The 230686-nt window shown below is 72.6% G+C and carries 186 protein-coding genes, 1 tRNA gene, 6 pseudogenes and 1 riboswitch (2 of these 194 running past the window's edge); of the genes and pseudogenes, 108 read left to right on the forward strand and 85 right to left on the reverse strand.

Going from position 1 to position 230686, the window contains the following annotated elements:
* On the reverse strand, positions 1-958 hold the 5' portion of the coding sequence (locus OG435_RS41530; RefSeq protein WP_266885395.1) for a serine hydrolase domain-containing protein. Its footprint begins 275 nt before the window's first position; 958 of the gene's 1233 nt are visible here — the first part of the coding sequence; the start codon lies at positions 956-958; its stop codon lies beyond the left edge, outside the window.
* A 141-nt stretch (positions 959-1099) separates the two neighbouring features.
* On the opposite strand from OG435_RS41530, the gene OG435_RS41535 reads away from it, so the two are divergent.
* The 5 genes from OG435_RS41535 (at position 1100) to OG435_RS41555 (ending at position 5492) form a co-directional block, all read left to right on the forward strand.
* Positions 1100-2344, forward strand: coding sequence for a sensor histidine kinase (locus tag OG435_RS41535; RefSeq protein ID WP_266885397.1), 1245 nt, complete (start codon positions 1100-1102; stop codon positions 2342-2344).
* Positions 2345-2373: 29 nt separating this feature from the next.
* The gene (locus OG435_RS41540; RefSeq protein ID WP_266886541.1) at positions 2374-3114 is read left to right on the forward strand and encodes a response regulator transcription factor; all 741 of its coding nucleotides are present in this window, start codon (positions 2374-2376) and stop codon (positions 3112-3114) included.
* 187 nt (positions 3115-3301) lie between these two features.
* Positions 3302-3700: an SAV_915 family protein gene (locus OG435_RS41545; RefSeq protein ID WP_266885399.1), complete on the forward strand. Its 399-nt coding sequence runs from the start codon at positions 3302-3304 to the stop codon at positions 3698-3700.
* Positions 3701-3713: 13 nt separating this feature from the next.
* Positions 3714-5048 carry a diaminopimelate decarboxylase gene (lysA, locus tag OG435_RS41550; protein ID WP_266885401.1) on the forward strand — a complete coding sequence of 445 codons (1335 nt, stop codon included), beginning with the start codon at positions 3714-3716 and terminating at the stop codon, positions 5046-5048.
* A gap of 108 nt (positions 5049-5156) precedes the next feature.
* The gene (locus tag OG435_RS41555) at positions 5157-5492 is read left to right on the forward strand and encodes a VOC family protein (RefSeq protein WP_266885403.1); all 336 of its coding nucleotides are present in this window, start codon (positions 5157-5159) and stop codon (positions 5490-5492) included.
* Positions 5493-5520: 28 nt separating this feature from the next.
* On the opposite strand, the gene OG435_RS41560 is transcribed toward OG435_RS41555, so the two are convergent.
* Complete coding sequence (locus OG435_RS41560; RefSeq protein WP_266885405.1) at positions 5521-7458, reverse strand: APC family permease; 1938 nt, start codon at positions 7456-7458, stop codon at positions 5521-5523.
* Positions 7459-7535: 77 nt separating this feature from the next.
* A complete protein-coding gene (locus OG435_RS41565; protein WP_266885407.1) occupies positions 7536-8162 on the reverse strand; it encodes a sulfite exporter TauE/SafE family protein in 627 nt (208 codons plus the stop codon).
* A 166-nt stretch (positions 8163-8328) separates the two neighbouring features.
* Here OG435_RS41565 and OG435_RS41570 point away from each other — a divergent pair, with 166 nt between their 5' ends.
* Complete coding sequence (locus tag OG435_RS41570) at positions 8329-8745, forward strand: VOC family protein (protein ID WP_266885409.1); 417 nt, start codon at positions 8329-8331, stop codon at positions 8743-8745.
* Positions 8746-8905: 160 nt separating this feature from the next.
* On the forward strand, positions 8906-9247 hold the full coding sequence (locus tag OG435_RS41575) for a HopJ type III effector protein (protein ID WP_266885411.1): 342 nt from the start codon (positions 8906-8908) through the stop codon (positions 9245-9247).
* Positions 9248-9275: 28 nt separating this feature from the next.
* Here the strand turns inward: OG435_RS41575 and OG435_RS41580 are convergent, their stop codons facing one another.
* Positions 9276-9662 carry a CPCC family cysteine-rich protein gene (locus OG435_RS41580; RefSeq protein WP_266885413.1) on the reverse strand — a complete coding sequence of 129 codons (387 nt, stop codon included), beginning with the start codon at positions 9660-9662 and terminating at the stop codon, positions 9276-9278.
* 256 nt (positions 9663-9918) lie between these two features.
* Positions 9919-10425 (reverse strand): hypothetical protein, encoded by a 507-nt coding sequence (locus OG435_RS41585; protein ID WP_266885415.1) that lies wholly within the window; start codon positions 10423-10425, stop codon positions 9919-9921.
* Between the two features lie 563 nt (positions 10426-10988).
* Here OG435_RS41585 and OG435_RS41590 point away from each other — a divergent pair.
* From OG435_RS41590 to OG435_RS41620, 7 genes are all read left to right on the forward strand, one after another.
* Complete coding sequence (locus tag OG435_RS41590) at positions 10989-12188, forward strand: ATP-binding protein (protein WP_266885417.1); 1200 nt, start codon at positions 10989-10991, stop codon at positions 12186-12188.
* Positions 12185-13030: a roadblock/LC7 domain-containing protein gene (locus OG435_RS41595; protein WP_266885419.1), complete on the forward strand. Its 846-nt coding sequence runs from the start codon at positions 12185-12187 to the stop codon at positions 13028-13030. Before OG435_RS41590 ends, OG435_RS41595 begins: the two co-directional genes overlap by 4 nt.
* On the forward strand, positions 13023-13415 hold the full coding sequence (locus tag OG435_RS41600; RefSeq protein ID WP_266885421.1) for a DUF742 domain-containing protein: 393 nt from the start codon (positions 13023-13025) through the stop codon (positions 13413-13415). The genes OG435_RS41595 and OG435_RS41600 overlap by 8 nt, the downstream gene beginning before the upstream one ends.
* 3 nt (positions 13416-13418) lie before the next feature.
* Complete coding sequence (locus tag OG435_RS41605) at positions 13419-13979, forward strand: GTP-binding protein (RefSeq protein WP_266885423.1); 561 nt, start codon at positions 13419-13421, stop codon at positions 13977-13979.
* Positions 13980-13989: 10 nt separating this feature from the next.
* Complete coding sequence (locus OG435_RS41610) at positions 13990-15399, forward strand: cytochrome P450 (protein WP_266885425.1); 1410 nt, start codon at positions 13990-13992, stop codon at positions 15397-15399.
* A gap of 104 nt (positions 15400-15503) precedes the next feature.
* Positions 15504-16751 (forward strand): cytochrome P450, encoded by a 1248-nt coding sequence (locus OG435_RS41615; RefSeq protein ID WP_266885427.1) that lies wholly within the window; start codon positions 15504-15506, stop codon positions 16749-16751.
* Complete coding sequence (locus OG435_RS41620; RefSeq protein WP_266885429.1) at positions 16748-17575, forward strand: enoyl-CoA hydratase/isomerase family protein; 828 nt, start codon at positions 16748-16750, stop codon at positions 17573-17575. The genes OG435_RS41615 and OG435_RS41620 overlap by 4 nt, the downstream gene beginning before the upstream one ends.
* On the opposite strand, the gene OG435_RS41625 is transcribed toward OG435_RS41620, so the two are convergent.
* From OG435_RS41625 to OG435_RS41635, 3 genes are all read right to left on the reverse strand, one after another.
* Positions 17488-18708, reverse strand: coding sequence for a hypothetical protein (locus tag OG435_RS41625; RefSeq protein ID WP_266885431.1), 1221 nt, complete (start codon positions 18706-18708; stop codon positions 17488-17490). The genes OG435_RS41620 and OG435_RS41625 overlap by 88 nt on opposite strands.
* An 80-nt stretch (positions 18709-18788) precedes the next feature.
* Entirely contained in the window at positions 18789-20030 is a 1242-nt protein-coding gene (locus OG435_RS41630) for a DUF2306 domain-containing protein (protein WP_266885433.1), read from the reverse strand.
* Positions 20031-20159: 129 nt separating this feature from the next.
* Positions 20160-21191 carry a helix-turn-helix domain-containing protein gene (locus tag OG435_RS41635; protein ID WP_266885435.1) on the reverse strand — a complete coding sequence of 344 codons (1032 nt, stop codon included), beginning with the start codon at positions 21189-21191 and terminating at the stop codon, positions 20160-20162.
* Between the two features lie 130 nt (positions 21192-21321).
* On the opposite strand from OG435_RS41635, the gene OG435_RS41640 reads away from it, so the two are divergent.
* Both OG435_RS41640 and OG435_RS41645 read left to right on the forward strand, forming a co-directional pair.
* Positions 21322-25611, forward strand: coding sequence for a S8 family serine peptidase (locus OG435_RS41640; RefSeq protein WP_266885437.1), 4290 nt, complete (start codon positions 21322-21324; stop codon positions 25609-25611).
* A 153-nt stretch (positions 25612-25764) separates the two neighbouring features.
* Positions 25765-27021 (forward strand): NAD(P)/FAD-dependent oxidoreductase, encoded by a 1257-nt coding sequence (locus OG435_RS41645; RefSeq protein ID WP_266885439.1) that lies wholly within the window; start codon positions 25765-25767, stop codon positions 27019-27021.
* A 2-nt stretch (positions 27022-27023) separates the two neighbouring features.
* Here OG435_RS41645 and OG435_RS41650 read toward each other — a convergent pair whose 3' ends face one another.
* Both OG435_RS41650 and OG435_RS41655 read right to left on the reverse strand, forming a co-directional pair.
* The gene (locus OG435_RS41650) at positions 27024-28289 is read right to left on the reverse strand and encodes a sensor histidine kinase (protein ID WP_266885441.1); all 1266 of its coding nucleotides are present in this window, start codon (positions 28287-28289) and stop codon (positions 27024-27026) included.
* A pseudogene (locus OG435_RS41655) lies at positions 28286-28941 on the reverse strand (response regulator transcription factor). Before OG435_RS41655 ends, OG435_RS41650 begins: the two are co-directional and overlap by 4 nt.
* Positions 28942-29115: 174 nt before the next feature.
* Between OG435_RS41655 and OG435_RS41660 the strand changes: the two are divergent.
* The 5 genes from OG435_RS41660 to OG435_RS41680 all read left to right on the forward strand — a co-directional run bounded on the left by OG435_RS41660 (position 29116) and on the right by OG435_RS41680 (position 35424).
* Positions 29116-29667 carry a hypothetical protein gene (locus OG435_RS41660; RefSeq protein ID WP_266885443.1) on the forward strand — a complete coding sequence of 184 codons (552 nt, stop codon included), beginning with the start codon at positions 29116-29118 and terminating at the stop codon, positions 29665-29667.
* 71 nt (positions 29668-29738) lie between these two features.
* Entirely contained in the window at positions 29739-30845 is a 1107-nt protein-coding gene (locus OG435_RS41665; protein WP_266885445.1) for a peptidoglycan-binding protein, read from the forward strand.
* Entirely contained in the window at positions 30842-31606 is a 765-nt protein-coding gene (locus OG435_RS41670) for an ABC transporter ATP-binding protein (protein ID WP_430625827.1), read from the forward strand. Before OG435_RS41665 ends, OG435_RS41670 begins: the two co-directional genes overlap by 4 nt.
* Positions 31603-32811, forward strand: a complete 1209-nt coding sequence (locus OG435_RS41675; protein WP_266885447.1) for an ABC transporter permease — start codon at positions 31603-31605, stop codon at positions 32809-32811. Before OG435_RS41670 ends, OG435_RS41675 begins: the two co-directional genes overlap by 4 nt.
* Before the next feature lie 102 nt (positions 32812-32913).
* Entirely contained in the window at positions 32914-35424 is a 2511-nt protein-coding gene (locus OG435_RS41680) for a protein kinase domain-containing protein (protein ID WP_266885451.1), read from the forward strand.
* Positions 35425-35498: 74 nt separating this feature from the next.
* Here OG435_RS41680 and OG435_RS41685 read toward each other — a convergent pair whose 3' ends face one another.
* The gene (locus tag OG435_RS41685) at positions 35499-35909 is read right to left on the reverse strand and encodes a DUF2690 domain-containing protein (RefSeq protein WP_266885453.1); all 411 of its coding nucleotides are present in this window, start codon (positions 35907-35909) and stop codon (positions 35499-35501) included.
* 208 nt (positions 35910-36117) lie between these two features.
* Between OG435_RS41685 and OG435_RS41690 the strand changes: the two genes are divergently transcribed.
* The 5 genes from OG435_RS41690 (at position 36118) to OG435_RS41710 (ending at position 41140) form a co-directional block, all read left to right on the forward strand.
* A complete protein-coding gene (locus OG435_RS41690) occupies positions 36118-37425 on the forward strand; it encodes a sensor histidine kinase (protein WP_266885455.1) in 1308 nt (435 codons plus the stop codon).
* Positions 37422-38099, forward strand: a complete 678-nt coding sequence (locus OG435_RS41695; RefSeq protein WP_266885457.1) for a response regulator — start codon at positions 37422-37424, stop codon at positions 38097-38099. Before OG435_RS41690 ends, OG435_RS41695 begins: the two co-directional genes overlap by 4 nt.
* A gap of 58 nt (positions 38100-38157) precedes the next feature.
* Positions 38158-39423: a VWA domain-containing protein gene (locus OG435_RS41700; RefSeq protein ID WP_266885459.1), complete on the forward strand. Its 1266-nt coding sequence runs from the start codon at positions 38158-38160 to the stop codon at positions 39421-39423.
* The gene (locus OG435_RS41705; protein WP_266885461.1) at positions 39423-40229 is read left to right on the forward strand and encodes a hypothetical protein; all 807 of its coding nucleotides are present in this window, start codon (positions 39423-39425) and stop codon (positions 40227-40229) included. The genes OG435_RS41700 and OG435_RS41705 overlap by 1 nt, the downstream gene beginning before the upstream one ends.
* A gap of 146 nt (positions 40230-40375) precedes the next feature.
* Positions 40376-41140, forward strand: a complete 765-nt coding sequence (locus tag OG435_RS41710) for a class I SAM-dependent methyltransferase (RefSeq protein ID WP_266885463.1) — start codon at positions 40376-40378, stop codon at positions 41138-41140.
* Position 41141: 1 nt separating this feature from the next.
* Here OG435_RS41710 and OG435_RS41715 read toward each other — a convergent pair whose 3' ends face one another.
* The 4 genes from OG435_RS41715 to OG435_RS41730 all read right to left on the reverse strand — a co-directional run bounded on the left by OG435_RS41715 (position 41142) and on the right by OG435_RS41730 (position 49753).
* On the reverse strand, positions 41142-44813 hold the full coding sequence (locus OG435_RS41715) for a pentapeptide repeat-containing protein (protein WP_266885465.1): 3672 nt from the start codon (positions 44811-44813) through the stop codon (positions 41142-41144).
* Positions 44810-45898: an AAA family ATPase gene (locus OG435_RS41720; RefSeq protein ID WP_430625854.1), complete on the reverse strand. Its 1089-nt coding sequence runs from the start codon at positions 45896-45898 to the stop codon at positions 44810-44812. Before OG435_RS41720 ends, OG435_RS41715 begins: the two co-directional genes overlap by 4 nt.
* A gap of 172 nt (positions 45899-46070) precedes the next feature.
* Positions 46071-48485 carry a caspase family protein gene (locus tag OG435_RS41725; RefSeq protein WP_266885469.1) on the reverse strand — a complete coding sequence of 805 codons (2415 nt, stop codon included), beginning with the start codon at positions 48483-48485 and terminating at the stop codon, positions 46071-46073.
* Positions 48482-49753 carry an alpha/beta fold hydrolase gene (locus OG435_RS41730; RefSeq protein ID WP_266885471.1) on the reverse strand — a complete coding sequence of 424 codons (1272 nt, stop codon included), beginning with the start codon at positions 49751-49753 and terminating at the stop codon, positions 48482-48484. The genes OG435_RS41725 and OG435_RS41730 overlap by 4 nt, the downstream gene beginning before the upstream one ends.
* Positions 49754-50032: 279 nt before the next feature.
* Here OG435_RS41730 and OG435_RS41735 point away from each other — a divergent pair, with 279 nt between their 5' ends.
* Positions 50033-52357 (forward strand): immune inhibitor A domain-containing protein, encoded by a 2325-nt coding sequence (locus OG435_RS41735; RefSeq protein ID WP_266885473.1) that lies wholly within the window; start codon positions 50033-50035, stop codon positions 52355-52357.
* A 41-nt stretch (positions 52358-52398) separates the two neighbouring features.
* Here the strand turns inward: OG435_RS41735 and OG435_RS41740 are convergent, their stop codons facing one another.
* Positions 52399-52776, reverse strand: coding sequence for a VOC family protein (locus OG435_RS41740; RefSeq protein ID WP_266885476.1), 378 nt, complete (start codon positions 52774-52776; stop codon positions 52399-52401).
* Positions 52777-52901: 125 nt separating this feature from the next.
* Between OG435_RS41740 and OG435_RS41745 the strand changes: the two genes are divergently transcribed.
* From OG435_RS41745 to OG435_RS41760, 4 genes are read left to right on the forward strand one after another with little or no spacing between them, the layout of a single operon-like run.
* Entirely contained in the window at positions 52902-53774 is an 873-nt protein-coding gene (locus OG435_RS41745) for a heavy metal-binding domain-containing protein (RefSeq protein ID WP_266885477.1), read from the forward strand.
* A 55-nt stretch (positions 53775-53829) separates the two neighbouring features.
* Positions 53830-54291, forward strand: coding sequence for a YbjQ family protein (locus OG435_RS41750; RefSeq protein WP_266885479.1), 462 nt, complete (start codon positions 53830-53832; stop codon positions 54289-54291).
* Positions 54292-54309: 18 nt separating this feature from the next.
* A complete protein-coding gene (locus OG435_RS41755; RefSeq protein WP_266885481.1) occupies positions 54310-54618 on the forward strand; it encodes a heavy metal-binding domain-containing protein in 309 nt (102 codons plus the stop codon).
* Complete coding sequence (locus OG435_RS41760) at positions 54611-55096, forward strand: hypothetical protein (RefSeq protein ID WP_266885484.1); 486 nt, start codon at positions 54611-54613, stop codon at positions 55094-55096. Before OG435_RS41755 ends, OG435_RS41760 begins: the two co-directional genes overlap by 8 nt.
* Here the strand turns inward: OG435_RS41760 and OG435_RS41765 are convergent.
* From OG435_RS41765 to OG435_RS41775, 3 genes are all read right to left on the reverse strand, one after another.
* Entirely contained in the window at positions 55054-56544 is a 1491-nt protein-coding gene (locus OG435_RS41765; RefSeq protein WP_266885486.1) for an FAD-dependent oxidoreductase, read from the reverse strand. The genes OG435_RS41760 and OG435_RS41765 overlap by 43 nt on opposite strands.
* A gap of 129 nt (positions 56545-56673) precedes the next feature.
* Positions 56674-58263, reverse strand: a complete 1590-nt coding sequence (locus OG435_RS41770; protein ID WP_266885488.1) for an esterase/lipase family protein — start codon at positions 58261-58263, stop codon at positions 56674-56676.
* Between the two features lie 78 nt (positions 58264-58341).
* Positions 58342-59301, reverse strand: a complete 960-nt coding sequence (locus OG435_RS41775; protein WP_266885490.1) for an oxidoreductase — start codon at positions 59299-59301, stop codon at positions 58342-58344.
* A 788-nt stretch (positions 59302-60089) separates the two neighbouring features.
* Between OG435_RS41775 and cbiE the strand changes: the two genes are divergently transcribed.
* Genes cbiE through OG435_RS41790 form a run of 3 tightly spaced genes read left to right on the forward strand, consistent with a single transcriptional unit; the run spans position 60090 to position 62969 of the window.
* On the forward strand, positions 60090-61460 hold the full coding sequence (gene cbiE, locus OG435_RS41780) for a precorrin-6y C5,15-methyltransferase (decarboxylating) subunit CbiE (protein ID WP_266885492.1): 1371 nt from the start codon (positions 60090-60092) through the stop codon (positions 61458-61460).
* The gene (cobM, locus tag OG435_RS41785; RefSeq protein ID WP_266885494.1) at positions 61457-62206 is read left to right on the forward strand and encodes a precorrin-4 C(11)-methyltransferase; all 750 of its coding nucleotides are present in this window, start codon (positions 61457-61459) and stop codon (positions 62204-62206) included. The genes cbiE and cobM overlap by 4 nt, the downstream gene beginning before the upstream one ends.
* A complete protein-coding gene (locus tag OG435_RS41790; RefSeq protein ID WP_266885496.1) occupies positions 62196-62969 on the forward strand; it encodes a cobalt-precorrin-6A reductase in 774 nt (257 codons plus the stop codon). The genes cobM and OG435_RS41790 overlap by 11 nt, the downstream gene beginning before the upstream one ends.
* Here the strand turns inward: OG435_RS41790 and OG435_RS41795 are convergent.
* From OG435_RS41795 to cobG, 4 genes are all read right to left on the reverse strand, one after another.
* Positions 62951-63418, reverse strand: coding sequence for a hypothetical protein (locus OG435_RS41795; protein WP_266885498.1), 468 nt, complete (start codon positions 63416-63418; stop codon positions 62951-62953). The two genes, OG435_RS41790 and OG435_RS41795, sit on opposite strands and share 19 nt — an antisense overlap.
* A 125-nt stretch (positions 63419-63543) precedes the next feature.
* Positions 63544-65031 carry a precorrin-2 C(20)-methyltransferase gene (locus tag OG435_RS41800; protein WP_266885500.1) on the reverse strand — a complete coding sequence of 496 codons (1488 nt, stop codon included), beginning with the start codon at positions 65029-65031 and terminating at the stop codon, positions 63544-63546.
* Positions 65028-65675, reverse strand: a complete 648-nt coding sequence (locus tag OG435_RS41805; RefSeq protein WP_266885502.1) for a precorrin-8X methylmutase — start codon at positions 65673-65675, stop codon at positions 65028-65030. Before OG435_RS41805 ends, OG435_RS41800 begins: the two co-directional genes overlap by 4 nt.
* A complete protein-coding gene (cobG, locus tag OG435_RS41810) occupies positions 65672-67003 on the reverse strand; it encodes a precorrin-3B synthase (protein ID WP_266885504.1) in 1332 nt (443 codons plus the stop codon). Before cobG ends, OG435_RS41805 begins: the two co-directional genes overlap by 4 nt.
* A gap of 650 nt (positions 67004-67653) precedes the next feature.
* A riboswitch (cobalamin riboswitch) is annotated at positions 67654-67757 on the forward strand.
* A gap of 53 nt (positions 67758-67810) precedes the next feature.
* Between cobG and cobN the strand changes: the two genes are divergently transcribed.
* Positions 67811-71428 carry a cobaltochelatase subunit CobN gene (gene cobN / locus OG435_RS41815; RefSeq protein WP_266885505.1) on the forward strand — a complete coding sequence of 1206 codons (3618 nt, stop codon included), beginning with the start codon at positions 67811-67813 and terminating at the stop codon, positions 71426-71428.
* A gap of 29 nt (positions 71429-71457) precedes the next feature.
* The gene (locus tag OG435_RS41820) at positions 71458-71931 is read left to right on the forward strand and encodes a hemerythrin domain-containing protein (protein WP_266885507.1); all 474 of its coding nucleotides are present in this window, start codon (positions 71458-71460) and stop codon (positions 71929-71931) included.
* A gap of 21 nt (positions 71932-71952) precedes the next feature.
* Here the strand turns inward: OG435_RS41820 and OG435_RS41825 are convergent, their stop codons facing one another.
* Positions 71953-72171, reverse strand: a complete 219-nt coding sequence (locus tag OG435_RS41825; protein WP_243338778.1) for a hypothetical protein — start codon at positions 72169-72171, stop codon at positions 71953-71955.
* A 222-nt stretch (positions 72172-72393) separates the two neighbouring features.
* Here OG435_RS41825 and aroD point away from each other — a divergent pair, with 222 nt between their 5' ends.
* Positions 72394-73131 carry a type I 3-dehydroquinate dehydratase gene (gene aroD, locus OG435_RS41830; protein ID WP_266885510.1) on the forward strand — a complete coding sequence of 246 codons (738 nt, stop codon included), beginning with the start codon at positions 72394-72396 and terminating at the stop codon, positions 73129-73131.
* A 199-nt stretch (positions 73132-73330) separates the two neighbouring features.
* Positions 73331-75550 (forward strand): terpene synthase family protein, encoded by a 2220-nt coding sequence (locus tag OG435_RS41835; RefSeq protein WP_266885512.1) that lies wholly within the window; start codon positions 73331-73333, stop codon positions 75548-75550.
* A 42-nt stretch (positions 75551-75592) separates the two neighbouring features.
* Here OG435_RS41835 and OG435_RS41840 read toward each other — a convergent pair whose 3' ends face one another.
* From OG435_RS41840 to OG435_RS41865, 6 genes are all read right to left on the reverse strand, one after another.
* Positions 75593-76840, reverse strand: a complete 1248-nt coding sequence (locus tag OG435_RS41840) for a GNAT family N-acetyltransferase (RefSeq protein ID WP_266885514.1) — start codon at positions 76838-76840, stop codon at positions 75593-75595.
* 115 nt (positions 76841-76955) lie between these two features.
* On the reverse strand, positions 76956-78119 hold the full coding sequence (locus OG435_RS41845) for an XdhC family protein (protein ID WP_266885516.1): 1164 nt from the start codon (positions 78117-78119) through the stop codon (positions 76956-76958).
* 97 nt (positions 78120-78216) lie between these two features.
* On the reverse strand, positions 78217-79680 hold the full coding sequence (locus OG435_RS41850; protein WP_266885518.1) for an NCS2 family permease: 1464 nt from the start codon (positions 79678-79680) through the stop codon (positions 78217-78219).
* A 369-nt stretch (positions 79681-80049) separates the two neighbouring features.
* On the reverse strand, positions 80050-82455 hold the full coding sequence (locus tag OG435_RS41855; RefSeq protein ID WP_266885520.1) for a xanthine dehydrogenase family protein molybdopterin-binding subunit: 2406 nt from the start codon (positions 82453-82455) through the stop codon (positions 80050-80052).
* A 2-nt stretch (positions 82456-82457) separates the two neighbouring features.
* Complete coding sequence (locus OG435_RS41860; RefSeq protein WP_250744167.1) at positions 82458-83066, reverse strand: (2Fe-2S)-binding protein; 609 nt, start codon at positions 83064-83066, stop codon at positions 82458-82460.
* Positions 83067-83068: 2 nt separating this feature from the next.
* Positions 83069-83965: an FAD binding domain-containing protein gene (locus OG435_RS41865; protein ID WP_250744166.1), complete on the reverse strand. Its 897-nt coding sequence runs from the start codon at positions 83963-83965 to the stop codon at positions 83069-83071.
* A gap of 254 nt (positions 83966-84219) precedes the next feature.
* Between OG435_RS41865 and OG435_RS41870 the strand changes: the two genes are divergently transcribed.
* Positions 84220-85899: a PucR family transcriptional regulator gene (locus tag OG435_RS41870; RefSeq protein WP_266885523.1), complete on the forward strand. Its 1680-nt coding sequence runs from the start codon at positions 84220-84222 to the stop codon at positions 85897-85899.
* A 182-nt stretch (positions 85900-86081) separates the two neighbouring features.
* Complete coding sequence (locus OG435_RS41875; protein ID WP_266885525.1) at positions 86082-86852, forward strand: hypothetical protein; 771 nt, start codon at positions 86082-86084, stop codon at positions 86850-86852.
* 323 nt (positions 86853-87175) lie between these two features.
* Here the strand turns inward: OG435_RS41875 and OG435_RS41880 are convergent, their stop codons facing one another.
* Positions 87176-87850 (reverse strand): GntR family transcriptional regulator, encoded by a 675-nt coding sequence (locus OG435_RS41880; protein ID WP_430625828.1) that lies wholly within the window; start codon positions 87848-87850, stop codon positions 87176-87178.
* A 113-nt stretch (positions 87851-87963) separates the two neighbouring features.
* On the opposite strand from OG435_RS41880, the gene OG435_RS41885 reads away from it, so the two are divergent.
* On the forward strand, positions 87964-88842 hold the full coding sequence (locus tag OG435_RS41885) for a (2Fe-2S)-binding protein (RefSeq protein WP_266886545.1): 879 nt from the start codon (positions 87964-87966) through the stop codon (positions 88840-88842).
* Positions 88843-88857: 15 nt separating this feature from the next.
* Here OG435_RS41885 and OG435_RS41890 read toward each other — a convergent pair.
* Positions 88858-89067: pseudogene (locus tag OG435_RS41890) on the reverse strand (VOC family protein); the annotation flags it as partial.
* Between the two features lie 257 nt (positions 89068-89324).
* Between OG435_RS41890 and OG435_RS41895 the strand changes: the two are divergent.
* A complete protein-coding gene (locus OG435_RS41895) occupies positions 89325-90419 on the forward strand; it encodes a DUF2637 domain-containing protein (RefSeq protein ID WP_266885529.1) in 1095 nt (364 codons plus the stop codon).
* A 57-nt stretch (positions 90420-90476) separates the two neighbouring features.
* On the opposite strand, the gene OG435_RS41900 is transcribed toward OG435_RS41895, so the two are convergent.
* The 4 genes and pseudogenes from OG435_RS41900 to OG435_RS41915 all read right to left on the reverse strand — a co-directional run bounded on the left by OG435_RS41900 (position 90477) and on the right by OG435_RS41915 (position 99625).
* Positions 90477-90878 (reverse strand): ATP-binding protein, encoded by a 402-nt coding sequence (locus OG435_RS41900; protein WP_430625829.1) that lies wholly within the window; start codon positions 90876-90878, stop codon positions 90477-90479.
* 209 nt (positions 90879-91087) lie between these two features.
* Positions 91088-92830: a pyruvate dehydrogenase gene (locus OG435_RS41905; protein ID WP_266885533.1), complete on the reverse strand. Its 1743-nt coding sequence runs from the start codon at positions 92828-92830 to the stop codon at positions 91088-91090.
* Positions 92831-92902: 72 nt separating this feature from the next.
* Positions 92903-93769: pseudogene (locus tag OG435_RS41910) on the reverse strand (protein phosphatase 2C domain-containing protein); the annotation flags it as partial.
* Between the two features lie 2055 nt (positions 93770-95824).
* A complete protein-coding gene (locus tag OG435_RS41915) occupies positions 95825-99625 on the reverse strand; it encodes a S8 family peptidase (RefSeq protein WP_266885534.1) in 3801 nt (1266 codons plus the stop codon).
* Positions 99626-99825: 200 nt separating this feature from the next.
* Between OG435_RS41915 and OG435_RS41920 the strand changes: the two genes are divergently transcribed.
* From OG435_RS41920 to OG435_RS41950, 7 genes are all read left to right on the forward strand, one after another.
* Positions 99826-100803 carry a helix-turn-helix domain-containing protein gene (locus tag OG435_RS41920; protein ID WP_266886547.1) on the forward strand — a complete coding sequence of 326 codons (978 nt, stop codon included), beginning with the start codon at positions 99826-99828 and terminating at the stop codon, positions 100801-100803.
* 24 nt (positions 100804-100827) lie between these two features.
* The gene (locus OG435_RS41925; protein WP_266885535.1) at positions 100828-101319 is read left to right on the forward strand and encodes a DUF456 domain-containing protein; all 492 of its coding nucleotides are present in this window, start codon (positions 100828-100830) and stop codon (positions 101317-101319) included.
* A 92-nt stretch (positions 101320-101411) separates the two neighbouring features.
* A complete protein-coding gene (locus tag OG435_RS41930; RefSeq protein WP_266886549.1) occupies positions 101412-101789 on the forward strand; it encodes a PPOX class F420-dependent oxidoreductase in 378 nt (125 codons plus the stop codon).
* 129 nt (positions 101790-101918) lie between these two features.
* On the forward strand, positions 101919-102587 hold the full coding sequence (locus OG435_RS41935) for a DUF6232 family protein (protein ID WP_266885537.1): 669 nt from the start codon (positions 101919-101921) through the stop codon (positions 102585-102587).
* Positions 102584-102928, forward strand: coding sequence for a hypothetical protein (locus tag OG435_RS41940; RefSeq protein WP_266885539.1), 345 nt, complete (start codon positions 102584-102586; stop codon positions 102926-102928). The genes OG435_RS41935 and OG435_RS41940 overlap by 4 nt, the downstream gene beginning before the upstream one ends.
* Positions 102929-103093: 165 nt before the next feature.
* Entirely contained in the window at positions 103094-103636 is a 543-nt protein-coding gene (locus OG435_RS41945) for an ArsR/SmtB family transcription factor (protein ID WP_266885541.1), read from the forward strand.
* Entirely contained in the window at positions 103633-104856 is a 1224-nt protein-coding gene (locus OG435_RS41950) for an MFS transporter (RefSeq protein ID WP_266885543.1), read from the forward strand. The genes OG435_RS41945 and OG435_RS41950 overlap by 4 nt, the downstream gene beginning before the upstream one ends.
* Before the next feature lie 103 nt (positions 104857-104959).
* On the opposite strand, the gene rsgA is transcribed toward OG435_RS41950, so the two are convergent.
* Positions 104960-106078, reverse strand: a complete 1119-nt coding sequence (rsgA, locus tag OG435_RS41955; protein WP_266885544.1) for a ribosome small subunit-dependent GTPase A — start codon at positions 106076-106078, stop codon at positions 104960-104962.
* Positions 106079-106542: 464 nt separating this feature from the next.
* Here rsgA and OG435_RS41960 point away from each other — a divergent pair, with 464 nt between their 5' ends.
* Both OG435_RS41960 and OG435_RS41965 read left to right on the forward strand, forming a co-directional pair.
* The gene (locus OG435_RS41960) at positions 106543-107295 is read left to right on the forward strand and encodes a TetR family transcriptional regulator (RefSeq protein WP_266885546.1); all 753 of its coding nucleotides are present in this window, start codon (positions 106543-106545) and stop codon (positions 107293-107295) included.
* A gap of 88 nt (positions 107296-107383) precedes the next feature.
* Positions 107384-107803 (forward strand): VOC family protein, encoded by a 420-nt coding sequence (locus OG435_RS41965; protein ID WP_266885548.1) that lies wholly within the window; start codon positions 107384-107386, stop codon positions 107801-107803.
* On the opposite strand, the gene OG435_RS41970 is transcribed toward OG435_RS41965, so the two are convergent.
* Together OG435_RS41970 and OG435_RS41975 are read right to left on the reverse strand one after the other, a co-directional pair.
* The gene (locus OG435_RS41970) at positions 107728-108567 is read right to left on the reverse strand and encodes a helix-turn-helix domain-containing protein (protein WP_266885550.1); all 840 of its coding nucleotides are present in this window, start codon (positions 108565-108567) and stop codon (positions 107728-107730) included. The genes OG435_RS41965 and OG435_RS41970 overlap by 76 nt on opposite strands.
* Before the next feature lie 77 nt (positions 108568-108644).
* Positions 108645-109769 (reverse strand): YihY/virulence factor BrkB family protein, encoded by a 1125-nt coding sequence (locus tag OG435_RS41975; protein WP_266885552.1) that lies wholly within the window; start codon positions 109767-109769, stop codon positions 108645-108647.
* Between the two features lie 17 nt (positions 109770-109786).
* On the opposite strand from OG435_RS41975, the gene OG435_RS41980 reads away from it, so the two are divergent.
* The 14 genes from OG435_RS41980 to OG435_RS42040 all read left to right on the forward strand — a co-directional run bounded on the left by OG435_RS41980 (position 109787) and on the right by OG435_RS42040 (position 123460).
* Positions 109787-111442, forward strand: coding sequence for an acyl-CoA dehydrogenase family protein (locus OG435_RS41980; RefSeq protein ID WP_266885553.1), 1656 nt, complete (start codon positions 109787-109789; stop codon positions 111440-111442).
* A gap of 418 nt (positions 111443-111860) precedes the next feature.
* Entirely contained in the window at positions 111861-113126 is a 1266-nt protein-coding gene (locus OG435_RS41985; RefSeq protein ID WP_266886551.1) for a helix-turn-helix domain-containing protein, read from the forward strand.
* Between the two features lie 5 nt (positions 113127-113131).
* Positions 113132-113701, forward strand: a complete 570-nt coding sequence (locus tag OG435_RS41990) for a GNAT family N-acetyltransferase (RefSeq protein ID WP_266885554.1) — start codon at positions 113132-113134, stop codon at positions 113699-113701.
* Positions 113702-113855: 154 nt separating this feature from the next.
* Complete coding sequence (locus OG435_RS50235; RefSeq protein ID WP_312847410.1) at positions 113856-113939, forward strand: putative leader peptide; 84 nt, start codon at positions 113856-113858, stop codon at positions 113937-113939.
* A gap of 202 nt (positions 113940-114141) precedes the next feature.
* A complete protein-coding gene (locus tag OG435_RS41995) occupies positions 114142-115851 on the forward strand; it encodes a nitrite/sulfite reductase (RefSeq protein ID WP_266885555.1) in 1710 nt (569 codons plus the stop codon).
* The gene (locus OG435_RS42000) at positions 115848-116027 is read left to right on the forward strand and encodes a DpnI domain-containing protein (RefSeq protein ID WP_214956597.1); all 180 of its coding nucleotides are present in this window, start codon (positions 115848-115850) and stop codon (positions 116025-116027) included. Before OG435_RS41995 ends, OG435_RS42000 begins: the two co-directional genes overlap by 4 nt.
* Positions 116024-116722, forward strand: a complete 699-nt coding sequence (locus OG435_RS42005; RefSeq protein ID WP_266885558.1) for a phosphoadenylyl-sulfate reductase — start codon at positions 116024-116026, stop codon at positions 116720-116722. The genes OG435_RS42000 and OG435_RS42005 overlap by 4 nt, the downstream gene beginning before the upstream one ends.
* Positions 116723-116775: 53 nt before the next feature.
* Positions 116776-117321 carry an adenylyl-sulfate kinase gene (cysC, locus tag OG435_RS42010; RefSeq protein WP_323188009.1) on the forward strand — a complete coding sequence of 182 codons (546 nt, stop codon included), beginning with the start codon at positions 116776-116778 and terminating at the stop codon, positions 117319-117321.
* Entirely contained in the window at positions 117318-118256 is a 939-nt protein-coding gene (gene cysD, locus OG435_RS42015) for a sulfate adenylyltransferase subunit CysD (RefSeq protein WP_266885562.1), read from the forward strand. The genes cysC and cysD overlap by 4 nt, the downstream gene beginning before the upstream one ends.
* Positions 118257-118258: 2 nt before the next feature.
* Complete coding sequence (locus tag OG435_RS42020) at positions 118259-119599, forward strand: sulfate adenylyltransferase subunit 1 (protein ID WP_266885564.1); 1341 nt, start codon at positions 118259-118261, stop codon at positions 119597-119599.
* A 211-nt stretch (positions 119600-119810) separates the two neighbouring features.
* Complete coding sequence (locus tag OG435_RS42025; protein WP_266885566.1) at positions 119811-120938, forward strand: aliphatic sulfonate ABC transporter substrate-binding protein; 1128 nt, start codon at positions 119811-119813, stop codon at positions 120936-120938.
* 56 nt (positions 120939-120994) lie between these two features.
* Positions 120995-121789, forward strand: a complete 795-nt coding sequence (locus OG435_RS42030; RefSeq protein WP_243338711.1) for an ABC transporter ATP-binding protein — start codon at positions 120995-120997, stop codon at positions 121787-121789.
* Positions 121776-122678: an ABC transporter permease gene (locus OG435_RS42035; protein ID WP_266885569.1), complete on the forward strand. Its 903-nt coding sequence runs from the start codon at positions 121776-121778 to the stop codon at positions 122676-122678. The genes OG435_RS42030 and OG435_RS42035 overlap by 14 nt, the downstream gene beginning before the upstream one ends.
* Positions 122679-122683: 5 nt before the next feature.
* Entirely contained in the window at positions 122684-123460 is a 777-nt protein-coding gene (locus OG435_RS42040; protein ID WP_266885571.1) for a sirohydrochlorin chelatase, read from the forward strand.
* A gap of 190 nt (positions 123461-123650) precedes the next feature.
* Here OG435_RS42040 and OG435_RS42045 read toward each other — a convergent pair whose 3' ends face one another.
* Positions 123651-124655, reverse strand: a complete 1005-nt coding sequence (locus OG435_RS42045; protein WP_266885573.1) for a ketopantoate reductase family protein — start codon at positions 124653-124655, stop codon at positions 123651-123653.
* Positions 124656-124700: 45 nt separating this feature from the next.
* Here OG435_RS42045 and OG435_RS42050 point away from each other — a divergent pair, with 45 nt between their 5' ends.
* Positions 124701-125564, forward strand: a complete 864-nt coding sequence (locus OG435_RS42050) for an aldo/keto reductase (RefSeq protein WP_266885575.1) — start codon at positions 124701-124703, stop codon at positions 125562-125564.
* Positions 125565-125602: 38 nt separating this feature from the next.
* On the opposite strand, the gene OG435_RS42055 is transcribed toward OG435_RS42050, so the two are convergent.
* The 3 genes and pseudogenes from OG435_RS42055 to mgt form a co-directional block, all read right to left on the reverse strand.
* Entirely contained in the window at positions 125603-126163 is a 561-nt protein-coding gene (locus tag OG435_RS42055) for a DUF1697 domain-containing protein (protein WP_266885577.1), read from the reverse strand.
* Positions 126160-126774 (reverse strand): GNAT family N-acetyltransferase, encoded by a 615-nt coding sequence (locus OG435_RS42060; RefSeq protein ID WP_266885579.1) that lies wholly within the window; start codon positions 126772-126774, stop codon positions 126160-126162. The genes OG435_RS42055 and OG435_RS42060 overlap by 4 nt, the downstream gene beginning before the upstream one ends.
* A pseudogene (gene mgt / locus OG435_RS42065) lies at positions 126771-128062 on the reverse strand (macrolide-inactivating glycosyltransferase). The gene OG435_RS42060 and the pseudogene mgt overlap by 4 nt, the downstream one beginning before the upstream one ends.
* A 145-nt stretch (positions 128063-128207) precedes the next feature.
* Between mgt and OG435_RS42070 the strand changes: the two are divergent.
* Entirely contained in the window at positions 128208-129077 is an 870-nt protein-coding gene (locus tag OG435_RS42070; RefSeq protein WP_266885583.1) for a phosphotransferase enzyme family protein, read from the forward strand.
* 31 nt (positions 129078-129108) lie between these two features.
* Here OG435_RS42070 and OG435_RS42075 read toward each other — a convergent pair whose 3' ends face one another.
* From OG435_RS42075 to OG435_RS42115, 9 genes are all read right to left on the reverse strand, one after another.
* Positions 129109-130371, reverse strand: coding sequence for an ABC transporter permease (locus OG435_RS42075; RefSeq protein ID WP_266885585.1), 1263 nt, complete (start codon positions 130369-130371; stop codon positions 129109-129111).
* Complete coding sequence (locus tag OG435_RS42080; RefSeq protein ID WP_266885587.1) at positions 130365-131078, reverse strand: ABC transporter ATP-binding protein; 714 nt, start codon at positions 131076-131078, stop codon at positions 130365-130367. The genes OG435_RS42075 and OG435_RS42080 overlap by 7 nt, the downstream gene beginning before the upstream one ends.
* Entirely contained in the window at positions 131075-132655 is a 1581-nt protein-coding gene (locus OG435_RS42085) for a peptidoglycan-binding protein (RefSeq protein ID WP_266885589.1), read from the reverse strand. Before OG435_RS42085 ends, OG435_RS42080 begins: the two co-directional genes overlap by 4 nt.
* Positions 132656-133561, reverse strand: a complete 906-nt coding sequence (locus OG435_RS42090) for a hypothetical protein (protein ID WP_266885591.1) — start codon at positions 133559-133561, stop codon at positions 132656-132658.
* Positions 133562-133638: 77 nt separating this feature from the next.
* Complete coding sequence (locus OG435_RS42095) at positions 133639-134085, reverse strand: hypothetical protein (protein WP_266885593.1); 447 nt, start codon at positions 134083-134085, stop codon at positions 133639-133641.
* 63 nt (positions 134086-134148) lie between these two features.
* A complete protein-coding gene (locus OG435_RS42100; protein ID WP_266885595.1) occupies positions 134149-134592 on the reverse strand; it encodes a peptidase inhibitor family I36 protein in 444 nt (147 codons plus the stop codon).
* Between the two features lie 75 nt (positions 134593-134667).
* A complete protein-coding gene (locus OG435_RS42105; protein WP_266885597.1) occupies positions 134668-135120 on the reverse strand; it encodes a peptidase inhibitor family I36 protein in 453 nt (150 codons plus the stop codon).
* Between the two features lie 224 nt (positions 135121-135344).
* Complete coding sequence (locus OG435_RS42110) at positions 135345-136226, reverse strand: helix-turn-helix domain-containing protein (RefSeq protein ID WP_430625830.1); 882 nt, start codon at positions 136224-136226, stop codon at positions 135345-135347.
* A 340-nt stretch (positions 136227-136566) separates the two neighbouring features.
* Complete coding sequence (locus tag OG435_RS42115) at positions 136567-137310, reverse strand: exonuclease domain-containing protein (RefSeq protein WP_266885602.1); 744 nt, start codon at positions 137308-137310, stop codon at positions 136567-136569.
* A 562-nt stretch (positions 137311-137872) separates the two neighbouring features.
* On the opposite strand from OG435_RS42115, the gene OG435_RS42120 reads away from it, so the two are divergent.
* From OG435_RS42120 to ligA, 4 genes and pseudogenes are all read left to right on the forward strand, one after another.
* Complete coding sequence (locus tag OG435_RS42120) at positions 137873-138334, forward strand: hypothetical protein (protein WP_266885604.1); 462 nt, start codon at positions 137873-137875, stop codon at positions 138332-138334.
* Positions 138335-138386: 52 nt separating this feature from the next.
* Positions 138387-138804, forward strand: a pseudogene (locus OG435_RS42125) (IS110 family transposase); the annotation flags it as partial.
* 146 nt (positions 138805-138950) lie between these two features.
* Positions 138951-140039 (forward strand): hypothetical protein, encoded by a 1089-nt coding sequence (locus OG435_RS42130; protein ID WP_266885606.1) that lies wholly within the window; start codon positions 138951-138953, stop codon positions 140037-140039.
* Entirely contained in the window at positions 139921-141969 is a 2049-nt protein-coding gene (gene ligA, locus OG435_RS42135; protein ID WP_266885608.1) for an NAD-dependent DNA ligase LigA, read from the forward strand. Before OG435_RS42130 ends, ligA begins: the two co-directional genes overlap by 119 nt.
* Positions 141970-141987: 18 nt before the next feature.
* Here ligA and OG435_RS42140 read toward each other — a convergent pair whose 3' ends face one another.
* The gene (locus tag OG435_RS42140; protein WP_266885610.1) at positions 141988-143268 is read right to left on the reverse strand and encodes an SAV2148 family HEPN domain-containing protein; all 1281 of its coding nucleotides are present in this window, start codon (positions 143266-143268) and stop codon (positions 141988-141990) included.
* Positions 143269-143589: 321 nt separating this feature from the next.
* Between OG435_RS42140 and glgX the strand changes: the two genes are divergently transcribed.
* A complete protein-coding gene (gene glgX, locus OG435_RS42145; RefSeq protein ID WP_266885612.1) occupies positions 143590-145704 on the forward strand; it encodes a glycogen debranching protein GlgX in 2115 nt (704 codons plus the stop codon).
* Between the two features lie 32 nt (positions 145705-145736).
* Here the strand turns inward: glgX and OG435_RS42150 are convergent, their stop codons facing one another.
* The gene (locus OG435_RS42150) at positions 145737-147020 is read right to left on the reverse strand and encodes an MFS transporter (RefSeq protein ID WP_266885616.1); all 1284 of its coding nucleotides are present in this window, start codon (positions 147018-147020) and stop codon (positions 145737-145739) included.
* A gap of 82 nt (positions 147021-147102) precedes the next feature.
* Between OG435_RS42150 and treY the strand changes: the two genes are divergently transcribed.
* A complete protein-coding gene (gene treY / locus OG435_RS42155; protein ID WP_266885619.1) occupies positions 147103-149442 on the forward strand; it encodes a malto-oligosyltrehalose synthase in 2340 nt (779 codons plus the stop codon).
* A gap of 283 nt (positions 149443-149725) precedes the next feature.
* Complete coding sequence (locus OG435_RS42160; RefSeq protein WP_266885621.1) at positions 149726-151069, forward strand: M14 family zinc carboxypeptidase; 1344 nt, start codon at positions 149726-149728, stop codon at positions 151067-151069.
* A 46-nt stretch (positions 151070-151115) separates the two neighbouring features.
* On the opposite strand, the gene OG435_RS42165 is transcribed toward OG435_RS42160, so the two are convergent.
* Together OG435_RS42165 and OG435_RS42170 are read right to left on the reverse strand one after the other, a co-directional pair.
* Entirely contained in the window at positions 151116-151586 is a 471-nt protein-coding gene (locus OG435_RS42165) for a GNAT family N-acetyltransferase (protein ID WP_266885623.1), read from the reverse strand.
* A gap of 137 nt (positions 151587-151723) precedes the next feature.
* Positions 151724-152287: a DUF1707 and FHA domain-containing protein gene (locus OG435_RS42170; RefSeq protein ID WP_266885625.1), complete on the reverse strand. Its 564-nt coding sequence runs from the start codon at positions 152285-152287 to the stop codon at positions 151724-151726.
* Between the two features lie 112 nt (positions 152288-152399).
* On the opposite strand from OG435_RS42170, the gene treZ reads away from it, so the two are divergent.
* Complete coding sequence (gene treZ / locus OG435_RS42175) at positions 152400-154250, forward strand: malto-oligosyltrehalose trehalohydrolase (protein ID WP_266885627.1); 1851 nt, start codon at positions 152400-152402, stop codon at positions 154248-154250.
* 71 nt (positions 154251-154321) lie between these two features.
* Positions 154322-155101, forward strand: a complete 780-nt coding sequence (locus OG435_RS42180) for a class I SAM-dependent methyltransferase (RefSeq protein WP_266885629.1) — start codon at positions 154322-154324, stop codon at positions 155099-155101.
* Between the two features lie 31 nt (positions 155102-155132).
* Here OG435_RS42180 and OG435_RS42185 read toward each other — a convergent pair whose 3' ends face one another.
* On the reverse strand, positions 155133-156254 hold the full coding sequence (locus OG435_RS42185) for an aminopeptidase P family protein (RefSeq protein ID WP_266885631.1): 1122 nt from the start codon (positions 156252-156254) through the stop codon (positions 155133-155135).
* Between the two features lie 218 nt (positions 156255-156472).
* Between OG435_RS42185 and OG435_RS42190 the strand changes: the two genes are divergently transcribed.
* Together OG435_RS42190 and OG435_RS42195 are read left to right on the forward strand one after the other, a co-directional pair.
* Positions 156473-156545, forward strand: a tRNA-His gene (locus OG435_RS42190).
* A 123-nt stretch (positions 156546-156668) separates the two neighbouring features.
* Positions 156669-157799 carry an alpha/beta hydrolase gene (locus OG435_RS42195; protein ID WP_266885633.1) on the forward strand — a complete coding sequence of 377 codons (1131 nt, stop codon included), beginning with the start codon at positions 156669-156671 and terminating at the stop codon, positions 157797-157799.
* Positions 157800-157817: 18 nt separating this feature from the next.
* On the opposite strand, the gene OG435_RS42200 is transcribed toward OG435_RS42195, so the two are convergent.
* The gene (locus OG435_RS42200) at positions 157818-158573 is read right to left on the reverse strand and encodes an alpha/beta fold hydrolase (protein WP_266885635.1); all 756 of its coding nucleotides are present in this window, start codon (positions 158571-158573) and stop codon (positions 157818-157820) included.
* A 72-nt stretch (positions 158574-158645) separates the two neighbouring features.
* Here OG435_RS42200 and OG435_RS42205 point away from each other — a divergent pair, with 72 nt between their 5' ends.
* A complete protein-coding gene (locus OG435_RS42205; protein WP_266885637.1) occupies positions 158646-159422 on the forward strand; it encodes a hypothetical protein in 777 nt (258 codons plus the stop codon).
* Here the strand turns inward: OG435_RS42205 and OG435_RS42210 are convergent.
* The gene (locus OG435_RS42210) at positions 159409-161472 is read right to left on the reverse strand and encodes a phosphocholine-specific phospholipase C (protein ID WP_266885640.1); all 2064 of its coding nucleotides are present in this window, start codon (positions 161470-161472) and stop codon (positions 159409-159411) included. The two genes, OG435_RS42205 and OG435_RS42210, sit on opposite strands and share 14 nt — an antisense overlap.
* 299 nt (positions 161473-161771) lie before the next feature.
* Here OG435_RS42210 and OG435_RS42215 point away from each other — a divergent pair, with 299 nt between their 5' ends.
* Genes OG435_RS42215 through OG435_RS42240 form a run of 6 tightly spaced genes read left to right on the forward strand, consistent with a single transcriptional unit; the run spans position 161772 to position 168999 of the window.
* Positions 161772-162806, forward strand: coding sequence for a 3-oxoacyl-ACP synthase III family protein (locus OG435_RS42215; protein WP_266885642.1), 1035 nt, complete (start codon positions 161772-161774; stop codon positions 162804-162806).
* Positions 162803-163555, forward strand: coding sequence for a glycosyltransferase family 2 protein (locus OG435_RS42220; RefSeq protein WP_266885645.1), 753 nt, complete (start codon positions 162803-162805; stop codon positions 163553-163555). Before OG435_RS42215 ends, OG435_RS42220 begins: the two co-directional genes overlap by 4 nt.
* On the forward strand, positions 163555-166086 hold the full coding sequence (locus OG435_RS42225; protein WP_266885647.1) for a YhjD/YihY/BrkB family envelope integrity protein: 2532 nt from the start codon (positions 163555-163557) through the stop codon (positions 166084-166086). The genes OG435_RS42220 and OG435_RS42225 overlap by 1 nt, the downstream gene beginning before the upstream one ends.
* On the forward strand, positions 166086-166841 hold the full coding sequence (locus OG435_RS42230; protein WP_266885649.1) for a glycosyltransferase family 2 protein: 756 nt from the start codon (positions 166086-166088) through the stop codon (positions 166839-166841). The genes OG435_RS42225 and OG435_RS42230 overlap by 1 nt, the downstream gene beginning before the upstream one ends.
* Positions 166838-168013 (forward strand): cytochrome P450, encoded by a 1176-nt coding sequence (locus OG435_RS42235; protein WP_266885651.1) that lies wholly within the window; start codon positions 166838-166840, stop codon positions 168011-168013. Before OG435_RS42230 ends, OG435_RS42235 begins: the two co-directional genes overlap by 4 nt.
* On the forward strand, positions 168010-168999 hold the full coding sequence (locus OG435_RS42240; RefSeq protein WP_266885653.1) for an NAD-dependent epimerase/dehydratase family protein: 990 nt from the start codon (positions 168010-168012) through the stop codon (positions 168997-168999). The genes OG435_RS42235 and OG435_RS42240 overlap by 4 nt, the downstream gene beginning before the upstream one ends.
* On the opposite strand, the gene OG435_RS42245 is transcribed toward OG435_RS42240, so the two are convergent.
* The 4 genes from OG435_RS42245 to OG435_RS42260 are packed head-to-tail and all read right to left on the reverse strand — an operon-like array spanning position 168947 to position 172692.
* On the reverse strand, positions 168947-169573 hold the full coding sequence (locus tag OG435_RS42245; RefSeq protein WP_266885655.1) for a GTP-binding protein: 627 nt from the start codon (positions 169571-169573) through the stop codon (positions 168947-168949). The two genes, OG435_RS42240 and OG435_RS42245, sit on opposite strands and share 53 nt — an antisense overlap.
* Positions 169560-169928 carry a DUF742 domain-containing protein gene (locus OG435_RS42250; protein ID WP_266885657.1) on the reverse strand — a complete coding sequence of 123 codons (369 nt, stop codon included), beginning with the start codon at positions 169926-169928 and terminating at the stop codon, positions 169560-169562. Before OG435_RS42250 ends, OG435_RS42245 begins: the two co-directional genes overlap by 14 nt.
* Positions 169928-170329 carry a roadblock/LC7 domain-containing protein gene (locus OG435_RS42255; protein ID WP_266885659.1) on the reverse strand — a complete coding sequence of 134 codons (402 nt, stop codon included), beginning with the start codon at positions 170327-170329 and terminating at the stop codon, positions 169928-169930. The genes OG435_RS42250 and OG435_RS42255 overlap by 1 nt, the downstream gene beginning before the upstream one ends.
* Positions 170326-172692 (reverse strand): sensor histidine kinase, encoded by a 2367-nt coding sequence (locus OG435_RS42260; RefSeq protein WP_266885661.1) that lies wholly within the window; start codon positions 172690-172692, stop codon positions 170326-170328. The genes OG435_RS42255 and OG435_RS42260 overlap by 4 nt, the downstream gene beginning before the upstream one ends.
* A gap of 302 nt (positions 172693-172994) precedes the next feature.
* On the opposite strand from OG435_RS42260, the pseudogene OG435_RS42265 reads away from it, so the two are divergent.
* A pseudogene (locus tag OG435_RS42265) lies at positions 172995-174303 on the forward strand (hypothetical protein).
* Positions 174304-174376: 73 nt separating this feature from the next.
* On the opposite strand, the gene msrB reads toward OG435_RS42265, so the two are convergent.
* The 4 genes from msrB to OG435_RS42285 form a co-directional block, all read right to left on the reverse strand.
* Entirely contained in the window at positions 174377-174784 is a 408-nt protein-coding gene (msrB, locus tag OG435_RS42270; protein ID WP_215022632.1) for a peptide-methionine (R)-S-oxide reductase MsrB, read from the reverse strand.
* Between the two features lie 35 nt (positions 174785-174819).
* The gene (gene murC, locus OG435_RS42275) at positions 174820-176214 is read right to left on the reverse strand and encodes a UDP-N-acetylmuramate--L-alanine ligase (protein ID WP_266885697.1); all 1395 of its coding nucleotides are present in this window, start codon (positions 176212-176214) and stop codon (positions 174820-174822) included.
* Positions 176215-176296: 82 nt separating this feature from the next.
* Positions 176297-176764, reverse strand: coding sequence for an indole-3-glycerol phosphate synthase (locus tag OG435_RS42280; protein ID WP_266885699.1), 468 nt, complete (start codon positions 176762-176764; stop codon positions 176297-176299).
* Positions 176765-176911: 147 nt separating this feature from the next.
* Positions 176912-177691, reverse strand: a complete 780-nt coding sequence (locus tag OG435_RS42285; RefSeq protein WP_266885701.1) for a pyrimidine reductase family protein — start codon at positions 177689-177691, stop codon at positions 176912-176914.
* Positions 177692-177727: 36 nt separating this feature from the next.
* On the opposite strand from OG435_RS42285, the gene zapE reads away from it, so the two are divergent.
* The 5 genes from zapE to OG435_RS42310 all read left to right on the forward strand — a co-directional run bounded on the left by zapE (position 177728) and on the right by OG435_RS42310 (position 183230).
* Positions 177728-178837 carry a cell division protein ZapE gene (zapE, locus tag OG435_RS42290; RefSeq protein ID WP_266885703.1) on the forward strand — a complete coding sequence of 370 codons (1110 nt, stop codon included), beginning with the start codon at positions 177728-177730 and terminating at the stop codon, positions 178835-178837.
* Between the two features lie 63 nt (positions 178838-178900).
* Positions 178901-179326 carry an OsmC family peroxiredoxin gene (locus OG435_RS42295; RefSeq protein ID WP_266885705.1) on the forward strand — a complete coding sequence of 142 codons (426 nt, stop codon included), beginning with the start codon at positions 178901-178903 and terminating at the stop codon, positions 179324-179326.
* Between the two features lie 132 nt (positions 179327-179458).
* Positions 179459-180856 carry an alkaline phosphatase PhoX gene (locus tag OG435_RS42300; protein ID WP_266885707.1) on the forward strand — a complete coding sequence of 466 codons (1398 nt, stop codon included), beginning with the start codon at positions 179459-179461 and terminating at the stop codon, positions 180854-180856.
* Positions 180857-181443: 587 nt separating this feature from the next.
* Complete coding sequence (locus tag OG435_RS42305) at positions 181444-182274, forward strand: PPK2 family polyphosphate kinase (protein ID WP_266886553.1); 831 nt, start codon at positions 181444-181446, stop codon at positions 182272-182274.
* Positions 182275-182291: 17 nt separating this feature from the next.
* Positions 182292-183230, forward strand: a complete 939-nt coding sequence (locus tag OG435_RS42310; RefSeq protein ID WP_266885709.1) for a polysaccharide deacetylase family protein — start codon at positions 182292-182294, stop codon at positions 183228-183230.
* 22 nt (positions 183231-183252) lie between these two features.
* On the opposite strand, the gene OG435_RS42315 is transcribed toward OG435_RS42310, so the two are convergent.
* Both OG435_RS42315 and OG435_RS42320 read right to left on the reverse strand, forming a co-directional pair.
* The gene (locus tag OG435_RS42315) at positions 183253-183462 is read right to left on the reverse strand and encodes a hypothetical protein (RefSeq protein ID WP_266885711.1); all 210 of its coding nucleotides are present in this window, start codon (positions 183460-183462) and stop codon (positions 183253-183255) included.
* Between the two features lie 34 nt (positions 183463-183496).
* Positions 183497-184171: an AIM24 family protein gene (locus tag OG435_RS42320; protein ID WP_266885713.1), complete on the reverse strand. Its 675-nt coding sequence runs from the start codon at positions 184169-184171 to the stop codon at positions 183497-183499.
* Between the two features lie 71 nt (positions 184172-184242).
* Here OG435_RS42320 and OG435_RS42325 point away from each other — a divergent pair, with 71 nt between their 5' ends.
* The 5 genes from OG435_RS42325 to OG435_RS42345 all read left to right on the forward strand — a co-directional run bounded on the left by OG435_RS42325 (position 184243) and on the right by OG435_RS42345 (position 190391).
* Positions 184243-185001, forward strand: coding sequence for an aminoacyl-tRNA hydrolase (locus OG435_RS42325; RefSeq protein WP_266885715.1), 759 nt, complete (start codon positions 184243-184245; stop codon positions 184999-185001).
* Between the two features lie 211 nt (positions 185002-185212).
* Positions 185213-186586 carry a DUF692 domain-containing protein gene (locus OG435_RS42330; protein ID WP_266885717.1) on the forward strand — a complete coding sequence of 458 codons (1374 nt, stop codon included), beginning with the start codon at positions 185213-185215 and terminating at the stop codon, positions 186584-186586.
* Positions 186583-187662, forward strand: a complete 1080-nt coding sequence (locus OG435_RS42335; RefSeq protein WP_266885719.1) for a TIGR04222 domain-containing membrane protein — start codon at positions 186583-186585, stop codon at positions 187660-187662. The genes OG435_RS42330 and OG435_RS42335 overlap by 4 nt, the downstream gene beginning before the upstream one ends.
* Before the next feature lie 83 nt (positions 187663-187745).
* Entirely contained in the window at positions 187746-188531 is a 786-nt protein-coding gene (locus tag OG435_RS42340) for a TIGR04222 domain-containing membrane protein (RefSeq protein WP_266885721.1), read from the forward strand.
* 81 nt (positions 188532-188612) lie between these two features.
* Complete coding sequence (locus tag OG435_RS42345) at positions 188613-190391, forward strand: alpha/beta hydrolase (protein WP_266885723.1); 1779 nt, start codon at positions 188613-188615, stop codon at positions 190389-190391.
* Between the two features lie 103 nt (positions 190392-190494).
* Here the strand turns inward: OG435_RS42345 and hemQ are convergent, their stop codons facing one another.
* Both hemQ and hemG read right to left on the reverse strand, forming a co-directional pair.
* On the reverse strand, positions 190495-191208 hold the full coding sequence (gene hemQ / locus OG435_RS42350) for a hydrogen peroxide-dependent heme synthase (RefSeq protein WP_243331434.1): 714 nt from the start codon (positions 191206-191208) through the stop codon (positions 190495-190497).
* A 4-nt stretch (positions 191209-191212) separates the two neighbouring features.
* Positions 191213-192706, reverse strand: a complete 1494-nt coding sequence (hemG, locus tag OG435_RS42355; RefSeq protein ID WP_266885726.1) for a protoporphyrinogen oxidase — start codon at positions 192704-192706, stop codon at positions 191213-191215.
* A 174-nt stretch (positions 192707-192880) separates the two neighbouring features.
* On the opposite strand from hemG, the gene OG435_RS42360 reads away from it, so the two are divergent.
* Positions 192881-193945, forward strand: coding sequence for a DUF4349 domain-containing protein (locus OG435_RS42360; protein WP_266885728.1), 1065 nt, complete (start codon positions 192881-192883; stop codon positions 193943-193945).
* A gap of 64 nt (positions 193946-194009) precedes the next feature.
* On the forward strand, positions 194010-195392 hold the full coding sequence (locus OG435_RS42365; protein WP_266885730.1) for an FAD-dependent oxidoreductase: 1383 nt from the start codon (positions 194010-194012) through the stop codon (positions 195390-195392).
* Here OG435_RS42365 and OG435_RS42370 read toward each other — a convergent pair.
* A complete protein-coding gene (locus tag OG435_RS42370) occupies positions 195389-196525 on the reverse strand; it encodes an NADAR family protein (RefSeq protein ID WP_266885732.1) in 1137 nt (378 codons plus the stop codon). The two genes, OG435_RS42365 and OG435_RS42370, sit on opposite strands and share 4 nt — an antisense overlap.
* A gap of 35 nt (positions 196526-196560) precedes the next feature.
* Positions 196561-197625, reverse strand: coding sequence for a uroporphyrinogen decarboxylase (gene hemE / locus OG435_RS42375; RefSeq protein WP_266885734.1), 1065 nt, complete (start codon positions 197623-197625; stop codon positions 196561-196563).
* 91 nt (positions 197626-197716) lie between these two features.
* Here hemE and OG435_RS42380 point away from each other — a divergent pair, with 91 nt between their 5' ends.
* The 7 genes from OG435_RS42380 (at position 197717) to OG435_RS42410 (ending at position 206963) form a co-directional block, all read left to right on the forward strand.
* Complete coding sequence (locus OG435_RS42380; protein WP_243331447.1) at positions 197717-198379, forward strand: DUF3000 domain-containing protein; 663 nt, start codon at positions 197717-197719, stop codon at positions 198377-198379.
* 325 nt (positions 198380-198704) lie between these two features.
* Positions 198705-199367 carry a response regulator transcription factor gene (locus OG435_RS42385; RefSeq protein ID WP_214956508.1) on the forward strand — a complete coding sequence of 221 codons (663 nt, stop codon included), beginning with the start codon at positions 198705-198707 and terminating at the stop codon, positions 199365-199367.
* A gap of 133 nt (positions 199368-199500) precedes the next feature.
* Positions 199501-200814: a ribonuclease D gene (locus OG435_RS42390; RefSeq protein ID WP_266885741.1), complete on the forward strand. Its 1314-nt coding sequence runs from the start codon at positions 199501-199503 to the stop codon at positions 200812-200814.
* Between the two features lie 123 nt (positions 200815-200937).
* The gene (locus OG435_RS42395) at positions 200938-201693 is read left to right on the forward strand and encodes a ferritin-like domain-containing protein (protein WP_266885743.1); all 756 of its coding nucleotides are present in this window, start codon (positions 200938-200940) and stop codon (positions 201691-201693) included.
* Positions 201690-203477, forward strand: a complete 1788-nt coding sequence (locus OG435_RS42400; protein WP_266885745.1) for an SMI1/KNR4 family protein — start codon at positions 201690-201692, stop codon at positions 203475-203477. The genes OG435_RS42395 and OG435_RS42400 overlap by 4 nt, the downstream gene beginning before the upstream one ends.
* Before the next feature lie 130 nt (positions 203478-203607).
* Positions 203608-204834 carry a thiolase family protein gene (locus OG435_RS42405; protein ID WP_266885747.1) on the forward strand — a complete coding sequence of 409 codons (1227 nt, stop codon included), beginning with the start codon at positions 203608-203610 and terminating at the stop codon, positions 204832-204834.
* Entirely contained in the window at positions 204831-206963 is a 2133-nt protein-coding gene (locus tag OG435_RS42410) for a 3-hydroxyacyl-CoA dehydrogenase NAD-binding domain-containing protein (RefSeq protein ID WP_266885749.1), read from the forward strand. Before OG435_RS42405 ends, OG435_RS42410 begins: the two co-directional genes overlap by 4 nt.
* Before the next feature lie 88 nt (positions 206964-207051).
* On the opposite strand, the gene OG435_RS42415 is transcribed toward OG435_RS42410, so the two are convergent.
* The 6 genes from OG435_RS42415 to OG435_RS42440 form a co-directional block, all read right to left on the reverse strand.
* Entirely contained in the window at positions 207052-208311 is a 1260-nt protein-coding gene (locus OG435_RS42415) for a phosphodiester glycosidase family protein (RefSeq protein WP_266885751.1), read from the reverse strand.
* The gene (locus OG435_RS42420; RefSeq protein ID WP_266885753.1) at positions 208304-209032 is read right to left on the reverse strand and encodes a hypothetical protein; all 729 of its coding nucleotides are present in this window, start codon (positions 209030-209032) and stop codon (positions 208304-208306) included. Before OG435_RS42420 ends, OG435_RS42415 begins: the two co-directional genes overlap by 8 nt.
* Positions 209029-209808, reverse strand: a complete 780-nt coding sequence (locus tag OG435_RS42425; RefSeq protein WP_266885755.1) for a rhamnogalacturonan acetylesterase — start codon at positions 209806-209808, stop codon at positions 209029-209031. The genes OG435_RS42420 and OG435_RS42425 overlap by 4 nt, the downstream gene beginning before the upstream one ends.
* Positions 209809-209827: 19 nt before the next feature.
* Positions 209828-214267: a bifunctional glycosyltransferase/CDP-glycerol:glycerophosphate glycerophosphotransferase gene (locus OG435_RS42430; RefSeq protein WP_266885757.1), complete on the reverse strand. Its 4440-nt coding sequence runs from the start codon at positions 214265-214267 to the stop codon at positions 209828-209830.
* A complete protein-coding gene (locus tag OG435_RS42435; protein WP_266885759.1) occupies positions 214264-215445 on the reverse strand; it encodes a CDP-alcohol phosphatidyltransferase family protein in 1182 nt (393 codons plus the stop codon). Before OG435_RS42435 ends, OG435_RS42430 begins: the two co-directional genes overlap by 4 nt.
* A 216-nt stretch (positions 215446-215661) precedes the next feature.
* A complete protein-coding gene (locus OG435_RS42440) occupies positions 215662-217260 on the reverse strand; it encodes a hypothetical protein (protein ID WP_266885761.1) in 1599 nt (532 codons plus the stop codon).
* Positions 217261-217423: 163 nt separating this feature from the next.
* Between OG435_RS42440 and OG435_RS42445 the strand changes: the two genes are divergently transcribed.
* On the forward strand, positions 217424-218500 hold the full coding sequence (locus tag OG435_RS42445; RefSeq protein ID WP_266885763.1) for an LCP family protein: 1077 nt from the start codon (positions 217424-217426) through the stop codon (positions 218498-218500).
* Positions 218501-218575: 75 nt separating this feature from the next.
* Here OG435_RS42445 and OG435_RS42450 read toward each other — a convergent pair whose 3' ends face one another.
* From OG435_RS42450 to OG435_RS42475, 6 genes are all read right to left on the reverse strand, one after another.
* On the reverse strand, positions 218576-220090 hold the full coding sequence (locus tag OG435_RS42450) for an amino acid permease (RefSeq protein ID WP_266885765.1): 1515 nt from the start codon (positions 220088-220090) through the stop codon (positions 218576-218578).
* Between the two features lie 101 nt (positions 220091-220191).
* Entirely contained in the window at positions 220192-222108 is a 1917-nt protein-coding gene (dxs, locus tag OG435_RS42455; RefSeq protein ID WP_266885767.1) for a 1-deoxy-D-xylulose-5-phosphate synthase, read from the reverse strand.
* Between the two features lie 252 nt (positions 222109-222360).
* Positions 222361-223632: a sugar ABC transporter permease gene (locus OG435_RS42460; protein ID WP_266885769.1), complete on the reverse strand. Its 1272-nt coding sequence runs from the start codon at positions 223630-223632 to the stop codon at positions 222361-222363.
* Entirely contained in the window at positions 223629-224417 is a 789-nt protein-coding gene (locus tag OG435_RS42465) for an ATP-binding cassette domain-containing protein (protein ID WP_266885771.1), read from the reverse strand. Before OG435_RS42465 ends, OG435_RS42460 begins: the two co-directional genes overlap by 4 nt.
* 158 nt (positions 224418-224575) lie before the next feature.
* On the reverse strand, positions 224576-225679 hold the full coding sequence (locus OG435_RS42470; protein WP_266885773.1) for a sugar ABC transporter substrate-binding protein: 1104 nt from the start codon (positions 225677-225679) through the stop codon (positions 224576-224578).
* 130 nt (positions 225680-225809) lie between these two features.
* On the reverse strand, positions 225810-227024 hold the full coding sequence (locus OG435_RS42475) for an ROK family transcriptional regulator (protein ID WP_266885775.1): 1215 nt from the start codon (positions 227022-227024) through the stop codon (positions 225810-225812).
* Between the two features lie 589 nt (positions 227025-227613).
* Between OG435_RS42475 and mgtA the strand changes: the two genes are divergently transcribed.
* A complete protein-coding gene (mgtA, locus tag OG435_RS42480; protein ID WP_266885777.1) occupies positions 227614-230334 on the forward strand; it encodes a magnesium-translocating P-type ATPase in 2721 nt (906 codons plus the stop codon).
* A gap of 53 nt (positions 230335-230387) precedes the next feature.
* Positions 230388-230686 carry the beginning of an MgtC/SapB family protein gene (locus OG435_RS42485; protein WP_266885779.1) on the forward strand. Its footprint extends 427 nt past the window's final position, so the window shows 299 of its 726 coding nt (coding positions 1-299); it begins with the start codon at positions 230388-230390; its stop codon lies beyond the right edge, outside the window.

Raw genomic sequence — 230686 nt, forward strand, 5'->3', positions numbered from 1 at the left:
GGCGGCCCGCCAGGAGTGCGCCGAAGAAGCGGTCGAGGTCGGAGGTGGTGGAGATCATCTGGCCTGCCGCCCAGCCCCAGGAGGGGTCGATCTCCGTGATGTCGCGCAGCGGTCCGTCCGCCGTTTCCCGGTAGTAGCCGTGGGGGTGGGGCTCCCGGATGCCCGCGTCACCGGGGGCGGGGAAGTAGGTGTGGCGCAGCCCGATGCGCTTGAGGACGCGCCGGTCGATCTCCTCGGCGAGGGGGCGCTCGGTGACCTTCTGGACGATCAGCCCGGCCAGGATGTAGTTGGTGTTGCTGTACTTCCACCCCTTCCCGGGGGCGAAGTCGGCCGGGTGCCGCAGGGCCGTGTCGAGCAGTTCGCGGGGGGAGTAGTACCGCACGTCGTCCCCCAGGTAGTTGCTGTAGTCGGGGAGTCCGCTGGTGTGCTGGAGGAGCCGGCGGACGCTGATGTGGCCTCCGTCGATCCCCTCCCCGCGGACCAGGCCGGGCAGGTAGTCGTCCACCATGGTGTCGAGGCCGATCTTCCCTTCGCCGACCAGCTGCAGGACGACGACCGCGACGAAGGTCTTGGTGTTGCTGCCGATCCGTACCTGGCCGTCCCTGGGAACCTTCGAGCCCGTGGCCAGGTCGCCGAGCCCTGCGGTGTAGGTGCGGGTGCGGCCGCCGGCGTCCTGGACGCTCGCCAGCGCGGCGGGCGTGCCGTCGTCGCGCACCAGCGAGTTCAGGGCCCGCTGGACGGTGTCCGGCCTGGCGGCCGCGGAGGTCGCTGATTCGGATACGGAGGAATCGGAGGCGGAGCCCGTGGAGGCGGAGGCGGAGGCCGTGGGCGGGGCGAGGGCGCCCAGCGTCATGACGCCGACGGCCACCGCCGCCGCGGCCGACACCGCTCGTCGCCGACTGCCGCCGTACTGCCGCCGGTTCGAGGAAGGAAGGCCCTGCCGGGTCTCGGCTCGCATGAGTCAACTCCTGGGGAATCGTTCGGTGGGAGCACGAATCCTGGCTGTCCGGGCCCTGCGGCCGCATCGCGGGAAGGCGGGAGGAATCACTCCCCCGATCGGGGGAGGCCGCCAGTGGAGTGCCCGGTGATACTGGCGACCATGATCAGGATGATCCGGCCGCTGCTGCGCGGCTCCACGTATTCGGGTGTGCTGTTCGCCTACTGCGGCGCTCTGGCGAGCCTTCCGCTGCTGCCCTTCGCCCTGTTGCCGGCGCTGTCGTGGAGGTTCGCTCCCGAGAGCGCGCAGATCGTCCTGGCCCTGCTGGTCTGGGCGGTACTCGTCGGCGTGGCCGGACTGGCTCGCCCCGTACGGCGGGCGCTGGTGGTGTCCGCCCGCCGAATGCTGAGGGTGCCGCTGCCGAATCCGGTGGCCGGTCACCGGACTTCCGCCTCCCCGGGCCTCGACCGCTGGCGGACCCCGCTCTGGCTGCTGCTGCACGTGGCTCTGGGGTGGACGGGCGCGCTGGTGAGCGGCGTACTGGTCATCGCGGGCCTGACCCTGCCGGGGGACCGGCTCCGCTCCGAGCTGGAGCTGAGCCTGTTCGACTGGTCGGTGCGGGCGGAGGACGGCTGGAGCAGCTGGGCGGTGGCGCTCGGCTGCCTGCTGCTGGCGGCGGCCGTCTGCGTGGTGGTGACGAATACTCTGCGGTGGCTGGCGCCCAGGCTGTTGGGGCCGTCGGCGGCCGAACGGCTCGCGCTGGCCGCCGAACGGGAACAGCTCCTGGCCGAACGCCACCGGATAGCACACGAGTTGCACGATTCGATCGGGCACACGCTGACGGCGGCCACCATCCAGGCGGCGGTGGCCGGCGAGGTGCTCTCCGCCGACCCGGCGGCAGCGCGGGCCGCCATGCGCAGCATCGAGGAGTCGACGCGGGCCGCGCTGGAGGACCTGGACTACGTACTCGGAGTGCTGCGCGACGAATCCTCGGGGACGGCGCCGACCCGGACCCTGGCCGACCTCCCCGAGCTGCTGGACCGACTGCGGCACGCGGGGGCGGTGGTGGAACCGGAGCTGTCGGGCGAGCTGGCGCAGGTCCGGGGAACGCTCTCCCGGGCGGCGTACCGGATCCTCCAGGAGGGGCTGACGAACGCGCTGCGCCACGGGGCGGGCGGCCCGATCGAGGTCCGGGTGGCGACAGGGCCGGACGGACTGGATCTCACGGTGGTCAACCGGACCGGGGCACGGACGGGCCCGGGTCCGGGTGCCTTCCCGACCTCCAGCTACGGTCTGTCCGGACTGGCCGAGCGCGTCCGGCTGCTGCACGGTGAATTCCGGGCCGGCCCGGACGGGACGCAGCACTGGCGGCTGGCCTGCCGGCTGCCGGTACGGGCGTCGGTGTGAGCGGATCCGACGCGGGCCAGAGCACGGCCCTGCCCTCCGTCACCAGCCCCTCAGCCAACGGCCCTTCCGCCACCGGCCCCTCCGTCACCCTCCTGATCGCGGACGACGACGAGGTCACCCGCAGCGGCCTGCGCCTGCTGCTCGCCGCACAGCCGGGGATCACGGTGGTCGGCGAGGCCGCCGACGGCGTCGAAGCGGTCGAACGAGCGAGGCTCCTGCGACCGGACGTGGTCCTCATGGACGTCCGGATGCCGCGTCTCAACGGGATCGAGGCCACCCGCCAACTCGTCGCCGGAGCGGCCGAAGCGGCTGAAGCGGGCGGAGCGGCCGGAGCGGGCGAACCGCCGAAGGTCGTGGTGATCACCACCTTCGAGAACGACGGCTACGTCACGGCCGCCCTCAGCGCCGGCGCCAGCGGCTTCGTCCTCAAGCGCCTCCCCGTCCGCCGGATCGCCGAGGCGGTCCGGGTGGTGGCGGCGGGCGAAGCCGTCCTCTTCCCGGCCGCCCTGGGCCGCATGGTCGCGCCCCGCCCGCTGGGCTCCGCGGAGGCCCTGCCGCGGGCCGCCCTCACCGGCCGGGAGGAGGAGGTGCTGCGCCTGATGGCCACCGGGCTCTCCAATCCGGAGATCGCGGAATCCCTCACCGTGAGCCTGGAGACGGTCAAGACGCACGTCGGAAACGTGCTGACCAAGCTCGGCGCGCAGAACCGGACCCATGCGGTGGTGATCGCGTACGAGTCCGGTCTGGTGGTCCCGGGCTTCGCCGGCTGACCGGCTTCCCGTCCTCTTCGCAGCAGCCCGTCAGTGATCCGTATGGACTTGGCCCCTCGCCGTCAAGGGCCCGTCATGGGGTGGGCCCGGGGGCGGGGGCGCGGGGATAGCTTCGGTGTCGTGCCCCGGACCGCCTCCCCGCATCCGGGGCCTCATCCGCCGCTCGTGGTTCCTCTGGGAGGGCCCCATGTGTTTGTTCCTGTACGACGACGACCCGGAGCCTGAAGAACAGGTCCGGCCCGTACGCGTCCCCACCGGACCCGTCCCGGCCGGACCCCTGTACGTACCGGTCCTGCCGGGAAGGGCGGAGGTGGTGGTGCGCCTGTTCCGCACCCCGCTGGGGGCCCGTACCGCCGTGGGCTTCACGACCGCGGAGCGGCTGACCGCCACGCTCGGCGCCGGCCGGCCCTGGATCCGGCTCTCCGAGTCCGCGCTCCGTGCGATCGCCGGGCCGGTCGGGGCGGCCCTGCTGACCGTCGATCCGACGCTGACCGCTCCGGCGGTCACCGCACCGGCGATGGCGGTGACCGGTCCCGTCAGCACACCGGTGCCGCAGGATCCCGATGTCGCCGCCCGGACCGTCTGAGGGGAACCGCACCATGACCGTCACCGACCTCCCCGACGCTCCGACCGCCGCCGGCGAACTGTCCGTGTGGCCCGCGTCCACCACCCTTCTGCCGCACGGCGACCTCGCCGTCGGTGGCGTGTCCCTCACCGAGATCGCCGACCGCTTCGGCACACCGGCCTACGTGCTGGACGAGGGCGAGGTGCGCGACCGGTGCCGCGCCTACCGCGCCGCCCTCCCCGAGGCCGGTGTCCTCTACGCCGCCAAGGCCTTCCTCTCCCGCGCGATGGTGCGCTGGGTGGAGGAGGAGGGACTGGGCCTGGACGTCTGCTCCGCCGGGGAGTTGGAGCTCGCCGTGACCGCCGGTTTCCCCGCCGGGCGCATCGTGCTCCACGGCAACGCGAAGTCGCCCCGTGACCTGGAGGCGGCGCTGCGGCTGGGCGTGGGGCGGATCGTCATCGACAGTCCGTCCGAGGTGGCCAGGATCGCGGCCGCCGTCGGGCCCGGCGGGCGCCAGAAGGTGCTGGTGCGGGTCGTGCCGGGCGTCTCGGCCGGGGGTCACGCCAAGATCCGCACGGGTACGGAGGGCCAGAAGTTCGGGCTCTCGATCGCCGACGGGTCGGCGCAGCACGCCATCGCGCGCGTACTCGGCCAGCCGCGGCTCGAACTGACCGGTCTGCACTGCCACATCGGCTCGCAGATCACCGAGGTGAAGCCGTACCTGGTGGCGCTGCGGCGCATGGTGGGGCTGATGGCCCGCGTCCGTGACGCGCACGGGGTCGTCCTGCCCGAACTGGACATGGGCGGCGGCCACGGCATCGCCTACCGGCCCGGCGAACCCGCCCTCGACCTCACCGCGCTCGCCCGCCGGATGCGCACCGGGCTCGACGAGGCCTGCGCCGCCGCGGGCCTGCCCGTACCCCGGCTCGTCATCGAACCGGGGCGCGCCGTCGTCGGACCGGCCGGGGTCGCCCTGTACCGCGTACTGGCCGTCAAGCGCACGGGCGAGACCGTGTTCGCCGCCGTCGACGGCGGCATGAGCGACAACCCGAGGCCCGCCCTGTACGGGGTGCGCTACGCGCCCCGACTCATCGGCCGCCACTCGACGGCCGATCCGCGCAGGACGACGGTCGTGGGCCGGCACTGCGAGGCCGGGGACATCCTCGCCGGCGATGTGGAACTGCCGGGCGACGTCCACCCCGGCGACCTGCTCGCCGTTCCCGTGGCGGGCGCGTACCAGCTGTCGATGGCCTCCGGCTACAACATGGTCGGCCGGCCCCCGGTGATCGCGGTCCACGCGGGCACGGCCCGGACGCTCGTCCGGCGCGAGACGCTGGACGACGTCCGCAGACGCGACATCGGAGGCTAGGGCGAAAGAGACGGCCCAGGTGGTCCCCGCCCGTGCCGGGAAGGTTCACCGAGTTGCCGGACCGTGGCTGCACGCGTCAGCCGTCCCCTCTGCCCTACGGTGCATCCCATGGCGCTGGCGGCGAAGATGATCACGATTGACTGCGCGGAACCCCGGGAGCTCGCCGACTGGTGGGCGCAGGCTCTGGGAGTCGAAGTCGCCGAGGACTTCGGCGACTTCGTCGTCCTCGCGGCCCGACCGCTCGTCCTGGGCTTCCAGCGCGCGCCCGAGAGGAAGCCGGTCAAGAACCGGGTCCACGTCGACTTCGACGCGGCGGACCGCAAGGCCGAGGTCGACCGGCTCGTGCGGCTGGGGGCCACGGTCGTCGGCGAGCACACCGCGCCGGGCTTCGCGTGGACGACCTTGCAGGATCCCGTCGGCAACGAGTTCTGCGTCGCCGGCTGACCCGTCCGGGACGGGTCGGCACCCGGCGTCAGCCGGCGTGGACGTGGGGGCGGCGGGCCCGGTCGGGTTCGGCCTCGCGGATGACCTCGCGGGTGACGGGCGCGACTTCGCCCTGGCCGAAGAGGAAGAAGCGCAGGAAGTTGGCCATCGGGTTGCCCTCGGTCCACTCGAAGTAGATGTGGGGGCGCTGGCCGGTCTCGTCGCGTACGTGGAGCAGGAAGGCCGCCAGGGCGTTGGGGATGCTGGAGCTCTCCAGGGTCAGGACGCGGTAGCGGCCGTGGAGCACTTCGCCGCGGACCCGCATGCCGGATTCGAACTCGGACGCGTCCAGGACCGTGACCTCGACGAACATGACGTCGTCACCGGGCGGGATGTCGTTGTCCGCGCGGATCTGTTCCTTCTTCTGCCGGTACTCGTCCAGGTCCCGGTTGTCGGGCTCGTTCGCGATGAAGCGGATCGTGCGGTTGGACGTGTCGCGGATGAAGCGCTGCGCCATGTCGTCCAGTTCCACGTCCGTGACGCGCAGCTCGAAGACGCGGGCCAGGCGGGACAGCAGCGAGAGCGCCATGATCCCGCCGATGAAGCAGGCGCCGATCTTGACGCCGTCGGGCCGCTCGACGACGTTCACAGCGGTGGTGTAGATGAAGACGGCGGAGATGACGCCGAAGCCGATGGTCCAGCCGCGCTCGCCCGCGCGGCGGGCGGCGATGGTCACGGCGACGGCCGCCGAGGTGATCAGGACGAGGACGCCGGTGGCGTACGCGCCGCCCTGCGCGTCGACGTCGGCGTCGAAGATCCAGGTCACCAGGAAGGCGACGAGGGTGAAGACGATGACCATGGGGCGCAGGGCGCGGGCCCAGTGCGGGGCCATGCCGTAGCGGGGCAGGTAGCGGGGCATCAGGTTGAGCAGGCCGGCCATCGCCGAGGAGCCGGCGAACCACAGGATGAGGATCGTGGAGATGTCGTAGACCGTGCCGAAGGCGGAGCCCAGGTACTCGTGGGCGAGGTAGGCGAGGGCGCGGCCGTTGGCCTCGCCTCCTGGCTTGAACTGGTCGGCGGGGATCAGGAGCGTGGTGATGAAGCTGGAGCAGATCAGGAAGACGCTCATGATGATGGCCGCGGTCGTCAGCAGCTTCTTGGCCCCGCGGATCCGGCCGGCCGGCTTCGCCTCGGTGTCCTCGGGGTCGCCCTTGACGTGCGGCATGACCGCGACGCCGGTCTCGAAGCCGGAGAGGCCGAGCGCGAGCTTCGGGAAGACGATGAGGGCGATGGCGATCATCATGAACGGGTTGCCGTGCTCGGTGGTCAGCGCGGTCGTCCAGTCGGTGATGACGTGCGGTTCGGTCATCACGTTCCACAGCCCGACGGCCACGACCACGACGTTCAGGCCGAGATAGGTGGCCACCAGGACCACGGCCACCCCGATGGCCTCGCTGAACCCCTTGAGGAAGACGGCCCCGAGCAGCGCGATCATGATCAGGGTGATCAGTACCTCGTGACCGTGAAGCGTGCTGGTGAGGTGCGGGTTCTCCACCAGGTGCGCGGTGGCGTCGGCGGCGGAGAGGGTGATGGTGATGAGGAAGTCGGTCGCCGCGAATCCGAGCAGGGTCAGGACGAACAGCTTGCCCTTCCAGAACGTCAGGAGCCGTTCCAGCATGGCGATCGAGCCCTCGCCGTGCGGGCTCTCCTCCGCGACCCGCCGGTAGACGGGCAGGGCGCCGAAGAGAGTGAGGAGCACCAGCACGATGGTCGCCAGCGGTGACAGCAGTCCGGCGGCCAGCGCCGCGATGCCGGGCTGGTAGCCGAGGGTGGAGAAGTAGTCGAGACCCGTCAGGCACATGACCCGCCACCACGGCCGGCCGTGCGGCTGGGCCGCTGCCTCCTTGGCGGCGGGCGAACTGTTCTCGGCGGTCAAGCCTTCCAGCATCCACGCTCGCAGGCGCGAGGTGCGGGCAGCGGTGGCCATCGTGGTGGGCTCCTGTCGTACGGCAAAGAATCAGCCATCGACGGCGACGGCTGGGCAAGCGTACGCAGCCTGATCACTTATGCCCGGAGTTGAGCCAATCCTGACGCGTCCTTAACGGGCGTCCTCCCGGTGGCGCAATACGCGTCCTCCCCGAACAGCAGCACGATCGTCGGGATCAGCAGCTCACCCCCTGCCACGCCCATGATCGCCGCGACCACCCCGATCCCGAACCCGGCCACGACACCGGCGGGCACCCGCGCCCACAGCGGCAGCGCGAGGGCGTCCACGGGCGTGGTGTGGGTGACCACCAGGGCAGCGGCCACGAGCGCCATCAATGCCGCGAGGACCTTGTACAAAGTGGCGGAGCGCATGCGTACCGCCCAGGCGGCTCCGGCCCAGGCGCCGAGCAGGCTGCCGGCCAGCAGGTTGACCGCGACCGGCCAGCGGGCGGCCACCTCGGCGGCCGGGACCGCGGCCAGCCGGGCGGGCAACGCGACCAGGACCACGACCAGGCTCATCGCCTTGTTCAGGATGACCGCCGCCAGCGCCGCGAACCCGAAGAGGCCGATCAGCAGCGGCAGCCGGAACTCCGCGCCGCCCAGCCCGATCATCCCGCCCAGGACGCCGATGGCCGCCCCCGCGCCGAAGACGACGGGTGCCGGTCGCGTCGAGCGGTGGGGGGCGAGGTCCTGGTCAGTGCGCATGGCGGGCATCCTCCCAGGACCTCCGAGCACCGCGACGGGGTGACGACGCCCCGGGGCCTCCAGGAGCGGTCGACACGAGGAGGACGGGCGGCCCTGGGGAGCCCTCCGTACGCACGCCGTCCCCTTAGGCTGCCCGCACCGACCATTCGTCACAAAGGGAGTGAACGTGCCCTCTCGCCTGAACCCGTACATCAGCTTCGCCGGCGACGCGAAGCAGGCCATGGAGTTCTACAAGGAGGTGTTCGGCGGCGAGCTGGCCGTCCACACCTACGGCGACTTCGGTTCCGAGGCGCCCCCCGGATACGCCAACAAGGTCATGCACGGCATGCTCGAGACGACCGGCGGGTTCACGCTGATGGGCGCCGACAACCCGCCCGGGGCGGAGCACAAGCCCGGGAACAACATCTCGGTGAGCCTGAGCGGCGACGACCAGGACGAGCTGCGGGGCTACTGGAACAAGCTGTCCGACGGCGGCACGGTGTCCGTCCCCCTGGAGAAGCAGATGTGGGGCGACGTCTTCGGCATGTGCACGGACACGTTCGGCATCACGTGGATGGTCAACGTCAGAGAACAGCAGGGCTGATCCGCGATCTCCGCCCGCCGGCCGGAGGGTACTGGGGTGACCTGCGAAGATGCCGTTCGCTCGGTCGTGCCGCGGGATTCCGGCCGACCGGCCGCTTGGGGGTAATGTCGTCCGGTCACGGACGGCAGACGGCTCGTCCGTTCGAGCCAGGGGAACCAACATGACTGATCTGAACTCGCTGCGAGCGAGCCTTGCGTCGGGTGAGCACGAGTTCGCCGACACCCTGGCCTTCGTCGCCGCGCACTACGCGTACCAGCCGCAGGCGTTCCGCAATGGCGGAGTGGAGAATGCCGCGGGTGAGAACGAGGGGTCCTGCAAGACGCTGGGACTGGCCCTGCTGGAAGGACTGAGCGACCAGGAAGCGCTGCAGGCCTTCGGTGAGCACTACCGCAGTGTGCTGGAGACGCCGACCGGCACCGACCACAGCAACATTCGCAACCTCATCGCCCATGGTCTGGCCGGGGTGAGCTTCGTCGGGCAGCCGTTGGCCCGCAAGAGCTGAGCGGCGCGGGACGGCCAGGGCCTGGTCTTCAGGTGCGCGGGAGGCGCCAGAAGGTGGGGAGCCACCAGCAGAGCGTCGAGCTGTCGTCCGGCCACGGGGCGCTCTCGTCCGCGTCCCGGTCCTCGAAGGAGTCGCGGGTCAGGTCGATGGGGCGCCAGGCGGGGTCGAGCGCCTCGCTCTCGGTCGCGGGGCGGACACGCTCTTGGCCGCGCAGGTCACGGGCGCCGAAGTCCTGGTAGTTCCGCTGGGCCTCGATCAGTGAGATCCGGTTCGCTCCGCCGTCCATGGTCGGCCAGCGGAACTGGACCCCGTCGTCCTCCCAGGAGCAGACGGGGCAGATCTCGTAGGAGCCCGGCATCTCGTCCAGCACGCGGTGGCCGCAGCAGGGGCAGGGGTAGGGCTTGAGGTCGCTCACCTGCGTAGTCTCGTGGAGGCCTCGCCGGTGCGCCATGGATATCCTGCCTCGGCACACCGGGCCCGTCCGCCCGGAGAGTCCATAGGGGGCCGGGAATGCTCCGCGGAGGGTTCCGCTTCGCCGTACGACCGCCCCGGCTCGGCCGTACGGATATCGCCCTCGGGTAATTGAATTACGAAAGAAACCCGGAACTCCGGTGGGGCCGGCTATCCCTTCGCGATTCTGCGGCCGACCCGTCCCTTACGGGGCCTGCGGGTCAGGCCCGGGCTGTGTGCTCCAGCAGCCAAGAAGCTTGCACGGTGGGGATCAGCAGGCCTTCCGGGTCCGCGGGGGCGGTGGCGCTGTGGTCGAAGTCCGCGTCGCTCAGCCCGTCCACGACGTCGCCGATGACCAGCCTGACCTTCCTCGGCTGCCGCGGCCAACCGCCCCGTGCGTCCAACTCGGCGCGCTCCTCCACCGAGGGCGCTGCTCCGTTGAAGGAGAAGTAGGTCCCGGCCCGGTGTTCCTGCCGCTGGTGCTCCATCCCGGCGAGGGCGTAGCGCACGGCAAGGGCTCCCCTGCCGATGCCACCCACGGCCAGCGTGGCGTTGCCGGTCCGCTCGGCCGCCGTCCACCGGAGGGCGTCCACGTCCGTGTCCGCCAGGTCGGTCTCCCCCGGTCCTGCCTTGCCGGCCAGGACGAGCGGCTTGACGATGCCCTCGTCGCCCGCGGGAAGGATCCACGCGGTTCCGGCGTCGAGCTTCCACTGCTGGTCCGCTGCCATGAGCTCTCCAGGGGAGGGGGTTTGACGACGTGTCGCCACACCGGCGCACGCGCCAAGGGAATCGGCACCCCCACGGCGCGCGAAAGAGCGAAATCGCGCCGCCAGGCCGAGAGTCGATCATGAGCCGGCGCACCCTCCCGCCGCGGACGACAGCGGCCCCGCGGCCGAACGCAGATCTGTCGGGGCGTCACCGGCCTTGATTTCGGTCGGCGGAGCGGCAGATGTGAGAGATCCCCGTCCCTCCGGTGAAGAACTGCTTAACGGGACGGTGTCCGGAGACGGTGGCCGACTGCGGAGGCGGGGCACCGAAAGGGCATGTCAACCCACAACCGCGGCAGTCCGGTTGGTGGATCGGGCGCCATAGCGGGCGTCCGGAGAGCCGATGATCCGGTGATAGCATCCCCGGCATCTGTGATCTTGCTCCATTTAGACGCAGATGCTGATTTGGATCGGCGGCATGCTCCCCGCGTAACAGCAGGTGAACCGTGCCGATCAGCTGTGTTGCGGGGCCTCGCGAGGTGTATCTGCAGCCGTCCGCATGGCACGCGCCGGGAAAGGTTTCCATGAATCGAGACGCACTTGTGTGGTGCCTGGTTGCGGTGGCGGCGATAGCCGTCATCGCGGTCGTGGCACTCGTCGCCCGCAACAGAGCGCTGGGGGCGAAGAAGGAACACACCGAGGCCGAACTGAGGCACCAACTGCTCGCGACGGACAGCCACCTGCACGCGTCGCGCGCCGAGTTGCAGCGGTTCCAGGCCGAGCAGGACGCCACGCTCCGCGCGGCCAAGGAAGCCGCGGAGGAGAACACCAAGGCCGTCCTCAAGGGTGCCGCCAGCCTCCTGCAGAGCCTCGCCGCAGAACAGACGACGCTTCTCGACGGCATCCAGCGCAAGTACGGCGGACACACCGTCCTGAGCGACCTGTTGGACGTCAACCACGCCAACGCCCAGATGGCGCGCAAGGCTCAGGGCATCGCCGTCATGTGCGGTGCGCCGCTCGGCCGTCGCAACCGGCCCGCCAGCGTCTACGACGTGGTGCGCAGCGCCCAGGGGCAGATCCGCAACTTCCACCGGGTCGCCATCATGCAGCAGACCAGTCTCGCCCTGAAGGCGTCTGCGGTCGCGCCCGTCGCCCTCGCCGTGGCGGAGCTGCTCGACAACGCCGCCAGCTTCTCGCAGCACGACGCACCGATCGAGGTGACGTTCCAGCGCGTCCAGAACAACCTGTGCATCGTCATCGACGACGCCGGCGTCAGCATGAACGACGAGGAGCGGCAGCGGGCGACCGCCCTGCTCTCCGGAGAGATCGCCCCCCGCCTGTCGCAGCTCGGGACCCAGCCCAAGTTCGGCTTCCCGGTCATCGGCCTGATCGCGCGTCAGCACGGTTTCAAGGTCGACGTCACCGGAGTCTCCCGGTACGGCGGCGTCAGGGCCGTCGTCCTCCTGCCCGAGGAGCTGTGGACCATGGAGGAGATCAGGCCCGTGCAGGAGGCTCCGGTCAGCGAGGCTCCGGTCAGCGAGATCCGGCGCGCCGCCGAGAGCCGGCCCGCCCCGAGCGCGACGTCGCGCACCATGCACGGTCTGCCCAAGCGCGGCGCGCGCCAGGCGCCCATCGCGAGCGTCCCCGACGCCTCCGCGCCGGCGCCGCAGAGCCCGGGCGACACGGGCCGCGCGTCCGGGCGCAGCCTGGGGGCCTTCCAGCGCGGCACGCTCTCCGGCCGCGACCTTGAAGCCACCTCGTTCGAAGGGCCCGAAGAGGCATGACCGCAGACCTCTCGTGGATGCTCGAGGACATCGTGCGCAACGTGCCCCGTGCACGGCACGCCGTCCTGCTGTCCGCCGACGGCCTTCCCCGCGGCGCGACCGAAGGCCTGGCGGAGCAGGACGTGCGCACCATCTCGGCGGCCATGGCCGGGATGCAGTCGCTCAGCCGGGCCACGGCCCACTTCGCCGGGACGCAGGAGGACCGACGGTGGAACCAGACCATCATCGAGTTCTCGCACGGCTGGAGCTTCCTGATCGGGGCGGGGCAGGGTTCCTACCTCGCCGCCGCGGCCGCGCCCGATGTGGACATGCAGCAGATCTCCTTCCGCATGCACCGCCTCGTCGCCCGGCTGGGCAACAACCTCACCTCGCCCCCGCGGGTGACCACCGAGGACGCCGGAGGTCCGCGCGGGAGCGTCCCCCGGCAACAGGGCCCCGGTGACTCGGGGTTCGTCCTGGGCGAGCTCGACCGGGTGATGTCGGAGGTCAAGGGGGCCCGCCACGCCGTACTGCTGGGGTCGGACGGCCTTCCCCGCGGGGCGACCGCCGGGATGAGCCGCGACCTCGCGGACACGATCTCCGCGGCCATGACGGGCATTCACGCCTACAGCCGGGTCACGTCCCAGTTCGCGGGGGCCGCGGAGGATCCGCAGTGGCGGCAGACGGTCATCGAGTTCCAGCACGGCTGGATCTTCCTGATGGCGGCCGGCCCCGATGCCTTCCTGGCCGCCGCCGCAGAACACGACTGTGACATCGAGCAGTTCACCACGCGTCTGCACGAGGTGGTTCCCAGACTGACGCCGGCGGCTTCCGCACCGGGGAAGGTGGCGGGCCATGTCTGAGGGGACCGGCCATGATGAAGAGCTGGAACTGACCTCTCCCTTAGTCCCCCTCTTCGTGATCACGAACGGACGGGCACTGCCCCCGGACCACGAGTACGAGCACACGACGCTCGTGACCGCGGCGGCGGACCACGGACAGGTGGCGGCGCGCACGCTGTCCCCGGAAGCGGGGCGGGTCATGGACCTCGTCGCGAACGGCTTCCTGTCCGTGGCCGAGGTGGCAGGGCACACGCACCTGCCCCTGGGCGTCGTCCGCATCCTGCTGGCGCAGTTGGAGGAGGACGAGCTCATCCTCGCGAGGACGCCGATCCCGCGCGCCGAACGTGTGGACAAAGAGCTGGTCAGCGCCGTGCTCGAGGGCCTGAAGAATCGATTCGGAGCGTAACGCGTGTACCTGGATCCAGATGTCTCCCACGCGGTGAAGATCCTCATCGTGGGGCATTTCGGGGTCGGCAAGACCACCTGCATCGGCAGTCTCTCCGAGATCGAGCCCTTGCGGACCGAGGAGGAGATCACCGAAGCCAGCGTGGGCTTCGATGACCTGTCGGGCACGCCCGACAAGACGACCACCACCGTCGCCATGGACTTCGGCCGGCTCACCCTGAGCGACACCCTGGTGCTCTACCTCTTCGGAACGCCGGGCCAGGAGCGCTTCAAGGAGATGTGGGAGGAACTCTCCCGGGGCGCTCTGGGGGCGCTGGTGCTCGTCGACCCGGAGCGACTGCACGAGTCCTTCCCCATCCTGGACCTCGTCGAACGCTTCGGCCTGACGTACGCCATCGCCGTGAACCATTTCGAGGGCACCACGTACTACCCGCTCGACGAAGTGCACGAGGCCCTCAACCTCACCCCCGAGACCCCTGTCGTGGAGTGCGACGTACGGGACGAGAACTCCTCAGCGCGGGCCCTCATCACCCTCGTGAAACACCTCATGTCCCAACTCGGCTAGGAGCGCAGGAATGCAACAGCCACGTGACCCGCACGAGATACCCCCCGGCTGCCCCGCGCACGGGAACGTCCAGATGTACGGCCCCGCGTTCGGGGCCGACCCGGACGGCCACTACGCACAGCTGCGTTCCTACGGCCCCAGCGCGCCCGTGGACATCGCCCCCGACGTACAGGTCGAGCTCGTGACGAGCTACGACGCCGCGCTGTACGTCCTGCAGAACCCCGCCTCCTTCGTCCGCGACTCCCGGCGCTGGAACGCGCTGGGCGAAGGGCGGGTCCCGGCCGACAGCCCGGCCCTGCCGATGATGGGCTACCGCCCCAACGCGCTCTTCAGCGACGGCGCCGCACACGCCCGACTGCGCCGGGCCGTCACGGACAGCCTCGCCACCGTCAACGAGCACCAGCTCATCCGGCAGACGCAGCAGTCCGCCAACTACCTGATCAGCCAGTTCAGTACCGACATCCGCGGCCATGCCGAGCTGATGGCCGAGTACGCCCAGCCGCTGCCCCTGCTGGTCTTCAGCGAGCTCTTCGGCTGCCCGCCCGAGATCGGCGACCGCGTGATCGCCGGGATCAGCGGCATCTTCGAGGGAACCCCCGGGGCCGACGAGGTGCTCGGCGGCGCGCTCACCGAGCTGATCGCCCTCAAGCGGCAGCGCCCCACGGACGATCTGACGACACGTCTGATGGAGCACCCGGCCGAGCTGACCGACGAGGAGGTGCTGCACCAGCTGGTCACCCTGCTGTCCGGCGGCACCGCGCCGCTGACCGCGGCCATCGGCACCAGCAGCGCCCTGTACCTCGGTGAGGAGTGGCAGCTCGCCCTTCCGGTGGAGGACGCGGTCTCCCAGACCCTCTGGAACTACGCACCCATCTCCAACTACGCGGCGCACTACCCGACTCACGACGTCGAGATCGGCGGCAGGGTGGTCCGGGCGAACGACCCGATCCTCGTCTCGTTCGCCGCGGCCAACACCGACCCGAAGCTGACCGAACACCGCGAACAGCTGAGTGCGAAGGCCCACTTGGCCTTCGGAGCGGGCCCGCACGCCTGCCCCGCCAAGGACCCGGCGTTCATGATCGCCGTGACGGCCGTCGAGACGCTGCTCAACCAGCTGCACGACGTGGAGCTGCGCGTCCCCTTCAAGTCGCTGACGTGGGCGCCGAGTCCGTGGAGCCGCTCGCTGGTCACCCTCCCGATCCGCTTCACCCCGAAGGCCGCTGCCCAGGGACCGGGTTCGGTCGCGTCCGGCACGTCCGCCTGGCCGGCGGGGGCGAACGCGGGTCAGACACCCCAACAGCAGCCTTCCACGCCCTCGTTCACGCCAACCGGCACCTCGGGCGCGCGCACCGTCGCCGCACCCCAGCAGTCCAAGGGGGGCCTGTTCAGCCGCTTCCTGGCGTGGACCAGAGGCGAATGAGGAATCTGTGATTCTACTAACATCCTGACTACTCAGGGGTAGCGGGTGGCTAACGATCATGAGGGTATGCATGGCGGCTGGGTTCTCGGAAAGGAGCCGCCATCATGGGCGTTGCCACAACCCCGACGCATGACCGCCGGGCGTCCGCCTCCCTCTTCTCCCGTCTGCGGACGGCAAGAGGGCAGGCCGACCCCTTCCCCCTCTACACGGAGCTCCTCGCGCGCGGCGAAGTGGTGCCCGCCCCCTGGGGCGGGTTCGCCGTGACGGGCTTCGCCGCCTGCGACCAGGTCCTGCGCAGTCGACAATGGCTCGAGCCGGACAAGGCGTGGCGACAACGTCAGGGGCCCGGTACCCGCTGGAACGCCCCCTCCTCCCGCGAGATGGGCAACACCCTCGCCGCCCTCAACCCCCCGGACCACACCAAGGCCCGCCGGGCGGCGGGCACCTTCGACCGGGGCACCGTGGAACGCATCGGCCACACCGTGGAGCGGAGCACGGATCAGCTCCTCGACGCGTTCACGGAGCGAATACGCACCGGCGAGGCGGATTTCTCCGAACTCGTCTGCGAGGAGCTGCCGGTGGCCACCATAGGCGAATGGCTCGGTCTGCCACGGGCCGACTGGCCCAGGCTCCGTGAGTTGACCCACGATCAGGTGTTCACCCAGGAGCTGCTGCCGTCGGCCAGCCAACTGGCACTGTCCGACGCGGCCACGGCCGAACTGCGCACCTATTTCACGGACGTGGTGCGCGATCGGCGCTCCCACCCCGGAGACGACCCCGTCACCCGGTGGATCCGGACGTGGGACGCGATCGAGCCCGACCGGGACAAGGCCGACGAGGCGGTCTACCACCTGGTGCTGTTCGTCCTGCTGGCAGCGCTGGAAACCACCGCGACCCTCCTCTCGACGATGACGCTCCGGCTCGTGGAGAGCCCGGACCGCTGGGCCGCGGTCGCCGGCGACCCGGGCCTCGTGCCCGGGTTCGTGGAGGAGACGCTCCGCTACGACCCGCCCACCCACGTGATCAGCAGGGTCGCTTCGCAGGACTCCGTACTCGGCGGCTTCGAGATCCGCCGCGACGAGATGGTCCACCTCATGATCGGAGCGGCGCACCGCGACCCGGCCAAGCACAAGGACCCGGACCTCTTCGACCCCGAACGCGCCGCCGATCACCTCGCGTTCAGCGGTGGCATCCACTACTGCCTCGGCGCACCGCTGGCCCGCATCGAAGCCCAGACCCTTCTCCGCCGACTGGTCGAGCGCCTCCCCCGACTCACCCTCGTACGCCCCCCGTCGATGGCGCCCCGCGTGGCGTTCCGGCGACTCCTGAACCTGGACGTAGCAATCGCATGACCGAACCGACCCCTGCCTCCTCCCCCGTCTCCACCCCTGTCACCGCCGCGATCCCCGCACCCGAACCCGTCCGGACGGTGCCCAAGGCGATACTCATCGAACGGGACGGCCCCGTCCTGCACGTCCGCCTCAACCCCTGGGGGCAGGACGACACCTTGGACGCCGCGGTCCTCGACGACCTCATCACCCTGCTCGACGATCTCCACGAGAGACCCGGCGTCCGGGTCCTGACGCTGTCGTCGCTGGGAACGGACTTCTGCCTGGGCGCCGACCGGGGCGAGTACCAGGAGGCCCTGACCGCTGATCCCTCCGGAGTGGGCCTGCGGCGCATCGCCGACAAGGCGCACCGCCTGTGCCAGGCCCTGGAGAGCACCCACGCGGTCACCATCGCCCGGCTGCACGGGCGGGTGATCGGCGCGGGCCTCGCCCTCGCCGCGTTCTGCGATCTGCGCGCCGGCGCCGACACCAGCCGCTTCCGCATGCCGGAGGTCGGCATGGGGCTGCCGCCGGCGTGGGGCGGGGCGATGGGCCGGCTGGTCTCCGAGGCCGGCGCCTCCAGGATCCGCGAACTCATGCTGACCTGCGACGTCTTCGACGCCGGCACCGCGCACCGGATCGGTCTGCTGCACCGGACCGCGCCGCTGGAGCAGTTGGATTCGGTGATCGATTCCTGGACGAGGCCCCTCGTCCGGCGCTCCCCCGAGGCGCTCGTGCTGACCAAACGGATGCTGGCCGGCTACGCACGGGCGGACAGGACGGCGGACGTCTCCCTGCTCGACTCCCACCTCCTGGCCGCCTCGCTCCACCAGCAGGCGGCGGGCTGAGCCTCAGGGCCGGGATCGCCGGCGCGCCCATACCGATGAGCCCCTCGGCCGCGGCCCTGCGCACGAGGGGATGGGAGTGCTCCAGGAGTCCGGTCATCGCGGGAACGGCGGGGATCCTCGTGCCGGATGAGGATCCCGAAGGTGGCCGGCGGACAGTGCTGCGCGTCGAGACGGCCCGCGAGCCGGCCGACGTCGGCTCGGCCCACCGCATCGTGGAAGGACCGGTCCGTCGGCATGGTCGTCATCGGATGCCAACCGGGCCGTTCCCGGCGCCACCAACGCATGGTCCGCAGGGCGGCCGCTACCCCGCCCGGGGCCGCGCCAGGGGCTCCGCCGCCGCGTCGACGCCGGTGTCCGGGCGGCGCGATCCGTACCAGTGTGCAGAACAGTCCGGCGATCAGGGTGGTCAGTGCCAGTCCCGGGCCGGAGTTCCAGTCGACGGCCGGGGCGTGCACGGCCAGTACGAGGGCCAGGGCCAGCGAGACGCCGGGCATGGCGAGGAGGGCGGGGCGCAGGCGGCTCAGGTCGTCCTCGGCCAGGGCGCCGAGGACACCCATGCCGAGGGCGAGGGCCCAGACGCCGAGTCCCTGGGCATCCGCCCGGTTCACCTCCCACGGGATGAAGCCGGCCCAGAAGCCGGGGAGGACGAGCAGTCCGGCGCCGATGCCGAGCCAGGCGGAGCCCAGTACGGCCATCGGCGGCTTGGACCAGCCGGGCAGGGGGACCTCCCTGCTCCGGAGCGGGGAGCCGGGCCGGAAGCACTGGAGGACGACCGCGAGGACCGCGAACGCCGCGAGCAGTCCGAGGAGGGCGACCCAGCCGAGGCTGAACAGGGCGAGGACGATCGAGGCGCCCGCGGCCACCTGGAGCATGTCGGCGTTGAGGAGGCTGACGGTGAACAGGCCCAGCAGCACCACGACGAGGGGGATCACGAGGACCCGCGCCTCTTCCCAGACCCGGGCCCGGCCGATCGCGAACAGGCCGGGCGTGACGCCGGCCATGGCCGCTCCGATCAGTCCGGGGCTGAGCGGGTCCGGTGACTTCCAGGCTCCGCCGGCGTATCCGGCCAGGCTGGCGACGAGGAGGAACGCCCCCGTCGTGAGGCTGACGACGCCCACGACGACGGCGAGCATCGTCACTCCCGCCGTGAGCCGGCGCCCGTCACCAGATCCCGGTCCCGGCTCCGTTTCCAGCCCTGGTCCCGGTCCCGACGCTAGGGGGTGGACTGCCATACGCCCTCGACTCCCTCGACTTCGTTGCGTGCGGCGACAGTTGTGGGTCGGGTGCCGGCGAAGGCCGGCCCGGCCCGCCGGACCAGTTCACGGGCGTACATCACGCGCAGGCTCACCACGGCGGTGGCCGCGAAGGCCGTCACCCCGCAGCCGATGGCTACCCCCGCGATCAGTGCGGTGGGCCGGTCGAGGCCCGCGTACCGGTCGAAGGGCACGGCCGCGGCCAGTGAGAACAGCGGCGCCAGGCACAGGGCCGTCAGGTGCAGGCGCCATTCCTCGCGCGCCCACCCGTCACCGCGCCGGCCGGCGCGCCGGTGGCGCACGGTCATCACGGCGAACGTGGCCGCGTACGGCACCAGGTAGCCGAGGAGCAGCCGTCCGCCGACCGTGCCCCAGGACAGGAAGGACCAGCCGATCCAGGCCAGGGCGGCGCCGCCGGCGAGGTGCGCCAGGACGAGTGCCGGGAACGGCACCCACGTCCCGGCGCCGCCGAGCGGGTCGGCGGCCTCCCCGGACCCCGGCCTCCCCCGCCTGTCGAGGGTGCGCGAGGCGAGCAGCGCGCCGAAGACGACGACGGAGCCGAGGTGCATGGTCGCGACGCGGTTGATCTCCTCCATCGACAGGCCCGGCAGCAGCCGGGGCAGCGCACCCCATTCGAGGCGCAGCAGCGGCGCGGTCATCAGGTAGCCGTAACACAGCAGCATCCACCGCTGGTGCAGGTCGGGGAAGCGGCCCAGGGCCGCGAGGATCCCGAACGTCACGCTCAGCGTGGTGCCCACGAGGATGGTGGCGAGGGCGATCCAGAACGTCGGTCCGCTGAAGGCGTCCTCGGGCGCGGTGCGTACGAGGTACACGGCCGCGCCCGCCATGGAGGCGTACACCGTCACCGCGAACACGACTCCCGCCGCGCGGTGCAGGCGCGGGCGGCGCCGGACGGCCGACAGGAGCTGGACCGGCCCGAGCAGCATCAGCGCACCGCCGAGCACGGAGTGCACGATGAGCGGGACGAGGCTGCGTCCGTAGGGTGCGACGCGGGTCCGCAGCGCCTCGGCCACGTACGCCGGGGACACCGTCCTGCCCAGGATCCACTCCCCCGGTGCCGGGGCGCCGGGCCGGGCGTAGGACCACAGTTCGGTCATGGCGACGGGGGCGTAGACCACGCAGACCGCCACCACCGCGATGGTTGACGCACGCGCCCACGGAACGCGCTGGAGACGGTTCACCGGGACTTTCCCTCCGCCACCGAAGCTCGGCCGTCCGCTCTGGACTACCGAGAAGGTAGGGGCCTGTTCGACTCCTGGTCAATAAGGCTGCCTGGTCAATGAGGCTACTTGGTCAATAAGGCTGCCTGGTCAGATCCAGCCGCGCCGGGCCGCGATGGCTCCCGCCTGGAAGCGGTTCGCCGCGCCGAGCTGGTCGTGCAGGCGGCTCATCCGGCGTCGCATGGTCCGTACGGACCAGCCCAGTTGGCGCGCGATCGCCTCGTCCTTCAACCCGCTGACCAGCAGGGCGAGGAGCAGCCGGTCCTCCTCGCCGGGTCCCGCGGACTCCTCGGCGGGTCCCGTCGCCCCGGATCCCGTCGCCCCGGATCCCGTCGCCCCGGATCCCGTCGTCCCGGCTCCGGTCGCCCCGGGCGGCGCGAGCAGGGGGGTCGCCAGGGTCCAGCACAGCCGCCAGTAGTCGGTCAGCGCGTCGAGCAGCGACGAGGGGCGGATCACCGCCGCCCGTACGTCCGTCAGGTCCAGCGACAGGGGCATCAGCGCCAGGGCGTCGTCCGCGATCGCCAGCTTGATCCGCAGCCCGGGCAGCACCCGGGCCTGCTCCCCGTGGGCCACCAGCCGCCGGATGTCGTCCAGCACCCCCGGCCACTCCAGCGCCTCCGGGGCGTACACCGCGCGGTACGTCAGCCCTCCGCGCATCGCGGTCTCCTCCACCGGATTGGCGGTGGTCAGCGCGTAGGGCGGCCGGTCCAGGGTGCGGACCTGCCGCTTCGCCTCCTGCTGGAGCCGTACGAACCAACGGCCCAGTGCCTCCCGGCCGGAGACGATCTCGACCTCCTTGGCATCCCCGCGCCGGGCCGCCTCGAAGAGTCCGGCGAGCTCGCCGGCGGCTGACCGTACCCGGCCCAGTTCCACGGTGCGCTCCTGGATCAGCGCCTCCACCGCGTGCTGCGGGTCGATGGCCGCGTAGCGCCGCCGGGGGCCGGACAGCCGCCCGACCAGCCCGCGGTCGTGCATCCGGTCGAGTGCGCGCGCCACCCGCTCCGGGCCCGTGCCGAGTTCGCCCGCCAGCTCGGCGGGCGCGGCCGCCTGCCGGGCGAGCAGCGCGCGGTAGACCTGCTCGTCAAAAGCGTCGATACCGACGGCAGCCAGCTCCTGGGACATGCGGGCCATCCTGGCCCACCTGTGCCAGCGGCAGCAATGGGCCACAGGGAATCGTTGCCCTATCCGGACCGGGCCGCATTAGGTACCGCCTATGGGTCACTCACACCGAAGAACTGCGCATACGGGCCTGGTGGCCGCGGTGCTCGGCGGACTGCTCGTCTCGGTCCCGCCCGCCGTCGCCGCCGCCCCCGAGTCGGCGGGCCACGGCACGCAACGGGTCATCGTCGAGTTCGACGGCGCCCCGGCACTGGAGGCCGTACCGGACTCCGCGAAGAGCGCCGGGAACGCCGGGAACGCGAAGGACACGAAGGCCGCCAAAGCCGCGAAGGCCGCCGAGGTGACGGCCGCGCGCAAGAACCTGACCGGCAGGCACGACGCGTTCCTGGCCGAGGCGAAGGGCGCCGGCGTCACCGCCAAGGCCGTGCGCCGCCACACGCTGCTGCTCAACGCCGTGGCCATGACCGTCGGCTCCGACGACCTGGCCACGCTGCGGAAGCTGCCGGGCGTGAAGGCCGTCAGCCCCGCCGGCACCGCGCGCGCCCTGGACACCGATGCCAACGAGGTCGTGGGCAACCCGGCCCTGTGGGCCCGGGAGGACCCCGCCGGCGCCAAGGTCACCGGCAAGGGCGTCACCGTCGCCGTGATCGACACCGGGGTCGACTACACGCACCCCGACCTGGGCGGCGGCTTCGGTGAGGGCCACAAGGTCGTCGGCGGCTGGGACTTCGTTGACAACGATGCCAACCCGATGGACGACAACGGCCACGGCACCCACGTCGCGGGCATCGTCGCGGGCAGGGCCGCCATGGCCGGGGGCGTCACCGGCGCCGCTCCGGACGCCGAACTGCTGGCGTACAAGGTGCTCGGCGCGAACGGCAGCGGCGACGACTCCGGCATCATCGCGGCCATCGAGGCGGCGGTCGACCCGGGCAACCCGCACCGCGCCGACATCATCAACATGAGCCTGGGCAACAGCGCGGGCACCGCGAGCGACCCGCTGTCCCGGGCCGCGGCCGCGGCCGTGGACGCCGGGGTCCTGGTCTTCGCCTCGGCCGGCAACTCCGGTCCCGGCTACTGGACCGTCGGCTCCCCGGCCGCCGGCCCCGGCGTCATCGCCGTCGGCGCCTCCACCAGCGGGATCCGGCTGCCCGTACTCAAGGCGGCGGGTGACACCCTGCAGAGCTATCGCGGCGGACGGTCCGCCAACCCGCCGGCCGCGGAGGTGACCGCCGGGGTCGTCAGCATCGGCATGGGCACCGCGGAGGACTGGGCGAAGGCGGGTGACGTCAGCGGCAAGGTCCTGCTGTACGCGATCCCGCCGGCCGTGAACCCGTACGACGTGTGGCCCGAAGAGCTCGAAACCTGGCGCGAGGCCGAACGGCGCGGCGCCGCCGCCCTGGTGGGCGGTGTCGGCGGCGGAGGCGGCGGCCCGGTCGTGTTCGGCGGCAGGAGCCGTACGAACCCGCTCCGGCCCCAGCAGGAGCAGGCGCCCACCCGCGGCGGAGCCACGGCCCACAGCGAGGTACTGCTCGGTGCCACGCCCGCGGAGTCCGGCGACTCCCTGCGCCTGGACCGGCTGGTGGTGGCCGGTGTGGACCACGAGACGGGTCAGCGGCTCGCCTCGCTGGCCGAGTCCGGCGGCGAGCTGGTGCTCGGCGGCCGCGACTCCACCGACGAGATGGCCTCGTTCTCCTCCCGCGGCCCGGACTCCGAACGGCTCGGCCTCAAGCCCGAGATCGTCGCCCCCGGCGTCGAGATCCTCTCCACGGTGCCCAAGGCCCTCGAGCCCACGGGTTACCGGCGGATGTCCGGCACCTCGATGGCCTCGCCGCTCGCCGCGGGACCCGCGGCGCTGCTGCGCCAGCTCCACCCGGACCGCCCCGCGGACCGGCTGCGCGCCGAGGTGATCGGTTCCGCGAAGCCGCTGGACGGCCCCGACCTGCAGTCGCAGGGCAGCGGCCGGCTCGACACGGCCGCCGCGGCCCGGGCCGGTCTGTACGCCTCCCCCGCCACCGTCTCCTTCGGCCTGGCGCACATGGACCGGCCGAAGGTCACCGGCACCCGGGAGGTCGTACTCCACAACACCGGCGGCGCACCGGTCTCCGGCAAGGTGACCGTCACCGGCCCCGCCACCGTCACCCCGGACCGCGTCGTCATCCCGGCGGGCGGCACGGCGAAGGTCACGCTGACCGTCGAGCGCGACCGGCCCGACGTCACGGACTACGCCACCAACTACCTGAGCGGCCGCGTCACCGTCACCCCCGACCAGGGCCGGGCGCTCACCGTCCCGTACCTGATGGCGGCGATCCCGCTGTACGTGGACCCGGCCGAGGACCCGTCGAACGACGGCTCCACCACCGTGTACGTGTACAGCCCGACGCCGCTCACCGCTCCGCCGGTGCTGACGGTCACCCCGCCCAAGGGCAAGGCCTACACCAAGGCGACGACCGCCACCTCGGACCCGGCCTACTACCGGGCCGAATTCACCGGTCTCGGATCGGGCGTCCACACGATGGCCGCCCGCGCCACCACGTCCACCGCGGTGCGCCAGTACGGTACGGGCGCCTTCGAGGTGACCCTCACCGCGCCCAAGGCGAAGAACTGGAAGGCCGTCGGCCCGAACAGCGCCGTGGGCACCACCCAGCTGACCCCCGGCGCCCCGAAGCAGGCCGTGATGACCCAGGGCACCCGCCCGGGCGCCTGGCTCACCACCGACGGCGGCAGGAGCTGGGAGCAGCGGGGCCACACTCCGGTAAGCAACGCGCTGACCGAGCCGTCGCTGGTCATCGACTCCCGCCATCCGAACCGCTGGTGGGAGGCCGTGGTCAGCGCGCACCCGTCCGCGTTCCCGGAGGGCGGCGTGCTGATGCGCACCGAGGACAGCGGCCGCAGCTGGGAGCGGATGGCCGGTCCGCCGGCCCCGATCACCGAGCTGAGCGCCGATGCCCGCACCCGGGTCCTGCTCGCCACGTCCGACTACACCGGCGAGCGGTTCGTCAGCCGGGACCGCGGCGCCACCTGGACGCCGGTCGACCTCACGGGGATCACCGGGTACCTCACCAAGAGCGTGATCGGCAGCGACGACCTGTACCTCTGGGCCGGCCAGGCGATCTGGGTGATCCGCGACTTCGTCACCGGCTCCCCGAAGCCCGTGCAGAAGGTCTTCGAGGCCACGCCGCGCGTGCAGGTCATCGGCGGCTTCGACGCCGACGGCGCGCTGCTCGCCATCAAGGTGCAGGGCCAGGACTCGGGCCTGTACGTGAGCCGTGACGGCGGCCGCAAGGTCGAGAAGACCGGCCGCACCTACAGCGGCCTGGTCGACGTCTCGGGCGGCGACATCTACCAGGACGACCTGAGCGGCACCGGCGCGCTGAGCCGCGACGGCGGCCGTACGTGGACCACGTCCGCGCAGCCCGTACCGGGTTCGGTGGTCTACGACTACGACCGCTGGGCCGACGGCTCCCACACCATCGGCTCCGGCGCGGCCGGTCTGTTCCGCTCCACCCGGGAGGGCGGCTACCGGCGGATCGGCGTCCAGGGCGAGTCCGTCACGGCGCTGGCAGCCTTCGGGGACCAGCTCCTCGCCGGCACCTCGGTCGGCACGTACCGCACCAAGGTGCCCGCGGCGAGCCCCGAGTGGGGCGCGGCGGAGCGCGAGGGCACGACCGGTACCGGTGTCGTCGGGTTCCAGGCCTCCACCGCGGACCCGAAGTCGGGCTGGCAGCTGGTCAACTACCTCTACAACGTGGTGCTGCAGAAGACCACGGACGCCGGCCGGACCTGGTCGGACGCCGCCACCCGCGAGGCGAACGGAACGGCGTTCCTCGTCGATCCCGCACACCCCGACCGGATGATGGTCTCGTACAAGAGCTCCAGCTCCGCGGGGCTGTACACCACCACCGACGGCGGCGCCCACTGGAAGACCTTCGACCAGGGCCGGTACTACGACACCATCGTGGCCGACCCCGGGAAGCCCGGGCGGATCTGGTTCGGCGGCTGGTGGGGGCTGTCCTACTCGGAAGACTTCGGGGCCACGATGCACCAGGTCTCCGAAGCCGAGGTGCACGCCATCCAGTTCACGGCGGGCGCCATGGTCACGGGCGGGCAGGCGATCCGGGTCAGCAAGGACGGCGGCAAGACCTTCACCAAGGCCGACACCGGCGCCCTGCGGATCAGCGTCTCCGACCTGCTGCGGGTCGGCAACACCCTCTACGCGGGCACCGACACCCGCTGGACGGACTTCACCCCGACCGGCGGACGCGGTGTGGTGCGCTCCACCGACGGCGGGCTGACCTGGCACAACATCTCCCGCTCGATGCCGAACAAGGACGTGCTGTCCCTGGCGGCCTCGCCCGACGGCCGGTACCTCTTCGCGGGCGTCGACCAGGGCGGCGTCCACCGCCTGGAGCTGGACGACTGAGGTCCGGGCCGGTGCGGTCGCCGCAGGACAGGGCGACCGCACCGGCCGGCCCCTCGGTCGGCGTGATCTTGACAAGTTTCCATGGGCATGACACCAGTGGGTGCCGTACCACTCCCGTCAGCGGCACCGGACCCCGAAGGGGGCGATCAGGGCATGCCCAGGCCTGAGAGCGCGGAACACGACTACGACGTCGTCATCAGCGGAGCCGGCCTCGCCGGCAGTGCCGCGGCGATCCTGCTCGCCCGGCGCGGCGTCCGCGTCGCACTGCTGGAGCGCCGCTCGGACCCCGAGGCGTACAAGGTGCTGTGCACCCACAGCATCACGGCCAACGCCTTCCCGGTGCTGGACGAACTGGGCCTCGTACCGGACCTGGAGAAGGCGGGAGCCGTCCGCAACGAAGCCCGCTGGCACACCCGTTGGGGCTGGATCGAGCCGAAGCCCGCGCCGGGCGGCCCCGCGCTGCCGTACGCGTACAACGTCCGGCGCAGCACCCTCGACCCGCTGATCAGGTCCCGTGCGGCGCAGACCCCGGGCGTCGACCTGCTCCTCGGCCACCAGGTCACCGGAGTGGTCCGGGAAGCCGGACGGACCGTGGGGGTGCGCGCGTCGACGCCGCGGGGCGAGCGCGAGATCCGGGCCCGGCTGGTGGTCGGCGCCGACGGCAAGGACTCGGCCGTGGCGAAGCACGCCGGGATGCGCACGTGGACGCATCAGAACAACCGCTTCGGCTACCTCGCCCACTTCCGCAACCTGCCGCTCCGCGACGGCATCGGTCACACCTGGTTCCTCGAACCCGACATGGCCTACGCCTTCCCGAACGACGACGGGGTGACCGTCCTCGCGGTGCTCCCGGACAAGAAGCGGCTGCCGGAGTTCCGCGAGGACCTGGAGGGCAGCTTCGCCGCCTTCGTCCGCGCCCTGCCCGAGGCTCCGGCGATCGACTCCGCCGAGCGCGTCTCGAAGATCATCGGGACCGTCGACCACCCGCTCCACCTGCGCAAGCCCACCGCACCGGGCCTCGCGCTGATCGGAGACGCCGCCCTGACCGGCGACCCCCTGTGGGGAGTGGGATGCGGGTGGGCCCTGGAGTCCGCGCGCTGGCTGGCGGAGGCGGTCGCCCCGGCCGCGGCCGGCCGGGGCGACCTCGGCAGGTCGCTCAGGCGGTACGCGCGCAAGCACCAGCGCAAGCTGCGCGGTCACCAGACGCTGGCGATCGACTTCGCCACGTCCCGTCCGTTCAATCCCGCGGAGGAGATGGTGTTCGCGGCGGCGGCGCGCGACGCGGCCATGGCGCGGCACATGCACCTGTTCGCGTCCCGGCTGATCGGCCCGGTGCGCTTCCTGAATCCCGTGGTCATGATCAAGGCCTCGCTCATCAACATCAGACACCGCTGGGCGGACGAAGGCTGAAGTCAGCCCTTCCCGCCCTGTTCGCGTCCGGGCAGCAGGACACGGACCGTGAGCCCGCCGCCCGCGCGGGGTGCGGCCACGACCTCGCCGTGGTGCGTGGCGGTGATCGCCCGGACCACGGCGAGCCCGAGCCCGAACCCGCTGCCGCGCTCCCGGCCCTGCCGGAAGGGCGCGAACAGGGCGGGCAGATCCTCCGCCGGCAGGACGGGGCCGGTGTTGGAGACCTCCAGGAACACCGTGTCCCCGGTGGTGCCGGTCGTGATCACGGCGGCGCCGCCCGGGTAGTTGTGGCGCACCGCGTTGGCCAGCAGGTTGAGCGCGACCTGCCGCAGCAGCGCGGGGTCGCCGTCCACCGGCGCGTCCGCCGCGTCGAGGGTGACCCCGACCTCCGCGGTACGGGCCTCCTCGGCCAGGTCGTACGCCGCGGACCGGGCGGCGTCCGCCAGGTCCGCCGGACGCAGCGCGAGCGCCGCGGTCTCCGCGCGGGCCAGGGTCAGCAGGGCCGCGATCAGCCGCTCGATGCGCGCGTTGGCGTCCAGTGCGCGCAGGACGGCGGGGCGCAGGTCGTCCGGGACCCGCCCCCGGGCCAGGGGGATCTCCAGCGCGGTGCGCAGGACGGTCAGCGGGGTGCGCAGCTCGTGCGAGGCGTGCGCGGTGAAGCTCCGCTGGGCCGTGAAGCTGCGGTCGAGCCGGTCGAGCATGGCGTCGAAGGTGTCGCCGAGTTCGCGGATCTCGTCGTACGGACCGTCCAGCGCGAGCCGCTCGTCCAGGCTGCTGCCGGCGCTGATCCGCCGTGCGGCCCCGGTCACCTGGTGGAGCCGGCGCAGGGAGCGGGCGCTCGCCCACCAGGCCAGCAGCGCGGCGAGCGCCGTGAAGACGGTGAGCAGCAGCGCGGAGCGGGTCAGCAGGTCGCCCAGGATGGCGTCCTGGAAGTGGTCGAAGGCCCGGGTCGGGGTCGTGGCGGCGGCCTCGGTGGACCCCGGGGGCACGTCGGCGGACCCCGGAGGTACGTCGGCGGTCCCCGGAGGCACGTCGGCGGTCCCCGGAGGCACGTCGGCGGTCCCGGGATCGGTGAGCGGTGCCTGCGGGGTCGCGACGGTCGCGGTGACGAGGTCGCGGTTGGCCTCGATGAGCTGGCGCGAGCTGAGCCAGTTCAGCGCCAGCACCCCGCATCCGAGGACGGCGAAGACGGCCGTGGTCACCAGGGTCAGCCGGGCCCGCAGCGGCAGACGGCGGCCGGCCCCCAGCGGGAAGCGGGAGCGGCTCACAGCCGGTATCCGTAGCCCGTGTCGTGCACGATCAGCGGCGGATCGCCGATCTTGCGGCGCAGGGCGTGCACGGTGACCCGTACCGCCGTGGTGGCCGGGTCGAGTCCCGTGTCCCACAGCCGCTCCCGCAGTTCCTCGGTGGTGACCGGGGCCCCGTCCGCGGCCAGCAGCAGCTCCAGGACGCCCAGTTCCTTCGGCGTGAGGTGCAGCGGGCGGCCGTCGCGTTCCGCGACCCTGCGCACCGTGTCGAGGCTGATGCCGCGCCGGCTCAGCACGACCTCGGCCCGGCCCGCCGCGGAGCGGCGGCCCAGCGCGCGCAGCCGGGCGACGAGCTCCAGGTAGGAGAACGGCTTGGTCATGTAGTCGTCGGCGCCCTGGCCGAGGCCTTCGACGAGGTCGGAGAGGGTGTCCGCGGCGGTGAGCATCAGGATCCGGGCCGGGTGCCCCATCGCGGCGAGCGCGCGGCACACGGCGTCGCCGCCCAGTCCGGGCAGGTCCCGGTCCAGGATCACCACGTCGTAGTCGGCCTCGCCGGTCTTGCGGAGCGCTTCCAGGCCGTCGTGGGCGAGGTCGCAGACCATGCCCTCGTCGCGGAGCCCTTCGCGAGCATCAGGGCCAGTTCCCGCTCGTCCTCGACAATCAGCACCCGCATCGCGTCCCGCTCCGCTCCGTTCGCCCGTGCCGCCGCTGTTCTACCCGAGCCGGCGCCGGGGACCAGCCTGCCCGCAGCCGGGTGAGCCGGTGGTTAGGCGCGCGATCACAGGAGGCTCACCGCGCGAACCGTAGAACTGGGGCGTTCATCAGCAACGCACTGGGAGTGTGGGACATGCGAAGCACATCCGCGATACGCGGCCGGTCCGTACGGGGGCTGCTCATCCAAGGCCTGCCCGCCGTGGCGGCGGCCCTGGCCCTGGCCGGCTGTTCGTCCGCCGCCCCGGCGCCCGAGGTCGCCGGGAGCGACCGCGGGGGCCCGGTCACACCGCAGGACGACAACGCGGTCCGCCGGGCCTGGGTCGACTGCATGCACAAGCAGGGGCAGACGGGCGTCGAGCAGGACAAGGACGGCAACATCGGCTTTCCGGCGGCGAGCACGGACACGGGCATGCCGTCCGGGTACGACGCCGCGAGCCGGCTGTGCGACGAGAAGGTGCCCGGCATCCACCAGGTCCAGAAGGCCGACAACGCCAAGTTCGTCGAGATGGGCCGCAAGTGGGTCGAGTGCGCGCGCAAGAACGGGTACTCCGACATGCCCGACCCGGATCCCGAGGACGGGGTGGTCATCATCCCGCGCGCCGTGTTCGACGCGGCCAAGTGGGATGCCGTCGTGCGCGCCTGCGAGGCGAAGTTCCCGCTGCCCGGCTACCGGATCGGTGAGTGAAGGTGACCCGCACGGAGGAGTCCGCGGCAGCCGTGGGACCAGCGGGGCCCCTCGCCGGGGAAGGAAGCCCGGTGCGAGACAGGAAGCGCCGCAAGGTCCTCGTCCCGCTGCTGCTGGTCGCCGCGGTGGCCGGGGCCGGGTCGCTGGCCGTCGCCCGCCCCTGGGACCGCGGCGCCGGCGGCGCCGAGCGGGCGGAGGTGCGGTACGGCCTCGCCCCGGTGGAGCAGGGCTCGCTGTCCAGCGGCATCCAGCTCACCGGCTCGCTCGTCCACGACGCTCCCACCCCCGTCGTCGCGTCCGGCAGGGGCACCATCACCGGACTTCCGGCCGTCGGCGCCGTCGTCAAGGCCGGGCAGAAGCTCTACGAGTTGGACGGGCAGGCCGTGGCGCTGATGGTGGGCGACCGCCCGATGTGGCGCGACCTGGGCCCGGGGGTTCCCGCGGACTCCGATGTGGAGCAGCTCGAGCGCAACCTGATCAAGCTCGGCCACGCCAAGGGTCTCGGCCTGGCCGCCGACCGGAAGTTCACACCGGAGACCGCCACCGCCGTGAAGCGCTGGCAGAAGTCGCTGGGGCTCAAGGAGACCGGCACGGTGTCCCTGGGCGGCATCGTCATGCTGCCGCAGGAGTCCGTACGCGTGCAGCAGGTCGGCGCACAGCTCGGCGCGGCCCTGGGCGGCTCCTCGCTCATGACCGTGACCCGCGAGGACCTCGTGGTCACCGTGCGGCCCGCCGAGAACCAGCTCTCCCGGTTCAAGCCCGACGGCCGCGTCCGCGTCAAGACGGCCGACGGCTCCGCCGTCGAGGGGCGCGTCCGTTCCCTGATCCGCGGCTCCGGCTCTGGCGGGGAGGAAGGTTCCGGCGGGGCGGGCGGCGGCTCCGGGGACGGAGCGGGCGGCGTCAAGACCACCGTGACGATCGTGCTGGACGGGCAGGAACAGGCGCGGCGGGCGGGCCAGTCCGCGGTGACCGTCACCGTGGTGGGCGACACCGCCGACCACGCGCTCATCGTCCCGGTCACCGCGCTGCTCGCCCTGGACGGCGGCGGATACGGCGTACGGGTCTCCGACGGCCCCACGCCCCGGCTGGTCAGGGTCCAGCTCGGCCTGATCGCCGACGCCAAGGCGCAGATCACCGGCGACGTGAAGCCCGGCGCACAGGTGGTGATCCCCAAGTGATCCCTTCCCCGACTCCCCCCGCTCCCCCCGCTCCCTCGCCTCCCCCGGCGGCCGGCGCCGCCCCCGTCCTGGAGCTGTCCGGCATCGTCAAGGAGTATCCGGGCGCGCCTCCGCTGCGCATCCTGCACGGCATCGACCTCACCGTCGAAGCCGGTGAACTCCTCGCCGTCGTCGGGCCGTCCGGCTCCGGCAAGTCCACGCTCCTCGCGCTGCTCGGCTCGCTCGACCGGCCCACCTCGGGCCGGCTCCGCTTCGAGGGCCGCGATCTGGCGGGCCTGTCCGACCGGGAGCTGGCCGCGCTGCGGGCGCACCGGATCGGTTTCGTGTTCCAGCAGTTCTTCCTGCTGTCCGGACTCACCACCGTCGAGAACGTCGCGACCGGGCTGCTGTACGCCGGGGCGCCGCTCTCCGAACGGCGCGCGCGAGCCGTGGAGGCGCTGTGCGCCGTGGGCCTGGGCCACCGGCTGGACCACCGCCCCGACCAGCTCTCGGGCGGTGAGAAGCAGCGCGTGGCGATCGCCCGCGCGCTGATCGGCCGCCCGGCGCTGCTGCTCGCGGACGAGCCCACCGGAGCCCTGGACAGTGTGTCCGGCGCCGCCGTGGTCGAGCTGCTGCACACCCTGAACGCGGGCGGCACCACGGTGGTGGTCATCACCCACGACCGTTCGCTGGCCGCCTCGTTCCCCCGACGGGTCGGCATCCAGGACGGCCGCGTCGAGTTCGACGAACGGCTCCCGGAGCCCGCTGGAGCCGGCCGATGAGCACCTGTCCGACACGTACCCGTCCGAAGAGCACCCGGCTGCGTCCGGCGGATCTGCTGCGCCTGGGCATGATCGGGCCGCGCACCCGCAGGATGCGTACCGCCCTGTCCGCGCTGGGCATCTCGCTGGGCATCGCCGCCGTGGTCGCGGTCACCGGCATCTCGAACTCCAACCAGCAGCACCTGCTGGCCCGGCTGGACCAGCTCGGCTCCAACCTGATCACCGTGGCCCCCGGCAAGGGGCCCGACCAGCAGCCGGTACCGCTGCCGCTCACCGCGGAGAAGATGCTCTCCGCCATCGCGCCCGTGCAACGGACCACCGCCACCGGGGCCACCAAGGCGCAGGTGTACCGCAACGACCTGGTACCGGTGCAGCAGACCTCCAGCCTCACCGTGCTGGCCGCGCGCCTCGACCTGCTGGAGGTGCTGCGCGCCGAACTGCACAGCGGGCGCTGGCTGGACGCCGCGGCCGAGAACCTCCCGGTGACGGTGCTGGGCGACCAGGCCGCCGAGCGGCTCGGCGTCACCGGCCCGGGCGAGCGGGTGTGGCTGGGCGGCCAGTGGTACCAGGTCCTCGGCATCCTCGCTCCGAACGAACTCGCCCCCGAACTGGGCACGGCGGCCCTGGTCGGATGGCCCCAGGCGGTCGCCCGGCTGGGGGCCGACGGCAGCGCCGCGACCGTCTACCTGCGGTCGTACTCCGAACGCGTCCCGCAGGTCCAGGCGGTGGCCGCGGCCACCGCGAACCCCGGCAGCCCGACCATGGTCGCGGTGAGCAGGCCCTCCGACCTCCTGCTGGCCCGCACCGAGACGGAGAACAGCCTCACCGCGCTCGTACTCGTCCTGGCCGGCGTGGCGTTGCTGGTGGGCGGTGCCGGGATCGCCAACACCATGGTCGTCGGCGTGATGGAGCGCCGCGGCGAGATCGGGCTGCGCCGCGCCCTGGGTGCCCGGGGCGGCCAGATCGCGGCGCAGTTCCTGCTGGAGGCCGTGCTGATGGGCTTCATCGGCGGCATCGGCGGCCTGCTCCTGGGCGGTCTGACCGTGTACGGCTACGCGCTGGTCCAGGGCTGGCCGGCGGCCATCCCGCTCCACACCCTCGTCGCCGGGCCCTCGGTCTCGGTGGTGGTGGCCGCGCTCGCCGGGCTCCATCCCGCGCTGCGGGCCGCCCGGGCCTCCCCCACGGACGCCCTGCGTTCGGCGTGACGTCCGCGGATCCGCGCGGGCCGGCGGTGGCTTCGCGGTACAAGTGCGCAGGTCCGGGATAGGGTGCCGCCGACGGACGTACACGGGTGGGCGGGGCGGGACATGACACTGCGGGACGGGGATCCGCGGGCGATCGGCGGGTATGTCCTGATCGCCCGGCTGGGTTCCGGCGGGATGGGGACGGTGTACTCGGGGCGAGCCGCCTCGGGGCGGCTCGTCGCGGTGAAACTGGTGCACCAGCAGTTCGCCGACGACCCGGAGTTCCGGACCCGGTTCCGCCAGGAGGTGGCGGCCGCCCGGCGGGTGAGCGGCGCCTTCACCGCCGCGGTGGTGGATGCCGACCCGGACGCGGAGCGGCCCTGGATGGCCACCCAGCTGGTGCCGGGGCGGACCCTGGGCGCGCGGGTGAAGGCGGACGGGCCGCTGCGCGGGAACGCGCTGCGCGTGCTCGCGCTGGGCCTGGTGGAAGCGCTGCGCGAACTGCACACCACCGGGGTGATCCACCGCGACCTGAAGCCGGACAACGTCATGCTGACGGACGACGGGCCGCGGGTCATCGACTTCGGGATCTCGCGGGCGGCCGGTCAGCAGACGCTGACCTCGACCGGGCAGATCCTGGGGACGCCGCCGTACATGTCGCCGGAGCAGTTGTCGGCCCCGGCGCGGGTGCGGGCCTCGTCGGACGTGTTCTCGCTGGGGTCGGTGCTGGTGTTCGCCGCGACCGGGCGGGGGCCCTTCGACGCGGAGTCGCACTACATGACGGCCTACCGCGTGGTGTCGGAGGCACCGGACATCGGCGAACTGGCCGATCCGCTACGGGCCGTGGTCGGGGCCTGCCTGGCCAAGGAGGCGGCCGCCCGGCCGGAACCGGACGAGCTGCTGGCCGTGCTGGCGCGGATCCCGGCGGCCGCCTGGGAGAATCCGCTCCGCGAGGACGGGGACCCCGGCGGGGAAGCCCGTAAGCCCTCCGGGGCCGGGACCTGGACCGGCTCGCGGGCGGGCGACGAGGCGGAGCCGGGTACGGCCGCGGGCGCCGTTGCCGGCGCACGTACGGACGCGGACGCCGACGGCACCGGAGGGGGCCCGGCGGGCCCGGCCGCCGCGTCCCCGGAGGGGACCCAGGACGCCGGCGGGCCGCTCACCCGGCCGTCGGGGCCCCCGACCGGCCCGGCCGGGCAGCCGGCGGCCCCGCGGCCCCGGCGGATGTCCGGGCCGCGCCGACGCGCCCTGCTCACCGGGGTACTGGTGGCTTCGCTGCTGGTCGGCGGCGGGTACTACTTCGGGTACGCCCCGCGGGACGGCGGCGCCCGGGACGACGGCAAGGCACCCTCGTCGTCCGCCGGACCCTCCGGGACACCCGGCCCCTCCGGCGCCGCGTCGCGTACGCCCTCCCAGCCGACGGCCACCGGGTCCCTCGCCCCGTACCTGGCCACCGACGGCGGCAGCCCGGGCGGCAGCCGTGCCTACGCGGACTCCCCCGCCCGGCGCCCCGCCGGGTGGCGGGCCTGGGACGGCATCAGGGAGATGGCGGCCTGCGTGTACGCGGCCTCGTCGCTGGTGTGCACGTCGCCCGGCACGAGCAAGGAGCTTCCCGGCGACGGGCTCAGCCGGTACGACGCGGCCACCGGCGAGCCGCTGTGGGGGCAGATGCTTCAGGACGCCGTGGACGGGCAGCCCCCGCTGGTGGCACCCGGGGCGGTGAGCGGGACCCACACGGTGATCGCGCCCGGCGACAAGGGGTTCACCGCGCTGGACCTCGTCGAAGGCACGCCCCGCTGGGAGTTCCCCACCAAGGAGAAGCTGAAGCGGGCGGTCCTGGACGCGGACGGCAGCCGGGTCTTCGCGGTGAGCGCGTCCGGCACGGTCACCGCCCTGGAGACCCGGTACGGGAAGCTCCTGTGGCAGCAGAAGGTGTCCGGGTCCGAGGACGGCTACCCGGCGCTGCGGGTGGACAAGGACCGGGTGTACGTACAAGGGCGGACCCAGAAGGCCGACATGGGGTTCCAGACCTTCGTGACCGCCCTCGACGGGGCCACCGGGAAGAAGCTGCCGTTCGGGACTCCCCAGGACGGCACCCGGTTCTCGATGCCCGGGACCTGCGAGACCCGTGGGCTCACGCTGGCCAGGGACCTGTACGACGACACCGTCCTGCTGTGCAGCAAGGAGAACGGGGCGGGTGTGCTGCGCGGTGAGCCGGCTCATCAGCGCAGCGCGGACCTCCCGTACGCGGGCATCACGCTGTCGGGGCCGGCGGTGGCCGGTGACAAGGTCTATCTGATGGCGACCGCGTCGGACGGCGAACCGGGCTTCATGGAACTCAACCAGGAGTCCGGCGGCGCCGTGTGGCGGATTCCGCTGGCCCGGGAGTGCACGGACCCGCAGCGCCCGGAGGCGGCGAACGCGGTGGTGGTGACCGGCGGGCTGGCGTACGTACGGTGCCGGACCTCGGGCGTGGTCATCGACCTGGCCTCCCGCAAGCAGACCGCCCGCTTCACCGTCCCGGGCGGCGTCCGCCCCGGGACCGACGGCCCGTCCGGCTTCCTGGTGGTGGGCGGGATCGTCTTCACCCCGACCGCCAAGGGGTGGTCCGCCGTGGAACCCTCCCCCGTATAGGGGGTGTCCCGCGCAGGACCGGCCGTGCGGCCGCCCGTCCCCCGTGGACGGGCGGCCGCACGGCCGGGAGGGGCTCAGTACCAGCCGGTACACCGCACGGTGCCGGTGCTGTCGTTCTTGGCGCAGGCCCGCATCACGTAGCCCGCGTCGTTGTAGGCCGGGGTGTGGGTGTCGGCGCCGGACTGCACGGTGGTCACGCCCATCGGGCCGGTCCAGGTGCTGCCGCCGTTGCTGGACCGGTCCACCCACACCTGATCGCCCGGGTCGGCCGTGTAGATCCGGCCCCACGCGCAGCGCGTGGACGGGCTGTAGCGCAGCTCGATGTGGATGGAGTCGACCATGTTCGTCTTCTTCGTGACGGCGTCGCCGGTGGAGCAGGCCAGCACCCCGGTGCCCGCCGCTTGCGCGGTCGTGCCCGTGAGTCCGAGGCCGGTGAGCAGTGCGACGCCCGCCGTCAGGACGGCGGCCTTCTTGGTGAACTGCATCGGTGATCCCCCTGTGTGGCGTCGAGGCGACCGGCACGCCGGGCGGCGTGCGGTCGGCGGAACACCCGTACGGTCCCCCGGACTCCCCCTGCCCGGCGTCAACCGCAGAGTGGACTCCAGGGGTAAACCCCTGCGTCAGTACGGCGCCCCCGCCCGCTACACCCCTGGTATGACGACCGCCCCCCGCGCCCCCGCGTAGGGTTCGCCGATGCGCACCAGGGCCTGGCAGGCGGCTGACCGGTTCCGCTCCGTCGATCCCAGGCTGACCGACGCCCTACTGGCCCTGGGCCTGACCGGTGTCGCGGCCTTCACCGGGCCGAGGTACCACATGCCCGGCGCGCAGCCGTTCGACGCCGGCGCCTACCTGTTCACCGTGCTGGTCGGCCTTCCGCTCGCCGCGCGCAGGAGCTCTCCCGTACCCACGCTCATCGCCTGCTCCCTGGCCTACAGCGGGTACGTGGCCGCCGGGTACTCGCCCTCCCTCAACTTCTGGGGGCCCATGATCGCGTTCTACGGGGTCGCGGCCCGCCGTCCGCCCCGTACCGTCGCCGCGTGCGCGGCGCTCGCCGCGGCCGTCTACTTCTACACCGGGCTGGAGACTCTGGGGCCGATCGTGTCGGTGCTGCAGGCCCTGTGCGTGCCCGGGGTGGTGTGGGTGCTGGGCAACGGCGCCCGGCTGCTCGACGAGCGGAGCCGTCAGCTGGCCGCCGCCTCCGCCCAGTTGCACCGCGAGCAGGAGTGGCGGTCGCGCCGCGCGGTCTCCGAGGAGCAGCGGCGCATCGCCCGCGAGCTCCACGACATCGTGGCCCACCACATGTCCGTCATCAGCGTGCAGGCGGGGATGGCCGGTTACGTCTTCTCGACCGCACCGGACAAGGCCCGGGCGGCGCTCGGCACGATCGCCGAGACCAGCCAGGAGGGGCTGCGGGAACTGCGGCGCATGCTCACGCTGCTGCGCTCGGGCGGCGACGAGGAACCGGACGTCCTGCGCGGCGCGCCCGCGGACGAGGACGGCGCGGACGGGCGGACCCCGTACGCGCCGATGCCGCGCCTGGCAGGGCTCGCGGAGGCCGCGCAGCGGGTGCGGGCCACGGGCGTTCCCGTGGAGCTGAGGACGGGCGGCATCCCGCGGCCGTTGCCGCCGGGTGTGGAGCTGTGCGCGTACCGGGTGGTCCAGGAGGCCCTCACCAACGTCATCAAGCACGCTCCGTCGGCATGCGTCGAGGTTCTCGTCGTGTACCTCCCGGACGCCTTGGAGGTCACGGTCACCGACGACGGTGGCGGCGACGGCGGTGGCGGCCACGGCGGCGGCGCGGACGTCCGGGCGCGCCGACCAGATCCGGCCAACGTTGTCCCCGGACCGGGGCACGGGTTGATCGGCATGCACGAACGCGCGAGGCTCTACGGCGGAACAGTGGTCGTCGGCCCGCGGACCGAAGGGGGATTCAGCGTGCACCTCGTGCTGCCGCTCACCACCGCGCGTCCCCTCGGTCCGGAGAACCGGCCGCCGGCATGATCCGGGTCCTCGTCGTCGACGACCAGATCCTGATCCGGGCCGGACTGGCGGCGCTGCTCCAGGCGGCACCCGGCATCGAGGTGGTCGGGGAGGCCGAGGACGGCGAGGACGCCGTGGTCCGCGCGGCCGCCACCCGCCCGGACGTGATCCTGATGGACATCCGGATGCCCGGCCTCGACGGCCCGGCCGCCACGGAGCGGATCCTCGCGGCAGCGGTGGACCCGCTGCCCCGGGTCCTCGTCCTGACCACCTTCGACCTCGACGAGTACGTGTACGCCGCCCTGCGCGCCGGGGCCTCCGGGTTCCTGCTGAAGGACACCGGCCCCGAGCGGCTCCTGGAGGCGGTCGCGGCGGTGGCCCGCGGCGACATGCTCTTCGCCCCGAGCGTGACGCGGCGCCTCATCGAGACCTACGTGAACCGCGCGGACCCGGTGCCGGACACCCCCGCCGCCCTCGACGCGCTCACCGCCCGCGAGCGGGAGGTACTGCGGCTGACGGCCCGCGGGCTGTCGAACACGGAGATCGCCGAGCTGCTCTTCATCAGCGAGGCCACCGTCAAGACCCACCTCAACCGCACCATGAGCAAACTGGCCCTGGACAGCCGCGCCCAGGCCGTCGTCGTGGCGTACGAAACGGGTCTGGTCGTCCCGGGCGGCCCGGCCGGCCACGGCTGAGCCGCCCCCGGCGGGTGCTCGGTTTGGCTGGTGCGGGGAATCTCAATACGATCCGGCGATGATCACTAGAAGATGGGTGAGGGCCAGTGCGTGCGGCCTGTTCGTCACCCTCGCTGCCGGGTTGTTCCCTGCAGGTGCCGCCGCCGGTGAACCGGTGGCGAAGGAAGCCCCCAAGGTCGAGTTGGTGCTGGACGTCAGCGGCTCGATGCGCGCGCAGGACATCGACGGGCAGACCCGGATGTCCGCCGCGAAACAGGCGTTCAACGAGGTGCTGGACGCGGTGCCCGAGGAAGTGCAGCTCGGCATACGGACCTTGGGCGCCAACTACCCCGGCCCCGACAAGAACCTCGGCTGCAAGGACACCAAGCAGCTCTATCCGGTCGGCCCCCTGGACCGGACCGAGGCCAAGACGGCGGTGGCCACACTGGCCCCCACCGGGTGGACGCCCATCGGCCCGGCGCTGCTCGGAGCCGCCGAGGACCTGAAGGGCGGTGACGCCAGCCGCCGGATCGTGCTCATCACCGACGGCGAGGACACCTGCGCCCCGCTCGACCCCTGCGAAGTGGCCCGGAGCATCGCGGCCCAGGGGATCCACCTGGTCATCGACACGCTCGGGCTCGTCCCCGACGCCAAGACCCGCGACCAGCTGATCTGCATCGCCGAGGCCACCGGCGGCACGTACACCTCCGTGCAGCACAAGGCCGAACTGTCGGGCCGGGTGAAGCAGTTGGTGGGCCGTGCGGCCACACCGGTGGTCAATCCGGTGGCCACCGAGGGCGCCAAGCAGTGCGCGAGCGCACCGGAGTTGCAGCCCGGCCTCTACAGCGACCGCGAGAGCTTCGGCGAGCACCGCTGGTACCGGGTCTCCGTGCCGCCGGGCAAGGAGCTGCGCGCCTCGGTCAGCATCGGGGCCGACCGCGCCGTGAACAACGACTACGGAGTGCTGCTGCGCGCCACGACGCGCAGCGGCCGGGAGATCGTACGCGGCCAGGAAGCCGGTGACGGGCGGACCGACCTGATCTCGTCCGGGCTGCGCTACCCCAAGGCCGGGAGCGCGGACGACGAGGAGCCGGCCGAGACCGTGTGCCTCCAGGTCAGCAACTCCTTCTCGGCCCCCGCCTCGGTGAAGACCACCCCGGGCATGCCGCTCGAGCTGACCATCGACGTGGTGGACGGTCCCGACGAGGCCTCCGACGTGGCCTCCTTCGGCCTCGGACGCGGCTGGTGGCTGCTCGGCGTACTGGCGCTCACCGGACTCCTCGCCGGACTGGTGTGGGGCTGGGTCTCCCGCTGGCGTATCTCGGTCTGGAGGACCAACAACTGATGAGTGCCGTGAGACGTGAACGAAACGACGGATCCCGCACCGGCCGGCGCGTCCGGCGCGCACTGACCGCCGCCCTGCTCGTGGGCGGCGGCCTGCTCGGGGTGGCGGCCTCGCCGTCGCCGAGCCCGAGCGGCGGCAACGAGGCTCCGACCGAGGCCGGCACGGCCTTCCGTACCGCCACCCCGCTCCAGTTGGGCCAGGGGGCAACGGCCGAGGCCTCCACCGGCGACTACCTCTACTGGGTGCTCCCCCTGGACTCGGGGCAGCGCGCCACCGTGCAGGCCTCGGTCACCCTGCCCGCCGCGGCGGGCAGGCACTCCGCCTCCACCTGGCAGCTCGACGTGTACGACGGCCTGCGCCGCCGCCAGCCCTGCACGTACGGCGCGCAGACCGGCACGGCCGCCAGGGACGCGGCGGCCGTCGACCTGTCCTGCACCCTGCGCCCGGTCCGCTCGGGCGCCGACCAGTGGGCCAACGACCCTCTGCCCGGGGCCTATTACCTCCGGCTCACGGTCACCGACCTCGCACAGGAGGACCTCGGCCAGCCCGTACGGGTCCGCGTGCGGGCACAGGCCCAGGACGTCGGCGGCGCCTACGCGGCCGACAACGCCCTGGCCGCACCGCTCGTCCCCGCCGCCGGCACGACGTCCACCATCGCGCCGGCCGACGGCTGGGCGGGCACCTGGTGGTCGGACCGCTGGCTCTGGACGGCGGCCGGCGGTGTGCTCGCCGCCCTCGCGGGCATCGGCGGCTACCGCCTGACCCGCGGCGCGGGCCGCCCGGGACGGGTACCGCCCACCGCCTGACCCACCACCCGGGTGCGGGGCTTCCAGGCCCCGCACCCGGGAATCCACGCGGCATCCACACACCGGAGCCGTTCCCTCCTCCGGGATTCGTCGAGATGATGCGCCACACACGCGTACACGCGTGCGCGCGCATCGGGGGGCGGCACATGAACGACGCTGAGGCACGGGGCGACCAGTACGACGACGAGTCGGAGGACTACGTCGCCTACTGGCAGGGGCGCGACTACGAGCACGCGGCCGAGATAGCCGCGGTCAAACGGCTGATCGGCGACCGCCGTTACGGACTCGTCTGCGAAGTGGGCGGCGGATTCGGCCGGTTGAGCCCGGTCCTTAAGGAGTACGCGGACCGTGTCATGATGTGCGACCCGAGCGCCAAGCACGTGGCCATCGCCGGACGCCTGCTGGCCGACCGGCCCGGCATCACCGCGCACCACATGCGCCCAGGCCACCTTCCGCTCGACGACGGATCGGCCGATCTGGTCTCCATGATCCGCGTCATGCACCACATTCCCGATCCCGGCCCCACGCTGCGCGAGATCGCGTGCGTACTGAGGCCCGGCGGCCGCGCCCTGATCGAGGTGGCCAACTCCGCGCACATCCTGAACAAACTGCGCTACGCGAAACGGCTGCGCGGTGTCCCGCGCGCGCCCGTGGACATCCGCTCCGCCGAGAAGGTGGCCGAGTTCAGCATCCCCTTCGTCAACCACCACCCCGACACCGTCGTACGGCAGTTCGCGGAGGCCGGGCTGCGGGTCGAGGACAAGCTGTCCGTGTCCAACATGCGCAGCGGACGGCTGAAGCGGAGCGTGGGCGAGGACCGCCTGCTGGCGGTCGAGCAGCGCATCCAGAGCCCGCTGGCCGCCCTCAACTTCGGTCCGAGCCTGTTCTTCCTGCTCCGGCGGAGCGGGTAGCTCAGGGTGCCGGCACGCCGGACACTCCGCCCAGGCTGAACGTCGCGGCGCCCGAGGCCGGCAGGAGCGGCCGCCACGCGTCGGGCAGCCCGGCGGGATCGGTGAAGGTCGTGTTCATGAACTCGCCCCCGTCCGCGAAGTCGGTGGCGGCGAAGGTCACCCGGTCGGCGAAGAACGTGCCCTTGAAGAACGTCGGTCCGGCGAAGGTGGCCTGGTCGAAGGAGACCCGGGCCTCGAAGCGGGCCTGGTCGAACACCGCACCGGAGCCCGAAACGGTGGACGTGAAGGTGGCGGGCCCCTGGAAGGTGGTCCGCCCCCAGTCGCCGTGGCCGTGGAAGACCGCGTGCCCGAAGTCAGCGGCTCCCCGCACCCGCATCCGGCCCATCCGCGCCCTGTCCCAGATCTCGGCCCCGGTCATGTGGAGGTCCTGGGCGAACACCGCCTCCGCGAAACCGGCGTTGCCGTTGAAGTCCGCCCTGACCAAACGCGCTTCGCGGTCGAACACGGCCGCGTCGAAGGTCGCGCCGCGCCGGAAGTAGGTCCGGCCGAAGGAGACGATCCCCCTGAAGTGAACGGCGTCGAACTCCGCCTGGCCTTCGAAGACGGCCCGGTCGAAGGAGGCCCTCCCCCCGAACTCACCCCCGGGTGTGGCCCAGTCGCCGGTGAACCGCGCCCGGTCGAAGAGCGCGCGTCCCACTCTCACCTGGCCCGCACCGGGCTCCCGCAGCACGAGCATCAGGTGGCCGAGCAGCTCCTCATCGAGCGTGGTCCCCCGCAGGTCCACGTCCGAGCCCGGTTGCAGCGTGTGAAGGTACTCGGCCCGTTCCACCGCCGATACGTGGGCGAGGCAGCGCAGGCGGCCCGGCACACGGACACCGATGCACCCGCCCGGATCCTCCTGTGTGCCCCCGTACCCGCAGCGCGGCCAGCCGATGCCCGGGTCGTCGATCCGCAGCTCGGCATCGATCAGCGCGCGCCCCACCTCGGCGGCGCGGGCGGACCAGATCCACCCGCGCCGCTCCGTCTGCGCATCCGTCATCGGCATGGCCTCCAGGGATTCGAGCCCGTCGACACCGAGCAGGGATTCGCCCTTCACGATGACGACCACCGATGCTTCCCCGGGGCCGGAGGGCTCCCCGACGATGTGCAGTTGGCCGACCAGCGCCCGGGCCTCGTCCACCGCGGCCCCCCGCAGATCGGGCGTGAACCGCCCTCTGGCCAGGGCCACCAACAGGGAGATCTCCCATTCGCCGGAGCCCGCGCGCAACCGCTCCAGTGCCGCGGGGAGCGCGGAGAGCGTCCTCCCCGCCTGTGCGAGCGAGCCCGGGTCCTCCAGGAGGACGAACAACACCCCGTCGTCCCCCTCGGACTGGACCGAGGCGGCCTCGCCGGTGTCCGCCTGCGCACGCAGGATGGCCTCGGTCAGTTCGCCCCTCACCGACCGGCCGACCGGCCCCAGGTGCACGTGGATCCGTACCGCCAGGCAGACACCCGAGCGATCGCTCCCGGTGCCCCCGTGCGCCGACACGACCGCACGGAACCCTGGCTGCTCCAGCAGTGCCTGCCCCGCGAGGAACACCATCCGGTCCGGCCACACCGTGTGCACGATGCCCGCCAGCAGCCCGTCGCGGGAGACCGGGGAGCCCGCGTAGCAGGTCCAGGCCTCCGGTTCGGCGGAGAGCCGGACGAGCTCCCCGTTGCGCTCCCCCTCGTACGGGAGGACCTCGCCGGTCAGCGCCACCGGCTCGCCCCGGTCGGTGGAACCGTCCACGACCAGGTGCTCCCCCGGAGCCGCGAACCCCTGCACCCAGGCCGGCTCGGTCCAGTCCGCCGGGTCGACGAGGTCCGCGTCGGACACGAGCAGGAGGACTTGGGGCGCTCCCCCGTCCCCCCAGGCCTGGACGCAGAGGAACTCCTGCTCCTCGACCCTGACCCAGGCGGTGGCGCTCGTCCTCTGGGTCCGGGCCGCCTCGCCGACCGTCAGGACCAGTCGGGGCGACAACAGCACGCCCGTCGCCACCGGATCCCCCTGCGACTCGAACCGGACCCGCACCACCCGGTCCGCCAGCCCCGACACCGGCCCCCCGGCGACGGCGAACGGCACGGCCTCCGGCCCCAGTTCGCGGCGCCCCCCGCTCCCGGATCCCCGGCGGATCGCCGTGAAGTACCGGCCGGTGCCGCGGTTGCGGAACAGGTAGTCCCCGACGCGCCGCCGGACCAACTCCCGCACCGCGGCCACGTCTCCGCGCAGCTGCGAGCCGAGCAGGGCTTCCCGTACGCCCGGCAGGAACTCGAACTCCACCGCGTCAGCGGACTGTTCACCGTCCCAGGGGGCGAGCAGCCCGCCCAGGGCCACCTCCGCGAGGTGCCCGTGCTCGGACTCCCGCAGCAGGGAGCGGCGGACGAGGGTCATCACGGGCAGGGTGAGCGGTACGGCGGCCAGGTGGTCGGCGAGGCGCTGGGCCGTCGGTGAGGCGCTCGCGCGGAAGCGCTCCACCGCCTCCAGGGGGTCCGGGAAGAACTTCGGAGCCCCTGGTGTCGCGTACGAGGCCTCGCGCGCGGGCTCCCCGTCGAGGCGCAGGCACGCGAGGCGCCGCCAGCGGCCGTCCCCGGACACCACCCGCACCAGCCGGGCCAGGCTCCCGGAGGCGATGCCGACGACGGGGATCACGGCCCCGCCGCCGCGGGCCCGCCGGGTCATGGGGACCCGCTGCCAGGAGCGGGTGGCCGCCGCGGGCCGGTCCGCGCGGACGGCGAAGGGGACCGGCTGGACCGCCCCGCGCGTCCAGAGCCGCTCGGGCAGGACGTTCAGTACGGCCACGGCGTTGTGCGCCGACCACTGCCGGAGCACCGCGCGCAGGGGAGCTTCGCGCCAGCCGCCGGCCACCGTGTCGGAGAGCACCAGGATCAGCCGCCGGCCCGCCGGGTCGACCAGCTCCAGGGGGTTGCGGGGCGGGCTGTCGCGATGGTGCGCGACCCTGGGCGTGCCGCCGGGGCCGGTGCCCGTGAGCCGCCAGGTCCGTACGTCGCGGAAGACGCCACTGCGGGTGAGGAGTCCGCGCACCTCCTCCACCAGGTCGGCCCAGAGCAGCATCGAGTGGTGGGAGTCGACCACCAGGGCCACGTCCAGCCAGCGGCTCTCGGCGGGGCGCAGGACCGGGGTGAGCACCATCCGCTCGATGCTGCGCTCGACGGTGAGCTGTTCGTCCAGCTCCTCCCCCGGCCCGCCGATGCTGCGGCGGCCGATCGGGCGCAGGGCGCGCATCAGGGCGAGCGGGTCGTCGAGGCTGGCGGCGCGCGGCAGCCGCACCGCGCTGCCCCGGCGCCCGGGCCGCGCGGCCGCGCCGCCGGGGGCGCCTCCCGCGGCCGCTCCGGCGGCGGGGTCCACAGGGCCGCCGGGGGCGGGGGCGGGGGCGGCCGCTGGAAAGTACTGGACTCCCGGTCCGCCGGGGCCGCCCGGGCCGCCGCGTGCTGTGCCGGGTGGCTCCGGCCCACCCGCGGCGGGTTCGGGTCCGGCGGCCGGGGCCGGGCCGTCGGGCTCCGCGCGCGGGGCGGACGCGTCCACCCGGGTGGCGAGCCACAGGATGTCGGCGATCTCCTCCGCACCGAGCACGGGGCGCGGGCCCCTGTCCTCGGCGCCCTCGGCCAGGGCGGCGAGGAGCTTCTCGATCACGCGGAGGGTCCGGTGAGGTGGTGCATGACGGTGGCGAGGAAGCGCTCGCGGTCGCCGGGGGCGGACCAGGCGCCTGCCAGGCGCAGTTGGATGGCGTTGAGGAGCTGGTCGGTGGCGAGGTCGCCGTCCTCGGCGCGCTCCAGGAAGCTCCGCACGAGGTCCCGGTACTCGTCGCTGTTCTCGATGTCCACGCCGAGCCGGCCGCGCACGATGCGGGCGAGCTTGTCGGGTCCCGGCGGGTCCAGGTGCAGACGGACGCAGCGGCGCAGGAAGGCGGGCGGGAAATCGCGTTCGCCGTTGCTGGTGAGGACGACGATGGGGAAGTACCGGCACTGGACCCGGCCTTGGGAGATCCGGACGACCTCCTCCGTGTCGTCGTCGGTGCCGATGGCGACGGTGGGGGCCTCCTTGCCGAGCCGGGCGAGCTCGGGGATGACGAAGCCGCCGTCCTCGAAGACGGTGAGGAGGTCTCCGGGGAGGTCGATGTCGCTCTTGTCGATCTCGTCCACGAGCAGGACTCGGGGCCGGTCCTGGGGCAGGAGCGCCGTACCGAGCGGGCCGAGGCGCAGGTAGCGGGCGATGGACGGGCCTCCCCCGGAGGGGGCCGCCGCGGGCGCCGGGGCGGGGACCGCGGTCCCTGCGCGGGCCGCGGGCGGTACGGCGCCGGGTGTCCGCATCTGCTCCAGCCCCGCCTCCTGGAGCCGGCCGATCGCGTCGTACAGGTACAGGCCGTCGCGCAGGACGGTCCTGCTGGTGACCGGCCAGTGCAGTACGGGGCCGAGGCCCAGGTCGGCGGCGATGCTGGAGGCGAGCGTGGACTTGCCGACACCCGGTTTGCCGGTGATCAGGAGCGGCCGGCGCAGGTGCAGGGCCGTGTTGACCACGTCCTTCTCCAGCTCGTCGGGGACGTAGCCCTCGCCGCGCCGCCAGGTGCGCTCCCAGGCCGGGCCCTCGCAGCCGGGGGACGCGTACCCCGGGTCGGGGACGCCCTTGAAGTCCCGCCAGGGCGGCGGCGGTCCGGCCTCCAGCCTGGCCCGGCGTTCGGCGGCCTCGCCGGTCCCTTGGTACAGCCACCAGTCCTTCACCACAGCCTCTGCCTCCATCGTGGGTGTCGCGGGCCGTCGCCGCGAGCGGTCGTCGGGGTCGGTGGAGATGCGAAGTCGGGGGCGGGCGCGGGACGGGGCCCGGGCTCCGGGATCGGGACCGGCATCGGGATCGGGACCGGCATCGAGATCGGCATCGGGATCGGCATCGGGTTCAAGCCAGGGACCGGAGGGTGAGGGTGTCGTCGGGATCGTCCCACAGGAGGACCAACCGGTCTCCCCCCAAAGGCTGTCGGCGATCGCCACCGGGGGCGCCCGCACCCGCGCCGGCCGCCGCCCGGCGCACCGCGCGCACGCGGGCGGGCAGCGCGAGCACGTCGAGTGCGCCGGGGTCGGGCGGCCGACCGTCCGCGCCGGGCGGTACCAGCAGAGCGAGCAGGACGCCCGCGGCCCCGCCGCCCGGACCGGGACCCTCCGCCCGCCCCGCCCCGGCGTACGCGAAGCCGCCCGGACCCGGCCGGGCCACCCCGGCCTGCGCCACCCCCGGCTCTCCGCCCCGACCGGAACCGGCCCGCACCGCCCGGGTCCCGCCCTCTCCCACCCGGTTCTCCCCCGCCCGGTCGATGCCCACCCGGCTCTCCCCCGCCCGGTCCGCGCCCACCCGGTCCTCTCCCGCCCGGTCCTGTCCCGCCCGATCTTCCCCCGCCCGGTCCGTGCCCACCCGGCCCTCCTCACCCGCCCAGTCCATGCCCGCCCGGTTCTCCCCCGCCCGGTCCGCGCCCGCCCGGTCCGGGCTCGCCGGGGCGGGGTCCCGGTGCCAGAGGGCCACCGGGACACCGCCCTCCAGTACCGCCTCCACCACCGCCGAGGTCCGCGCCCCGGCCCGGGTGTGCGCCAGTACGCACGCGGGCGCCGGGCCCGCGCCCAGTTCCATGCCGAGCCCGTCGTCCGCGTCCGCGTCGGCCACCACCCGGACCGCGTCCGGGTGCCGGCCGCCCTGGGACCACAGCCAGCGCCATTTGCCACGCCATTCGGCGCCGGTGTCCTCGCGTTCCTGCGGGCAGCGCACCACCACCTGGTAGAGCGCCCCCAGGGGCCGGGTCCGCCCGCCCGGGCCGCGCGGGACCGGCCACTGGTCGAAGTCCAGGGCCAGCAGCTCGTACGGCACGTGGAACTCGATCCGCTCCACCGCCCCGGACAGCCGCCCGGCCGCCGCATCGGCGCCCAACACCTTTGCAACCGCAGCCAGTTGTCGCACGAGCGCGTCCCGTACGACGGCCAGCCGGACCGGCTCGCCCTCCGACTCCCAGATGTGCTCGGTCACCTCCCGCCGCAGCCACATCCTGGCGAGGAACCCGTCCTCCCCGCCCGGCGGCGCCTCCAGCCGCACGTGCAGGACCGTCTTGCGCGGCGGCGGGGGCGGGGGCGGCAGCGCGGGCAGCCCGAGGCGTTCGCGGGTGGCGCTCACCCAGTCGCGCACCCGGCCCGCCCACCGCTCGTCGCCCGCCGCGCCCTGCTCTCCGAGGAACCGTACGAAGGGCACCGCGAGCGGCATCCCGCCGGGACCGCCGTGGCGTTCGTCGAGGTCCTGGGCCACCTCCAGCAGGGTGTCGCCGGGCAGGCCGCCCCGGGCGGGGGCCGCGCAGCCGGCCGCCCGGAACGCCCAGAGGAACGCCTCGTAGGCGCAGCGCGGCAGGTCGCGGCCCTCGAAGAGCTCGCCGAGCCCGTCCCAGGCGCTCTGGTCGAGGCGGCCCGCTCGTGGCGGCGCCATTCCGGGGACGTCGTCGTCGAGGAAGGAGGAGGCGTCCCAGTCGCGGTCCACGACGAACTGCGGGAGCTGCCAGCCCTCGCCGCGTTCGCGCAGGCCCAGGAAGGTGTGGTGGATGGAGCGGGCGGTGTCGGAGAGGACGGAGGCGGCCTCGCGCACCGGGCGTTCGCCGAGTTCGGCGAGGAGTTCCTCGGTGAAGCGGCCGGCGCCGCGTTCGGCGTCGTTCTTCGCGGCCTCGCCCTCGCGGGAGGCGTACAGCCGGAACTGGCGCCGCCCCGGGACGGTGGCGCCGCCGCCGTAGTCGCTGATCCCGAAGTTCCAGCGGGCGTCGCGGGGTGCGTCGACCCGGCAGGCGTCCACCAGGGCCGCCTGGTACCGGAACCGCTCGCGCTTGACGAGGTCGGTGCGCCACCAGCGCAGCGCGGAGTCGAGGTTGAGGTGGCGGATCTGGCCGGGGCGGGCGTCCGCGGAAGGCAGCAGCAGTTCGCCGCGGTGTGGCGCCGTGTAGCCGTGTCCGGCCCAGAAGACGAGCAGTAAATCGCCGTCGCACGACGGCAGTTCGTCGAACAGTGCCGATTTCACGTTCGCCTCGGTCGCCGGTCGGTGCGTACCGCGCAGGGCCTCCAGCCCGGCCGAGTCCGACCAGTCGAGCGAGTCCGGGTCGTCGAGCGGGGACAGCAACAGCCGTACGTGGCCCGGCGGCACCCCTCCCGGGCCGGTGAGCCAGCGGGAGAACCGCAGGGCGTCGCGGGCCGGGCCGCGCAGGTTCCAGTGCCGGCTGATCTCGTACCGCTCGACTCCGGCGACGAGCGCGAAGGTGCGCGGTCCCAGGTCGGGGGGCATGAGGTCGAGGGGGTTCACCCGATCTCCGCTTCGGCCACCGCCCGTTCGATGCGTGCGTAGAGCGAGTCCTGTTTCCAGTAGGCGCTGTGGCAGGCCGGGAAGGGCTGGCGGCTGCCGATCTCCTGGTCGCTGACGCGCGGGTCGCCGGGGAAGACGGGCTCGGCGAGGTAGGAGAGCACGTCCTGGCGGTCGTAGACGTTGAGCCAGCGCGGGAAGGCGTACGGGAGCTTGGTGCCCGGTACGACCCCGGCCAGCGCTCCGAGTTCGTAGAGGAAGGGCGCCTGCGAGCCGACGGTGACGAGCAGTTCGACCCCGGGCACCGGCTCGCCGCGGGCGGCCGCGAGCGCGAGGAGGTCCACCAGGGCGATGCCGCCGAGGCTGTGGCCGATGAGTACGGTCGGCCCCGGCTCGGCGGTGATCCGCTCGTGCAGGAAGGCGCGGAGGTCGGCGCCCCGGGCCTGGTAGCGCAGGATGTCGCCGAGCGCGGGGATGGCTCCGACGGTGAGGGAGCCGCGCCAGGCGTTGAGCAGCGGCTGGGTGGTGACGCGCATGGCGAGCCGGCCGAGGACGGCGGCGGCCCGGGCGCCGGGGACCCGGGCGTCGCCGCCGAGGCGGGCGGTGATCAGTTCGACGAGGCGGTCGCGTTCGGTTCCGGTGCAGTCGGCCTCGGCTCCGGCCGAGGCGAGGGCGGCGGCGGTCACGGCGCGGGCCAGGACCTTGGCCAGCTCGCGGGCCTGCGGCTCGGCGGTGGCCCTACCCCCGGCGCCGGCGGCCTCGGCGGAGCGGGAGACGGCCTCCAGGGCGGCGGGGAACCCGGCGGCGAGGCCGGTACCGAGCAGCAGCGCGGCCTGTTCGCCGCCGCCCTCCGCCCCGGAGACCTCGGCGAGCAGTTCCAGCACGCGCTCGCCCGCGGACCGCACGCCGGGCATGGCGAAGGCGTCGTCGTCGGGTTCGCCGCCGAAGTCGCCGTACTCGTCACCCGGGTGGCCTCCGCCTCCGGTGTCCCAGCCGGCCTCCGCCAGGACCCGCAGCTCGCAGAGCGGGTCGGCGACCAGCAGCCCCCATTCGGCGACCTCCTCGTCGTCGCCGGGGGCCGTGCCGGGGGCGCCCAGTCCGGGCACCGAGCGTCCGTGGGCGCTCAGGGTGGCCCCGTACCGCTCGCCCCAGAAGCAGGAGTCGACGGTCGCGCCGGGGAACCGGGCGGTCAGCCGGTCCCGGACCAGGGCGAAGAGCGTGTCGTGCCGCTCGCGCCGCACCCCCGTGCCGTGCACAAACAGAAATCGCATCGCGGCCCCGCCCCCTCGCACCGTCGTCCCCGCTCGGCACGATAGCGCCGCGCGGCGAACAGGGCCCCTCGAACGTGGAGTTCCGATGGCCGGTGCACATACCCGACCGCCTCCAGAGGCAGGACCGACCGCCTCCGAAGGCAGGCCCGATCGCACCGGACGTCTCCCTCTCCCACGCCTATCAATCACCTGTCACATGTGAAATATTACTCGCGCTCCGGCCAACCCGACCGCCCGGAACCTCCAGAAAGGTCAGCTACGTTGCGCAGACTCGCTGCGGTGGGAGCGGCGATATCACTCGCCCTCCTCGCCGCCCCCGCGCTCGCCGCCACCGCCTCCCCGGCCCCGCCGCCCGCCCGGACGCCCGCCGGGCACCAGGCGGCCGAGCAGCAGCAGGCCGCCGCCCCGCCACCCGCGCCCCTGGAGCTCCAGCGCCAGGCCCTGCGCCGCCAGGCCCTCGAGGAAGTGGCCTCGGGCCGCCCCGGCGGCCTGCGCGCCGAGGCCGACGGCACGCTGCCGCGGCGGGCCAAGGTCGGCAAGCGGTACGTCGAACTGGCACAGGAGCGCAAGGACAAGGTCTTCGTGATCCTCGCCGAGTTCGGCGACCAGGTGGACGACACCACCGAGTTCGAGGGCAAGCCCCGCTTCGGCGGCGCCCCCGGCCCGGCGCACAACACGATCGGCAAACCGGCCGCGGACGACAACCACACCCTGTGGCGCAAGGACTTCGACCGCTCTTTCTACGAGAAGCAGTTCTTCTCCACCGACCCGCGGTCCGCCTCCCTGCGCGCCTATTACCGGCTCCAGTCCTCCGGCCGGTACGACATGGACGGCACGGTGACCGACTGGGTGAAGCTCCCCTGGAACGAAGCCCGTTACGGCACCGACAACTGCTCCGAGTCCGGCCAGTGCCGGACCAACTGGGACATGATCCGGGACGCCACGGACTCCTGGTACAAGTCCGAGCGCGCGAAGGGCCGTACGGCCGAACAGATCAAGGCGCAGCTCGCCGAGTACGACGTGTGGGACCGCTACGACGCCGACCACGACGGCGACTTCGACGAGCCGGACGGCTACCTCGACCACCTCGTCGTCGTCCACGCGGGCAAGGACGGCACCTGGGGCGGCGGTGCGCAGGGCAAGGACGCCGTGTGGGCGCACCGCTGGTTCGCCTACTGGAACCAGGCCGGCAGCGCGGGCCCGGAGGGCAACAAGGCGGGCGGCACCCCGGTCGGCGACACCGGCATCTGGGCCGGGGACTACCTGACCGGCGGGGAGAACAGCGGCGCGGGCCTCTTCGCGCACGAGTTCGGGCACGATCTGGGCCTGCCGGACCTGTACAGCTCGGACGGGGACAACAGCGTCAACTTCTGGTCGCTGATGTCCTCCGCGTCCTACCTGGGCAAGGGCCTTAACTCCACAGGCGAGTTCCCGGGCGACCTCGACCCCTGGAGCAAGCTGCAGCTGGGCTGGCTCCAGTACACGGAGGCCGACGCGGGCCGCACGACGCGGGCGACGCTCGGAGTGTCCGGCTACAACACCGAGGAGCCGCAGTCACTGCTGGTGCACCTGCCGCCGTCCTCGACCACGACCGAGCTGGTCGACCCGTACGAGGGCGGCAGCCAGTGGTGGAGCGGTACGGGCGACTTCATGGACAACACCCTCTCGCGCACCGTCGACCTGTCCGGGGTCCCGGCCGGTACCCCGGCCCGCCTGGACGCCCGGGTCTGGTACGACATCGAGCAGGACTTCGACTACCTGACGGTGGAGGCCTCCACGGACGGCGGGACCGGCTGGACGGCGCTGCCGGGCACGGTGGACGCCACGCCGATCGGGGCGAAGGGAATCTCCGGCACCTCGGCCGGCTGGACGCATCTCTCGGTTCCGCTGACCCAATTCGGCGGCAGATCCGTCCAGTTGAGACTCCGTGTCACCTCCGACAGCAACACCCACGGCAAGGGCGTCGCCTTCGACGACATCCGCGTCACGGCGGGCGAGGACGGCCGGGTCCTGCTGCGCGACGGCGCGGAGCAGGACGCGAACGGCTGGACGGCGGTCAAGTGGTCGCGCACGCAAGGCCGTACGGGCAGCGAGCAGCACCCGCGCGCGTACTTCGTGGAGAACCGCCGCTACACCGGCTACGGAAGCCTGCTGCGGACGGGTCCGTACAACTTCGGCTTCACGGGCGACAAGGTGGAGTTCTACCCGTACCAGCAGGGCGTGCTGATCTGGCTCTGGGACACGGCGTACAGCGACAACACCACCAAGGCGCACCCCGGCGCCGGCCTGCTGCTGCCCGTGGACGCCCGACCGGAGCCGCTGACGAACGCGGACGGCACACTGCTCAACGCGCGTGCGCAGACCTTCGACGCGCCCTTCTCGCTCGGGAGGAGCGACCGGATCGTCCTGCACAAGGCGGGCGCCCCGACCGTGATCCCGGCCCGGAGCGGCGTACCGGTCTTCGACGACCGCCACGGGTCGTACTGGAACGCACAGCTGCCGCAGCTCGGGGTCAAGGTGCCGGACACCGGGACCCGGCTCGCGGTCGCCAAGGAGGCCGCGGGCGGGGCCCTGACGACGGTGCAGCTCAGCCCGTCGAAGTGACCTGCCCGGGCTGAGACGGGGGGCCGGCGGGGACCGCCCGGTCAGTGGCGCACCAGGCAGAACGGGTGCCCGGCCGGATCGGCGTAGACCCGCCAGCCCTCGTCCTCCCGGCCCCCGTCCAGCAGGGTGGCTCCGCAGGCCAGGGCCTGCGCGTGAGCCGGGTCCAGGTCCGCGACGGCGAAGTCCAGGTGGAGCTGCTGGGGCCGGGCCGGGTCCGGCCAGCGGGGCGGCCGGTGGTCCTCGGCGTACTGGAAGGCGAGGACCTGGCCGCCCGGCAGGTGCAGGGTGGCCCAGGTCGCGTCGGTCGCCCAGCGCCGGTCGGGACGGTTGACCTCACCACCGGCCAGGCGCTGGTAGAACGCGGCCAGCGCCGCCGGATCGGGGCAGTCCAGCACCACACACTGCATCTCGGCGATCATGCGCCGATCCTAGATCGCCCGCACCCGGATCGTCCGATGGCCCGCGGAGTGGATGACATAGGCTGCCGACGGGGGGCGCGCCGTGATCCGCACGGCGGGCCGAGGGGCGGACGGTACGGGATTCGATGGCACACCGAGGAGACACCGGCCTGCCGGGGGCCCTTGACGGCGCGGCGCCGGGGCCCCGGTCCGCGGGCAGTTGGGACTCGGCCCTGTCGGCCAAGGAGTTCGTGGCGGTCGAGGGCGCCGGGTTCGACCCGGTCGGGCAGGTCCTCGGCACCGCCGTCTTCGGCATTGGGTACACCAGGCTCTGGGGCTGCCCGGGCGCCTGGTCGGTCACGGACGGGGCGAAGAAGCCCTCCTCCGCGTGGACCGCCTCCTACTCCCAGTTGACGCGGACCTTGTACACGGCCCGCCGGCTGGCACTCTCCCGGGCGGTGGCCGAGTGCCGCGCGCTCGGTGGCGACGGGATCGTCGGCGTGGATCTGCGGGTCTCCGAATTCGCCGCGGAAACGCTGGAGTTCACCGCAATCGGCACCGCGGTCCGGGCCCGCTCCCGCGTCCGCCCGCGCGAGCCCTTCACCTCACACCTCGGCGGGCAGGACTTCGCCCGGCTCGTGCACTCCGGATGGATTCCCGCCGCACTGGCCTTCGGCATCGCGATCGACACCCGCCACGACGACTGGCGCACCTCCCGCCTGTCCCGCCTGACGGCCGGGAACCAGGAGGTCGACGGGTACACCCAACTGGTCGGCCACGTCCGCCACAGGGCCCGCGAACAGCTGACCGAGGACGTGGCCCGGCACGGCGCCGACGGGGTGGTGGTGGACGACATCGCACTCCGGGTGCGCGAGAACGAGTGCCCCTCCCTCGGGTACGCGCGCGACTTCGTCGCGGAGGCCGTCCTCGTCGGCACCGCCGTCGCCCGGTTCGGCCGCTCCGCGCGGCCCGCCGGACCCGGACCACTGACCATCATGCGACTGGAACGTGAGCACTGAGATGACCGAGAGCACAGGGCGGGCAGGGGCGAGGCAGGGGATACCGGAGGACGCGATGCGCCGACTGGCACAGCTCCGGCCCGGGGAAAGGGGCTCGCTCTTCACCTCGGACCTGTCGGTGAACGAGTTCCTGCTGGTGCGCGAGGCCGGCTTCCGCCCCCTCGGCCTGGTCCTGGGCACCTCCGTCTACCACGTGGGCATCCAGCTCGGCCGGTGGACGAAGAACCAGGAACTGACCAAGCTGTCGCAGGCCATGTACGAGGCCCGCGAACTGGCGATGAGCCGGATGGAGGCCGAGGCGAGCGCCCTGGGGGCGGACGGGATCGTGGGGGTGCGCCTCGACATCGAGTTCAAGGAGTTCGGCTCGGACATCGCTGAGTTCATCGCGGTCGGCACCGCAGTGAAGGCGGACGGCGCCGACCCGGGTCCGGCCGGGACCTGGCTCAACAACAAGGGCAAGCCCTTCACCTCGAACCTGTCCGGCCAGGACTTCTGGACCCTGGTCCGCGCCGGGTAGGCACCGCTGGACATGGTCATGGGGTCGTGCGTCTACCACGTGGCGCACCAGCGCTTCACCCAGGCCCTGTCCACCGCCGGCCGCAACGTAGAGATCGAGCCCTTCACCCAGGCCCTCTACGACGCACGTGAGTTGGCGATGAGCCGGATGCGGGCCGAGGCGACGGCCCTGGAGGCCGAGGGGATCGTGGCGGTCCAGTTGAGGCAGCACACCCACAGCTGGGGGTCGCACACCACCGAGTTCTTCGCCATCGGGACCGCGGTACGCCCGCTGCGCGCCGACCACGTCATCGACCGGCCGACCATGGTGCTGGGCCTCGATGACTGACCTGCCCGAGGTGCCCGAAGTCCCGGAGCTGCCCGATGTCCCGGAGGTGGCCGAAATGCCGGAGACCGACGTGGAGTTGCTGGCCGCGGCGCTGCGCAGCGACCAGGCGGACCTGAGCCTGCACGTCGGAGTCCTGGCGGCGGACCTGGCGCAATCCCTGCCGCCCGGCGCCGTACGGGTCGACCGCAGGCGTTCGGTCGCGGACCGCCTCGCCGGGCGCGAGGGCACGGTCACCGCGCTGGACGTCTCGCTCGGCGGGCAACGGCTGTCGCTGCGGACGGATCGGGGCCGGGTGGACGGGGAGATCTGCCACGAGGTACGGGGCATCGTGCTCTCCCGCCGCCAGGTGGGCCTGGACGAGTGGATCGAGGCCCTGGCCCGGTCCCTGGCCGACGCGGCGGCCTCCAGCGCCCGCGCCCGCGAGGCCGTCGAGCGCTATCTGACCCGTCCCACCGGCGCGCCGTGGTGGGGCGGGTAGGCGGTGGCGTAGGGGCTCTCCGGGAGGTGCCGCTTGGTCAGGACGCGGACCACGGTGACGGGGTCGAGCAGGGTGGTCGGCGGGCTGGTCAGCGACAGCACCCCGAAGAAGCGCGCGGCGATCACCCGGTCGGTGTTGGCGCCCGCCATCACCTTGGACATGTAGCGCTGCAGGATCCGCGTGGCCCGGTCCGGCGACGGCCCCTCCGTCACCGGGTACCGCATGTCCTCGCTGGTGGCGATCTGCCAGGGCACGGCGGCCACCGCGCCGGTCCGGCGCTGGATGCGGCGGGTGCCCGCGGCGATCTCCGCGGGCGTCAGGGTACGGATCTCCTTGGCCAGGGCCTCCGCGGCGAGCGCGGCGACCGTCATCCCGTGTCCGTACACGGGGTTGACCCGGCAGGCGGCGTCACCGAGGACCAGGAACCCGGCCGGCCAGCGCTCCAGGCGCTCGTAGTGGCGCCATTCGTTCGCCGTGTTGCGGAAGGCGGTGGGCGAGGACAGCGGGACCGCGTCCCGGATGGCGTCGTAGAGGGCCGGACTGCGCAGGCTCCGGGCGAACGGGAGGAACTCCTCGTCCCGTACGGACGGGGCGTGTTCGCCGTTCCCGACCAGGGTCACCAGCCAGCGGTCCCCGTCGAGCGGGACCAGCACTCCGCCGCGCGGGAGTTCGGGCCGGCCCTGGACGTACAGGCCCTGCCAGCGCCGTCCGGGATCGTGCGGTATCTCGAAGTACCGGCTGGAGTACCCGAGATGGGAGTCGCAACGGGTGACTTGCGGAGCCGGGTGGCCGAGCGCCGTGAGCCAGGCGGGCGCCTTGGAGGTGCGGCCGGTGGCGTCGACGACGAGGGCCGCGGCGATCCGCTCGCCGCCGCGCAGTTCCACGCCGGTGACGGTACGCCCGTCCGGCCCGGCCAGGAGTCCGGCGGCGGCCGCGCCGGCCCGGACCCGGACGCGCGGGTTGCGCAGCACTTCCCCCCGCACCGCCGATTCGAGCAGCTCCCGGCTCGCGAGCAGCACCCTGGCCCCCGACACCGGCCCGAACCAGTCGGCCGGGGAGAGCCAGAGGAAGTCGCGCGGGGAGTCGTAGAGGCCCGCCCCCGCGGCCACCAGCGTGCCGGTGATGCCCGGCAGCATCCGTTCGATCAGCTCCACACCCCGCGACCACAGGACATGCACGTGCCGGGACTGGGGCACTCCGGGCCTGAACACCGGCTCGCCCTCGGGTAGTTCGTCCCGCTCGATCACGGTGACCCGGCGAAACCGCATCGCGAGCACCCGCGCGGCCAGCAGCCCGGCCATGCCCGCGCCGAGGACCACGGCGTGGTCCCCGGCGCTGTGGTCGGCACTGTGGTCGGAGCCGTGATCGGCACTGTGGTCGGCGCGGCCCTCGGGATCGGCCTGCGGGCCGGTGGTACGTAGGTGGTTGTCCGTTGCGTCGTCGTCCATGCCGCCGAGTGTGGCTGCGGACGGGGCGACCTGGTCAGGGCCCGGACGGGGCGCCCGGAGGCTCGACGGGGGCGGACGGGCTCATACCGGGGCGCGCCCCCGCCCGGCCCCGCCGGACCTTCCGGCGCATCAGGGGCAGAGGACGGTCCAGGTGACCTTCACATGCCCTCCGTCGTCCCCGCGGAACTCGCTCGTACGGGTCCCTGGTTGATCGGTGTACGGATCCCACGCCACGGTGCCCCGGGCGACCAGGTCGTCGGCCGAGGAGGCGTCGTAGTCCCAGAGGAAGACGCCGATCTCGAACGGCCCGGGCCCGTACGTGGTCCCCGAGCCGACGCGCTGGTAGAAGTACGGGTCGGGGTTGGTGCGGTTGCCCTGGTTGGGGAAGGTCGACGGGTCCGAGCCGGAGCGCGACCACACGGCGGTGCGCGCGCCGTCGCCGGTCCGGACCGCGATGTCCCCGTAGAGCGCGGGGCGGGTCGTGCCGTCGTCGAAGTAGGTCAACTCCGCCTGGTCCACCCGGACCAGGCAGGCGGGGACGCCCTGCGCCGGGGTGACGGTGTAGGTGACGGAGGCTTCGCCGCCGTCCACACCGGCCATCCTGGCGGTGAACCGGCCGAAGCCCAGGGACGGTTCCCAGTGGACCCGGCCGGCGGCCATCACGTCGTCGTTGTTCCCGGCGCTGTAGTCGGCGTCGACGAGGTAGGCGGTGACGGTCGCCCGGCCGCTGAACACTTGCCCCCTCGTGGAGTCGTCGAGCCCGAACCAGGGATCGTGGTCCGGGAAGGCGGTGGCGCCGGACCGGTGCCGGTGCCACAGGGAGCGGGCGATCCCGTCGGTGGTCAGGGTGAGGCCGTCGTACAGCTCGGGTCCGCTCTCCCCGCTGGAGGTGAACCGGGCCGAGTCCACGGTGATCCGGAACGGCCCCGTCTTCAACTCCACTTCACTGACCGGGTCCTTGGAGAACTCGGCGACGATCTGCCGACGGACCCAGTCGTTGCCGAGCAGCCCGTAGTGCGAGGGGCAGCCGCTGTCACCCACCGGGAGGACGTGGTTGACGGCTCCCGCCAGCTCGGTGGAACGCGGGGCGCGACTGTCGCCGGGCGGGATCTGCTGGTCACAGGTGGAGCTGAAGGTGGTGTAGCGGGTGGCACCCGGGGTTTCGTCGCCCGCGTTGAGGGAGCTCAGGAAAGGGCTGCCGGGGGTCATGTCCGCGAGCGAGGCCGCGTGGATGTCGCAGAAGGTGGCGAAGGGCCCGCAGGGCGCGGCGTCCCCCGCACCGTGGTTGGGACCGCCGAGCGAGACCCAGGCCCGGACCCGGGAACTCCCGCCGTCCTTCAGGTACTTGCGTGTCAGAAGCGATCCCATGCTGTGAGCGACCACATCGACGGGGCGGCTACCGAACTGCTCGGTGAGAAAGGCGCCGAAGCGGGCGGCATTGGCGTCGTTGGTGGCTGCCCAGTCGTAACCGAACTCGGCGAGGTCACCGGCGAGCCACCCCTGGGCGAGCAGATGGTCCTCCAGCCCGTCGAGGGAGGCCGCGGTGTCCCCGAACCCGTGCACGAGGACGACCGGCGTACGCCGCTGCGCCCGGGCAGCACTCTCCGCGGCCTGCGTCGCCCGCGCCGTCGGGGCGGTGAGCAGGGTGGCGACGAGCGCCACGACGGCGACGACGAGCATCGTGAACAGCAGCGGAACGGGCAGGGCGGATCTGCGCATGGCTCTCCCAGGGGATGCGGCGGGATGCGGCCCGACAGCCTGAAGTGACTGGCGAGTAGCAAGTTAGCCCCCGGGGATTCAGCGCGATAGAGCCGCGTACGAGACTCCGGTGAGCTTTTCGGAGGCGGCCCAGAGCCGTTCGCCGGACTTGTCGTCCAGGGTCCATTTCGCCCGCCAGGAGCGGTGCGGCGCGCCACGAATGCTGAACCGCGGCCCGATGAACTCGTCCGGCCGGACCCCGGGGGCGGTGGCCGCGTACAGGGTCGGCAGCGCGCCGGAGGCCGCGGACTGGGCGATGACCCCGTTGCCGATGAGGATGCCGAGTCCGTTGGCGGCGACCGCGAGCCGCGAGGTGAGGGTGGTGCCCGCCTGCGGGGCTGCGGCGACGTGCAGATTGGTGGCGGAGTACCCGGGGTGTGCGGCGGCCGCGACGATCCCGGATCCGGCGGCCGCGAGGCGCCGGGCGAGCTCGTGGGTGAAGAGCAGGTTCGCGGTCTTGGAACGGCCGTAGGCGATCCAACGCCGGTAGCTCCGTTCCCCGTTGAGGTCCTCGTGGTCCACGTCGCCGAGGGCGTGGAAGCCGCTGGAGAGGTTGACGATCCGGGCTCCGGGCGGGGCGGCGAGGAGGTGCGGCAGCAGGAGCCCGGTGAGGGCGAAGTGCCCGAGGTGGTTGACCCCGAACTGCGTCTCGAACCCGTCGGCGGTGCGGCCGTAGGGCAGGGCCATCACGCCGGCGTTGTTGACGAGCAGGTCAAGGGTCCCGTCCCGCCGCCGCCCGAACGCGGCCGCGAACTCCCGGACGGAGGCCAGATCGGCAAGGTCCAGCGCCATGAACTCCACGTCGGCACTTGCCACTTCCGCACGCAGCGCGACCTCGGCGGCCCGCCCCCTGGCCGCGCTCCGGCAGGCCAGCACCACCGAGGCTCCGTGGCGCGCGAGTTCCTTGGCAGCGGCGTACCCGATCCCGCTGTTGCCTCCGGTGACGACGGCCGTCCGCCCGCTCTGATCCGGAATCCGGGTTGCGTCCCAGCCCGCCATGGCAACTCTCCCCTCCCGAGGACCCCACGGCCCACCGGCCCCCGCACCCTACTCCCGACCCCTCGCCCGAACCACGGCCCCGCCCACACACCGCTGCACGGCGCGAACTCCCCACCCCGCCCTTCCCCAGGCGCCGCCCGGACCCCCTGGGACTCCGCCCCAGACCCCGCGCCTCAAACGCCGGCGAGGCCGGATTTACCCGACGCCGGTTGCCCGCGCACGCAGCGCTACGCACACCGCGGTGGGATGCCCTGGGCAATCCAGCCCCGCCCGGCCCCTTCCAGCCCCTCCGGCGCTTGAGGGGTGGGGGCCCGGGGGCTGGCCCCCGGCAACGGCGCCGCACGATGAGACGGGTCCGGGGCGAAGCCCCGGGGAACGGGCGAAGGGCGGGTAGGGGACCTCACCCCCGCGGCACTCCCCGCCTGGGCAGGACCACTGCCTGGCGACGTCCAGCCTCATCAGGGAGTCCCCCGGACGGAGCCTGGCAGAGTTCGAGGCGCAGGCCCGGGACCAAGGCCGGGGCCAGGGCCGGGGCCGGGGCCGGGGTCAAGGCCAGGGCCGGGGCCGGGGCCGGAGCCGGAGCCGGAGCCGGAGCCGGAGCCGGAGCCGGAGCCGGAGCCGGAGCCGGGGCCGGAGCCGGGGCCGGGGCCGGGGCCGGGGCCGGAGCCAAGGCCGGGGCGAAGCCCGAGGCCAGGGCCAAGCCCGCCCCCGCGCCCCGCCCGCCAGGGGCGCAGGTCAGGCCCAGTAGGCTGCGGGTCCACCCGCTTCCGTACCCCGAGGTCCACCCAGTGAGCTCCGCACCGCCCCCCACCCCCGTGTCGGTCGTCGGCCTCGGCGCAGACGGCTGGGACGGGCTCACCGCCCCCGCCCGGGCCGCACTGGCCGGGGCCGAGGTGCTGATCGGCGGGCCCCGGCAGCTGGACCTGCTCCCGCCCGGGGAGTGCCGCGGCACCCGCATCGCGTGGCCCAGCCCGCTGCGCCCGGCCGTGCCGAAGCTGATGGCCGAGCACGCGGGCCGCCGCATCGCGGTGCTGGCCAGTGGCGACCCGATGTTCTACGGGATCGGCCGCGCCCTCTCCGAGGAACTCGGACCCGGCACCCTGCACGTCGTCCCGCACCCCTCCTCCGTCTCCTACGCCTGCGCCCGCCTCGGCTGGCCCGTGGAGGATACCGAGGTGGTCACAGTGGTCGGCCGCCCCGTGGCCCGGCTCGCGGCCGCGCTGTACGAGGGCCGCCGGGTGCTGGTGCTGAGCGCCGGAGCAGTGACCCCGAACGAGATCGCTGCTCTGCTTCGAGAGCGGGGCTTCGGCCCCAGTCGGATGCGCGTGCTGGAACAGCTCGGCTCCGAGCACGAGGACGCGTACGAGGGCCTCGCCCAGAGCTGGGAACACCCGCCCGGCGACCCCCTCAACGTGGTCGCCGTCGACTGCCGCCGCGACCCCCGCACCGAGACCCCCCGGCTCGGCGCGACCCCCGGCCTGCCCGACGCCGCCTACGAGCACGACGGCCAGCTCACCAAGCGCCACGTCCGCGCCGCCACCCTGTGCGCCCTCGCCCCCGCCCCCGGCGAACTGCTGTGGGACATCGGCGGCGGCTCCGGCTCCATCGGCATCGAGTGGATGCGCACGCACCCCTCCTGCCGGGCCGTGACCGTGGAGCGGGTGACGGAGCGGGCCGCGCGCATCACCCGTAACGCGGCCGCCCTCGGCGTCCCCGGCCTGCGCGTGGTCACCGGCTCCGCGCCGGACGCGCTCGCCGGACTGCCCGCCCCCGACGCGGTGTTCATCGGCGGCGGCCTGACCGCGCCCGGCCTGCTCGACGCGGCCTGGGAGGCCCTGGCCCCCGGCGGCCGGCTCGTGGTCAACACCGTCACCCTGGAGTCGGAGGCGGTCCTCACCGACCGCTACCGCCGCCACGGCGGCGAACTCGTCAAACTGGCCGTCGCGCACGCCGTACCGGTGGGCGGTTTCACCGGCTGGCGCCAGGCGATGCCCGTCACCCAGTGGACGGTCACCAAGCCGCACCCGTCCCACCCGCACTCCCCGCCCGACCAGCTCGACCAGCTCGACCAGCTCGACCAGCTCGACCAGCCCAATCCGCTCAGCCAGCCCGACCAGCTCAGCCAGCCCGACCCCGAAATGGTGGATCAGACGATATGACCGTGTACTTCATCGGTGCGGGCCCCGGCGCCGCCGACCTGATCACGGTGCGCGGCGCCCGGACCCTGGCCGCCGCCCCCGTCTGCCTGTACGCGGGCAGCCTGGTCCCCCGCGAGCTGCTCGCGGAATGCCCGCCGGACGCCCGCCTCGTCGACACCGCGCAGCTGAACCTGGACGAGATCATCTCCGAGTGCGTACGCGCGCACGCGGCGGGCCAGGACGTGGCCCGGCTCCACTCCGGCGACCCGTCCGTCTTCAGCGCCGTCGCCGAGCAGATGCGGCGGCTCGACGCGGCCGGCATCCCGTACGAGGTCGTCCCCGGCGTCCCCGCCTTCGCCGCGGCGGCCGCCGCGCTGAAGCGGGAGCTGACCGTCCCCACCGTCGGCCAGACCGTGATCCTGACCCGCATCTCCCAGCAGGCCACCCCGATGCCGCCCGGCGAGGACCTCGCCACGCTGGGCCGCAGCGGGGCCCTGCTGGTACTGCACCTGGCCACCCGCTACGTGGACCGGGTCGTGGACGAACTCCTGCCGCACTACGGGGCCGAGTGCCCGGCGGCGGTGGTCGCGATGGCCAGCCGCCCCGACGAGCTGATCCTGCGCGGGACGCTCGCCGACATCGCCGCCCAGGTGAAGGAGGCCGGGCTGGTCCGCACCGCCGTCATCCTGGTCGGCCGCACCCTGGGCGCCGAGCAGTTCCGCGACAGCCACCTGTACTCCGCCGAGCGCGACCGGCATGCCTGCTGATCGGGCCGGACCGGGACAGCACGTCCTGATCCTCGGCGGCACCACCGAGGCCCGCCGCCTCGCGGAGGCGCTGGCCGCGGCCCCGGAATCCCCCCGGGTGACCACCTCCCTGGCCGGCCGGGTCGCCGCCCCGGTGCTCCCGCCCGGCGGGATCCGGATCGGCGGCTTCGGCGGTCCCGACGGGCTGGCGGCGTGGATCACCGCGCACGGGGTCACGCACCTGGTCGACGCCACGCACCCCTTCGCGGAGCGGATGAGCTTCAACGCGGCCGGGGCGGCCGCCCTTTCGGGCGTGCCCCTGCTCGCGCTGCGCCGTCCCGGCTGGACCCCGGGCCCCGGGGACGACTGGCACGTCGCGGACTCCCTCGCCGAGGCGGCCGCCCTGCTCCCGGACCTCGGTACCCGCGTCTTCCTGACCACCGGCCGGATGGGACTGCACAGCTTCGCGCACCTCACCGAGCCCTGGTTCCTGGTGCGTTCGGTGGATCCACCGGCCGCGCCCGCCCCGCCGCGCCTCGAAGTGCTGCTCGCCCGCGGCCCGTTCACCCTCGACGACGAACGGGACCTGCTGGCCCGCCACCGCATCGACCTCCTGGTGACCAAGGACAGCGGCGGCTCGGCCACCGCCCCCAAACTCACCGCGGCCCGCGAGGCCGGTGTCCCGGTCCTCCTGGTCCGCCGCCCGCCGTCGCCCGAGGGTGTCCCGTCCGCGGCCTCGGTCGCCGAAGCCCTGCACCGGCTGGGCTACGATCTGCCGCGTTGATCGTGCACGCGTAGGAAAGGGCAGGTCATGAGAGCCGTCGGCAGAGTCTCCTCAGCGGTAACGGCCCTGTTGGTCGGCAGTTTGCTCGCGGGCGGCTGCTCGGGCGGCGGGCCCGCGCGGAAACCGGCCGCGGTACCGGCGACGACCGCCGCCGCCGAGCCGTCCGGCACGCCCCTTCCCTCCGGCACGCCCCCGCCCGCCGGCACGCCCGCTCCGACCGGATCGCCGACGAAGGGCCCCAGTCCTTCCTCCGCCGCCACGAGCGCGGCCCCGGCGGCGGGGGCCTCCCGGCCGGCCCCCGGGAACGGCACCTCGCGCACGCCGGGGAAGAAGCCGCGCGCCTCGTCGGTTCCGCAGAACCCCAACCGGGGCCCCACGCCGCCGCCCGCGCCGCCCCACACCCCGGAACTGAACTGGACTCCCCCGGTGGGCCCCCCGAGCCCGATCATGACCGTGACCCTTCCGCCGGCCCCGTAGGAACCCGCGCGACGCGAAAGGCCGACAGCACGGAAAGGCCCGGGGCGGCGAACCACCCCGCGCCTCCTCACGACCGCGCCGAACTACGCGGTACCGCTCACCCGTAGCGCCGCGGGGTCCAGGTCACCCGCGACCCGTCGGGCCGTTCGGTCACCTGGGTCTGCGAGGAACCGATCAGCAGGATCGTCCGCATGTCCACCTCGGACGGCTCCAGTTCGGCCAGGGTGACGATGCGCACCGACTGCTCCGGCCCGCCCACGTCGCGCGCCACGACCACCGGGGTCTGCGGTGCCCGCAGCTCCAGCAGCAGCTCGCGCCCCTGCGCCACCTGCCAATTGCGGCTGCGCGAGCCCGGGTTGTACAGGGCCAGTACGAGATCGGCCGCGGCGGCGGCGCGCAGCCGCTCCGCGATGACCTCCCAGGGCTTGAGCCGGTCGGACAGGGAGATGGTGGCGTAGTCGTGGCCGAGCGGGGCTCCGGCCGCGGCGGCCGCCGCGTTGGCGGCCGTCACCCCGGGCAGTACCCGTACGGGCACGTCCTTGTACTCGGGCTGCCCCGCGACCTCCAGGACGGCGGTGGCCATGGCGAAGACCCCGGGGTCACCGCCGGAGACCACGGCGACCCGCTTGCCGCGCCGGGCGAGGTCGAGCGCGAACTCGGCGCGCTCCGACTCCACCTTGTTGTCGGAGCCGTGCCGGATCTGGCCCGGCTTGACCGGGACCCGGTCCAGGTACGTCGTGTACCCGACCAGCACCTCGGCGTCGGCCAGCACCCGCCGCGTCTCGGCGGTCAGCCACAGCGGCCCGGCCGGGCCGGTGCCGACCACGGCGACCTCGCCGGGTCCGGACGGCACGCTGCCCGGGTTCCCGATCCGGCTGGGCACCACGGCGACGGCGAAGTACGGCACGGAGTCCGGGTCGGTGTCCGCCAGGACGCCGGTCCGCTCCCCCGCCATGGTGGCGCGCTCCACATAGCGCGCCTCCGCGAGCCGGCCGCTGTTCTCCATGGCCCGCCGGATGGCGGGGAAGGTGCGGCCGAGCTTCATCACGACCGCCGAGTCGGTGGCGGCGAGGCGGGCCGTGAGCTCCTCCTCGGAGAGGGTGCCGGGCAGGATCGTCAGCACCTCCTCGCCCTCCACGAGCGGGGTGCCGAGCCGGGCCGCCGCGGCGCTCACCGAGGTCACCCCGGGGATCACCTCGGTCTCGTACCGGTCGGAGAGCCGCTTGTGCATGTGCATGTACGAGCTGTAGAAGAGCGGGTCGCCCTCCGCGAGCACGGCGACGGTCCGGCCGGCGTCCAGGTGGGCGGCGAGCCGGGCGGCGGAGGCCTCGTAGAACTCCTCCATCGCCCCCTGGTAGCCGCCGGGGTGGTCGGTGGTCTCGGTGGTGACCGGGTAGACCAGCGGCTCCTCGACGTGATCCGCGCGCAGGTGCTTGGCGGCGATGGAGCGGGCGATGGAGCGGCCGTGGCGGGCCGAGTGGTACGCGACCACGTCGGCCTCCGCGATCACCTCGACGGCGCGCAGCGTCATCAGCGAGGGGTCGCCGGGCCCGAGCCCGACCCCGTACAGCTTTCCGGCACTCATTCGGCCACGCTCGCGATGGCGTTGACGGCGGCCGCAGCCATGGCGCTGCCGCCGCGCCGGCCCCGGACGATCAAGTGGTCGAGCGCGGAGGGGTGTTCGGCGAGGGCGTCCTTGGACTCGGCGGCGCCGATGAACCCGACGGGGACCCCGATGACCGCGGCGGGGCGCGGGGCGCCCTCCTCGATCATCTCCAGCAGCCGGAAGAGCGCGGTCGGCGCGTTCCCGACGGCGATTACCGAGCCCTCCAACAGGCCCCGGTCCCGCCAGACTTCGAGGGCGGCGGCGCTGCGCGTCGTGCCCATCTTCGCGGCGAGTTCCGGCACGGCCGGGTCGGAGAGGGTGCAGATCACCTGATTGTCGGCGGGCAGTCGCTTGCGGGTGACCCCGCTGGCGACCATCTGCACGTCGCACAGGATCGGCGCACCGACCTCCAGGGCGGCGCGCGCCCGCAGGACGACCCCGGGCGAGTAGCCCAGGTCCCGGGTCAGGTCGGTCATCCCGCAGGCGTGAATCATGCGCACCGCGACCTGGGCGACCGAGGCGGGCAGCCCGGAAAGGTCCGCCTCGGCGCGGATCGTGGCAAAGGACTGGCGGTAGATCTCGGCGCCGTCCTTCTCGTACTCGAACACGGTGTACTCGCTCATTTCTTCACTGCGTCTTCGGACACTCGGGGTTGGCTGCGCGCGTCGGCGACGGCCTGGGCAAGTTCGTGGGACGGCACCGGGCGGCCGTCGAGGCGGTACCCGTCCGGGGTGGCGACGAGGTCGACCCAGGCGGCGCCGCGCGGATGCCCGCACCGGCGCTCGCACCCGGACCAGTGCACGGGCGCGCCGACGGCCTCGCCTTCCGCGCGGCCGGCCTCCACGACGGCCCGCGCGTCGGCGCGTACGTCGGACAGCGCCTTGGCGCAACCCGGCTGCCCAGTACAGGCGGTGACGGACTCCCAGGGTCCGTCGGGTGCGACGGACAGGCCCGCGGCCACGAGCCGCGCATAGCCGTCGACCGGCCGCCGGATGCTCGCGCGGGGCAGCACGACGCTCCGCCACGGGGTGATCCGCAGCTCGCCGTCGCCCTCGCCGTCGTCCTCGCCTGCGGCCGCGACGCCCACCAGCACCCGCCACTGGTCCGAGGTGAGCCGGCCGAGCGGGGGCAGCACGCACAGCGGCGCCGGGTCACCGGCGCCGGGGCCCCAGGGCCTGGGCGGCGGCGCGTACGGCCAGGCCACCGCGGGCACGACGGCGGCGGTGATGCCCGCCGCCCCCAGCCGCGCCGCGAACTCCCCTGCCTCCAGGGCGTGTTCGGCGGGCAATTCGGACACCCGCCAGGCGCGGGTGCCGGCGGCGTCCGCGGAGTCGAGGAAGTACTCGGCCGCGAGCAGCGCCGCCCGGGGCGCGTCGGCGGCGTCCACCTCCACGGCGCCCGGGTCCGCGCCGAGCCGGACCAGTGCCCGGCCCCGCGGTGCGCCGAGCAGGGTGACATCGGGGTCGAGCGCGGCGACGTCTCCGCGGCCGTCGTCGACGGCGAACAGGAACCGCCCGGACAGGGCCGTCGCACGGGTGCTGGCGCACAGCAGCCGGTCCAATTCCCCCACCCAGGGCGTCACATGGGGTCGCCCGGAGCCCAGGAGCCCGGACAGCGGGGTCGCCACGACGTTCCGTACCCGCTCGTGGCCGGGGGCGGGCAGCAGCCCGGTTGCGTCCAGCAGCTCCGCCAGGCCCGTGCCGCACCCTTCGGCGAGGCCGCGCAGCTGCACGTTCCCGCGCGAGGTGAGCTCCAGGTGCCCGTCCCCGAAACGGTCGGCGGCCAGCGCCAGCACGGTGGCCTGCCGGGCGGTCAGCAGACCCCCCGGGATCCGGACCCGCGCCAGGTACCCGTCGGCGGCGGCGTGCAGGCGCAGCGCGCCGGGGCAGGCGTCGCCGCGATCCCGTATGACGGGTTCGTCCCGCGCTGTGGCGGAGGGGGGCGTGGGCATGGCGGCGAGCATACCCACGATTCTGCGCCCACCCCCTGTGGCCCACACCACCCCGTTCCAGCCCGACAGCCGCCCGAATCCAGCCCATGGCCCGCCTCCGGGAACCCGCCGGGGGCCCCGCCCGAACCCTCGGGGCGTCCGAACCCGCCGGACCCGCCCGGCCCGGCCCGGACGCCCGCGTGCCGCTGCGCGGGGCGGAGTTCCCCTACCCGCCCTTCCACCGTTCCCCGGGCTCCGCCCGGACCCGCGCCTCAAACGCCGGACGGGCTGGAGGGGTACCGGGCTGCGCCCGGACCCCCTGGGGCTCCGCCCCAGACCCCGGTCCTCAAACGCCGGACGGCTGAATAGGTCCGGGCCGCCTCAAACACCGGACGACTGGATGGACCGGGCCGTCTCAGGCGCCGGACGGCTGAAACGCCCCGCGCCTCCAACGCCGGCGGGCCGGAATTGCCCTCCGGGCAATCCAACTCCGCACAGGCTGGCGCCGGCCAAATCCAGCCTCTCCGGCGTTTGAGGAGCGGGGCCCGGGGCAGAGCCCCGGCAGCGGCGCCGCACCCGACCGCACCCCCGAGCCCGCACCCCACGCCCCAGCGTCACCGCAGGTGACCCCGCCCCCTAGGATGAGTCCCAGGCGGCCAACAGGCCCGCCATCGCCGAGGACGGCGACATGGGAGGAAGCCCGGTGCGAATCCGGCGCGGTCCCGCCACTGTGAATCCGCGCGGCAGCGAGCCGCACCGGATGAGTCAGGAACTCCCGCCGTCCTCACTGCCCGGGGCGCGGAAACCCCGAGGAAGGCCTGCCGCCGCATGATCCTGCTGCTGTCGACGTCCGACACCGATCTGCTCAGCGCCCGCGCGGCGAACGCGGGGGACGCTCCCGTCCCGTACCGGTTCGCCAACCCCTCCCGCCTTCCCCTGGACGACCTCCCCGGTCTCCTCGACGGCGTCACCCTGGTCGTCGTACGCCTCCTCGGCGGCCTGCGCGCCTGGCAGGAGGGCCTCGACCTGCTCCTGGCCCCCGGCCAGACCCGCCCGGTGGTCGTCCTGACCGGCGAACAGGCCCCCGACGCCCAGCTGATGGAAGCCTCGACCGTCCCGATCGGCATCGCCGCCGAGGCGCACGGCTACCTCGCCCACGGCGGCCCGGCCAACCTGGACCAGCTCGCGCGCTTCCTCTCCGACACCGTGCTGCTGACCGGCCACGGTTTCGAGCCCCCGGCGGCCTCCCCCACGTGGGGCCCGCTGGAGCGCACCGCGCAGCGCACCGAAGGCCCCCGGATCGCGGTGCTCTACTACCGCGCGCACCAGATGAGCGGCAACACCGCCTTCGTGCACACCCTCTCCGAGGCGATCGAGGCCCACGGCGCCCAGGCGCTCCCCCTCTACGTCTCCTCCCTCCGCTCCCCGGAGCCGGAGCTGATCGCGCAGCTCGCGTCCGCCGACGCGATCGTCACCACGGTCCTGGCCGCCGGCGGCACGAAGCCCGCCACCGCCTCCGCCGGCGGTGACGACGAGTCCTGGGACGCCGGCGCCCTGGCCGCCCTCGGCGTGCCGATCCTGCAGGCCCTGTGCCTGACCGGCTCCCGCTCCGCCTGGGAGGAGAACGACGAGGGCCTGTCCCCCCTCGACGCCGCCACCCAGGTCGCCGTCCCGGAGTTCGACGGCCGCCTGATCACCGTCCCCTTCTCCTTCAAGGAGCTGGACGAGGACGGCCTGCCCGCCTACGTGGCCGACCCCGAGCGGGCCGCCCGCGTGGCCGGCATCGCCGTGCGCCACGCACGCCTGCGCCACATCGAGCGCCGCGACAAGAAGATCGCCCTGGTCCTCTCCGCGTACCCCACCAAGCACTCCCGCATCGGCAATGCGGTCGGCCTGGACACCCCGGCCAGCGCCGTGGAGCTGCTGCGCACGCTCATCGCGGGCGGGTACGACTTCGGCCCCGTCGAGGACGTCCCGGGCCTGGTCTCCGGTGACGGCGACGAGCTGATCCGCGCCCTGATCGAGGCCGGCGGCCACGACCAGGACTGGCTCACCGAGGAGCAGCTCGCCCGCAACCCGGTCCGGATCCCGGCGGCCGACTACAAGCGCTGGTTCGCCGAGCTCCCGGCCGATCTGCGCGCGAGCGTGGAGCAGCACTGGGGCGAGGCCCCGGGCAACATGTTCGTGGACCGCTCGTCGAACCCCGAGGGCGACATCGTGCTGGCCGCCCTGCGCCGCGGCAACCTCCTCATCCTCATCCAGCCGCCGCGCGGCTTCGGTGAGAACCCGATCGCGATCTACCACGACCCGGACCTGCCGCCGTCGCACCACTACCTGGCCGCGTACCGCTGGATCCAGGCCCGCGCCGAGGACGGCGGTTTCGGCGCCGACGCGATGATCCACCTGGGCAAGCACGGCAACCTGGAGTGGCTGCCGGGCAAGAACGCCGGCCTGTCGGCGTCCTGCGCCCCCGACGCCGCGCTCGGCGACCTGCCCCTCATCTACCCGTTCCTGGTCAACGACCCGGGCGAGGGCACCCAGGCCAAGCGCCGGGTGCACGCCACCCTGGTCGACCACCTGGTGCCGCCGATGGCGCGCGCGGAGTCGTACGGGGACATCGCGCGCCTGGAGCAGCACCTCGACGAGTACGCCCAGATCTCCGCGATGGACCCGGCGAAGCTGCCGGCCATCCGCGCCCAGATCTGGACCCTGATCCAGGCCGCGAAGCTGGACCACGACCTGGGTCTGGAGCAGCGCCCCGACGACGACGGCTTCGACGACTTCCTGCTGCACGTCGACGGCTGGCTGTGCGAGATCAAGGACGCCCAGATCCGCGACGGTCTGCACGTCCTGGGCGGCGCCCCGACCGGCGACGCCCGCGTCAACCTGGTCCTCGCGATCCTGCGCGCCCGCCAGATCTGGGGCGGTACGACGGCCCTGCCGGGTCTGCGCGAAGCGCTCGGCCTCGACGAGTCCGCGGCCACCCGCACCAGCGCCGACGAGGCGGAGGAGACGGCCCGCGCGCTGGTCCAGGCGATGGAGGACGCGAACTGGGTCCCGGAGGCGGTGGCTTCGGTCGCCGCCGGGCACTCGGCGGACGTGGCGGCCGTACTGGACTTCGCGGCCCGCGAGGTCGTGCCGCGCCTGGCCGGAACCACCGACGAGATCGCCCACGTGGTCAGCGCCCTGGACGGCGCGTTCGTGCCGGCGGGCCCGTCCGGCTCCCCGCTGCGCGGTCTGGTCAACGTGCTGCCGACCGGCCGCAACTTCTACTCGGTGGACCCGAAGGCCGTCCCCTCGCGCCTGGCGTGGGAGACCGGTCAGGCGCTCGCCGACTCCCTGCTGACCCGCTACCGCACGGACAACGGCGAATGGCCCGCCTCCGTCGGCCTGTCCCTGTGGGGCACGAGCGCGATGCGCACCTCGGGCGACGACGTGGCCGAGGCCATGGCGCTGCTCGGTGTCCGCCCGGTCTGGGACGAGGCCTCGCGCCGCGTCACCGGCCTGGAGCCGATCCCGCTCGCGGAGCTCGGCCGTCCGCGCATCGACGTGACCCTGCGCATCTCGGGCTTCTTCCGTGACGCGTTCCCGCACGTCATCGGCCTGCTGGACGACGCGGTACGGCTGGCGGCCTCGCTGGAGGAGCCCGCCGAGGACAACTTCGTACGGGCCCACGCGCAGGCCGACCTTGCGGTGCACGGGGACGAGCGGCGGGCCACCACCCGCATCTTCGGCTCGCGCCCGGGCACGTACGGCGCGGGCATCCTGCAGCTGATCGACTCCCGCGACTGGCGCACCGACGCCGACCTCGCGGAGGTCTACACGGTGTGGGGCGGGTACGCGTACGGCCGGGGCCTGGAAGGGCGCGCGGCGCGCGAGGAGATGGAGACCGCCTACAAGCGGATCACGGTCGCGGCGAAGAACACCGACACCCGTGAGCACGACATCGCCGACTCCGACGACTACTTCCAGTACCACGGCGGCATGGTGGCCACCGTCCGCGCCCTGCGCGGCACGGCCCCCGAGGCGTACATCGGGGACTCGACCCGGCCCGAGACGGTCAAGACGCGCACGCTGGTCGAGGAGACCTCCCGCGTCTTCCGTGCCCGCGTCGTGAACCCGAAGTGGATCGAGGCGATGCGCCGCCACGGGTACAAGGGGGCCTTCGAGCTGGCGGCCACGGTCGACTACCTCTTCGGCTACGACGCCACGACCGGGGTGGTGGCCGACTGGATGTACGACAAGCTGACCGAGACGTACGTCCTGGACCCGGAGAACCGCGCCTTCCTGGAGGAGGCCAACCCCTGGGCCCTGCACGGGATCGCGGAGCGGCTGCTGGAGGCCGAGTCCCGCGGCATGTGGGAGAAGCCGGACCCGCAGGTCCTGGAGGCGCTGCGCCAGGTGTACCTGGACACGGAGGGCAACCTCGAAGGCGAAAGCGACTAGCCGGACACCGGCTGGACCAGACTGGCCGCATGTGCCACTACTGCGGCTGCCGTGAGATCCCCCTGATCAAGGAGTTCATCGCCGAGCACGAGGCGGTGACCGACGCGGCGGGCGACGCGCTGCGCGCCCTGGACGCGGGGGACCTCCCGAGGGCGCGTGCCCTCGTCACGGAGATGACGGCCGTCCTGCTCGCCCACTGGAAGGGCGAGGAGGACGGCCTGTTCACCGTCATGGAGCAGGACCCGGAGTACGCCCCGTACATCGCGGCACTGGTCGAGGAGCACCGCGAACTGGCGGCGCTCCTCGCCGGCGCCGATCTGGCGGACCCCGCGGACGCCGCGGCCCTGCGCCGGGCGGTGGAGGAGCTCCGCCACCACATCGCGAAGGAGGAGGACGGCCTCTTCCCCGCGTCCCTCACCGCCCTGACGGGCGACGAGTGGGACCTGTCCATCAAGGCCTGGCGCGCGGCCCATCCCGACGGGGACCTGAGGCCCGCCGGGTAGCCGGTGCGCCCCGCCGGTCCGCTACTTCGTGGTCTGGTTCAGCGCCACCAGCGCCTGGGCCCAGCGCGCGTACTTCAGCTGGCCGAAATCGGCGACGGTCTTCACGCCGAAGGCTTCGAGCAGCAGCTCGCCGTCCTTGTCGGTGACGCCCTTGAGCGCGGCCACCGGCGCCGCGAGCACCTCCGCGAGCGGCTTGTCGGCCCACGCCTTGTCCAGCACCTTGTCGAGGTCGATCGCCATGAGTCTCTCTCCCGGAACTCGAAAGTATGAACTGATGGGCCAAACCTAGAACAATCGGACAAGCATGTCGGGGTGCGACACCAGCACCTTGGGCGCGCCGGGCATCCTTCCGGCCAAGGGGTGGGCGGCCACCCTCCCCCTTAACGATTCCACGTATAATCCGCCCCGTTCACCTTTGCACTGCGCGTCGGATATCGGAATCGAAAAGGCTGTGACCAAGAAATGAATTCACTGCGGGCGCTTCTCGACGGCGGGATTCCGCTGGTGGCCGTCAGCTTCGACGACAGCGAGACCGAGCCGCGCGCGCACGCCGCGAAGAGCGCCGGCGTCGACGTGGCCGAACTGCGCGTCGACCGGTACGCGGCGACCGACACGGCGCACGTCCTGGCGCAGGTGGACGCGTTCAAGGCCCTGCCCGTACTGGCCACCATCCGCTCGGCCCACGAGGGCGGCGACTGGAAGGGCACGGAGGCGCGGCGACTCGAACTGTTCCGGGCGCTCGCCCCTCAGGTCCAGGCCGTGGACATCGAGCTCTCCTCCGGGGAAATCCTGTCCGAGGTGATCGAGGCCGCCCACCGGCACGACACCGTGGCGCTCGTCTCCTATCACAATTTCGAATTCACCCCGGCCACCGAGGAACTCCAGACCGTCATCGACGACGCGAAGAGCGCCGGCGCCGACGTGGTCAAGGTGTCCACCATGGTGCGGTCCGAGGACGACGTCCGGCGGCTGGCCTCGCTCCTACTGCGCGCCGGAGCCGAGGACACCCGGCTGATCGTGATCGCCATGGGCGAGGCCGGAGCGGTCTCGCGCGTCTTCTTCCCGGCCCTCGGGTCGCGGATCACGTACTCCTTCTTCGGCGCCAGCTCGGCCCCGGGCCAGCTCGACTTCCCCGAGACCTTCGGCCTGCTGCGCAAGTTCTACCCGGCGTTCGACGAGCGGAAGTCCGCCGGGGCCTGAGCCCCGCGCCGGGGAGGGCACGACCTCCCCGGCCGCGCCTCTCCCTTCCCTCTACCGGTCACCGGCCCCACCGGTCGCAGAACGGCGCACACGTCACCTGATGAAGTGAACTCCCCCTTATCCCACCGGCAACACGGGTAGTGCCCTGCTGATCTCGTGAGGAACCAGCGAGACAGTCAGATGAAAGGCCCACCCTGCCGTGACGCAGCCGTTTCAACTGCCGGATTTCTATGTGCCTTATCCGGCGCGACTGAACCCCCACCTGGAGGACGCCAGGGTCCACACCAAGACGTGGGCCCGCGACTTCGGGATGCTGGAAGGTTCCGGCGTCTGGGAGGAGAGCGACCTCGACTCGCACGACTACGCCCTGCTCTGCTCGTACACCCACCCCGACTGCGACAGCGAGGCGCTGTCGCTGGTCACCGACTGGTACGTGTGGGTGTTCTTCTTCGACGACCACTTCCTGGAGATGTTCAAGCGCTCCCAGGACCGCGCGGGCGCCAAGGCCTACCTCGACCGGCTCGGCGCCTTCATGCCGATGGACCTGGCAGACGGGTTCCCCGAGGCGACCAACCCCGTCGAGGCCGGACTCGCCGACCTGTGGGCCCGTACCGTCCCGGCCATGTCGATGGCCTGGCGGGAACGGTTCTCCCTGTCCACCAAGAACCTGCTCGACGAGTCGATGTGGGAACTCGCCAACATCAACATCGGGCGGGTCTCCAACCCCCTCGAATACATCGAGATGCGCCGCAAGGTCGGCGGGGCGCCCTGGTCGGCCGGGCTCATCGAGTACGTGTCCGCGGAGGTTCCGGCCCGCGTCGCGCACTCCCGCCCCCTCGGCGTGCTGCGCGATTCCTTCTCCGACGCCGTGCACATCAGGAACGACATCTTCTCCTACCAGCGCGAGGTCTCCGAGGAGGGCGAACTCTCCAACGCCATCCTGGTGCTGGAGACCTTCCTCGGCTGCACCACCCAGGAGGCCGCCGAGGCCTCCAACGACCTCCTCACCTCCCGGCTCCACCAGTTCGAGCAGACCGCCCTCGCCGAACTCCCCCAGCTCTTCGCCGACCACGCCATGAACCCGGCGGAGATCGCCGCCGTCCTCGCCTACGCCAAGGGGCTCCAGGACTGGCAGTCCGGCGGCCACGAGTGGCACATGGTCTCCAGCCGCTACATGAACAAGGAGGCCCGGGCCACCGCCCCGCTCACCCTCCCGTTCATGCCCTCGGGCCTCGGCACCACCGCACTCGACCTCCGCTCCATCCTCGCCCCCCGCGCCCTGGAACTGCGCCGGCGCTCCTTCACCCACGTCCCCTTCGAGCGCACCGGCCCGTCGATCGTCCCCGACGTCTACATGCCGTTCCCGCTCACCCTCAGCCCCCACCACGCCCGCGCCCGCGAGGAGTCCGTCGCCTGGGCCAGGGAGATGGGCATGATCGATCCGCAGCCCGGCGACCCCGGCTCGGCGATCTGGAACGAGGCGAAGCTGCGCGGCTACGACTTCGCGCTCTGCTCCGCGGGCATCGACCCCGACGCCACCCCCGAGGCCCTGACCCTCAACGCCTGCTGGCTGACCTGGGGCACGTACGGGGACGACTACTACCCGGTGGTCTTCGCCCAGTCCAAGAACCTCCCCGCCGCCAAGGCCACCACCGCACGGCTCGTCGCCATGATCCCGGTGGACCACGCGGAGCAGCCGGTGGGGCTGACCGCGATGGAGCGCTCGCTGGGCGACCTGTGGGTGCGCACCAGCAAGGACATGACCCCCGAGATCCGGGCCGAGTTCCGGGCCACCCTCGTGAACATGCTGCACAGCTGGCTGTGGGAGGTGGAGAACCAGATCCAGAACCGCATCCCCGACCCGGTGGACTACGCGGAGATGCGGCGGCACACCTTCGGCTCGCACCTCACGATGTACCTGTGCCGGCTGGGCCAGGCGGGCCGGGGCATCCCCGCCGACATCTACGCCTCGGGCACCATCCGCTCCCTGGAGAACGCGGCCGCCGACGCCGCGTGCCTGATGAACGACATCTTCTCGTACCAGAAGGAGGTGGAGGTCGAGGGCGAGGTGCACAACTACGTGCTCGTCACCCGCAACTTCTTCGACATCGGCTACGAGGAGGCGCTGCACATCTGCCACTCGCTGATGACCCAGCGCACCGAGGAGTTCGAGCACATCGTCGCGGACCAACTGCCCCTGCTCTACGAGGACTGGAAGCTGGACCCCGAGGCCCGGGCCGGACTCGACGCGTACGTCGGCGAGTTGAAGGACTGGCTGGCCGGAATCCTGAACTGGCACGAGAAGACGGTCCGTTACCGCGAGGAGGACCTGCACCGCCTGGGTGACGGGATCTCCACCGGGGTCCTGAGCTCCGGCTTCGGCATGTCGGCGGCCCGGATCTCCCTGCCCGCCCGCTGAGCCGGATCCGCGGCGGGGACCGTCCTGCCCGCCGCGGGTTCCTCAGAACTCGTCCGCCGTGTGCGGGAGCAGTGCCGTGCGCAGCCCGGCGTCCAGCGCCGCCGCCGCGCCGGGGGCGTGCTCCACCAGCAGGCCGGCCGCGGCCAGTTCGACGGCCCGGGTCCCGCCGAGGTAGCAGGCCGCGAGTTCCCGTACGTCCAGGGTCAGGTCCGGGGCCCGGCCCGCGGCGGCGGGCTCGTACGCCGCCCCGTCCGGCCCGGCCTTCAGGAGGAACCGCCCCGCGTTCGCGGGCAGCCGTACGTCGGTCAGTTCCAGTACGAGTTCCACGGGCGCGGCCCACGACCGCCCGGTCAGCGCCGCCGCCACGTCGACCAGGCGGAGCCAGAGCGCCGGGAACACGGCGGTGACCCGGACCTGGTCCCGGTCGGCGGCGAAGTGCAGCAGCGGGTCGTCGGCCGGCCGGCCCCACGCGGTGACCCGGCCGGTGAGGTCGAGGGAGGCCACGCACTCCCACAGCGCGGCCGCGGCCTGCGGGGTGTCGGCCTCCAGCTCGTCGACCCGGACCAGGCCCGGGGTCCGCACGCCCCCGGTGGTCTCCTCGGGCTTCGTGCGGTAGAGGACGTAGCCCGCGATCGGTTCGCCCGGCTCCCCCAGGACGATGAGCCGGGGCGGGCTGAGCTCCTCGTCCTCCTCGTCCTGTTCGGTGAGCCACTCCTCGGTCCAGCGCAGCTCGCTGCGGGCGGGCCGCCCGGCCCGGACCGCGCGGGCCGCCTCGTGGTACGGGCCCACGACGGCGACCGTGTCCTTGGGGTCCGCGGTGGCGACCAGCCGTAGCGGCCTGCGGTCCGCTTCGATGCGCAGGGCCAGCGGCCGGGTGGTGTCGATCTCGATGGTGGCGCCCTGGGTGGCGCTGCCGTAGCCGAAGCGCCCGTAGATGGCGGCCTCGGAGGCCCACAGGGCGGCGACGGGAGCGCCGGCCGCGCCCGCGCGGCGCAGCATCTCCCCCATCAGGGCGGTCAGCACGCCGCGCCGGCGGTGGGTGGGGGCGACGCAGACGAAGGTGAGCCCGGGGCAGGGCAGGTCCGCCCCGGGCACGGAGAGCCGGAACGCGTGCGCGGCCATGAATCCGACGATCGCGTCGCCGTCGTAGGCCCCGATCCGCAGGCAGGGGCGGAGCAGCTCGCGGTGCCGCTCGCGCCCCTCCTCCTCGGGGCGGTCGTGGAAGACCAGGTACGCGAGCTCCAGAGCACGGTCGATGTCGGCCTCGGGCACCTCGCAGATCTCCACCATGATCCGGAGACTAATCGGTCATCGCGGACCAGTCACTACATAAGGGCGAACGGCGAAAGGGCGCGACCCCGCGGGGTCGCGCCCTTTCCACACCGTGCTACAGCCCGTCAGCTCTTCAAGCGACGGACCCGATCCTGCTGATCACCGTGTTCGTGACGTCCGGGTGGATCGGGATGTGCGCGCCGGTCAGGGCCGCGCCGGTGCCGCCGCGCCGGTTGGCGACGATCTCGGCGGCGATGGACAGCGCGGTCTCCTCCGGAGAGCGGGCCCCGAGGTCCAGGCCGATCGGGGAACGCAGCCGGGCCAGTTCGAGCTCGGTCACGCCCACCTCGCGGAGCCGCTTGTTGCGGTCCTCGTGGGTGCGGCGGGAGCCCATGGCGCCGACGTAGGCGACGGGAAGTTTGAGGGCCAGTTCGAGGAGCGGGACATCGAACTTGGCGTCGTGCGTCAGGACGCACAGGACCGTCCGGCCGTCGATCGCACCGGCGGAGGACTGCTCCTCCAGGTAGCGGTGCGGCCAGTCGACCACGATCTCGTCCGCCTCGGGGAAACGCTTCTTCGTGGCGAACACGGGCCGGGCGTCACACAGCGTGACCCGGTAGCCGAGGAACTTGCCGATCCGCACCAGGGCGGAGGCGAAGTCGATGGCCCCGAAGACGACCATCCGGGGCGGCGGGACACTGGACTCGACCAGCACCTTGAGCGGCTCTCCGCAGAGGCGGCCGTCGGCGCCGATCTCCAGCACACCGGTCCTGCCGGCGTCGAGCATGGCCCGGGCCTCGTCGGCGATGGCCCGGTCGAGCTCGGGGTGACCACCGAACCCGCCCTCGTAGGAGCCTTCGCCCCGGACGAGTACGGCGCGGCCCATGAGCTCGGCCGGGCCTTCGGCGATCCGCGCGACCGCCGCCGCCTCCCCGCGAGCTGCGGCGGCCAGCGAAGCCGCGAACACCTCCCGGGAGGGAGAGTCCACGGGGACCGGGGTCACCAGGATGTCGATGATTCCGCCGCAGGTCAGACCGACGGCGAAGGCATCGTCATCGCTGTAGCCGAAGCGCTCCTGGACGGTCTCGCCGTCCTCGAGCGCCTGCTGGCACAGCTCGTACACCGCACCCTCCACGCATCCACCGGAGACCGAGCCGATGGCCGTGCCGTCACTGTCGACGGCGAGGGCCGCTCCGGGCTGCCGGGGTGCGCTCCCGCCGACCGCCACGACCGTGGCGACGGCGAAGTCACGTCCCTGCTCGACCCACCGGTTCAGTTCTTCGGCGATGTCCAGCATGGGGGCCTCCTCGGAGGGGTTCGGTTTCCAGTATCGGATACGTGGAGGGTGCGGTCCTGCGCTACGGATCAGGTCGAACGGACCTGGTCAGGTCGGCTCAGCCGACGCCGAGCCAGCTCTCGATCGGGTGGAGCGCGAAGAAGACCAGGAAGATTCCGGTCAGCGCCCACATGAAGCCGCCGATCTCACGGGCCTTGCCCTGAGCGACCTTGATGGCGACGTAGGAGATGACACCCGCGGCGACACCGGCGGTGATCGAGTACGTGAAGGGCATGACCACGACGGTCAGGAAGACCGGGATCGAGGTCGAGGAGTCGGCCCAGTCCACGTGGCGGGCGTTCTGCATCATCATCGCGCCGATGACGACCAGGGCCGCGGAGGCGACCTCACCCGGGACGATCTGCGTGATCGGGGTGAAGAAGAGGCAAGCGGCGAAGAAGAGGCCGGTGACGACGGAGGCGAGACCTGTGCGGGCACCCTCACCGACGCCGGTGGCGGACTCGACGAACACGGTCTGGCCGGAGCCGCCCGCGATGCCACCGATGGCGCCACCGGCACCGTCGATGAACAGCGCCTTGGACAGGCCCGGCATGCGGCCCTGCTCGTCGGCGAGCTTGGCCTCGGTACCGACGCCGATGATGGTGGCCATCGCGTCGAAGAAGCCGGCGAGCACCAGGGTGAAGACGATCATGCCGACCGTCATGTAGCCGACGTCGCCCCAGCCGCCGAAGGAGACGTCACCGAAGAGCGAGAAGTCCGGCGCGGAGACTGCCGAGCCCGAGAGCTCCGGCGGGCCGTTCTTCCAGGCCTTCGGGTCGATGTCGACGATGGCGTTCAGGATCGCGGCGAGGACCGTGCCACCGACGATGCCGATCAGGATCGCGCCGGGCACCTTGCGGGCCTGGAGCATGAAGATGGCGATCAGGGTGATGGCGAAGAGCAGGACGGGCCAGCCGGAGAGCTCACCGGTCGCGCCGAGCTGGACGGGGGGCATGAACTCCCCGCCGTTGCCGACGAAGCCCGCCTTCACGAAGCCGATCAGGGCGACGAAGAGGCCGATGCCCATGGTGATGGCGTGCTTGAGCGCGAGGGGTATCGCGTTCATGATCATCTCGCGGAGGCCGGTGACGACCAGGAGACAGATCACGACGCCGTAGACCACGCACATGCCCATGGCCTGCGGCCAGGTCATCTGGGGGGCCACCTGCGAGGCCAGCACGCCGGACACGGAGAGGCCGGCGGCGAGCGCGAGCGGGACCTTGCCGACGAAGCCCATGAGGAGCGTCGTGACGGCCGCGGCGAACGCCGTGGCGGTGATGATCGCCGAGGCGGCCATCTTGTCGCCGTTGACGTCGGCGCCCGAGAGGAGCAGGGGGTTCAGCAGGAGGATGTAGGCCATGGCCATGAAGGTCGTGATACCGCCACGAACTTCGTTGCCGACCTTGGATCCGCGCTTGCTGATGTGAAAGTAACGGTCGAGCCAAGACTGTCCAGCGGGGGTCGAAGGGCCGTTTCCGGCTTCCTCCGCACTGGTCTTGGGCTCCACAGAAGACTGGGTCATGGTGCCTAACTCCCAAGGTTCAAAGGGGCACCCGCATAAAGATTGGAGACACGGGATTTGGGAAAACGCGTTTGGCTGCACGACCCGGGGTGACGGCCCGAGGCGACGCAAATTGTGCACTGCGTGTACTGCGGGTACTGCGAGGGTTCTGCGGTACGGCTGGTACTCCTGGTGTCACCTGGGGTAGTCGGTGCACCGGGGGGTACTGCGGGGGTACTGCCGGTGAAAACTGACCGCGAGCGGTGCGGTCCTGATGACTCCGGACTTCTGTGCTCCGGGCGGTGCGACTGGAAGTGTGACGTTCCCGTGCCGCACCGCCCGGAAATCTGGGGGGGTCCGGGGGCCTCGCGGCCCCCGGACCACGCCGTCCTAGAGAGTGCCGGTGAGCAGTTCCGGACGGATCGGCGTCTTGTTGATCTCCAGACCGGTCGCCGCCCGGATCGCCGCGATGACGGCCGGGGTGGACGAGAGGGTCGGGGCCTCGCCCATGCCGCGCAGGCCGTACGGGGCCTTCGGGTCGGCGAGCTCCAGGACGTCGACCGGGATGGTCGGGGTGTCGAGGATGGTCGGGATCAGGTAGTCCGTGAAGGAGGGGTTGCGCACCTTCGCGGTCTTCGGGTCCACGATGATCTCTTCCATGATCGCGACGCCCAGGCCCTGGGTGGTACCACCCTGGATCTGGCCGACCACGGAGAGCATGTTCAGGGCCTTGCCGACGTCCTGGGCGGTCGCCAGCTCGACGACCTTGACGAGGCCGAGCTCGGTGTCCACCTCGACGACCGCGCGGTGCGCGGCGAAGGTGTACTGGACGTGGCCGTTGCCCTGGCCGGTGACCAGGTCGAAGGGCTCGGTCGCCGCGTGGCGGAACTCGAGCTCGATGTCGATCGCGTCCTCGCCCTCCAGGATGTCGGCGATGTCCGCGAGGACCTCTCCGCCATCGGTGACGACCTTGCCGCCTTCGAGGAGCAGCTCGGCGGTCGCCCACGCGGGGTGGTACGAGCCGTTCTTGCGCCGGCCGATCTCCAGGACCGCCTCGCGGACGGCCTCACAGGTGTTCTTCACGGCGCCACCGGTCATGTACGTCTGCCGCGAGGCGGACGTGGAACCGGCGGAGCCGACCTGCGTGTCGGCCGGGTGGATGGTCACCTGCGTGACACCCAGCTCCGTACGGGCGATCTGCGCGTGGACGGTGATGCCGCCCTGGCCGACCTCCGCCATGGCCGTGTGGACCATCGCGACCGCTTCGCCGTTGATGACCTCGAGGGTCACGCGGGCGGTGGAGTAGTCGTCGAAGCCCTCGGAGAAGCCGACGTTCTTGATGCCGACCGCGTAGCCGACGCCGCGGACGACGCCTTCACCGTGGGTGGTGTTCGACAGACCACCGGGCAGCGCGCGGACGTCCGCGTTCTCGCCGGCGGACTCCCACTGGCGCTCCGGCGGCAGCGGACGGGCCTTGACCCGGCGCAGCAGCTCGGCGACGGGCGCCGGAGCGTCCACGACCTGGCCGGTGGGCATGATCGTGCCCTGCTCCATGGCGTTGAGCTGGCGGAACTCGACCGGGTCCATGCCCAGCTTCGCCGCGAGCTTGTCCATCTGGGCCTCGTACGCGAAGCAGGCCTGGACGGCGCCGAAGCCGCGCATCGCGCCACAGGGCGGGTTGTTCGTGTAGAGCGCGATCGCCTCGATGTCCACGTCCTCCAGGACGTACGGACCGACCGAGAGCGAGGAGGCGTTGCCCACGACCGCCGGGGAAGCGGACGCGTACGCGCCGCCGTCCAGGACGATCTTGCACTTCATGTGCGTGAGCTTGCCGTCCTTGGTGGCGCCGTGCTCGTAGTACAGCTTCGCCGGGTGACGGTGCACGTGGCCGAAGAAGGACTCGAAGCGGTTGTAGACGATCTTGACCGGCTTCTGCGTGGCCAGGGCCAGCAGGCAGGCGTGGATCTGCATCGAGATGTCTTCGCGGCCACCGAACGCGCCGCCGACGCCCGAGAGCGTCATGCGGACCTTCTCCGGCGGCAGGCCCAGGACCGGGGCGATCTGCTGGAGGTCCGAGTGCAGCCACTGGGTGGCGACGTACAGCTCGACACCGCCGTCCTCGGACGGTACGGCCAGACCGGACTCCGGGCCGAGGAAGGCCTGGTCCTGCATGCCGAAGGTGTACTCGCCCTCGACGATGACGTCGGCGCGCTTGCGGGCCTCTTCCACGTTGCCGCGGATGATCGGCTGGCGGTGCACGATGTTCGGGTGCGGGACGTGACCGATGTGGTGGTCGTCACGGCCCTCGTGGATCAGCGGCGCGCCCTCGGCGAGGGCGGAGGCCTCGTCCGTGACGAGCGGCAGCTCACGGTAGTCGATCTTGATCTTGGCGGCCGCGCGGCGGGCGGTCTCCGGGTGGTCGGCGGCCACGAGGGCGACCGGCTCACCGTGGTGGCGGACCCGGCCGTTGGCGAGAACCGGGGTGTCCTGGATCTCGAGGCCGTAGTTCTTCATCTCGGCCGGCAGGTCGTCGTACGTCAGCACCGAGTAGACACCCGGCATCGCCAGGGCCTCGGAGATGTCGATGGAGACGATCTCGGCGTGGGCGACGGTGGAGCGCAGGGTCTGGCCCCACAGCATGTCCTCGTGCCACATGTCCGAGGAGTACGCGAACTCACCGGTCACCTTGAGGGTGCCGTCCGGGCGCAGCGTGGACTCGCCGATGCCGCCCTTGTTGTGCTTCTGCGTGACGTTGGTCGGCGTACCCGCCGGGACCGTGCGCGTGTTCTGGGCCATGGTCAGACCGCCTCAGACTGACGGGCGGCCGCGAGGCGGACCGCGTCGAGGATCTTCTCGTAGCCCGTGCAGCGGCAGAGGTTGCCGGACAGGGACTCACGGATGTCCTGGTCGGACGGGGAGGGGTTCTCCTCCAGCAGCGCGTCGGCCTGGACCAGGAGGCCCGGGGTGCAGAAACCGCACTGGACGGCGCCGGCGTCGATGAACGCCTGCTGGATGTTGGAGAGCTCGACGCCCTCGCCGGTCTGCGAGTCGCCCGGCTTGGCCTGCCACTGCTTGGCCGCGTCCAGGGTGACGCCGCCCTTGCTGCCGCAGCCGCCGCCGGTGCCGCAGGCACCGCCGTGGCCGTGCTCGTCGCGCTGCTTGGCGAACTCCGCCAGGCCCTCGACGGTCACGACGTCGCGGCCCTCGACCTGACCGGCCGCGACCAGACAGGAACAGACCGGCACGCCGTCGAGACGGACGGTGCAGGAACCGCACTCGCCCTGCTCACAGGCGTTCTTCGAACCGGGCAGGCCCAGGCGCTCGCGCAGGACGTAGAGAAGGGACTCGCCCTCCCAGACGTCGTCGGCTTCCTGCTGACGGCCGTTGACAGTGAAATTGACGCGCATGATTACGCAGCCCCTTCAAGCGAGCGGCCGTTGTTCGAACCGCGGTACTGCTCCCACGTCCAGACGAGCTGGCGGCGAGCCATGATGCCGACCGCGTGGCGGCGGTACTTCGCCGTGCCGCGGACGTCGTCGATCGGGTTGGCCGCGCCGGAGGCGAGGTCACCGAACTGCTTGGCGATCGACGGGGTGATGACCTTGCCGGACTCCCAGAAGCCACCCTCTTCGAGCGCGGCGTTGAGGAACTCCTCGGCGGCCTTCGCCCGGATCGGGGTCGGCGCGGCCGAACCGATACCGGTACGGACCGTGCGGGTCTCGGGGTGCAGCGCCAGGCCGAACGCGCAGACGGCGATGACCATCGCGTTGCGGGAGCCGACCTTGGAGTACTGCTGGGGGCCGTCCGCCTTCTTGACGTGGACGGTCTTGATGAGCTCGTCGGCGGCCAGCGCGTTGCGCTTGACGCCGGTGTAGAACTCGTCGATCGGGATCAGGCGGGATCCGCGTACGGACTCCACCTCGACCTCGGCACCCGCCGCGAGGAGCGCGGGGTGGGAGTCGCCGGCCGGCGAGGCGCAACCGAGGTTGCCGCCGACACCGCCGCGGTTACGGATCTGCGGGGACGCGACCGTGTGCGAGGCGAGCGCGAGTCCCGGAAGCTCCGTGCGGAGGTTCTCCATGATCTGCGTGTACGGGACGGAGGCGCCCAGACGTACCACGTCCTCGCCGACCTCCCACTCCCGCAGGAGACCGATGCGGTTCAGGTCCAGGAGGTACTCCGGCCGACGGTGGTCGAAGTTGATCTCGACCATCACATCGGTGCCACCCGCAATCGGCACAGCTGTGGGGAACTCGGCCTTAGCGGCGAGCGCCTCCTCCCAGCTGGCGGGGCGAAGGAAGTCCATGTGCGGCTCTCTTCTTCTTAATCGGGTCGTTCACTTCAAGCCAGGAGGCCGTTGGGCCCTCGACTGGTCGTTCACGTGCTGTTAACGCGGTGTGGACTCAGTACACCGGCCCTGCGTCCCCCGGGTGCAGTCACCGAAACCATGAAGGAGTTGGCTGGGGACCTCCCTCGTCTTGTAGATTCGTATGAAAGGCAGGATGCGACGACCTGCCCGATTTCCAACGGCAACATTCGAGACAGATCGGCGGCGACATCATGCGGCTGCGCGCACTGCTGGAAACCGAGGCGCTGGGGCTGCGGCTGCTGGGCGGCGAGGAAGAACTCGACCGGACGGTCCGCGGGGTCATGACGACCGACCTGAGGGATCCCAGCCGATACCTATCCGGAGGGGAACTGGTCCTCACTGGCCTGGCATGGAGACGAAATTCAGCCGACTCCGAGCCGTTCGTACGAATCCTCGCGAGCGCCGGCGTGGCCGGGCTGGCGGCCGGCGAGGCCGAGCTGGGTGACATTCCCGACGACCTGGTCACGGCGTGTCTTCGCAACCGTCTCCCGCTGTTCGCTGTAAACGAAGACGTTGCATTCGCCACCATCACCGAGTACGTGGTGCGGCAGGTGTCGGGAGAGCGCGCCGGGGACCTCGCCGCCGTCGTGGACCGCCATCGGCGGCTCATGACCTCCGGTCCGGCCGGTGGTGGACCCGATGTGGTGCTCGATCTGCTCACCACGGACCTCGATCTCCGGGCCTGGGTGCTCTCGCCCACGGGCCGGCAGATCGCCGGGGCGGGCGAGCCGCTGGCGCCGGGCATCTGCGCGGCACTGGCGAGCGAGCACCTCGCGGCGGTCCGGACGGGCCGCAGGGGTCCGCACCGGATCTCCCTCCAGGGTATTACGTACTCCCTCTTCCCGATCAGGGGACACGGGCGCGGAGCCGCAGGTCCGGCGGCCAGGGACGTCCGCGAGAGCGTGCTCTCCGACTGGCTGCTGGCCGTCGAGGCCGACGCCGGTGACTGGCCGGCCGAGCGGCTCGACCTGCTCCAGGGCGTCACCCAGCTCATCGCCGTCGAGCGGGACCGCCGCGACGCGGCCCGTACGGTGCGCCGCCGCCTGGCCCAGGAGGTCCTGGAGCTGGTCCAGACGGGCGCTCCGCCCGCCGAGATCGCCGCCCGCCTGCGGGTGGCCGCGCCGGTGCTCCTGCCCGGCCTGGGCACCGCCCCGCACTGGCAGGTCGTCGTGGCCCGGGTGGACTGGGACGGCGGCGACATCGCCGGCGGCCCCGTAGCCCAGTCGCTCCTCGAGGAGATCCTGGTCGACCCCTCGGTCTCCGGACCGGAACCGTCCGACCGGATCGCCGTCGCGCACGCCGGGGACGAGGCGATCGCCCTCGTACCCCTGCCCGCGCCCGCCGGGGAGCCCGGCGAGGAGAAGGGCCCCGACACCGCCCTGCACGCGGAAACGCTGCTGGCGGCCGTACGGGACCCCCTGGCGGCCGGTCTCGCCGACGACGGCCGGCTCACCCTGGGCGTCAGCGCGGCCGTGTCCTCCGCCGAGGGCCTGCGCGGGGCCCTGGAAGAGGCCCGGCACGCCCGCCGGGTCGCGGCGGCCCGCCCGGGCCGGGTCTGCGCGGCCGGCCACCACGAGCTCGCCTCGCACGTCCTCCTCCTCCCGTTCGTCCCGGACGACGTCCGCCGCGCCTTCACGGCCCGGCTGCTGGACCCGCTGCGCGACTACGACCGCCGCCACCGCGCGGAGCTCATCCCCACCCTGGAAGCCTTCCTGGACTGCGACGGCTCGTGGACCCGCTGCGCGACGCGGCTGCACCTCCACGTCAACACGCTGAGGTACCGGGTCGGGCGAATCGAGCAGTTGACGGCGCGGGACCTTTCCCGCCTGGAGGACAAGCTCGACTTCTTCCTGGCACTGCGGATGAGCTGAGAAGATCCACCACCTGACCGGCCGGGGGGCCGGTCGGGGGTGGCTGATGATCCGTCCGGACTTTGTGAAAGAGTTCACCCAACCCCTTGGCCGAACCCGCCGATCCGTGCTCTCATTTCGCCCCAGGGCTCAACGACGTGCTGCTTGGTTGCTTTGGGGAGGGCAATGTGGCGGATACCGCCATGTCCAGTGCCGGAACTATCGGGGGAGACGACCCCCTCCAGCGGGCGATATGGCGGCTGCGCTCGCGCGGCTGTTGGACCGACGCGGCGGCCCTGCTGACGCCGCACCTGCACGACGCCGGAGCCGCCGTACAGCGGACCGGACTGCTGGTCGAGCGCTGCCTGTTCACGGGCCAGGGCTGGGCCGAGGCGGAGGACGCGCTGCGGGTGGCCGAAGCGGTCTCCCAGGACGACGACGACCGGGGCGCGGCCGCGTGCGAACGCGGTCACCTGGCGTACGCGGCGACCGTACTGGGCGTGCGCGACCGGGCCGACGAGGCCCGCTCCGCGCTCGGCCGCGCGGCGGCGCTGCTGTCGCCCGGGTCCCGCACCCGGCCCCTCCTCGACTTCCGGCGGGGCCTGGTCGCGGAACACCTCGCCGACGCGCCCTCCTCCGCGCTGCCCGCCTACCGGCGGGCGCACGCGGGGGCCCTCGCCCACGGCGACACCCTCCTCCTCTCGTTCACCTGGCGGCACCTGGCGGCGCTGGCCCTGCGGGACGGGGAGGTCACCGAAGCCCGCAAGGGCTTCGCGGAATCCCTCCGCATCCGGGAGGACCTCGGCTTCCTGATCGGCACGGCACCCGCCCTGGCGGCCCTGGCCGAAGCCGAACCGGAACCGGAGGCCACCCGCCTCCGCGCGGAGGCCCGCCGCCTCTTCCACCTCCTGGGCGGCATCCCCACCTGGCTGGCGGACCAACTCCACCCGAGCGCGGCCCCCACTCCTTCTTGACGCGGAGCTCGCACCGCCGCGCCGGCCTCCGGCCGGCGGTGCCCGGTCGGTGCTGCCGCCACCGCCGTCCCGACGCGGGGCCCGGTGGGCGGGTGCGGGTGGGGTGCCCTGTGGGGCTGGGTACCCTACCCGCCCTTCCACCGTTCCCCGGGCTCCGCCCGGACCCCCTGGGGCTCCGCCCCAGACCCCCGGTCCTCAAACGCCGGACGGCTGAAATGGCGCGGCCCGGGCCGGTGCCAACCCGGACCCCGGCCGACCCCAGCCCCGCCGGCGTTTGAGGCGCAGGGGTCCGGGGACTGGTCCCCGGCGGCACCGCCGCAGGGTCAGGGCGACAGGAAGTGCGCGCGGATCAGCGCCTCCGCCACCCCGACATCCCCCGCGGACAGCGCAACCACCACCGCCACATGCTCCGCCGCATCCGCGACGAGATCCGCCCGACGCACCCGCCGCGGCCCCGGCAGGGGCCACTGGGACCGCCGGTGGAGATCCTCCGCCACCAGCAGGAGCTGCGCGTTGCCGGCCAGCCCAAGCACCGCACGGTGGAACGCCCGGTCCGCGTCCGCATACCGCGCCGCATCACCCGCGGCCGCCGCCGCCTCCGCCTCGGCCGCCGCGGGCACCACCGCGGCCCAGTCCCCGGCCGGCACCGTACGGGCCAGCCGCAGCATCACCGGGACTTCGAGCAGCGCCCTGACCTCAGCCAGCTCCGCCAGCTCCACCGGGGTCCGGGTCAGGACCCGGAAGCCCCGGTTGGGGAGGCATTCGACGACCCCCTCCAGCGCCAGCTGCTGCATCGCCTCGCGCACGGGCGTCGCGGAGACCCCGAACCGCTCCCCCAGGGCCGGGCCCGAGTAGATCTCCCCCGGTGCCAGCTCTCCCGCGAGCAGCGCCGCGCGCAGGGCGTCGAGGATCTGCCCGCGCACGGAGTGCCGTACGACTTTGCGTTCCTGCTGTTGCGGCACCCGGGCTCGGGCCGTATCGCGCACTCGGTCCTCCACGGGTTTCGACCTGCACCCGAAGAATAGCCCGCCTTCCCACACCCCACGGAGATCAGGTAAGGTAAGGCTTACCTGTTAACGATCGCGTGATTCGGTGGTTCGCCATGACCGTCATGACCGTGGCGCCCACCCAGGGCCACGCACACCCCGCACGCACCCCTGCCCCGGCCGGCTCTCCGGTGGCAGACGCGTACGCCCGGCTGACCGAGGCCTACGGTGGACTGCGCGTCACCGAGCTCGCCCCGCACGAACCCTCCCCTCGCGGTGTGGGGTGGGTCGGTGCGGACGAGCTCGCGGCGGGCGGCGAGGCCCTGGAGACGTTCCTCGCGTGGGACGAGGCGCAGATCCTCCGCGACTACGGGCGCCCGGGTCGGCCCGACGTGGTGGCGGGGTTCGGGCTGCACCGGTACGCGTGGATGGCCTGTCTGCCGATCACGATCCCGTGGTTCCTGGACCGGCGCGTACCGCTCCTGCCCCCGGAGGCCGTGTCCTTCCACCGGACGCAGGGCCGGATGGCCGTCCGCGTCCACTCGTTCGCCTGCCTGCCGGACGACCCGGCGGCCGCGCTCCCCGGGGCCCGGGTCGTGCCCGACGAGGACGCGCTGCGCGCGGAGGTGCGGGCTGCGGTGGCCCTGCACCTCGAACCGGTCATGGAGGGCTTCGGCCCGCGGACGCGGCGCGGGCGGCGCGCCCTGTGGGGCATGGTGACCGACGACGTGGTCGAGAGCCTCTGGTACGTGGGGAACCTGCTCGGCGAAGCCGAGGAGCAGCGGGCGATGCGCGAGCTGGACCGGCTCTTCCCGGGCTCGACCGCCCCCTTCACGGGCGGCGCGGGCTTCCGCACCCTCGAGGCCCCGGACGGCCGGCAGCTGCCCACCCGTGACCGGGCGAGCTGCTGCTTCTTCTACACGATCCGCCCCGACGACACCTGCGTCACCTGCCCCCGCACCTGCGACGAGGACCGGGTGGCACGCCTGACCGCCGACAGCTGAGGGGCTCGGCCCGCCCTACGGCGCCAAGCTGCGCAGCACGCAGAACTCGTTGCCCTCGGGGTCGGCCATGACCTCCCAGCTCCGGCCCGGGCCCTGGCCCACGTCCGCCCGCGTGGCGCCGAGGCCGAGCAGCCTGGTCACCTCGTCCTCGGTACTGGCGTCGATCGGGCTGACCTCGATGTGCAGCCGGTTCTTGGCGGCCTTGCCCTCGGGCACCCGGACGTACGGCCGCGACCGAGTTACGGCGCCGCCGCCTCCGCCCGCTCAACCCACCCGTCCGGCTGACGGAAATCGAACTCAAGCCGCCCCACGCGAGCAGGAGTTCGATCCGCAACACCCTATCCGGCGGGCTCCGCCCCCCGTTGGCGTCCACTTGCTCCGAAACCCGCGTGTACGACTCACCGGCTGCGCCACTATGGCGCCCGGAAAGCCGCACCGGCCACAAGCCGAACAGCCGCATACGCGAGGCAAGGGACAACCGCATGAGACTGACCGACATATCGCTGGACTGGCTGCTGCCCGGCAGCCTGCTGATCCTGGGCGTACTTGCGGCAGTGGCGGTACTGGCCCGGGGCAAGCGCGAAGGCGAGAAGGCCGGGGCGGCCGAGGACAGTTGGGAGCGCAGCGAGGAGCGGCGGCGGCGCAAGGAAGCCGTCTACGGCACCGCCTCCTACGTCCTGCTCTTCTGCTGCGCGGCGGTGGCCGCGGCGCTCTCCTTCCATGGACTGGTCGGCTTCGGCCGGCAAAACCTCAACCTCTCCGGGGGCTGGGAGTACCTGGTCCCCTTCGGCCTCGACGGCGCCGCCATGTTCTGTTCGGTGCTCGCCGTCCGCGAGGCCAGCCACGGCGACGCGGCCCTCGGTTCGCGCATGCTGGTCTGGCTGTTCGCGGGAGCCGCCGCCTGGTTCAACTGGGTGCACGCGCCGCGCGGCCTCGGCCACGACGGGGCTCCGCAGTTCTTCTCCGGCATGTCGCTCTCGGCGGCCGTGCTCTTCGACCGCGCCCTGAAGCAGACCCGCCGGGCCGCACTGCGCGAACAGGGCCTGATCCCGCGTCCGTTGCCGCAGATCCGGATGGTGCGCTGGCTGCGGGCACCCCGGGAGACCTTCGGCGCGTGGTCGCTGATGCTGCTGGAGGGGGTCCGCACGCTGGACGAGGCCGTGGACGAGGTGCGCGAGGACAAGAAGGAGAAGGAGAACGACCGGCACCGCCGTCGGGAGCAACACCGGCTGGACCGGGCGCACATCAAGGCGCTCGGCCGGCAGAACAGGGCGTTCGGGCGGATCGCCCGGGCCCGTCAGGTCGAGGTGCCGGGGCTGACCCCCGGAGCGGGCTCCGCGCCGGTCGGCGCGGAGCCGGCCATAGCGGAGACCGGACAGCTGCCCCTACGGCGCCGGCCCTCCCTGCAGGCCGTGAGCGGAACCGAGCCCGGCAACACGGCTGACACGGCCGATATGACCGGCACGGCCTTCGGCCCCCGGACGGTGGACCTCACCGCCGAGGACGACACGCAGACGCTCCCCCGGCTCGACTCCCTGGAACGCAAACTGAAGGATCTGGAGCAGCAGTTCGGCTGATGTGGCGACGGGCACGGGCCCGTCCGGGATCCGGCTCGCGGGGTCCGCCCGATCACCTCAGGCGGGCCCCGCCTCCTTCGCTCCGTCGAGCTCGAACGACATGAGCTCGAACCACACCACCTTGCCGCCGCCCAGTGACAGTCCGAGGGCGTCCACGCCCCAGGCGTCGGCGAGCGACTGCACCAGCACCAGCCCCCTGCCGTGCGTACCGTCGTCGGCGGACGGTACGTGCGGCCGGGGCCGGCGGGCGGCGTAGTCGCGGACCTCCACCCGCAGCCGGTCGGCTGCCAGCGTCGCGGAGACCTCGGCGCCCTGATCGGTGTGGACGAGGGCGTTGGTGACGAGCTCGGTGATCAGCAGCTCGGCCACCTCGGCGGCCTCCGCCCGGCACCGGTGGCGCATCAACTCCCGTAAGTCCCTGCGGACTTCTCCCACTGCTTTCAAGTCTGCGCGTCGCACGCTGCGGATGATCCCCGAGGCGTCCGTCGCCGTCCCGTCCTCGGCCGACGGTTCGCGCGGCACCGGCCGTCCCCTCCGCCACAGCCTTCCGGCCTTCGCCCCCACCCGCACGGCGATGTACCTCCCGTTTGCCCACTGCCCCGACGGCCCGTCGGTCGAACAGGCCTACGGGATGCATGCCCCCCGGGGGAATCCGCACGCATTCGGACTCAAGGGCGGGGCACGTTGCGGAGGTTGGATCGCGCCATCTGGATCATCCGGCCCACCCCTCCGTCCAGCACGATCTTGCTGGCCGAAAGTGCGAATCCGGTCACCATCTCGGCGCTGATCTTCGGTGGAATGGACAGGGCGTTGGGGTCCGTGACCACGTCCACCAGAGCGGGTCCCTTGTGCTTGAAAGCGTCCTTCAAAGCGGCTGTGAGCTGCTTGGGCTTCTCCACCCGGACCCCGTACGCGCCCGCCGCGCGGGCGATCGCCGCGAAGTCGGGGTTCTTATTCGTCGTTCCGTACGAAGGAAGGCCGGAAACCAGCATCTCCAACTCGACCATGCCGAGGGATGAGTTGTTGAAGAGGACCACTTTGACGGGGAGGTCGTACTGCACCAGGGTGAGGAAATCTCCCATCAGCATGGAGAAACCACCGTCGCCCGACATCGACACCACTTGACGTCCGCGATCGGTGAACTGTGCGCCGATGGCCTGCGGAAGGGCGTTGGCCATAGAGCCGTGGCTGAAGGATCCGATGATGCGGCGCTTTCCGTTCGGGGAAAGATAGCGCGCCGCCCATACGTTGCACATGCCGGTGTCCACGGTGAACACGGCGTCCTCGTCAGCCAGTTCGTCGAGCACGGCGGCCACGTACTCGGGGTGGATGGGCGTGTGCTTCTCCACCTTGCGCGTGTACGCCTTCACCACTCCCTCCAGCGCGTCCGCGTGCTTCTTCAGCATCCGGTCGAGGAACCGGCGGTCCGTCTTGGCCTTCACCCGGGTGTTCAGCGCGCGCAGGGTCTCCCGTACGTCGCCCCAGACCGCGAGGTCCAGTTTGGAGCGGCGGCCGAGGTGTTCCGGCCGGATGTCCACCTGGACGATCTTGACGTCGTCGGGGAGGAAGGCGTTGTACGGGAAGTCCGTGCCGAGCAGGATCAGCAGATCGCACTCGTGGGTGGCCTCGTAGGCCGCGCCGTAGCCGAGCAGCCCGCTCATGCCGACGTCGTACGGATTGTCGTACTGGATCCACTCCTTGCCGCGCAGGGCGTGGCCGATGGGCGCCTTGACCCGGCCGGCGAACTCCATGACCTCGGCGTGCGCGCCGGCGGTGCCGCTGCCGCAGAACAGGGTGACCCGGTCGGCCTCGTCGATGAGCCGGACCAGCTTGTCGATCTCCCCGTCGCCGGGCCGTACGGTCGGCCGCGCGGTCACGAGCGCCTGCTCGACGCTCTTCTCCGGGGCGGGCTGGGAGGCGATGTCGCCGGGCAGCGACACCACGCCGACGCCGCCGCGCCCGATGGCGTGCTGGATGGCGCTCTGCAGGACCCGGGGCATCTGCCGGGGGTTGGAGATCAGCTCGCTGTAGTGGCTGCACTCGGTGAACAGCCGGTCGGGGTGGGTCTCCTGGAAGTAGCCGAGGCCGATCTCGGAGGAGGGGATGTGGGAGGCCAGCGCGAGGACCGGAGCCATGGAGCGGTGGGCGTCGTAGAGCCCGTTGATCAGGTGGAGGTTGCCGGGCCCGCAGGAGCCCGCGCAGGCGGCGAGGGACCCGGTGATCTGGGCCTCGGCGCCGGCCGCGAAGGCGGCGGTCTCCTCGTGGCGTACCTGGATCCACTCGATGTCGCCTGTGCGGCGGATCGCGTCGACGACGGGGTTCAGGCTGTCCCCGACGACCCCGTACATCCGGCGCACGCCGGCGCGCACGAGAATGTCGATGAACTGCTCCGCCACGTTCTGCTTGGCCATGGTGGGGGCGCCCTTCCCTTTTCCGGTTCCGTTCTGCCGCGTGCGCCTCCCATCCACGCACGATCCGCCGGGTTACGCCTCCCAGACCGCGGCGGCCGTCCGGTCGTCGGCGTAGCCCTTGAGGCGGAGCTGGGTGTCCGCGAGGAAGGCGGCGAGGCCCGGCGGGGGTGCGTCGGCCCAGCGGGCGGAGAGCTCGGCCGAGAGCGGCTGCTCCTCGCGCATCGGCTCGGCGAGGCCGCCGGAGCACAGGAGCAGGGTGTCGCCGGCCCGTGCCACGGAGGCCCGGAACCGGAACCGGAACCCGGCGGCCGCCCCCGCCGCCGGTGGGGGGTCTTCCAGGTCCCGCCACTGTCCGTCCCGGAGCCGGAACAGACCGCCCGCGCCGGCGCCGAAGCAGATCCGGGTGCGGCAGCCGGGGTCGACCGGCAGCAGCAGTCCGCGCAGCCCGGCCGTGTAGCCGTCCTCCGGGAGCCCCAGCTCGGCGGCGCGGGCGCGCAGCTGCCCGTAGCCGCGGTCGGTGAGCCGCTGGAGCCCCGAGCGCAGGGCTTCGCGGCGGCCGTCCCGGATGTCCTGCGACAGCCGCTCCTGGCTCCGCCCGACGGCTCCGGCGACGGAGCGGCACACCTCGGCGGCGGCCTCCGCGGCCCCGGGCGCGGCCCGGTCCCCGCCGGCGAGCACGACCAGCACCAGCGCGTCGGGGCCGGTGCCGAAGCGGGCGGTGAGCAGGAAGTCCCGCCGCGCCTCGCCCCGGAACCGGGCGGAATCCCCGCGCACGGAGGCGGCGCGCAACGTGTACCCGCCGTACTGGGCCCCCTCCAGCACGGTGTCGGGCGTCAGCGAGCCGAGCCCGGCCGGATCGGCGGCGGGCAGTGCGACGGGCTCGGCGGCGTAGGTGGGCGGCCGAGCCCCCAAGTACGCCACAACGGGCCGCGCCCCCCCGAACCCTTTTTGCCCGGCTCCGGAGCCACCGTCCTGACCCGACCCGGAGAGTCCCTCTTGGCCGGTTCCGGGGCCGCCCGGCCCCGAACGGCCCTCTTGACCTGGACCCGATCCACCGTCCCGGCCCGGTCCCGAGCCGGCCCCTTGTCCGGGTCCGGACCAGGTCCCTTGACCTGCCCCACGATCCTGCCCGCCAGGCAATGCCCCCGCCCCGAGGCCGACACCACCCCCGGACACGGGAGCGGAACCCCACCCCGCCCCGGACCCAGGATGCGATCCAAGGGCGAAGCCGGTTTCGGGCCCTACCCCGGACCTGGGATCCGCCCCGGAGCCAGAATCGGTGCCGGTGCCGGTGCCGGGGCCGGAGCCGGAGCCGGTGCCGGGGCCGGGGCCCGCACCCCTGCCGGTGCCGGTACCAAGGCCGGGGCCCGTCCCGAGGCCGGTGTCGGAGCCGAGGCCGATACCCAGGCCGGTGTCGGAGTCGGTGCCGAGGCCGGTGCGGGAACCGGTATCGGGGCCAGGGCCCGTACCGGCCCCGGTGCCTGTGCCGGGGCCGGAGCTGACGCCGGAGCCGAGACCAGCACCCAGGCCGGGGCCTGTGCCCCTGGCCGTGCCGGTGGCTGCACCGGATCCTTGGCCGGTGTCGGAGCCGGTATCGAGGCCAGGGCCCGTACCGGCCCCAGGGCCGGTGCCAGCCCTGGGGCCGGTGCCAGCCCTGGGGCCGAGGCCGGATCCCGTACCCGCGCTGGCGCCGAGGCCGGTGTCGGAGTCGAGCCCAGTGCCCAGGTCGGAGCCAGTGCCTGCGTCGGAGTCGAGGCCTGTGCCGAGGTCTCTGCCGGGGTCGATTCCAGAATCGAGAGCAGAGCCGGAGCCGAGGCCAGAATCGGGGCCGGGGCCGGCCCCTGAGCCCGGAGCGGAGCCCGGAGCGACTGTGGAAGCGGAGCCCCAGCTCGGGTACGACCCGGCGCCAGGCGCCGTCCACGGGCTCGGACCGGCATCCGCACCTGGTGCCACACCTGAGCCCTGAGCCGAACCCGGTGCCGCGCCCGAACCCGGTGCCGAAGCCGGTGCCGCCCCCGGACCGGATGCCGAACCTGGCGCTGCCCCCGGACCGGATGCCGAACCCGGTGCCGCCCCCAGACCAGGTGCCGGACCCGGTGCCGCCCCCAGACCAGGTGCCGGACCCGGCCCCTGAGTCGCACCCGGTGCCTGCGCCGAGCCGGACTCGGCCGGGGCGCCCGAGTACCCGGCTCCGGTGTGTGTGCCGTCCAGGTCGTGCAGGGCGCCCGCCGGGTCCGGCTTCGGGGCCGCAGCCGCCGGGGGCGCGTCATCCCGTGGGCCCCAGCTCCAGTCGGACGGTTCCCCCGACTCATCGGCGGGCAGCGCGGGTGGGACGGCGACGCTCCCCAAGGCGTACCAGGTCTGGCCGCCCTCCCTCGGATCCCGCGGCGGCGGCAGCACCGAGCCGCCTCCGTACGCGTCCTCGGCCCGGGGATCCGGCCCCGGCGACCCTGCCTCCACCACCGGCCCGGGAGCACCGGCGAGAAGCTCCCGTTCGCCCTCGGACACCGGCCCGGGAGCACCCCCGAGAGGCTCCCGTTCGGCCTCCACCACCGGCCCGGGAGCACTCGCGAGAAGCTCCCGTTCCCCCTCGGGCACCAGCCCGGGAGCACCCCCGGGAGGCATCGCTTCGCCCTCGGGCACCACCCCACCAGCACCCGCGGAAGGCTCCGCGACCGGCTCCGGATCCCGGTCGTCGTCTTCCGTCAGGGCGCCGGGCCCCCTCCGGGGCCCGGGTACCGGGGTCGGGGCCACCAGGACCGCTGCTGAGCGGAAGCGGTGTTCCAGGGTGTCCCGGGGGTCGGGTTCGGGGGCCCCGTCGGGGTCCTCGTAGAGCTTCTGCCACCAGTCATCCGCGCCCGCGTCCCGCTGACTCATGGCCCTCATTGTCGGGCTCCGGCGCAGCCGAAATCCGGCGAACGAAGGAAAAGCGCAGGAAAAGGGGGGCCCATCGGACCGCCGTCCGATGGACCCCCCTGCTCTCCGTCGTACGACTCAGCGAATGTCGTACGCCCGCGCGACCATCTGGGTGACGGTGGCGCCGTTCTTGTCGGTCAGCTCGACCTTGAGCATGACCTGCTTGCCCGCGGCTCCGGCGTGGTCCACGGTCGCGGTCCACTGCCCGCCGCGCTCGCTCACCTTCGCCTCGGTCCAGCTGCCGCCCTCGTCGTAGGAGTAGGAGAGCTTCGCCGACGCCAGCGCGCCGGGCGCGTAGCCCGCGTGCCCGCTGACCGAGAGGCCGATCTTCTGGCCGTTGGCCGCGGCCAGCGTCTTCATGCCGTCCAGCGGGGCGGAGATCCTCGGGAAGATGACCGGCAGCGGCTGCGAGTACTGCGTCGCGTCCAGCTTCGAGCGGAAGGTCCAGGTGGTCTGGATCCCCGAGGAGCGCTGCCAGGTACGGGCCGGCTGGCCGAACTTCTCCAGCTGCTGGGTCAGTTCGTACGTGGCCTCCCGGTCCGGCACCTCGAAGGCACCGAACGGGTAACCGGTGTCGCCCAGCGACTCGCCGTCGACCTTGAGCGAGACGTTGCCGAGGTCGCCGAAGCCGCCCTGCTGCGCGTAGTGCCCGGTGTCGCCCCACATGGCGGAGGCGAAGCCGATCAGGTTGCCCTGCCGCTCGGCGGCCAGCACCTCCTTGCCCGCGGTGTCGCGCGGCGCCACCGGGCCGATGACCCCGTCGTACCAGTTCTCGGCGCGCTTGGAGCCCGCCTTGTACGTACGGTGCTGGTCGGTCATGAACTCGCCCCACGGGAAGCTGCTGGAGACCATGTGGTCCCAGGCGGTGTCCCCGGCGGTGTAGTACTCGGTGCGCTTGCCCGGTACCGCGACGGTGTCGAAGGAGCCGAAGTACACGGCGTTGCCGAGCGGGCGGTAAGCCCCGACGACGTCGACGTAGTCGGCGGCGACGCCCATCGACTGGTACGCGGACTCGACGGTGCCGAGCTCGCGGTCGCGCACCCGGTAGGTGCGGTCCCCGTGGACCTGGCCCTTCTCGATCTGCGCCAGGTTGTAGACGTACGGGCTCTTCGCGCTGCCCTTCCAGCTCAGCGTGACGGCGCCCTTGCCGAGCTTGGCCTGCAGGGCCTTGCCCTCGGCGGATTCGACGGTCAGCAGCGGGAGGGAGCCGCCCGCGTAGCCGGTGAAGGCCTGCCAGCGGCCGGGGGCCTCGCGGTAGAGGACGACGGCCTTGGCTCCGGCCGCCTTCGCGTTGCCGGCGATCTGGTAACCCGAGCCCTCGTCCGCGGTCTTGACCAGCACGATCGCGTCCTTGGCGGCGACGGCCGCGAGCTCCTCGGGCGTGCCCGAGCCCGCGTCGGCCAGCCGGGCGCTGCCCGTGCCGTCGAGGTTGTCACTGCCGGTGGAGGCGGTGATCGGGTGCAGCACCGGGCCGCCGTTCGCCTTCAGCTCGGAGATGAGCGGCGCGGCCGCCCGCCAGTAGCTGCCGAACTCGAAGTCGCCCTCCTTGGCCGTTCCGTCGACCGAGGCGTAGTAGCCGCGGATGGTACGGCCGCCCGCCGCGGTGCCCGCGTGCTGCCAGGCGTCGCCCCAGGAGCGGGAGAAGGCGAGGGTGGTGGCGCGCGCCTCGCTGGGCTTGTCGGTCGCGATGTTCAGCTTGGCCGCCTTGCGGGCGTCCAGCACGATCACCGTGTCCTTCTTGATCTCCGTCTGCGGACGGCCGAGGTAGGTGAGCGAGTCGTACATCCGGTCGCCCTCGCCGGCGTCGGGAGTACCGACGAAGGCGGAGAGGAAGTACGAGCCCGGGCGGACCCGGTAGACCTGGTCCGCGGCGCCCTCGTTGAAGCGGCGCTCGCCGGTGGCGTCGTCGGTGCCGATCAGGTCCAGGGAGGACGCGCCGGCGGCCGGCTTGCCCGTGCGGTCGAGGAGCTTGACGCGCACGGTCACCGTCTCCGGCTCCACGTAGAGCGAGAAGGGGGTGGAGACGTGCACGCCCTTGGCCGTGGCCACCACGCGGCCGGTGACGTCCCCGTGTTGGGAGCGCTCCAGCTTCGCGGCGGGGTCCAGGGCGAGCGGCACCTTGACGGTGGCGCCGGCCGGGACGGTCACGGTTCGCCGGTCCAGCCGGGCGACCTGGCTGCGGACGGCGGAGCCGTCGTTGCCGGTGACCTTCTCGACGGAGAGGTTCAGCGTGACGGGCTTGGTCCCCGTGTTGGTGTACGGGACCTCGACGCCGGTGCGGTCGCTGCGGTCCTGCGGCCAGTTGAAGGTGCCGCCCTGGAGCGCGGGGGCGCTGGTGACGGTGGTGTCGATGGCGGCCTTGACGTCGAGCCGGCCACCGCCGGTCTCCCGTACGTCACCCGGGACCGCGGTGTTGGCGGAGCCGACCAGCGCGGCCTTGATCTGCTGCGCCGTCCAGTCGGGGTGGCGCTGCTTGACGATGGCGGCGGCGCCCGCGACGTGCGGGGTGGCCATCGAGGTACCGGACATGGACTGGTACGCGTACACCCCGCGGCCGCCCATGTTGGCGGCGGAGATCTGGACACCGGGGGCGGCGATCTCGGGCTTGAGGGTGTGGTTCAGACCGGCCGGGCCGCGGCTGGAGAAGGAGGCCGTCTTGTCGTCGCGGTCGACGGCGCCGACGGTCAGCACGCTGGGCGCGCAACCGGGCGAGGAGACGGTGTTGTTGCCGGGGCCGGAGTTGCCCGCGGCGATGACGAAGAGGGTGCTGCTGCTCTGGGCCAGCGCCTCGGTGGCGGCGGCCATCGGGTCGTCGCAGGAGAGCTGGGAGGGGTCGCCCAGGCTCATGGAGACCACGTCGGACTTCTCGTCGACGGCCCACTGCATGCCCGCGATGATCCAGGAGTCCAGGCCGTAGCCGGAGTCGTTGAGGACCTTGCCGCTGATCAGCTGGGCACCGGGGGCGACGCCCTTCTTCGCGCCGGCGCTCGCGGCGCCGGATCCGCCCACGGTGGAGATGGTGTGGGTGCCGTGGCCCTGGCGGTCCTCGGCGGTGTCCGAGTCGGTGAAGTTCTCGGCCTTGGTGACACGGCCCTTGAGGTCGGGGTGTTCGAGGTCGGTGCCGGTGTCGAGGACGGCGACCTTGGTGCCCGTGCCGTCGAATCCGGCGGCCCACGCGGCGGTGGCGCCGACCTGCTTGGTGGAGCGCTCCAGGTTCGCCTGGACCTTGCCGTCCAGCCACAGCTTCTTCAGCGGGGCGGTGGCGGCCGACCGGGCGTGCGGGTTGATGTTCGCGCCGGTGACGTCGGCCCAGAAGTCGGCGGCCTTCTCCTTGTCGGCGGCGAGTGCGACACCGCCGATGGAGCCGAGGACCAGCGACTGCTCGGCGCCGAGCGGAACGGGCGGGGCACTGCGCGCGAGGCCCGCGGAGCGCTCGTACACGGCGATCAGCGGGAGCTTCTTGGCGTGCGCGTCGTCGTAGCCCTGCCGGATCAGGCCGGTGACGTTGAAGAGCTCCTCGTCGACCTTGCCCGCCGCGAGCGCCTTGACCGCGCTCTCGGGGTAGACGTAGAGGTCCTTGCCCGCCTGGCGGGTCTGCACGATCGGCTGCGAGCCGTCCTGGCGGGGCATCGCGGTGGCGGCCGTACGGCCCTGCGCGTCGGTGGACACCAGGACGCGGTCACCGGTGACCAGGGTCACCGTGACGGGGCCGGTGGGCTGCTTCGCGGCCTCCTGGCTCCCGGTGAGGGCCTTCTTCGCCGTGCCGGACCCTGCTCCGGACGCTCCGTCGCTCGGCTGTGCCGTGGACGGGCCCACGGCCGTGACGGCCAGGACGGCCGCGATGGCCGCTCCCAGTGCCGTACGCGATATCGGGCGCATCGCTCTCCCCAGATGAATTCCGGCCAACTACTGCATTGCACGGCGAAAACGCCGCGTAAATGGCTTCTGGCCAGCGGATGTTGGTGCTGCGGTGGCGCCACCTTGGCAGAGGGGCGCCGGGTGCGGCGATGATGTCGGCGGCGGGTTTGCGCCGTGGCCGCTTCCCGCCAGGAACGGTTCCGAGAGGGTTGGTGGACGAGTTGCTGGGTGCGATAGGTCTCGACGAAGGACAGGAGTCCGCTTACCGCGCGCTGGTCGCGCTGGGGGCGGCGGAGATACCGGACCTCGCGCACCGGCTGACCCTGCCGGTGCAGCAGACCGAACGGACCCTGCGCCACCTGGAGCGCCACGGACTCGCCGCCCAGTCCTCCGCCCGGCCCGGCCGGTGGGTGGCGGCCCCGCCGGGTGTGGCCCTGGGCGCCCTGCTCACCCAGCAGCGGCACGAGCTGGAGCAGGCGGAGCTCGCCGCGGCCCTGCTGGCGGAGGAGTACCGGGCGGAGGCCGCCGAGCCGGCCGTGCACGACCTGGTGGAGGTGGTGACGGGCGCGAGCGCGGTCGCCCACCGCTTCCACCAGCTGCAGCTCGGCGCGGTGGAGGAGGTGCTCGCGCTGGTCAGCGGCCGGCCGCAGGTGGTGACGGGGACGGACAACGAGGCGGAGGACCGGGCCGCCGTACGGGGCGTCGCGTACCGGGTGGTCATCGAGCGGGAGGTGCTCACCCTGCCGACCGGGATCCGCGAGGCCTCCGCGGCGCTGGCGCGCGGCGAGCACATCCGGGTGTCGGCCGCGGTGCCGACCAAACTCGTCATCGCGGACCGGACCCTCGCAATGGTCCCGCTGACGGCGCGCGGCGCGGAGCCGGCGGCGCTGGTCGTGCACGCGTCGGGGCTGCTGGAGTCCCTGATGGGCCTCTTCGAGGCGGTCTGGCGGGAGTCCCTCCCGCTGCGGCTGGGCTCCACCGGGGCGCCGGAGGAATCCGATGGCGGACCGGACGCCACGGATCTGGAGATCCTCACCCTCCTGCTGGCGGGGATGACGGACGCGAGCGTGGCGAAGCACCTGGAGCTGGGCCTGCGGACCGTGCAGCGGCGGGTCAAGGGCCTGATGGAGCTGTCGGGGGTCACGACCCGGCTCCAGCTCGGCTGGCACGCGTACGAGCGGGGCTGGGTGGCCCGATAGCCCCAGGTCAGGCACGCTGAGCAGATGGATCTGCCTCAGCTGCCCCAGTTGCTGCTGGTGGGGCTGGTGCTGGTGCTCGGATTGCTCGGGGTACTGGTCCCCGGCGTCCCCGGCACCCTCCTCGTCTGGGCCGGAATCGTGTGGTGGGCGCTGCACGAACGGTCGTCGGTGGCCTGGGGCCTGCTGGCGGGCGCGACGGCCCTGCTTCTGGTGGTGCAGGTGGTGAAGTGGCTGCTGCCCCCACGCCGGCTCCGGGGGGTCGGCGTGACCCGCCGGATGGTGGTGTACGCGGGCACGGGGGCGGTACTGGGCTTCGTGCTGCTCCCGGTCGTCGGCACGGCCCCGGGCTTCGTGGGCGGCATCTACCTCTGCGAGCGGCGCCGCCTGGGCACGCACGGGGAGGCGTGGGCCTCGGTACGGGCGGTGATGCGGGCGGTGGGGACGAGCGTGCTGGTGGAGCTGTTCGCGTGCCTGCTGGTGGTGGGTGCGTGGGTGGGCACGCTCGTGTGGGCGTAGTCCGCCGGCCGGGGCTTAAGGCTGAGCCCGGCTAGGTCCTCGGCCCGATGCGCCGCGCGGCCCCCGCTGGGATCGTCTCCCCCATGACCGATATGGCGGAGTTCAAGGGTTTCAGCGAGGCCGAACTGGCATACCTGCGTACGCGGCCGCTGGGCCGGCTCGCGACGGTGGACCCGGCCGGGCAGCCCCAGGCCAACCCGGTGGGTTTCTTCCCGCAGGACGACGGGACGGTCCTGGTGGGCGGGCTGGCGATGGGCGGCACGAAGAAGTGGCGCAACCTCACCACGAACCCCCGGCTGTCCCTGGTGATCGACGACCTGGTCAGCACCCGCCCCTGGACGGTGCGCGGCATCGAGATCCGTGGCCGGGCCACGCTGGAGGTGGGCCCGCACGCCCTGGGCCCCCACTTCAGCCCGGAGGTCATCCGCATCCACCCGGAGCGCGTCCTGTCCTGGGGCCTGACGGGCTAGGCCGTCTCTTTCGGATCGTGCCGGTCAGGCGCGAAATGGCTGCATCGGGTCTGCCTCTTGACGCTCCGCTGACGCTTCATGGCCCTTCAGCCAAGTTCCTTTGAGCCAGGCCGAGTTACGGGGGAGCGCATGACCGCGATGGGGAGCACCGGACCGCCGACATCACCGCCACCGCCGACACCCCCGGGGGCCGCGCCACCGCCGCCGCCACCTCCACCGCCGCCGTCCGTACCGCCGTCCGAGCCCGCTCCGCAGCCGCTCGAACCGTCCCAGAGGCCGGAGGAGTGGCACAAGCGACGCAAACTCGTCCTCAAGGTCAGCGGCCGCATGCTGTGGGTGGGCTCGATGGCCGTCCCCCTGCACAACATCTCCTGGGTGGACGCCTTCCAACTCAAGCCCAACTGGGGCAAGGCCCTCGGAAACGCCCTGAAGTGGCTCTTCGGCGCGGCCGTTCTCCTCGTCGCGTTCGGCTATGCCGGCGGGGACCCCGAGAGCCTCGTGGAGAGCGGCGGCAACGCGGGGCCGCTCGTGCTGCTGGTCGTCGTCGTGCTCGTCGCCGTGGAGGCGCTCGGCACGGCCAAGCCGGTGCTGGCGGTCGAAACGGCCGGCGGCTCGCTCGTGGTGCTGACCCTGCCCAACATGGAGCAGCTGCGGCGGATCGCCGAGCACATCGTCTACGCGATCAACCACCCGGACGCCGAATTCGCGACGACCGTGTACCAGTACAACACCACGAACAACAACGGCCCCGTCGCCATCCTGAACGGTGGCCGGGGGAACACGGGGTTCAACCGATGAGCGATACGACCAACAACTTCGGGCCCGTCGTCACCGTCAACGGCGGTCAGGGCAACGTCGGCATCAACTACGGGACCGTGGGCGGGCCGGCCGGCCAGGACGCCGAACTCCGTGCCGCCGTCGAGGAACTCGTCCGCCTCCTCGGGGAGTTGCGCGGGCACCTCACCCCGGACCAGGACCGGACCGTCGAGGAGGTGCTGCCCGAACTCACCCCCGACCGCGAGGCGCTGCGCGAACGCGGCCTCGTCCTGGCCCGCGTGGCACAGATCGCCGCCGCCGTCGGCCAGGTCGGCCAGCCCGCGGCGGAGGCACTGGGCCGACTGCTCGCCCTCACCGGCTAGGCATCCCAGGCACCGTCGAGCGCCCACGTCCGAAGCCGGATGTGGGCGCTCTTCCATGTCCCGACGATCGGATGATCCGGAGGAAACGCCCTGGCTACCCATGAGTTCGCGACTCCTGGAGCAATCCTCTTGCGCAATGGTCAAGAAACGTTGACCATTACGACCATGCCTACCGATGAGCCTCCCGAGGCGTTTCACGTCACCACCGACGAGCAGCTGCGCGCCGTCTCCAATCTCACCCGCCACCGGATCATGGCCGTGCTCCGCTTCGAGCCGGCGACGATCACCCAGATCGCCGCGCGGGTGGGCCTGGCGAAGGGGAGTTCCAGCTATCACGTGCGGCTGCTGGAGCGGGCCGGGCTGGTGAAGGTGGTGCGGACCCGGAAGGTCCGGGGGGTCAACGAGCGGTACTACGCGCTGGCCGCCCGGTCGATCGTGCTGCCGGACCCGGGCGAGGGCGGCCCGGATCTGCTGATGCGGCACGCGGTGGCGGACCTGGAAGAGGCGCCGTCGGACGGCGAGCGGCACGTGGGGATGATGCATCTGCGGCTCACCGACGAACAGTTCGCGGAGCTGGGGGCACGCCTGGAGGCATTGGCCTACGAGTACCGGGAGTTGTCCGATCCGGCCCTGCCGGACGCGTCGCTCGTCTTCGCACTGTTCCACCCGGCACGTCGCGACCAGAGCACCGAGGGAGACTCCAAGTGAGCACTGACATACGGAAGTTCCCGACCGGGTTCGGGCGACTGTGGACCGCGCAGACGGTGTCCTCGCTCGGCGACGGGGTGACGCATGCCGCGCTGCCGCTGATCGCGCTGACGCTGACGCGGGATCCGATGGCGCTCGCCGTCGTCACCGCCGCCGGCACCCTGCCGTGGCTCCTCTTCGGCCTGCTCGGCGGTGCGTTGGTGGACCGCTGGGACCGCCGGAGCACGATGTGGATCGCGGACGCGGCGCGTGCGGTGCTGCTCGCGGTACCGGTGGCGGCCGCCGCGCTCGACGTACTGAGCATTCCGCTGCTCGGGGCCGTCGCCTTCCTGCTCGGCCTCGGCGGACTCTTCCGCGACACCGCCGCCACGGCCTATCTGCCGGACCTGCTCGGCCGCGAACCCTCGCTCCTGGAGCGCGCCAACTCCCGCCTGCGCGGCGCCCAGACCGCCGCCTCCGGCTTCGCCGGGCCGCCCGCGGGCAGCGCCCTGCTCGTACGGTCGCTGCCCCGCATGCCGCGTCCCGTACCGCAGGCCCGTGAGTCGCTGCTGCGGCAGGCGCGGGCCGGGGCCTCGTACGTCTTCCGGGACCGGCTGCTGCTCGGGCTCGCGCTCCGCCCGGCGGTCGGGAACATCGCCTTCATCGCCGTGGAGACCGTGCTCGCCCTCTTCGCGCACGACCGTCTCGGCATCGGCGCCTTCGGCTTCGGCCTGCTCCTCACCGCGGAGGCCACCGGTGGCCTGCTCGGCGCGGGCATCGCCTCCTTCCTGGGCCGGCGCCTGGGCACCGGCACCGCGCTGACCTGCACGGCCGCGGTCGAGGGGCTGGCCGTCCTGGGACTCGCCACCTCCGGGAACCCGTACGTGGCCGGCCTCGCGCTCGCCGTCTGCGGGGCGGGCATGGGCGCCACGATGGTGCTCGCGCCCTCCCTGCGGCAGTCGATCGTCCCCGCCCACCTGATGGGCCGGGTCGCCTCCACCTCCCGCATGCTCGCCATGTGCGCGGCCCCGTTCGGCGCCTTCCTCGGCGGCTGGCTGGCCACCGCGTACGACGTGCGCACCCCGCTCTACGCCGCCTCCGGCCTGCTCCTCGCCATGACCGCCATCACGGCGAACATGACCAGCAACCGCCGGGTCGAGGCGGCCCTGCGCGCGGCCGCCGCGACCGGCACGCCGGATCACCAGGACTCCGAGGATCAGAGCAAGGCGGTCCACGGGTAGTCCCGTGGTCCCGTACCCCGCCGGTAGGCAGCGGGGTACGGGGTACGGCACCGGGTCCCGGGGCAGGTGCATCCGGGGGGCGGGCCCCCGGAGGCGGTGGCCGTCAGGCCCGGCCCGTGCGCTTCGCGGAGTAGTTCGCGCGGCCCTCCGCCGAGCGGAGCCTCCAGTCGCGCCTGATCTCCGCCCGGAGCCGCGCATCCGTCTTCGCGACGATCCGCTGGTTCTCCCGCAGCAGCTTGCGGTAGCTCTCCAGCCGGCGCTCCGCCAGCTCCCCGGAGGCCAGCGCGGCCTGTACCCCGCACCCCGGCTCCGCCTCGTGCGAGCAGTCGTGGAAGCGGCACCGCTCCGCGAAGTCCTCGATCTCCGAGAAGACCTGGCCGACGCCCGCCTCCGCGTCGAAGAGCCCGACGCCCCGCAGTCCGGGGGTGTCGATCAGTACGCCGCCGCCCGGCAGTGCGAGCAGGTTGCGCGTCGTGGTGGTGTGGCGGCCCTTGCCGTCGACGTCGCGAGCCGCCTGGACCTCCATCACCTCCTCGCCGAGCAGGGTGTTGGCCAGCGTGGACTTGCCCGCGCCGGAGATCCCGAGGAGCACGCTCGTACCGCCCCCGACCACCGCGGCGAGCACGTCCGTGCCCTCCCCGGTCACCGAGGACACCGTGAGGACCGTGACCCCGGGGGCCGTGGCCTCCACGTCCTCGACGAGGTGCGCGAGGGTGGCCGGGTCCGGGACCAGATCCGCCTTGGTCAGGACCACGAGGGGCTGCGCCCCCGACTCCCAGGCGAGCGCGAGGAACCGCTCGATGCGGCCGAGGTCCAGTTCGACCGCGAGGGACACCGCGATGATCGCGTGATCGACGTTCGCGGCGAGGATCTGTCCCTCGGACCGCTGGGAGGAGGTGGACCGTACGAAGGCGGTCCGGCGCGGCAGGTACGCCTTCACGTACCGCGGAGTGCCGTGCGCCTCCACGACCGCCCAGTCGCCGGTGCAGATGACCCGGAGCGGGTCGTGCGGGGTGACGAAGGCGGTGTCGGCGCGGACGATGCCGTCCGCCGTCATGACGTCGCACTGACCGCGGTCGACCCGTACGACCCGGCCGGGCAGGAGGCCCTGGTCCGCGTACGGGGCGAACTCGGCCGCCCACGCGTCGTCCCAGCCGAAGGGGGCGAGGGGGTGGGCGTCGGCGTGCGAGAGAGAAGCCTGCGGGAAAGAAGAGAAAGACAAGGGAAACCCTTCACAGGGTGGCCCCGGCGGTGCGCGCCGCTACCGGGCGCGAAAGAGGTGAGAGGTCAGCCGGAGACCACAGAAGTGACATTGATGGTCTTCTGAGTGCGGGCAACGCCCTGCGCCATGACAGTCATCAATGAACTCACCTCCGGGTCCGCATACGTACTGACGAGCGCTCCCGCGGCGATCGGCGGGAACGGCCCCACCGTAACAAGCCCTCTCATTCCCGCGCCACTCCTTTTACGGGGCGCCGTCCGCGCGAGCGACCCTGGGCCTTACCGTCGGTCAGGGCCAGCCATAAAACCTGTCGTCAAGTGGGGTGAGGGACTAAGCTGTTCGTCATGGAGAACAGTGGAACCGTAGATTCTGAGACGCTTTACGAGACACGAACGCCCCTTGTCGCGTCGCAGAATGCGTCGAATATCGAGACGGCTCCCGACACCCGGAAGCGGATCCTGCGGGTGTCCCTGGAGCTGTTCGCAGTCCACGGCTTCCACGAGACCTCGCTGCGGGAGATCGCCGAACGGGTGGGCGTCTCCAAGCCCGCGGTGCTGTACCACTTCCCCGGCAAGGCCGACATCCTCGGCGCCCTGGTGGAGCCGATGCTCCGCGATCTGTCGACCGCCCTGACCCGCGCCGCCGCGTCGGCGGCTCCCGGTGGATCCGGCCCGGCGGGCGGCTCGGGTCCCGGTCCCGAGCGGGCGCGGTGGGCCGCCGTCGAGGGGGTCCTCGACGTCTGGCTGGAGCACCGCCACCTGCTCCGGCTGAACCTTCAGGACATGGCTCTGGCCACCCCCGGACCGGCCTTCGCCCGCCTGCGCGACGCCATGCTCCGGGCGAACTCCCTGGTCGCGGGGGCGGACCCCGGTTTCACGGAGCGGGTGCGGGCCGCCCAGGCCGTCGCCATGCTCTCCGACCCGGTGGTGCTCTTCGCCGACGCCCCCGTCCCCGCGCTGCGCGAGGCCGTGCTGGACGGCGTACGGCGCCTGCTGGACGGTCCCGCCGAGCCGGCTCCGCCGGCCGCACGGCCCGAACCGGGGGGCCGGCGCGGGCGGCCCGCCGCGATGAGCCCGGCCATGATCGAGGCGGCCCGCCGGATGCACGCCGCGGGCAGCGGGGCCACCGCGATCGCCGCCACCCTGGGCGTCTCCCGCGCCACGGTCTACCGGCACCTGCCCCAGGACGACGACTCCGCCACCACGGGCGCCGGCTGAGCGACTCCGGCCGACCCGCACCGCCTGACCGGCTGCGGCGTCCGATTCGTTCAAGACCGCCGGGCCCCGGCGCCCCTAGCCTGACGCCATGACTCCTCGAACGACTCCCCGACTCGACATGATCGGCATCGTCGTCTCCGACATGGCCGCATCGCTCGCCTTCTACCGCCGCCTCGGCATGGACATCCCCGCCGGAGCGGACTCCCAGCCGCACGTCGAGGCCGCCCTGCCGGGCGGGCTGCGGATCGGCTGGGACACGGAGGAGGTCATCCGCTCCTTCGACCCGTCCTGGACCCGGCCCGCGAGCGACGGCCGGGTCGGGCTCGCCTTCGTGTGCGGCTCCCCCGCCGAGGTGGACGCGCTGTACGCCGAGCTGACGGAGGCAGGGCACACGGGCCACCTGAAGCCCTGGGACGCCTTCTGGGGGCAGCGCTACGCCGTCGTCCTGGACCCGGACGGCTCCGGGGTCTCCCTCTTCGCCGCCTCCGAAGGGGCCGCCCCGGCCTGACCCGGGCCCGCCTGACCTGACCCGGCCTGCTCCCGCCCCGCCCGCCCCGGCCCCGTCGCGTAGGCCCGCGGCGTGGTCCCGGTCAGGGCTCGCGCCTCGCGGGTCCAGTGGGCCTGGTCGGCGTATCCCGCCTCCGCGGCCACCGCCGCCGGGGGCAGCCCGCGCCGGGTCAGCGCGAGGGCCCGCTGGAGGCGCAGGATCCGCCCGAGCGTCCGGGGGCCGTACCCGAAGGCGTCGAGCGAGCGTCGGTGCAGCTGCCGCTCACCGAGGCCGACGGCCCCCGCCACGGCGGCCACGCCCTGCCCGGCCCGCAGCCGGGCCGCCACTTCCGTGACCAGGGGGTCGGGGAGCCCGCCGTCGGCCGTGCGGAGCAGGGCCAGCTCCTCCAGTCCCGCGCGGGGATCCCCGTACGAGGCCACGCGCGCGGTGAGGCGCCGTACCTCGGCGGCGGGCCACAGGTCGGCCAGTTCGACCCGCCGGTCCCGCAGGACCCGGGCCGGTACGCCGAGCAGCGCGGGCGCCGAGCCCGGGGCCAGCCGGATCCCGGCGAAGCCGGTGCCCGGGATCTCGCCGGCGGGGTGCGGAAGGGTGTCGGGGCCGGCCACCAGGAGCCGGCCCTCCACCCAGAGCAGGTCCATGCATCCGTCGGGCAGCACGACGGCGGCCCCGGCCCCGCCGGACCGCCAGAGCACGGCTCCGGCGACCGTACGGGACGGCCTTTCCTCGTACCCGGGAGCGGGCGCGCGGTCCGCGGGATCTGCCACGGGACCAGGCTACGGTGACGGCCCGCGGCGGGCAGCGGCGACCGGAAGCGGGCAGCGGCGACGCGCAGCGTCGGCCGTCAGTGCTTGCGCAGGCGGGAGTGGTAGTCCTCCGGGGGCAGGAACTTCGACCAGCGCTCGGGGAACTCGGAGGGCATGCCCCCGTCCTCGTCGCCGTCGTCGTCCTCCGACTCCCCCTCGGCCAGGGCCCGCCAGGCCGCGGCCCGGGCCACGAGCTGGGCGGCCTCCGCCTCGCGCACCCGCTCGTTCGCCTCGCGCGCCGCGGCGGTGGCCACCGAGGGCCAGACCCGGTCGATCGCGGCGTTGACCGCGGCCCCGACGAGGACGGCGAAGGCCGAGATGCCGATCCACAGCAGGATGGCCACGGGGGCGGCCAGCGAGCCGTAGATGGTCGGGCCCTCCACCGTGTTGGTGAGGTAGATCCGCAGCAGGAACGAGCCGAGCACCCACATGGCGAGGGCGACCAGCGCGCCGGGCACGTCCTCGATCCAGGGCGAGCGGACCGGGACGGAGACGTGGTAGAGGGTGGTCAGGAAGGCGATGGAGAGCAGCGTGACGACGGGCCAGTACATGACCGCGATCACCTCGGTGCTCCAGGGCACCAGCCGCACCACCGCGTCCGGTCCGACCACCATCAGCGGCAGCACGATGGCGCCGATCAGCAGGGCGGCGATGTACAGGACGAAGGCCAGCAGCCGGGTCTTGACGATGCCGCGCTGTCCGTCGAGTCCGTACATGACGGTGATGGTGTCGATGAAGACGTTGACGGCGCGCGAGCCCGACCAGAGGGCGAAGGCGAAGCCGAGGGAGATGAGGTCGGGGCGGCCCCGGCCGGTGACGTCGTCGAGCATCGGTTTGGCGATGTCGTTGACGCCCCGGTCGGAGAGCACGGTGCCGACCGCGCGCAGGATGTTCTCCTCGATGCTGGCGACGGTCGTACCGCCCGACCAGCCGTCCACGTAGCCGAGGAGGCCCAGCAGGCCCAGGAAGAGCGGGGGCAGCGAGAGCAGGGTGAAGAAGGCCGCCTCGGCGGCGAGTCCGAGGATCCGGTACTCGATGCACGAGTTCACGGTGTCTTTGAGCAGCAGCCACGCCATCTTGCGCTTGGAGACGTTGCGGTAGAGGGCGCGGGCCCGGTGAAGGCGTCCCGGAATCCGCTCGGGTGTTTCTTTCGCGTGCTGCACGTCCTTACGGTATCGGCATGGCAGCCACCACCCACACAGTCAGCAATCAGGCCCCGCCCCTCGTGGGCCACGACGTATACGGCAGCGACCAGGTCCTGAGCGAGGGGGTGGAGCGGCACCTCGCGGACACCGCTCCCGAACTCGCCGCGGAGGTAAGGGAAGAGCTCACCGATCTGGGACGCGCCGCCGGGTCCCGGCAGGCGCAGGACTGGGGGACGCTCGCGAACGAGAACCCGCCGAAGCTGAGGACGCACGACCGGTACGGAAACCGGATCGACGAGGTGGAGTTCCATCCCTCGTGGCACCGGCTGCTCGGGCACGCCGTGGGCGCCGGGCTCACCGACGCGTGGGGCCGGCCGGCGGGGCATCTGCGGCGCGCGGCCGGGTTCTTCGTGTGGTCGCAGGCGGAGGCGGGGCACGGGTGCCCGGTCTCGATGACCCACGCGGCGGTACCGGCGCTGCGGACCGATCCGGAGCTGGCGGCCGAATGGGAGCCGCGGCTGACCTCGCACGTGTACGAGGAGGGGCTGCGGCCGGCCGGGCAGAAGGCCGGGGTGCTCTTCGGGATGGGCATGACGGAGAAGCAGGGCGGCAGTGACGTCCGGGCGAACACGACGGCGGCGGTGCCGCTGGACGCCTCGGGCGAGTACCTGCTGACGGGGCACAAGTGGTTCTGCTCGGCGCCGATGTGCGACGGGTTCCTCGTGCTGGCGCAGGCCCCCGGCGGGCTGACCTGCTTCCTGGTGCCGCGGGTGCTGCCGGACGGGACGCGGAACGTCTTCGCGATCCAGCGGCTGAAGGACAAGCTGGGCAACCGGTCGAACGCGTCGAGCGAGGTGGAGTTCGACGGGACCTGGACGCGGCGGGTGGGCGAGGAGGGCCGGGGGGTGCGGACGATCATCGAGATGGTCGCGGCGACCCGGCTGGACTGCGTGATCGGTTCGGCCTCGCTGATGCGGCAGGCGCTGACGCAGGCCGCTCACCATACGGAGCACCGCTCTGCTTTCGGAGCGCCGCTCATCGACCAGCCGCTGATGCGCAACGTGCTCGCCGACCTCGCCCTGGAGTCGGAGGCCGCCACCACCCTCACGCTCCGCCTCGCGGCCGCGTACGACGCCGTCCAGAGCACCGGCAACGAGCAGGAGCGGGCCTTCCTGCGCATCGCGGTTCCCGCCGCGAAGTACTGGGTGACCAAGCGCTGTACGCCGATGGTGGCGGAGGCACTGGAGTGTCTGGGCGGAAACGGCTACGTCGAGGAGTCCGGGATGCCCCGGCTGCTGCGCGAGTCCCCGCTGAACTCCATCTGGGAGGGGTCGGGCAACGTCCAGGCCCTCGACGTGCTGCGCGCCCTCCAGCGCGAGCCGCAGGCGCTGAACGCCTTCCTCCAGGAGGTCGGCCTGGCCCGCGGCGCGGACCACCGGCTGGATTCGGCCATCAAGAACCTGCTGACCGAGCTCGCGGACCTGGAGGGCATCGAGGCGCGGGCCCGGCGGGTCGTGGAGCGGATGGCCCTGGTGCTGCAGGGGTCGCTGCTGGTGCGCTGGGCCCCGCCGGAGGTGGCCGACGCCTTCTGCGCCTCGCGCCTGGGCGGGGACTGGGGCGCGGCCTTCGGCACGCTGCCGCACAGCCTGGATCTGGGATCCGTGGTGGAACGGGCCCGGATCGCAACCTGATCGCGTCCTGATCGCGGGCCGACGGAGGGCCCCAACCCTCCGGAAGCCGGGCTGATGCGGAGGGCCCCAACCCTCCGAAAAGCACTACGGTGCGGGATCCGGGCCCGTTGACCTGGATCAGGGATGGCGCCGCGCCGACTCGGCACCACCCCTGATCCGAGAAGCCCCGAGGAAGGAGCTGTCACGTCGCTCGGCGACGTCCGCACAGTTTCGATCGGGCGACCGGGACTTGGCGAGAGTTGCAAGACGTTGCAACCTTTGACTTGGAACCGCCCTTCGGCCGTCCCGTCCGCCCCCTGGGAAGCGGCGCACACCGGACGGCCCCGCGGGCGGGAATCGTCGTACGCATGTTCGACACGGGGAGGTTCCGGTGGTCCACACCACAGGCAGCGCGGTCGATGCGGCACGCATCTCGGCCATGGACGCGCGGGAGGCCGCGCGTCTGCTCAAGGGGGTACGGGCGGCGGCGCTCGCCGGGGACCGGCCGCCGGCCGCCCCGCGCCCGGAGATCGCCGAGTCCTGGCGCCGGATGATGGCGGGCGGGGTCCACCCCGACCGCGACAGTCGCTCGCGGATGCTGTCGGCCGCCGAGACCGAGGAGCGGCGCCAGACCTCGCCGCTACGGGAACTGCTGCCCGTCCTGCGCGAGGGACTGCTCCCCTCGCTGGACGAGGCCCTGCACATCATGGTCGTCGCCGACGCCGACGGGCGGCTGCTGTGGCGGGAGGGCCACTCCTCGATCCTGCGCAACGCGGACCGGCTGGGCTTCGGGGTGGGCGCCCACTGGGACGAGTCGGTGGTCGGCACCAACGGGGTCGGCACCGCCCTGGTGACCCGCAGACCGGTCCAGGTGTTCTCGGCGGAGCACTTCGTCTCCAGCCACCACGACTGGACCTGCGCCGGAGCCCCCGTACGGGACCCCCGCGACGGGCAGCTGCTGGGGGTCCTCGACGTCAGCGGGCCGCTGGCCACCATGCACCCGGCGACCCTGGCCTGGGTGAGCTCGGTGGCCCGGCTCGCGGAGCGGGAGCTGCGGGTGCGGCACCTGGAATCGCTGGAACGGCTGCGGACGGTGGCGGCCCCGCTGCTGGCCCGGATGCCGGGGCGGGCCCTGGCCGTGGACGGCAACGGGTGGACGGCCGCCGTCACGGGGCTCGCGCCGACGGAGCGGATCCCGCTGCCGAAGACCTTCGGGCCGGGCCGGGTGTGGGTGCCCCAGCTCGGAGACTGCCTGGTGGAGCCGCTGCCGGGCGGCTGGCTGGTGAACGTCACGGAGACCCGTACCGGCGCCGGGGCGGCCGCCCGCCTCGTCCTCGACCTGAGCCGGCCGGGGGCGTGGAGGGCCACCGTCTACGGGGCCGCGGGGAGCTGGTCGCAGGAGCTGAGCCCGCGCCACGCCGAGCTGCTGTTCCTGCTGGCGGAGGCGCCCCGGGGGCGCTCGGCGGCGGAACTCTCGCAGGAGCTGTTCGGGGACCCGACGCGCACGGTGACGGTCCGCGCGGAGATCTCCCGGGTGCGCCGCAACCTCGGCGGCGTACTGGCCCACCGCCCGTACCGCTTCGCGCAGGACGTGGAGGTGGAGCTGATCCGCCCGGCGAACCCGGCCGCACTGCTGCCGCACTCCACGGCCCCGGCGGTGATCAGCGCCCGGCTGGGCCCGGCGGGGACCGGCGTGATTCCCTGACGTGCATGAGCACGAGCACGAGCACACTGACCACCTGGTCCCTGGACATGACCGATCCGTCCGACCTCGTCGCGGCGGCCGTCCCGGGCCCGGAGATCCGGATCGTCCGCTCGGAGGTCCCCTCCCCCGAGTTCAGCCGCTTCCTCTACGCCTCGGTGGGCGGAGACATCCACTGGACGGACCGGCTGGCGCTGACCCGCGCGCAGTGGGTGGAGCAGCTGGACCGTCCCGGCGTGGAGACCTGGGTGGCGTACGACCGGGGCACCCCGGCGGGGTACGTGGAACTCGACCCGCAGCCGGACGGTGTGGTGGAGATCATGTACTTCGGCCTGATCCCCGACTTCCGGGGGCGGCGCATCGGCGGCCACCTGCTGACCGTGGGCATCGAGCGGGCCTGGTCCCTGGCCGAGCGCTGGCCGGAGCTGGCCCCGACGCGACGCGTCTGGCTCCACACGTGCAGCGACGACGGCCCGACCGCCATGGCGAACTACCTCCGCCGCGGCTTCAAGGTCTTCAAGGAGGAGACGGAGGAGAAGGCCGTCGCCCCCACCCCGGGCCCCTGGCCGGGCGCGTAGCCGCCGCATCCAGCCCCTCACGACCCCGGGGCTACCGGGTCCAAAGGGGCTGGTGAGGTGACCCCCGTCACCGGGATCTTGCGATGCGAGACGAGTTCGTCCGGATTGTGGACAGTAGTGGACTCCTCCAATCGCCCCATGCCACGCTTCCGCCATGAACGGAGCTGGAATTGCCTTGGTGAGTCGGCGGCACGTCGACCTCGGCCGCATGTCCAGCGCCATCTGTCCGGCGCGCTGACGCACAGCACCGCCGCGACAGCGCCCCGCACCGACGTCGCCGCGGAAGCGATCACACCGCCCGCCGTCAGCAACCACCGCAGTCCCCTGTAGGCCGAAAGCCGCCCCAAAAAGGCGGCGGATCTGCCACATCCGCTCCACGCGCGCCAGGGGTCACTCCGCCGCTCCCCCTGCCTCGAGCCGCCAAAGAAGGACGTACCGCCATGGCCGCCACCCCCGATACGACCGCAGCCGCCGCACCCGCCGCCGCCGCGCGCCGCAAGACCGGCCGTCACCGCGGTGAGGGCCAGTGGGCCGTCGGACACCACACGCCCCTCAACGGCAACGAGCAGTTCAAGAAGGACGACGACGGTCTCAATGTGCGGGCGCGCATCGAGAACATCTACTCCAAGGCGGGCTTCGACTCGATCGACCCCAACGACCTGCGCGGCCGTATGCGCTGGTGGGGCCTCTACACCCAGCGCAAGCCCGGGATCGACGGCGGCAAGACCGCGATCCTGGAGCCGGAGGAGCTGGACGACAAGTACTTCATGCTGCGCGTGCGCATCGACGGCGGCCGGCTGACCACCGAGCAGCTGCGCGTCATCGGCGAGATCTCCGAGGAGTTCGCCCGCGGCACCGCCGACCTCACGGACCGGCAGAACGTGCAGTACCACTGGATCCGCATCGAGGACGTCCCGGAGATCTGGCGCCGTCTGGAGGCCGTCGGCCTCTCGACCACCGAGGCCTGCGGTGACACCCCCCGCGTGATCCTCGGCTCGCCCGTCGCCGGCATCGCGCTGGACGAGATCATCGACGGCACCCCCGCCATCGACGAGATCTATGCCCGCATCGTGGGCAACCCCGCCTTCTCGAACCTGCCCCGCAAGTTCAAGTCCGCGATCTCCGGCTCGCCGCTGCTCGACGTGGCGCACGAGATCAACGACATCGCCTTCGTGGGCGTGAACCACCCCGAGCACGGCCCCGGCTTCGACGTCTGGGTCGGCGGCGGTCTCTCCACCAACCCGAAGCTGGGTGTGCGCCTGGGCACCTGGGTCTCGCTCGACGAGGTCCCGGACATCTACGAGGGCGTCATCTCGATCTTCCGCGACTACGGGTACCGCCGGCTGCGCACCCGCGCCCGCCTGAAGTTCCTCGTCGCCGACTGGGGCCCGGCCAAGTTCCGCCAGGTCCTGGAGGACGAGTACCTGAAGCGCAAGCTGACCGACGGCCCCGCGCCCGAGCAGCCCAGCGGCCAGTGGCGCGACCATGTCGGCGTGCACCAGCAGCAGGACGGCAAGTTCTACGTCGGCTTCGCGCCCCGCGTGGGCCGCGTCGACGGCGCCACTCTGACGAAGATCGCCGCCGTCGCCGAGCAGCACGGCTCCGGCCGGCTGCGCACCACCGCCGAGCAGAAGATGATCGTGCTCGACATCGAGGCGGGCCAGGTCGACTCGGTCGTCGCGGCCCTGGAGGCGCTGGACCTGCGGGTCAACCCGTCCCCGTTCCGCCGCGGCACGATGGCCTGCACCGGCATCGAGTTCTGCAAGCTCGCCATCGTCGAGACGAAGGCGCGCGGCGCCTCGCTGATCGACGAACTGGAGCGCCGCCTGCCGGGGTTCGCCGAGCCACTCACCATCAACATCAACGGCTGCCCGAACGCTTGCGCCCGTATCCAGGTGGCGGACATCGGTCTCAAGGGCCAGCTGGTCCTGGACGACGAGGGCAACCAGGTCGAGGGCTACCAGGTCCACCTGGGCGGCGCACTCGGACTGGAGGCCGGATTCGGCCGCAAGGTCCGCGGTCTCAAGGTCACCTCGGCCGGTCTGCCGGACTACGTCGAGCGGGTCGTCACGCGCTTCGAGAAGCAGCGCGAGGACGGCGAGCGCTTCGCGAGCTGGGTCACCCGTGCAAAGGACGAGGACCTCTCATGAGCGAGCGCGCCGCACCGTTCTACTGCCCGTACTGCGGCGACGAGGACCTGTTCCCGAACGAAACAGGCCACGGCGCCTGGGAATGCAGGGCCTGCAATCGAGCCTTCCAGCTGAAGTACCTCGGGCTGCTGGCCCGGGGTGTTCAGTCCAATGACGCTGGAGGGGACGAGATATGACCACGATTCAGGACGCGAGTCTCAAAACCCTGGCCGAGCAGGCGGGCCGGGACCTCGAGGACTCCACCCCCCTGGAGATCCTCACCTGGGCGGCCGAGACCTTCGGCAAGAAGTTCGCCGTGACCTCCTCCATGGAGGACGCGGTCGTCGCCCACCTCGCCTCCCGCGCCTTCCCCGGCGTGGACGTGGTCTTCCTCGACACGGGCTACCACTTCGAGGAGACCATCGGCACCCGTGACGCGGTCGAGGCCGTGATGGACGTCAACGTCATCACGCTCACCCCGCGCCAGAGCGTCGCCGAGCAGGACGCCGAGTACGGCCCCAAGCTGCACGACCGCGACCCCGACCTGTGCTGCGCGCTGCGCAAGGTCAAGCCGCTCGAAGAGGGCCTGACCGCGTACGACGCCTGGGCGACGGGTCTGCGCCGCGACGAGTCCCCGACCCGGGCGAACACCCCGGTGGTCGGCTGGGACGAGAAGCGGCAGAAGGTCAAGGTCTCGCCGATCGCCCGCTGGACCCAGGACGACGTGGACGCGTACGTCCTGGAGCACGGCGTGCTCACCAACCCGCTGCTGATGGACGGTTACGCCTCCGTCGGCTGCGCCCCCTGCACCCGTCGGGTGGCGGAGGGCGAGGACGCCCGCGCCGGCCGCTGGGCCGGGCGCGGCAAGACCGAGTGCGGACTGCACGGCTGATGACGGCCACCAGCGCGACCACCGAACGTACAGAACCGACGGAGACGAACCAGATGAGCGTGAGCGACCAGGGCGCCACCGTGTGGCTGACCGGGCTGCCGAGCGCGGGCAAGACCACCATCGCCTACGCGCTGGCCGAGCGGCTGCGCGCCGAGGGCCACCGCGTGGAGGTCCTCGACGGCGACGAGATCCGCGAGTTCCTCTCCGCCGGTCTCGGCTTCAGCCGCGAGGACCGGCACACCAACGTGCAGCGGATCGGCTTCGTCGCCGAACTCCTCGCGTCCAACGGCGTCAAGGCGCTCGTCCCGGTGATCGCTCCGTTCGCCGACAGCCGCGAGGCCGTCCGCAAGCGGCACGCCGCCGAGGGCACGGGCTACCTCGAGGTGCACGTGGCCACTCCGGTGGAGGTGTGCTCCGAGCGTGACGTGAAGGGCCTGTACGCCAAGCAGGCGGCGGGCGAGATCTCCGGTCTGACCGGGGTCGACGACCCGTACGAGGCACCGGAGTCCCCGGACCTCCGTATCGAGTCGCACACGCAGTCCGTACAGGAGTCGGCTTCGGCCCTGCACGCGCTGCTCACCGAGAGGGGTCTGGCATGACCGCCACCGTCGCACACGTCCACGAAGGGACGGACGCGCCCTACGCGCTGTCGCACCTCGACGCCCTCGAATCGGAGGCCGTGCACATCTTCCGCGAGGTGGCGGGCGAGTTCGAGAAGCCGGTGATCCTCTTCTCCGGCGGCAAGGACTCCATCGTCATGCTGCACCTGGCGCTGAAGGCGTTCGCGCCCGCGCCGGTGCCGTTCACCCTGCTCCACGTGGACACCGGCCACAACTTCCCCGAGGTCCTGGACTACCGCGACCGCGCGGTCGCCCGGCACGGACTGCGCCTGCACGTGGCCTCCGTCCAGGAGTACATCGACGCCGGCAAGCTCCGCGAGCGTCCCGACGGCGTCCGCAACCCGCTGCAGACCGTCCCCCTCACGGAGGCCATCCAGCAGCTCAAGTTCGACGCCGTCTTCGGCGGCGGCCGCCGCGACGAGGAGAAGGCCCGCGCCAAGGAGCGCGTCTTCTCCCTGCGCGACGAGTTCTCCCAGTGGGACCCGCGCCGCCAGCGCCCCGAGCTGTGGAACCTGTACAACGGCCGTCACGCGCCGGGTGAGCACGTGCGCATCTTCCCGCTGTCCAACTGGACCGAGCTGGACGTGTGGCAGTACATCGCCCGCGAGAAGATCGAACTGCCGGAGATCTACTTCGCCCACGAGCGCGAGGTCTTCCAGCGCAACGGCATGTGGCTGACGGCCGGCGAATGGGGCGGTGCCAAGGACGGCGAGACCACCGAGACCCGCCTGATCCGCTACCGCACCGTCGGTGACATGTCCTGCACCGGTGCCGTCGACTCCGACGCCACCACGCTGGACGCCGTGATCACCGAAATCGCCGCCTCCCGGCTCACCGAGCGGGGCGCGACCCGCGCCGACGACAAGCTGTCCGAGGCCGCGATGGAAGACCGCAAGCGCGAAGGGTACTTCTAGAAATGACCTCCACCACCGAGCAGTTCGCCGATCTGTCGGCGACCACGCTGCTGCGCTTCGCGACCGCGGGCTCCGTCGACGACGGCAAGTCCACCCTGGTCGGCCGGCTCCTGCACGACTCCAAGTCGGTCCTCACCGACCAGCTGGAAGCCGTGGAGCGGGTCTCGGCCAGCCGCGGCCAGGACACCCCCGACCTGGCGCTGCTCACCGACGGCCTGCGGGCCGAGCGGGAGCAGGGCATCACCATCGACGTGGCCTACCGCTACTTCGCGACGGCCCGGCGCCGGTTCATCCTGGCCGACACCCCCGGGCACGTGCAGTACACCCGGAACATGGTCACCGGCGCTTCCACCGCCGACCTCGCCGTGGTGCTGGTCGACGCCCGCAACGGCGTGATCGAGCAGACGCGCAGGCACGCCGCCGTCGCGGCCCTCCTGCGGGTCCCGCACGTGGTCCTGGCCGTCAACAAGATGGACCTGGTGGGCTACGAGGAGGCCGTCTTCGCGTCGATCGCCGAGGAGTTCACCGCGTACGCCACGGGCCTGGGCGTCCCGGAGATCACCGCGATCCCGATCTCCGCCCTGGCCGGCGACAACGTGGTCGAGCCCTCCGCGAACATGGACTGGTACGGCGGCCCCACGGTGCTGGAGCACCTGGAGACCGTCCCGGTCAGCCACGACCTCACCGCCTGCCCGGCGCGTTTCCCGGTGCAGTACGTGATCCGTCCGCAGACCGCCGAGCACCCGGACTACCGGGGCTACGCGGGCCAGATCGCCTCCGGCGTGCTGCGGGTCGGCGAGGCCGTCACCGTCCTGCCGTCGGGCCGCACCTCGGTCATCGAGGGCATCGACGCGCTCGGCGAGAGCGTCGACATCGCGTGGGCCCCGCAGTCGGTGACCCTGCGCCTCAAGGACGACATCGACATCTCGCGCGGCGATCTGATCGCGCCGTCGTCGAGCTCCCCCGCCACCACGCAGGACGTCGTGGCGACGGTCTGCCACGTGGCGGACCAGCCGCTCGCCGTGGGCGCCCGGGTGCTGATCAAGCACACGACGCGCACGGTGAAGGCGATCGTCAAGGAGATCCCCTCGCGGCTGACCCTGGACGACCTGTCCCAGCACCCGAACCCCGGGCAGCTGGTGGCCAACGACATCGGCCGAGTCGTCGTCCGTACCGCCGAGCCGCTCGCGCTCGACTCGTACGCCGACTCGCGCCGCACCGGGTCCTTCCTGCTGATCGACCCGGCGGACGGCACGACCCTGGCGGCCGGCATGGTCGGCGAATCCTTCGCCTCCACCGCCGAGACCACCGTCCAGGCCGACGAAGAAGGGTGGGACTTCTGATCATGCTTGCCGATATCTACTCCACCTTCGCGAAGGAGGGCGGCCGCGTAGGCAGCGGCTCCCTCGGCAGCGGCCAGGGAGGTGTGGGGCGATGTGCGTGATGACGTACGCGCACCGCATGCGCGCCCACGCCCCCCACGAGCTCTACCTGCCCTTGCTCTGCAAACGAAGACGTGCGTCGTGACACGACGCTACGAGAGGAAGCCCTCCCGTGCCTGCCAACGGTTCCCCGCGTAAGACCCTGCGCCGCAGCATCACCGCCGCTGCCGCCCTCCCGCTCCTGATCGGCGCCCTCGCCTCGTGCGGCTACGGCTCCGAGGCCAAGAAGGACGACGCTCCCGCGAAGGAGAACGTCGCCGCCGAGGGCAAGAAGCTCTCCGCCTCCGAGGTCCGCATCGGCTACTTCCCGAACCTGACCCACGCCACGGCGCTGGTCGGTCTCCAGGAAGGCCTGATCGCCAAGGAGCTCGGCGCCACCACCATCAAGCCGCAGTCCTTCAACGCCGGCCCGTCCGAGATCGAAGCCCTCAACGGCGGCTCTCTCGACATCGGCTTCATCGGCCCCTCGCCGTCGATCAACGCCTACGTGAAGTCCAAGGGCTCCAACCTGCGGATCATCTCCGGCTCCGCCTCCGGCGGCGTCAAGCTGGTCGTGAACCCGGCGAAGATCAAGACCCTGGACGACCTCAAGGGCAAGAAGATCGCCACCCCGCAGAAGGGGAACACGCAGGACGTCGCGTTCCTCAACTGGATCGCCGAGAAGGGCTGGGCGGTCGACCCGGAGTCCGGCAAGGGTGACGTCTCCGTCGTCCGCACGGACAACAAGGTCACCCCGGACGCCTTCAAGCAGGGCTCGATCGACGGCGCCTGGGTGCCGGAGCCCACGGCCTCCAAGCTCGTCTCCGACGGCGGCTCCGTCCTCCTCGACGAGACCGCCCTGTGGCCCGACAAGAAGTTCGTGATCACGAACATCATCGTGTCCCAGAAGTTCCTCACGGAGCACCCGGACGTCGTCGAGGCCGTGCTCACGGGCACGGTGAAGACCAACGCGTGGATCAACGCCAACCCGGACAAGGCCAAGGCCTCCGCGAACGCGAAGCTCGCGGCCGAGGGCGGCAAGCCGCTCGACACCAAGGTCATCGACCCGGCGTGGCCGAGCATCCTCATCACCAACGACCCGCTGGCGTCGACGCTGAAGACGCAGTCGGAGTGGGCGGTCAAGGCCAAGCTCATCGAGCAGCCGGAGCTGAACGGCATCTACGACCTGAAGCTCCTGAACAAGGTGCTCAAGGCCGCCGGCCAGCCCGAGGTCGCCGACGCCGGTCTCGGCGTCAAGTAACCCTCCCCGTCCAGCAAACCTTCAGTACCCGTCCCGAATCCCAGGAGGTGACGACCATGGCCACCATGCTTGCCAAGGCTGCCGAGGGCACCGTAGCGGAGCAGACGCACGCCGCTCGGATCGAGCACGTCTCGAAGTCCTTCTCCGGCCCGGCCGGATCGCAGCTCGTCCTGGACGACATCAGCCTCGATGTCGCTCCCGGAGAGTTCGTCACCATCCTGGGTGCCTCGGGGTGTGGAAAGTCCACCCTGCTCAACCTGGTCGCCGGACTGGACAAGCCGTCCGCGGGGTCGATCGAGACCCCCGGCGGCCGTCCGGCCCTGATGTTCCAGGAGCACGCCCTCTTCCCGTGGCTCACCGCGGGCAAGAACATCGAACTCGCCCTGCGGCTGCGCGGGGTGGCCAAGGCCGACCGCAAGCCGGAGGCCGAGCGGCTGCTGGAGCTGGTCCGGCTCGGCGGCTCGTACGGCAAGCGGGTCCACGAGCTGTCGGGCGGCATGCGCCAGCGCGTGGCCCTGGCCCGGGCGCTCGCCCAGGACAGCCAACTGCTGCTGATGGACGAGCCGTTCGCGGCGCTCGACGCCATCACCCGCGACGTGCTGCACGGCGAGCTCACCCGCATCTGGGAGGAGACGAACCTCTCCGTCCTCTTCGTCACGCACAACGTCCGTGAGGCCGTCCGCCTCGCCCAGCGCGTGGTCCTCCTCTCCTCCCGCCCCGGCCGGGTCGCGAAGGAATGGACCGTGGGCATCCCGCAGCCGCGCCGCATCGAGGACGCGGACGTCGCGGAGCTGTCCCTTGAGATCACTGAACACCTGCGTGGGGAGATCCGCCGCCATGGCCAGCACTGACACCACCCCCGAGACCCGGACCAAGGCCAAGGCCGAAGACCTCGCCGGCCTGGAGGCGGGCCTCGACGCGCTCGACGCCGTCCAGACCCACCGCACCCCGGTCCGTGAGGTCCTCGTCAAGAAGGTCCTGCCGCCGCTCCTCGCCGTCGGCCTGGTCCTCCTCGTCTGGCAGATCCTCGTCGCCGCGCACATCACCGAGGAGACCAAGCTCCCCACCCTGTCCTCCGTCTGGGACAGCCTGGCCGACATGTGGGCCAAGGGCACCCTGCTCGAGGTCATCTGGACCAGCGTCTCGCGCGGTCTGCTCGGCTTCCTGCTGGCCCTGGCCATCGGCACCCCGCTCGGTCTGCTCGTGGCCCGGGTGAAGTTCGTCCGCGCCGCGATCGGCCCGATCCTGCAGGGCCTGCAGTCGCTGCCCTCGGTCGCCTGGGTGCCCCCGGCGGTGCTCTGGTTCGGGCTCAACGACGCGATGATGTATACCGTCATCCTGCTCGGCGCCGTCCCGTCCATCGCCAACGGCCTCGTCTCCGGCATCGACCAGATCCCGCCGCTGTTCCTGCGGGCCGGCCGCACCCTGGGCGCCACCGGCCTGCGCGGCGCCCGGCACGTGGTCATGCCGGCCGCGCTGCCCGGGTACCTGGCCGGCCTCAAGCAGGGCTGGGCCTTCTCCTGGCGCTCCCTGATGGCCGCCGAGATCATCGCCAGCTCCCCCGACCTGGGCCTGGGGCTGGGCCAGCTCCTCGAGAACGGCCGCAACAACATCGACCTGCCCGGCGTGTTCCTCGCGATCATCCTGATCCTGGTCGTCGGCATCGCGATCGACCTGCTGATCTTCAGCCCGGTCGAGCGGTGGGTGCTGCGCACCCGCGGCCTGCTGGTCAAGAGCTGATCACCGTGTCGGCGCACCGCTCCACGCACGCCCCGGCCCTGCTGGTCATCGCCCACGGCAGCCGCGACCCGCGGCACGCGGCGACCGTGCACGCCCTCACCCGGCGGGTACGGGCGCTGCGGCCGGGGCTGCGTGTGGAGACCGCCTTCCTGGACTTCGACACCCCGACCGTCGACCGGGCGGTCGCCTCGCTCCACCGGTCGGGCGTACGCGACGTCGTGGCGCTCCCCCTCCTCCTGACGCGGGCGTTCCACGCGAAGTCCGACATCCCGGCGGTGCTCGCCGGAGCCACGTCCCACCTGCCGGACCTCTCGGTTCGCATCGCGGATGTGCTCGGCCCGTCGCCGCTGCTGCTGGCGACCCTGGAGCGCCGGCTGTGGGAAGCCGGCCTCACCCCGGCGGACCGCGCCACCACCGGTGTGGTGCTCGCGTCCGCCGGTTCCTCGGACCCGGAGGCGATCGCAGTGATCGCTGAAACCGCGCGGGAGTGGCGGCACACCGGTTGGTGCGCCGTGCGGCCTGCGTTCGCCTCCGCCGCTCTTCCCCGGACGGAGGACGCCGTACGCAAGCTGCGCGCCGAGGGCGTCCGCCGGATCGCGGTGGCCCCGTACGTCATCGCCCCGGGCCGGCTCCCCGACCGCATCGCGGCGGGCGCCGAAGCCGCGGGGGCCGACGTGATCGCGGCCGTCCTGGGCCCCTCCCCGGAGTTGGCCCGCCTCCTGCTCCGCAGATACGACGCAGCCACCGCCACCCCCACCCGAATCCCAGCCCTGGCAGCCTGACCCCGCCGCTGCGCGGGGCAGGAGTCCCCTACCCGCCCTCGCCGGACGGGCTGGATACATCCAGCCCGTCCGGCGTTTGAGGACCGGGGTCTGGGGCGGAGCCCCAGGGGGTCCGGGCGCAGCCCGGGGAACGGGCGAAGGGCGGATAGGGGACTTCGCCCCGCAGGGCCGACGCACCCGCACCCCGCGACTACCCCCGCGCAGCGGCCTCGTCGGCCAGGGCCGTCAGGTCCTCCACGGACATCGCGCCCGGCGGCAGACCCTCCCGGGCGAAGATGTTCGCCGCCACGCGCAGCGTGTCGTTGACCGGCGTGGCCACCCCGTGCAGCCGCCCCAGCAGCACGATCTCCCCGTTGAGATAGTCCGCCTCCACCGACCCCGTGCCCCGCGCCAGGCTCTGCCAGGAGGACCCGCCCCTCACCTCCCCGGCCGGAACGTCCACCTTCCCCTCACGGGCCGCCGCCTGCTCGGCCTCCGAGGCCCAGGCGATGCCCGCGGCGGCGAAGGCCGCCTTCGCCTCGCGCACGGCCCGCAGCAGCAGCGCCGCCTTCGCGGGCTCCGGCTCAGGGCCGGTGGTCGCCTGGACCGCGTTGCCCAGGTTGCCCAGCAGCTTCGCGTACTTCCACCGCATCACGTCCTCGACGACCGGCGCCCCGAACCCGGCCTTCTCCAGGTCGGCCGCGATCCGCCGGGCCCGCGCGTCCGCGCCCCCGGCGGCCTTCCCGAGGTGCAGGATCCCGGTCAGCGGCGCGCACAGCGCGGAGACCACCCCCGGCTCCAGGAAGGTCGCCGGCAGCCACACGCAGACCCCGTACACGCGCGCGAAGCGCCGTAGGGCGAGGCGTTCGCTCTCCACCCCGTTCTGCGCGCACAGCACCGGCAGCCGCTGCGCGGCCGTACCGCCGCCCGCGACCTCCGCGTCGCCCCACGCCTCGAGCGCGGCGAGCGCGTCCTGGGTCTTCACGGTCAGCAACAGCACGTCGTCGGGGCGCAGTTCGCCGAGCTCTCCCGGTCCGCTGACCACGGGCAACCGGTGCACCCGCTCCCCGTCGGCGGTGGTGAGCCGCAGCCCGTCCGCCCTCAGGGCTTCCGCGTGGGGGCCGCGCGCGACGAGCACGACCTCGTTGCCGGACTCCGCGAGCCGTCCGCCGATGGTCGCGCCGATCGCCCCGGCGCCGATGATGATGTAACGCATGCCCACGAGCCTGGCACATCCGCGGGCCTGGGTTACGGTCGGGCCATGTCTGTTGACGTGGATGAGACGTTCACCCTCGGCGGGGACCTGCCCGTACGCCGCCTCGGACTCGGCACCGGCGGGCTGGTCGGCTCCGGCTACTGGGGCCCGCGCGCCGAGCGCCACGCATCGGTCGCGCTGCTGCGCACCGCCGTCGCACGCGGGGTCACCCTGATCGACACCGCCGACAACTACGGCCCCCATCTGGCCGAGGAGCTGGTAGCCGAGGCCCTGCACCCGTACGGGGAGCAGCTGGTGGTCTCCACCAAGGGCGGGGTGGTGCGCACCGGCCCCGACCAGTGGCACGCGGCGGGCCGCCCGGAGGAGCTGCGCTCGATGTGCGAGGCGAGCCTGCGCAGGCTCCGCCTGGACCGGATCGACCTCTACCAGCTGCACCGCTTCGACCCGGCCGTCCCGCCGGCGGAGCAACTGGGCACGCTGGCCGAGCTCCGGGCGGAGGGCAAGATCCGCCACATCGGGCTGAACACGGTGACGGCGGACCAGCTCGGGGAGGCGCTGTCCCTGGTCCCGGTGGCCTCGGTGCAGAACCCGTACAACCTCCTGGACCGCTCCTCGGCGGAGCTCCTGGCCCTGTGCGAGGAGCGCGGCATCGCCTTCCTCCCGTACTACCCGCTGGGCAGCGGAGCCCTGACCCGGGAGAGCGCCGCCGCCCTGACGGCGGTCGCCACGCAACACGGCGCGTCCACCGGCCAGATCGCCCTGGCCTGGCTCCTCCAGCACTCCCCGGTCCTCTGCCCCACCCCGGGCACGGGCTCCCCGGAGCACCTGGCGGAAAACCTGGACGCGGCCACGGTCCACCTGACCCCGCACGAGATGACCCTGTTGAACGGGCTGGCGGACCCGGACTGACACCGGGCCCGACCGACACCTGGCCCGGTGGCCCGGCGTCAGCCCTCCTGGGTGAGTTCCACCAGCTTGGCGACCGTGTTCCAGTTGCGGGTGGTCACGTCCAGGCCCTTGACCACCGCCGGTTTCGCGAGGGACTCGCCCAGTTTGGAGCGGCCCAGGCCGTTCGGGGCGTAGAGGTAGATGACGCGGTCGCCGACGCGGTACTCCTCGGGGAGGTAGGCGGGGGCGTCGATCGAGGCGAAGCGGGACTCGGCGGGCTGCTCGGAGCAGAAGGTGGCGTGGAGCTGTTTGCCTTCGAGTTCGGCGGCCGGGAAGGGGCAGGCGTCGGCGACGGCGCGCAGGTAGGCGCCGTCGAGCACCAGGCAGGGCACCCGGAAGCCGAAGTGGGCCTCGATGGCGGCCTCCAGCTCGCGGGCGAGGGCGGTCGGCGCCTTCCCGCTCGCGCTGGCGAAGACGGCGTTGCCGCTCTGGAGGTACGTCTGCACATCCTCGTGGCCGAGGCCCTCCAGGACCTGGCGCAGCTCGGCCATCGGGACCTTCTTGTTCCCGCCGACGTTGATGCCCCGGAGCAGCGCCGCGTACGTGGTCGTCTTGGTCATGTCTGCACGATAGGGCGCACCTCTGACACTGCGCGCCGTAGGTGCAGGTGCCCGTCGAGCGGGTAGGCGGGCGGGGCCGACGGCAGGATGCTGCCGAAGGTGTAGCCGCTCTTCTCGGCGACCCGGCAGGATGCCGCGTTGTCCACCTGATGGAGGAGTTCGAGGCGTTCCAGTCCCTCGGCCCGGAAGGTTTCGAAGGCCCAGGCGGTCAGGGCATCCAGCGCTCGTGGGGCCACGCCCCGCCCACGGGCCCGCGCCGCCGTCCAGTAGCCGACCCCGGCGGAGGGCTCGCCCGGCCGGACTCCCTTCAGTACGACGTGGCCCGCCAGGCGCGGCGGCGCCGCTTCGCCGTCCTGAGCGGAGTCCTCCAAGACGGCGAAGCCGAACCGGGCGCCCGACGCCCAGGCCCGCTCCTGGTCCCGTACCCACCGCAGCCCCTCGTCCGCGCTCTCCACGGGTGGGCTCGCCCAGCGCCGTAGATCGGGGTCCCGGTACGCCTCGACGAGCGCGGCCACGTCGTCCGCGCACCAGGGGTGAAGGGTGAGGGCGGGAGCGCTCGGAGTCGCGGCCGCGCGGAGGGTGACGGGAGCGTGCATGATCGGAGCGTTCATGACCGGAGCGTACGCAGCGGCGCCGGCTCGCGGTCGGGCAGTTCGGACTCGATCAGGTCGGCCGCCTGGCGCGTGCCGCCCTCCGTCGCCATCTCGCGGCGGATCCGGTCCGCGCGTGCGGCGACCTCCGGGTCGGCGACCAGGGCGAGGACGGCCTCGCGCAGGGTCGCGGCGTCGGCCCCGGCCATCGGGACGTGCCGGGCGACACCCAGGCCGGCCAGCATGTCGGCGTTGCCGAACTGGTCGACGGCCTGCGGGACCGCGACCATCGGGGTGCCGGTGGCCAGGCCCTCCTGGCAGCCGCCGGTGCCCGCGTGGGTGATGAAGGCGTCGGCCTGGCGCAGGATGTCCAACTGGGGAACCCAGCGGTGCACTTCGACGTTGGCGGGGATCTGGCCGATCTCGGCCTCGTCGGTGAACCTGCCGATCTGGAGCACCACGTGCCAGTCCGGCAGGTCCCCGAAGGCTTCCGCGCAAGCCCCGTAGAAGGCCGGCTGCTTGGTGAAGGTGGAGCCGAAGGAGACCAGGAGGACCTTCTTCCCCTCGGCGCCCGCGGGGCGCGTCCAGGTGCCCTGGGTGGCGCTGCGGTCGCCCTGGCAGGCGCCGACGAAGGTGTACACGGCCTCGTCGACGCGGTCGGCGTGGGGCTGGAGGGCGCGCGGCATGAGGACGACGCTGCGGCGGGGGCGGCCGACGAACCGGTCGCTGTCCTCGTCGATGCCGTTCTCGTCGAGCCAGGCCCGGAACCGGGCGTAGTACGCCTTCCCGCGCTCGGAGTCGCGCAGTTCGGCGAACATCGGCTCGGCGACCTCCTCCTCGTAGCCGGTCCAGGCGACCAGGGTCGGGGAGAGGGAGACCGCGGGGACGCCCCAGCGGTGGGCGAGGACGATCGCGGGGTAGGCGGTGATGTCGTGGAGGACGAGGTCCGGCTCGTCGCCCTCGAAGGCGGCCGCGAGCTGCGGGAGGGCCTGGACGGCGTCGGCGAGGAAGGGCTCGATGTTGTCGATGAGCTCGGTGCCCCACGCGTCGGGGTCCTCGTCGGTGGGGAGGGTGGAGTTCCAGATCACCGGGGTGGCGCCGGTCTCGGCGATCTTGTCCGCGTAGGCGGCGGGGATGGCGTAGCTGACGCGGTGGCCCCGGGCGACCAGCTCGCGGATCACTTCGATGCTCGGGTTCACGTGGCCGGCGGCGGCGATGGAGAACATAGCGATGTGGGCGGGCTTCGCGGTCGTGGTCATGAGGCAACCGTAACGAGACGAGACGTCTCGTGCAACCCGTAGGGGAACACGGGGAGGGAAGGGGAGGGAGTGGCGGGAGGGGGCGGGAGGGGCGGGAAGGGGCGGGCCGGATGCGAAACTTGTCCGGTCATGAGCACCCGGCCACGCCCGGGGCACCCGGGACCCCCCGAGACACCGACGGACTGCGGAGACGGCATGGACGAGTCACGAGCCCGGGAGGCCCTGACGGCGGCGGGCCTGGCGGGGGCGGGGTCCCCCGCTCCCCGGCTGCTGGCCCTCGGCGAGAACGCCGTCTTCGCGCTCGACGGCAGCGGTCTGGTCGCCAAGGTCGGCCGGGAGGCGGCGCTGCTGCCGCGCGCCGAGCTGGAGCTCAAGGTGGCGGGCTGGCTCGCGAAGTCCGGGGTCCCCGCGGTCCGCGCGGCCGAACCGCAGCCGCGGCTGGTGGACGGGCACCCGGTGACCCTGTGGCACCGGCTCCCCGACGCGGTCCGCCCGGCCGGCCCCGAGGACCTCGCGGCGCTGCTGCGACGGATCCACGCCCTGCCGGAGCCCCCCTTCGCCCTGCCCCCGCGCGATCTGCTGGGCGGGGTGGAGCGCTGGCTGCGGCTGGCGGGCGAGGCCATCGATCCGGCGGACGCCGCGTACCTGCGGGCCCGCCGCGACGGGTACGCCGCCCAGGTCGCCGCCCTCACCCCGCACCTGGTGCCCGGCCCGATCCACGGCGACGCGCTGCCCCGCAACGTCCACGTGGGCCCGGCCGGGCCGGTCCTGGTCGACCTGGAGACGGTCTCCGCCGACCTGCGCGAACACGACCTGGTGGTGATGGCCCTCTCCCGCGACCGGTACGGCCTGCCCGGCGCGGCGTACGAGGAGTTCACGGCGGCGTACGGCTGGGACGTGCGCGACTGGGAGGGCTGCGCGGTCCTGCGCGGCGCCCGCGAAACGGCCAGTTGCGCCTGGGTCTCCCAGCACGCCCCGGCCAACCCGAAGGCCCTGGCCGAGTTCCGCCGCCGTGTGGCTTCCCTGCGCGAGGGCGACCCGGAAGTCCGCTGGCACCCGTTCTGAGCGTGCGGGGTTCCCGTGCGGGCGGCGCGGGTCAGCCGCGAAGGGCCTCGGCCGGCTGCACGCGGGACGCGCGGCGAGCCGGATAGATCCCGGCCACGAGACCGGTCGCCAGACCGATGAGCGGGGCCGTCGCCAGGGTGACGGGGTGCATGACCGGCGTCCAGTCCCTGACCAACGCCACGATCAGGACCGTCAACGTACCGATCGCCGTGCCGATGAGGCCGCCGAAGGCGCCCAGCGTGCCCGACTCGGCGAGGAACTGGGCGGTGACATGCCGCCGCTGCGCGCCGAGGGCGCGGCGCAGGCCGATCTCCCCGGTGCGCTCCAGGACCGCCACCAGGGTGGTGTTGGCGATCCCGACCGCTCCGATGACCAGGCACACCCCGGCGAGCAGCAGAAACAGCTGTTCGAGGTCGGAGGTCACCGAGGTCCGCAGGCTCTTCGGGTCGGGCGGCGCAACCGCCTTGAGGTACTCCGGATGGTCGGGGCGCAGCGCCGTGGGGGCTTCCCCGGCCACCTGCCGGGCGGCGCCCAGGTCGGTGGCGATGAGCATCCTGGCGCCCTCGGCGGGCCGCCCCCAGATCTCCACCGCGGTGGTCTGCGGTACGAGGACCGAGAGCAGCACCTCCGGCTGGCGCCGTACGTCGTCGACGATGCCCGTGACGGTGAACGGCTGCCCCCCGATGAAGATCGCCGGCTTGGTCTCCAGCGTGGTGATCCCCAGCCGTGCGGCGATGCCCGAGCCGATCACGGTGACGCGCTGGCGGGCACCGGCGTGGAAGTCGTCGTACAGCCTGCCCTGGGAGAGCCGGGGCTCCGCCGCGCGCAGGGCGCCGGGGGCGGCGGCCACCACACTGAGGGACTCCCCTGCGGTATCGCCCACCGGGGCGGCGGTGACGACGAGTTCGGCGGCGCTGCGTCGGGGCTTCACCGTCCACAGCACGCCGGCGTGCCGCACCCCGTTGAGCCGCTCGACGCGCTCCGAGGCGTCGTCCGGGAACGCCGCGCCGGCGAACTTGTCCTGTTCGCGGGCGATGTCCTCGACCGTCACCTCGGTCGCGGAGAGCACGTTGAAACGGGCGTCGATCTGCGAGGAGGCGGTGGCGGTGAGGCCGAGCACCGCGACGAAGGCACCGACGCCCAGGACGGTGCCGAGCATGGTGAGCGCGGAGCGGGCGGGGCGCTGCAGCATTCCGGCCAACGCCTCGGCCAGCAGATCCCGCGGCACGAACACGGAGTGCCCGATCGCGGGCAGGGGTGCGGCTCGCCGCGCCCTTCGGATCCGGCTCAGCATGCGCGTACCCGCTCGCTCTCGCTCAGGATGCCGTCCCGGATGGTGACCGTCCGTCGGCCGCGGGCGGCCACGGCCAGGTCGTGCGTGATCAGGACGATCGTGATGCCCTCGGCGTTGAGTGCCTCGAGCAGCAGGAGCACCGCTTCGGCGTTTCCGGTGTCGAGGTTTCCCGTCGGCTCGTCGCACAGCAGCAGCGAAGGCCGGGCGACCAGGGCCCGCGCGATGGCCACCCGCTGACGTTCGCCGCCGGACATCCGGGTGGGCAGCGCCTCGGTCCGGTGGTCCAGGCCCACCCGGGCCAGCGCCTCGCGGGCCCGCTCCGGGCGCTCACCGCGCGGGGCGCCGCCGTAGACCATGGCGAGTTCGACGTTCTCACGGGCGCTGCGGTGCGGCAGCAGGTGGAAGGCCTGGAAGACGAATCCGATGCGTCGGCCGCGCAACGTGGTGCGCTCGGCGTCCCCCAGGCGTCCGGTGTCGATCCCGTCGAGCAGGAAGCTGCCGCTCGTGGGGGTGTCGAGGAGTCCGGCGATGTTCAGGAACGTGGACTTGCCGGAACCGGAGGGGCCGACGACGGTGATGAACTCGCCCCTTCGGACCGTGAGGTCGCTGGGGCGCAGCGCCTCCACGGGCGGCGGCCCCGGATAGGTGAGGCCGACCTGCCGGAACTCGATGACGGGCGGCTCGGACGCGGTCGGGGATCCGGTCATCGGGCACCTCCCTGCGCGGCGCCGTCGGTCCGGACCCCGGTCACCACCCGGTCGCCCTCGCCGAGGGTCCCGCCGTCCAGCACGGTGACCTCGGCATGGCCGTCGCCGGTGGTGCCGGGCTTCACCCGGACCCGGCGCTGCCTGCCGTCGTCCTCGAGCACGGTCACGGCGGTGGAGCCGTCCGCGCCGGCCGACACCGCCGTGACGGGCACGACCAGGACCTTGCCGCCGGTCGTGGCGGCCATGACGGTCAGGCGGACGTTCTGCCCGGCCCATTCGGCCTCCAGTGCCCGGCCCGGTTCGAGGACCATCAGGTACCCGTCCCCGTCGGCCTGCCCGCCGCCCTGCCCACCGGGCGGCTGCCCGGCCTGGGCGCCGCCGTCGGCGCGCGGCGTCGTACGGGTGGTGGCGATGGACCGTACGGAGGCCTTGGCGGTGGCGCCGTTGACCTCGGAGAGGAGCTCCGCCTCCTGGCCCGCCCTGATCAGGCCCTTCTGGTGGTCGGGCACGTAGCCCTGCACCACCAGGGCGCCCGCGGCGACGGTCATCACGGCTCCCTGCACCTTCCCGCCGAGGCGTGCGGGGAGGTCCTGCACCCGTGCGGGGAAGCTCTCCAGGAACGTCACCTCGCCGGACGGGACCATGGGACCCGCGGCCGCCCGCGCGGCCACGAGCCCCTCGCGTGCGGTCGCCAGGTCCTCCCGGGCGCGGCCGACCGCTTTGCGCAGCGACTGCAGGTCCCGGCCGCCGCCGTCGGCCTTCCCGGGCGTTCCGGTGGTCGAGCCGGTGGTTCCGCGCGAGCCGGCTCCGGTACCGGCGCCGGCCTCCGCGTTCTCCAGCGCGTCCTTGGCGTCGTCCAGGGTCCGTTCGGCCGAGGTCACCTGTGCTTCGGCCGCGGTGACGGCCGCCGATCCCTCCGCGCCGCCGACCGGAACGGGTTCATAGCCGACCGCCTCGTAGAGCTTGGTGACCGCCGACTTCGTGCCCTCGCCGAACCGTCCCCGGTTGTCGGGGGACGTGGAGTGGCCCAGCCGTTGCAGCGCGTCCTGGAGCTGGCCCACGTCACTCCCCTGGGCGCCGGGCTTGAGGTCGCGGTAGAGGGGAACGGCGCCCTGGAGGGCGATCACCGGGCGGCCGGAGATCTCGACCAGCAGCCGGCCCGCGCCGACTTCGTCCCCCGCCTTCAGCGGAAGTTTGGAGACCGTGGGACTGCCTCCGTCGGCCGTGCCGCCGGGGGTGATCTCCACGCTCTGGCCGGCGACCACGGTGCCGCGCAGGATCACCGAGGAGGCCAGCGGCCGGTACTCGACCGGCGCGGTGATCACGGACGGTGCGGGGGGCCGGGAATCCGCCGCCGCCTGCGCGGGCGACTTGATCAGCAGGGAGGCCCCGAAGCCCGCCCCGGTGAGCCCGACCGCACCCACCGCGATCAGGGCGAACCAGCGGCGCCCGCTCCGTACGCCGTCACCGGCCTTGCCTCCGCCGGTGCGGACCGCCTCGGCCACGTGCGCGTCCTCGGCCACGTGCGCGTCCACGTGCGTGTCCACGTCCACCGAGGGTTGTCCGTCGTTCCGCATTCAGTTCGCCAATGCCTCGTTCGCCGACTTGATGACCGTGCCCTGGTCCTTCTTGATCTCGGCGAAGCCGGCGGCGTTCTGCTCGATGTAGTCGCTCTGGATCTTCGTTTCGGCGCGGAGCAGCACGGTGGCGAGCTTCGTTTCCTGCTTGCACTTCACGTCGGCCTTGGCCACGGTCTTCTCCTCCGGTGAGGCGGAGTTCCCCTGGACCGCGTACTTCTCGACGGGCTGCAGGAAGGCGGTGTGCTGATATCCCGACGTCTTCATGCAGGCCGCCCATTCCTCCTGCGCCTTCTTGAACTCCGGCGTCTCCTGGGCCTTTCCGAAGGAGGAGTAGTCGATGCTGAGCAGTCCGATCTTGCCCTTCGAGGGGTCCTGCACCTTGTCGAGCCCCAGCTTGCGGCCGGCCTCCCCCACGCAGCCGCCCTCGGGGATGTCCTTGCCCTGATAGCTGCCGCCCGCGCCCGTCTTGGCGCCCTTGGCTCCGTAGACCATGTACGCCTCGGGCGGAAGCTTGGTCCCGCCGGACACCGCGCCCACCGCGTGCTCGCGGTCCTCCGCCGAGGGGATCACGTGATAGCCGTGCTCAGCGGCGATCTTCTCGCTGACCACGCCGTACCGACGGGTCAGCACCTTGGCCGGTTCGGCCTTCTTGGCGGGCCAGTCGAAACCGAACCGCTTCATGCAGTCGGATGCCAGTGTGGCGTGAGCGGAGTCGACCTGCGCCTGCTGCTCGGGGGTGAAGAGGTAGGCCGACACCGGGAGGACGATGTCGGCCTCCGTGACGACATCCCGGACGGCCGAGCCGCCACCGCCGGCCCCGTCCCGTTCCTGGCCGCCCTCCGAACAACCGGTGAGCAGCAGCGTGCCGACCCCGGCGGCGATGACAAGACGTGCGTAACGCAAGGGAACCCCTGGATAGAGTGGATGTGCTGTGGTGGGGCGGAATTGGCCTCCGCCCCACCACGGTCATAGGGCGGCGATCAGAAGTTGTACGTGGTTCCCGCGCAGTTGTCGCTGAAGTTGTGCGAGTTCATGACGTCGTTGGCGTACTTGCCGTTGCTGAGGTAGATGTCCGCCATGTTGGACAGGTGGCCGTAGGCCGATACCTTGAAGCAGGGACCGGCATATCCGGAGTTGTAGTACACCGAGACCTTCGTGTCCCAGTCCCAGTTGTCGATGGAGCTGACATTGGAGACGACGTTGTCACCCCGGTAGAGCGCGATGCCGGTGCCCCCGTAGGTGATGTTGGACCAGTTGGTACGGGAGCTGAAGTCGTCCCGCTTGTATCCGCCTTCGTTGAAGTCGCTGTCCGCGTAGAGACAGACGTTGTCGGTGGTGCAGATGGCCTGCGCGGGTGCAGCCATGACGATTCCCGCACCGAAGAGGGAGGCCACGGCGAGCAGCGTTGCCGAAGTACGTCGAATCATGAACTGTTTCCTCTTTTTCGTTCCGTGCCGAACAAACGGCGTGCCCCATGTGCGGTGGGGAGATCAGAAGTTGTACGTGGTCCCCGTGCAATTGCTCGTGAAGTTGTGCGAGTTCATGTTGTCGTTGGCGGTCTTGCCGGAGCTGAGGGTGATGCTCGCCATGTTGCCCACGCTGCCGTAAGCAGCGACCTTGAAGCAGGGGCCGGCGAAACCGGAGTTGTAGTACACCGAGACCTTGGTGTCCGGGTCCCAGTTGTCGATGGAGCTGACGTTGGCGACGACGCCGTCGCCCGCGTAGAGCCGCCAACCCGCGTATTCGTACGAGATGATGGACCAGTTGTCACGGGAGTTGAAATCGTCCCGCAGGTATCCGGTGTGGCCGCTGTCCGACCAGAGACAGACGTTGTCCTGGGTGCATTCCCCTGCCTGCGCGGGCGCGGCCATGGCAACTCCCGCGCCGAACAAGGATACGGCGGCGAGCAGCATCGCCGAAGTGCGTCGCATCATGATTCTTCCCTCGTCTTCGATTCCTGCCGAAATGACTGCCGATGAATATCGGCAGCAGATGCGATCCGCCGCCGGTCAGAAGATGTTGTACGTGTTCCCCGCGCAATTGTTGCTGAAGTTGTGCGAGTTCATGTTGTCGTTGGCGGTCCTGCCGGAGCTGAGGGTGATCTTCGCGAAGTTGTCCACCAACCCGTAAGCCGCGACCTTGAAGCAGGGGCCGGCGTATCCGGAGTTGTAGTACACCGAGATCTTGGTGTCCGGGTCCATGTTGTTGACGGAGCTGACGTTGTCGGCAACGCCGTCGCCCGCGTAGAGCAATCTGGTGGGGGCGTAGTCGTAAGTGATGGCGGACCAGTTGGAACGGGAGGTGAAGTCGTCCCGCTCGAATCCCGTGAAGTTCGCGTCAGAGTAGAAACAGGCGTTATCGGGAGTGCAGACCGGGACGGCCTGTGCGGGGGCGCCCATGGCGACTCCCGCGCCGACCAGGGATGCCGTGGCAAGCAGCATTGCCGAAGTACGTCGAAGCATAGGTGCATTCCTCGAATTCGATCCGTGCCGCGCGTGCGGCCGACAAGAGGCGAGAGGCGCGGGGAAAGGCGGCGCGATGGCGCCCTCCGCATGCGCATATGGCGCGGGTCGGAGGCGAGTCGCACACCCCTCGAATCGTGTTCACCCGGGCCCGTGTCGCCGGAGGTGAATCTAGGCCGGAACGGCGTGCCGTGGTGTGCGTCGAGTGCCGCGTTTGTGTGCCCTCAGTGCCGTGGGGCGGCCAGGGAGAGCGCACGGTGTTCGGTGGGGGTGATGCCGTAGGTTTCGCGGAACGCCCGGCTGAACGCGGTGGCGGTGGGGAAGCCCCAGCGAGCGGCGATCGTCTGGACGGGCCGGCCGCTCAGTTCCCGGCACACGAGGTCGGCGTGGGCGCGCTCCAGGCGGCGTTGGCGAATGTGTGCCGCGACGGTCAGGGGCTGGTCGCCGAAGAGGGCGTGGAGACGGCGCAGGGAGAGGTTGTGCCGATCGGCGATCGTCCGGAGAGTCAGGTCCGGGTCGCCGAGATTGTTCTCGATGAAGCGGTAGACCCGCTGCAGGGTCTCCTGCGCACGGGCCTCGGCAGGCGCCTGGCCGGGTTCACCGAGCAGCCGCGCCAGGAACGCGGTGGTCAGGTCCAGGGTGACGGCCCCCATCGCCCGCAGCTCCTCGGGGTGACAGTGCGGGCCGCGTGCGACCAGCGTCTTGAGGAAGTCGGCGAGGATCGCCCCCGACCCCACGTCCGCGGCCAGGGGCCGTGCCAGGAGGCGGTCCACCCGGTCCGATCCCAGCGCCAGGGAATGTCGGGGTATCTGCAGGATGACCGTCCCGGTCTGCTCGCCTATGCAGGCGCCCTCACTCGGCCGTGAGGTGTCCGTGAGCATGAGATTCCCCGCGACCAGGGATTCATTGCCTCGCTGCGAGATCCTGACGGTGCCCTGTGTGATGAGCGCCAGCTGCAGGTGTTCGGGATCGCCGCGCCGGACGTGGGCCGAGGTGCGCCGCGAGGTAACCGGTGAGCAGGTCAGGGAGGACAGCTGCGCAATGCCGAGGTCCACATACATGAGGCTCGCCCGGAAGTCGGCCCAATGCCGGGTGTTGAGCGTCACGGGCATCACATCGCTGGACACCGTTTCGCAGAACCAATCAAATCTGTCGTCTCGCTCGACAGCATCCGACGTAACCAGCGAAACCATGCCATCCCTCGCACCTCAACGTGACAGCCATCCAGTCCTTGACCGGGTCGCCGGCGACATGACCATGATCGCAGCAGCCCTCACCCGGATCAGGACGCCCCGGAGACCGAACGGGCCTGCCACGCGCGGCCGATGCCGCGGATCAGCGCCGGGTACGCCCCCGGATACCGGAAGGGCTTGACGCCCGCCATGTACACGCGGCCGAGCGCGCGATCCGCGACCGGCTGCTGCGCCGGGCGGCCCGGCTCGTGCGTCAGACCCGGTACGGGACGACGGGCCAGGCCCGCTCGACTGTCGCCCCGGGGTCCGAGGTGCGCCGCAGGTAGCTCTGCAGCGAGGCCGCCTGCTCGGCCGCCGCGCGGACCTGGAGCTCGTGCAGGTCGGCCAGGGCGACCGTCCCTATCGCCGCGTGCACGGCGCCCATCCGCCGGGCGGCGCGGGCCGCCGCCAGCGCGTCCGCGCCCGCGTCGTGCGCCGCTTCCAGGCTCACGCCGTAGTGCTCGCAGAGGGCCTGGAGGGTCCGCCGGCCCTTGCGGTAGCGGTCCGCGTGCTTGTCCAGGACCAGGGGGTCGATGACGGGCGGCGCGGTCGTCCCGGTCCAGCGCTCGCCGAGCGGACGGATCCCGTGGCGGCGGCACTCGCGGTCCAGCAGGGTCAGGTCGTACCGCGCGTTCATCACCACCAGCGGGGTGCCCGAGCCCAGTGCCTCCACGAGCGTCCGGGTGATCTCCTCGATCGCCGGGGCCGCCGCCATCCCCCGCGAGCGGGCGTGGTCCGTGGAGATGCCGTGGATGGCCGAGGCCTGCTCCGGGATGGGCACGCCCGGGTCGACCAGCCAGGTCCGCTCCCGGGCCACCTGCCCGTCCGGACCGACCGTGACGACGGCCGCCGTCACGATGCGGTCGGACTCGGTGTCGGTGCCCGTGGTCTCCAGGTCGAAGGCCACCATCGGCCCGCCGTGCCAGTCCCCCATCCAGTCCCCCGCCCAGTCCCCCATCGCGTGCCCCCCGTACCCGTCCCTCTACGTCAACGGCTTTCAGCCTGACACGGGCCACTGACAACTCCGGAGCCGGGTCCGCCCCCGGTCATGTGACTGAGCGGGACAGGTCCCACGGGCCGTACCGCTCCGGGACATCCCTCCACGGCGTCACGAGTCGGGATCCGCTTCCGCAGCGGACAAGCCCACAGTCACAGTTTCAGCCCGTCCTCGAGGCCATCCGCGTACCTCGCATCGGCCCTGTCCGGCCGCGCACGCGGCCGGACAAGGTCCGCGCCGACCGAGCATACGGATCCCGCACGAACGGCACCTGCTTACGCAACCGGGGCATCCGCTGCACCATCGCGGAGAAATCCGACCAGGTCCGCACCGTGCTGGTTGCCGGCGTCAACGAGTGGCTCTGACACAGCTGACCGGGAGCGGGTCACCCATTCCTTCCCCGCCTGCCGTCGGCCAGGATGACCGGGTGACACTCCACGTCGTTCTCGCCGGTGACCACGTCCGCCTTCTGGAGTCCGCCCCCGCTCCTGCGGCCTCCGCCCCCAACGGCATCATCCCCGCGGTGGCCATACGGGACGTCGACCCGGATGCCTCCCCACCGGAGATCCGCACTGTCTCGGGAGAGATCCTCTTCGTCTCAGCTGAACGGCGTGCCGAACTGGAACGGTTCCGCAGAGACAACGGGATTCCCCGACGGTCCAGGCCCGACGTGTGGGGCGACCTTCTCGAGCCCTTCCTCGACACCGAGTTCACAGCCGAGCGCCGAGCCGCCACTCAGGCCCGCCTGGACCAGGCTGGTCTGGGACCAGACGAAGTGGCCGACATCCGGCACAAGGTCGCCCCATTGATGCGCGCCTACAACACTGTCCAAGAGGACTGGCACCACCTCGGCCTGGCCGACCTCCTGGACGCTGCAATCGCAGACTGGATTCCTCAGGACCAGCAGATCAAGCCCGGGGAATGTGCCGCCTTCTGCGCCTGGGCGATGAAGATTGCGGACCTCGGCTCTCGCAACAGGCCCTAGTTGGCTGCCATCCGTGGCTGTGTGGGCCTGGCCGCCCGGCGCCCCACGACGACCCGGCCGGGTCGTCAACCGGGCCCGGCGACGGATACCGCGGCGAGGGCAGAACCGACGCCCGCGACGCCTTGGTCATCGCAGACCAGGCCCGCATCCGCCGGGACCTCCATCCGATGCGGCCCACCGACGAGGCCACCATCGAGCTGAAGGTCCTCAGCGGCCGCCGCACGGACCTCGTCCGTGGCCGCACCCGGGCCATCAACCGCCTGCGCTCCACCTTGACCGGCATGTTCCCTGCCCTGGAGCGCGCTCTCGTCCTCACCCGTGCCGGCCCGCTGGTCCTCCTCGACGGCTATCAGACGCCGGCGGCGATACGGCGTACGGGCACCGCCCGGCTGACCCGATGGCTCCGCGCCCATGGCGTCCGCCCCCCGGAGGAGCTCGCGGCCACGGCGGTCGCCACCCCCGAACAGCAGGCTCATCGAGGACCGCTTCCGCACCCACGACCTCGCAGTGCTTTTCGATCTGCTCGACGAGTTCCTCTCGGAACGAGAGGCGAACGCCCGCGCGGCGATCGTGTGATCATAGGACGTCGCATTCCTTCGCCCGCGAGGTGATCTGTTTGACGAAGGTGGCACTGCGTCCTTACGCACTGTTGCCTCGGCAGTACGACGAGCGGAAGGTGCTGGCCTCCACGGTTGATCCGTGGGGCCGGGCTCTCTGGCTCATCTGCCCCGATGCCCGTTTCCCTTACAGATGGGGCGGCCGGGACGTCCCAGCGCCCGCGAAGCTGCCCTTCGACGCCCTGGTGGTCATCAGTGACCGGGGCCAGGTCCGGGAACGGACCCTGCGTGGGGTGGCCGTGGACCCCGTAGCCTTCGACGCCCTCCCGGGCGGCGGGTTCGTCCTCGCCGGAAGCGGAGCTCCGAACGCCCGGTCCGGCCAGGTCTTCGGCCCGGACGGCCGCTCCCGACGCCGGCTCGCCCTGGGAACCCACCTCACGCACCTCGTCGCGGACAGCAGGGCCGGCTTCTGGACCGGGTACGCCGACGAAGGGATCTACAGCGGTGACGATGTCAGCGCGGGCGGACTGGTCCACTGGGACAACCGGGGTAACCACGCGGGCTCCCTGCACCCGCCGAAGCCCTACCAGCATGTCGCGGACATCAGCGCGATCAACGTCTCCGACGCCGTCGCCCACGCCACCTACTGGCCCGGCGCGCCGCTCGTCACGACGGGACCCGGCGGGACGCTCCGCATCCGCGCCCTGCCGATCTCGGGCCCGTTGGGCCTCGCGACCCGCGGTGACCGACTGCTCCTGCTCGGAGGACGCGAGCAGGGCATCGACACCCGGGGGAACACCGTCCACCGCCTCCAGCTGACGGGGGACGAAGCCGCAGTCGTCGGCCGTGACGACCTCGTCTTCCCGAACGGCGACCCCGTCAGGCGCTACGCCCGCCCCGTCTGCCGGGGTCCGCGCATCTTCCTGCGCACCCCCCGCACCGTGCGGCAGTGGTGGGTACTCACCGTGCCGGTGCGTGCCGCGGCACGGCGGGGCGCGTGCGGCGGCGTTGTCAGTGGGGGACAGGATGATGAACCTCATGACCGAAAACAGTGTCCTGCTTTCCCCTGCCGCCTACACGGAGGCCGTGGCCGCCGCCGTGGCGGCGTCGGCCGCGTACTACGGCGACGGGACCACCCCGCTCGGTGACGACGAGTACGACGGGCTGCTGCGCGCCATCGCGGCCTACGAAGAGGCCCGCCCGGACGAGGTGCTCGCCCAGTCGCCGACCGGGAAGGTGGCGGGCGGGGCAGTGCAGGGTGACGTGCCGCACTCGGTTCCCATGCTCTCCCTCGACAACGTCTTCGACGCCGACGAGCTCGCCGAGTGGGCCGCGGGGCTGGAACGGCGTCTGGGGCGCCCCGTGGCCGGGTGGTGCGTGGAGCCGAAGCTCGACGGCCTCGCGATCGCCGCCCGGTACCGGGCCGGCAGGCTCGTTCAGGTCCTCACCCGCGGCGACGGCCTGGCCGGCGAGGACATCACGCACGCCGCCGACGCGGTCCTCGGCCTGCCGCCGCTCCTCACCGAGCCGATCGACGTCGAGCTGCGCGGCGAGGTGCTGCTGACGACCGCGCAGTTCGAGGAGGCCAACCGGATCCGGCTCGCCCACGAGGCCACCCCCTTCGCGCACCCGCGCAGCGGAGCGGCCGGCACCCTGCGGGCCAAGGACCGCCCCTACCGGATCGAGTTGACCTTCTTCGCCTACAGCGCGATCGGCCTGGACGACCTCGGCCACCTCGCCCTGCTGGAGAACCTGGCCGCGCTCGGCGCGAACACGGCCGCCACCACGGCCGCCGCCCCGCTGCGGTGCGAGACCGTGGAGCAGGTCCAGGAACGCATCGACGTGATCGCCGGCCTGCGCGCGGACCTGCCCTTCGGGATCGACGGTGTCGTCGTCAAGGCCGACACGGCCGAGGACCAGCGGCAGGCCGGCAACGGCTCGCGCGCCCCGAGATGGGCGGTGGCCCGGAAACTGGCGGCCGAACACAAGGTGACGCGCCTGCTGGCAGTGGAGTGGAACGTCGGCCGGACCGGGATCATCGCCCCGCGCGCCGTCCTGGAGCCCGTGGTCATCGACGGGGTGACGGTCACCTACGCCACGCTCCACAACCCGTCCGACATCACCCGTCGCGGGCTCATGATCGGCGACCAGGTGTTCGTCTACCGGGCCGGCGACGTGATCCCCCGGGTCGAGGCGCCGCTGGTCGACCAGCGCACCGGCGCCGAGAGCACGATCGTCTTCCCCGAGGTGTGCCCCCGCTGTGGCGACGCGATCGACGCCTCCGAGCAGCGGTGGCGGTGCGTGCGCGGCCGCACCTGCCAGGCCGTGGCCTCGGTGATCTACGCGGCCGGCCGCGACCAGCTCGACATCGAAGGTCTCGGCGGCACGCGCGCGATCCAGCTGGTGGAGGCCGGGCTGGTCAAGGACGTCGCCGACCTGTTCACGCTGACCCGCGAGCAGCTCCTCGGTCTGGAGCGGATGGGTGAGACCAGCGCCGCCAACCTCCTGGCCGCGATCGAGACCGCCCGCGGGGCCGCATTGAGCCGCGTGTTCTGCGCCCTCGGTGTCCGCGGCACCGGACGCACCATGTCCCGCCGGATCGCCGCGCACTTCGGCTCGATGGCCGCGATCCGGGCCGCCGACGCGGACACGCTGGCCGGGGTCGACGGCATCGGCACCGAGAAGGCCCGCGTCATCGCGGCCGAACTCGTCGAACTGGCCCCGCTCCTCGACAAGCTCCAGGCCCAGCGGGTCGGCACGCAGGTCACCGAGCCCCAGCAGCCCGCAACCGACGCGAACGACGGTGAGGACTCGGCGGGCGGCCCGCTGGCCGGCCAGGCCGTCGTGGTCACCGGCTCCATGACCGGCCCCCTCGCTGTGCTGTCCCGGAACGAGATGAACGAGCTGATCGAGCGGGCCGGCGGAAAGGCGTCCTCGTCGGTGTCCAAGCGCACCACCCTGCTGGTGGCGGGCGAAAAGGCCGGATCCAAGCGCACCAAGGCCGAGGAACTCGGCATCCGCATCCTCGGCCCCGAGGAATTCGCCGCCCTCGTCGCCGACCTCCTGCCCACCGCCTAGCCATCGCCGCACGCGACCTCACGACACCGGGCGGGAGTCCTGCCAGATCGACTCGAATTCCTCGCGGTAGGTCGGGAACAGCCCGTGTTCCTGATCGGGCCGTACCTGCGAGGCCCGCCCGCCGCCGCGCAGGACCAGGACCGGCGCCTCCATGCCCCGGGCCCGGCGCAGGTACGACTGGACCACCGCGATGCCCGAGGCGTCGCCCTCCACCAGGTACGCGGTGAAGCGCGGGGTCTCGTCGAAGACGTGGATCTCGAAGCGCGAGGGGTCGCGCAGGCCCGCCCGCACCCGCCGCACGTGCAGGATGTTCATCTCCACCGAGCGGCTCAGCTCGCCCTTGCGCAGGCCGAGCTCCCGCTCGCGCCGCTTGACCGCGCTGCTCGCCGGGTTCAGGAACAGCAGCCGCACCCGGCAGCCGGCCTCCGCGAGGCGTACGAGTCTTCGGCCCGAGAAGTTCTGGACCAGCAGGTTGAGCCCGATGCCGATGGCGTCGAGCCGCCGCGCGCCGCCGAAGAGGTCTTCCGCCGGGAGCTGGCGCTGGAGGCGCACCCGGTCCGGGTGGACGGAGATGACGTCCGCGTACCGGTCGCCGACCAGGTCCTCGACGGCGTCGATGGGCAGCCGGTCCGCCGCCGGGGAGCCCGCGCCGCCGCCCAGTACCTCCAGCAGCCGCGCCGACGCCCGCTCGGCCTGTTCTAGGACCGCCCGGGACAGGGCCCGGTTGCGCGAGACGACGTTGCGCGTGACCTCCAGCTCGTCCAGCGCCTGTTCGATCTCGCGCCGGTCGTCGAAGTAGGGCTCGAAGCAGGGCCAGTGCTGGACCATCAGTTCGCGCAGCTGCGGGAGGGTGAGGAAGCTCAGCACGTTGTCGTCGGCGGAGTCCAGCAGGTAGCCCTTGCGGCGGCTGACCTCGCGTACGGCGACCGCGCGCTGCACCCACTCCTGGCCGGCGGGGCCCGCGGCCGCGACCACCCAGTCGTCCCCGCCGTGCACCGGCTCGTAGACGGGCCGGAGCACCGCTCCGACCACGGAGCGCAGCCGCTGTTCGATCAGGTTCAACCAGATGTACGCACGGCCGGCGCGCTGGGCCCGGGTCCGGACCTCGCTCCAGGCGTCCGCGCCCCAGTCCAGCTCGGCGCCGGCTCCCGCCTGCGCCTTCCCGGTCCCGTCGGCTTCCGGCGGGGCCAGCGACACGGCCCCGGCGGGGATCGCGCCGGCCGTCCCGCCCGCGGCGTCCGCCGGGCCGCCCTCGTGACCACCGTCACCAGGGGGCAGCTCCAGACCTCCCGAGCTCACCCGTGCACCGCCTCCTGCGTCTGGACGCCCGTCTCCAGTGATCACGGAAGGGTACTCCGCGCGTGCGGCACCCTGCAGCCCGATGCGGGCCCCCGGGGCCCGACGCGGGCTCAGGGTCCGTACCCGGTCCATCCGTTGGCTCATTATCCGCTCTGGTGACGATCGGATCTCCCCATCGTCCGGCCACCCTCTTATCAGCTCTCCGGGTCACCCGGTAGGACCCTCCCAAGTCCCCGCGTGGAAGCCCTCTTTCGGGGAAGATCTGCCAGTGACGTGGTCCACGCCGGATCAGCCCGACACAGAGGGGAAGAGTCGTTTTCTATGCAGGTCTGGCCGGGACAGGCGTATCCGCTCGGTGCCACGTATGACGGCGCCGGCACCAATTTCGCGGTCTATTCGGAGGCCGCCCGACGCATCGAACTGTGTCTGCTGCACGACGACGGTTCGGAGACCGCGATCGAACTGCGGGAGACCGACGCGTTCGTCCGGCACGCCTATCTGCCGGGCATCATGCCCGGTCAGCGCTACGGGTTCCGGGTGCACGGCCCCTACGAGCCGGAGCGCGGCCGGCGCTGCAACGCGGCGAAGCTGCTCCTGGACCCGTACGCGCGGGCCGTCGCGGGGAGCGTCGACTGGGGCGAGGAGGTGTACGGCTACCACTTCGGCCGTCCCGACTCCCGCAACGATCTGGACTCCGCGCCCAAGAGCATGAGTTCGGTCGTGGTCAACCCGTACTTCGACTGGGCCAACGACCGGCCCCCACGGCACGAGTACCACCACACCGTGCTCTACGAGGCCCACGTGAAGGGCCTGACCATGCGCCACCCGGACCTCCCCGAGGAGCTGCGCGGCACGTACGGGGCGCTCGCGCACCCGGCGGTCATCGGGCACCTGACCAAGCTGGGGGTGACGGCGCTGGAGCTGATGCCGGTCCACCAGTTCGTCAACGACCACCGCCTGGTGGACGACGGGCTCAGCAACTACTGGGGCTACAACACCATCGGCTTCTTCGCCCCGCACAACGGCTACGCCTCGGGCGACCGCGGCCAGCAGGTGCTGGAGTTCAAGTCGGCCGTCCGGGCCCTGCACGAGGCGGGCATCGAGGTGATCCTCGACGTGGTCTACAACCACACCGCCGAGGGGAACCACCTGGGCCCGACCCTGTCCTTCCGGGGGCTGGACAACGCCTCGTACTACCGGCTCGCGGACGATCCGCGGCACTACATGGACACCACGGGCACCGGGAACTCGCTGCTGATGCGCTCCCCGCACGTGCTCCAGCTGATCATGGACTCGCTGCGCTACTGGGTCACCGAGATGCACGTGGACGGCTTCCGCTTCGACCTGGCGGCCACGCTGGCCCGCCAGTTCCACGAAGTGGACCGGCTGTCCTCGTTCTTCGACCTGGTCCAGCAGGATCCCGTGGTCAGCCAGGTCAAGCTGATCGCGGAGCCCTGGGACCTGGGCGAAGGCGGCTACCAGGTGGGCAACTTCCCGCCGCTGTGGACCGAGTGGAACGGCAAGTACCGGGACACCGTACGGGACCTGTGGCGCGGGCAGCCGCGCACGCTCGCGGAGTTCGCGGGCCGGCTGACGGGTTCCTCCGACCTCTACCAGGACGACGGCCGGCGTCCGCTGGCCTCGATCAACTTCACCACCTGCCACGACGGGTTCACCCTGAACGACCTGGTCTCGTACAACGAGAAGCACAACGAGGCCAACCGCGAGGGCAATCGGGACGGCGAGACCCACAACCGCTCCTGGAACTGCGGGGTGGAGGGACCGACGGAGGACCCCGAGACCGTGGAGCTGCGCGAGCGGCAGATGCGCAACTTCATCGCGACGCTGATGCTGTCGCAGGGCGTCCCGATGATCAGCCACGGCGACGAGTTCGCCCGCACCCAGGGCGGCAACAACAACGCCTACTGCCAGGACAACGAGCTGTCGTGGGTGAACTGGCCCGAGCCCGGAAAGCCGGCGCCCGCCCTGCTGGAGTTCACCCGGCGGATGGTGTGGCTGCGGCGGGAGCATCCGGTGTTCCGGCGGCGGCGCTTCTTCCACGGCCGGCCGGTGGAGGGGACGCACGACGAGCTCTCGGACATCGCCTGGTTCACCCCGCACGGCGAGGAGATGCGGGCCCGCGACTGGCAGGCGCAGCACGCGCGGGCGATGGCGGTGTTCCTGAACGGGGAGGCCATCTCGGAGCCCGGCACCCGTGGGGAGCGGATCACCGACGACTCGTTCCTGCTGATGTTCAACGCGGGCGCCGAGGCGCAGGACTTCACGGTCCCGGCCGGGCACGGCGCGCAGTGGCGCCTGGTCGTGGACACGGCGCGGCCGGAGGTACTGCCACCCGGTACCGGGCCGCAGTACGCGGCCGGGGACCGGGTGACACTGACAGGACGGTGTCTGGTGGTGCTTCAGCGCCCGGCATAGGCGCCGCTTCAGCGCCCGGCACGGGCGCCGCCTCAGTGCCCGGCGTAGGCGGCGCCCTCCAGGAGGAGGTCCGGACGGGCGCCGCCGCCGGCGGCCACCGGGGCGTGCGTGCGGGTCGACGGCACCTTGGTGACCAGGGCCAGGACCAGGCACAGGGCGGCCGCCCCCACGGCCACCGCGAAGGCCGCGGAGGGCCCGTACCACTCGGCGAGCCGCCCGGAGACGGCGAGCGAGGCGGCCTGGCCGGCGACGAGCGAGCTGGCGGCGAAGGCCATCGACTCGGCGAGCCGGCAGGGGCTCACCGCGCGCTCGGTGATGGCGAAGGCGGTGATCAGGTGCGGGGCGTAGGCGGCTCCGAGCACGGTGACGACCACGTACAGCGGCCACAGCGTCTGCGTGAAGAGCAGCGGTACGGAGAGCACGAGCGCGGCGGCGGTGGCCCACCGCCAGCGCAGCCGCAGCCCGAAGCGGGCGGGCAGCGCGCCGAGCGAGAGCCCGACGGCGGCGCTGACGACCCCCATGGCCGCGTACACGATGCCGGCCTGGCCGGGGACGCCCAACTGTGCGGTCAGGGCGGCGATTCCGGCCTGGCAGGCGCCGAACATGGCGCCCTGCAGGGCGAGGGAGCCCCGGACCGCGAAGACCACGCGGGGGTGGCGGACCCGGGTGCGTTCCTTCTCCCGGCGGACTCCCGCGGGGACTCCGGCCGTGACGGCGGCGGTCGGGTGCAGTGCGTAGAGGCTGCCGAAGACGGCGACGAGGGCGGCCGCGCCGCCGAGGGCGACGGCGGGGTGCAGGGCCAGGGTGGCCAGGCCCACGAGGGCGGGACCGAAGACGAAGGAGACCTCGTCCAGGGTGCCCTCGAGGGAGTGGATGGCGCCCACGACGCCCTCGTCGGACTTGGCGCGGTGGGCCAGGGCCACGGAGCGGGTACGGGCGAGCGGTCCGATCAGCGGGACGGAGGCCCCGGTGACGAAGCCGATCGCGGCGAGCGGGACGGTGGCGAGGTCGGAGAGTGCCCCGGCCACCAGGGCGGCGGTGGCCACCGCGTTGACCGCGGCGGCCGTCAGGACGACGGAACGCTGCCCGTGACGGTCGGCGAGCCGGCCCAGGACGGGTCCGAAGACCACCTGTCCGGCGGAGAGGGTGCCGCCGACTATGCCCGCGGTGGCGAGGGAACCGCTGGTCTCGGCGACGAGGAGGACACTGCCGAACTGCGACATCGCGACGGGCAGTCGGGCGAAGAAGGAGACGAGCGGGAGTAGGGGCCCGGTCAGGGCAATGACTTTTCGATAGGTGTTGACGGTTCCAAACACTTGAGCAACGTTAACCCGGCGCAGTCACCCGGATGCATTGGGTCATGGCACGGAATCCCGCATCCTGGGTACGTACGTTCTCATGAGCCTGCCCCCGCGCACCGGTCGCCCGAGTCCCGAGTTCAACCGGCCCGAACCCGATGGACCACCGGCCGTCACCCCGGCGTCGACCTACCGTCTCCAGCTGCACCCCGAGTTCACCTTCGGGCACGTGCGGGCCGCCGTGCCGTACCTCGCCTCGCTCGGAGCGTCGCACCTGCACCTGTCCCCCGTACTGGAGGCGGTGCCCGGTTCGTCCCACGGGTACGACGTCACCGACCACACCCGGGTCCGGGTGGAGCTGGGCGGGGAGGACGGGCTGCGGGCCCTGGCCGCCGAGGCCCGTGCGCACGGTCTCGCACTGGTGCTCGACATCGTGCCGAACCACATGGCGCTGCCCGCGCCGCTCCGCCTCAACCGGCCCCTGTGGGAGGTGGCCCGGGAGGGGCCCGGCTCGCCGTACGCGCGCTGGTTCGACATCGACTGGGAGGCGGGCGGGGGGCAGCTGCTGCTGCCCGTGCTCGCGGAGCCGCTGGATCCCGGCGAAATCGAGACCGCGATCGAGGCCGACGGGCGGGGCGAGCGGGCCGTGCTGCGGATCGGGGAGCTGGAGTTCCCGCTCCGGGAGGGCACGGCCCATCTGGAGCCGGCGGCGCTGCTCGCCGCCCAGTGGTACCGGCCGGCGTGCTGGCGCGAGGCCCGGACCGGCCTCAACTACCGCCGTTTCTTCACCATTTCGGAGCTGATCGGGGTGCGCGTCGAGGACCCCGAGGTCTTCGGCGTCACCCACGCCAAGGTGCTGGAGCTGGTCCGGGACGGGGTCGTCGAGGGGCTGCGGATCGACCACGTGGACGGCCTGGCGGACCCCGAGGGCTACCTGCGGCGACTGCGGGACGCCGTCGGCCGGGACTGCTGGGTAGTGGTCGAGAAGATCCTGGCCCGCGAGGAACGGCTGGCTCCCGCCTGGCCGGTGGCCGGGACCACCGGGTACGACGCGCTGTACCGGGTGGACGGGGTACTGACCGACCCGGCCGGCGCCGCCCGGCTCGACGCCCGGTTCCGCGAGGAGACCGGGCAGCCCCGGTGGGAGCGGACCGCCGCGGCGGCCGCCCGGGAGGTCCTGACCGGGGACCTGGCCGCCGAGCTCGCCACCCTGGAGCGACTGGCCGGTCCGGAACATGCCAGTGCCGTCCGCGAGTTGCTCATCGCCTACCCCGTCTACCGGCCCTACCCGGGCGATCCGCACCCCGCGCCCGAGGCCCTGGAGCGGGCCGCCGCCGAGGCCGGTGCGGCCCCGGTGGGGGGCGTACGCGAACTCCTGCTGCGGGACCCGGCCTTCGCGGCCCGCTTCGCCCAGACCTCGGCGGCCCTGCGCGCCAAGTCCCTGGAGGACAGGGCGTTCTACCGGTACGCCCCGCTGCTGTCGGCCACGGAGGTGGGCGGGGATCCGGGGGCTCCGGCGGTCACGGTGGCGGAGTTCCACGCGTACTGCGCCGAGCGGGCGCGATGGTGGCCCCGCTCCGGGACGGTGCTGACCACGCACGACACGAAGCGCAGCGCGGACGTCCGGGCGCGGATCTCGGCGCTCTCGCAGGATCCGCAGGCCGTACCGGCGCCGGCCGGGGCGGATCCCCAACTCGCCTGGGTGGCCTGGCAGACGGCGTTCGGACTCGGGGCCGACGGCGCCGCCGCGGAGCGCTCCGACCGGCTCGCGCAGGCCCTGCTGAAGGCCGTCCGCGAAGCCGCCCTGCACACCACCTGGACCGAGCAGGACCCCGCGTACGAGGCCACGGTCCCGGAACACCTCCCGAAGTCCGCGCCGGAGCCGGCCGGCGCCCTGGCGGCGGCGGCCCGCGCCAACCTGCTCGGCGCGGCGCTGCTGCACCTGGCCGTGCCCGGGGTTCCGGAGGTCTACCAGGGCTCTGAGACGGAGTACCGGGCCCTGGTCGACCCGGACAACCGGCGGCCCGCCGTCTTCCCCCGGGAGGCCCTGGCCCGACTGGACGCGGGGGCCGCGCCGGCCGGGACGGCCGAGGAGAAGCTCGCCCTCACCGCCGCCCTGCTGCGGCTGCGCCGGAGCGAGCCGGAGCTGTTCGCCGGCTACGAGGCGCTGCCCGCCCGGGGCCCGGCGGCGGAGCACTGCGTGGCCTTCGCCCGCTCGGCCGGCCTGGTGGCGGTGGTCACCCGGCTGTCGCACGGGCTGGCCGGGGCGGGCGGCTGGCGGGACACGGCCCTGCCCCTGCCGCCCGGGCGCTGGCGGCCCCTGCCGCTCCTCGGGGCGGCGCCCGCGGTCTCGTACACGGGTGAGCTTCCGCTCGCGGAGCTCCTCGGCGACGCCTCCCCGGTGGCCGTCCTCCTCCGGGAGGCCCCGGACCGGACGTGACACCCGCGGCCGGACCGGACGTGACCCCCGGGGCCGGACCGGACGTGCCCCCCGGGGCCGGACCGCCGCTGCGCGGGGCCCTCCCCGCCCCGCCCTTCCACCGTTCCCCGGACTCCGCCCGGACCCGGAAGACTCCGGAGCTCCGCCCCAGACCCCGCGCCTCAAACGCCGGCGAGGCTGGATATGACCGGACGGGGTCCGGGGCGGGGAGCGGCTCCGCGCAGCGGCACCCGGGGCGGGCCAGGACGGCTAGGGCGGGCTCCCGGCGGGAATGGGATCACCTGTGACCCTCATCCGTGACATGTGCTACCCCACCCCCCACGAACTGGCCCTGGCCGCCCGCGCCCTGGCCGATGAACACCCCGCGCTGGCCCGGCTCCGCCGGATCGGCGCGTCCCGGGCCGGGGAGCCCCTGTGGCTGCTCTCCGTGGGCCCCGCGACGGCGACGGAGACCGCTCCGAACGTGCTGGTCGTCGCCGGCGCCCACGCCAACGAGCCCGTCGGCGGGGCCACCGCCCTCGCGCTGGCCCGCAGGCTCATCCACGAAGCCACGGGTACCGGCGGAACCGAGGCCGACGGTGCGGCAACACGCGCCGGCGCCGGGGTCGCACCCGCACCCGCCCTCGTCCCCGCCGCCGGAACCACCTGGCACTTCCTGCTCTGCGCCGACCCCGACGGCGCGGCCCTGCACCGCACGCCCCGCCCGTACTCGCTGCTCGACTACCACCGGAACTTCTTCCGGCCGCCCGGTCCCGAACAGCCCGAGTGGGCGCCGTCTTTACTGCCCCCGGACCGTCTCCCGCCGGAGACCCTCGCCCTGACCCGGCTCATCGACGAACTCCGGCCCGCCCTCCAGGTCTCCCTGCACGGAACCGATCTCGGCGGCTCCTGGGTGCAGCTGACCCGGGACATACCCGGTCTCGCCGAGCCCTTCGGGAAATCGGCCGCCGAGCTGCACATCCCGGTGGAGACCAGCGCCTCCGACGCCTCGGGCTGGCCCTCGCCGGGGGCGGGGATCTTCGTGATGCCCGAGCCCGGGACCACGGCCGACGGGCCGTTCCACCCCGAGGACACCCGGCTCAGCACCTGGTACCACGCCCACCGCCACGCCGGCACCACCGCGATCGTCGAAGTCCCCATGTGGGCCTCGGACCTGGTGGACGACCCGGCCCCGCACCCCGACCCCCGCGCCGCCCTGCGCGTCCTGGCCGGCCGGCTCACCGCCGACGCCGCGCGGGTGGCGGCCCTGCGGGAGGGCGCGGCCGGCGGTACGGATCCGGACGCCGCGGCCCTGCTGCGCGCCGTGGACTGGACGCTCGCGCTGATCCCCCGGATCGCCGCCGAGTGGACGGGCCCCGGGGCCCCCGCCGAGGCGACGGCGGCGTACATCGGCAGCATCGACGCCTTCGGCCGGAGGCTCTCCCTGCGCGCCGCGGCGATGCTGCTCCGGGTGCTGCGCGCCCAGGGGCACCCGGCGGCGCCGGCCGTGGACCGGCTCGTCACGGGCTGGTGCGAGGAGTTCGGGGACCGCTTCCAGGCCCGCTGGGTCCCGGTCGCCACGCAGGTGGAACACCAGTCCCGGGTCGTCCTGGCCGCCTACGACCGGCTCGTGGCGGCGGGCCTGTAGCCGGGGGCAGCCCGGGCCGGGCCGCCGCCCGGCGCGGCCGTGCGGCCTACTCCACCGGCAGGGCGTACCGGAGCTTCGGCTTGCCGGTGGCTCCGAGCCGGTCGTAGAAGCGGATCGCACCCTCGTTCCAGTCGGGCGTCTGCCACTCGACGTGGCCGAGGCCCAGCTCGCGGGCGAGTGCGGCCACCCCGTCCATCAGGGCGGCACCGAGCCCGTGTCCGCGGGCCTCCTCGGCCAGGTAGAGGCAGTCCATGTGCAGGTAGTGGCGGGCCTCCCAGAAGGAGAACTCGGCCGAGCAGGCGGCGTACCCGGCGACCTCGCCCCGCGGGGTCTCGGCCAGCAGCACCCACAACCGGGCCCCCTCGGCGAACAGCTGCGCGCCGAGCCGGTCGCCGAGACCGGCCGGCCGGGGCGCGGACCTCTCGTACACCATGTGCTCGCGCATCAGCTCGACCAGCCGGGGCAGGTCCTCGGGGCGCGCGGGCCGGACGACGGGGGCGGCAGACGTGTGTTCCATGGGTGCCATCCTCCGCACGCCCCGCATCCGGACGCCACCCGGGTCCCGGATCGGCGCCGCGCTCCCGGGGGCTCCGGACCTCAGCCCACATCCGCCGGCCTCAGCCGACCCGGACCTCGGCCCACCGCCCCCGGCCCTCAGCCGCCCGACAGCCTGAAGCTCATCCGTCCGAAGCCGATCTGGTCCCCGTCCCGCACCACCGCGGAGCCCGTCACCCGGCGCCCGTTGACCGTGGTCCCGTTCGTCGAGCCGAGGTCGCGCACCACCCAGACCCCGTCCCGGATGCCCAGCTCCGCGTGGGCCCGCGAGACCGTCTCGTGGCTCAGGCGCAGCCCGTTGCCCGGGTCGCGGCCGATCCGCAGCGGTCCGGCGCTCGGGTGCGGGAGGAGCAGCGTGGGGAGCTTCTCCACGGCCCAGGCCCGGCGCACCCCGACGGACACCGCCGAGACCCGGCCCACCCAGCCGAACAGCCGCCGGGTCCACGGGCTCTCCCCGGCCTCCCTGCCCTCCAGGTCCGCGGTGAGGACGGCGAGGTCCTCGGAGCGACGGGCCACGAGGGCGAGTTCCATGCGGCGCAGGAAGGTGTCGTGCGACAGCTTTCCTACGGCGGCGCCCTCCCTGAGCTGGCCCAGGGCACGGTCACGCTCGGCATCGGAGAGCCGCGGTGCGGGGAAGGAGGGGAACTCGAAACTGGACGTCACCAGGTGATTGTCGGCCTGTCGGGGGCAGAGTGTCCAGAACTCCCGCGCCCGGCCGGAGATGATGGCCCGGACACGCAGGTTGGGGTAGCGCCGCCAGACGAGGGGACCGTCCGTGCAGTTCGAGGTGTGGGCACCGCTGACAGACCGGGTCGCACTGCGGCTCGACGGGGCCGAGTACGCCATGGCCCACGATCCGGAGCGCGCCGGCTGGTGGGTCGTGGAGGCGCCGGCGCGGGACGGATCCCGCTACGGGTTCCAGCTGGGCGGGGGCCCTCAGGCACGTTTCCCCGGGGACGATCCGCGCGACCCGGTACACCCCGGGCAGCACGCGGAGCACCCCGGGCACGACGCCGCGCATCCCGACCACGTGCACCCCGTACGGCCCGATCCGCGCGGGCGGCGGCTGCCGGAGGGCACCGAGGGGCTCTCCGCCGTGGTCGACTTCGCCTCCCTCGCCCCCGGAGAACCGGCCCCCGCGCCCCGGGTGTCGCTCCAGGACGCCGTCCTGTACGAGCTGCACATCGGCACCTTCACCCCCGAGGGCACCTTCGACGCGGCCGCCGCCCGCCTCGGCCACCTCACCGCGCTCGGCGTCACCCACGTCGAGCTGATGCCGGTCTGCTCCTTCCCCGGGCGGCACGGCTGGGGGTACGACGGAGTCGCGCCCTGGGCGGTGCACGAGCCGTACGGGGGCCCGGCCGGGCTGGTCCGGTTCGTGGAGGCCGCGCACGCCGCCGGGCTCGGCGTGGTGCTCGACGTGGTCCACAACCACCTCGGCCCCTCCGGCAACCACCTCCCCGTCTTCGGCCCGTACTTCACCGAGACCCACCACACGCCCTGGGGCGCGGCGGTGAACCTGGACGCGCCCGGCTCCGACGAGGTGCGCGCGTACTTCCTGGGCAGCGCCCTGGCCTGGCTGCGCGACTACCGGATCGACGGGCTGCGGCTGGACGCGGTGCACGCGCTCGCCGACGACCGGGCGCTGACCTTCCTGGAGGAACTGTCCGCGGCGGTGGACGAGCTGGCCGCCGAGACGGGCCGGCCGCTGTTCCTGATCGCGGAGTCCGACCGCTGCGATCCGCGCACCACGAACCCGCGCGCCGCCGGGGGCCTGGGCCTGCACGCGCAGTGGAACGACGACTTCCACCACGCCCTGCACTGTGCGCTGACCGGTGAATCCCAGGCGTACTACGCGGACTTCGCCGAGGCCCCGCTCGGGGCCCTCGCCAAGACCATGACGCGGGCCTTCTTCCACGACGGGACCTGGTCCTCCTTCCGGGGCCGCCACCACGGCCGCGCGGTGGACCGCGGCCGCACCCCGGCGCACCGCTTCCTCGGCTACACCCAGACCCACGACCAGATCGGCAACCGGGCGCTGGGCGACCGGCTCGCGGCCTCCCTGTCCCCCGGGCTGCTGGCGTGCGCGGCGACGGTGGCGCTGACCGGGCCGTTCGTGCCGATGCTGTTCATGGGCGAGGAGTGGGGCGCCGGCACTCCGTGGCAGTACTTCACCGACCATCCCGACGAGGAGCTCGCCGAGGCCGTACGGGCGGGCCGGCGGCGGGAGTTCGCGGAGCACGGCTGGAAGGCGGAGGAGATCCCCGACCCCCAGGACCCGGCCACCCGGGACCGCTCCTGCCTCGACTGGGCGGAACCGGCCCGCGCGTCCCACGCCCGCCTCCTGGACTGGTACCGCACCCTGATCGCGCTCCGCCGCACCCACTCCGACCTGCGCGATCCCGATCTGGCGGCGCTGCGGATCGCCCATGACGAGGAGCGCCGCTGGCTGACCTTCCGCCGGGGTGACGTCCGCGTGGTGGTGAACCTCTCCCGGGAGCCGGTCACCGTCGCGCTCGGCCGCAACGGGGTCCGGGTGCTGGCCGCCTGGCTCCCCGTCGAGCATCCGGACGCCGACGGGCGGGTCCACGTACCGGCCGAGTCGGCGGTGGTGCTGGGCCCTTAGGGCTCACGCTCGCGCTCGCCGCCCGTAAACCCGGTCGCGCGGGCGCGGGGCCGTCTGATGGGATCGGCCCCATGAAGATCGAATCCGACAGGGCATCCTCAGGTGATGGTGGGCAGACGGCCAAGTACGACCGGATCGGGGTGGGTTACCGGGAGGTCCGGCGGCCCGATCCCCGGCTGGCCGCGCTGATCGCGGGCGGCCTGGGGGACGCCCGTACCGTGGTCAACGTCGGCGCGGGCGCCGGGTCGTACGAGCCCGACGACCGCGAGGTGACGGCGGTGGATCCCTCCCAGGTCATGCTCGACCAGCATCCCGGCATCCGGAAGATCAAGGGGGTGGCGGGGGAACTCCCCTTCGAGGACAAGGAGTTCGACGCGGCCATGGCCGTACTGACCGTCCACCACTGGCCGGACCCCGCCCGCGGGCTCGCTGAGCTGCGCCGGGTCTCGCGGCGCCAGGCCGTCTTCACCTGGGACCCGGACCACCGGCCGGAGCTGTGGCTCATCGAGGAATACCTGCCGGAGGTGCGGGAGTTCGACCGGGCTCGCTTCACCCCGCTGTCCGAGGTGACCGAAGCGCTGGACGCGCACACCGTACTGCCCTTCCCCATCCCGCACGATTTCACCGACGGATTCCGGGCCGCCTACTGGCGCCGTCCCGAGTCCTACCTCGATCCCGTCGTACGGGCCTCCATGTCCACCTTGGCGACCCTGCCGCCCTCGCTCCTGGAACCGGCGGTGGCCCGGCTCCGCGAAGACCTCCGCTCGGGGGCCTGGCAGCGGCGCCACGCCGGCCTGCTAGAGCGGGAGAGCACGGACTACGGCTACCGCCTGGTCCTCGCCGGGGACTGAGCCCCGGCGAGGGGGCGGCGGGCATCTGCGGCTACTCCACGAGGGCCAGCTCCCGGGAGGCGCTGTTGAAGCTGCGGCAGCCGTCCGCGGTGACCGTGATGATGTCCTCGATCCGGACCCCGAACCGCCCCGGGAGGTAGATCCCCGGCTCCACGGAGAAGCACATCCCGGGGACGAGGGGCTGCTCCTCCCCCTCCACCATGTACGGCGGCTCGTGCGTGGTGACTCCGATGCCGTGGCCCGTGCGGTGGATGAACTGCTCGCCGTAGCCGAACTCGGTGATCACCGCGCGCGCCGCCCGGTCCACGTCCTGGCAGGCGGCCCCCGGCCGGGCCGCCGCCACGCCCGCCAACTGGGCCTCGCGGACGATGTCGTGGACGCGCTGCTCCTCCTCCGTGGGCGCGCCGACGTGGACGGTGCGGGAGATGTCGGAGCCGTAGCCGTGCTTGAGGCCGCCGAAGTCGAGGACCACCATGTCCCCGTGCTGGATGACCCGGTCGCCGGCTTCGTGGTGCGGGTTGGCGCCGTTCGGGCCGGAGCCGACGACGGTGAAGTCCACCTGGGAGTGGCCGTGCACGCGCAGCAGCGCGTCCAGGTCGGCGGCGACGTCGCTCTCCCGGCGCCCTGCGAAGGGGACGTGGAGGATCTGCTCGTACGCGGCGTCCGCCGCCTCGCCGGCCGCCGCGAGCCGGGCCAGCTCGCGCTCGTCCTTGACCGCGCGCAGCATCGGCAGCGCATCGCTCAGCGAGACGTACGAGGTGGTCGGCAACTCCCGATGCAGTCCCAGCAGGTGCAGCGCCCAGGCGTTGTCGCTGACCCCGAAGCGGCCGGTCACGTCCAGCAGCGGCGAGGTGACGGCGTACGGGTTCTTCCCGTCGGCCCAGTCCCGCAGGGTCAGCGCGTCCCCGCCGGGGGACTTCGCCGCGTCGGGTGCCTCCAGCGCGGGCACGACGAGGACGGGGTCCTGCCCGGCGGCGAGGACGAGCAGGGTCATCCGCTCGGTGTCGACGGGCCGGTACCCGGTGAGGTGGGCCAGGTCGGGCCCGGGGGCGACCAGCAGGCCTGCCAGCCCCGCGTCGGCGGCGGCCTGAGCGGCGGCGGCCATCCGGGCGGCGTAGTCGGCGGCCGTGAAGGGATCGAAGTCGTGGTCCATGACGGGATCCTCCCGCGCCCGGCCCCCGGGCGTCAGGGGGCCGCGCCGATCGGCCCCGCCCCGCCCCGGCCGGGGCTCTGCCCGGACCCGGCCCTCGAGCGCCGGAGGGCCCGAAAGGAGCCCGGGGGCCGGGTCGCCGGAAAAGGCGTCGCGGGGGTACCCCGCTGATCAGCTATGCTGTGCTTGCACATCGAACGGGCGGTCCGCCGCCCTTCGTGGTGGGTGTAGCTCAGTTGGTAGAGCACCTGGTTGTGGTCCAGGTGGCCGCGGGTTCAAGTCCCGTCACTCACCCTGTTGATCCCGTAGGGGTTACGAGTCTTCTCGTAACCCCTACGGGTTTTTTCGTTCCACCACGGGAGCGGCGCGTCGGGACCGGCCGGGCTCGTGCGCCGGAGTCCTGGCAGGATCAATCACATGAAATGGGACATCGGGGGTGCCCCGGCGCTGTTCCTGGCCGCTCTCGTGGCGGCGGCGGTGTTCGGGGCCGCGGTGTGGCTGTGGCCCCGGCTCGCGGGGCGCGGGGTGCGGCCGGTGCTGGGGCGGGCGGGGATCCAGCTCGCGATCACCCTGACGGCCGGGTCGGCGCTGCTGCTCGCGGTGAATTCCTCGTACGGCTTCTACGGCTCCTGGCACGACCTGCTGTCCCTGCGCCGCGAGGACCCGGTGCCGGCGGGCGCGGACGCCTCGGGGCCGGGCGCGGGGGCGGTGCTGGTGCGGGGAACCCGCTCGTGGCGGCACGCCGGCTCCGAGGACCCCGCGGTGATCGGCCGGATCGAGGCGGTGACCGTGCGCGGGGCCCGCAGCGGGCTGTCGGGGCAGGGGTACGTGTACCTGCCGCCGCAGTACGTGCACGCGTCGGCCGGGCGGCGGGCGGAGTTCCCGGTGGTGCTGGCGCTGAGCGGGTTCCCGAGCACGCCGGGGGTGCTGATCGACCGGCTGCGGTATCCGCAGCTCGCGCTGGACGCGGTGCGGGCGGGCCGGATGCGGCCGGCGGTGCTGGTCCTGATGACCCCGACGGTGGCGCCGCCCCGGGACACGCAGTGCGTGGACGTGCCGGGCGGGCCGCAGGCGCAGACCTTCTTCGCGCGGGACCTGCGGGCGGCGGTCTCCTCGCACTACGGCCTCGCCCTGGATGCCCGGGGGTGGGGGGTGATGGGCAATTCGGTGGGCGGCTACTGCGCGCTGAAGCTGGCCCTGCGCACGCCGGACGCCTACCGGGCGGCGGCCGCGCTGTCGGCCCCGTACGCGGCCGTGCGGGACGCCGACACCGGCGATCTCTTCGGTGGCGACGCGGGCCGCGGGCAGCGGGAGGACCTGCTGTGGCGGCTGCGGAACCTGCCGCAGCCGCCGGTGTCCCTGCTCGTGGCGAGCAGCCGCAGGGGCGAGCACCAGTACCCGGCGACGCTCGAGTTCATCGACGCGGTACGGGCGCCCGCGCGGGCGTTCTCGATCATCCTGGCGAGCGGCGGCCACAACTACGAGACCTGGGCGCGCGAGGTGCCGTCGGCCCTGGAGTGGCTGGTGGGACGGCTGAGCCCGCACTGAGGGGCGGTGCCGCGCGCCCTACCCGCGCAGGAAGGCCTCCACCTCGGTGGCGAAGGCCACCGGGGTCTCGTGCGGGGGGTAGTGCCCGGCGCCGGGCAGCGGCTGGACGCGGCAGTTCGGGTACGAGACCTGCCAGGTGGCCCGCATGAAGTCCGCGGTGATCGCGAGGTCGTACGCGCCGACGAGGACCAGGACCGGGACGGCACTGCCCTTGACCGCGGCCGACAGGTCGAGCGGCTGCCAGCTCGCGAGGTACGCGGCGAAGGCCTCCTGCAGGGACACGTCGAGGGAGTGCTGGACCATCCGCTCCAGCCAGTACGGACTCGCGCGGCGGCCGGTGACCATGTCGAGGATGGCCCGGCGGTTGCCCGCGTCGGCGGCGGCCCCGTAGAAGAGGTCGTGGGTGGCGTCGTCCATCTCGTAGGGACCGGCGGGGACCGGATTGATGCCGATCAGCTTCTCGACCCGCTCGGGGGCGCGCACGAGGACCTGCTGCATGGCCTTGCCGCCCATGGAGTGGCCGAGGAGGGAGAAGGTGTCCCAGCCGAGCTCGTCGGCGAGCGCGAGCACGTCGTCGGCGATCTCCGGGAGCGTGTAGCGGCCGGGGACGTCCCTGCGGTCGCCGTAGCCGCGGTAGTCGAGGAAGGCGTACGAGAACTTCCGCGGGTCCAGGTGGTCCAGTACGGAACCCCAGTTGGCGGACGTGCCGAACCAGTCGTGCAGCACGATGACGCGGACGGGGCCGGTGCCGGTCCTGCGGTGGGCGATGGCCATGCGTTCTCCCTCGGTGACGGGGCGGAAAGTATTGCCGCCGTACGTCCTGCCCACCGCGCCTACCATCACACCGTGACGAACCCACCTTCCGTTGCCGTCGAACGCGTCCGGGTCCGCGACGCGAAGAGCGCCGACGGCCACCGGTACCAGCCGGCGTGGTACGAGATCACCGACCCGGCCGAGGTCGCCGAGGTCCTTGCCCTGTGGCCCGCCGAACAGGTGCCCGAGCCGGGCTCCGGAGGGCCGGCGGAAGCCGACCCCGGGATCGACCACTTCGTCTGCATGTGCATGGAGCACAGGGCCGACCCGCTCGACACCACGGACGACCCCGCGATCCGGCACGTACCGCCCGTCCGGCCCGGACCGCTCGCCCGGCTGCTCGACCGCGACGCCCCGGACGGCATCCCCGCCCGGCACCGGGCCCGGTGGGCGGCCGCCGCACCCGGGGCGCTGCGCGACTACGCCGGGTCCCTGGCCCGCGGCGAGGATCCGCCGCGCCCGGCACGGATCCCGCTGGCCGCCGCCTTCTCCTGGCAGGGGGCCGTACGCGAGCACCCCACCGACGCGGCCTCGCTCCTGGCCGAACTGGCTCCCGGGCGGCTGCTCGTGGGCGCCGCGACCGAGGATCTGGCGTGGGCGGTCCGGGAGACCGACCGCGGCGGGCTCGACGCGGCCGTGCGGTTCTTCGCGAGCGAGGAGTTCACCACCCGGCACCCCAAGCGGCGCCGGGTCCCGGACACCGCCCGTGACCTGTTGCTCCGGCACGCCCGCAGCCACCGTCCCCGCGACCTCCCGGTCCTGGAACGGCGGCTGCTGCGCATGCCGGACGACCGCGTCAGACGGTCTTGATCGCCGGGTCCGAGACTCCGGCCGCGCCCGTTTCCACGTGGCCGGCGAAGCGGCGCAGGAAGGTGGTGTCGGCGTCGGAGACGACCGAGACGTCGTACCAGCGGGCCGTGCCGGACAGGGACACGGTGTGCGCGACGGTGGCGCCCGCCGCGACGCGCACGACCTGGGCCGTGCCGCCGTAGGCGTTGGTGACGGTCAGGTTGACCGCCGCCGTGCCGCCGTTGGCCAGGGACAGGACCAGGTTGCCGGTGGACCCCGAGTGGCGGGCCGTGGCCTCGGGGCCGGCCTTCTTCGCCGGGCCCTTCCAGGTGCGCAGGAAGCCGTTCGGGCCCCAGACCGTGAGGTTGATCTGGTTGCCGGTGGAGGCGCTCGTGCTCCAGGTGTCCGACAGGGTCTTGCCCGCCTCGACCGTGTAGGGCCACGGGCCGTCCGTACGGTTGCCCGAGGTGCTGTGGAAGTGGGCGCCGAGGGTGGGACCCGAGGAGAAGGTCAGGGTGAACTTGCCCGTCGAGACGGCGGCGACGCCATCCACGTACGGGGCGTAGCCCAGGGCGCGCGTCGGCTTGGCGCCGGCCTCCTGCTTGGGCAGGGTGCCCGTCGCGGGCGGGGCCGGGTTGTAGGACGCGTGGCGGTTCTTGTCCGGCGGCACGTACGCGGCCGTGGACGGCAGGGCGGCGGGCGCGGAGTCGGCCCGGGTGAAGTCGAAGGCCGAGGTCAGGTCTCCGCAGACCGCGCGGCGCCACGGGGAGATGTTGGGCTCCTGCACGCCGAAGCGCCTCTCCATGAAGCGGATCACCGAGGTGTGGTCGAAGGTCTCGGAGCAGACGTAGCCGCCCTTGCTCCACGGGGAGACCACGATCATCGGGACGCGGGGGCCGAGCCCGTACGGGCCGGCGGCGTAGCCGGAGACGCCTCCGGTGTACAGGTCGCCGGTGACGCTCGCCGTGGACAGGCCCCAGGCGGAGGACGTGGGCGGGTACGGCGGGACGACGTGGTCGAAGAAGCCGTCGTTCTCGTCGTAGGTGATGAAGAGGGCCGTCTTCGCCCACACGTCGGGGTTCGCGGTGAGCGAGTCCAGGACCTGCGAGATGTACCAGGCGCCGAAGTTCGTGGGCCAGTTGGCGTGCTCGCTGAATGCCTCGGGGGCCGCGATCCAGGAGACCTTCGGGAGGGTGCCGTTCACGACGTCCGCGCGCAGCTTGTCGAAGTAGGTGCCGCCCGCCTTGACGTCGGTACCCGTACGGGCCTTCTCGTACAGGGCGCTGCCGGGCTGGGCGTTGCGGAAGCTGTTGAAGTACAGCAGCGAGTTGTCGCCGTAGTTGCCGCGGAAGGCGTCGTTGATCCAGCCCCAGGAGCCGGCGGCGTTCAGGCCGTCGCCGATGTCCTGGTAGACCTTCCAGGAGACTCCGGCCGCCTCCAGGCGCTCGGGGTAGGTCTTCCAGCCGTAGCCGGCTTCCTGGTTGCCGAGGACCGGGCCGCCGCCCACGCCGTCGTTGCCCGTGTAACCCGACCACAGGTAGTAGCGGTTGGGGTCGGTGGCTCCGATGAAGGAGCAGTGGTAGGCGTCGCACACCGTGAAGGCGTCGGCGAGCGCGTAGTGGAACGGGATGTCGTTCCGGGTCATGTACGCCATGGTCGTGGCCGTCTTGGCCGGGACCCACTTGTCGTACTTGCCGTTGTTGTACGCCTGGTGGCCGCCGGCCCAGTCGTGGTTCAGCCCCGTCAGGAACTGCATGCCCAGGTCGTTGATCTGCGGGTTGAAGGGCAGGATGTCCTTCGTGCCGTTGGACTGGTGGAAGACGGACTTGCCGTTGTCCTGGATGACCGGCCTCGGGTCCCCGAACCCGCGGACCCCCTTCATCGCACCGAAGTAGTGGTCGAAGGAACGGTTCTCCTGCATGAGGACGACGATGTGCTCGATGTCCTGGATGGTGCCCGTGCTGCCCTGGGCCGAAATCGCGGCGGCCCGCGCGATGCTCTCGTTCAGCATCGTGACGGCGGCGGCGCCACCGGCGATCTGCAGGAACCTGCGCCGATTCAATTCAGTCATGGAGTAACGACCTCTGCGGGTGAGACGGGGTGCGGGGGGTGTCGAGGGGCGCCCCAAGAACAGCGGCCCCGGGGTACCGGTCGGCATTGCTTTCATGACAGTGAGCCGTACACCTGGAGAACGGAATACCTCGTCAGACGGTTCTTTCCCCACGCAGCATTTTCTTTCACTTCCGTTCACTTCCCTCCCCTTTTCTTCACTCCCTTCCCCTTCCCTTCGGGCGCGTACTCACCTGGCGCCCGGGCGGGTTGAGCATCCGTACTCAGGACCGGGACCGGACGGCGCGTCATGGTGAGGACATGCCGAATCAGCCATCCGTACCGCGCCCGCGCCCGCGGCCCCGCGCCGGGATCACCGCCGTCGCCGGCATCCTGCCCGGGGACGTCCTCTCCTCCGACCGGCTCCAGCTCGAGATCGCCGACCGGGCCGGAATCAAGCTGCCGCCCCGGCTGCTGACCCAGGCCACCGGGATCCTCACCCGCCGGGTCGCGGGCGACGGGGTGTACGCCTCCACGCTCGCGGTGGGTGCGGCCCGCCGGGTGCTGGACAACGCCGGGCTCGGGCCCGCCGACATCGACCTGCTGCTCTTCGCCTCCGCCTCCCGCGATGTGGCCGAGCCCGCCACCGCGCACATCGTGCAGGCCGAACTCGGCACGAAGGCACACGCCTTGGACGTCACCAACGCGTGCAACAGCTTCGTCAACGGCATCGACCTCGCCCGCTCCATGATCCTCGCCGGCCGGGCCCGGCGGGCCCTGGTGGTCACCGGGGAGACCCCCAGCCGGGCCGTGCGGACGGCGCCCGCCGACTTCTCCGAGTTCCGTGCCGGCTTCGCGGGCTACACCTTCGGCGACGCGGGGGCCGCCGTGATCGTGGAGCCGGTCGAGCGCGGCGGCATCCTCGACGTGGACACCGAGACCCACTCCGAGCACTGGGAGGTCGGGGGGATCCCCGGCGGCGGCTCGCGCCACCCGCGCGGGGACGCGTACACGTACTTCCGCGGCGACGGGCACGAACTGCGCGGGGTCTTCGAGAAGGTGGGCACCGCCGTCATCGACCGGACCCTGCACCGCACGGGCATGGACTGGGACGGCTTCGCCAAGGTGCTGGTGCACCAGGTGACCGTGCCCTACCTGGAACGGTTCGCCGAGCTGACCGGGGTGCCGGCCGGGAAGCTGGTGGTGACCGTGCCCGAGCTGGGCAATGTCGCGAGCGCGACGATCGGGGTGCAGCTCGACCGGATATTCGACGAACTGATCCCTGGAGACCGGGTGTTGTTCGTGGGTCTCGGCGGCGGGATCAGCATCATGACGATGGTCTGGGAGAAGTCGTGAGCGCGGCCGGGCGGCTGTGGGTGGTGGTCCCCGCGCACGAGGAGGAGGCCCGGCTCTCCGGCACCCTCGCCGCGCTCGCCCGCCAACGGGACCGGGATTTCACCCTGTTGGTCGTCGACAACGCATCGGCCGACCGGACGGGCGCCGTGGCGCGGGAGTTCGCGGCCGGCGCCCCCTTCGCGGTGGAGGTCATCGAGGAGCCGGAGAAGGGCGTCGGCTCCGCCGTGGACACCGGCTTCCGGTACGCGATCGGGCGCGGCGCGACCCTGCTCGCCCGCACCGACGCCGACTGCCTGCCCCACCCGGGCTGGACGGGCGCGGCGCGCGCGGCACTGGCCCGGCGCCCCGGGCTGGTGTGCGGGCGGATCGTGGCCCGCCGGGACGAGCACGGCCCGCTGGGCCGGGCCGGGTTCGGGGTCCTCGTACGGCTCGCGGGGCTCTTCGGCCGGCTGCGGCCCGAGCACGCGCGGCGCCGCGGCTACCGCGCCCCGTACCGGATGCACGCCGGGAACAACATGGCCATCACCGCCGAGCTGTACCTGGCCGTCGGCGGGATGCCCCGGCGCCCCTCCCCCACCGACCGGCTCTTCCTCAACGCCGTGCGCCGCCACACCGACCGCATCACGCGCTGCCGGGCCATGGTCGTGGAGAACTCCACGCGCCGCCTGACGGCCTACGGGATCGCCGGCACGGCCCGCTGGTACCTCGGCCGCGGCAGCGGCCCGCACGGAACGGACGACCCCCGCTGATGCTGGACCGCCTCGACCACGCCCTGCGCGCCCGCCCCGACCTGCCCGCCGTCCTGACCGCCACGCGCACGGGAGCCACCCGCACCGCCGCCACGCGCGGGGAACTCGCCGAACTGGCCGACGCGTTCGCCGCCGCGCTGTACGCGCGCGGGCTGCGCGCCGGGGACACCGTCGGGGTCGCCGTACGCCCCGGACCGCGCGCGCTCGCCGTACTGCTCGCGCTGTGGCGGCTGGGTCTGCGCGGGGCCGTCCTGGATCCGGGAGCCGGACCCGACGTGCTGCGCGCCCGGCTGACGGCCGCGCGGCCCGCGCTGGTGCTGGCCGACGCCGCCGCGCAGGCGGTGGCCGGGTGGGCGCGGCCGCTGGCCCGGCGGGCGGCCGGGCTGGAGCTGCCGGAGCTGGCCGGGCTGGGCGCGCCGGTGGCCACGGTCGGGCGGCGGCTGCCGGGGTGCGCGCCCGGACTGGACCGGCACGCGGGGCGGCTCGGGGTTCCCGCGCGGTTCACGGGTGACGGGGACGCCGACGCCGTCATCGTGTTCACCTCCGGGACCACGGCGCGGCCCCGGGCGGTGGTGCACACGCGGGCGAGTCTGGCCGCCGGGATGGAGACGGTGTCGGCCCTGTTCTCCCCTGCTGCGGGGAAGACTTGGGCCTCCGGCCCGGCTGCCGGGCCCGTGCTCGGCGGCACCTTCTTCGTGCTCGTCCCCTCCCTCGTGCGCGGCGCCCCCGTGGCCCTCCCGGCCCGTTCGCCCCGGGTGCTGGCCCGCCAACTGGCCCGGCTGGGGCCGCGGGACACCTACCTCACCCCGCCGCAGCTGCGGGACGCGCTGCGGGCGGGAGCCCGCTTCCGGGGCCGGGTGTGGACCGGCTCGGCTCCGGCGAGCGCGGAACTGCTGGGACGCGTAAGGGAGTCGGGGGCCGATGAGGCCTGGGGGGTGTACGCGCTCACCGAGCTGTTCCCGGCCGCCGCGGTGGAGTCCCGCGAGAAGGCCGCCTACGAGGGTCCCGGCGACCTGGTCGGTGCGCCGCTGCCCGGTGTGCGCGCCGGGTCCGACGCGGACGGGCAGCTGCTTCTGGCGGGACCCGGGGCCCGGCACCGCTACCTCGGCGAGGATCCCGATCCGTGGGTGCGTACGGGCGACCGGGCCCGCTTGGACGGCGCCGGCCGGATCGTGCTGGGGGGGCAGGGCCAAGGACATGGTGCTGCGCCGGGCCGAGAACATCTACCCGGGGCTGTACGAACCGTCCCTGCACGTTCCCGGGGTGGAGCTTGCCCTGCTCGTGGGGATTCCGGCGGACACGGACGACGGCCGCGACCGCGGCGCCGGCGGCGGTTCCGGCTCCGGCTCCGGCGACGAGCGGCTCGTGGCCGTCGTCCAGCCGTGCCACGGCGCCTCCGAGCCCGCGCTGCGGTCCGCGCTGGCGGGCCCCCTGCGCCGCATGGGCACGGCCGCGCCCGACGCCCTGCTGTTCGCGCGGATCCCGCTGTCGGGTCGCTCCCGCAAGCCCGACCGCGCGGCGACGGCGGCCCTGGCGGCCCACCGGCTGGCCCCCGGCACCGGCTCCCGCCCCGGCCACGGCCCCGCACGGAGCGGCGCGCGGCGGGGCACCCCGTGACGGCCGCGGCCGGGTGGCGGGCCCTGGCCCGCGCCCGCGCCTGCGCCCGGGCCCGGGCCGCCGGGCAGCGGGCCTCGGCGGCGGCCCGGCCCCACCCCGGGACAGAGCGGCGCACCCCCGTGCCCGCCACCACCGCGTGGCCGGCCCGCGCGCACGCCCTCCGGGCGCGGGTCATGGCCTCCCATCGCCGCTACACCCGGGCCAACGGCGACGCCCTCGCGGGCTCGCTCACGTACGCCCTGCTCGTCGGGACGGCCCCGGCGGTGCTGCTGCTCGGTTCGCTGGCCGGCCGGGCCGGCGCGGGCGCGGACGGGGTCCGGCGGGTCGTGGACGGGCTGGCCGCGGCCATGCTGCCCGCCGCCGCGGCTCCGGCGGCCGGGCGGCTGCCCATCGCGGCCCCGCACTGGCGGCCGCTGCTCGTCCTCGCCCTCGGCTGGTCGGTGGTGCGGACGACCCGGGCGCTGCGTACGGGCATCCGGGCCATGTGCGGGCAGAACGCGGGCAGCGGAAACCCCGTGCGCGACGCGGCCCGCGACCTCGCGGGGGCGGCCGTGCTCTGCCTCGCGGGCAGCGCCGTCGCCGCCGTGGTGACGGCGGGCGGTCCGGCCCTGACCGTCCCCGCGCTGTGGGCGCTGTTCTCGGCCGTGCTGTGGCTCGCCCCGCGGCGGGCCCCCGGCAGGCCCCGGCCGGCCGCCATCGCGGGTCCGGCGCTGGCGGCCGCGCTGGCCTGCCGGCTGCTCCTCCTCGCTGCGGACCCCTATCTCGCCGCGACCGCCGCACTGCACGGCGAGCTCTACCACCGGACCGGGACGCTGATCGGACTCCTCGTCTGGGGCAGCCTGTGCGCCCGGGCCCTGCTCCGCGCGGCCTCCTGGGCCGCCACCACCAACCCACTCGAAGGAGAACCGAGTTGATGAACCTGTGGGTGGTCGTGCCCGCGTACAACGAGTCGGCGGCCATCGGGGCGGCCCTGGCCGCGCTCGCCGCGCAGCACGACACCGGATTCACCCTCGTGGTCGTGGACAACGCCTCCACCGACGGAACCTCAGGAGCCGTACGGGACTTCGCGCGCTCGGCGCCCTTTCCCGTCGAGCTCGTCGCGGAGGAGCGGCCCGGCGCCGGGACCGCCGCCGACACCGGATTCCGGTGCGCCATCGCCGCCGGCGCCACCCACCTGCTGCGCACCGACGCCGACTGCCTGCCCGCCCCGGACTGGACGGCCGTCGCGAAGGCGGAGTTCGGGCGGGGCGCCGAAATGCTGTGCGGCCGCAGCGTGCCGCGCCTCGACGAGGGGCCCGGCCTCCTCGAAGCCCGGCTGCTGCCGGCGCTGATCCGGCTCACCTCGTTCTACGGCCGCTACCGGCCCGCCCACCGGCACCCGCGCTACCGCACCCCCTACGTCCTGTGCCACGGCCACAACCTGGGCATCACCGCCGGCCTCTACCTGCGCTGCGGCGGAGCCCTGCGGGTGCCGCTGCACGAGCGGTCCGAGGACGTGGCCCTGCTGAACCGGGCCCGCGAACACAGCGACCGGATCGTCCGCGCCGAGCACCTCGTGGTGCAGAACAGCTTGCGCAGGCTGCGGAGTTGGGGCCCGCGCCGCACCCTGCTCTGGTACTGGGACCGGCGCTACCGTCCCGCCGACACCGCGGAGGCACACGTCCGATGACCACCGACCCGACGATCCGCACCCGCACCCGCACCCTCGTACGGGCCCGAACGGAGGCCCGTACGGAAGCCGGCACGCAGGCCGGGGCAAGGGCCCGCCGCCGGGACCGGCGGGTCTACCTGCGCTCCCACCCCTTCCTGTTCGCGCTGCTCGCCGCCACCCGCGGTCGGCCCGTGCGCCGGCTCGGGGGCGGCACCCTGCTCGTCCACGGCACGGCGGCCTACCGGGAGGCGCTGACCCGGCTGCCGCTGGACCGCACCGCGCCCGGAACCACGGGCGGCGCGGCCCGGGCCGCCCGGGTGGAGGGCGTGCTCTTCGACGAGGAGGGCTCCGGCCACCGGACGGCCCGGCGGGAGCTCGCCGAGCTGCTCGGCGCGGCCGGGACCCGGGAACTGCGCGCGGCATGGCACCCGTTGCTCCTACGGCGGCTCGCACCGCTGTCGCTCGGGAGCTCGGTGGACCTGGTTCCGCTGACCCGGGAACTGGCCGGCTCGGTGGTGTACGCGCTGCTGGGCCCCGGCTCCCCGGACGGCGCCTCCCCGCTCGCCCTCGCGGAGGCCGCCGCCGAGGCCGCGGCCGCCTCCGTGCGCAGCCACCTCCCCGGCCCGCCCCGCCCCGGCGCCGAGGCGGCGGCGGTCCGTGCCGCCGAGCGGCTCCGCGGGCTCCTGGGGCCGGGGGCGGACGCCCGGGCGGCGATGCTGGCGGTCGCGGCCGTCAACACCACCGTCGCGGCGCTGCCCCGGGCCGTGGCCTGGTGCGCCGACGCCGAGCTGTGGGACCAGGCGGCGGACCCGGCCCTGCGTCCCGCCCTGACCGACGAACTCCTCCGCGTGACGGCGGCCTCCCCCCTGCTCCCCCGGGTGGCGGCGGCCGACGGCTCGGTCGGGGGCTGCCCGGTCCGGGCCGGTGACCAGCTGCTCCTGGTGGCCCGGCACGCGGCCGGGGCCCACCTGCGGGACCCCGACGGGCGCCGCCCCGACGAGCTGGGCGTCGCCCGCCTGGTCTTCGGCGCCGGGCCGCACGCCTGCCCCGGAGCCCGCCTGGCGCGGGAGCAGCTGGCCGGCGTACTGGCGGCGCTGGCTCCGCACCGGCCGGTCGTGACCCGGGCCCGGGTGGACCGCCGGGCCGCCCTGCCCGGGTGGCGCTCGCTGGTCGTACGGGCGGCGGCATGACATCCCGTACGACACCATCCGGGGCCCGGATCGCCGTGACGGGCGCGAGCGGCTTCTGCGGCGGGCACGTCGCCCGTGCCGCGGCGGCGGCCGGGGCCCGGGTGGTGTGCGTGGGCCGCAGGCCGGGCCCGCTCGGGGAGCACCGCTTCTGGGACGCGTCCCTCGGGGAGCCGGACCTCTCGGGCGTGGACCTCGTCGTGCACTGCGCGGCGGCGGTCGGCGATCCGGCTCCGGGCTCCCCCGGCGAGGCCGTCATGCACGCGGTCAACGTGACCGGCACCGAACGGCTGTTGCGGGCCGCGGGCGAGCTCCCGGTGGTCTGGGTCAGCAGCGCCAGCGTCTACGACCCCCGGCTCGACCGCACGCTCGTCCACGAGGACCATCCCCGCACGGGACACCTCAACGCCTACGGCCGTACGAAGGCCGCCGGCGAGACCCTGGCGCTGGCCGCCGGCGCCGTGGTGCTGCGCCCGCGCGCCGTGTACGGCCCCGGCGACACCCAGCTCCTGCCCCGGCTGCTCTCCCGGGTCCGGGCCGGGACCCTGTTCCTGCCGGGCCCGGACGTCCCGCTCAGCCTGACGGCGGTGGAGAACCTGGCCGCCGCCTGCCTGGCGGCCCCCGCCTGGCCCGCGGGCGCGTACAACATCGCGGACGCCCTCCCGTACCGGCGTGACGAGGCCGTCGCCGAGGTCCTGCGGGCCCACGGGGTCCGTGCCCGCGTACGCCACCTCCCGCCGGCCCTGGCGACCGCGGCGGCCCGGCTCGCGGAAGCCCTCGCCTCCGGCGAACCGGCCCTCAGCCGCTACGCGGTGGACCAGCTCGCCCACCCCGTGGTCCTGGACCTGACCCGCGCCCGCACCCAGGGCTGGGTCCCGGAGCGGAATCTGGCGGAGCACCTCGGCTCTCTGCGCGGAACCCCGGATTCCGGGCCGGTCAGCCGGCCCGACCGCTCCGGGCGGGCGCGGCGGCCCCCGCGTTGGCGATGAGCTGGTCGAGGAGTGCGAGCAGGCAGGCGCGGACGTCCTCGCGGGAGCGGGCGTCGAGCATGAGCACGGGGGTGTGGGGATCGCGCAGGTGCAGGGCCGTCGCGATCTCCTCCGCGGTGTAGGGCTGCTCGCCGTGGAAGCAGTTCGCGCCGACCACGAACGGCAGTCCGCGGCTCTCGAAGAAGTCGACGGCCGGGAAACTGCGGTCGAGGCGGCGCGTGTCGACCAGCACGATCGCCCCGAGCGCCCCGGCCAGCAGGTCGTCCCACATGAACCAGAAGCGTTCCTGGCCCGGTGTGCCGAAGAGGTAGAGGACGACGCCGGCGTCGGTGAGGGTGATGCGGCCGAAGTCCATCGCCACGGTGGTGGCCGTCTTGGACTCGATGCCGTCGAGGTCGTCGACGCCGACGCCCGCGGCCGTCAGCCGCTCTTCCGTGCGCAGCGGCTCGATCTCGGAGATCGTCTCCACCAGGGTGGTCTTGCCGACTCCGAAACCACCGGCGATGAGGATCTTGACCGGGGCCGCTTCTTTTGAGGCACGGGCTCGGGAGGCGGACGTGTCATTTCCGGGCAAGGCTGTCCCTGATTCTCATGAGCAGGTGGACGTCGGTGGTCTCGGCGCCCCCCAGGGGCGGCCGGTGGTGGATCAGCCCGCGGTCGGCGAGTTCACCGAGGAGCAGCGTCATCGGCGTGAGGCGGATGCGCATCCGCGCCGCTATCTCGGCGACCGCCCGGCCGCCCGGCTCCGTGCACATGGCGAGTATCTCCTGCCACTCGGTGGGCAGTCCGGAGCGGGCGTCCTCGGCCACCGCCGCCGTGATCGTGGTGTCCATGGTGAGGACGGTGTGCGCGGCGGCCGTACGCCCGTCGGTGAGGGCGTACAGCCGCGTCCGGCGGCGCCTTGGGGGCTGTGGCTCGTCCTGCGGCATTACGGGGTCGGCGCCTGGGCACGCTCCGGGGTGCCCAGCCACTCGCCGAGCGCCTGGGCCGTCCGTACGGCCTCGCCGCCCAGCTCCCCGAGCCGCGCCTTGCGGGAGGTCACCACGATGAGCGTGCTGCCCTCACCGCAGCCGACGATGCAGAGGTACCTGTCGTCCATCTCGACCAACTGGCGGATGACGCGGCCGCCGTCGACCTCCCGGGATATCGCCTTCATCGTGGCCGCGATGCCGGAGGCCGCGGCCGCCATGCGCTCGGCCTGGGGCTCGTCCAGCAGGTAGGCGCTGAGCTTGATGCCGTCGTTGGAGAGGAGCACCGCTCCCTGGATGCCGGCGATCCTGCTGAGGTTGTTGTCCAGGACGCTGTAGATCACGTCGCTTGAGGTAGTCATGGCCGATCCCGTCGGAGCTCTTCTTCCACTGTCTGGGTCCCGCGTTCGTAGTCCGCCCAGGCATCAGCCACCTCTTCAGGAGTCGCCGTGTCCTGGGGGACGGCCGGTTCCGGTGCGCCGGGCGCGCGCAGCTGCTCGGCGATGTGGGTCTGCGGGACGCGCTCGGGGAGGGCCGGCCGGGTCGGTCCGGAGACGGGCGCGGACGCGGTCGCGGTCGCGGGTACGGGCGCGGACGCGGGCTTGGGCACCGTCGTGCGGCGGCTCGGCAGCCCGGCGTCCGTGTACCGGACCGGCTCGGGCTCTCGCTCGGGCTCTCGCTCGGCCTCGGACGCGGGCTCGGCCTCGGGCTCCTTCGCAAGCCGCGGCGCCGGGGCGCTGGCGGCGGTGGCCGGCACGACGGCCGCGGGCTCGCGCGGCGGCTCCCCTTCCGTCGCCACCAGCAGCTCCCCGGGGAGGATCACCACGGCGGAGGTCCCCCCGTACACCGAGCGGCGCAGGGTGACGGTCGCCCGGAGCTGGTCGGCGAGGTGACCGACCACGAAGAGTCCGAGCCGGTGAGCGTTCTGCGCCAGGACGGAGTACGGCGGCGCCTGGTGCAGCCGCCCGTTCATCTCCTCGTACCGCTCGGGGGTCACCCGCGGCCCGCGGTCCTCGATCTCGACCGACAGCCCGTCCGCGACGATCTCGGCGCGGATGACCACCTTCGACCGCGGCGGGGAGAAGCGCGTGGCGTTGTCCAGCAGCTCCGCCAGCAGGTGGCTGATCTGGCTGATCACGCGCGGTTCCACGCTGGTCTCGTCCAGGGCGTGCCGCTCGATGCGCCGGAACTCCTCGACCTCCGCGGCGGCTTCGCGCAGCAGGTCGGCGACGCGCATGGGCTCGGTGTGCGGGTCGGGGACCTCGCCGCCCGACAGGATGAGCAGGTTCTCGATCTGGCGGCGCATGCCCACCGTCAACTGGTCGGCCCGCATCAACTGGGCCAGCAGCACCTCGTCGTGGCCGAAGGTGTCCTGCAGGTCCTCCGTGAGGCTCAGCTGACGGCTGACCAGGTTCCCGGTGCGCGAGGCGATGCCCGAGGCGAAGAGGCCGAACCCGTGGCGCTCCGCCGCGAGCTGCCGGTGCCCGTCGACGGATACGGCGACGGCCCGGGCGAACGCGTCGTTGATGCGCCCGACCTCGTCCCGCTCGCCGCGCACCACGGGCAGTGCGTCGACGTCGACGGTCTGCCCGCGCTGGAGCCGGGCGACGACGTCGGGGAGGGTTTCCTCCGCGACGGTCACCGTGCGTTCGTGCAGGTCGTGCAGGCGGCGGAGCACGGATCGCGTGGTGAACACGACCACGGCCACGACGATCAGCAGCCCGCCGGCGCTTCCCCCGATCAGCCAGGCGACCTCGGTGTCCAGCTCCGCGGCCTTGGCCTCGCCGCGTGCGAGCATCTTCCGCGCCCGGTCGACGTTGAGCGTGGCCAGCTGTACCGAGAAGTTCTCGTGCGCGGACCGCCAGCCCCCGACCTCGGCGGGCAGTTTGATGCCGGACGCGACGTCCGTGTGCTTCGAGAGGATCGCCTTCTCGATGCGGATCTTCGTCTGCCAGTCCGGGGAGGCGACGATCCGCTCGTAGAACCGCCGGTCCTCGTCGGGCAGATACGGCACGACCCAGGTGTCGTACAGGAACCGGTGGGATCCCAGGGCTCCGACGAACTGGTCGAAGCCGGCGGAGTTCAGTTCCCTGGACGGCCCGGCCAGGGCCAGGAGCGTGTCCTCGCGCGCCACCATCTCGGTGGCGGAGAGCATGGACACCACGGACCGGCTCTCCTTGGTGAGTTCGGCGTCGTCCGCATGGCCGAAGTCCAGCTGGTAAGCCTGGATGACCGCGTCGATCACCTCCGTGTAGTACGTCAGCGTGCCGTCGGCGCCACCGCTACGGGCGTCCGCGCGCTGGCGGTACGAGGCCAGGCTGTCGAGCCGCCGGTTCACTTCCTCGAAGAACGCGTCCGAACCGACCGCCAGCCGGCGGAACTCGGACGCGGCCCGGTCCGTGGCCTCGCGCCGCATGCGCAGCGGCTCCTCGGTCCCGGCGGCCCCCGCCCACAGCGAGGCGGTCAGCGTCCGCTCGGCCTGCATGTCGATCATGAGCGTGTACAGCGGTGCGCCGACCTTCTCGGCGGCCGCGACATCGGCCCGCAGGTGCTCCGCCTGTGCCAGCAGCCGCTGGGCGGTCACCGCCACTTGGGTGCCCATCGCCACGGTGGGGAGCACCGCCAGCCAGATGAGAAGGGTGCGCAGGCGCAGGGTCCGCCGCCGACGGGTCGTCGACTGCCCTCGTACGCCTTCGGGTTCGCCTTCGGGTTCTATGGGAGACATCGGTCCTCGGGGGCGGGGGGCGGCGGGGGCGGCCCAACGGCCGTACCTCGCACGGTCCTGGGGAGGGACGGGCACAACCATGCGGACTGCGGCGGGATGTAAGGGTGCCGATCATAACCAGCCACACCGAGGAAACGGATAGGTGTCTTCCGTGACCAAATCCCGCCATTTACTGCGGATCTTCGCAAGCGAGAGACCTGATCGGAACCCAACCGCGACACCAACGACACCGGATCCCCGGTCCACCGGCAGGCGCCGCAGCAAGCCGGCCGTACCTTGTCGTCGGCGATCAAGGGGAGACGATGACTGACGACCGCGGGGCAATGGTTCCGGTGTGGACGCTGGCGACCGGTGACGTCCGGGTGCCCGCACTGGCCGGAGACGGGCCGATGACGGCCGAGCGCCTGACCGAACTGCGCAGTGTGCTGGCCGGCCTGGCCGATGCGCCGATCGCCACGCTCGAGGCGCATCCGCTGCCCGCCGGGCTCGACCGCGGCCGGGGCATCCCGCTCGATGCCGCGAGCCCCCTCGCGGAGCACCTGTCGAAGCTCATCACGCAGTCGGCGCGGGGTTCCTCCGCGGCGGCGACCGCTGCCGGCGAAGGCCTGTACCGCATGGTGGTTCCGGCGAAGGTCGTCGCCCAGCTCGGGCAGGGCATCGTCCGCCCGATGGCGTCGAAGGCGGCGGCCGGCGGCCGGCGGCATCCACGGAGCGCTCGTGAACTCGACGGGCATCGCCGCCCAGGCGACGTTCGTGCCGGTCGGTCAGGCGGCGGCAGCGGGCGCGTTCGGTGGAGCCGGTGCGACGGCCGGCGTCGCGGCCGCCGGCAGCATGGCGCTCACCGTGGCCGCGCCGCTCGTGCTCATGGCCATAGCGGTGGGGGTGAGCGCGCATGCCGACGCCCAGCGCCAGCGGGCCGTCGAACGCATCACGGAACTGCTGGAGCACCTGCACGAGCAGAAGCTCGCGGACGAGCGCACCGAACTCGACGGCTGCCGCGACGCCATCGAGAAGGCCACCGCGGTCCTCCTCGACCAGGGCGAGCTCGGGGTCACGCTGGGACTGGACTCGGCCGTGCACGCCATCAGCAAGGCGCTGGCCGCCACCGAACGCCGCGTCGCCAAGTGGCGGAGCGCACTCGACGAGCTGCCCGAGGGTGAGCCCGTCGAGATCGGCGCGCTGAACAAGCCGTTCCCCGGACTCGACGACCAGGGCGGCGAGTTCCGCGCCCACCTCGAACTCGCCGCCCTGGCCGTCGCGCTGAAGCGGCGGGTCATCGTCCTGCAAGCCGTCGATCAGGCCCAGGGCGACCCCGACAACCTGTTCGCGCACTTCACCCGCGCGCTCAAGGCCGACCAGCAGCGCCTCGACACACTGGAGTCGGGCATCGCCGGGGTCCTGCAGGGCCTGTCGGCACTGGAACTGACGCGCGGGTCCGGCCTGCTGCCCCTGATGCACGTCGGCGACGTCGACCGCCTCCTGCGCGCGGCGAACGGCCTGCACGAACTGGCCGAAGGCGTCGTGGTCGACAGCCCCACGACCGACGTGGCGATCGAGATCGCCCGCAACGGGAACGGCTCACTGGTCGTGTTCCCCGCGCTGCCCGCATAAGCGCAGGCCCGCCGGGGGCCGGTCGTCGGAAGCACGACGACCGGCGCCCCGGCCGGTCTCCGCCCGCGTGGGCTCAGCCCTCGGCCGGCGTGAGCCGCAGCGAGATGCTGTTGATGCAGTACCGCTGGTCCGTGGGCGTCGGGTAGCCCTCGCCCTCGAAGACGTGGCCCAGGTGGGAGCCGCACTTCGCGCACAGGACCTCGGTACGGACCATGCCGTGGGCGACGTCCGCCTTCAGTTCGACCGCGTCGGAGTCCTTCGGGTCGTAGAAGGACGGCCAGCCGCAGTGCGACTCGAACTTCTCCGTGGAGCGGAACAGCTCGGAGCCGCAGCCGCGACAGCTGTAGACGCCCTCCGTCTTGGTGTCCGTGTACTCACCGCGGAAGGCGGGCTCGGTCCCGGCGAGGCGCAGCACCTGGTACTCGGACGGCGTCAGCTCCGCCTGCCACTGCTCGTCCGTCTTCTCTACCTCGTACGACATGACTGTTCTCCCGTTTCCCGCTCTTCCCAGAGCCGTCAGTTCGACAGACGGGCCAGGATGGCCGGCCCCAGGTCCGTGACGTCGCCCGCACCCATGGTGAGAACGAGATCGCCGGGCTTGGCCATTCCCGCGATGACGTCAGCGACGGCTTCCTTGGAGTGCTCGGGAGTGACGTCGGCGCCGGCGGCGCGCGCGGCGTCGATGATGATCTCGCTGGTGATCCCCGGGATCGGGTCCTCGCGGGCCGGGTAGATGTCGAGGACGACCGAGGCGTCGGCGAGGGCGAGGGCCTGGCCCATCTCCTTGCCGAGCTCCTGGGTGCGGGAGAAGAGGTGGGGCTGGAAGACGACCAGGATGCGGGAGTCCCCGGCGGCGCCGCGGATGGCCTCCAGGTCGGCGGTCATCTCGGTGGGGTGGTGCGCGTAGGAGTCGATGACCTGGACCCCGGCGGCCTCGCCCTTGAGCTGGAGGCGGCGCTTGACCCCGGTGTACTTGCCGAGGGCGGAGGCCAGGTTGTGCGCCGGGATGCCGAGCGCGACGCCGGCGGCGAGGGCCGCGACGGCGTTGTGCGCGTAGTGGCGGCCGGGCACCGAGACGGTGAAGGTGAGCATCCGGCCGTCGATGACGACGGTGACCTCGCTGGTCAGCCCGCGCGGGGTGATCTTGGTGATCCGGACGTCGGCCTCGGGCTCCTCGCCGTACGTGACGACCGTCAGGTCGGGATTGCCGCCGACCCGGCCGGCGATCTCGGCCGCGCCCGCCTGGCCGTGCGCGATGACCAGCGTGCCACCGGCCGGGATCTTGCCGACGAAGGTCTCGAAGGACGCGTAGATCTCTTCCATCGACGCGTAGTTCGCGTGGTGGTCGAGTTCGGCGTTGAGGATGATCGCGACCTGCGGCGTGTACGTGTGGAAGCTGCGGTCGCTCTCGTCGGCCTCGGCCACGAAGATGTCGCCCTCGCCGTGGTGGGCGTTGGAGCCGGGGGCGTCCAGGTCGCCGCCGATGGCGTACGAGGGGTCCTGGCCCAGCGCCGAGAGGGAGACGGCCAGCATCGAGGTGGTGGTGGTCTTGCCGTGGGTACCGGCGACGGCGATCGGCCGCAGGCCGTCCATCAGGCCGGCGAGTGCGTCGGAGCGGTGCACGACGGGGATGCCGAGCTCGGCGGCGCGGGCCAGCTCCGGGTTGTCGGCGCGGATGGCGCTGGAGACGACCACGCAGGTGGCGTCGTCGGCGAGGTGACCGGCGGCGTGCCCGATGTGCACCGTGGCGCCGTGGGCGCGCAGCGCCTGGGCGGTCTCGGAGTCACGGGCGTCGCTGCCGGCCACCTTGGCGCCGCGCTGGGCCAGGATCTTCGCGATGCCGGACATGCCGGCGCCGCCGATGCCGATGAAGTGGGGCCGTTCCATGGCGGTCGGCAGGCCGGGCTTCATGCAGGTAGCTCCAGGATCGAGTGCGTACGTACGGCAGCCGGGTGCGCTCACTACGGGGATGTGCGGTCCGGCCGCCTCCACCCTATTCCTTGTGGGCGAAGAGCTTGAGCACCGGAACGCCGACCTTGTGGCGCGCCCGCGAGGCCCAGTCCCGGTGGAAGAACTCCTCGACGTAGTGCGGGGCGGTCAGCACGATCACCTCGTCGGCGCCGGTCTCGTCCACCACCGCCTTCAGCTTGTCGAGCGGGTGGTCGTCGACGATCTGCCCGACCGCCTTCGCGCCCTTGGCCCGCAGCGACGCGAGGGAATGCTCGAGCGCCAGTTCGGCCGGGCCGCGGGCGGCCGCGCCCTCGGGCTCGTCGCCCTCGTGAATGGCCTCGGGAAGCTCACCGAGCGCTACGTCGTCGATGGCGCGCAGCAGCCGGTCCCGGTCGCCGCGGGGCTGCATGAGGACGATGAAGGAGACCTGCTCGTCTCCGTGGAGGGTGGTGACGAAGTCCACGTCGACGGGGGTCAGCGGCTGCTCGATCATCAATACGCTCGTGAACACGGACGCCCTCTCCTTCGTGGGCCGAGACCGGCCGGCCGGCCCCTGCGGAAACCATCCTGCCCCGCTGTCGCACGGGGCCTGTGCGGTTATACCTGCCCACTACTGTGCCCAGCGGAAGCTAAGCGGAACGACAAATTCCGCCTCTCTTCAGATCCGACGGTAACGCGTGAAGAGAAACCCGGCCTCTTCCAGCAGGCAGGCCGGTACGAGCCGGTGCGGAACCGTGACGGAGGGGCCGCCGGAGATCCGCTGGGCGTCACCCGCCGTGAGCACCGGCGAGATCGTCAGGCACAGTTCGTCCAGCGCGTCCGCGGCCACGAACTGGCCCAGCAGCCGGGGCCCGCCCTCGGTGAGCTGGCGGCGCAGACCCCGGTCCGCGAGTTCCCGTACGGCACGTAGCGGGTCCACGCCCGCCCCGTCGCCGGCCACCACGACCTGCGCCCCGGCCTTGACAGCCTGAGCGACCCGGTCGGCGGGGGCGGCGGCGCCCGTGAGGACGAGGGTGGGCACCAGCGGGGAGGAGAACAGCGGCAGCGAGAAGTCCAGGTCCAGGCTCGCGGAGACCACGGCGATGGCGGCGGCGGGCCGCTGGCCGGCCGCCTCGCGGCGGGCAGCGAAGGCCTCCCGGGCCCGCGCGGGCCGGTAGCCCTCCTGGCGAACCGTTTCCGCGCCGACGACGATCACATCGGCCAGGGCCCGCAGGGTGCCGAAGATCCGCATGTCCGTCTCGCCGGAGATCGGCTGCGAACGCCCGTCGTGCTGGGCCGCGCCGTCCAGAGTGGAGACCATGTTGGCCCGCAGCCAGTGGCCGCGGCCGTCCGGGCCGAGCTCCGGGTACTCGTACGCCTCGGCGAGCTCGTCCAGCGACCACTCACGGTCGGTCGGGTCCGCTGATGTCTGATCGGTCACAGGGAACAGGCGTCGCATCGGTGCAGTGTGCCACGCCCCGTAGAGTTAAGAGCTGTGTCAACATCTCTCTCGCCCTCAGCGTCAGCCTCCGGGCGGCCCCCGATAGCCGACGCGGGACCGCAGTCCCTGTGCGCCCGCGAGCCGCGGGTGCCCGCCGAACGGCTCGTGGCCGAGATGGTGCCGCCCCCGCGCTTCGACGCGGTGCGCTTCGACACCTACGACCCCGACCCGGCCCAGCCCAGCCAGTCCGAGGCCGTCACCGTCCTCGCGGACTTCGCCGCGGGCCTCGGCGGGGCGCACGCGAGCGGCTCGGGCAAGAAGCGCTGGTTCTCGAGGACCCCGAAGAGCACAGTCCCCACCGGCCCGCGCGGGGTCTACCTCGACGGCGGCTACGGCGTCGGCAAGACCCACCTGCTCGCCTCCCTCTGGCACGCCACCCCGGCCGAGCCTGCGCTCAAGGCCTTCGGCACCTTCGTGGAGCTGACCAACCTCGTCGGCGCGCTCGGCTTCCAGCAGACCGTGCAGACCCTCGGCGGGCACCGCCTGCTGTGCATCGACGAGTTCGAGCTCGACGACCCGGGCGACACCGTCCTCGTCTCCTCCCTGCTCAGCCGCCTGGTCGAGCAGGGCGTGGCGCTGGCCGCCACCTCCAACACCCTGCCCGGCAAGCTCGGCGAGGGCCGCTTCGCCGCCGCCGACTTCCTGCGGGAGATCCAGGGGCTCTCCGCGCACTTCCGCCCGCTGCGCATCGACGGCCAGGACTACCGCCACCGCGGCCTGCCCGAGGCTCCCGCGCCGTTCTCCGACGAGCAGGTGACCAAGGCCGCGTACGCCACCGAGGGTGCGAGCCTCGACGACTTCCCCGGGCTGCTGGAGCACCTGGCGCGGGTCCACCCCAGCCGGTACGGGGCCCTGACCGATGGCATAGCGGCCGTCTGCCTCACCGATGTCGGCCCGGTCCCGGACCAGTCGACGGCGCTGCGGCTGGTGGTCCTGGCCGACCGGCTGTACGACCGGGAGGTCCCGGTCCTGGCGGCGGGCGTTCCCTTCGACCGGCTGTTCAGTGACGAGATGCTGAACGGCGGCTACCGCAAGAAGTACTTCCGCGCCATCTCGCGGCTCACCGCGCTGGCACGCGACGCGAAGCCCCTGGTGTCCCAGTAGGTTTGGGGACGCCGGGCCGCTCCGCGCGGGCCGGCCGTTTCCACTTCTGCGAAGGGATCCACCATGGCCACCACGCGTACCGCCCACACCAACTGGGAGGGCAACCTCCTCAAGGGTTCCGGCGTCGTCTCCCTCGACTCCTCGGGCCAGGGCTCGTTCGACGTCTCCTGGCCCTCGCGCGCCGAGGCCGCGAACGGCAAGACCAGCCCGGAAGAGCTGATCGCCGCCGCGCACTCCAGCTGCTACTCGATGGCCCTCTCGCACGGCCTCGACGGTGCCGGTACCCCGCCCACCCGGGTAGAGACCAAGGCCGACGTGACGTTCCAGCCGGGCGAGGGCATCACCGGCATCCACCTGACCGTGGTCGCCGAGGTGCCGGGTCTCGATGCCGAGGGCTTCGCGGCGGCCGCCGAGGACGCCAAGAAGAACTGCCCGGTCAGCCAGGCCCTGACGGGTACGACCATCACCCTCACCGCGACGCTGGCCTAGCCCCGTGCTCCCCCCGGGCGGACCGATGGGTCCCGCCCGGGCGGACCCCGGCCCGCGCGGCGCGGCGAGGACGGCGGGGCGGCGTGGTACGACGGGCCGGTCGAAGACCCCTCCCCGCCCCCGGAGTTACCGATGAACCTCAGCCGACGCAGCCTGCTGGCGGCCGCCTCCGTCTCCTTCGCCGGATCGCTCGGCGTGCTGTTCGCCGGAGCGGGAGCCGGAGCCGGAGCGGGCCCGCGCAGCAAGGGCGCGGGTACGGGTACCGGCACGGCCGCCCCCGTCTCCGGCCGCGGTTACGGCCCGCTCGTGGCCGACCCCGCCGGGCTGCTCGATTTGCCCGCCGGATTCACGTACCGCGTCCTGTCGCGCGCCGGCGACCCACTGCGCTCGGGCGAGGGCACCGTCCCCGGCAACTTCGACGGCATGGCCGCCTTCGACGCCGGGCAGGGCCGCGTCCGGCTCGTGCGCAACCACGAGAACCGCACCACCGCCGCCCTGCGGGTCCCTCCCGTCGAGGGGCTCACCTACGACCCGTACGCCCTCGGCGGCTGCACCCTCCTCGACCTGGACCCGGCCGGCCGGGTCACCTCCGAGCGCGTCGCCCTGGCCGGCACCGCCGTCAACTGCGCGGGCGGCCGTACTCCCTGGAACACCTGGCTGTCCTGCGAGGAGACCGAGGACCGGGCCGGCACCGCCGGCTACACCCGAGACCACGGCTACGTCTTCGAGGTCGACCCCGCCGACCCCCGCCGCTCCGGCGCCGTCCCGCTCACCGCGATGGGCCGCTTCGCGCACGAGGCCGTCGCCGTGGACCCGTACCGCGGTGTGGTCTACGAGACGGAGGACGCCTTCATCGAACCCTTCGGGCTGTTCTACCGGTTCCTGCCCGCCCGCCCCCTCGGCGGACTCGGCTCCCTGCGCGCGGGCGGCGAGCTGGAGGCCCTGCGGGTCCCCGGACTGGCGAACCTGGCGGTGGTGGACGAGCCCGGGGCCGAGTTCCCGGTGGAGTGGGTGCCCGTCCCGGACCCGTCCGCGTCCGGGACCCCGATCCGGCTCCAGGACTTCGGCCCGGGCGGGATCACCCACGCCCAGAAGCTGGAGGGCTGCTACTGGGGCGACGGCGGCGTCCACTTCGTCTCCAGCTACTCCCGCACCGGCGAGGGCGCCCCCGCCGACCACCACGGCCAGGTGTGGTTCTACGATCCGCGGCGCGCGCGGCTCCGGCTGGACGTGGTCTTCGGCCCGGCCGCCGACGTCCAGCTGCCCGGCGACTCCCCCGACAACATCTGCCTGGCCCCCGACGGCGGACTGATGGTGTGCGAGGACGGCGGCGGCGCGCAGTACGTCTTCGGCGTGACCCCCGGCGGCGAGGTCTACCCGATGGCCCACAACGCCGACGACATCGGGAAGCCGGGGGCGCCGGAGTGGGGCGAGTTCGCCGGGGTCACCTTCTCCCCGGACGCCCGGACCATGTACGTGAACGCGTACACGCCCGGGACCACCTTCGCGGTGACGGGTCCCTGGCGCTGAGCCGTCACACCTGTTACCGCCCCTGCTGCCCGCACTGCCTTACGGCCCGACCGCACCGCCTTCCGGCCCGCCCGGCCTGGCCTTTCGTCACGTCGCGGTCCACCGCGTTGTGGAGGAGGATCGTATGGAGTCGACGGATCGAGGTAGTAGCGGTGGCCAAGAAGGACAGCAAGTCCACCAAGGGCGCCAAGGGCGAGAAGGCGAAGCCCGGGGCATCGGCCAAGGCGGAGAAGGTGGAGAAGGCGGCCAAGGCTGAGAAGGCGGGCAAGGCGGACAGGCCGGCCAAGGCGAAGCCCGAGGCCGAGGCGACGGCCAGGGCCGCCAAGGGCGCCGGCTCCGAGAAGCCCGCCAAGGCGCCGAAGGTCCGCAAGACCCCCCAGGCCACCGCCGAGAAGGCCGCGGAACCGGCCCCGGCCGCCAAGGGCGAGAAGGCCGAGCCCGCAGCCGGCGGCGGGAAGCCCAAGTCCAAGCCCCTCTCCCTGCGCGAGCTGCTCCGCATCTCCGCCGAGAACGGCAAAGGCTCCAAGGGCGCCGCCCGCAAGTCCGCGGGCCACGGCCTCGGGTACGAGTACGGGTACGACACCCCCCTGAGCCCCCTGCTCCGCGTCCCCACCGGCGAGCGCGTCGACCTCGGGTCCTTCCACCCCGGAGGGACCCCGGCCGGTCCCACCGACAAGGCCGCCGGCGTGGCGGCCACCGCCCAGATGGGTGAACGGCTCGCCTCCCTCCAGGAACGGCTCTACGCGGCCAGCACCGCGGGCGACCGCCGCCGGGTCCTGCTCGTGCTCCAGGGCATGGACACCAGCGGCAAGGGCGGCACCGTCAAGCACGTGATCGGCCTGTTCAACCCCTCGGGCTGCCGGATCAAGGCCTTCAAGGCCCCCACGCCGGAGGAGCAGAACCACCCCTTCCTCTGGCGCGTCATGAAGGCGCTCCCCCAGCCGGGCGAGATCGGCATCTTCGACCGTTCGCACTACGAGGACGTCCTCATCGCCCGCGTCCGCGACCTGGTGCCGCGCAGTCAGCTGGGCCGCCGCTACGCGCAGATCAACCGGTTCGAGAAGTCCCTCGCCGGCGACGGCGTCACCGTGGTGAAGGTCTTCCTCCACATCGGCTACGAGGAGCAGCGCAAGCGGCTCGTGGAGCGGCTCGACAACCCGGACAAGCACTGGAAGTTCAACGTGGGCGACATCGAGGAGCGCTCGGTGTGGCCCGCGTACCAGCAGGCGTACGAGCTGGCCCTGGAGCGCTGCTCCACGGACGCCGCGCCCTGGTACGTCGTCCCCTCGGACCGGAAGTGGTACCGCAACTGGGCGATCAGCAAACTGCTGCTGGAGCATCTGGAGGGCATCGCTCCGCAGTACCCGAAGGGTGACTTCGACGTGGAGGAGTGCCGCACCCGTCTGCTTGCCACATAGTCATATATTTTGCGCATGTGACCATCTCAGTGCGCAGGACGGCTGCCGTCGCGGCCGTAGCAGCTCTCAGTGCCGCCCTCGCCGCGTGCGGGGGCGGCGCCGCTACCCCGGGCGCCGGCGGCCAGGCCCGGATGGGAGTCTCCGCGGCCCCCTCCGCCCCGGCCTCCGCCTCCCCTTCCACCGCGGGCTCCGCCGCCCCGCCGGCGAGCCCCCGGAGCAGTCCGCCGGCTTCCCCGCAGGCCGGCGCCCCCGACAAGGTGCCGACCATGGCTCCTGGTCCGGGCGGTCTGACCCCCGTCTTCGACCGCGCGAAGCAGCGGACCGACAAGACGGTCGCGCTGACCTTCGACGCCGACATGACCTCCGACCAGGGGCCGCGCGCGGCGGGCGGGGAACACTTCGACAACCCGCAGCTGATCTCCACGCTGCGCAGCCTCAAGGTGCCCTCGACGGTCTTCATGACGGGCCGCTGGGCCGAGGAGTACCCGGACCAGGCGAAGTCCATCGGCACGGACCCGAACTTCGAGATCGCGAACCACTCGTACAGCCACCACGCCTTCAAGTCCCCGTGCTACGGGCTCCCCACCCTCGACGAGGCCGCCGCCCGCGCCGACGTGGACCGGGCCTTCGAGGCCTTCCGCAAGGCGGGCGCGGTCAACACCGTCCCGTACTTCCGCTTCCCCGGCGGCTGCTACGACGACCAGGCGCTGCGGGCGATCTCCACGGCCAAGGTCACGGCCGTCCAGTGGGACGTGGTCAGCGGGGACGCGTTCGCGAAGGATCCCGACGCGGTGGCCGAACAGGTCCTGGCCGGGGTGAAGCCCGGCTCGGTCGTGGTCATGCACTGCACGCGCAGCGCCGCCCCGGTCACCGAGGAGGCCATCCGCACGATCGTCCCGGAGCTGCGCAAGCGCGGCTACCGCTTCGTCAAGGTCTCCGACCTCATCGGGAAGTAGCCCGCGGCCCCCTGCTCCGGCCTCAGCCGGAGCAGGCCGTGCGCTGCGCGTCCTGCCATTCGCACACCGGGCACAGCACCACGCCCGGTGTCGCGACCCCGTACTCGGTGGGCTTCCCGCACTCCACGCAGTCGGCGTAGGGCGGCCCGGGCACCCGCCCGGCGGGGGCCGCGGGGGCGGGACAGTACGAAGGGTCGGAGGTATCGGGCGCGTGCTGCTCCGTCTGGTCCATGCGTACGAGCCTACCCAGCTCACCGTGCGTGCGGTCAGTGGGCGGCGGCCGACTCGGTGGCCTCGCTCGGGCGGACGATGACGAACCCCTCGCCGCTGAGCTTCAGCTGGACGGCCTCGCCGGAGCCGCCGCGGATCATCGAGCCGACGGACTGGGAACGGTGCAGCGCCGTCTCCAGGCGGGCGCTCCAGCCGACCACCGCGTCGGTGTCCACGTAGACCGGGCTCTGCGGGGTGACCGGGATGACGATCGGGTTCCCGTCGCAGACAACGGCGAGCTTTCCGGTGCCGGTGAAGAGGCTGTTGAAGAGGCCGCCGCCGGTCATGCCGGCGCCCTTGAGCATCTTTATCTCGTAGCCGAGGGTCGGGTCGAAGCACAGGACGTTGCGGCCGTTGACGGTGAGCGCGTCGCCGGGCTCGAACTCGATGATGAAGCAGTGGCCTGCCCGGTGCGCGAACCAGGCCTCGCCCTGCCCGCGTACGGACATCAGCGCGAGCCCCTCGCCCGTGACGGCGCGCTTGAGCATGCCGCCGATGCCCTGTCCCTTGCGCTCGAACTGCAGGTTCCCCCGGAAGGCGACCATCGAGCCCTGGCGGGCGAGCATCTCACCGTTGACGGCGTACTTCACTGACGTGGCGTTCTGCAGGGTCATACCGGGCACGGCGGACGCCTCGGCCTGGTTCCCGGACGCGAAAAGGTCGCTCTTCATGCCGTCGATCCTCGCCCGCCGCGGGCCCCTCGGGCATCAGCCTGGAGGCGGAGGCTGGCATCCTTGGCCGGATGAGCACCGAGGACACGCGCCACAGCACCCTTGTACCCGCAGTACCCGCAGTCGGGTCCGACAGCCCCTTCCGGCAGGAGCGGATCGCCCGCGACGACGCACCGCAGTACGTCCTCCCGCTGGTCGTGCGGATCGAGAAGACGGAGCCGCCGGCCCGGACCGACGCCCTGGAGACGGCCGCCCGCGCGGTGCTCGTCCTGCTCACCGACGAGCGGTCGGCCGGCGAGGGCGAGTGGGCGGCGGCGGTCCGGGACTGGCAGGACGCGCGGATCCGCAAGGTGGTGCGCAGGGCGCGCGGGGCGGAGTGGCGCAAGGCCGGGACCCTGCCGGGCCTCACGGTGCACGGCGCGGACTCGGAGGTACGGGTCTTCCCGCCGATCCCGCTCGACGGCTGGCCCAAGGAGCTGGCCAAGCTCCAGGTGTCGGGCACCGACCTGGACGACCCGGAGCCGGTCGCCCCGGCGGAGGCCGGGCTGCCGGTCCTCTGGCTCAACCCGGACCTGGACATGTCGGCCGGCAAGGCCATGGCCCAGGCCGGGCACGCGGCGCAGCTCGCGTGGTGGGAACTGACCGGCCCGGAGCGGACCGCGTGGCGGGAGTCCGGCTTCCGGCTGGCCGTACGGACGGCCGCGCGCGAGCGGTGGACGGAGCTGTCCGGGAGCGGGCTGCCGGTGGTCCGGGACGCGGGGTTCACGGAGATCGCCCCCGGCTCGTGCACGGTGGTCGCGGACCATCCGGCGCTGCGGGCGCGGCTGTAGCGCGGCCGGGGCGCGGGGCCGTGGCACCGGGTCGGGGGCCGTGGCACCGGGTCGGGGCACCGGGTCGCGCGGCCCGTCCGTTCCGGCATCCGGGACGTCGTCCGGGCCGGGAACCTCAAATGTTGCTCTGAACGTCCCCCTGGTCGGATTGGCGCCGCTCCGTCGGGGCCATGACATCGGCACACGGACCGATGAGAGGGGGCGAGGGGACATGAAGCCCATGGCACACCTGGGGGTGGGCATCGGCTGGCGGCCGGAGATCGCGGCGGCGGTGGAAGGCCTGCCGGGTCTGGACTGGGTCGAGGTCGTGGCGGAGAACATCTGCCCCGGCCACCTGCCGGAGTCCCTGCTGCGGCTGCTCGAACGCGGGGTCCGCGTGGTGCCGCACGGAGTCTCGCTGGGCATCGGCGGCGCCGACCGCCCGGACCCGGCGAAGCTGGCCGCGCTCGGGGAGCGGGCGGTGGCGCTGGGGGCTCCGCTGGTCACCGAGCACATCGCCTTCGTACGGACCTCCTCGGTGGCGCCGGGACCGGTGCTCGAAGCCGGGCACCTGCTGCCCGTGGCACGGACCCGGGACGCGCTGGACGTGCTCTGCGAGAACGTGCGGATCGCGCAGGACGCGCTGCCGGTGCCGCTCGCGCTGGAGAACATCGCGGCGCTGGTGTCGTGGCCCGGGGAGGAGCTCACCGAGGCGCAGTTCCTGACCGAGCTCGTGGAGCGGACCGGGGTGCGGCTGCTGATCGACGTGGCCAACCTGCACACCAACCGGGTCAACCGGGGGGAGGACCCGGTCGCCGTGCTGGACGGGATCCCGCTGGAGGCGCTGGCGTACGTGCACGTTGCCGGGGGTGTGGAGCGGGGTGGGGTGTGGCACGACACGCATGCGCATCCCGTGCCGGGTGTGGTGCTGGATGTGCTGGCGGAGCTCCGCTCCCGGGTGGACCCGCCGGGTGTGCTGCTGGAGCGGGACGACGACTTTCCGCCGGAGGCGGAGCTGGCGGGTGAGCTGGCCGCGATCCGCGGGGTGCTGGGCGGCCCTGCGGGGGCTGTCCCCTACCCTCCCTTCCACCGTTCCCCGGGCTCCGCCCGGACCCGCGCCTCAAACGCCGGCGAGGCTGGATCGGGCTCCGACCCGGCCCCGGACGCCGACGGAGCCGGGAGCGGAGTCGGGCTCGACTCCGCGCGGACGCGGGTCGGGATCGGGCAGGCCGCGCTGTTGTCGGCGCTGGTTGCCGGGACTCCCGTGCCCGAGGGGTTCGACCGGCAGCGGGTGCGCGTGCAAGCGCGGGCGCTCGCGGCCAAGCGGGCCGGGATCGTGGCCGGGGTGGCGCCCGAGCTGACCGGGATCCTGGGCGGGGAGGACGCGTACCGGGAGGCCTTCCTCGGGTACGCCCGGCACCGGCCCATGACCGGCGGGTACCGGCGCGACGCGATGGACTTCGCCGAGCACCTGCTCGTCCGGGACCTGCCCGCCGACCCCGCCGCGCGGCGCCGGCTCACGCTCTGGTGGCGGGACCGGGCCGGGGCACGGCCACCGGGCCGGGCCGTCCGCTGGGCCCGCGCCCTCGTGGGGAGGGCGGCGTGAACTTCTTCGACTTCCTCGCCGTGGCCGTCTGGATCGGTGTCATCGCCTCCAGCGTCCAGCTCCTGCGCGGCCTGCGGCGGTCGCGGCCGGCCACCCTCGGCCCCGCCCCGCGCCTGCACGACCTGTCCGAGGCCGCGTTCATGGCCGGCGGGCCCGGCGCGGTGGTGGACGCCGCGCTCGTCTCGCTGCTCTGCGACGGCCGGATGCTCGTCGGCGGGCCCGGCATCGTCCAGGTCCGGCCCGGCGTGCGGGGCGGCGACCCCGCGCAGCGGGCCGTGCTCCAGGCCTGCCAGGGCGCCCCGTCCGGATGGCTCTACCAGATCCGCTACGCCGCCATGCGGGACCCGGCCGTACAGGAGACCGGCGACGCGCTGGCCGCCCGCGGGCTGATCGCGACGCCGGGCGGCCGCCACCGCTGGCTGCGCCACGGGGTGGTGCAGGCCGTGGTGTGCGGGGTGCTGCTGGTGCTCTCGCTGCCGCTGTCCTTCGTCGCCTTCGCGCTGCAGGACGGGCCCGTGAGCTTCCCCGTGCCGTTCATCGTGGAGGTGCTGCCCGTGCTGCTGGGCGGAATCGTCGTCGGCACCGTCGGGGCCTCCCGCGCCCGGCAGCGGATCACCCCGGCCGGGGCCGAGGCGCTGCGCGCCATCCGCGCGTACTACGGGGCCGACCAGAGCCCGTACGTCCAGACCTCGCTGTTCGGGCTGCGGGGCCTGCGGGACCCGTACCTGCGCGAGCAGCTGGTGCCGGCGGCCCGCGGGACCCGGCTGGCGGCGGCCCAGTCCCGTACCCGCTCCGGCGGTTCGGGATCCGACTGGGAATCGGGTGCCGCGGTGCTCCCCGTCGTCTGGTGCGCGGGCTCCGACGGCGGCGGATCCGGCGGGTCGAGCTGCGGGTCCTCCGGTGGGAGCGGCTGCTCCTCGGGGTCGGGCTGCGGGTCCTCCGGGAGCGGTTGCGGGGGCGGCGGATCCAGCGGGTCCAGCTGTTCCGGCGGCTCCGGCGGGTCGAGTTGTTCCAGCGGCTCCAGCGGATCGAGTTGCAGCAGTTCGTCCGGTTCCAGCTGCGGCAGCAGTTCCTGACCGGCCATCACAGGCCCGTCACGAGCTGCTCACACCTCGGCACAGGGCTGTACCGGGCGTTCCACGTCTTGTAGAACTCGGTCATGTTCTGGGTCCTGTTCCTCCTCCTCGCCTGGGCAGGGCTGCTGTTCGCGTGCACCCGCCTCCTGAAGGCCGCCTCCGAACTGTCGGAGCCCCCGCAGGTCACCGGCGCGCACCACCACCACGACGAGCTGAACCTGTACGAGGCCGCCTACCTCGCCGGTGGCCCGGAGCGGGTGGCCGAGCTGACGCTGCTGTCGATGCAGCGCCAGCGGCGGCTGCTGCTCGCGCACACCGGCTGGGCGACCGTGGTCGACCCGGTGGGGCGCGATCCGCACGAGCGCTCGGTGCTCGGCGCCTTCGGGCCGGACGGTCAGGAGCCGGTGACCTCCGTACGGTCGGCCGTGGCGCGGGATCCGGCCGTACGGGCCCTCGCGGACCGGCTCGGAGAAGCCGGGCTCACGTCGCGGGACGGGGCCCGGCGGGAGATCCACTCGGGGGTCCGGTCGGTCCGGCAGGCCACCGTGCTGGTCCTCGCCATGGCGGTGGCGGCGCTGTGCGTGCCCGATCCGGGGACCACGACCACGATGATCCTGTGCTGGTTCGCGCTGCCGCTGATCCTCGCGCTGGGCTGCCTGGCCATAGCCCGCGTCGAGGGGCACGGGCAGTCCGGGTGGGCCTCCCCCGCCGGCCGGCGGCTCCTCGCGGAGCTGGGGCGGGAGCAGGGCGCGCCGGACTCGCTCACCGCGGTGGCCCTGCGGGGGCGGCGCGCGGTCACCGATCCGGAGGTGCGGGCGGCGCTCACCTACGGCAGGCGGGGGCGGATTCCGCGGCAACGGGGGCATTGAGCGCGACACCGGCCGGTGGTCCTGTACAGGAGGCCGCCCGCCGGATCTCATCGGGGGGTCCGATGAGATGAAAGGCCCGCCATGCGCATGCCCCGGGTGTCCGCCACGGTCGCGCTGGCCGCCCTCGCGCTGGCCGCTTCCCCGCCGATGACCTCCGGCGCCGAGGCCGCTCCCCCGGGCCCGCCCGGGGTGACGGCGGGCCCATCGGCTTCGGGCCCATCGCCCTCGGGCCCCGCCGGGGCCGCCCGGGTGGCCGCCGAGGCCGCCGGGGCCGAGCTCGTGGCCCGGCTGGCCGGGGCCGCCGCCGCGCGCGGGGGGCTGCCGGGCCCGGGCCGGGATCCGGCGCCGGACCGTCAGGGTTCCCGCGACGGCCTGGAGTTCGGGCCCTGCCCCGTCGCCGAGGGACTCGGGCCGGACGTGCGGTGCGGCACGCTCCGGGTCCCGGTCGACTACGCCCGGCCCTTCGGGGAGCAGACGCAGATCCTCGTCAGCCGGGTCGCCGCCTCCGGCGCGGGCGGGGCCGGGCGCCAGGGGGCGCTCGTCTACAACCCCGGCGGACCGGGCGGCAACGGCCTGTTCTTCCCTCTCGTCGCGGACCTGCCCGAGTGGCGCCGCGTCGGGGCCGCCTACGACCTCGTGGGCTACGCCCCGCGCGGGGTGGGCCGCTCGGGGCGCCCGCTGTCCTGCCAGGACCCGGCGCAGTACGGCCGCGCCCCGGCCGGGGCCGCCGGGGCCCAGCCGGACGCCGCCGCCAAGGAGTCCCGGATCGCCGCCGCGCGGGCCTACGCCCGTGGCTGCGCGGAGCGGGCCGGGGCCGCCCTCGGCTCGTACACGACCCTGAACAACGTCCGCGACCTGCACGTGCTGCGCGCCGCGCTCGGCGAGAGCCGGCTGACCTTCATGGGGGCCTCGTACGGCACCTACCTCGGTGCGGTCTACGCCACCCTCTACCCCGGCCACGTCCGCCGGATGGTCCTCGACTCGGCCGTCGACCCCGATCCGCGCAAGGTCTGGTACGGCAACAACCTCGCCCAGGCCCCCGCTTTCGAGCGCCGCTGGGCCGACTTCCGTGCCTGGGCGGCCCGCCACCACGCCGCGTACGGGCTGGGCTCCACCCCCGAGGCGGTGCAGGCGAGTTACGAGCGGGTCCGGGCCGCGCTGGCCCGCGAACCGGCGGGCGGGGTGGTCGGCACCGGGCAGCTGCACTCCGCGTACTTGCGGGCCGCGTACTACGACGAGGTCTGGCCGGGGCGCGCCGCGGCCCTGGCGGCGTTCCTGCGCGGTGATCCGCGCCCGCTCGTCTCGCTCGCCGCCCCGGACCCGGCGGCGGCCGTCGAGGGGGAGAACGCCACCGCCGTCTACACGGCGACCCTGTGCAACGACGCCCCGTGGCCCGCCGACTGGGAGACCTGGGACCGCGACAACACCGAACTGGCCCGTACGGCCCCCTTCGAGACCTGGGCCAACGCCTTCCTGAACCTGCCCTGCGCCTTCTGGCCGGTGCGCGAACGGCAGCGGCCGGTGGACGTAGGGTCACGGCCGGACGCTCCGCTCCCCCGCACGCTGATCGTCGCGGCCGAACGGGACGGCGCCACCCCGTACGGGGGCGCGCTGGAGCTCCAGCGGCGGCTCGGGCCGCGGGCCGGGCTGGTGACGGAGGAGGGGGCCGGCACCCACGGGGTGGTCGGCGGACGCAATGGCTGCGTGGATGCTCACGTGGAGCGGTACTTGCTGACAGGTGACACCTCGGGGTGGCGTGTCACGTGTGCGCCGCATCCGGAGCCCGCACCGGTGTCGCTGGACGACCGGGCAACGACTGCCCGGGGGCACCCCAGGGCACTGCTGCCGCCAGTCGTCTGAACTTCCGGGCGGGATCTCCGGCTGCGTCGATTCGGGGGCAGGGCCTCCCGATCCCCGGAGGACACAGGTCAGGTCCTCCGGTCCTTCCCCCCAGGGGAGGTCTCTAGGCGAGTCCGGCCACCAGATCGGCGACGGACTTGCGGCGCCCGGTGTAGAAGGGCACCTCTTCGCGGACGTGCATGCGGGCCTCGGAGGCGCGCAGGTGGCGCATGAGGTCGACGATGCGGTACAGCTCGTCGGCCTCGAAGGCCAGCAGCCATTCGTAGTCGCCGAGCGAGAAGGAGGCGACGGTGTTGGCACGCACGTCGGGGTAGCCGCGGGCCATCATGCCGTGGTCCTTGAGCATGCGGCGGCGGTCCTCGTCGGGCAGCAGGTACCAGTCGTAGCTGCGCACGAAGGGGTAGACGCTGACGTAGTCGCGCGGCGTCTCGTCGGCCAGGAAGGCCGGGATGTGGGACTTGTTGAACTCGGCCGGACGGTGCAGGGCCATGTTCGACCAGACCGGCTCCAGCGCGCGGCCCAGCTTGGTGCGGCGGAACAGGTTGTAGGCGGTCTGCAGCTCGTCGGAGGTCTCCGCGTGCCACCAGATCATGATGTCCGCGTCGGCGCGCAGGCCGGAGACGTCATAGGTGCCGCGGACGGTGATGTCCTTGGCGGCCAGCTGGTCGAACAGCTCCTGGACCTCGTCGGCGAAGCCGGCGCGGTTCTCGGGGAGCACGTCCTTCAGCTTGAAGACGGACCACAGGGTGTAGCGGATGACCTCGTTGAGGTCCTTCGCCTTCTTCCCCGCGTTGGGAATCTTCTCTGGTGCAGTCATGCGTCTATTGTCCCGTGTGCTGATCAGTGGTCGGTGCCAGGGGTGCCCCAGCGGCCCCCAACGTGGCGATCACCACGTCGGCGGCCTTGCCCGCGCTCGCGATGCAGGCCGGGATGCCGACCCCGTCGTACAGCGCTCCGCACACCGCGAGGCCCGGCAGGGCCGCGACGGCGGAGCGGATCCGGGCCACCTTGCCGAGGTGGCCGACGGGGTACTGAGGCAGGCCGCCGTCCCAGCGAGTGACGGTGGAGGCCACCGGGCGGGCGGTGGGCGCGAGGCCCACGGCCTCGCCGAGGTCGGCGAGGGAGACCTCGACCAGTTCCTCGTCGGACCGCTCGAGGTCGCCCTCGTCGCCGTGGCGGCCGACGGAGGTGCGCAGCAGGAAGAGGTCGGGATCGGCCCCGGCCCAGGCCCACTTGTTGCTGGAGAAGGTCGAGGCCTTGATCGTCCGGCCGTCCACGGGCGGTACGAGGAACCCGCTCGCGCCGCCGTCGGCGATGCCGGCGGGCAGCTCGGAGCGGCGCAGGGCCATCGTGACCAGGGCCATGGAGGCGTACTCGACCCCGCGCAGCTCGGTGGCGGCGGCGGGCGCGATCCGGTCGAGCAGCCGGGCGGCGGGCCCGGCCTGGACGGCCACGACCACGCCGTCGGCCTCGATGACCTCGGCGCCGTCCGCACCGTCGGCGACCACGCGCCAGCCGGTGGCGGTACGGGTCAGCTCGCGCGCGGGGGCGTCGAGGAGGATCCGGGCCCCGGCCGCCCGGCAGGCCTCGGCCACGGCGAGCGGGAGCCTGCCGATGCCGCCGTCGATGCCGGAGAAGACGGGACCGGTCTGCCCCGACCGGGCCGCCCGGGCCTGCAGTTCCCGTACGCCCTCGCCCAGGGAGGCGTGGGTGCGGGCGGCCTCGAAGAGCTGCGGGACGGCGGCCCGCATCGAGATGCGGTAGGGGTTGCCGGCGTAGACCCCGCCGAGGAGCGGTTCCACGAGCCGGTCGACGACCTCGTGGCCCAGGCGGGCGGCGACGTACTCGCCGAGGGCCACGTCCTCGCCGATCTCCTGCGGCTCCAGGGTGTCTTCGGCCGCGGCCCGGGCCAGGCCCTCGGCGGAGAGTACTCCGGAGGCGGCGAGCGGGCCCAGGTCGCCGGGGACGCCCATGACGTGACCGCCCGGCAGGGGCCTCAGCGCGCCGCGGGTCCACAGGCGGGCGGTGGCGGTGGCGGGGGGCTGCAGAGCCTCGCCGAGGCCCACGGCGCGGGCCAGTTCGAGCGCTTCGGGGCGGCGGGCGAGTACGGATTCGGCACCGAGGTCCACGCGCAGGCCCGCCAGTTCGCCCGAGCGAAGCTTGCCGCCAAGGCGCGGGCCGGCCTCCAGGAGGGTGACGCGCAGGCCCTCGGCGAGCAGCCGGTGGGCCGCCGCGAGGCCCGCGATCCCGCCGCCGATGACGACGACGTGGCCGGCGGGGGCCGGCCGGTCCGTACGCGTGTCCGCTTCGTGCATGGACACATCGTCTCAGACCCCTCATCGGGCGAACGCCGAGGCCTGACCGTGACCGCTTCGGCATCAGCTCGGGACCGTGGTTTCGAAACCCGGGGCGGGGTGCCGGACGTCACAACGGCGACAGCGGCGCGGCGGCCTGTCCGCGCATCCGGCGATTCCTCGGGGGCACACACGATGCACACCCAGTACAGACGGTTCGGACGGCGCCCTGCGACGGCTCTGGCCGCCCTCTCCCTGGCCGGGGCGCTCGCGCTCACCGGCTGCGCGGCGGGGGGCGACGACAAGTCCATGGCCAAGTCGGACGCGGCGGCACCCGGGCAGCGGGAGGCGGCCGGGAACGGCGCGGCCCCGGCCCCGGCGGCTTCGGGCGCCCCGGCGCCGGGTGCGGACAAGAACCAGCCGCAGGCTCCCGCCGCGCGCACCCAGATCATCCGCACGGCGACGCTGACCGTGGAGACGGCGGACGCCCAGAAGGCGACGGCCGGGGCCCGGACGGCGGCGGAGAACGCGGGCGGGTACGTGGGCAACGAGACCACCAAGCGCGACGGTGACGGGGTGATGACCTCGACCGTGACCCTGCGGGTGCCGGGCGAGCGCTTCGACGCGGTGCTGGCCGCCATGGAGGGCAGCGGAAAGCTCCTGGACCGCAAGGTCGAGGCGCAGGACGTGACGCAGAAGGTCGCGGACGTCGACAGCCGGGTCAAGTCCCAGCAGGCGAGCGTGACGCGGGTGCGCGAGATGATGGAGAAGGCCTCGGGGCTGAGCGAGGTGGTGACGCTGGAGGCCGAGCTCAGCAAGCGCCAGGCCGATCTGGAGTCGCTGCTCGCCCAGCAGACGGCGCTCAAGGACCAGACCTCGCTCGGCACGATCACCCTGACGTTCTCGGAGCCGTCCAAGCAGCCGGTGAAGGCGCCCGAGAAGCCCGATCCGGGCTTCTTCGACGCCCTGGTGGGCGGTTGGGCCGTCTTCGCGACCGCGGTCCAGTACCTGCTGATGGCCCTCGCGGCGGCCTCCCCGTTCCTGCTGTCGGGCGCCTTCCTGGCGCTCTGCTTCCGGCAGTACCGCAAGTGGCGGCCGGCGAAGGAGAAGCCCGACTTCCCCACGGCGCGGCGCCTGCCCGCGCAGAACGGGCCGGTCTGGCCCGGCCACACGGCGGCCACACCGGCGCAGCCGGTGAATCCGGCGCGGCCGGTGAATCCGTCGCGGCCTGGCGCGACGCCGCCACCGGTCCAGGACTGAACCCCCGTACGCCCGTAGCGTGGGGCCCGCAGGCACAGGCGGCGGGGAAGGACGGTACGGGCGCATGGCGAACGGCACGGAGCGACTGGTGGTCGTGGGCGGTGACGCGGCGGGGATGTCCGCCGCGTCACAGGCCCGGCGGCTCAAGGGCCCGGCGGAGCTGGAGATCACCGCGTTCGAGCGCGGACACTTCACCTCGTACTCCGCGTGCGGGATCCCGTACTGGATCGGCGGTCTGGTCGACGGTCCGGACGAGCTGATCGCCCGGACGCCCGAGGAGCACCGCGCGCGGGGCATCGACCTGCGGACGCGGACGGAGGTCGTGGAGCTGGACCTCGCGGGGCAGCGGGTGCGCGCCCGCGATCTGGACTCCGGTTCCGAGTACTGGACGCCGTACGACAAGCTCGTCCTCGCGACCGGCGCCCGGCCGGTCCGCCCGCGGCTGCCCGGCATCGGCGCGCACGGGGTGCACGGGGTGCAGACGCTGGACGACGGTCAGCGGCTGATGGCGGACCTGGAACGGACGGCGGGCCGCCGGGCGGTGGTCGTGGGCGCCGGGTACATCGGCGTGGAGATGGCGGAGGCCCTGCTCGGCCGGGGCTTCGAGGTCACCGTGCTGCACCGGGGCGCGCAGCCGATGTCCACGCTGGACCCGGACATGGGCGGCCTGGTGCACCGCGCGATGAACGGCATGGGGATCCGTACGGTCGCCCGCGCCGAGGTGACGGAGATCCTCACCGACGGGGAGGGCCGGGCCCGCGCGGTGGTCACGGCAGCCGGGGAGGAGTACCCGGCGGACGTGGTCGTCCTCGGCATCGGCGTCGAACCGCGCACGGCCCTGGCCCGCGCGGCGGGCCTGCCGCTGGGCGAGTCGGGCGGATTGCTGACCGACCTGTCCATGCGGGTCCGCGGCCACGAGAACATCTGGTCGGGCGGCGACTGCGTGGAGGTCCTGGACCTGGTGGCGGGCCGGATGCGGCACATCGCGCTGGGCACGCACGCGAACAAGCACGGCCAGGTCATCGGCTCGGGCGTGGGCGGCGGCTACGCGACCTTCCCGGGCGTGGTCGGCACGGCAGTGAGCAAGGTCTGCGACCTGGAGATCGCCCGTACGGGCCTGCGCGAGCGGGACGCCCTGGCCGTCGGCCTGCGCTTCGTCACGGCGACGATCAGCTCGACGAACACGGCGGGCTACTACCCCGACGCGGCGGAGATGACGGTCAAGATGCTGGCGGAGCGCCGCACGGGCCGCCTCCTGGGCGTCCAGATCGTCGGCGGCCCGGGCTCAGCGAAGCGGGTGGACATCGCCGCGGTGGCCCTGACGGCCGGCATGACGGTGGACCAGATCGTCTCCCTGGACCTGGGCTACGCCCCGCCCTTCTCCCCCGTCTGGGACCCGGTCCTGGTGGCCGCCCGCAAGGCGGTCTCCGCGGTGCGGGCGGCCTAGGCCGTCTCGGCGCCCGTGGCGAGGAGTTCGGAACGGATCAGCTCCAGCAGGCGGCCGGTCCAGTTCCGGCCGCCGCCGCGGGAGCCCTCGTCGCACCAGAACGGGGAGTCGAAGCCGGAGTAGAGGATCGCGCCCTCCCCGGTGGCGGCCAGCAGCTCCGCGAGCCGCGGGTGCTGGGCGAACTTGGCCCGGAGCAGCCCGGCCATGACGGCGAGCCGCCGGGCCGCCCAGTCCGGGCGCCCCGCGGCCCCTGCGCCCAGCTCCTGCGCCTCGCGGGCGGTCGCGGCGGCGCGGATCCGGTCGTGGTCGGCCCGGTCGGCGGCGAAGAGGGCCCAGTAGCCGTGCACCACGGTGGGGTAGGTCTCCCCCTCGTATGTGAAGGGGGCGTCGTAGTCGTTGCGCAGCGCGAAGTCGCCGAGCTCGGCCGGCCATCCCCGGGTGTACACCGTCTCGCGGAGGACGACCGGTGGCTGTGGGGCCCCGACCGGCGCGTCCGCGAAGCGGACGGCCCGCTCCTGCTCGGCCCGCTCCACGCCCGCGTCCACGTCGGCGAAGTAGTCCAGGGCGCCTTGGTGCAGTTCCGGCGTGGCCACCGGTCCGTCCCCGTCCACGGGCTCGCCCAGATCGGTCACCAGGATCCGCAGCGGCCGGTCCTGCTGGTCCACGTCCCCCAGGACGAAGACCCGCCGGTGCGCCGGGACGGCCAGGTACGCGTCCCGGAGCAGGGACCGGTTGGGCTCCGTGGTGTCCTGCCGGTAGCCGCGGACGGCCTCCCGGAGCCGTTCACCGGCGGTGGGCCGGCCCGCCAGCCGGGAGATCTCGTCGGCGACTTCCGCGAGGAAGGTCTCGTCGGTCCGCGGCTCGGGGTAGCGGGCGAGCCACTTCGAAGGGTGGGCGGTCCGCTCACTGCCGTCCGGCCGTGTGAGCGCGACCTTCCCCGAAGCCAGCAGTCGCGCGAGCCCGGCGAGATCGGTCGCCTCGTAGCCCCCGCGGCTGATCCTGCCGTCCGCGTAGACGAACAGGTCCTCGGGGTAGTACTCGTCCTGCCAGTCGTGCCTGCACCACACGAGGCACCAGGCCCCGTCGATGGTCTCTCCGTCGGATATGCGAAACGTCGGCCCGTGCCATGTCATGCACGGCACGGTACCGACGTCGGCGCAGCTCGGTGCTAGACGGCCGTCTGCGTGTGGACGTAGTCCACCAGGCGGGTCAGGGCGTCCGGGTTCGTCGTCGGCAGGACGCCGTGGCCCAGGTTGAAGATGTGGCCCTCCAGGTCCGCCGCGGCGTCCAGGACCTCGCGGGTCTTGGTCTCGACCGCCTCGGGGGTGGAGAAGAGGACCGCCGGGTCCAGGTTGCCCTGGAGCGCCTTGCCGGGGCCGACCCGCTTGACGGCTTCGTTCAGGGAGACCCGGTAGTCGACGCCCATGACGTCCGCGCCGGCCTCGCCCATGAGGCCGAGCAGCTCGCCCGTTCCCACGCCGAAGTGGATGCGCGGGACCCCGTACGAGGCGACGGACTGAAGGACCTTCGCGGAGGCGGGCATCACCGAGCGGCGGTAGTCCGCCGGGGCGAGGGCGCCGACCCAGGAGTCGAAGAGCTGGACGGCGGAGGCGCCGGCCTCGATCTGCACCTTCAGGAAGGAGGAGGTGATCTCGGCGAGGCGGTCCAGCAGGTCGGCCCAGAGCTCCGGGTCCCCGTACATGAGAGCCTTGGTGTGCTCGTGGTTCTTGGAGGGGCCGCCCTCGACCAGGTAGCTCGCGAGGGTGAAAGGCGCACCGGCGAAGCCGATCAACGGCGTGGAGCCCAGTTCACCCGTGAGCATGCCGATCGCCTCGGTGACGTACGAGACGTCCTCCGGGGTGAGGTCGCGCAGCTGTGCGAGGTCCTCGCGGCGGCGGATCGGCTGGGCGACGACCGGGCCGATGCCCGGCTTGATGTCCAGGTCGATGCCGATGGCCTTCAGCGGGACCACGATGTCGGAGAAGAAGATGGCCGCGTCCACGTTGTGGCGCCGGACCGGCTGCAGGGTGATCTCGGTGACCAGGTCGGGCCGCATGCAGGATTCCAGCATCTGCGTGCCCTCGCGCACCTTGCGGTACTCGGGGAGCGAGCGCCCCGCCTGCCGCATGAACCACACGGGGGTGTGCGGCACCGGCTCGCGCCGGCACGCCTTCAGGAAGGCGGAATCGTACGTCTGGCTCGGCGTGCCCGTGGGGCGGATGTTGGCGCTCACGACTCAAATGTTCGCACGTATGAAGAAGTGCCCGGCCCGGCGCGGGTGTCCCTGCGCCGTACGGGCGCTCGTTCCGCCTAGTCTTCCCCGCATGGCTGCGGCTCAGGGACGATTTTCAGATGGCGCTGACGGTACGGACAGCGCGAAGGACAGCTCCGTCCCACTCCCGTTCCGGCGGGCGGTCGACGGCTTGAAGAAGGCGAGACTGCGGCAGGGGATCGAGATCGACCCCACCAAACCGCCCCAGAGGCTGGCGCCCCACGCCTACGCGCTGGAGGCGGCGGTCGTGGACGGCGACGAGGACCTGGCCGACGGCCGGCTCATCCTCCTGCACGACCCGGCCGGGCACGACGCCTGGCAGGGCACCTTCCGGCTGGTGACGCTCGTACGGGCGGAACTGGAGCCGGAGATGGCCGTGGACCCGCTCCTCCCCGAGGTGTGCTGGTCCTGGCTGACGGGGGCGCTGGACGCGCGCGGGCTGACGTACGGGGAGGCGAGCGGGACCGTGACCATGGCCGCCTCGCACTACTTCGGCGGGCTCGGAGAGCGGCGGCCGGCGACCCAGATCGAGATCAGGGCCTCGTGGACGCCGCGCGAGGGAGTGGGCGGGGTGCCCGACACCGCCGCACACCTGTCGGCGTGGTGCGAACTGCTGTGCCAGATCGCGGGACTGCCGCCGGTCGGACCGACCGAGACGGTGACCGGCGTGGTCTCCCTGCCCCAGCGGCGCGGCCCGCATCACCCGCAGGGGTAGTTCCGCGAAACCCCCCGGGGGGCGGTTTCGCGAGGCCGGGGGCCCTGCCGGGCCCGTGCCGACCGCCTGCCGGACCCCCGTCGGACCCGCGCCGGCCTGCACCCCGATGCCGGGCCGGATGTCGATACCGGGCGTCCGTTGCGGGCTTCTGATCACCCTATGATCGATCGTACGTCCGAATTGCCCGAATTGTTACTCACCAAATCGTGATCATTCCCTAAAGCCGGGCGGGTGACGTGCCGAAGGAGTCATAGACCATCCGCACGGTTCGCACCGGCTTCCTTCCCCGAGCCGGCCGTCCCGCCACTCCCCCCAGGAGGCCTAGGTGTCCGTTCTTCTCGAGCAGCCCGCAAGCCTGGTCGCCTACCGCCCGAACAAGCCGACGGCCATGGTCGTCGTGGCCGACCCGCGCGTGCGCTCCACCGTGACCCGCCATTTGTGGGCTCTCGGAGTACGCGACGTGATCGAGGCTTCGTCCATCGCGGAGGCCCGTCCACGCATCGGCAGCCCGCGCGACATCTGCGTGGCCGACGTGCACCTGCCCGACGGCTCCGGTCTCACCCTGCTGTCCGAGACCCGGGCCGCCGGTTGGCCGAACGGCCTGGCCCTGTCCGCCGCCGACGACATCGGCGCCGTCCGCAACGCCCTCGCGGGCGGAGTGAAGGGCTACGTCGTCACCGGCACCCGGACCAACATCGGGCTCCCGTCCCGGCCCGGCGCCGCCCCCATCGGCGCCGCCGCGGCCCGTATGCACCGCCGCCCCCCGGGTGCCCCGAGCCACCCGGGCGGCTACCGCGAGCTCTCCGGCCGCGAGGTCGAGGTCCTGCGCCTCGTCGCGGAGGGCCAGTCCAACAAGGCCATCGGTGTCTCGATGGGCCTGTCCGCCCTGACCGTCAAGTCCCACCTCGCACGGATCGCCCGCAAGCTGGGCACCGGCGACCGGGCCGGGATGGTCGCCGTCGCCCTGCGCACCGGGATCATCCACTGACCCGGCCGATACCCCCCGAAAGACCCCGGGAGAACTCCCGGAGAACCCGGGGAAACGTCCGTCCTCCCCCCTCGCGCCCGTCGCCGGAACGTTCCGGCGACGGGCGCGTCGTATCCACGGATACCCTTGACCGGTGACCGACGCCCAAGAAACCGCAGCAGTCCTGCGCACCACCACCGGGGGCGGCCCCCCGGACGACGAGGTTTCGTCCGACGGGCTGCCGATTCCCTTGCTAGAACCGCGCGAGGGCATCCCTCCGGTGGTCGCCGACGCCGCCGCGCTCGCCGAGGTGGTCGCGGCCTTCGCCGCGGGCACCGGACCCGTCGCCGTGGATGCCGAGCGCGCCTCCGGGTACCGCTACGGCCAGCGCGCCTACCTCGTACAGCTGCGCCGCGAAGGCGCGGGCTCCGCGCTGATCGACCCGGTGGGCTGCCCCGACCTCTCCTCCCTGGGCGAGGCCCTGGCGGGCACCGAGTGGATCCTGCACGCCGCCACCCAGGACCTGCCCTGCCTGCGCGAAATAGGCATGACGCCCACCTCCCTCTTCGACACCGAGCTGGCCGGCCGCCTCGCCGGCTTCCCGCGGGTCGGACTCGGCGCGATGGTCGAGGGGGTCCTCGGCTACTCGCTCGAGAAGGGCCACTCCGCCGTCGACTGGTCGACCCGTCCGCTCCCCGAGCCGTGGCTGCGCTACGCCGCGCTCGACGTGGAGCTGCTCGTGGACCTGAGGGACGCGCTGGAGAAGGAGCTGGACCGGCAGGGCAAGCTGGACTGGGCCCACCAGGAGTTCGACGCCATCGCCGCCGCACCGCCCGCGCCGCCGCGCAAGGACCCGTGGCGCCGTACGTCGGGCATGCACAAGGTGCGCCGGCGCCGGCAGATGGCCGTGGTCCGGGAGCTGTGGGAGTCCCGCGACCGGATCGCGCAGCGACGTGACGTGTCACCGGGCAAGGTGCTGGGTGACGCCGCGATCGTCGAGGCCGCGCTCGCCATGCCGCTGAACGTGCAGGCCCTCTCGGCCCTGCCCGGCTACGGGCAGCGCATGGGCCGGCGCCAGCTGGACCAGTGGATGGCCGCCGTGGACCGGGCGAAGGCCCTGCCCGAGGCCGAGCTGCCGCAGCCGGGGGCGACCCCGGCGGGCCCGCCGCCGCCGCGCTCCTGGGCGGACAAGGACCCGGAGGCCGCGGCGCGGCTGGCCGCGGCCCGGACGGCCGTGTCGGCTCTGGCGGAGGGGCTGAACCTGCCGCAGGAGAACCTGATCACCCCCGACACCGTCCGCCGGCTGTGCTGGGAGCCGCCGCTGCGGCTGGAGCCCGACGCGGTGGCCGAGGCCCTGGCGGGCTACGGGGCCCGCCCGTGGCAGATCGAACAGGTGACGGACGCCCTGGTCACAGCCCTGGCCGCGACCGCGCCCGTGGCAGCGCCGGAGCCCGAGCCCGAGGACTGACGCACCCGCGCCCGCAGTGCGTGGCGGAGCCCCCCGGCCCTCGGGCCGGGGGGCTCCGCCATGTCCCGGTTCCGCTACAGCCGGGCCGGGCTTCTTTTGAACACGCTCAAAGCCCACTAGTTTTTGAACGTGATCAAACATGGGTGGGGGCAGGACGCGTGGCTGGCCGATTTCGAGGCCGAACGGGAGCGCCGGGCCGAGCGCGGCGATCCGGACTGGAACAGGGCCGCGACGCTCCCCGCGGAGCTGGTCCGGAGCCTTCAGCGGTTCCGGGTGGGCGAGGACGGGGACGGCTCCGCACTGATCGGCAAGGCCGACCGGGCCGGTGATCCCGTGTACGCGCGGGCCGTACGGCTCTTCGTCGCGGAGGAGCAGAACCACGCGCGGATGCTGGCCCTGCTCCTGGAGGCGGGGGGCGCCGGCACCCTGGACACGCATTGGAGCGACACGGCCTTCGTACGGCTGCGCAGGCTGCTGGGGCTGCGGGTGGAGCTGCTGGTGCTGATGGTCGCGGAGGTGGTGGCGCTGCGGTACTACCGGGCCGTGCGCGATGGGGCCGCCGATCCGCTGACCGCGGAGGTGGCGGGCCGCATCCTGGCCGACGAGGAACGCCACGTCCCCTTCCACTGCCTGCGCCTGCGCGAGGCCCTGGCCCCGCTCCCCGGCCCGGCCCGGCGGGCGGCCGTACTCGGCTGGCGGGCCGTGCTCGCCGCCGCGACCGCGGTGGTCGCCGTCGACCACGGCCCGGCCCTGCGCACCCTCGGCGTCCGCCGCCGCACCTTCGTGGCGGTCACCCTGCGCGCCTCGGCCCCCATGGCGTCCGCCATCGCCGGCACCGCGCGGGAGGTGTCAGTGGCCGCGCTTAGGGTGCCGACATGATCACGCCGACCGCAGAACCGACCCCGGAGCCGGCCGCGGAACCCACGGTGGACCAGTCCTGGGACCGCATCGAGGCCTGGCTCGCGCGGCACGCCGCCGTCGCCCACGGGCTGCTGCGCCCGCCGGCCCTCCCGCAGGACATCGCCGCGGCCGAACTCCGCCTCGGGGTGACGTTCCCGTCCGACCTAAGGGAGTCGCTGCTGCGGCACGACGGAGTGGAGCTCCAGGACGGCACGCTCGTGCTCGACTTCCACGGACCGCTGTCCGGGGTCGAGAAGATCGTCGGAAGCACGGAGCTCCTGCGCGAGATCGCCGATGACGCGGATCTAGCCGAGGACGAGGCCGAGCTCGACGAGGAAGCGCGCGACGCGTACGGATACTGGCCGCACGAGCGGCTGCTGATCACCCTGGGCATCGGCTGGCAGTCCTCAGACGGCCTCTTCCTGGTCACTCGGCCCGGCCCGCACCACGGTCGCATCGGCCGGTACTTCGACGAGACGGGCTCGGACTTCACCGCCTGGCCGGGACTGCGGCACGTCCTCGCCGACTTCGCCGGGGCCCTGGAGGACGGCACGCCCTTCTCCGGACGGACGCCCCTCGCCCACGAGGGCCGGCTGATCTGGGACGAGGACAGGACGGCCCTCCCCGATCCCCGCTCTCCCCTCGGCCTGGCCGAGGGAGCCGCCGAGCCGCGGATCCCGGCCCCCGCGGCCGAGCCCGCGCCGCCCGTGCAGCCCGACGTCGTCTTCGTGGCGGGCGTCGCGCCCGGGGAGCTGCTGGACAGGCTGGGTGCCGTGCCCGCGACCGCCGCGCCGCGCGGCCGGGAGCAGGCGCGGCACTCCGCCGCCGCGCCCTGGGCCGCGTACCGCCCGATGGTCCGGGCCGGGTCGTGCGGTGGCGGGTGGTCGTACGCCACCCAGGAGGGCGGTGACGCCCAGTTCGGCCGTCCGGAGGTGCTGCGCCGGCTGTCGCGCGGGACCCGGGTCGTGCTGCTGGCGAAGCAAGGGCCCGAGGTGCGCCTCACCCTCGTCGAGGACGGCGAGGAGCGGCCGGCGGCGGCCCGTCCGGTCGATTCGCACCGCGAGGACGAGGGCCACGCGACCGGACCCCGGGCGCAGGCCGTGCTCGGGCCCGCCGGGCGGTACTGGCAGCGGATGGGCGGCGATCCCTGGCCCGGCTCGACGGCCGCGTACGCCCGGCTGCTGGCCGGTCTGGCGGCGGAGTACGGCATCACCTGGGATCCGGCGAACGACGGCGAGGCGCCGCTGGCGAGCGCCCTGCTGCTGCCGGTCCTCTCCGACCTGGAGCCGGATCCGTACCGGGTTTCCTCGGTGCGCGACTTCGACCTCGGTTCCCTCGTCGACCGGACCCCGCCGGACCTGCTGCGCCCGGCGATGGCGGCCCAGCTCGCCCGCCTCGCGTCCGAGACCGGCATCGACGGCTACCCGGAGATCGCGCGGGCGCTGGAGGGGATCCGCCGGGACGAGCCGGTGGACCTGTCGGCCGACGGGCCCCTGGACCTGCGGGTGAGGACCCTGGCGGCGGAGGCCCGGGCGGCCCGGGGCCTGCTGGACGCGGCCCGCTACGAGCCGGACCCGGCCCCCGTCACCGAGGCCGACACCGCCGCCTGGTCCGCACGGCATGCGGCGGCCGGGGCCCTGCGCGCGTTCCTGCTGCTGCCCCTGCCGGCCGCCGCCGAGACGATCCTGAACCTGCGCCTGTCCGTGCGCTGGCGCGAGGACCTCGCGGCGGACCTGGCCGAACCGGACCCCCGCGGAGTGTGACCTTCGCCGCTCCTCCCGTGGGGGCTGTGCATGCCAGTTACCGGCAAGTAGCATGATGAGGTGAGCGGGCGCTCAGTGATTGGGCCGCCCCCGCGCAGCAGTGCACACCCGCACCTGGAGGAGAGCCAACGTGCCTCGTACCGTCAGGGACGTCGTCTTCGTCGACGGCGTCCGCACCCCGTTCGGCAAGGCGGGCCCGAAGGGCATCTACAACGAGACCCGCGCCGACGATCTCGTCGTCAAGGCGATCCGGGAGCTGCTGCGCCGCAACCCGGACCTGGACCCCGCGAAGATCGACGAGGTCGCCATCGCCGCGACCACGCAGATCGGCGACCAGGGCCTGACGCTGGGCCGTACGGCCGGCATTCTCGCGGGCCTCCCGCAGTCCGTCCCGGGCTACTCGATCGACCGCATGTGCGCCGGCGCGCTCACCGCCGTGACCGCCGTCGCGGGCGGTGTGGCCTTCGGTGCGTACGACGTCGCCCTCGCCGGCGGTGTCGAGCACATGGGCCGCCACCCCATGGGCGAGGGCGTGGACCCGAACCCGCGCTTCGTCTCCGAGAAGCTGGTCGACGAGTCCGCCCTGTTCATGGGCATGACCGCCGAGAACCTGCACGACCGGTACCCGACGATCACCAAGCTCCGCGCCGACGAGTACGCCGTGCGCTCGCAGGAGAAGGCCGCCAAGGCGTACGCCGACGGCAAGATCCAGCAGGACCTGGTGCCGATCTCGGTGCGCAACAACAACGAGGCGGCCGGTGAGACGGGCTGGGGCCTGGTCACCGCCGACGAGCCGATGCGTCCGGGGACCACCCTGGAGAACCTGGCGGGCCTCAAGACCCCGTTCCGGGTCCACGGCAACGTCACCGCGGGCAACGCCGCCGGTCTCAACGACGGTGCCACGGCCGCGATCATCGCCTCCGAGGACTTCGCCCGCGCGAACAACCTCCCGGTCAAGATGCGCCTGGTCTCGTACTCCTTCGCGGGTGTCGAGCCCGAGGTCATGGGCTACGGCCCGATCCCGGCCACCGAGAAGGCCCTGGCCCAGGCCGGTCTGACGATCGACGACATCGGCCTCTTCGAGGTCAACGAGGCCTTCGCCGTCCAGGTCCTCGCGTTCCTGGAGCACTACGGCATCGCCGACGACGACGCCCGCGTCAACCAGTACGGCGGCGCCATCGCCTTCGGCCACCCGCTCGCCTCCTCCGGCGTCCGCCTGATGACTCAGCTGGCCCGCCAGTTCGAGGAGCAGCCGGAGGTCCGCTACGGCCTGACCACCATGTGCGTCGGCTTCGGCATGGGCGCCACGGTCGTCTGGGAGAACCCGAACTTCACCGCCGAGGGAGACAGCAAGTGAGCACCACCACCACTGAGCTCCTGAAGGGCGCGGCCGAGCTGTTCCCCGACGAGGTCGTCACGCGCGCGCTCGTACGCCACCTGGACCTGCCCTTCGGCGCCGGGCGCTTCGCGCTCGTCACGCTGGACAACGGCCTGGACCACACCAAGCCGACCACCTTCGGCCCGCAGTCCCTCGCGAACCTGAACGCGGCGATCGACCAGGTCGAGCAAGAGGCCCTCGCGGGCTCCATCGTCGGTGCGGGCATCACCGGCAAGCCGTTCATCTTCGCGGTCGGCGCCGACCTCAAGGGCGTCGAGCTGCTGAAGCAGCACGACGAGGCGCTCGCCATCGGCAAGGGCGGCCACGACGTCTTCAAGCGCCTCGCGGCGCTGGCGGTCCCCACCTTCGCGTACTACAACGGCGCGGCGATGGGCGGCGGTGTCGAGGTCGGTCTGCACTGCACCTACCGCACCGTCTCCCAGGCCATCCCGGCCTTCTCGCTGCCCGAGGTCTTCCTCGGCCTGGTTCCCGGCTGGGGCGGCTGCGCCCTGCTGCCGAACCTGATCGGCGCGGACCGCGCGGTCTCGGTGATCATCGAGAACTCGCTGAACCAGAACCGTCAGCTCAAGGGCAAGCAGGTCTTCGAGCTCGGCATCGCGGACGCGCTGTTCGAGGGCGCGGACTTCCTGGAGCAGTCGCTCCTGTGGACCGCCCGCGTGCTGAACGGCACCACCGAGGTCGTCCGTGACGAGATCGACCGCGGCGAGGCCTGGGACGCGGCGGTCGCCCGCGGCCGCTTCATCGCCGACTCCAAGGTGCACGGCGCGGCCCCGGCCGCCTATCGCGCGCTGGAGATCATCGAGGCGGCCAAGGACGGCGACCTGCAGAAGGGCTTCGACGCCGAGGACGCGGCCCTGGCCGACCTCATCATGGGCGGCGAACTGCGCTCCGGCATCTACGCCTTCAACCTGGTCCAGAAGCGCGCCAAGCGCCCGGCCGGCGCCCCGGACAAGAACCTGGCCCGCGCGGTCACCAAGGTCGGCGTCGTCGGCGCGGGCCTGATGGCCTCGCAGCTGGCGCTGCTGTTCCTGCGCCGCCTGGAGGTGCCGGTGGTCCTCACCGACATCGACCAGGAGCGCGTGGACAAGGGTGTGGGTTACGTCCACGCCGAGATCCAGAAGCTGCTGGGCAAGGGCCGCATCAACCAGGACAAGGCCAACCGCCTGACCGCCCTGGTGACCGGCGTCCTGGACAAGGCCGAGGGCTTCGCGGACGCGGACTTCATCATCGAGGCCGTGTTCGAGGAGATGTCCGTCAAGCAGAAGGTGTTCGCGGAGGTCGAGGCGGTCGCTCCGGCGCACGCGATCCTCGCCACCAACACCTCCTCGCTGTCGGTCTCCGAGATGGCCTCCAAGCTCCAGCACCCGGAGCGCGTGGTCGGCTTCCACTTCTTCAACCCGGTCGCGATCCTCCCCCTGCTGGAGATCGTCCGCGGTGAGCAGACCGACGACGCCTCGCTGGCCACGGCCTTCGGTGTCGCGCGGAAGCTGAAGAAGACCGCGGTCCTCACCAAGGACGCCCCGGCGTTCGTCGTGAACCGCATCCTGACTCGCTTCATGGGCGAGATCCAGAACGTCATCGACGAGGGCACCCCGGTGGTCACCGCCGAGAAGGCCATCGAGCCGCTCGGCCTGCCGATGTCCCCGCTGGTGCTGCTGGAGCTCGTGGGCCCGGCGATCGGTCTGCACGTCTCCGAGACCCTGAACCGCGCCTTCCCGGAGCGCTTCATCGTCTCGCCGAACCTGGCGGCCGTGGTCAAGGCCGGCAAGCGCGGCTTCTACGTCTACGATTCCGGCAAGCCGGAGCTGGACCCCGAGGTCGCCGCCCTCCTCGTGCAGGGCGACGTCGTCCTGACGGAGGAGCAGGTCCGCGACCGCGTCCTGGACGCGGTGGCGCAGGAGATCGGCCTGATGCTGGAGGAGGGTGTCGTGGCCGAGGCCCAGGACATCGACCTCTGCCTCATCACGGGCGCCGGCTGGCCCTTCCACCTGGGCGGCGTCACCCCGTACCTGGACCGCGAGGGCGTCTCCGAGCGGGTGAACGGCAAGAAGTTCCTGGCCCCGGGCCTGGCGAGCGTTCCGGTCTGATCCGGACCTCACGTACCACGACGGCCGGTGTCCGCCGCCCCGCAAGGGGAGGTGGGCACCGGCCGTCGGCGTACGCGGTCGGTCGGGCTCAGCGCGCGAAGAGGGCCAGCGCGTTGGCCACGGGCCGTTCGACGACCTTCCCCGGGGTCTCCCGGGGGTTGTTGCGCAGTTCCCCGAGCACGACCATGCTCGTGGACCCGCCGCCGTCGAGGCCGATGGCATCCTGGGCGCCGAGCGAGGCCATGAACTCGGCGGCCTCGGCCAGCGTGGCTCCGGCGTCCACACCGGGGTTGCGGCCGTCGATCGTCACGAGGAGCAGCGCGCCGTCCTCGGTGATGCCGGCCAGGGTGCGCGGTGCCTTCCTGGGGGTGGACGCGGCGGCGCCGAGGGCGGACTCGCCGTCCTTCAGCAGCCGGTAGCGGCCGCCCACCGCCGTCTGGACGTCCTCGCCCACGGGCAGCCCGACCATGTTGTTCATCTGCACGGAGCGCTTGATCCGGTTGCCCCTGCGGGCATGGGACTGCAGCCAGTCCACCTCGTCGCCCGTCGCGTAGAGCGTGCTGCCCTTCGCCGGTACGCGCCCGCCGGCGGGCTTGCGGAGGTCCACCACCCGCCCGTCACCGTCGAGGACGGCTTCCATGCTGCCCGGGGGGCCGGGGGGAGTGCGGTCGCCCCACTCCTCGGTGAAGGCGACGAGTTCGTCGGCGTCCGTGCACAGACCGCCGTACGGCTCCTCCATCGGCTCCTCCGTGACGGCCAGGCGGTCGCCGCCCACGCCTCCGCAGCCCAGGACGCGGCCCGGGACCCGGTTGATGCCGTCCAGTTCGCCTCGGGAGCCGTCGTCCGAGATCACCTGGCCTTCCGTGGTGACCTCGTCGATGCGGGCGTCGAGCCGGCCGTCGCGGGTGCCGAGCAGCAGGGCCGTCCGGCCGTTCGTCGCCTCGCTGAGCAGCCGGCCGCCTTCGGTGTACAGGCCGAGCGGGTCCCCGTCGTAGCCGCCGTAGTTCTTGCCGGTGCTGATGTCGAAGTAGGAGGCGTTGACGGCGGCCACCGCCCCGGTCGCCGCGGCCATCTCCCGTACGGTCTCGGCGTGGGCGAGGGAGCTCCCGTGCACGGCCCCGACCCGGACCTCGGCGTCGGGCCGGATCGCCAGCATCTGTACGTGGGACACCGCGCGGCCGTCGAGTTTCCGGGCGAACTCCTTGTAGGTCACTCCCCTGGGCAGCGCTCCGTCCGGGACCGGCGCCAGGGTGGAGAACCCGGGTTCCGGGAAGTCCGTACCGCTCGAACATCCCGCCAGGGTCAGGGTCATGGCCAGGGCGGCCGCCAGGCGGGCGCGCCTAGCCACGGAAGGCACTCAGTGCCCCCGGTGACATGCCCAGGTCGCCTATCCGGATGGTGACGTGCGAGCGCACGGAGTGGCCGGCCTCGTCCTCGTAGGTGCAGGTGAAGAAGTCGTAGCCCTGGTAGGAGGCGGGGGCCTGGTAGACCACCGTCCCGTCCGGGGCGCAGTGCAGCATGCCCTGCCGGGGGATGCCCACGCCGGTACGGCGCAGACCGCGCTCGGCGTCCGGGGGCAGGGTGACCTGGGCGCCGGGCGGCAGGTGCAGGGCCCGGCCGGGGACGCTGTGGCGGCGGATCCAGTACCCCTGGTCCTCGATGCCGGAGCTGGGGATCAGCTTGTCGCCCTCGGCGGGCATCAGGCCGACCACCACGCGCGGGAGCATGATCGCGCCGTCGGGGGCGTCCGGCTTCACCTTCACGGTGCAGGTGTGGGTGGCCGCCTCGGTGCCGGGGGCGAAGCCCATGTAGCGGCCGTTCTTCAGCAGTCGCAGGCCCTTCAGGCCGCCCATGACCACGGCGTCGCCCAGGGTGTCGCCGAGGACGTAGCCGTACGTGCGGTACGCGCCGCCGCTGGGCGTGAGGGTCATGGCCAGGGTGAACTCCTGGCCGGGTACCAGGGGCCTGCCGGGGTCGGCCGAGGAGGCCAGGTCGAGCACCCCGCTGAAGGCGCCCTGGGTGATCCAGGCGCGGACCACGGGGAACCAGGCGGTCACTTCGCTGCTCATGCCGTCGCTCCCACCATCGCTGCGCCGACCCGCTCCTTGGTGAGCCGGTCGAATTCGACGTCGTCGAGGAATTGCACTGCCTGGTTCGCGTCGAACTGGTTCTCCAGGTTGCGGAAGAACGGGGCGGGCAGCAGCTCGCGCGAGCGCAGCTCTCCGGCGACGAACCGTGCGCACTCCACGGCGCCGACCGGCCGCATGTGCGAGTTGTCCCCCACCCCGTCGGGGTAGTTGGGGTGCTCACCCGGTTCGAGGTAGAGGAAGACCTGCTTGCAGCCCTGCGGGCCGAGCTGGCGCCACCAGGCGACGCTCCACTCGTTGAGGTCGATCAGCGGCGCGGACATCTGCGCCGCCACCTCCCGCTTGGCGGCCGGGTAGAGCTTCAGCGGCCGGCGGAAGTTGCCGAACCGGTCGAAGACCGCCCGCTCGTGGCTGGGGACGAGCACGGGGTGGGCGCCGCGCAGCCGGGTCTCGATGACGTAGCGCCGCAGGTTGCCCTGGTAGTCGTCGAAGGGCTCGGTGTGCAGGCCGGCGCCGGGCTTCATGTCGTTGGGCCCGAAGGAGATCAGGTGCAGGTCGCCGGGGCGGATGTTCTCCATGATCCAGCCGAGCCGGCCGCGCTCCATGAAGCTCTTGGTGCTGGCCCCGGCCCGGGCGCAGTTGATCACGTCCACGCCCTGCATGAAGATCGGCATCGCCTGTCCCCAGCCGGTCATGGGAGCCATGCTGCCCTGGCGGCTGCACACGCTCGATCCGCCGGACAGGAAGATTGCCGTCATGGTGCGTCCTTCATGTGTCTCAGAACTCCCCGAAGCCTCGTGCCCCGAGGTGCAGCTGCGCCCGCTGGTCACCGACGATGTTGGCGTCCATGGATTCGATGACCTGGAAGGCCCGTTCGCAGTTGTGGGTGTCGCGCAGGACGAAGAACTCCTCGGCGCGCCGCCGGTACTGCGGTTCCACCTCGAACTGCCGCTCGATGGTCGCGATGATCTCCTGGACGGCGTGGTCGACCGTCCGGCAGGCCGGTCCGAAGCCGTCCCGCGCGAGATCGAAGTAACCCCGCTTGTAGTGCTTGCTGTAGAAGGACTCGTCGTCGAAGTTCGTGTAGACGATGGGCTTGCCCATGTACGCCACGTCGAAGAACACCGAGGAGTAGTCCGTGACCAGCATCGAGCACTCGCGCATCGCGAGCTGCACGTCGCGGCCCGTCGTCGACACCGTGACCGACGGGTGGTCGATCTTGAAGTGGTTCAGGTAGGGCCGGATCTCGTAGTGCGGCATGAACTCCAGCTCCACGCCGTAGTACTGGATCGCGCTCAGCAGCCGCTCGTTGCGCAGCAGTGCGGAGAAGAACCGGTAGTACTCGGACGCGGCGAAGGGGATCTCGGGCTTGGCCGCCTTGTTGTACGAGGGCGCCACGATGTCGCGGCGCCAGGTCGGCATGACCAGGATCCGCCGCGGTCCGTTCACCGGCTCCAGGGCGTCGAAGCGGGGCAGACCGGTCGCCGCGACGCGCGCGTAGCCGTACCCGCAGTGCTCGGCGTAGTACGAGCGCTCGCTGCGGCCCGTGGTGAGCACCATGTCGACGTTGGTGGCCTGGCCGTGGATGGAGGCCACGACGTCGTTGTAGACGACTCCGTGCTGGAGGAACACCCGCTTGTAGCGCAGCAGGTCGCCGTAGCCGCGCAGGAACGCCCGCTTGAGGAGGCCCGGGAAGCCCAGGTAGGCCTCCAGGTCGTACGCGTTGATCAGGCGTTCCGCGTGCAGCAGGTAGGCGCGGTGCTTCCATGACAGCCGGTCGATGACCTGCCCGTACCGGGCGACCTTGTCCCAGTCGGGGGAATCGCCGTTGATCGAGTAGTAGACCTTGGTCTTGGGCCGGTTCTGCCGGATCCACTTGAACAGGTGGTAGCTGTTGTCCTGGGCGGTGTCCTCGCGCTCGCCGATGATCCAGATGCCCCGGTTGTGCAGGTAGGGGTACGTGAACCAGTACATGAGGCGCGTGCGCCAGCCGGGGCGGCCCGGCAGCGAGTTGCGCAGCTCCCACTTGAACCGGCGCAGCCTGTCCTTGCACCGGGCAGCGAAGCCGCGTACCCAGCGGACGGTCACCTGCTCCTCGTCGTCGATGGACACGACGAAGCGCTGCCTGCCCCGGGTGTGCACGCCCTTGAAGCGGTGGAGCATCTGGCGGGCCGCCAGCGGGACGTCGTGGTGGAGGTCCTGGTCGACGACCCGGATCACCATGGACAGCTCGGTGTTGGCCAGTGCGTCGAGGGTGCCCGGACGGGCCGTGGCGCGCCAGCCGGAGAACCAGTCCTGGTTCTTGCGGGTGCGCCAGCGGTCGCGGCGGTAGTTCTGCGCCACGGGGAGCGTCACCTCGCGCCGCCCGTCGGAGAGCACCAGCTGGAGCTCGTTGGTGTACCGGGCGTTGATGTCCACGCCGGAGAGGACGAGGAGCCCCTCGAAGTGGATCTCGCCGTCGGTCCAGTCGAAGGTCTCCAGGACGGCGCTGGCCCGCGGAACGCGCAGCAGCGTGGTCCGCACCGGGTCGGACACCAGTCTGCGGTAGACGCCCTCCTCGTCGAGGAAGAGCGTGGGCAGGTACTCGGGTGCGCCGAGCGGGTCCGCGAAGAGGTCGAGGTTGCCCGTGACGATCGCGTGGTGCTGGACCTTGGACTGCGGGTGGACGGCGTACTGCAGGATCACGTCGTCGGGTATCTGGCTGTAGACCGATCCCAGCAGGGGCAGGACCGAGGCGAGCTCGGGCCTGCTCATGATGCGGTGCATGTTGCGCACGTAGGGCTGGAGGGTACGGACGACGAAGCGCTGGGCCAGGACGAGGGTCCGCGGCGGGGCTCCCTGCACCGAGGCCAGTACGTGCGCGGCGAGCCGGACCCGGTCCACCGTCTTGACGGGGTCGTTCCAGGGGAAGTCGAAGAGCGAGTTCTGGTTCTGCTCGTCGCGCTCGAAGAAGCGTGCGTCCTGCGCGATGGCCACGCCCCGCGCGTAGAGCACGGCCGGGACGGTGAACCAGTCGTCCTCCAGTCCCGGGCCCGGGCCGCCGCGGAAGCCGTGCTCCCGGATGTAGGAGGTCTTGAAGAGCTTCGCGCCGAGCAGGGTGGAGAAGACGAGGTACGGGGCGTCGGCCAGCCGGCGGACGGAGTCCTTGGCCGTGAAGTACCGCTGCCACGGCTCGTCCTCGCTGCGCCACGGGCCGGGGAAGTTGTCGGCCTGGCCGGCGACGACATCGGCTCCCCTGGCCTTGCTGGCGGCCGCGAGCAGCCGGCCGATGGAGTCCTGGCCGAGGATGTCGCGGGCGCGCGCGAACATCACGTAGGGGGCGACGGCGTACTGCAGCCCGTGGTCGAAGGCGGCGCTGGCGCCCAGGCTGTGCTGGGCGACGACGCCCGTGTTGGGGTAGTAGGCGGCGAAGGCCGCGAGCTGCCGGCCGGTGCTGTCGTTGGATCCGTCGTCGACGAACACCACCTGGGTGCGGGCGAAGCTGCGCTGGGCCACGAGCGAGGCGAGGAACTCGCGCAGGTGGTACTCGTCGTTGTGGCAGTGGACGACGAGCGTGGCGGCGTAGCTCTCGGGCAGTTCCACGGGGCCGGTCGGGGCGGCGTCCTGCCACCACAGCCACGGGGTGCCCCGGTCCGAGGTCTTGACCCGCTGTTCCCCGGTCTCGGGGCGCAGGCCCAGGTTGCCGCTGACGGTCTCGTAGACCTCAAAGACGCCCGCGTCGCAGGAGTGGCGCATGGCGGTGACGTCCACACCGCTGATGTTCAGCGCGGTGGAGACGCGCTCACCGGCGTGCCGGAGCTGGACGAAGAAGTTCCAGTTGCCCACCCGGTCGGTCTTGTCCAGGGTGGCGTTGAGGTCGATGGTGGTGTGGTAACGGATCCAGTCCTTGTCGATCTCCACACCGGAGACGGGGAAGTGGTGGTCGGCCTTGGTGCTGCGGCGGCGCAGCACGGCGATGAGCTCGACCTTGTCATCGGCGGCGAACCGGCTGAACTGGTTGCGGATCGCGCCGGAGATGTGCAGCTCGCCGTCGACCATCTCGATCGACTCGGCCTTGTTGTACATGCGGGAGTCGGCGAGCTTGTGCCCGGTCAGCTCCAGCTCGGTGACTTCGAGGAAGCTTGTCGCGTCCGGGTACCCGAGCAGCGACCCGGACCAGAACACCCGGCCGTCGCGCTCCACGATGTCGGAGCTGATGACGCTGCGGCGCTTCATGTAGTCCGAGGCCGACACCGCGATGTCGACGCGTCCGTGCATGAGGCCGAAGGCGCGGATCCGCTCCATGGGGCCGCACAGTTCGAAGGTGCCCGGGTCCAGGCTGTGCAGGTAGGGGGCGACAGCGGCGAGGAATCCGCTGTGGAAGGCGTGGTCGCCGGTGCGCAGCTCGGGCGTGTACAGCCGCAGGTCGTGCGAGAGGAACTTGGCGCCCTTGCGGGCCAGCAGGTCCGGGCGGCCGACGCTGCGCAGGAAGCTGTCGGTGTACTGGTGCACCAGGACGCGGTCGCCGATGCTGCGCAGCTCGTGGCGGCGGTTGGTGATCGACGGCTGGTCGGACTCCCGCTCCCACATCCACCGGTAGACCGGGGTGGCGAGGATCGTGAAGGACCGCGCGTGGAAATTGGCGACCGTGGAGAAGTAGGTGTCCTCGAAGAAGACGCCCTCGGGGAAGCGGATCCCGTGATTGTCGAGGAAGTCCCGGCGGTACAGCTTTCCGGCGGCGATCGGGTCGTCTAGCAGCTCGGGCATGCCGCCCAGGCCCGCGACCGTCTGGTCGGCCGGGTACAGCTGGGGCTGCCAGACGGTGAGCTCGTCCGTGGCGTGGTTGATGCGCACGACACGGCCGGCGGTGATCTCCGAGCCCGTGACGAGCGCCGAGGACAGGAGCGTCTCGGCCGCCTTGAGCGGGAGCTCGTCGTCCGCGTCGAGGAACATCACGAAATGGCCCGAGGCCGCCTCGATGCCGTTGTTGCGGGGCGCGCCGCAACCGCCGCTGTTCTGCGGCCGTTCGATGACCCGGACGCGTGCGTCCTGGGCCGCGAACTGGTGGGCGAGGGCGAGGGTGCCGTCGGTGGAACGGTCATCGACGACGAGCACCTCGACCGTGCGGTGCGTCTGCGCCAGGGCCGACTGCAGGGCCCGGGCGAGCGTGGCACTCGCGTTGAAGGCCGGTATGACGATGGTGACGCCGTAGTGCGATATGTCGACCGGGAAGCTCATCGAGAGTAGTGCTCCGGTTCGACGTAGCCGGGCCGCAGCGCCTGCGCCGGAATCTTGGAGAGCTGCATGGTGTCCGTCACCGCGCCCGTGTACTCGTCCGGGTAGGGCGCGGGGTACGGCACGAAGCCGGGGTCCTCGTACGGCTCGGGGGCGGGGAAGCGCTGGGCGACTTCCTCGACCTCGCGCAGGTCGTCCTCGCCGCGCCGGCGGTGGCGTCCGGCGTGCAGGTGCTCGGCTATGGAGCCCGCGCGCGTGGGGATGTTGCCGGGGTCGAGGCGTTCCATCGTGCGCGTGAAGTCCCGGGTGGAGAGCCAGAACTTGAACATGATGACGAGCTCGAAGCCGCCCATCAGCACGGCCGACACCGCCGTGGTCCACAGGATATGGCCGATGACGGGGCCGATGATGAAGATGAACATCTGGAACTCGATGCCGCTGATGAGGTGCGGCCGGATGCGGCTCTGCACCAGCGCGTGGCGGACCCGCGCGTACCAGGGGAACTTCTCGCGGAACTGCTCGTGCAGGTCGATGACCTCGGCCTGCTCGGTGTCCGTGCTCTGGCGCTTGAGCTCGTCCGCCTGGCCCAGGGGGTTCTCGCGCAGCAGGTCCTCGATGAAGACGACCTTGCGCTCCTCCTCCTCGATCCCCTGCTCCTCCTGGCGGGCGAGGGTGACGGCGGCGATCTTGGTGCGCATGGACATGCGCATCTTGTAGATCTGGAGGGCGTCGACGTAGCGGAGCATGTCGAGGAAGATCACGACGAGGGCCGCGAGGAGGTAGACCTCTTCGTCGTTCTGGACGAACTGTCCGCCCATCAAGGTCAGGGCGCAGATCAGGACGCGGATGCGGTCGAAGACGTAGTCGAGCCAGCCGCCGAAGATGGTGCCATTGCCCTTGAGGCGGGCGAGCTTGCCGTCGATGCAGTCGAGGATGAAGCTGAGGTGGTACAGGGCTGCGCCGATGCACAGCGAGACCCAGTCGCCCTGGAAGAAGTAGTACGCCGAGCCCAGGCCGACGAAGAGTGCGGCCCACGTCACCCGGTTCGGCGTGACGAAGTTCCATCGGGCCAGGACGCAGACGAGGCGGGTCGCTATCGGGTCGACCAGAAGGACCGTCCACCAGGCGTCCCGCTTTTTGCAGGTGAGCTTCTGGACGGCCTTCAGTGACAGCTTGGACATAACCCCTCAGTCATCGACACCGGCACGGGATGTACAGGTAGAACCTTCATCCTGTGATCACGTGTGACGGCAAGTGGCGGTCTGCGACCCCAACCATCCACTTATGGTTCAGGTAAAGGGCGTTCTTGAGACTTTAGCAAACCGCGGCAGACGCGAGCCAGGCCGGAAGTCGACAGCCGTCCCCACCAAACCCGTACAGGGCCGGGCCAAAGGACCTTACTGGGCGTGCCAGGGAGTGAACTCCAGGCCATCGGATCCCAGTTGCTGCCGGGCAACGCGCAGTCGCCCGTCCATTCCCACCGTGACGATCACCACACGGCCCTGGCCGTCGAAGGCGGCGGCGGGCGGGACGATCGAGCGCTCCCCCGACGGCGACCACCACACCCCCGTGTCCGGCCGCCCGTCCGGGTACGCGCCGATCGCCGGCACTCCCCCGTGGCCGCCGCGCACGAGCACCGTGCAGCCCCAGCCCTGGATGTCGGCTCCCACGACCCCGGTGACCGGTCCGTCCCCGTCGGGTCCGCCGAGGCCTATCGGCGCATGGGCGCCCGGCCACCAGACGCAGACCTCGTTCGTCGCCGCGTAGCGGAAGCGCACCATCCCGGAGTCCGGGGCGGCCGACAGGCTGCCGGGGCGCGGGTTCACCGGGATCCCGCGGTTCTCCTGCCATCCCGCGGCCGCGTTCCCGTGGTACCAGTGCACGGCGCCATCGCCGTCACGGGTCCGGGCCACGAGGTGCACGCTGCCGTCCGGCGACGCGAAGACCGCCGTCTCGTCGGCGACCTTCCGCCCGCGCAGGGCCTCCCAGCTGCTCAGCACCCCCTTCGGGGACTGCTTGCGCACGCTGATGCCCCGTCCGAAGTTGCGGACGAAGACGTGCATGAAGCCGTCGGCGGCGAAGGTGGCCGCCGGGAAGCCGATGGAACGCGCCACCTGCCACGACGTGTGGGGGTTGCCGAGCGAGACCCACGGCCCGAGGGGCCGGCCGGTCTGGTACTGGGCGGCGTACACCACCTCGATGTCGGCGCCGCCCTCCTTGCGGTCGGTCCGGCTCAGGCCGATCAGGTACGCGTAGCCGTCGGACCCCTGGACCACGGTCAGCCCCGGCATGAGGTCCGGCCCTTCGAGCAGCTCGGGTCCGCTCCACCCCTCGGCCTCGGTACGGCCCTCGGTCCACCGGACGACGCCCGCGGCCGTGGGCAGGTACGCGGACAGCCGGCCGTCCTTGCCGCTGACCAGCCACCGCGACGGCTCCGGGTAACGGGGGCCGGCCTCGGAAACGAGCCCGGGGTCCGTTCCGGCGGCGCGGCAGTCCACGAAGACGGGCACGCCGACGGCCCGCTGGTACCGGCGGGCCGCCCTCAGGGCGCTGCGCGCGACCTGGCCGCGCGCCGGCGGCTCGGTGACGACGGGGAGCTTGCGCTCCTTGTCGTAGCCGACGTGCGTGGGATCCGGGTCGAGGGTCCGTACGCGGACGGGCCCGGTCTCGTGGAACACGTCGAGGATCTGCCCCGTGATGCTCCCCACTCCGGCGTCGAGGACGTAGGGGTCTCCCGAGAACCGGCAGCCGCGCCGGCGAGCCTCGGCCACAGCCGCTTCCAGAGCCCGGTACTCGGCGTCGCTGCCGCCGTCGAGGCAGACGACCTCGATCGCCGAGCCGTCCGGCTCCGAGGCGATCAGGGGGACGGCTTCACCGGGCGTGGCGACGACGATCGCCACCGGAGCGGACCGGGTGACTCCCGTACGAGGGGCCGCCGGCGTCTGCTCGGGGGACGTGGCGCCGCGTCTCGCACGACGTCCGGTCGCTCGGACCATGGCTCTGCTCCCCATTCCCCTCGCGGCTGCGGTTATCCACTCCATACCGACCCCGAGACGATAGGCGCTCTCCCGTTCGAGTTGAAAATCTGCCTATAGTGCAGCGGCATCCGGCCCACCGCGCCGTCCGTCAGCCGACCGAGGCCCCGAGGATTCGAGCAGTATGACCCAACAGACCGCCACGCCCAGTCATCGCAACACCGGGCGGCGAGGGGCGCGTCCGCCCAGGTCACGCGGCCGCCGCGCGATGAAGATCGTCCTGGTGGTGGTCGTCCTGCTGCTGCTCGCCGCCGCCGGCACCGGCTGGTGGGCCTACAACCACCTCAACAAGAACATCGACAGCGTCGACCTGAACCAGACGATCGGTGCCGACAACCGCCCGGCGAAGGTCCCGGACAGCGGCCAGAACATCCTGGTGCTCGGCTCGGACTCGCGCGCCGGCGCCAACGGCGAGCTCGATCACGGCGATGTCAGCGGTTCGCGCTCGGACACCAACATGCTGGTGCACATACCCGAGGGCCGTAAGAAGGCCACCGCGATCAGCATCCCCCGCGACACCCTCGTAACCCGGCCCGAGTGCAAGGACAAGAACGGCAAGTCGATCGCGGGCGCGAACCGCGTCATGATCAACAGCATCATCGGGACCGGCGGCCCGGCCTGTGTCGTCAAGACCGTGGAGACGATGTCCGGCATCCGCGTCGACCACCTGGTGAAGGTGGAGTTCGCCGGATTCAAGGAGCTCGTGGACGCACTCGGCGGCGTGGACGTGACCCTCGACAAGCCCATCAAGGGCGGCCTGAACCTCGACGCCGGCACACACCGCTTGAACGGCACGGACTCGCTCAAGTTCGTTCGCACCCGCCACGGTTACGGCGACGGCAGCGACCTCGGACGCATCGACCTGCAGCAGAAGTTCATGATCGCGATGCTGTCGGAGATCAAGAAGCAGGACGTCCTCAGCAGCCCGGCCCGGCTCTACAAGCTCGCCGACGCCGGCACCAAGGCGCTGACCACGGACTCCGAACTCGACTCGCTCAAGGGCCTGTCGGACTTCGCCCAGAGCATGAACGGCGTGGATCCGGCGACCATGGAGACGATCATGCTCCCGGTCAACTACGACAAGATCGACAAGAACCGCGTCGTCGCCGTGGAGCCGCAGTCCGGCCAGCTGTGGGAGGCCCTGCGCAACGACCGGCCGATCCCGGCCTCGGCGAAGAAGTCCCCCGCCACCGGCGGCTGACCGACACCGCTCGCGACGAGCCCCGGCCCCCGGATGGGGGGCGGGGCTCGTCGGCGTGCCACCGCAGGACGCGCGTCAGCGGCCCTCGCGCGCAGGGTTCGGCGTCATGCCCTCGCCCCGGCCCAGGCGGCTGTGCTGCTTGCCGTAGAGGAAGTAGACGAAGCAGCCGATCGCCATCCAGATGCCGAAGCGCAGCCAGGTCTCAGCCGGCAGGTTCAGCATCAGCCAGACCGACGCGGCGATCGACACGATGGGCACGAACGGCACCCACGGGGTGCGGAAGGACCGGTGCAGGTCGGGCCGGGTGCGGCGCAGGACCATCACGCCGAGCGCGACCACGACGAAGGCGAAGAGGGTGCCGATGTTCACCAGGGTCGCCAGCTCGTGGATGCTGGTGAATCCGGCGACGACGGCGATGACCACACCGAGCAGGATCGTCGGCCGGTAGGGCGTACGGAACTTAGGGTGGGTCCGCGAGAAGAAGCGCGGCAGCAGCCCGTCGCGGCTCATCGCGAAGAACACCCGGGTCTGGCCGAGCAGCAGGATCATGCAGACGGTGGTCAGGCCCACGGCGGCGCCGAAGCTGATGATGCCTCCGTAGACCGGATGGCCGGCGGATTTGAAGGCGTCGGCCAGCGGGGCGCTGACGGAGAGCTCCTTGTAGTTCTGCATGCCGGTCACCACGATCGAGACCGCCACGTAGAGCACGGTGCAGATGATCAGCGAGCCGAGGATGCCGCGCGGCATGTCCCGCTGCGGGAGCTTGGTCTCCTCGGCTGCGGTGGCCACCACGTCGAAGCCGATGAAGGCGAAGAAGACCACGGAGGCGGCGGTGAAGATGCCCATGACGCCGAAGTTGGTGGGCTCGTAGCCGAAGAGGAGCTGGAGGAGCGGGGCATCGAGTCCGGAGCCGCCCGTCTGGGGTTCGGCCGGCGGGATGAACGGCGTGTAGTTGGACTTCGTGATGAAGAACGCGCCCGCGATGATCACGATGAGCACCACCGTGACCTTGATCGCCACGACCACCGCGGTGATCCGCGCGGACAGCTTCACCCCGACGACCAGGATCACGGTCAGCACCAGGACCAGGACGAAGGCGAGCAGGTCGAAGTGGCCGCCCGGAACGTCGGGCCCCTGGAGCAGGGCGGGCAGGTGGATGCCGGCGTTGTCCATGAGCGAGCGGACGTACCCCGACCAGCCGACGGCCACGACCGCGGTGCCGAGCGCGAACTCCAGCACGAGGTCCCAGCCGATGATCCAGGCGGGCAGCTCACCGATGGAGGCGTACGAGAAGGTGTACGCGGATCCGGCCACCGGGACCGTCGAGGCGAACTCGGCGTAGCACAGGGCGGCCAGCGCGCACACGATGCCGGCGGCGACGAACGCGAGGGCGGTGGAGGGTCCGGCGGTCTCCTTGGCGACCTTGCCCGTGAGGACGAAGATGCCCGTGCCGATGATCACGCCGACGCCGAAGACGGTGAGGTCCCAGGAGGAGAGCGACTTCTTGAGCTGGTGTTCCGGCTCTTCCGTGTCGAGGATCGACTGCTCGACCGATTTCGTACGGAAGGGACCGTTCAGGTTCCTACTCACCGACGCACCTCCGCAGGGCAGACCGCATCGAAACGAAACGGGCCGGAAGGCCCGCCCTTCAAGGGTGACCCTCCCGGCCCGTGACGTGCAACCGCAGATGATCAGTCGACGGCGGCGGCCGGCTCGCTGTCGTAGCGTCCGTCGAGCTTCGCCACCAGGCCGGTGACCTGCCGCGCGATGTCCGGGGCGGTCAGACCGATCTCCGCCATGACCTCCTTGCGCGTGGCGTGGTCCAGGAAGCGCTGCGGAATGCCGAAGTCACGCAGCGGTACGTCGACCCCCGCGTCCCGCAGGGCCTGCGCGACGGCCGAGCCCACACCGCCGCTGCGGCTGTTGTCCTCGACGGTGACCACGACGCGGTGGCGGTCGGCGAGCGGGGCCAGGGCCTCGTCCACCGGCTTGACCCAGCGGGGGTCGACCACGGTCGTGGAGATGCCCTGCTTGTCGAGCAGGTCGGCGATCTCCAGGCACATCGGGGCGAGCGCGCCGACCGAGACGAGCAGTACGTCCGGCCGGGTGACCTCGTCGGCCGGACGGCGCAGCACGTCCATGCCGCCGATCTTGCCGATGGCAGGCACGGCCGGGCCGACGACGCCCTTGGAGAAGCGCACGACGGTCGGCGCGTCCTTCACCAGGACGGCCTCGTTCAGCTGGGCGCGCAGCTGCTCCGCGTCGCGCGGGGCGGCCAGGCGCAGGCCCGGGACCACCTGGAGGATGGACATGTCCCACATGCCGTTGTGGGAGGCGCCGTCGGTGCCGGTGACACCGGCGCGGTCCAGGACGAAGGTGACCCCGCACTTGTGCAGGGCCACGTCCATCAGGACCTGGTCGAAGGCGCGGTTGAGGAAGGTCGCGTACACCGCGAAGACCGGGTGGGCGCCGCCGGAGGCCAGGCCCGCCGCCGAGGTGGCGCCGTGCTGCTCGGCGATGCCGACGTCGAAGATCCGGTCCGGGTAGGCGTCGGCGAACTTCTTCAGGCCGACCGGCTGGAGCATGGCCGCGGTGATGGCGACGATGTCCTTGCGGTCCCTGCCGAGCTTGACCATCTCGTCGGCGAAGACGGAGGTCCAGCTGGCGGCGTCGGTGGAGACCGGCAGGCCGGTGTCCGGGTGGATCACGCCGACCGCGTGGAAGCGGTCCGCCTCGTCCTGGACGGCCGGCTCGTAGCCCCGGCCCTTCTGGGTGAGGCAGTGCACGATGACCGGGCCGCTGAAGCGCTTGGCGCGCTGCAGGGCCGATTCCAGGGCCTCGATGTCGTGGCCGTCGATGGGGCCGATGTACTTCAGGCCCAGGTCCTCGAACATGCCCTGCGGGGCGATGAAGTCCTTGAGGCCCTTCTTGGCGCCGTGCAGGGTCTCGTAGAGGGGCTTCCCGACGACCGGGGTGCGCTCCAGGAGGTCCTTGCCGCGGGCCAGGAAGCGCTCGTAGCCGTCCGTGGTCCGCAGGGTGGCCAGGTGGTTCGCGAGGCCTCCGATGGTGGGGCCGTACGAGCGCTCGTTGTCGTTGACGACGATCACCAGGGGGCGGTCCTTGGCGGCGGCGATGTTGTTCAGCGCCTCCCAGGCCATACCGCCGGTCAGGGCCCCGTCGCCGATCACCGCGGCGACGTGGTGGTCCTCCTTGCCGAGCACCTCGTTGGCCTTCGCGAAGCCGTCGGCCCAGCCCAGCACGGTCGACGCGTGCGAGTTCTCGATCACGTCGTGCTCGGACTCGGCGCGCGAGGGGTAGCCCGACAGGCCGCCCTTCGTGCGCAGGCCGCCGAAGTCCTGGCGGCCGGTGAGCAGCTTGTGCACGTAGGCCTGGTGGCCGGTGTCGAAGAGGACCTTGTCCTTGGGCGAGTCGAAGACCCGGTGCAGGGCGATCGTCAGCTCTACGACACCGAGGTTGGGGCCGAGGTGCCCGCCGGTCTTGGAGACGGCGTCGACGAGGAAGGTCCTGATCTCGGCGGCGAGCCGCTCGAGCTCCTCCTGGCTGAGCCGGTCCAGATCGCGCGGTCCCTTGATGCGGGTCAGCAGCACCCGTGCCTCCTTGCAGTCGCTTGCTGGTCTGCCGAGTCTAATGTTCGCTACTTGGGCGACAGTAAAGCGCGGTCCCGGTCAGGTCACACCTTTGTCATACCTGTACACATCAGCACGGAGTCACACCCCCCAAACGGGGCCATACCCGCACATGTGTACGTGCATTCCTACGCACAGGTGCCCGGCACCACACGAAGTGGCACCGGGCACTGTGACGGTTCTTACCGCCGCGTCGGACCGCGCGCACGCCGGTCAGGCGCGGCCGGCGGTCTTCTGCGTCTTGCGGGTGACCGAGTCGATCACCACGGTGGCCAGGAGGACCGCGCCCGTGATCATGTACTGGATCGGCGTCGCGATTCCCTCCAGTGCCAGACCGTACTGGATGGAGGTGATGACCATGACGCCGAGGAGGGCGTTCCAGGTCCGGCCGCGGCCGCCGAAGAGGCTGGTGCCGCCGATGACGGCCGCCGCGATCACGTTCATCAGCAGGTCGCCGGCGCCGGCGCTCTGGTTCGCCGCCGCGATCTTGGAGGCCCAGAAGAGGCCGCCGATCGCCGCGAAGGTGCCGGCGATCGCGAAGACCGTGATCCGGACCCGGTTGACGTTGATGCCGGCGCGCCGGGAGGCCTCGACGCTGCCGCCGAGGGCGAAGACCTGGCGGCCGAAGGTGGTGCGCCGCAGGAGGAAGTCCGTGCCGACCAGGGCCAGCAGGAAGAGCACGATCGCCAGCGGCAGGCCCTTGTACTGGTTGAACACGAAGGCCGGACCGAAGGTGAACACCGCGAGGAGCCCGGTGCGCAGCAGGATCTCGCCGAGCGGCCGGGAGGGGACCCCCGCCGCCGCACGGCGGCGGTTGTCGGAGAACGTGGCGAGGAAGTACCCGGCCACGGCGAGGGCGGCGAGCCCGTAGCCGACGGCCACGTCCGAGAAGAAGTACGTGGTCAGCTGCCCGACCACGCCCTCGGAGTCGAGGTTGATCGTGCCGTTGCTGCCGAGGATCTGCAGCATGGCGCCGGACCAGAACAGCAGGCCCGAAAGGGTGACCGCGAAGGCCGGGGCGCCGATCTTGGCGAAGAAGAAGCCGTGGAGGGAGCCGATCAGGGCGCCTCCGGCGATCGCCGCGAGGATGGCCAGCCACTCGTTGACGCCGTTGGTGACCGAGAGGACCGCCACGATGGCGCCGGAGACACCGCTGACCGAGCCGACCGAGAGGTCGATCTCGCCGAGCAGCAGGACGAAGATGATGCCGACCGCCATCATGCCGGTGGCCGTCATCGTGATCGCGATGTTGGTGAGGTTCTCGGGTCCGAGGAAGTTCGAGTTCAGCCCCTGGAAGATGCTCCAGATGATGACCAGGCCGAGGACGACGGGCACGGAGCCCAGGTCGCCGGCCTTGAGCTTGCGGCCGAACTCGTTCACGTACCCGGCGAAACCCTGCTCGCGTACGAGCAGGCGGGGGTCCACGGCCGGAATGGCGTCGTGGGCGGCGACCGGATTGACGGGGTCTATGTGCTGGGTGCTCACTTGCGGGCCTCCCCGGTGCGGGCCGCCCGGCGGGTCACGGCGTTGTCCGTGGCACCGGTGATGGCGGAGATGATCTCTTCCTGCGACGTGTCCTTCACGGAGAAGACGCCGTTGTTGCGGCCCAGCCGCAGGACGGCCACCTTGTCGGCCACGGCCTTCACGTCGGCCATGTTGTGGCTGATGAGGATGACGGCGTGACCGCGCTCGCGCAGCCGCTCGACCAGGTCGAGCACCTGTGCGGTCTGCTCGACGCCGAGGGCGGCGGTGGGCTCGTCGAGGATCACGAGCCGGGGCTCGCCCAGCATGGAGCGGGCGATGGCCACGGTCTGGCGCTGACCGCCGGACAGGGAGGCGATGGGGATGCGGACGCTGGGGATCCGGATGGACAGGGTGGTCAGGAGCTCGCGTGCGCGCCGCTCCATCTCCACCTCGTCGAGGATGCCGCGCCGCTTGAGCTCGCGCCCCAGGAAGAGGTTGCCGACGACGTCGATGTTGTCGCACAGCGCGAGGTCCTGGTAGACCGTCGCGATGCCCAGGTTCTGGGCGTCGTGGGGCTTGGTGATCGAGACCGGGCGGCCCTCCCACTCGATGACTCCGTCATCGATGGGGTGCACGCCGGCGATCGTCTTGACCAGCGTGGACTTACCGGCGCCGTTGTCGCCGACGAGGGCGACCACCTCGCCGGAGTGGATCTCGAGTTCTACGTCGGTGAGGGCCTGAACGGCACCGAACCGCTTCGAGACCCCGCGCAACGCCAGTACGGGCGCAGCGGACACATGAACCATCTCCTTGCCGCCTGACCGGCGGGGATGTCGTGCAAAAGAGCAGGACCACGGGGGGATTTGGGAGGAACGTTTCTGCCCGGCGCCCCGCCGGTGGCGGGATGGAGGCGGGGACGCCGGACAGGCATGGGGGCCGCTCGGCGGACCGAGCAGCGGGTGGCCTACTTCAGGCCGACGGTGCCGCAGGCGGCCGCGTACTTGTCGGTGCAGATCTCGTCGGCCGTGTAGACGTTGTCCCGGATGACGGTGTCCTTGACGTTCGCCTTGGTCAGCGAGACGACCGGGATCAGCAGGGACGGGACGCCCTTGGTGGTGGGGCTGTCGACCTTGGCGGTGGCGGTGGTCGCTATCGACTCGCCCTTGGCGAGGGCGACGGCCATCTTCGCCGCGGCCTCGGCCTCGGGGGCGTACGGCTTGTAGACGCTCATGAACTGCTCGCCCGCGACGATCCGCTGCACACCGGCGAGTTCGGCGTCCTGGCCGGTGACCGGGGGCGGGGGGGAGACGCCGGCCGCCTTGAGGGCGGTGATGATGCCGCCCGCCATGCCGTCGTTGGCGGAGTAGACGCCGATGACCTTGTCCTTGCCGAGCGCCGAGAGGGCGGCCGCCATGTTGGTGTTGGCGTTCTCCGGCTTCCACTCGACGGTGTCGTACTCCTTGCCGACGTTCACGTTGCCGTCGAGGACGGAGTGCGCGCCCTTCTTGAACAGCGCGGCGTTCGGGTCGGTGACGGAGCCGTTCATCATGACGATCTGGCCGTCCTTGGCCTTGGCGCCCAGGGCCTCCAGGAGCGCCTTGCCCTGGACCTTGCCGACCTCTTCGTTGTCGAAGGAGGTGTAGGCGTCGATCGGGCCCTCGGCGAGGCGGTCGTAGGCCACGACCGGGATGCCGGCCTCCTTGGCCTTCTTGACCGAGCCCGCGATGGCCTTGGAGTCCACCGCGTCGATGATCAGGACGTTCACCTTGTTGGTGATCATCGTGTCGACCTGGGAGTTCTGCGTGGTCGCGTCCTGCTTGGCGTTGGCGTAGACGACCTCGCCCTTGCCCGCCGTGAGGTCCTTGACCGCCTTCTCGATGAGCGGCTTGTCGAACTTCTCGTAACGCGCGGTCTGGTTCTCCGGCAGGAGAAGGCCGACCTTGATCGCGCCGCCCTTGACCGCGCCGGTGGCGTTGTCCTTCTTACCCCCGGACTCCTTCGCGCTGCCACAAGCGGCGAGCGAGACGGCCATGGTTCCGGCGGCAACGGCGAAGGCAACTCTGCGCATACGCGTGTTCATTACTTGAACCTCCCTGACGAGGCCGCAGCGCTGCGGCCGAGGTGGATGTGAGTCAACCCCGGCCGCGAGATTGTCGTCAAGGAGTGAATGCTTAACGAGATGACAACGACGCCATTCGTTATCTAACTGAAGACAAGACTGCGGGAGCTCGCACTCCACTTCCATTTTCCGCCAAAAGCGTCGAATCGCCCATCTCGCTCAGGACGAGGGCCAGCGCCCCCAGCACCTCGGCCCGCCCGCCCAGGGACCCGGTGAGCACCGACAACTGCCGGGCCGCGCTGGGGATCGCGTACCTCCCCACTGATTCACGGATGGGGGCCAGGACCAGTTCACCGGCGTCCGCGAGCGAGCCGCCCAGGACCACCCGGCTCGGGTTCAGGAGGTTGCACAGACTGGCCACGCCGCTGCCGATGTGGCGGCCCACGTCGGTGATGACGCGGCGGCAGCCGGGGTCCCCGTCACGGGCCAGTTCCACCACCCGTTCCATCGTCAACTCCGGTCCGTGACTGCCTTGCAGGAGCGGCAGCACGTACCGGGCGGCGGCGAAGGTCTCCAGGCAGCCGCGGTTGCCGCAGCGGCAGACCGGGCCCGATTCGTCCAGCGTGATGTGCCCGATCTCGCCGGCCGTTCCGCCGGGTCCGCGGTAGATCTGGCCGTTGATGACCAGCCCCGCGCCGACCCCGCTGGCGACCTTGATGTACGCCAGGTCCTTCACTCCGCGGCCACTCCCCCAGACGAGTTCGCCCAGCGCCCCGAGGTTCGCGTCGTTGTCCACGTAGACCGGGACGCCCAGGCGCTGCGAGAGCTCGCGCCGCGGATTGATCCCGGCCCAGCCCGGCAGGATCGCGGTGGACCCGAGGGTGCCGGATTCCACGTCGATGGGGCCCGGTACGCCGAGCCCGACGCCGATGACCTTGTCGCGGCCGATCCCGATGCCCTCGACGAGCCGCCCCACCAGCGCTTCCGCCCGGTCGAAGCCGTCGACCCAGGAGGCGTCCACGTCCAGCGGCTCCGACTCCTCGGCCAGTACCTGGTGGGCCAGGTTCCCCACGGCCACCCGCAGGTGGGTGTGGCCGAAGTCGACGCCGATCACGATGCCGGCGTCCCCGCTGAGCGAGACGCTGCGGGCCCGCCTGCCCCCGGCGGAGGTGTCCGTGACCTCGACGGTCCCGGCCTCCTTGAGCTCCCGGACGATGTTGGAGACCGTGGCCGCCGACAGGCCGGTGCTCCGGGCGATCTCCGCCTGGGTCAGCGAACCGGCGAGCCGTACCGCCCGTACGACGCGCTCCAGATTGGCGCGATGCAGCGAAGACTGCGATCCGGGAGTCTGCACGACTCATCCACTCCTGCCCATAAGCAACGGCAAGCCGTCGCCCCCCGGCCGGGGCCGTCAGTGGCTGCATGCCCCGACTGACACGAGACCCCGGCGTCTCTCCAACTTGTGAACCCTAAGTCGAGCCTTTGCGCCTCGTGACGTCAAGAGGCCGACACAGCACGAATCGACCACTACCGGTCATAAGTATGAGAGAAACCTCCATCCTGATCGTGCTACGGTCGCTGAGGCGCTTGTCTTCCACGGCCTTCACGGCCGGACAAGGCGCCCTACGCAATGACAGTGCTACGCAAGGAGGTGTTCGGGATGAGTCCCGATCGAAGTCCTTGCAGCGCTCTCTTCGGCTGAGCTCCCTGAGCGGCCGGTCTCTCTCCGAGTGTGCACGCCCGCGGCCCCGCACCGCCTCCGTGCGTTTCTGCATTCATCTTCGTAACCCCTTCCGCACGCCCTGACGCATCCGTCGGGCGCGCGTCATCCATGCCCACCGGCGTGCCCCGCGGCCGTACGTGCCGTCGCGCGCCGACCCATGATCACTCCACGTGACCGCTCGGCTTCGCGCTGCCCGGACACCGTGGAGGGAGGTTTCGTCATGACCATGCTCACCCCCCGTACCCCCACGAAGCTCGCACCCCCGGGCCGGGCCCGCCCCGAGCGCAAGGCCGCCGAGCTGGAGGCCCGTACCCGGATCGTCGGCGAACGGCTCGCCGAGGTCAGCGCCCGCCCGGGCGTCCAGGTCCTGCAGGAGGTGGACGCCTCCCGCAACGGCCTCACCCACACCGAGGCCGCGCTGCGCCTGGAGCGCCACGGCTCCAACGTCGTCGCCCAGGAGCCCGCCCCGCGCTGGTACGTCCAGCTCGCGAAGGCGTACGCCAACCCCTTCATCGCCGTCCTGGTCTTCCTCGCGGCCGTCATGTACTGGCAGGAGCCCGGCGACCCGGGCGTCGTCATCCTCTCGGTGATGGTCGGGATCAGCGGCCTGCTCCGCTTCTGGCAGGAGTACCGCTCGGGCCGCGCGGCCGACGCCCTCAAGCAGCTGGTCACCACCACCTGCGCGGTGCAGCGCCGGGCCGGCAGCGGCTCCGGGCCCACCACCTTCGAGATCCCGATGGACCAGGTGGTCCCGGGCGACATGGTCAAGCTGGGCGCCGGCGACCTGATCCCGGCCGACCTGCGGATCATCACCGCCAAGGACCTGATGGTCAGCCAGGCCGCCCTGTCCGGGGAGTCCCTGCCGGTCGCCAAGGCCGACACCCGCACGGACGACCTCGGCCAGAGCGAGACCACCGACCCCGTCGAGGCGGACAACCTCTGCCTGATGGGCACCTCGGTGACCTCCGGCACCGCCACCGGACTCGTCGTCGCCACCGGCTCCGACACCTACTTCGGTTCGATGGCGGGCTCCCTGGTCGGCGAGCGTCCCGAGACCAACTTCGACACCGGGGTGCGCAAGGTCAGCTTCCTGCTGATCCGCTTCATGCTGGTGATGGTCCCCGTCGTCTTCATGATCAACGGCTTCACCAAGGGCGACTGGGAGGCCGCCTTCCTCCTCGGCGTCGCCGTGGCGGTCTGCCTGACCCCCGAGATGCTGCCGATGGTCGTCTCCGCCAACCTGGCGCGCGGCGCGGTGGCCATGTCCAAGCGCAAGGTGGTCGTCAAGCGGCTCAACGCCATCCAGAACCTGGGCGCGATGGACGTGCTCTGCACGGACAAGACCGGCACCCTCACCGAGGACCGGATCGTCCTGGACCGCTACCTCGACGTGCACGGCGACGAGGACAACGAGGTCCTGGAGTACGGCTACCTCAACGCGCACTTCCAGACCGGCCTGAAGAACCTGATGGACCAGGCGGTCATCGACCGCGTGGGCGAGGCCGAGGAGGTTGTCGTCGACGCACGCTTCTCGATGGTCGACGAGATCCCCTTCGACTTCGCCCGGCGCCGGATGTCCGTGGTCCTGAACCGCAACAGCATCGTGGGCGGCTCCGGCCGGCCCGAGCACGTCATGATCACCAAAGGCGCCGTCGAGGAAGTCCTCGCCCTGTGCACCCACATGACGGACCGCGGGCGGAAGGTCGAACTGACCGAACAGCTCCGGTGGCACGTCTCGCGCATCGCCGAGGACAACAACCGCCAGGGCCTGCGCGTCCTCGCCGTCGCCACCCGCACGATGCACACGCCGCGCGACACCTACGCGGTGGCCGACGAGGACCAGCTGACCCTGGTCGGTTTCCTCGCCTTCCTCGACCCGCCGAAGGCCGACGCCGCCCGGGCCCTGCAGGGCCTGGCCGACAAGGGCATCGCGGTCAAGGTCGTCACCGGCGACAACGAGCTCGTCGCCGCCCGGGTCTGCGCCGATGTCGGCCTCACGGTCGGCCACGTGGTGGGCGGCACCGAGATCGACGGCCTCGACGACGCGCAGCTGCGCGCGCTGGCCGCCCGTACGACGGTCTTCGCCAAGGTCAACCCGGTCCAGAAGGCCCGGATCGTACGGGCCCTGCAGGCCGACGGCCACACGGTCGGCTTCCTCGGGGACGGCATCAACGACGCGGCCGCGCTGCGCGACGCGGACGTCGGCATCTCGGTGGACACCGCCGTGGACATCGCCAAGGAATCGGCCGACATCATCCTGCTGGAAAAGGACCTGACCGTCCTGGAGCAGGGCGTGATCCAGGGCCGGACCACCTTCGGCAACACGATCAAGTACATCAAGATGACGGCCAGTTCCAACTTCGGCAACGTCTTCTCGGTGCTGGTGGCGAGCGCCTTCATCCCCTTCCAGCCGATGCTGGCGATCATGCTGCTGGTGCAGAACCTGGTCTACGACATCGCCCAGCTGGCCACGCCCTGGGACCGGATGGACGAGGAGTACCTGAGGAAGCCGCGCAACTGGGACGCCAAGGGCATCGGCCGCTTCATGGTCTGCATCGGCCCGATCAGCTCCGTCTTCGACATCGCGATGTTCGTGATCATGTGGAACGTGTTCGCCGCCAACAGCATCGAGCACCAGGCGCTCTTCCAGTCCGGCTGGTTCGTCGAGGGCCTGCTCTCGCAGACCCTGGTCGTCCACATGATCCGTACCCGCAAGATCCCCTTCATCCAGTCCCGCGCCTCCTGGCCGGTGATGGTGATGACCGTCCTCGCGGTGCTGACCGGGCTCTTCCTGCCCTTCTCGCCGCTGGCCGCCTCGCTGGGCTTCGTACCCCTGCCGGCGAGCTACTTCCCGTGGCTGATCGGCGTGCTGCTGGCGTACTGCACGCTCACGCAGCTGCTGAAGACCGTATACATCCGCAGGTTCGGCACCTGGCTCTGACGGCACCTGGCTCCAGGAGCCGGCACGAAGGAAAGAAAGAAGGGAGAAGGCCGATGATGCTCACCGAATGGGAGATGGCCGGGCACCTGGTCGCGGCGCTCGGATTCGGGGCGGCCATCGGCCTGGAACGGCAGTGGCGGGCCCGGATGGCGGGCCTGCGGACCAACGCCCTGGTGGCGGGCGGGGCCGCGCTGTTCGTACTGCTCTCGCAGTACGGGTTCATGAGCGAGGTCTCGGAGGTCCAGTACGACGGCTCGCGGGTCGCCGCCCAGATCGTCTCGGGGATCGGTTTCCTGGGCGCCGGCGTGATCATGCGCGACGGGCTGAGCGTCCGGGGACTGAACACGGCCGC

The sequence above is a fragment of the Streptomyces sp. NBC_01264 genome (genome assembly GCF_026340675.1).
Lineage (GTDB): Bacteria > Actinomycetota > Actinomycetes > Streptomycetales > Streptomycetaceae > Streptomyces.

Excerpts from the sequence above, each read along its gene's own strand:
- OG435_RS41860 (WP_250744167.1), bottom strand. The coding sequence starts at position 83,066 with ATGCGCGTCAATTTCACTGTCAACGGCCGTCAGCAGGAAGCCGACGAC.
- OG435_RS41820 (WP_266885507.1), top strand. The coding sequence starts at position 71,458 with ATGTGCCACTACTGCGGCTGCCGTGAGATCCCCCTGATCAAGGAGTTC.
- OG435_RS42210 (WP_266885640.1), bottom strand. The coding sequence starts at position 161,472 with ATGACTGAATTGAATCGGCGCAGGTTCCTGCAGATCGCCGGTGGCGCC.
- OG435_RS42430 (WP_266885757.1), bottom strand. The coding sequence starts at position 214,267 with ATGAGCTTCCCGGTCGACATATCGCACTACGGCGTCACCATCGTCATA.
- OG435_RS42380 (WP_243331447.1), top strand. The coding sequence starts at position 197,717 with ATGGCTGCGGCTCAGGGACGATTTTCAGATGGCGCTGACGGTACGGAC.
- OG435_RS41615 (WP_266885427.1), top strand. The coding sequence starts at position 15,504 with ATGGGCGTTGCCACAACCCCGACGCATGACCGCCGGGCGTCCGCCTCC.
- OG435_RS42050 (WP_266885575.1), top strand. The coding sequence starts at position 124,701 with ATGTCTGTTGACGTGGATGAGACGTTCACCCTCGGCGGGGACCTGCCC.
- OG435_RS42085 (WP_266885589.1), bottom strand. The coding sequence starts at position 132,655 with ATGCGGAACGACGGACAACCCTCGGTGGACGTGGACACGCACGTGGAC.
- OG435_RS41610 (WP_266885425.1), top strand. The coding sequence starts at position 13,990 with ATGCAACAGCCACGTGACCCGCACGAGATACCCCCCGGCTGCCCCGCG.
- OG435_RS41800 (WP_266885500.1), bottom strand. The coding sequence starts at position 65,031 with ATGAGTGCCGGAAAGCTGTACGGGGTCGGGCTCGGGCCCGGCGACCCC.
- OG435_RS42300 (WP_266885707.1), top strand. The coding sequence starts at position 179,459 with ATGAACCTCAGCCGACGCAGCCTGCTGGCGGCCGCCTCCGTCTCCTTC.
- OG435_RS42285 (WP_266885701.1), bottom strand. The coding sequence starts at position 177,691 with ATGCGACGCCTGTTCCCTGTGACCGATCAGACATCAGCGGACCCGACC.
- OG435_RS42005 (WP_266885558.1), top strand. The coding sequence starts at position 116,024 with ATGACCACGATTCAGGACGCGAGTCTCAAAACCCTGGCCGAGCAGGCG.
- OG435_RS42055 (WP_266885577.1), bottom strand. The coding sequence starts at position 126,163 with ATGACCAAGACGACCACGTACGCGGCGCTGCTCCGGGGCATCAACGTC.
- OG435_RS42445 (WP_266885763.1), top strand. The coding sequence starts at position 217,424 with ATGACCCAACAGACCGCCACGCCCAGTCATCGCAACACCGGGCGGCGA.
- OG435_RS41635 (WP_266885435.1), bottom strand. The coding sequence starts at position 21,191 with ATGTCCCAGGAGCTGGCTGCCGTCGGTATCGACGCTTTTGACGAGCAG.
- OG435_RS42325 (WP_266885715.1), top strand. The coding sequence starts at position 184,243 with ATGAGCACCGAGGACACGCGCCACAGCACCCTTGTACCCGCAGTACCC.
- OG435_RS42215 (WP_266885642.1), top strand. The coding sequence starts at position 161,772 with ATGCCGAATCAGCCATCCGTACCGCGCCCGCGCCCGCGGCCCCGCGCC.
- msrB (WP_215022632.1), bottom strand. The coding sequence starts at position 174,784 with ATGTCGTACGAGGTAGAGAAGACGGACGAGCAGTGGCAGGCGGAGCTG.
- OG435_RS42105 (WP_266885597.1), bottom strand. The coding sequence starts at position 135,120 with ATGCTTCGACGTACTTCGGCAATGCTGCTTGCCACGGCATCCCTGGTC.
- OG435_RS42435 (WP_266885759.1), bottom strand. The coding sequence starts at position 215,445 with ATGTCCAAGCTGTCACTGAAGGCCGTCCAGAAGCTCACCTGCAAAAAG.
- OG435_RS41535 (WP_266885397.1), top strand. The coding sequence starts at position 1,100 with ATGATCAGGATGATCCGGCCGCTGCTGCGCGGCTCCACGTATTCGGGT.
- OG435_RS42045 (WP_266885573.1), bottom strand. The coding sequence starts at position 124,655 with ATGCGTTACATCATCATCGGCGCCGGGGCGATCGGCGCGACCATCGGC.
- OG435_RS41990 (WP_266885554.1), top strand. The coding sequence starts at position 113,132 with ATGAGCACGAGCACGAGCACACTGACCACCTGGTCCCTGGACATGACC.
- cobG (WP_266885504.1), bottom strand. The coding sequence starts at position 67,003 with ATGCCCACGCCCCCCTCCGCCACAGCGCGGGACGAACCCGTCATACGG.
- OG435_RS41870 (WP_266885523.1), top strand. The coding sequence starts at position 84,220 with ATGCGGCTGCGCGCACTGCTGGAAACCGAGGCGCTGGGGCTGCGGCTG.
- OG435_RS42035 (WP_266885569.1), top strand. The coding sequence starts at position 121,776 with ATGGCCAGCACTGACACCACCCCCGAGACCCGGACCAAGGCCAAGGCC.
- OG435_RS41710 (WP_266885463.1), top strand. The coding sequence starts at position 40,376 with ATGAACGACGCTGAGGCACGGGGCGACCAGTACGACGACGAGTCGGAG.
- OG435_RS41645 (WP_266885439.1), top strand. The coding sequence starts at position 25,765 with ATGCCCAGGCCTGAGAGCGCGGAACACGACTACGACGTCGTCATCAGC.
- OG435_RS41945 (WP_266885541.1), top strand. The coding sequence starts at position 103,094 with ATGCCTACCGATGAGCCTCCCGAGGCGTTTCACGTCACCACCGACGAG.
- OG435_RS41695 (WP_266885457.1), top strand. The coding sequence starts at position 37,422 with ATGATCCGGGTCCTCGTCGTCGACGACCAGATCCTGATCCGGGCCGGA.
- OG435_RS50235 (WP_312847410.1), top strand. The coding sequence starts at position 113,856 with ATGAACGGAGCTGGAATTGCCTTGGTGAGTCGGCGGCACGTCGACCTC.
- OG435_RS42330 (WP_266885717.1), top strand. The coding sequence starts at position 185,213 with ATGAAGCCCATGGCACACCTGGGGGTGGGCATCGGCTGGCGGCCGGAG.
- ligA (WP_266885608.1), top strand. The coding sequence starts at position 139,921 with ATGAACCTCATGACCGAAAACAGTGTCCTGCTTTCCCCTGCCGCCTAC.
- OG435_RS42235 (WP_266885651.1), top strand. The coding sequence starts at position 166,838 with ATGACCACCGACCCGACGATCCGCACCCGCACCCGCACCCTCGTACGG.
- OG435_RS42030 (WP_243338711.1), top strand. The coding sequence starts at position 120,995 with ATGGCCACCATGCTTGCCAAGGCTGCCGAGGGCACCGTAGCGGAGCAG.
- OG435_RS42240 (WP_266885653.1), top strand. The coding sequence starts at position 168,010 with ATGACATCCCGTACGACACCATCCGGGGCCCGGATCGCCGTGACGGGC.
- OG435_RS42115 (WP_266885602.1), bottom strand. The coding sequence starts at position 137,310 with ATGGGGGACTGGGCGGGGGACTGGATGGGGGACTGGCACGGCGGGCCG.
- OG435_RS41575 (WP_266885411.1), top strand. The coding sequence starts at position 8,906 with ATGACTGATCTGAACTCGCTGCGAGCGAGCCTTGCGTCGGGTGAGCAC.
- OG435_RS42080 (WP_266885587.1), bottom strand. The coding sequence starts at position 131,078 with ATGACCGGATCCCCGACCGCGTCCGAGCCGCCCGTCATCGAGTTCCGG.
- OG435_RS41595 (WP_266885419.1), top strand. The coding sequence starts at position 12,185 with ATGACCGCAGACCTCTCGTGGATGCTCGAGGACATCGTGCGCAACGTG.
- OG435_RS42200 (WP_266885635.1), bottom strand. The coding sequence starts at position 158,573 with ATGGCCATCGCCCACCGCAGGACCGGCACCGGCCCCGTCCGCGTCATC.
- OG435_RS41730 (WP_266885471.1), bottom strand. The coding sequence starts at position 49,753 with ATGCGATTTCTGTTTGTGCACGGCACGGGGGTGCGGCGCGAGCGGCAC.
- OG435_RS41565 (WP_266885407.1), bottom strand. The coding sequence starts at position 8,162 with ATGCGCACTGACCAGGACCTCGCCCCCCACCGCTCGACGCGACCGGCA.
- OG435_RS41755 (WP_266885481.1), top strand. The coding sequence starts at position 54,310 with ATGGGGTCGTGCGTCTACCACGTGGCGCACCAGCGCTTCACCCAGGCC.
- cobN (WP_266885505.1), top strand. The coding sequence starts at position 67,811 with ATGATCCTGCTGCTGTCGACGTCCGACACCGATCTGCTCAGCGCCCGC.
- OG435_RS41680 (WP_266885451.1), top strand. The coding sequence starts at position 32,914 with ATGACACTGCGGGACGGGGATCCGCGGGCGATCGGCGGGTATGTCCTG.
- hemQ (WP_243331434.1), bottom strand. The coding sequence starts at position 191,208 with ATGACTGCACCAGAGAAGATTCCCAACGCGGGGAAGAAGGCGAAGGAC.
- OG435_RS42370 (WP_266885732.1), bottom strand. The coding sequence starts at position 196,525 with ATGACATGGCACGGGCCGACGTTTCGCATATCCGACGGAGAGACCATC.
- OG435_RS41940 (WP_266885539.1), top strand. The coding sequence starts at position 102,584 with ATGAGCGATACGACCAACAACTTCGGGCCCGTCGTCACCGTCAACGGC.
- OG435_RS41905 (WP_266885533.1), bottom strand. The coding sequence starts at position 92,830 with ATGGCCAAGCAGAACGTGGCGGAGCAGTTCATCGACATTCTCGTGCGC.
- OG435_RS41690 (WP_266885455.1), top strand. The coding sequence starts at position 36,118 with ATGCGCACCAGGGCCTGGCAGGCGGCTGACCGGTTCCGCTCCGTCGAT.
- OG435_RS41965 (WP_266885548.1), top strand. The coding sequence starts at position 107,384 with ATGACTCCTCGAACGACTCCCCGACTCGACATGATCGGCATCGTCGTC.
- OG435_RS41620 (WP_266885429.1), top strand. The coding sequence starts at position 16,748 with ATGACCGAACCGACCCCTGCCTCCTCCCCCGTCTCCACCCCTGTCACC.
- OG435_RS41705 (WP_266885461.1), top strand. The coding sequence starts at position 39,423 with ATGAGTGCCGTGAGACGTGAACGAAACGACGGATCCCGCACCGGCCGG.
- OG435_RS42165 (WP_266885623.1), bottom strand. The coding sequence starts at position 151,586 with ATGGAACACACGTCTGCCGCCCCCGTCGTCCGGCCCGCGCGCCCCGAG.
- OG435_RS41995 (WP_266885555.1), top strand. The coding sequence starts at position 114,142 with ATGGCCGCCACCCCCGATACGACCGCAGCCGCCGCACCCGCCGCCGCC.
- OG435_RS41935 (WP_266885537.1), top strand. The coding sequence starts at position 101,919 with ATGACCGCGATGGGGAGCACCGGACCGCCGACATCACCGCCACCGCCG.
- aroD (WP_266885510.1), top strand. The coding sequence starts at position 72,394 with ATGAATTCACTGCGGGCGCTTCTCGACGGCGGGATTCCGCTGGTGGCC.
- OG435_RS42320 (WP_266885713.1), bottom strand. The coding sequence starts at position 184,171 with ATGAAGAGCGACCTTTTCGCGTCCGGGAACCAGGCCGAGGCGTCCGCC.
- OG435_RS41980 (WP_266885553.1), top strand. The coding sequence starts at position 109,787 with ATGGCAGCCACCACCCACACAGTCAGCAATCAGGCCCCGCCCCTCGTG.
- OG435_RS41660 (WP_266885443.1), top strand. The coding sequence starts at position 29,116 with ATGCGAAGCACATCCGCGATACGCGGCCGGTCCGTACGGGGGCTGCTC.
- OG435_RS41775 (WP_266885490.1), bottom strand. The coding sequence starts at position 59,301 with ATGGCGGGCTGGGACGCAACCCGGATTCCGGATCAGAGCGGGCGGACG.
- OG435_RS42225 (WP_266885647.1), top strand. The coding sequence starts at position 163,555 with ATGCTGGACCGCCTCGACCACGCCCTGCGCGCCCGCCCCGACCTGCCC.
- OG435_RS41840 (WP_266885514.1), bottom strand. The coding sequence starts at position 76,840 with ATGGTGGAGATCTGCGAGGTGCCCGAGGCCGACATCGACCGTGCTCTG.
- OG435_RS41560 (WP_266885405.1), bottom strand. The coding sequence starts at position 7,458 with ATGGCCACCGCTGCCCGCACCTCGCGCCTGCGAGCGTGGATGCTGGAA.
- OG435_RS41745 (WP_266885477.1), top strand. The coding sequence starts at position 52,902 with ATGGCACACCGAGGAGACACCGGCCTGCCGGGGGCCCTTGACGGCGCG.
- OG435_RS42425 (WP_266885755.1), bottom strand. The coding sequence starts at position 209,808 with ATGACGGCAATCTTCCTGTCCGGCGGATCGAGCGTGTGCAGCCGCCAG.
- OG435_RS42100 (WP_266885595.1), bottom strand. The coding sequence starts at position 134,592 with ATGATGCGACGCACTTCGGCGATGCTGCTCGCCGCCGTATCCTTGTTC.
- cysC (WP_323188009.1), top strand. The coding sequence starts at position 116,776 with ATGAGCGTGAGCGACCAGGGCGCCACCGTGTGGCTGACCGGGCTGCCG.
- OG435_RS41770 (WP_266885488.1), bottom strand. The coding sequence starts at position 58,263 with ATGCGCAGATCCGCCCTGCCCGTTCCGCTGCTGTTCACGATGCTCGTC.
- OG435_RS41555 (WP_266885403.1), top strand. The coding sequence starts at position 5,157 with ATGGCGCTGGCGGCGAAGATGATCACGATTGACTGCGCGGAACCCCGG.
- OG435_RS42070 (WP_266885583.1), top strand. The coding sequence starts at position 128,208 with ATGGACGAGTCACGAGCCCGGGAGGCCCTGACGGCGGCGGGCCTGGCG.
- OG435_RS41885 (WP_266886545.1), top strand. The coding sequence starts at position 87,964 with ATGACCGTGGCGCCCACCCAGGGCCACGCACACCCCGCACGCACCCCT.
- treY (WP_266885619.1), top strand. The coding sequence starts at position 147,103 with ATGAGCCTGCCCCCGCGCACCGGTCGCCCGAGTCCCGAGTTCAACCGG.
- OG435_RS41930 (WP_266886549.1), top strand. The coding sequence starts at position 101,412 with ATGGCGGAGTTCAAGGGTTTCAGCGAGGCCGAACTGGCATACCTGCGT.
- OG435_RS42095 (WP_266885593.1), bottom strand. The coding sequence starts at position 134,085 with ATGATTCGACGTACTTCGGCAACGCTGCTCGCCGTGGCCTCCCTCTTC.
- OG435_RS42230 (WP_266885649.1), top strand. The coding sequence starts at position 166,086 with ATGAACCTGTGGGTGGTCGTGCCCGCGTACAACGAGTCGGCGGCCATC.
- OG435_RS41625 (WP_266885431.1), bottom strand. The coding sequence starts at position 18,708 with ATGCTCGCCGTCGTCGTGGGCGTCGTCAGCCTCACGACGGGGGCGTTC.
- OG435_RS41865 (WP_250744166.1), bottom strand. The coding sequence starts at position 83,965 with ATGGACTTCCTTCGCCCCGCCAGCTGGGAGGAGGCGCTCGCCGCTAAG.
- OG435_RS42420 (WP_266885753.1), bottom strand. The coding sequence starts at position 209,032 with ATGAGCAGCGAAGTGACCGCCTGGTTCCCCGTGGTCCGCGCCTGGATC.
- cobM (WP_266885494.1), top strand. The coding sequence starts at position 61,457 with ATGACCGTGTACTTCATCGGTGCGGGCCCCGGCGCCGCCGACCTGATC.
- OG435_RS42020 (WP_266885564.1), top strand. The coding sequence starts at position 118,259 with ATGACCTCCACCACCGAGCAGTTCGCCGATCTGTCGGCGACCACGCTG.
- OG435_RS42060 (WP_266885579.1), bottom strand. The coding sequence starts at position 126,774 with ATGAACGCTCCGATCATGCACGCTCCCGTCACCCTCCGCGCGGCCGCG.
- OG435_RS42250 (WP_266885657.1), bottom strand. The coding sequence starts at position 169,928 with ATGCCGCAGGACGAGCCACAGCCCCCAAGGCGCCGCCGGACGCGGCTG.
- OG435_RS42360 (WP_266885728.1), top strand. The coding sequence starts at position 192,881 with ATGCACACCCAGTACAGACGGTTCGGACGGCGCCCTGCGACGGCTCTG.
- OG435_RS42440 (WP_266885761.1), bottom strand. The coding sequence starts at position 217,260 with ATGGTCCGAGCGACCGGACGTCGTGCGAGACGCGGCGCCACGTCCCCC.
- OG435_RS41985 (WP_266886551.1), top strand. The coding sequence starts at position 111,861 with ATGGACGCGCGGGAGGCCGCGCGTCTGCTCAAGGGGGTACGGGCGGCG.
- OG435_RS41590 (WP_266885417.1), top strand. The coding sequence starts at position 10,989 with ATGAATCGAGACGCACTTGTGTGGTGCCTGGTTGCGGTGGCGGCGATA.
- OG435_RS42000 (WP_214956597.1), top strand. The coding sequence starts at position 115,848 with ATGAGCGAGCGCGCCGCACCGTTCTACTGCCCGTACTGCGGCGACGAG.
- mgtA (WP_266885777.1), top strand. The coding sequence starts at position 227,614 with ATGACCATGCTCACCCCCCGTACCCCCACGAAGCTCGCACCCCCGGGC.
- OG435_RS42400 (WP_266885745.1), top strand. The coding sequence starts at position 201,690 with ATGATCACGCCGACCGCAGAACCGACCCCGGAGCCGGCCGCGGAACCC.
- glgX (WP_266885612.1), top strand. The coding sequence starts at position 143,590 with ATGCAGGTCTGGCCGGGACAGGCGTATCCGCTCGGTGCCACGTATGAC.
- OG435_RS41600 (WP_266885421.1), top strand. The coding sequence starts at position 13,023 with ATGTCTGAGGGGACCGGCCATGATGAAGAGCTGGAACTGACCTCTCCC.
- OG435_RS41545 (WP_266885399.1), top strand. The coding sequence starts at position 3,302 with ATGTGTTTGTTCCTGTACGACGACGACCCGGAGCCTGAAGAACAGGTC.
- OG435_RS41585 (WP_266885415.1), bottom strand. The coding sequence starts at position 10,425 with ATGGCAGCGGACCAGCAGTGGAAGCTCGACGCCGGAACCGCGTGGATC.
- OG435_RS41700 (WP_266885459.1), top strand. The coding sequence starts at position 38,158 with ATGATCACTAGAAGATGGGTGAGGGCCAGTGCGTGCGGCCTGTTCGTC.
- OG435_RS41685 (WP_266885453.1), bottom strand. The coding sequence starts at position 35,909 with ATGCAGTTCACCAAGAAGGCCGCCGTCCTGACGGCGGGCGTCGCACTG.
- OG435_RS42295 (WP_266885705.1), top strand. The coding sequence starts at position 178,901 with ATGGCCACCACGCGTACCGCCCACACCAACTGGGAGGGCAACCTCCTC.
- OG435_RS42340 (WP_266885721.1), top strand. The coding sequence starts at position 187,746 with ATGTTCTGGGTCCTGTTCCTCCTCCTCGCCTGGGCAGGGCTGCTGTTC.
- OG435_RS42255 (WP_266885659.1), bottom strand. The coding sequence starts at position 170,329 with ATGACTACCTCAAGCGACGTGATCTACAGCGTCCTGGACAACAACCTC.
- OG435_RS41825 (WP_243338778.1), bottom strand. The coding sequence starts at position 72,171 with ATGGCGATCGACCTCGACAAGGTGCTGGACAAGGCGTGGGCCGACAAG.
- OG435_RS41790 (WP_266885496.1), top strand. The coding sequence starts at position 62,196 with ATGCCTGCTGATCGGGCCGGACCGGGACAGCACGTCCTGATCCTCGGC.
- hemG (WP_266885726.1), bottom strand. The coding sequence starts at position 192,706 with ATGCACGAAGCGGACACGCGTACGGACCGGCCGGCCCCCGCCGGCCAC.
- OG435_RS41765 (WP_266885486.1), bottom strand. The coding sequence starts at position 56,544 with ATGGACGACGACGCAACGGACAACCACCTACGTACCACCGGCCCGCAG.
- OG435_RS41805 (WP_266885502.1), bottom strand. The coding sequence starts at position 65,675 with ATGAGCGAGTACACCGTGTTCGAGTACGAGAAGGACGGCGCCGAGATC.
- OG435_RS41875 (WP_266885525.1), top strand. The coding sequence starts at position 86,082 with ATGTCCAGTGCCGGAACTATCGGGGGAGACGACCCCCTCCAGCGGGCG.
- OG435_RS42185 (WP_266885631.1), bottom strand. The coding sequence starts at position 156,254 with ATGGACCACGACTTCGATCCCTTCACGGCCGCCGACTACGCCGCCCGG.
- OG435_RS42315 (WP_266885711.1), bottom strand. The coding sequence starts at position 183,462 with ATGGACCAGACGGAGCAGCACGCGCCCGATACCTCCGACCCTTCGTAC.
- OG435_RS41895 (WP_266885529.1), top strand. The coding sequence starts at position 89,325 with ATGAGACTGACCGACATATCGCTGGACTGGCTGCTGCCCGGCAGCCTG.
- OG435_RS41795 (WP_266885498.1), bottom strand. The coding sequence starts at position 63,418 with ATGATCGGGCTCGGGGGGCCCACCGGGGGAGTCCAGTTCAGTTCCGGG.
- OG435_RS41925 (WP_266885535.1), top strand. The coding sequence starts at position 100,828 with ATGGATCTGCCTCAGCTGCCCCAGTTGCTGCTGGTGGGGCTGGTGCTG.
- cysD (WP_266885562.1), top strand. The coding sequence starts at position 117,318 with ATGACCGCCACCGTCGCACACGTCCACGAAGGGACGGACGCGCCCTAC.
- OG435_RS42470 (WP_266885773.1), bottom strand. The coding sequence starts at position 225,679 with ATGCGCAGAGTTGCCTTCGCCGTTGCCGCCGGAACCATGGCCGTCTCG.
- lysA (WP_266885401.1), top strand. The coding sequence starts at position 3,714 with ATGACCGTCACCGACCTCCCCGACGCTCCGACCGCCGCCGGCGAACTG.
- OG435_RS42180 (WP_266885629.1), top strand. The coding sequence starts at position 154,322 with ATGAAGATCGAATCCGACAGGGCATCCTCAGGTGATGGTGGGCAGACG.
- OG435_RS42465 (WP_266885771.1), bottom strand. The coding sequence starts at position 224,417 with ATGGTTCATGTGTCCGCTGCGCCCGTACTGGCGTTGCGCGGGGTCTCG.
- OG435_RS42260 (WP_266885661.1), bottom strand. The coding sequence starts at position 172,692 with ATGTCTCCCATAGAACCCGAAGGCGAACCCGAAGGCGTACGAGGGCAG.
- OG435_RS41740 (WP_266885476.1), bottom strand. The coding sequence starts at position 52,776 with ATGATCGCCGAGATGCAGTGTGTGGTGCTGGACTGCCCCGATCCGGCG.
- OG435_RS42345 (WP_266885723.1), top strand. The coding sequence starts at position 188,613 with ATGCGCATGCCCCGGGTGTCCGCCACGGTCGCGCTGGCCGCCCTCGCG.
- OG435_RS41855 (WP_266885520.1), bottom strand. The coding sequence starts at position 82,455 with ATGGCCCAGAACACGCGCACGGTCCCGGCGGGTACGCCGACCAACGTC.
- murC (WP_266885697.1), bottom strand. The coding sequence starts at position 176,214 with ATGAAGCCCGGCCTGCCGACCGCCATGGAACGGCCCCACTTCATCGGC.
- OG435_RS41750 (WP_266885479.1), top strand. The coding sequence starts at position 53,830 with ATGCGCCGACTGGCACAGCTCCGGCCCGGGGAAAGGGGCTCGCTCTTC.
- OG435_RS42195 (WP_266885633.1), top strand. The coding sequence starts at position 156,669 with ATGAAATGGGACATCGGGGGTGCCCCGGCGCTGTTCCTGGCCGCTCTC.
- OG435_RS42075 (WP_266885585.1), bottom strand. The coding sequence starts at position 130,371 with ATGCTGAGCCGGATCCGAAGGGCGCGGCGAGCCGCACCCCTGCCCGCG.
- OG435_RS41915 (WP_266885534.1), bottom strand. The coding sequence starts at position 99,625 with ATGCGCCCGATATCGCGTACGGCACTGGGAGCGGCCATCGCGGCCGTC.
- OG435_RS41850 (WP_266885518.1), bottom strand. The coding sequence starts at position 79,680 with ATGACCCAGTCTTCTGTGGAGCCCAAGACCAGTGCGGAGGAAGCCGGA.
- OG435_RS41760 (WP_266885484.1), top strand. The coding sequence starts at position 54,611 with ATGACTGACCTGCCCGAGGTGCCCGAAGTCCCGGAGCTGCCCGATGTC.
- OG435_RS42365 (WP_266885730.1), top strand. The coding sequence starts at position 194,010 with ATGGCGAACGGCACGGAGCGACTGGTGGTCGTGGGCGGTGACGCGGCG.
- OG435_RS41845 (WP_266885516.1), bottom strand. The coding sequence starts at position 78,119 with ATGCTGGACATCGCCGAAGAACTGAACCGGTGGGTCGAGCAGGGACGT.
- OG435_RS41675 (WP_266885447.1), top strand. The coding sequence starts at position 31,603 with ATGAGCACCTGTCCGACACGTACCCGTCCGAAGAGCACCCGGCTGCGT.